The organism is Aeromonas sp. MR7 (assembly GCF_963899385.1).
Lineage (GTDB): Bacteria > Pseudomonadota > Gammaproteobacteria > Enterobacterales > Aeromonadaceae > Aeromonas > Aeromonas bestiarum.
In genome coordinates, this window is sequence record NZ_CAWQXH010000050.1 from 55,531 (window position 1) to 264,663 (window position 209,133).

A 209,133-nucleotide genomic window follows, 5' to 3' on the forward strand; every position below is an offset into this window, starting at 1 on the left:
AATCTGTGCCCGGCTCAATCTCCTGGTACTCCAGCTCGTTGAAGTTGAGATAAGCGGCCGGCGCCTGGTCGATGGCCGCCAGCCTGATCTGTTGGTGGGTCATCGGGTGATGCGCCTCGACGGTGCCGGTCAGGCGATCCTGCGCGGCACCCAGTTCGGTAGCGGCATTCAGGGTGTAGTGGTAACGGTGCATTTACCTGCTCCTTTGGTTGTGTCTATCTGCCAGCGGTACCCGCCGTGTTTCTCTTGCTGGCCGGCAAGACAGCGGGTGATGCCTTCCCTGACAAAACCGCCCTTGTTCTCTGCGTCAGTGACGCTCTCGAACCGAACGACCTGATCCCCGCAAGTCCCTACCACAGGGGTCTTGCGCCACTGCGGCGGCTTCACCACCTCAACATAGAGGCGGCGGGTGTTCCGCCCCCGGCCGTTGGCATCAAGGATGCAACTGTGCTCAACCCGAGTTGTGAAGCGAGACTCTCGATGGATCTGGCTCATCACCATGCTGGCCTTGATCGCAGTGATGGCGAACTCAGCTGCCACATCCCCACATAGAGCCCCCTCTACCTGGGCATGTACCCACTCGGCAACGTCCTGAACGATGCTCATGCTGCTCTCCTTATCTGCAGGCGTTTGTAGGGGTTGTTGGCTCTGGCGATGGCTGCCATCGGTGGCGGACTGACGCTGTTGCCGACCATCAGTACCTGATCGGTGATGGTCAGCGGGGTGCCGTCGTGGCCACGGTCATGGATGTAGTGGCGGGGCATGCCCTGGCAGCCATAAAGCTCTTTAGGTACCAGCATGCGCAGGCCGATATCCACGATCACCCATGTGCTGCCGCACCAGGTCACGGTCACCAGAGCCAGCCGGTCCTTGGTGGTGATGGTGTGCATCGGCTCGGTGACGGCCCCCCATTGCCCGCCGTTCGAGTAGTAGCGCATCAGGAAGGCGCTGACCCGCAGGGCCCCGGCTTCTTGTTCCGGTGTCAGGCCGTATTCACCTGGGCTGGCCATCACTGTCTGCACTGTGGCGTGGTGCTGGCCCGCTGAAACGATGGTGGGGAGCTGGCTCTCAGGTGTGCTTGGCGGCAAGTTCTTGCGCAGGTGCACCATGAAGGCCGAGGCCAGTTGCTGCTGGCTGCCGCTTGAGGTGATGGTGCTGCACGGGTCAGTCACGGATCTGGCTGGCACGGTGTTGAATCCGCCGTTGGCCTGAATCATCAAGGGTGCGGCCAGCATGGACTTGCCACCGCCGCCGGCCATGATGGCCGCTGCGGGTTCATCCACCCCGTGCTCGCCTCCTTTACCGAAGTGGCGCACCACCAGAGGGGCCAGACTCGGGTTGCAGACGGCGAACGCACCTCCCTTCGGCCAACCGGTGATGGTGCGCAGCGGTGCATCAACCGAGTCGACACATCGCCCTGACCAGTTGGCCAGTTCGATGATGAAGGGCTTGGGATTGGTCAGCACCTCGCGGATCACCCCGATGGCCACGCGCTCCAAGGTGGCATCTGCCAGCGGGCGTTTGACGTTCAGGCCCTGGTCCCTGGCTTCTTCTTTGGTGAGGAAGATGCTGGGGCAGGGGATCGACCAGTCGATGTGATCCGCAGTCACCCGGTACGGCTTCAGGGCGCTACCCGGGACCGGTGCCTTGCAGTGAGTCGGGGCCGGCCAGCAAACTGGCTCTCCGTCCCGACGGGCCACGAGATAGAGGCGCTGGCGGCTGGTGGCCGCCCCGTAGTCCGCAGCGTTTAGGACCGTGTGATCGACCACATATCCCAGACGTTCGATGCTGGCCAGAAAGCGGCGCCAGGTCTGGCCTGCACGCTTGGGATCCGGTACCAGATATTGCTGCTGGCGTGGCACCCGCTCCCCAGGCTCGGCGATATGCTGCTCGATCTTGGTCTTCTTGCCGCGCTGAACCTCGACCAGCTTGATCACCCGGCCCGTGGCTTTGTCACGCTTGGCGATAAGCGGCCCCCAGGTGCGCATCTGCTTGACGTTCTCCATGGAGAGCACAGCGGTTTTACCCAGGGCCAGCCACTTGATAATCACCCAGGCGAGGCTGCGGATCTCCTGCTTGCGCGGCTGACCGCCGGCGGCCTGGGAGTGATGGGTGCAATCCGGGCTGGCGTGCAGCCAACCGATCGAGCGCCCCGCCAGCACAGCAACCGGGTCCACAGCCCAGATATCCTCAGGCAGGTGCAGAGCCTCCGGGTGGTTCGCCTGATGCATGGAGAGCGCCTTGGGGTTGTGGTTGATGGCGATGTGCACCGGGCGCCCCAGCCCACGCTCGATCCCTGTGCTGGCACCACCGCCACCGGCGAACATGTCCACGTTGATGGCAGACTCCAGATTGAGCGGGGCCCCGGTCACCTTGGCCCTGACGGCGCGGGAGCGGCGAAGTGATTTGCTCATGCGGCCTCCCCGTCATTCAGAGATAGCGTCAGCTGGTCTTCACCCGATGTCAGCAGCATTGCCGCCTTGGCCGTAGCCATTTCCAGCAGGTCAAAACTGGTTGTCAGGTTGTCGATGATCCAGCCGGCCAGCTCGGCCGTCTTGGCCGGGGTCAGGATGTCGGCATCGTCGATCTGGTAAATGATCCCCTTCACTGCGGGGTGGCGCTGCCAGTGGGGTAGGACAGGCGTCCGCCCTTCCAGCACGAACCCATCGTGGACAGGCTTGCCTGCTTTGAGGTTGGCGGCAGCCAGGGTCAGGCGATAGCAGATCTCAGACGGCAGTTCGCCTTCTTCAAACCACCCGTTCAGGTAGCTGCGAAGGGTGTTCTGTTCAGCATCGGAAAGCTGCGTGGCCTCATCTACATATCTCGCCAAGTAGAGACCAGGTTCGGCATAGTCAGGGTGGTGCGTTTTACCGCACAGTGCCCGCTCAATCTGATCCTGGGCAATCGGTCGGCTAACTTCAAAACCCAGCGTAGTCAGTGCAACGTCAGTGGCGAGCTGATGAATCAGATAGTCGGTAACCACGGGCGACTCCCCCGCTGCCAGATGCGCGATGGCGGGCTGCTCTTGCGGCATGGCTGGCTCGGTAGAAACGGCCTTGGCGATGGCCTGGCTGGCCTCTTCGTTGAGCGCGACAGCTTGGCGGTGGATCATGTCGAGGATGATCTTGCCGGTGGTGATCAGGTCGTCCCGGCGCAGGCGTGCTTCGGGTCGGCGCTCGCCCTGCCAACTGGTATCGAAGATGACCACAGCGGAGGCGAAGCCGCTGGCGGTGGGTTTGTCTTTCTTGGGGTCGCGGGGTTTGTACCATTGCGGCAACTCAAAGCCGATACGTCCGCTGATGAACTGGATGAAGTCGGCATCCTCCGGCCACCAGGTCTCGCTGGTAGCAGCCTTGATGAGCAGCATGATCTTGGCGCCCAGCGCCCGCTGCTCGCGGCAATAGTTGAGAATGGCCTCCATCCCGGTGATGGGGTTGCCGTCTCCATCCACACAAGGACGGGAGTAGGGCGGGTTGGCATAGGCAGCGCCACCTAGGCGACGCAGGTCTGCGGCCAGCTCCTGGGTGAGGGCGTTATCCTCGGCGTCGTAGTAGTTCGGCACCAGGGCGTTGCAGTCGTCGGCGAACATATCGAGCACCACCGGCCCCAGGGTGGGGGCGAACTGGTGGAACAGGCCCCAGGCCAACGCCTTGGGGGTCTGCCACTGGTCGCCGATCTGCTTGAGTTCGTGGTCTGGCAGGAGTTGCAGCTCGGCCAGTGCTTGGGCGTAGTGGTTCATTCCTCACCATCCTCTTCGCGACTGCTGCCAGTTACCTCGTAGGCAAATTCAGACCACTTGGCACGGGCCAGTTCAGACATCTCGCCCCAGCGGCCCGCGCATTCTTGCGCAACGATGTTGCCATCCCTGAAGGTCAGCGTCCCGCAGTTGCTGCCGATATCCTCGTCAGCGTATTTGACGATGATATCGATGCCAGGGTGCTGCTTTGATAGCGACTCCAACAATTTCACCGGGCATGCCCACGCCGTATCAAATTGTACAAATCCATCATCGAGACAGATCTTCTGCGAATAGGCATTCCACTTTGTGCCCCACTTTTCTCTGGCAAAGTCCATCGTGTGGAAGAAACCGTGCTGACGCTTGTTGCGTAGCATTTGGACGAACTGCTCAAACCCTTCATCGTTCATTTCGAGCACATTCACATTGCTGCGGTTATGTCGCTCAAGGCTGGCTATAAACGGGTTTTCATCCAACGGGGTCTTGGTGACCACCTCTGCGGCTCGTTCTGAATAAAGACATATTCCGTCCCATTCGAATTTGCCTTGAAATCTGACCACGTTGTTAAAGTCGACTTTTCCTTCGCCATTGATGAGCGACTCAAGGACATTTCGCGGGGCTTGGATGATGTTGGTTACATGGTTTGGCATGGTCTTTCCTCACTCGTTGCGACCCGTACCCCGGATCAGGGCTTGGCCTGCTTGGCCGACTCTGCCTTCTTCGCGATCCTGGCTACTGCGCGGGCCGCCTTGAGGCACTCATCGAACACCTTCCCTTTGGCAAAGCTGGGTGTCCGGTCGAAATAGCGTTTGGCTTCAGCCACGCCCAGCGAGATCGCCAGGGGGGGGAAATTGCTCTTTCTCCAGCGTCGCCTTGATGTGCTTGGCAATGAACTCGCTTGGGTGCATGGCTGCCTCCGCTATCTCTGAAATTGGTCTCATCACACAAGCGACAGGCAAAAGGAGGCCGTGACCCGCTGTTGGGCCGCTATCGCTTGTGGGATAAGGGCCCCGTTGCCGGGGCCAGGAGAGAGCATGTCGGGCTGTTTTGGCAGGGCCTGGAGCCCTGTGCCAGCGTGGGCGGTGGTGCTGCCCTTGATGGCGCCGTCAGGTGGGTGACGGTGGGTGTTGCTTGTTGGTCAGCTGTCAGCCCGATCAGCCAGAACAACATCAGGAGTAGTAACCACATGCGTTGCACCTGTGGTGAGGCTGAGCGCTTCACAGCGAGTCAGCCGTTCTTGTTGTCGGCACCGGTGCGCCCTCACGGGCAGACCTACCATTTCGAAACTGTCGCCTCTCGGCGAGGGCCTTGGTGGCGCTTCACAGCGTGATCAGGCTACCGCGTAACCCTGCGGTGGGTTGGTTGCCGGTTACCCTATCCGGCGTCAGCGCTGAGGTCTTTCGACTTGCCCAACTGACGGGTTTGCTGTGGTGGCCTACGATTGCACTTCCTATCGGCACCTCCCGGCTGCATGCAGCCGATGGGATGGTTATCACCACAACCGTGGATTGCACTGGTCTTGCTTTCAGCCCGGGCGGTTCGACCAATCCAGTCCGACCAAACTTGCTGGTCTTCCTGTCGCTGCCTTAGATCCGATGCCGGTGTCCTATCAATGCAATCCCGGTTGTGTCCCGGCCTTTCACCGGGTGGGTGGCTGGGGAGTCAGACCCGCCACTCGCTTCGTTCGCTATCACTTCAACTGCGCTGTCTTTCCAGCTGTCAGCCGGTCACTGCCTTAATTTCCGTTCACCTTGGTCGGCACGCATTCACGCCTTGCCAAGGGAGTGCGGGGAGGTGAGTCAGCCCGGTTGCCGGTGTTATGTCCCCAAGCGGTCTGTTGCCACCGCTGCCAGTGTTGTGCTGGCCCTCCGGCTGGGGTTGTCTTTCGCAAACAGATGATTTGCTAACTTGCGGTTAGGATATATCGGTTATATTTTTCGTCAATAGCTAAAAGTTAGTTTTTGGGTTTTTTTTATCTTTGTCGCTTAGCCCATTGTGATGTGGCTCTTGGGACGGATATGGAGAATGATGCCAATGGCGCTGCAGGTAGGGTGGGGAAGGTTTAAAAAATCTGTCTGTGACCTAGGCAGGAAATGGCATGCCGCCTACTTCAAGAAGCAGCGGTCATGGATCGGATTGAGGGTAGAAATTTCGAGGGTGGTGGTAAAACCTGATGGGCACTTAGTTGCTCAAAATTCAGCGGTTCGCAAATTGCGGCGCCAGGTGAGCAGCAATTTGCTACTCAATCATCACCGCACAGACTAACACCGCACAGATCTGAACATCCTCATTGACCTGTAGCATGGGATATTGAGGATTTAGTGGCTTCAACCACCAATTACCAGCGTCTAGTACCAACTCTTTGAACGTCATGTCATTGCCATAACGGGCAATTACTTTCTTGCTTGGTGCAGGTTCAACATCTGGATCAACGATGATGATCGTGCCTTCTGGGTATGACTTCCCGCCCTGTGAAGAAACCATGGAGTCGCCTTTTACCACGACAGCAAAAGCTCTCGGGCCCGCTCGCACTGGGCTTATGATAGTTTCCTCGGCCTCTTCCAAAGTGGGAATAAAACCACACTCCTTGAACTCCCCGGCACTCACCCACGAAATCATGGGGACCCTGTATACGGGGTATGGCTGAGGTTCTACGTTGCCGTTATTGGTGTCACTCCCAGTTAGCAGCCATTGCACGCTTTTCCCAGTAATTCTGGAAAGCTCACCCAGCCTTTTAACTTCAGGTAGACCATCACCTCTTAGCCACTTGCGAACGGAAATCTCAGATAGATCCTCGCGTAGAGTGCGTTTCAGCTGGGCAATGCGTCCCCTCTGTGGCCAGTTCAACTCATCAAGAGCCAGATTGAGTCTCTTGGCGAATGCAATTTTGTCTGACTCGTAACGCGCCATTTCTGTCTGATTCTCATTCATATCCTAACGTCCGGTTATTATGTTGTGACTGGCGACTAACTTTAAGCTCTTGAGTTTTAACCTAACCTCTGGTTATTATTGTGGCGATACAAAAGACCAGAGGACGCCATGCATACCCTGATAACTCGATTTGGCTCCAAGAGTGCTCTCGCTGCGGCACTGAATATCACGCCAGAAGCAGTGAGCAATGCATTTCGGAGAGGCAAGGTTCCATCTACCTGGATTCTCAAGCTTAAACAGCAAGGTTTGAGCCAAGTCGATATTTCAGCTTTGCCTCTCGCGAACCGAGCCGCCGATATCTTGTCGGCACTGAAGCCTCAAGATGAACACGGAGCAGATCATGACACAGCAAACCGAAACTTCCACGTTAAGTAAACCTTCGGTTTCACGTCCGAACGTTTTAGTTGCTGCATACCTGCTCGGCAAGGACCGCAACATCAGTGAGATCGCCCGCCTGATGGGCAAGGGCGAGACCGTGCTGGCCAACAAGCTCAACCCAGATTGCGACAGCCATCACCTGAACCTGGGCGAGGCCGTCGCCGTCACTGAGCTCACTGGCGACAACCGGATTCTGGAAGCTTGGGCGGCCAGCCGTGGCAAAGCGCTCGTTGACCTGCCGGCCGGTGTCGTCAGCGACGATGACCTGGTGGAGCAGGTGCTGCTGGCTCAGTCGGTGTTCGGAAAGCTGATGCAGTCGATCCACGACGCCCGCGCCGATGGGGTGATCGACCGGATGGAGCACGGACAGATTGAGCGGATCGGCACCCAGGCAGCCGAGCATGTGCTGGGTCTGATCCGCACCACCGCCGTCAACGTGCGGACCTTGCCGGCCACCGCCGGCAAGTAGAAACAAGGCGGCCCCGCACTGCGTCAACAGTCGGGGCCATGGTTCAAACATCGAACAGGATGAGAACATGAAAGATCATATCCAACCTATCTGCAACGTGCAACCTCTGAAACCCTCCTTCAGGTTCAAGCTACCAACCACTATGCCGAGGTTGGTTGTTGGCACACAAGGCACATTCCTCGTTTATGGAGGCCCGCTTGGTCTGAGGATTCCTGCAACTCCAGATTTGATAGATCGCCACCTGCGCTCGCTCAAGCAGCATCTGGAGGCAATGCGCCATGGGTGAGGTGATCAGACTGGCGGCCCCGGTGGCCGCCCCTATCAACAGGAAGGCGAGCAACAACATGAGTGACAACCGTCGCAGTGGTTATGTGGTGTGCTGGCGTTCGTTGCTGCAAGCCGACTGGGCCCGCAATGCGACCAAGCTGGCCGCCTGGATGCGGTTGATCAGCATGGCCTCCTACGAGGCAGGTTGCGTGCGCTACAAGGGGCGTGATTGGCATCTGCTGCGCGGCCAGCTGGTGATCAGCGCCACCGAGCTGGGCCAGCAGCTACGTGACGAGCGCGGGCGCGGTCTCGACAAGAAGTCGACCGAGCGCCTGCTTGGCTGGTTCGCCAAAGAGGGGATGCTCGAACTGCGTGGCACCCCGTGGGGCACCATCATCGAGATCTGCAACTACGACGACTATCAGGCCGCCCTGCAGCCGGTTACCTCTAATTGCGAGCCATTCGCAACAGAGCAGTTTGAGGGCGCGACAAATGGGGCGCCCATCGGGGTGCACATCGGGGTGCAGAGTGTCCCGCCCAATGCCTTTGCTGGTGCGGCTTTGAGCGGTGATGCTGTCGCTCCAACTGTCGCGCCCATAGGGACCCCGACCGTCACGACAACAGAACAAGAAGTAAAAGAATTAGATAGTACAGAGGATCTTAAACAGATCTCTTGTCCGGTTTCTGACGAAACCGAACGAGACCAGAAGCGCAAGATCGCTCTGGTGGTGAGTCAAGAAGCCAAGTCGGTGCTGGAGCACTTCAACGCAGTGGCCGATCGCCGCTATCAAGCCAAACCCACCGCCCTGCAGAACATCAACGCCCGTCTGGCTGACGGCCACTCTGTTGCTGACCTGCAGTTGGTAGTGGACTTCAAGACCGCACACTGGGCAACGGACCTCAAAATGAGCGAGTACCTGCGCCCGATGACTGTATTCGCCCCGCAGAAGTTCGACGGGTATCTGGCTGCGGCCAAGCGCTGGGATGCCATCGGCCGCCCACGCTGTGTCGACGGCGAGTGGGAGGGGTTCGAACGTAAACGCCCGTCAAACCTTGCCAACGCCCAGAAGCAGGCCCAAGCCATTATGGCAGCAGGAGGAATCGGCTATGACGACAACACCATCCTCTGACGTGGTAGTGCTGCGCCAAGGTAGCCTGCAAGCAGCCGATCCCCGCGCTGCAGACCCGTTAACCCTGTTCCTGGCCAGTGAGCTGTTCCCGATGATGATCGCCTTCTGGCCGGCCAGCGCCAACCAGTTGGACAGCAACGCTGCTGGCACAGCCAAGGCGTGGGCCCTGACTATCAAGGGGTTCCCTGTCGGTTTGGTGCGCGATGCGGTGCTGCAGCTGGCAGATGAGGCCGATCGGCAATTTGCTCCCCGCCCTGCCGAAGTGAAGGCGCTTGTGTTGAGCATGATGCAGGCCGCCCAGCCAACCTCGCCGACCGGGCAAACCATATCGATTCGGGCCTGCGAGATGATCGCCGAGGTCAGGGTATTCAAGCGTGAGCACTCCGTCAGTGCCGATCTGGTGGCGGCCGAGCTGGCCAGCCTGCTGGCCGAGCTGCGTCAGCGTGGTGTCACAGTGACAGGGAGGATGGCGTGATGGCTGGTCAATTCAATGCAAATGCCGAGCGTGATGTGCGTGAGTCGCAGTTCTGCCGGGTAGTCATCTATCCGCCGGTACGGGGCTGGGTCGGTGAGCGGGTCCATCTGGAGGTATCGAACTCGCTGGATAACCTCGGCCAGACCGATGCGGCTACCGGCGCCGGTTATTACCTGGTGATGGATGGGGCCGAGGGAGCGCGGGCCGAAGCGGCGCGGATCCGGGGCAGGGTGGTGGAGCTGGTTCGTTTGTAAGCATGAGATTCGGGAGAATGACATGAACGAGATGATGTTACTGGGCGCAGGCCCGATGATGAGCAGTGTGGAAGTGGCCGAGTTGACCGGCAAACAGCATAAACACGTGCTGGAAGATATCCGCAAAATGCTGGTCGAAATTCAATCGGCCGAAAAGCCGGCTGGTTACCAGGACAGCATGGGACGTACCCAGCCGTGCCTAATGTTGGACAAAGAAGAAAGTCTCTGTCTGGTGGCTGGCTATAGCGCAGCGTTACGGATGCGGATCATTCGTCGCTGGCAGGAGCTGGAAGCAAGCCAAGCACCTGCAGTACCTCGCACTTATGCCGAGGCACTGCTTGAGGCCGGCCGGTTGGCATTGGAGCTGGATCAAGCGCAGTCCTTGATCGCAACTCAGGCTCCCAAGGCTGAGTTTGCCGATAGGGTGGCCGGTGCCGACAAGGGCACCTTGATCGGTAGTTTTGCCAAGACGGTTGGCCTTGGCCCGAAGCGGATCTTCTCCCTGTTGCGTGAGCTGCGGATCCTGATGGCGGGTGGCAACAGGCATAACCTGCCGTTTCAAGAGTATCTGGAGCGGGGCTATTTCACTGTGGCTGAGGTGCCCTATGAGGTTCACGGCGAAACCCGCCTTGGCTTTCAACCGCTGATCACCGGCAAGGGGCAGCAGTGGTTGACCAAGAAGCTGCTGGACACCGGGCATCTGAAAGGGGTGGCTGCATGATGCACTACTACGCCCAGCACACGGCGACCCGCGACTGGTACGCCCCGGTGCTGACCATCGAGGAGGTTGAGCGCACCAAGGAGGCGGGCATGCCCATCATGATCGCGCTCTACCTGATCGGGGAATACGGATTTGAATCGGTGGCCGAGCATGCGGCCCACGTTGTCGGGGTGGCGCTGACTCGCGCCGCCCATCACACCACCACCGGGAGGGGGAGGAAAGGATGAGTATCGAATGGATGTTGTTGGCCTTGATGCTGGCCTGGTTTGCGTTGCTGGGCTTGGTCTGGGTGCTGCTGCGCCAGTGGCTGGCAGAGGAGGTGGGCCCCGAGCTCGAATGGGATGAGTTCGAGGACGAGCCGAGACTGGTGTCGACCTGCCGTGAGCTCACCGAGCTGGCGGCGAAGGCCAAGGCGGCCAGTCATGGCTAAGGCGGGCTTCGTGGTGATGCTGGTGTTTGTGGCGCTGTTCCTGGCTGCGAACCTGTCGGTGGGCGCTCCCGCCGTGAACAACCTGGCCGAGGAGGCCCGTGATGACCATTAAACCAGTGGCAGAGGCAGGGTTGATCCTGCTGGATGGGGTGAAGGTGTATGTAGCTGGGCCCACGACCGGCTTCCCGGAGTTCAACCGGCCGACGTTCTTTGCCGCAGAGGAGCACCTGAAGTCGCTGGGGGCCAAGGTGATGAACCCCGCTATTCTGCCGGACGGATGGAGCCATGAGGCCTATATGCGGATCGCCATCCCGATGCTGATGGAATGCGAGGCGGTGGCCTTTCTCCCTGGCTGGCAGCAGAGCAGTGGCGCTCGTCGGGAGTTCACCAGGGCGCAGGCCTTTGGACTGGATCTGTACCAGTTGAGCGTGTGTGAAGTGGCCGGGCAATTCTGGATCAGTGGGATTGCACTACTGGATATATAACCAGTATTATTTTGGCCTAGGCCTACATCATGACAATCGGGAGAGTGACATGGCGGGAGATAGTAGTGCGGTAGTTATGTTCAGTAATGAGCAGTTCGGTTCTATCCGCATAGAGCAGGATGGCGAGCGGCTGTGGTTTGTAGCCTCTGACGTAGCGCGGGCGCTGGGTTATGAGAAAACCAACAGTATGAACAAGCTGATCGATGAAGAGGACAAGCGAAAAAGGGTGATCCAAAATGGAGTAAACTATGTAAATCAGTCGCTTATAACAGAGGCTGGGTTGTATCAGGCGATTATGTCCAGCACGCTACCAGCTGCCAAGGCGTTCAAGCGCTGGGTGATGAGCGAAGTGTTGCCAACCCTGCGCAAGACCGGCCAGTACCAGGTATCCACTGGTTCGACGGTCAATGTGGAAGCGGTACAGGTCGAGCTGCTGTTTGCTGAGACCGCTGCCCGCATGCTGAATGTGAGCAACTCCGGCAAGCTGGGCATGCTGCAGACCATCCAGCGCCAGCATGGCCTGCCGAACCTGCTGCCCTCTTACGCCATTGACGCGCCGAGCGATGCCACTGACGGCAGTTCGCGGACGACCTTCTCGGCTACCGAGGGCCTGAAGCAGCACGGGGTGACCATGGGGGTGCGCTATTTCAACGCCCTGCTCGAGTCCAATGGGCTGCTAGTCAAGATGAGCCGGCCGTCCAGCAAGACCGCGGACAAGCAGAAGGAGTTCTGGTCGATCACGCCGAAGGGGCTGCTGTTCGGCAAGAACATCGTGGATCCGCGCTGCCAACGGGAAACCGCGCCGCACTGGTACCAGAGCCGCTTCGCCGATCTGCTGGCCCGGGTGGGCCTGGGGAAGGTGGCGGCATGAACACCATATACAGTATTTCATCGCATTATTTTTACTGTATGTTGTGTTGTTTGTTTATTGAGCGTATTGTTTTTTCTGACATAAACACAACTGGAGGTGCGCTATGTCAGGTAAAAATCAGCATGTAGTACCAAGAGGTGATCAGTGGGCAGTACGAGGTGCTGGGAATTCGAAAGATACCTCTCACCATGCAACACAACAGGAAGCGTTTGAGGCTGCACGTGGTATTGCTCAAAATCAACGCAGTGAAGTACTTGTTCACAATGAGAAAGGGCAATTCCGTGAGAAAAACTCTTATGGAAATGATCCTTACCCACCTAAGGGCTAACAGACTGGGGACGTAAGTCCCCTTTATTGATTAACGCTGTCAGTCTGAAGCTGGCAGAGCCTTCAATTGTTTATTTATTGATACAACCATCTCCAAATAGCCGGCAAAATACCAAGTGTATTCCAGCGATCGGCTGAACCACTACCGTGAGGTAAAGGGGTCACATGAGCAAGTTTACTAGCCGCAGCGCGGCCAGAGCACACCATTTACAGCAGCAAGCCAGCAACCCTGCCGGAGCTGCCCTCAACGCCAGCGCCGAGCTGTTCCGTTCCATCGACACTTCCTGCCCGGGCCTGACCGCTGCCGAGGCTGCCCGCCGGGTCATTGCATCCGAATCCCACCTGCTGCGCCGCTCTGCCAGCTATCAGCTGTTGACCCGCCTGGGCCCGCTGCTGGACAAGCTCGATTTGGTGGAGAAGTTGGGGTGACACCGACTCAACCGGTATTTGTGCCGGAGATGGGGATGGTGCTGCTGCAGGTGGGTGAGGGGGTGGCCAAGTTGCGCGCTGCCCTTGGCAATCGCCCTGCGGTTTTGGTACCGGCCACGGAAGGGGGGGATCTGCTGGCCCAGTTCCCGGAGCTGGCCAGTGCCCTGCTCAATCCTGCCATCGTCAAGGCGGCCGGCGGCGAGCTGGCCTTGCGCAGCGTGGGCCAGTGCCTGATCGGCCATGGCTGCATCGGGGAGTCGGTCACTACCGAGATGGGTGGCCTGCCGCTGCCGCTGTGCTGGCACCACGACAACGAGTTTCGCGATGGCCAGCTGCCGTTCAACCCGGGTGAGCATGCTGTGGCCATCGCCCGGGCGCTGCTGACCCGGGTGGCGGGCTGGTGCGGGGTCGCCCTTGCCCAGCTGCAGGCGCGGGATCTCTGTTGGTGGGCCTGCGTGTACAAGGTGCAGGGTCTGCTGCCCATCGATGTGGTGCGCCACGCCTGCCGCCTGCCCCCGCGGGAACCTGAGCGGGTGCTGGTGCCTGGGCGCGGCTATCGGGAGACCGATGCCCGCTATCGGGTGAGCCAGACAGCACTGCTGGAGCACGACCCGCTGGCTGAGCTACGCAGCCGGATTTGCGCCAAGCCTGCGGTGAAGGCCATCGACCCGGATCCGCCGATGCTGCACATTCCCCGCCCCAAGATGAAGCGATGGGAGTCGGCCAACTATCTGGCGTTCGTGCGCCAGCTGCCGTGTGTAGTGACCGGCCAGGCCGATGGCATCGAGGCGCACCACGTAGTGGGACACGGGCTCAGTGTGATGGGCAGCAAGACCCATGACCTGATGACCTTCCCGCTCTGCCACCAGGCACACATGGAATTGCACAACAACGGTTGGCAGCAATGGGAGAAGACCCACGGCAGCCAGCTGGATCACGTCGCGATGACGTTAAACAAGGCCGCAGGCCTGGGAGTGTTTGGATGACGCCATACAGTGGGAAGGTGGTGAAGGCGCGGGCCCGCCCGCAGCCGGTACCGGGCACCATGAACAAGACCGAAGAGGCCTATGCCGGCCACCTGCGCCTGCTGATGCTGGCGGGGGAGGTGCTGCACTACGAATTCGAGCCGCTCAAGCTACGGCTGGCCGACAAGACCTTCTATACCCCCGATTTTATGGTGGTGCGCCGGGATGGGCTGATCGAGCTGCATGAGGTGAAGGGGTTCTGGGAGGATGACGCCCGGGTGAAGATCAAGGTGGCGGCCAAGCAGCACTGGATGTTCACCTTCGTCGGGGTGATGCGTAAAGGCGCCAACTGGTCACTGGAGGCATTCTGATGCGGCTCGAATACGCGATTTCAATAGGGGAGCCTCGCTCTGTGATGATCCAGGCTATTCAGTCCCGCTCGACCGGATCTTCTCACCTGACCCGGGCCGATGTGCTGGGGGCGCTCGGGCTGGTGCAGAAGTATGAAGGGGTGGGGCTGGCGCTGATCATGGCGCGCTACACCAAGGACAATGCCAGCCACCGTAAGGCCGTGCTGGGGGTGATGGCAGAGTGCAGCAAGTTGGCGCCCAAGTATGTGGGGGCCATCAAGGAGCGTGGCCAGGGCATGGCCCTGAAGGCGATCGCTGCAGTAGCGGTCCAGCACTACTGCCGCACCGTGGATACCCCAGGGGCATCCTGCCACCCGCAGTTCTGCCGGGGGCGCGGGGTGATCCGTGATCTGGAGCTGAGCCGCCTGCACGGCAAGGCCGTCGACAAGACCTGCCCGCGCTGCAACGGCACCGGCCTGCGCCCGATCCCTGGTACCCAGGTGCGCCGCGCCATTGAGCCGCTACTGGGCACGCTGAGCCGCGGTGAGTGGGAACGGCAGTGGTACCCGCTCTATCAGGCCGTGCTGGCTTGGTGCCATGTGCAGGAGAGCGAGGTGGAGTCGTTTTACAAGCGGGTGACGGCGGCATAGTCGCATGATGCTCATCTGTTCGTTGGTTTTTTTGGGGGGGCGACAGCGGTATTTTTGGAGGCATTTTTACTCGAAAACCCAAAGAAAATCAGAGCCTAAATACGATTTGAATTTTTCGCGCTAAGTTGTGAGGTTTTTTAGGTGATTTGTTGACTAGCATGCGCATCGCTGTCGAGTTGCACTATGTCGACAACACAGGTAATATTTGCAATGTAAAATAGTTACGCCAAATGGCGCGAAAAAAGGGGCCTAAGCCCCTTCCAGATCAAACGATCATTTTGACTACTTCTATGTGTTCAAGGCCTGGCAGCATGTGAACCCAAAGATGCAGCAAAATTTGCTCAAAAGCTAACGTCAGTGAAACGTCGATTAGCTTACCAAGTAGCCACTTCATATTTTGATGTGAAGTGGCTTTCTTTTTGTCGTCTTTCCGACTGTCTGTGCCGTCGTCGAGCATCATGCTCTCCTTCTGTTGGCGGGATTGTACTAATCCTGTAAACGTGGTTCTTCATCTCATTCTCCTTATCGTCCGCAGTGATTTGCCGTGTAGTGGCATCATCAAGCTATGGCCATTTGGGCCTGATGCGCTATTTTCCGATCATTCTTGTTGTTGGACAAGGCATGATTATCAATGTGACGAGAGTTTGACCAGTAAGCTTACGATTTTCACATTGGTTAGATACCCATCAGCTGTCCTACCCCCCTGTCTGTCTCCTATGATGGAGGGCCATCATTGCACTTCCCTCTTGGGGGATTTCCGCGCCAGTAGCGGATGGCTTTATAGGCAGCAATCTTGACATCACGACAATCAGATTTCGATCCATCGCCATTGTGTTAGTCGATTACACAATGGCGCGCCTCTGACTTTCATAAGGCTATCATTGGATCTTCTTTACGTGTGCACCTCAGTGGAGTGGCAAACCACCTCTGGTGGCAGCTATCTTGGTGATCAGTGAGGTAATCCAGTGGGATCGGCATGGATAGCAAATTGAGAGAGCCAGCATTGAAGGTGGCCGAGTGGGGGTTACAGCATGGGGAGTTCTTCGACTTGCACGCGGTAGTGGAGCTGCTGCAGGTACAGAGCGATTTGGCCAGCGACATTGTTCACTACCTACGTTATCTCAGCTACGTGGAGACAGTGGCAGAAACGCGGAGCTGTAAAAGAGAACCTGGGAAACGGAGCTCCCACCGGATTTTCATCAAGGTGGTCGCCATCCATCCAGAGCCACCTAGTAAGGCCCCACCCGCTAAAGTCGATGTTCTTCGCTCAAAGCTAGCCCAGCTTTCCAAGGTTATGCCTTCACCACGGGGAGCTCGCTGAATCAGGTGGTGTAGCCCGGCCGATAGTATTTTGTAGTCATGACTAGAGTACCTTGAGTCTCAGCAAGTTGGATCTGCGATAGTCTCAGGTCTATCAGGCTGTACTGGCCTAGTGCCATGTGCAGTAGAGCGAGGCGACGTCGTTTTACAAGCGGCTCTCGGCTGCGTACATGCTACCTGCTCCCTATCCGTGGGTTGCTCTGTAATTAAGAAGTGTTGCGAGGCAGCAGGCTGCGATCAACTTTTGAGTTTGCTTGTTCCTTTTCTTAAGCCATTGATTTATTTTGGTTATTTTATTTTAGTGATCATCATCAAGTTCCATCCAGATATTATTTTTAACTATCAGTTTGCTTGGTAAAGTGGCATTATACCGGGCATATATCTAAGGTGGATTCATATGAGTCTTTTGAACGACATCAAAGTCCCTGAGTTTCTGGAGCATACAAAGTCTCCGAACTACCAACTGAATGTTTCAAGTGGTGCTACTGTTAACGTGGTTCAAGACATGATTGAACTATCCTTTTTCGTTGACCGTGTTTCTTGTGTTCGCGAGAAGTTTGTTGCTGTAGATGGGGTCCCAGGCGGTGTATTGCCATCTGGTAACATTGAAGTTGTGCCGGTAAGAGAGCATGTTGCTGCATTGTCTTTAAATCTTGCTACTTTGAAGGCTTTAGGAGAGCTTCTTAGTAACGCAGCTTTAGAGATCGAGAAACAGCGGAGAGCTCAAGCGCAATGACTAACAGCATGACCAGTGCTATGAATGTAGTTACTTTGGCGACTAAGCCAACGGGGGGGAGACCAGAAGTTGTTGGAGTTCTTGATTTTCGTACATCCAACGAGATAGGTGCTTCCTCTTCCGGTAACTATGATGCTCATGCATGGTCTTCTAAGCCTTTTGCGTGTGCAGCTGCGCTGGCTTTAACTATAGGAATGGCACCGCCTGCCGATGCTCCAAGAAGTTACAGGTTGATTTCTACAATATCTATCCCTGTCGACGCGACTAGGCTTAAACGTCAGGATGATGATGACGGACTGTCTTCAGTGGGATACGATGAAAGAACAGTACGGGTGGATGTACATAGTGCCGAAGGGATAGCAGTTGGCACTGACTCCGGTGTTCACATGGAGGATGCTATGACTACATTCAATCACGAATGGCTACCGAAGGAACGGCAGCTTAGAGCCGCCATAAATTTAACATGTGGCCTTTTTCTTCTTGTATTGGTTGCCTTTGTCTTTTGGGGCGTCGGTGCAGGCTGGTTCCTTGCCTTGATCCCTGGTGCTATATCAGCTTTTGGAGTTGTAGGGTCTTGCGCAATTCAGCTTAATAAAATCAATGAAATGCGAGAGCTTGTTTTAGGTTCTAGTCGGAAGCATGTTGACCCATGAGTGACGAGCCTAAAGTCCCATATGAACAACTTTTAGATAGCCTTGGAAAGGCCATGCCTGAGTTGGCTGCCAGTTTTTTTTCCAAGTTTCCAGCAAAGGACAACCATAAGCTGAACTTGTATTCGGATGTGCTGGGGTTCCTTGCTGGATGCATCATCACTTGGATGATTCAGAAAAATTTTGGGCCTTATGCTAAAGTGAGTTTCTCATACGCAACAACAACAGTTCTGTGTCATGGACTAACATGGTTAATCTGGTTGCTGCTAGTTGGGCTGTGTTTGAGAACTACTTTTATTCGCTCCGAGGCAGCCATGAAACCTGAGGCAGCAAAACCTACCTCGAAAGAGGCGGCTTAGAATCAATCCTAAGCCTCCTCTTATCTCTATATGGCTAAGTTGCCAAAGGTAAATCCCCAATTGATGTTGTATAGCGAGGGCTCAGTTGCTCCCGTTTCATCATCCATTCCCTGGCACTCCCACCACGCGCCCCGAAATAGACCTTTCCCAAGTTCCCACGGTTGATCTTGTCAATCACTTGCATCAGCGCCTCGCTGTTCGGTGCCTGTTGCTCGCCGGCGAACAGATCCCCTTGCTGCATGCCGATGGGGGTGAAGTCGGCCAACATGACTCCCCCCTTCTGATAGCGGTGCCCATCTCGCCAGATATGGGAGAGCAGAGGAGAGATCAGGGCCAGCAGCGCCCGTGTGTCGTTGGTAGGTAGGGTCAGCTTGGTGCAGACTTGCTCGCCGTAATAGGGGGCCCGGTCGCTGAATGGGCTGGTCCGGATAAACAGGGTGACATGGCGGCAGCACATGCCCTCGGCCCTGAGCTTCTCGGCGGCCCGCTCCATGTAGCCGGCGAGGGCCTGATGCATGGTCCCCATGGCGGTGATCCGCTCACCAAAGGAGCGAGAGCAGATGATCTGCTGTTTGGCCTGCGCAAGCTGCTCGAGGTCCGCGCAGGGGATCCCCCGCAGTTCCTGCACCGTTCTCTCAACCACAACCCCATATTGGCGCCGCAGGCTCCTGGGGTCGGCTGCGACCAGTTCGGCCACCGTGCGGATCCCCTGAGATTCCAGCTTGGCCGTCAGCCGCCGGCCAATCCCCCATACTTCCTCGATCGGGGTAATAGCCATCAGCTTGGCCCGCCGGGCTTCATCGCGCAAGTCGACTACGCCGCCGGTGGCCGGCCATTTCTTGGCAGCGTAGTTCGCCAGCTTGGCCAGGGTCTTGGTGGGGCCGATGCCGACCCCAACGGTGAGCCCCGTCCACTGTTGCACCCGTTCGCGGATCTGGCGACCATATGCCACCAGGTCGCCGGCCCAGCTCTCGCTAAGTTCAACAAATGCCTCATCAATGCTGTAGACCTCGACTGTCGGCGCCATGCCTTCCAGGGTCGTCATCACACGCTGGGACATATCGCCATAGAGGGCGTAGTTGGAGCTGAACCAGATGCCGCCCTGCGCCTCGTAGGTATCCCGGATCTGGAAGTAGGGCACCCCCATCTTGATCCCCATGGCTTTGGCTTCGGCACTGCGGGCCACGACACAGCCATCGTTGTTGGAGAGCACCACGATAGGCCGCCCCTTGAGATCTGGCCGGAACAGACGTTCGCAGGAGGCATAGAAGTTGTTGACGTCGACCAGGGCGATGGCGGTTGGCATGGTTACCCCAGCTTGGTCTTGTGGAGCACGAAGGTGACGACCCCGAAGATTTCCAGCTCTTGGCCTTCTTGCGGGTATATCGGCGGAAAATCAGGGTTGGCTGGCAGCAGGGCGGGGCAGGGGTGCTCCTGCAGCTTCTTGACGGTGAACTCGCCATCCAGGCAGGCCAGCACAATGGAGCCTTGGCGTGCAGTGATAGCCCGGTCGATGATCAGCAGGTCACCATCATTGATGCCTTCTCCTACCATGCTGTGCCCACTGGCCCGCACATAGAAGGTGGCCGCCGGGTGCTCCACGCAGATCAGGTTGAGGTCGATGGTCTGCTCGATGTAGTCCTGCGCCGGGCTGGGGAAGCCACAGACGGCAGGCGAGAGGAACAGTGGCAGCTCAAGGCTGTCAGGAGATAGTGCTGGGATGGCGAACATGGATGTGGCTCGTTACTGTGTATTTGTACAGTATAGCAAGGGCTTTGACTGGCCGCATCGGGTGTCAGTTGAGGTGTACTTCAGTTTACTCTGGCGCCCGATCTGTCAATTAAAATCATTTTAGCGGCTAAAATGTCTTGGTCAGACATTCATTAACTCGGCGCCGGTTAAGGCATTTTATAAATACTATATAAGCAACTTGTGTTTGCCTATGGCGGCAAAGTGATTGCCATCGTTAAAGGGTTTTACGCTACGTTCTTAAAATCATTTTAGTGCTTGGTGAACTGTCCGCTTAAAACCATTTTTCGCAATGCATTCAATGTGAATGTTGGTACATGTGAACATCCTAACAATCAATATTGAAATCTTGATTATGGTCAACCGGTCATGATTATCTGATGCTGTGATAATATAATCATTGCAGTATCACAAAAGTAGATAGTCCATTAAAGTCAGGCAGCATGCAGGTTCGGCGGTGATTGGATGTATCGCATGGATTCAAAGGTGACCCATCAAGTTCGGCGCCGCCCTTCGTCAACATTGCAATCTTGAGGTGCAATCAGACTTGAAGCCTGTCAAAGCAAGCGCATTGCAGTTCGTTGTCAGATGTTCAATGACAGCATGGACGTAAGTGATTGGTGAGGATGGCCAAACCAGCAATGATGCGAAAGGGTATACGAGTGCTTTTATCAGGTAATTAAGCATGAATGAACATAGTCGATTCTATTGCCATGAATGTCTCACTAAGACATTGGTAGCTATTTCATGTATTGCTTTTCGAAAAAGTGTTAACTCGGGTTTATGGAAAGGGTAAACTTAAATCCACAGAGAGTGGAAAAATTCTACTCTTTGTAGAATCCGTACTGAACGAGAAAGTTTTTAATAACACCCCAGGATAATTTTTTCGTCTAAGTTATTGACATAACAAATTCCATATCTGTAAATTAGCGGCACTGGCAACTCATGCCTAATCACTCACGCATTCAAATTTTCATCCGAGCAGACGATGCCGGAGGCCCGTTATTATGTTGACGAAAGAATACCCACTGAATTATTGGCTGGGGAGAGGGATTTTCGCATGCGAAACTCATGAGGGTAATTTCATGGAGTTCCGCGTTGAACAACTGCTTGGAAATGGAAACTCGGCTCTCATGAAGGCGCTCTTGGAGCTGGAGAGATGCGGGAGAGATATGGGGGCATGTAGGGCAGAGCTGACCGCATTGCAGCAGATGGCTCGTGACGGTGGGTTGCTCGCTACGTTGGTTTATATCGCAGAACTGGAGTTGAGAAGAGATGATGGATATCAAGGGATTGGTCGGGCTATCCATGGCTGGGTATGGGATATATCTGCTGGCCAGTGGATCCGCCGTGGTGGTGGGCGGTAAGCATAACCTATTGCAGACGCAGGCCAGCATGTGCGTGCAAGGGTTGGATGGAAGTTTGCCAGGTCCGCTGGCAGAGCAGTGCTCAGTACTTTTTACCAAGCCTGTTAAGTTGGTAACACGCACAGCTGGCGGGGATGCTCTAATGGCTGGTGTACAGGTTACCCGTTATGACATGAGCCAGATCCATCATGCCGTTATGGTCGGGGCTCCGGACAGCATGGCGAGCGCCGCATCATTCGATGTGTGGTGGAACAATTTGCCGGTGGAAGGCAGTTGACAGCTAAAAGCAATTTTGTGTAGAGTGATTGCCAATGATGGAAGACTGCACCCTAACGGATGTGGTCTTTTTTGTTTTCTGATTCCAAACCTCGGCTGCGCCGGGGTTTTTTCGTTTCTGGAGCCCCGCGGGGTGGTGGGTATGAAGATGCCTGAAAAAGACCTGGGCCTGCTGGCCTGGCTGCTGGCCTGGGCCGATGCCCACTGGCCCGCTTTGTACGGCTTTATCCTGTCGGTGGTGATCTCCTGGTTGAGGGTGACCTACTCCGGCGGAGCGATACGGCAGCGCCTGCTGGAATCTGCCTTGTGTGGCGCTATTTCGCTGTCGGTGATGTCCGGGCTGGATCTGCTCGGCATTCCGGCAACGGCTTCTGGCTTTGTCGGCGGCTCTATCGGTTTTCTCGGGGTAGAGAAGATCCGTGAGTTTGCTGGTCGCATGCTGGATCGGAGGTTTGGCGATGGTCAAGGCTAACCGCATTTCACCGGATGGCGTTGCAGTGGCTCACTACTTCGAGAGCTGCAAGCTGAAGGCCTACCCTGACCCTGGCAGCAAGAACGGGGAGCCATGGACCATCGGCTGGGGGCATACCGGACCCGAAGTAAAGCCCGGGCTGGTGTGGACGCAGGAACAGGCTGATGCCGCGTTCCTGGTGGACATTGCACGCTTCGAGCGTGATGTGTTGTCGCTGGTCAAGGTGCCAGTCAATCAGGGCCAGTTCGATGCCCTGGTGCTGTTCGCCTACAACGTCGGCCCTGATATTGATGCCGACACCATCGCCGAAGGCCTGGGCGACTCCACCCTGCTGCGTAAGCTGAACGTCGGCGACTATGAAGGCGCGGCGCTCGAGTTCCGCAAGTGGAACAAGAACGACGGCAAGGTGATGCGCGGCCTTATCCGCCGACGTGCTGCCGAGGAATGCCTCTTCAGGGGAATGGGCGGCGCTGATGCCATCCGCAAGGGAGTAGCTGCTGCATGATGTATGCCCTTTTCCGCCGAATCCTTCCCTACTTGCTGGCGCTCGCCGGCTCACTGGCCTGCCTGTGGTTGGCCTATAGCCATGGGGTCAGCGTCACCGCCACCGAGTGGCAGGGCAAGTGGGACAAGCAGGCAACCGAACTGGCTACTGCGAGAGCTGATGCGGTTATTGCGGCCCGCGAGGCCGAGCAGCGCCGTCAGGCTGATATCGAGAAGGTAAGACATGACGCCGAACAAGAGATGGCCCGGGCTGAAAGTGACGCTGCTGCTGCCAGCGCTGTTGCTGCTGGGCTGCACGAGCAAGCCCGCCGATTGGCAGCAAGAGTCAGTCCGTGCGCCAGCCATTCCGGCGTTACCCAGTCAGGCGCTGCAGCCGGACAGCCCGCCGTGGTGTTCGCCGAGTTGCTCGGCCGGGCTGATGCGCGAGCGGGAGAGCTGGCAAGAGCGTATGACCGAGCTCGAACATCAGGTCTGGCCTGCCAAAGAGCCTACCTCTCCCTGACCTCACCCCATTAACCGAATTGCCGCACCGGAGTCACTCTCCAAAATGACGGGTCGTCCCGTGTAACAGCGCACCGGTGCGGCGCCCTATTTTATCCATCGCCGAGACCAATCATGGAAAACCAACACCGCCAGATCAAAGGTTACCGCGAGCTGAGCCAGGAAGAGATCGACCTGATGAACCGCATCAAGGAGAAGGGAACCGAGCTGCTGTCTCTGCACGCCTCGTTGGTAACCGTAATCGTCCAGCAGCAGGCTGCGGTAATGGTTTATGGCAGCGAAGAGGACCAAGCTCGTTTCTTTGAAGCAGAGGATCTTCACTGGGCGGCTATCGGTAAGAAAGACATCCAAACCGGCGTTATGGCGCTGGTTCGTGCTGTTGCCCAGCCTGCCGGTGTGTGATGCCACCACGTATTAAGCAGATCTGCCGGGCCAAAGGGTGTCATGCACTGACCGATGCCCCAGGCGGGTATTGTGCAGACCATGCGGGGCAGGCTGTCGGCTGGCGGCGTGTCGCTGCCAAGTCATCATCCGAGCGTGGCTATGGTACCAGCTGGCGCAAGCGCCGCGAGCGCATCATGCAGCGAGATCGCGGATTGTGTCAGCCCTGCATACGCAAGGGGATCATTACCTCCGCCTATGCCGTTGACCACATCGTGCCAAAGGCCGCAGGCGGCACGGATGACGATACCAACCTCGAGGCCATCTGCCGGTGCTGTCACAAGCAGAAGACGCAGCAGGAGGCCTCCGCTGGCCGCCACGGGCAATCCTGAGGGGAGGGGGGGGATCAAATCCTTCCACCTTTTCGCCTTCGTGACTGCCAGCCCGGTCAGATTTTTATACCCGCGAAATTAAAAATTTAAATGGAGGGCGCGATGGCAGGGGCACCAAGAGCGCCTGGTCAAGGTCGCAAGCCCAAACCGACGGCGCTGAAGCGGCTGGCCGGCAACCCTGGCAAGCGCTCGCTGAACAACGCCGAGCCCACCTTCACCCCGCTGCTCTATGTCGCATGCCCTGAATGGCTGGCAGAGGATCAGTGGGCCCCGACCATGTGGGACATGGTGATCCGTGAGCTCTGCGGTGCCGAGGTGCTCTGTGTCACCGACCTGCACAACCTCGAGGCCTTCTGCGCGGCATACTCGCGCTGGCGCAGAGCGGAAATCGAGATCGCCAAACATGGCCTGGTTGTCGAAGGGGCAACCGGCGGGCCGGTCAAAAACCCCGCCTGTACGGTGGCCAACGAATCACTCAAGCAGATGACCAGCTACGGCTCTCTGCTTGGGCTGGACCCGTCCAGCCGCTCACGCCTGATCGGAGGCAACAAGAAACAGGGAGGGGGGAACCCGTTCGCAGCTTTGTAGGGATGACCGATGGCAACACGCAAAAGTTATCCCTATGTCAACGTGGCAAACGGCTACGCCCGCGACGTGGTGCGCGGCAAGATCCCCGCCTGTCGCTATGTCATCCAGGCCTGCCAGCGCCACCTCGATGATCTGGCCAAAGAGAAGTCGGCCAAGTTTCGGTTTCGGTTCGACAAGGACAAGGCAGAGCGAGCCGCCACATTTATCCAGCTCATGCCCCATACCAAGGGGGAGTGGGCGTTCAAGCGCCAGACCCTGAACCTTGAGCCGTGGCAAATGTTCATCATCTGCTGCGTCTTTGGCTGGGTGCGCAAGGGGAGCGGCCTGCGCCGCTTCCGCGAGGTCTACAACGAGATCCCGCGTAAAAACGGCAAGTCGGCGCTCTCTGCGCCGGTCGGCCTCTACTGCTTCGCGGCAGACAACGAATTTGGCGCCGAGGTTTACTCCGGCGCCACCACAGAAAAACAGGCGTGGGAGGTGTTTCGCCCCGCCCGCCTGATGGCCAAGCGCACCCAGGCGCTACTCGATCACTTTGGTATCGAGGTCAACGCCAGCAACCTGAATATCCCCTCTGACGGCGCCCGCTTCGAGCCGCTGATTGGCAACCCAGGTGATGGCCAGTCGCCATCCTGTGCCATCGTGGATGAATACCACGAGCACGACACGGATGACCTCTACACCACCATGATCACCGGTATGGGCGCCCGCCGCCAACCGCTGATGTGGGTCATCACCACTGCTGGCTACAACATCGATGGCCCCTGCTACGACAAGCGGCGGGAGGTGATCGAAATGCTGGCGGGCACGGTGCCAGATGATGAGCTGTTCGGCATCATCTACACCATTGACGAGGGTGACGACTGGACTGACCCCAAGGTGTTGGCCAAGGCCAACCCCAACATGGGCGTCTCCGTCTACTCCGAATACCTGCTGGCACAACAGGCCAAGGCCATCAAGTCGGCCCGCTTTGCCAACATCTTCAAGACCAAGCACCTCAACGTCTGGGTGTCGGCCAAAACTGCCTACTACAACATGGAGGCATGGAAGGCCTGCGAAGATCGCAGTCTGACGCTGGAGCAGTTCGAGGGGCAGGAGCTGATCCTCTCGTTCGACCTTGCCCGCAAGCTTGACATGAACTCCATGGCCAGACTGTTCTGGCGAGATATTGACGGCAAGCGCCACTACTACTCGATAGCCCCAGAGTTCTGGGTACCGGAAGATACGGCCTTCAACACCGACAACCGGCGACTGGCAGAGCGTTACCAGAAATGGATGAACCTTGGCGAGCTCAGCACCACAGAAGGTGCCGAGATCGACTATCGCGAAATCCTGGCCGTAGCCAAAGAGGCGGCCGCCAGTGGCAACGTGCTGGAAGTCCCGCTCGACCCGGCAGGCGCAACCGCACTGGCTCACGATCTGGCAGATGAGGGATTGACCCCCATCTCCATCACCCAGAACTACACCAACATGAGCGACCCGATGCGAGAGCTGGAGGCCGCCATTCAGTCCGGCCGTTTCCATCACGATGGCAACAGCCTGATGACCTGGTGTATCGGCAACGTGATCGGTAAGAACCTGCCCGGTAACGATGATGTGGTGCGCCCGGTCAAGGAGTCTGCTGATCAGAAAATTGACGGCGCTGTCGCGCTCATGATGGCCATCGGCCGCGCCATGGTCGCGGGCCGCGGCAATACCAAATCCATTTACGAAACCACGGACGTCCTATGCTGATGAACATCATCGCCTTTCTGGTGGGCCTGCTGGGTGCCGCCGCGCTGACCTATGGCGCCTGGCTCTGGTCTGCCCCGCTCGGCTGGGTGGTCGGTGGCCTGTTGGCGCTGGTCTGGTCTGCCTGGTTGAGTCGTGCCATCGCCTGGCACCAAAACAACAAACAGCGAGGTGGTGACTGATGTTCTTCCCATTCCTGTTTGAGCGCAGGGGTGGCGGTGGCAACTTCAGTCAGTGGATCTCGAGCGTAGGGGCGCGGCGCAGCAAGGCAGGCGTCATGGTCACGCCGGAGTCTGCGCTGGCGCAGGGCACTGTCCGCGCCTGCGTCACCCTGCTGGCTGAATCCATTGCCCAGCTACCGTGCGAGCTCTACCAGCGTAGCGACGATAGCCGCACCCGGGCGGCCGACCACCCGCTGTACGACATCATCCACGCCTGCCCCAACCAGAAAGACACCTGCTTCGAATTCAACGAGCAGCGCATGGGCCACCTCGGCCTGCGCGGCAACAGCTACAGCCTGATCGAGCGCAGTGGCGACGGCTATATCACCGAGCTGATCCCGGTAAATCCGGACAAGATCATGGTGCTCAAGGGGCCTGACGGGCTGCCTTACTATCAACTGCTGGATGGTAGCAACCAGATCCTGCCGATGCGGATGGTGCATCACGTCAAGGCCTTCAGTCTGGATGGTTACCTCGGCGTCTCGCCGATCCAGAGCAATCCGGATGCAATCGGGCTGGCCATGGCGGTGGATGAGCATGCCGGATCGGTATTTGCCAACGGCACCACCCTGTCAGGAACAATCGAAACCCCCGGCAAGCCATTCACAACCCAAGAGTCACTGGAGCAGTTCAAGGCGAAGTTTGTTGATGCCTACGCTGGGGCTCGCAACTCTTTCGGCGTGGCCATCCTGCAGGACGGCTTGAGCTACAAACAGATGGCGATGACCAACGAGCAGAGCCAACTGCTCGAGTCGCGCAAATATGGCGCCATCGAAATCTGCCGCCTATACAAGGTCCCGCCGCACATGATCGGCGAGCTGGATCGGGCAACCAACAACAACATCGAGCATCAGGGGCTGCAGTTCGTCATCTACACCCTGCTGCCGTGGGTCAAACGCATTGAGGCCGCCATGATGCGCGACCTGCTGCTGCCGCGTGAGCGCAAAGACCTCTATATCGAGTTCAACCTCTCCGGCCTGCTGCGGGCAGACCAGAAGTCCCGTTACGAGTCATACGCCCTCGGCCGCCAGTGGGGCTGGCTCAGCGTCAACGATATCCGCCGGTTGGAAAACCTGCCCCCGATCCAGGGTGGCGATATCTACCTGACCCCGCTCAACATGGTCTCTACCGGCAAGCTGCCGCAAGGCATCACCCAGGCGACCCAGGAACAAATCACGGAAATCGAGGCCATCCTATGCCGAAGCTGATGATCAACTACCCGCACCTGGCCAGCCAGGTGTTCGGGTGTCCGCTCTATGTCACCCAGGAGGTGCTGGCAGGGGTCAAGAGCCTGCTGATGCCCCGCATGCTGGGCAGCCAGATTGAGGTGATGGCCGCCGATTACCTGTCGGATGCGCTGGAGCCCAAACAGCTCGAGGCCCGCAGCGAATCGCAGTACCGCGTGGAAGGGCTGGCGGTGATCCCGCTGCACGGCATTCTGGTAGCGCGGCGCGGTCAAATCGATGGCGCCTGCACCGAACTGACCAGTTACGAGTGGGCGCGGTCGCAGATCGCCACGGCCCTCGCCGACGAGCGGGTCAAAGAGATCGTGCTCGATATCAACTCCGGCGGTGGCCATGCGGTCGGCTGCAAGGAGCTGGCCGACTACATCTATGCCAAGCGCAGCGTCAAGCCGATCACCGCGCTGGTCAACTTCTCAGCCTACTCGGCGGCCTACTTCATTGCCTCAGCCTGTAGCAAGGTGGTGGTCAGCGAAACCGGCGGCTGCGGCTCTGTTGGCGTCATCATGGAGCACATGGAGGTGAGCAAGTGGGAGGAGGAGGTTGGGCTCAAGTTCACCACCTTCTACCGCGGTGCCCGCAAAAAGGACGGCACCCCCCACGAGCCCCTCAGCGATGGCGCCATGGCGGCCATCAACCACCGCATGGATCAGGCCTACGACCTGTTTATCAGCTCAGTGGCCCGCTATCGCGGCCTGTCCGTCGAGCAGGTGAAAGCCACCGAGGCCACCCTCTACAGCGGTGCAGAGGCGGTCAACAACGGTCTGGCCGACGAACTGGCCAACCCGCAGGATTATCTCAACGGCCTGGCCGCCAGCGTGGCCAAGCCGACCAAACCGGCGCAAAGCATCGGCCTGCGGGCCCGCGCCATCGAATTGCAGAACCAGTTCTAGCCCAGCGGCGGAACCCATCCAACAAGCCCCGAAAGGGGCTTTTTTTATGTTCAAAGGAAACCAATCGATGAAAACTATCGAAGCCCTCCGCCGCGAGCGTGGCGAAATCGCCGCCCAGGTCAAAGCCTTGGCAGAACTCGAAGCCAGCGGCACTGCTCTCACCGACGAGCAACTGCAGCAGTTTGCCGACCTGGAGAGCGAAGCGAACAAGATCAGCGCCGCCATCGCCCGCCAGGAGAGCTCCGAGCGGCTGATGGCGCAGCAGGCGGTACCGGTCAACGCTCACGGCTCCCAGGCGCCTCCGGCCATCCATGTGAAGCAGGAAGCCAAACAGTACCCTGGCGCCGGTTTTGCCCGTATGGCGATGGCTGTCGCTGCCGGCAAGGGCGACCTGAAGATGGCAGAGCAGTTCGCAGCTAAAGAGATCGGCGATAAGCAGGTGGCCATGGCCATCAGCACCGCTGCCGGCTCAGGCGGGGCCCTGATCCCCGAGACCCTGCACTCTGAGGTGATCGAGCTGCTGCGCCCGCAAACGGTAGTTCGCAAGCTGGGCGCCCGAGTATTGCCGCTGCCAAACGGTAATCTGTCTATGGCGCGTATGACTGGCGGTGCCCAGTCCAGCTACGTTGGTGAAGGTAAGGATGCTCGTGCTACTGGCAGCCAGTTCGGTGATGTGAAACTGTCCGCCAAGACCATGATCACCATGGTACCCCTCAGCAACCAGCTGATCGGGTGTGCTGGTTTCAACGTTGAGCAGCTGGTGTTGGACGATTGTATCTCTGCTATGTCCGTGCGAGAGGATAAGGCCTTCCTGCGCGATGATGGCACCAACGATACTCCAACTGGCTTCAAGCATTTTGCAACTGCTGCAGGCCGGGTTAAGGAGTGGTCAGGTACTGTCAGTTTGACCACTATCGATGAATACCTTGATGGCCTGATCCTGATGTTGATGGCTTCTGACAGCAAAATGGTCATGCCGGGTTGGGCGCTGAGTCCGCGCACCTGGATGAAGCTGTTCGGCCTGCGTGATGGCAACGGCAACAAGGTCTATCCGGAGATGGAGAAAGGCCTGCTCAAGGGGTATCCCATTGCGCATACCAACACCATTCCAGCCAATCTCGGCACCGGCACCAACGAGTCTGAGATCTATTTCGCTGATTGGCGCGATGTGGTGATCGGTGAGCAGGACAACATGACCATGGACTTCTCCACTGAAGCCACCTATGTGGATACCAACGGAGATCTGGTCAGCGCCTTTGCACGCAACCAGTCGCTGATTCGCCTCGTCGGCAACCACGATGTGGGCTTCCGTCACCCGGAAGGTCTGGCGCTGGGTACCAAGGTTACCTGGTAAGGCCGCAGCAGGGCGCCGCACTGGCGCCCTCTCTCATCCCCTTGTAACAAGGAGCCGACATGGCTAATCCACCGAAAGGCGCTCGCGTAGGGCAGACGCCTGTCCATGACGCCGATCACGAACAGCAGAGCGGCGATGATCCCGCACCTACCAATGATGAGCGGGTGCTGGTGCGTTTCACCGGCCCCTGGAAGAACTACAGCCGTGGTGACATCACCCGACTGTCACCAGCCGAAGCCGAATTGGTGATCAAGAAAGCGCTGGCGGACGCCGAGCCGGGACAAGCCGAGGAGTAGTTATGCCGTGGATCACGCTGGAAGAGGTGAAGCACCAGTGCCGCCTCGAGGAGGATGACGCCAGCCAGGATCTGCTGCTTAACCTCTACATCGGGGCCGCCCGCCGGGCTATCGAGCAGCACACCGATCGGGAGCTGCTCGATGCGCCGCAGGCCGAGATGACGGATCGCCAGCTGGTGATCAGTGATGACATCAAGGCCGCTGGTCTGCTGATGGTGGCGCACTGGTTCAACAACCGGGAGGCGGTCTCCGACTTCGAGAAGGTCGAGGTCCCCTTTGCCTTTCGCTACCTGATTGGCCCCTACACCAGGATGCCAATATGAAGATCAGACAGTCATCGGTCGTCAACTCGATGCGCCCGCCCAGTGCAGGCGAGCTCAAGCACCGCCTGCAGATCCGGCGCGTTACCGAAGAACCCGCCGAGGATTTTTCCACCAGGCAGGTGTACCACGACCATCTCAACGTCTGGGGCAAGCTGATGCCTGTCACCGGCGGCATCTATCAGGCCGGGGTGCAGATTGACGAGAAGGTGACGCACAAATGCCTGATCCGCTGGCGCCAGCTAACCTGTGACCACCAAATGGTACACAAGGGGGCCGTCTATCGGGTCAAGCGCTGCGAGCCGCTCAACGGCGAAACCGTCTGGGCGCTGGTCGAACTGGAGCAGCTTGACCTGCCGGCATAACACGAGGTCGCCATGTCGTTTGAGAACTCCAATTCAGGCATCTACCTCCACGTTGATTTCCCTGACGCGCAGGAGATCCGCTTCAACAAGGCCCGCGTCAGGCGGGCATTTGTCGATATCGGCCGCACCCTGCTGCGCGATAACCGGCGAGCAGTGGCGCGGCGGGCCATATCAGGAGCCGGGCAGGCCCCTGGCTACCAGTCCGGCGATCTGGCCAAATCGATCGGCTACTTCGTGCCGCGAGCGACCGCCAACCGCCCGGGCTTTATGGTCAAGGTCAGCCACAACAAGGGCGAAGGGGCATCGAAAGATATCCCGAGCGACGGCTTTTACCCGGCATACCTCTTTTACGGGGTCAGGCGTGGCGCCAAGCGCGTCAAGAGCCACCGCAAGGGGGCCAGCGGCGGCTCGCCGTGGCGTATCGCCCCCCGCCAGAACTACTTTGCCAAAACCCTCAAATACCGCAGCTACGAAATCCAGCGAACCTTGTTCACTGCGCTGAGGGCATCGGTCAGGCCGGAGAAACCGACATGAAGATAAGCCCGCTGATTGCGGCCATTCGCCAGCGCTGCCCCATGTTTGGCGGCAGGGTGGCCGGTGCGTCCGAGTTCAAGCCGCTGGCCGAGAACAGCAAGCTGGCCCTGCCGGCAGCCTATGTCATCCCACTCGATGACAATGCAGAAGAAAACCGCAGCCAGACCGACTACTGGCAGAAGATCACCGACGCTTTCGCCGTGGTGGTGGTGATCAACAACACCCAGGACGCTCGCGGGCAAGCCTCTGTTGATGTTATAGAGGAGGCGCGAGAGGAGCTCTGGAAGGCCCTGCTCGGCTGGTCGCCGGACGAGAAGAAGTACGACGGCATTACCTATCAGGGCGGCAACCTGCTCGATATGAATCGGGCGCACCTCTACTACCAATTTGAATTCTCTGCCGAGTTCGAGATCGGCTCGGAAGATACCCGCCAATGGGAAGAGCTGGAGGCACTCCCCGAGTTTGAGGGGCTATGTGGTCACGGCGACCAGTGGGGTATCGACTATATCAGCCCGGGGCTGGGCCCGGATGTGGTGCCGCCAGAGTGGCGCATCATCGAGCATCAGTTCAACTTCCCGGTCAACACCGTATTCGTCAGCGATTACAGCAACATGCTCAAGCTGGCTCACGCCATGAATGACGCCAGCCCGCTCGGATTCGCCCCAACCCCACAGGAATAACCATGTTCGTCAAACCCAATGACGGTCGATCGGTCCCCGATCCTGACCGCGGCGACCTGCTGCCCGCTGAAGGGCGCGAGGTGATCGCCAACCAGTATTGGTATCGCCGCCAGCTTGATGGCGATGTCGTCATCGAACCTCCGGTTGGACAAGAGCCGGAAGCCGAGCAAGAGCCCGCAGCCGAGGCCGCACCTCAGGTCACGGCCAGCAAGAAGGGAGCAAAATAATGACCGTCAGCTTCAACAATATTCCCGCCGATCTGCGGGTTCCGCTGTTCTATGCGGAGATGGACAACTCGGCGGCCAATAGCGCCAGCGAAACCCTGCGGGCGCTGGTGCTGGGCCATGGCCTGGCTTCTGTCACCACCGGCAAGAACCAGTTGCAGCAGGTCACCAACCCCGCCCTGGCGGCAGGTCTGGTCGGTGCCGGCAGCCAGCTGGCCGCCATGGTGGCAGCCTATCGCAATGTCGATTCGTTCGGCGAGCTGTGGCTGATCGACGTGCCTGAGCCCAGCGCAGGCGCTGCTGCGACCGCCACCATCACGGTGACCGGTACCGCCATCTCTGCCGGCGTGGTTTCGCTCTACATCGCTGGCAAGCGCGTGCAGGCCGGGGTGCCAGCCTCTGCGGCCGCCACTGCGGTGGCATCCAGCATCAAGGCGGCGATCGATTCCGATCCCAGCCTGCCGGTGACCGCAGCCGTATCTGCTGGTGTGGTGACGGTCACTGCAAAATGGAAGGGGCTGACCGGTAACGATATCAACCTGGCGCTCAACTATCGTGGTGTGATGGGTGGCGAATCCCTGCCCAACGGCATCAACGTGGCCCTGACTGCCATGAGCAACGGCGCTGGCTCGCCGGATCTGACCGCTGCCATTGCGGCCATGGGTGATGAGCCGTTCGACTTTATCGCCACTCCCTGGCATGACAGCGGATCGTTGGATGTGCTGGAGGCGGAGATGAACGACGCCACCGGCCGCTGGTCGTGGTTGCGCCAAATCTACGGCCATCTCTACAGCGCCAAACGCGGCACTCTCTCTGAACTCTCCACCTTCGGTAAGGCCCGCAACGGCCAGCACGTCACCACGATCGGCGTCGAGCCGCTGACGGCAGCGTCGCCATACGAAGTGGCTGCGGCCAGCTGTGCCCGCAATGCGGTGTTTATCCGCATCGACCCGGCTCGGCCGACCCAGACCGGCGAGCTCAACGGTCTGCTGCCGGCTCCGACCGGCAAGCGCTTCACCATTTCCGAACGGCAGGTGCTGCTGACCAGTGGCATCGCCACCCAGACGGCCAGTTCTGGCGTGATGATGGTCGAACGTGCGATCACCATGTACCAGCGCAACAAGTACGGTGCTGCCGACAACTCCTATCTCGATAGCGAGACCCTGCACACCTCCGCTTATGTGATCCGCCGGTTGCGCACCTTGGTGACCAGCAAGTATGGCCGCCACAAGCTGGCCAACGACGGCACCCGCTTTGGTGAGGGGCAGGCCATCGTCACCCCGGCGGTGATCAAGGGCGAGCTCAACGGCGAATACCGCGTCATGGAGCGACTCGGCATCGTCGAAAACAGCGAGCTGTTCGCCCAGTACCTGATCGTGGAACGAGATGGCGATTCCGGTCGGGTCAACGTGCTGTTCCCGCCGGACTACGTCAACGGTCTGCGCGTCTTCGCGCTGCTCAACCAATTCCGTCTGCAATACCAGGAGGCATAAATGGGCCGCATCGCAGGTACTTGTTATTTCAAGGTTGACGGTGAGCAGCTGTCAGTCACCGGGGGGATGGAGATCCCCCTTAACACCAACGTCAAAGAGTCCATCGTGGGGCTCGATGGTGGTGTTGATTACAAGGAGACTCATCGGTCTCCCTACATCAAGGCGTCCTTCAAAATTCCGAAGGGCTTCCCGCTCAAAAAGATCACCACGAGCGATGACATGACAATCACCGCCGAGTTGGCGAATGGTCAGGTCTATGTGTTGAAAAGCGCATGGCTGGAGGGGGAGGCCAACCACAACCCTGAAGACGGCACCGCCGACATGCAATTCAACGGAAAAGAAGGGTTCCATCAATGAGCAAGAAAGTCATCGTTCTGTCCGAGCCGATTCAGGCCCATGGTGAACCAGTCTCTGAACTGTCACTCAGCAAGCCGACCGGCGAGCAAGTTTGCCGCCTGGGTCTGCCTTACACCATGACTCCCGAGGGGGAGATCAGCATCAACATGAAAAAGGTGAAGGGCTATCTGATCGAGCTGTGCTCTATCCCGGCCAGCGCCGTGGAGCAGATTGAGCCGGCCGACCTCAACAATGCCGCCTGGGACGTCGCCGGTTTTTTCCTGAAGGGGTAACCGAGCGCGACATTCTCGACCGCTACTTTGACATGGCGAGGTGGTGGAAGGCGGGCGATCCCATCGCCTTCCTTCACCATGACTTTGACGCCCTGGCCTTGATGGAGTGCCAGTGTGAGCGGCTGATGAAGGCCGAAAATAGGTGATTTATGGCCAATGAATTTCAACTGAAAGCACTGATCACCGGTGTAGACAAGTTGTCTCCGGCGCTCAAGGGTATCCGCAAAAATATCAAAGGTTGGCAGCGTGATCTCCAGAGTGCTGGGGAGGGGGCTCCTGCGATCGCTGCTGGGCTGGCTGCTGCAGTTGGTGGCAGCCTGGCTGCCTTTGCGCAGTCAGAGAATGCCGCTACCGGCCTCAAGGTGGCGATGATGGATGCCGCTGGCTCGGTCGGCCCCGAATTCAAGAAGATTAACGATCTGGCGGTTGGTTTAGGCAACAAGCTGCCCGGCACCACAGCCGATTTTCAGAACATGATGACCATGCTGCAGCGGCAGGGTCTGAGTGCCGAAACCGTGTTGGGTGGGGTGGGCGAGGCCACTGCCTATCTGGCCGTGCAGTTGGGCAAGGCTCCTGCCGCCGCCGCCGAGTTCGCCGCCAAGATGCAGGACGCCACCGGCACCGCCTCCAAAGATATGATGAGCCTGTTCGATACCATCCAGAAAGCCTTCTATATGGGGGTGGATGACAACAACATGCTCCAGTTCTTTGGCAAAGCATCATCCGCGATGAAGTTGGTGAGCAAGGATGGACTGAAGGCGGCGCAGGCGATGGCACCCCTTGCCATCATGCTTGATCAGGCGTCTATGGCTGGCGAGTCAGCCGGTAACGCAATGCGGAAAGTCATGACGGCTGGCTTTGACAGAAAAAAAATGAAAGAAGCCAACCAAATGATCCGGAGTATGGGGTTGAAGGGGACCAAGCTCGACTTCACTGATGGTAAAGGCGAATTTGGTGGCCTGGATAATATGTTTGCGCAACTCGATAAGCTCAAAGGGCTGACAGAGGGTGACAAGCTGACCGTGCTTGGCAAGATCTTTGGAACAGACTCAGAGACCCAACAGGCGCTCAAAACGATCATTGATAAGGGAAAAGCCGGTTACGACGAGATCCAGCAAAGAATGGCCAGGCAGGCAAGTCTGCAGCAACGGGTAGGCGCTCAGCTTGGCACTCTGGGTAACCTGTGGGATGCCATGACCGGTACCGCAGTGAATGGTCTGGCAGCAATTGGCGGAGCCTTCCAGGGGGAGGCGAAAGATACCGTCACCTGGTTTGGTGATATAGCTGAGAAATTCAGCGCGTTTGCAGCTGCCAACCCAGAAGTGATACGCGGGGTGGTGGGCATTGCCGCTGGATTCGCGGCTCTGAAGCTGGCGCTTTATGCCGGCGGGGTGGCCATGGCCTTCTTCGGCAATGCCATGACTGCGACCCCTATTGGCCTGATCCTGCGCGGCGTGGCTATGGCGGCAGGCCTGATCATCGCCAACTGGGGCACTATTGGCCCTTGGTTAGCCAAGGTCTGGCAGTCAATTACTGTGGTTGCCAGCGCGGCATGGGAATCTCTGAAACAACTGTTTTTCAACTTCCATCCACTCGGTATCGTGATTCAGAACTGGGGCCCCATCAGCAGTTGGCTTGGTGATCTATGGACTTCTGTGAAAACAGATTTCTCACTTGTATGGGCTTTCTTGAAGAAAGGGGTCCTCGACTTCACCCCGTTGGGACTCATCATTCAGAACTGGGGGGCCATAAGCACGTGGTTCAGTGAACTGTGGGGCTCGGTGACGACCGGTTTTGGCTGGGCGTGGGAGTTTCTGAAGCAGGGGTTCCTCGATTTCAATCCACTCGGGATCATCATCAAAAATTGGGAACCCATAGTGGCCTGGTTCAAGGGGATGTGGGAGCGGATTCAACCCTATCTGCAACCGCTGATGGATGGCATGAGCTGGGTAGGTGACAAGGTAGGCGGGGTCATGGATGGCGTTGGCTCTATCTGGCAGCGCAGCGGGGATACCCTCAGCGCGATCTGGAGCGGCGGCAAGGGAGGGCTCGGCGCGTCATCCCCGTTGGCGGCAGTCTCACCAGCCGCTGGTGCCAACAGTAACACCAGTGCCCCGGTCTCCGGTGAGATGGTGGTGCGCTTTGAAAACGCCCCGCAAAACCTGCGTGTGGATGAGGGCAAAACCTCACCTGGCTGGTCCATGTCGCCGGATGTCGGTTATTCACGTTATGCAAAATGACCCGCATAAGCGGGTCATGATTGCAGGTTCTTGATGTGCTGGTTACTTGCCTGCGTATTTCAGGGCAAAGCTTTCATCGGTTGAGCAGAGATAAATGATGAACTCAATGAAAGCGACAATTGCTGGGATGAAGGTCCAGCAGAAAATCAAATAGAGGAACCCCATACCGGTTTTACCGAGGTAAAACTTGTGGGCGCCAAAACCACCAAGGAAGAAGGCAAGCAGAGCCGCAGTGACTCGATTTTTGCTTGAGCCTGTAACAGCACCACAGCTCGGGCAAGACACTGCCGTTTTGTGGATTTCCTTACCACAACCACGGCAGAACACCATATCAGACATAGAACCCCCAAAAAGTAAAAAGATTACATTGAGTCTGGGATTGTAGCTCCCCGAAATATCTCAAGCCATAAGTCATGTGAGCGTTCTTGTTGACCGTGATCAACGTTAGGTAATATCACCCTATTAAGCATCCGAAATATCGCATTTTCTGGAAACCATATTCTCTGCAATACACCCGCTTCGGCGGTTTTTTCTTTTTGAGGTGCTATGAGCTGGATAGACCGTTTGCAGCCTGCATCCTTTCGCGGGGTGGCGTTCAAGGTAGACGGTGATGACCTGCAGATCGGTCGTCGCACCGTGGTTCATGAGTATCCAGGCCGAGATACCCCCAGTGTCGAGGACATGGGGCGCGAGACCCGGGAATATGCCCTCTCAGCCTACCTGATTGGGCCTGACTTTATCGCCGAACGGGATCGGCTGATTGAGGCGCTCGAGCAGGTAGGCCCCGGCGAACTGGTGAGCCCCTGGTACGGGCGGATGAACGTGGTGGTGATGGGCAAGCAGCGCATCAGCCACAGCAAGCAAGATGGCGGAATGTGCACCGTCAGCTTCTCCTTTGTGGAGTCTGGTGAGGATGAGTGGCCAACGGCCACCCCGCTCGGTTCATCACTGCTCTCAGGCCGCTCGACCAGCTTGCTGGACCGTGCACAGAATGCCTTTGCCGGAGCCTTCAGCCTTGATGGGCTGCCAGAGTGGATGTCGATGGCGACCATAGAACATGCCTCCTCCCTACTCGGCAGTGTGGCCGACATGCTCAACAGTGCCGACGGCAAGATGTCGAGCGCCCTGCGGCTGATGCAGGGGGATCTGAGCGTGCTGATGCCACCTCCCTCGACCGCTTGGATCTTCTCGCGCCAGCTGGCCTCGGTGCTGGATGCCGGGTCCAGCTCAAGCGGCACCGCCCGCTCGCTGCTGAATCTCGCCAGTCGCAGCGCAGCGGCCTCGCAAACTCAGGCCGCTAGGCCGCTCGGCGTGTGGCCGACCGCCGCACAGGACAAGCAGCAGGCTGACCGGCTGACCAACAGCGTCTCCGAACTGGTCAGGGTAAACCTGATCGCCAGCAGCGCTCAGGCGGTGGCGCGGATGCCGTCCCCGAGCGAGCCAGCCATCACTCCGGTCAGAGCTCCGGCGCTCGACGCCGTTGAGGTGGCGCGGCAACCGATGCAAAACAATGGTGCTGCCACTACTGGTAACAGCACCGGCCAGAGCCAGATTGCTGACAGCAGCCCATCCCTTTCAACCAGCCCTACTCATGATGAACTGGAGGAAGCTCGCCAGACCATCATTGCTGCGATCGACAAGGAGAGTGAGCGCACTACCGACGATGGTGTCTATCAAGCGCTGCGGGATCTACGCCGCGAGCTGGTCAGTACGCTGCGCCAGCAGCAACAGCATGCCTCAAAGCTGGTGACGCGCACCCCGAGCGATACCATGCCGGCATTGGTGCTGGCTGCAGAGTGGTATGACGATGCCGGGCGGGCGGATGAGCTGATCGCCAAGAACAACCTCTCTCACCCGGGCTTTGTGCCCCCCGACCCCCTGCGGACCCTGGCATCATGAGCGACGAGTATCATCTGCGGATCAATGGCAATGCCTGGTATGGCTGGACAGCCATGCGGATCAGTGCAGGCATTGACCGGCTGGCTCGCGATTTCGAGGTGCAAGTCACCAGGCGGGCCAGCGAAAAGGGCGAGCTGCTTGATGCGGTATCCACCGGGATTCAGCAGGGCGACAGGGTGGAGGTGCTGATAGGCCGCGATCTGGTGCTCACCGGCTACGTTGATGCGAAGCCGGTCAGTTATGACGCCCGCAGCATCACCCGCTCCATTCGGGGGCGCTCCCGCACCGGCGACCTGATCGACAGTGCCGCCACAGTGCGCCAGTTCAGGGGGCAGACCCCGCAGCAAATTGCCGCTGCGCTCTGCCAGCCGTTTGGGGTATCGGTGTTCGGCGCGGCCGGACAATCACCCATCTCCGATTTCTCGGTGGACTGGGGGGAGTCGGTGGCCGAGGCCATCGACAGAATGATGCAGCAGCAGCGCCTGCTGGCCTATGACGATGCCAACGGCGATCTGCACTTCGGGGCGGTCGGTGCCCTGCGAGCCACCACGCCGCTGGTCTACGGCAAAAACATCCTCAGCTGCAGCGCCCCGCAAGATCAGAGCGATTGCCACTCCGAATACCGGGTTGCAGGGCAGCGAGCGGGCACCGATGACGATTTTGGGGAATCCAGCTCGACCAAGGTCAGTCACAAGGTCGGCGGAAAGGTCGGTCGCTATCGCCCGCTGCTGATCAAGCAGACCGGTCAGGCCAGCGTTGCCAGCTGCCGCGCCATGTGCGAATTCGAGGCCCGCCGCCGCGAGGCCAAGGCGCGAGAGGCGACCTATACGGTGCCTGGCTGGCGACAGGAGTCAGGCGAGCTGTGGCTGCCAAACATGGTTGTTCCTGTGTTTGACCCCCACAACGACTTTGCCGGTGACGAGCTGGTGATCGCCGAGGTGGAGTACAGACGCACCGATAGCGGCACTATCGCGACCCTGCGCGTCGGCCCTGCTGATGCCTATTTGCCTGACGTGCCGGATCCCAAGCCCGCCCGCAAGAACAAGGATGAGGACATTTTCTGATGCGTGAACTGAAAAGCGCCATCCGCAACCTGCTATCCCGCGGTGTGATCAGGCTGGTCAACTCGGCGGCCAAGTGTCAACTGGTGCAGATCGAGATGCTGGGTGGTGAGCTGAAAGACGATGTCGAGCATCTCGAGCCGTATGGTTACACCTCCTGCCCCCATGACGGGGCAGAACATATCGCCGTCTTCCCGGATGGCGACAAGTCCCACGGCGTGGTGCTGGTCGTGGCCGATCGGCGCTACCGGCTGAAGGGGCTCAAAAAAGGGGAGGTGGCGCTCTACACCGATGAGGGTGATCGCATTGTGCTGCGCAGGGGGCGCCGCGTCGAAGTGAAAACACTGACCCTTGAGGTTGAGGCCAAGACCAAGGCTCGCTTCGATACCCCGCTGCTGGAGTGTACCGGCGAGATCCGCGACAAGACCGGCACCATGCAGAAGATGCGCGACCAATTCAACGACCACGAACACCCCGGCGGTACCCCGACAGGCAAGCCGAAAACCCGGATGGAGTAACCCCATGCTGATCTCTATCAACGGCGTCCTCACAGACTCCGGCGACCTGGTGCACCCGCTGCACAGGGCGGTGTTTATCAGCCTCTTCACCTGGCGCCGCGCTGGCGCTTCAGATGATAGCGATCGTCCTTACGGGTGGTGGGGAGACAGCTACCCGACTGTGGCCGGTGACCGGATCGGAAGTCGCCTCTATCTGCTGCAACGTGAGAAGAACCAGCCAAAGGTGCGCGAGCGGGCCCGCGACTACGCCCTGGAGGCGCTGGCCTGGCTGAAAGATGACGAGCTGGTCACCCGTATCGATGCCGAGTGCCGCCGCCGAGAGATTGACGGCGCCGAACTGGTCGTGACGCTCACCGTTGATGGGTCTGACCAGCAAATTACCATCCCCGACATTCTGGAGGCCGTCAATGTCTAGCTACTCCCTGCGCCCAACCTTGCGCGAGATTATCCAGCGGGTGCGAGCCGATGTGATGGCTGAGCTGGATGATCCGCTGCGCCGCTCGGATGCCGAGGTCTACGCCCGCGCCTATGCTGGCGCCGTACACGGTGTGAACGGACATATCGAATACCTCGAGCGCAACATGCTGCCTGATCTCTGTGACGAGCAGTGGCTGCTGCGCCATGCCGGCATGAAGAAGTGCCCGCGCAAAGAGGCGCAACCGGCCGCCGGCTGGCTGCGTATCTCCGGTGTCAGCGATGGCATCACGGTCTCTGCCGGTGCAGTGGCCGTCTATCAGGGGAGCAACCCGATCCAGTATGTCGCCACCGAGGCAGCGACTTCATCCGGCGGTGTGCTGCGTTTGCCGATCACCTGCTCGGAGACTGGTTATCACACCAATCTGGACGATGGCGAGGGGCTGATCCTCTCCGAACCGGTGGCCGGGCTCTCATCCTCCGGAGTGGCTGATAGCGTTCAGGGCGGCACCGACTTGGAAAGCCTTGATGATTGGCGTGGGCGTGTAATGGATCGCTGGTTCTATATCCCGCAAGGCGGTGCAAACGCGGACTACATCATCTGGGCGGAAGAGGTGCCTGGGGTAACCAGGGCGTGGTGTTATCGCAACTGGATGGGGATCGGCACGGTAGGTGTCTTTGTTGTTGATGATAACTCCGAGGCAATGGTGCCATCTGCAACGGTATTGACCTCAGTTCGCAATCACATTGAGGCAAAGGCACCTGTGGCCGGTTCTGAGCTCTACATTCTCGGGATTAACCTCAAGCGCGTAGACCACCACATCAGAGTCACCCCTGATACACAACCAGTGAGATCCGCAGTCACCGCTGCACTGCGCGAGTTCTACCGCCGGGAAGGGGGGCCAGAACAAACCATCGCGCCATCTCGGCTGTCTGAGGCAATCAGTGCAGCCAATGGAGAGTACAAGCATCAGGTGATTTCACCATCAGCGGAGTTCACTACTGCCAAGGGTGAGGTGGTTGCGCTGGGGGCCATGACATGGGATTGACCGCTGAAGATTACGCAGACCAGTTGATAAAACTGCTCCCCTATGGCCCGGCGTGGGAGGGTGAGCATCAAGCACTCACCGGTGGTGCTACAGAGTTGGCAAGAACCACAGCCAGGGCTGATGCGCTGGCGCAGGGGGAAACCGACCCGCGCCAGACAACTCACCTCCTGCCTCGATATGAAAAGCTGTGCGGATTGCCAGATAGTTGCGTGGTCGGTGTGCAGACAGTTCTGGAGCGCCAGCAGCGGTTGGCGGCAAAGATGTTGGCAGATGGAGGCATCAACGAAGGGTATTACCTCAGCCTGCTCGCCAGTCTTGGCTATCCGGATGCAACTATCACCAGGCACCACCACCGCACATTTACCCCGGGCTCCAGAGCTGGAGACCAGCTTTACTCACCGGTCTGGCGCTTCGTCTGGATAGTCAATCTTCCATCTTCTGGAAAGGTAACCTATTTCACACCTGGGTCTAGAGCTGGCGATCCACTTCGCATATGGGGTGATGCTGAAGTGCAATGCATTATCAACAAGCTGGCTCCGCCAAATACTCATGTAATCTTCCGCTATCAAGGGGAATAAGCAATATGCACCGCATTGATACAAGCTCCGCCCAGAAAGATAAATTTGGGGCTGGAAAAAATGGTTTTACCCTTGGCAACGCTCAGACTGGTGTTCCACCTACAGAGGTAAGTGCTGATATTCTTGATGCATTGCAGGAGGAGCTATGCTCAGTCATTGAAGCAGCCGGGATCTCTCTGTCAAAGGGAAATAACACCCAACTGCTTGAGGCTATTAGACATATATCCACCCCTACAGGTTCACCAATCTCGTGGCCACTTGCCACTCCGCCACTTGGCTACCTGCTGATGGCAGGTCAGTCGTTTGATAAGGCTTCATATCCAAAATTGGCAATAGCATACCCCAGTGGAATATTGCCAGATATGCGGGGTGAGTTTATTCGCGGTTTTGATGGGGGTCGTGGGGTTGATAGTGGCAGGGTATTATTGTCACTTCAAAATGATGCATTCCAGGGACATGGACATGGCACCACCACTGCAAAATATTCAAATGCGAACGGAACAAACCAAGGAATAATTCGCTCAGGCGCAACAAACGACTTCGCCGCATATCCAACATCAGTCGGTGATGCGGTAGAAACAAGCTATCAATCACCTCGCATGGCTAGTGAAACTCGCCCACGCAACATAGCATTCAACTACATCGTGAGGGCTGCATGATGGAATCAGTAAAATCAAACGTGGTTTGGAATGAGCATGGCTTCGCCGCCAATGACGGGTATGTTAAAGCTCATACTGCATCAAGCAGCAGCGGAGAGTATGCTGGAGAGGTGGAGGTTTGGGTATCAAAAGGTACTGGATTGCCTGCTCACGCCTATCTTGATCAGCCTCCATCTGCCGGCAGTGGGTTGGCCATTGTCCGCACGCCAACCGGCGATGCATGGATTACTGTTCAGGATCATCGAGATCAGGTTGTTTACAACAAATACACTAAAGAGCAATTACTGATATCTGAGCTAGGCCATATCCCGGATGAATACACCGACTTGGAGCCATCATCACCATTTGATATTTGGAGTGGTGCTGCATGGGTGCGTGATGAAAATGCAGAGAGCATGGCTGCTCTTACTGCCGCGCAAGATGATCAATCCTCCAGGCTATATATTGCCTCTCAGCAAATCGCCATCCTAAAACCTGCCGTCGATGGAGGCTACGCCAAGCCTGAGCACAGCCAGTTGCTATTAGACTGGGAGCGCTACCGCTATGAACTGACCCTGGTGCCAGAGCAAGCAGGCTGGCCTGTATCACATCAGTTGCCGGAGCAGCCGGCGTCCGTAATCTGACCAATAGCTCTGCGTCATTGGCGCAGGGCTACCACCCCCTTCTCATAGGTATCTGCCAACCATCTCAGGTGAGGCAGCGGTATCCCCATCAAGAACACCACCATCTCCGAGCTCTCTGGGTTTGAGCGGTCCCAGGTTGCCGGTGGCAGCATGGCCTGCACATCGATCCCAATAGCGCGGCAGATCAACGCGGCATCAGCCAGCGTCATGAATTCCCCACGATCCTGTGATAACCAACGGCTCAGAGTCGAGACAGGGATCCCAGTCATCGCCTCCAATTGCGACTCGTTAATATCCTTCTCGGCAAGAATAGCGGCCAGGTAGCGCTTGGCTGCCGCTACATACTCCAGCTCTGCTGAAGTCAAATAAGCCTTTCGTCTGTTCTTCATTGGGCAACTCCCGAATTACTACGTTGCCCGTGCTCGTTTGTGACCCTGTCAGATCTGACAGGTTTTTCATGTATGAAATAACGTAGCAGCCTGACCATATCTTTGCCGCTAGTGCAGCTGTAGATTTCAGCAGGTCTTACCAGATACTGATTGATTCATCTGCAACAGAGTAAAGAGGGAACATTCGAGATGGAGTTTGATGTGTATTTTAGGATCGGATCTACGTGCTGCGGCCCGTTCCCGGCTGAGGCCACGGATGAGAAAGAGATGCTTGAAGCTGTTGTTGGTTACCACCAAGAACTGGCTCTTCCGCCAGCAACAATCATCATTATTTCGCCAAGAAATCATCCGCCAGTTTGGGGCCATCCTGGGGCCAAAAGATGCGGAGATTCTTTGTTTGGGGCCAAAATGGGGCTAAATAAAGAGCTTCAAAAAGCTGCAATCAGCCAAGAGGGGCTAATCATAACCATGTGATTGTTCTAGCTTTATTTGGCTCTTGCTGGCTCTGTGTGGCTTTTCAATAAAACCAATGGTTCATGGTGTAAATGAACTGAGCCATCTAAGAACACAATCCCCCTCAGCAGGCAGAACCTGGCCGGAGAGCCCCCACCGAAAGCCATCAAATCAACGTTAGTACAAAATTCAGTACAGATAAGATGGCTGGTCAGAATACCGCTTAAAAATCAGCGTGATATTGGTGGGTTTCATAAACGTGGAAATAGAAGGTGGGCGCTGTGCCGGATTGTGCTGTTTTGCTCATAAGTTCCGAGATGGGTGTCCGATGCGGTGGTGCCACGCACCTGAGTGGGCGGTGCCATGCACCACAATTGCCTGCATGGTAAACCATAGCGCAGACAGAACGAAGGGCAGGCAGCCCGGCTGCCGGTTTATTGAACGCTCAAGGGCGCCGGATCAAGGGGTCGAGCATGATCGCGGATTGCATGGTGAAGCATTGCACACTCAGGTGGCTCATCGGGATGCCCCCAGAGCCACCGGCATCAGGGTATGCAGGTCCAGCAGGGTGAAGAAGCCGCCTTCGTCGGGATACCAGCCGCCTGTGTCTATGTAATATACATTGCCAAGGCGGGCCGGGCGGCCCACCGGGGTGTGCCCCACCACCAGGGCGACGAGATCCTCGACCCCGCTCTCGTCCAGGCGTTCGATGCGGCGCCTTGACCAGAGGCAGACGTTCTTGATGGCCCTAAGCCTCCCGCCGCTCACCCCCGCATCCAGTTTGTCCAGCAGGCCCTGCCAGGAGGAGAAGGGGCAATCGGCGTGGAGCAGCCCGACCGGGCCGGCCGGGGTGGCCACCTCGATGGCGATGGGCAGGGTGCGGTAGTGGGCAGCGAGCTTCTCCTGCTCGCCTGAAGTCAGCAGCTGAAACCAGCCGCCGCCGTTCTGGATCCAGTTCTCCCGATCGCAGCTCTCGTAACGGCAGACGTAGTCGTCGTGATTGCCGCAGACAGGGTGGAACCAGGGCCTGGCCAGCCACTCGAGCACCTGGGTGCAGTCGGGGCCGCGATCCGTCAGATCCCCCACGGAGAAGAGGCGATCCCGAGCGGGGTCGAATCCCGCCTGGTCCAGCGCCTGTTCCAGCCGCGAAAAATAGCCGTGGATATCGCCGACGGCGAGATCCCGCCCCAGCGGATTGCGGGCGAAGCGTCTGATCAGCGGTGACGGGTTCATGGCTTGCCTCCTTGTCTGGTGTGACCGGCTCGCGCCGCCGGATGGCCGATGGGTGCTCAGGATCCCGTGGACAAGTGCAGCATGGTATGCTCTGCCTCGCCATTGTAGAGGCAGATGGGGGCTCTTTCGCGTCGAGGTGACAGGCGGCCTGCATAAAGGAGGGCGGTTTGCCGCGTTGCCGGCAGATCCCGGGTAAAAGAATGCCAGTCGGAGCTGACTGGCATTGTGGGCTCAGGGATCGCTTCCTGCGATGGCCAACTTGCCTTAGAACAGGTCTTCGAGCTGATACTTCCTGAGCAGCTGATCGAAGGTGCCATCGGCTTTGACGCTCTCGATGGCGGCATCGAATTGGCCCTTGAGCTTGGCGTCGTTCTTGTGCAGCGCCACCGCCACCGCCACCCCTTCACCCAAAATCTTGTCCTGGGTGCCGTTGAACTGGGGGCCGACGAAGGCGAACTGCCTGCCCATCTCCTTGTCGAGGAAGCCCACCTTCAGCTGCACCATGTTGCCGAAGGTGTAGTCGGCGCGGCCGGACTGCAGGTCCAGCATGGGGGACTGGGCGTTGACGTAGCGCTTGATCTTGGCCACCTCCCCGTAACGGGCGGTGATGAAGTTGTCCTGGGGCGTGCCCTCCTGCACCGCTATCACCTTGCCCTTGAAGTGCGCCTGGTCGTCGGCGAAGGTGGCGGCCTTGTCGCTGCGGCCCACGAAGCGGTTCTGCATCATGTAATAGACCTGGCTGAAGTCCACCTTCTGGCGCCGCTCGTCTGTGATGTTCATGGAGGACATGATGGCGTCGTACTTGCGCACCTGCAGGCCCGCCTCGGTCATCTGCTGTTCGTGCGCGGCCCCCGCTGCCTGAGCCTGACCCCGGCCGCCGAGCGGCTGCTGCCCTTCATCGAAGAGGGACTGGCTCGCATGGGGGAGGGGGTCAGCGCCCTGATCGCCGTCAGCGCCTCGTCTGGCGGGGTGACATCTGTCCGCGCAATCAAAGAAACAGCCCCGCTGGCGGGGCTGTTGTCATGCTGGTGGCCGCTGGCCGCTGGCCGCTGGCCGATTAAGGCGTTAGCGGCAGATCTTGTAGTAGACCTCGTTCCACTGCAGGGTCTGCTTGAACTCGGGAATGCGGGTGTGCTCGTCGATCACCACTAACTCTATGCCCATGAGGTCGGCGAAGGTACGCAGCTGCGCTATATCCACCGATTGGGTAAACACAGAGTGGTGGGCGGCGCCAGCCAGGATCCAGGCCTCGGCGCTGGTCTGCAGGTCCGGCATGGGTTGCCACAGGGCGCTGGCCACCGGCAGTTTCGGCATGGCCTCTGGCAAGTCCACCACCTCCAGCTGATTGACCACCAGCCGGAAGCGGTTGCCCAGATCGATGAGGCTGGCGTTGACCGCCTTGCCGGCGGGGGCGGCGAACAGCAGGCGCGCCGGATCGGCCTTCTTGCCTATGCCTAAGTGCTGGGCATCCAGCACGGGTTTTTCGGCGGCGATGGAGGGGCAAACCTCCAGCATGTGGGCGCCCAGCACCAGGTTGTTGCCCGCCTCCAGGTGGTAGGTGTAGTCCTCCATGAAGGAGGTGCCGCCCGCAAGACCGGCTCCCATCACCTTGAGGGTGCGCAGCAGGGCCGCCGTCTTCCAGTCCCCCTCCGCGCCAAAACCGAAGCCTTGCTGCATCAGGCGCTGACAGGCGAGCCCCGGTAGCTGGTGCAGGCCGTGAAGGTCTTCAAAGGTGGTGGTAAAGGCGCCAAAGCCGCCGTCGGTGAGGAACTTCTTCATCCCCAGCTCCTGGCGCGCCGCCTCATACAGAGAAGCGCGAAGCTCCCCACCTGCCTGCACCGCTTCGGTCAGGGTGTAGGTTTCTTCGTATTCGGCCTGCAGCGCCTCGATGTCGCTTGCGGACACGGCGTCGATCACCTTCACCAGGTCGCCGACCGGGTGGTAGTTCACCTGATAGCCGAACTGGATCTGGGCCTCAATCTTGTCGCCCTCGGTGACCGCCACGTTGCGCATGTTGTCGCCAAAGCGGGCGATCTTCAGGTGGCGGCTGTCGTGAATGGCGGCAGCGACCCGCATCCAGTTGCCCAGTTTGCGGTGGGCCTCTTCATCCTGCCAGTGACCGACCACCACGGTGCGCGGCAGGCGCAGGCGGGCTCCCATGAAGCCGAACTCACGGCCGCCATGGGCGGTCTGGTTCAGGTTCATGAAGTCCATGTCGATCTCGCTCCACGGCAGATCCCGGTTGAACTGGGTGTGGAACTGCAGCAGGGGTTTTTGCAACTGGCTGAGGGCTGGGATCCACATCTTGGCGGGGGAGAAGGTGTGCATCCACACCATGAGCCCGATGCAGCGCTCATCGTGGTTGGCATCGCGGGCCACCGCGCTTATCTCGTCGAGGGTGGTGCCGGTGGGCTTGAGCACTATCTTGACCGGCAGGCCGGCGCGCTCGTTGAGCTGGCTGGTGATGGTGTGGGCGTGATCGGCCACCTGCTTCAGGGTGGCGGCGCCATACAGGTGCTGGCTGCCGACCAGGAACCACACTTCCAGCTGTTTCATCAATTCCATCTTGGTGTCCTCTTTATGCTTTTGTCTGGCCGTAATAGGCGTGTTTGCCATGTTTGCGCTGGTAGTGCTTCTCCAGCAGGTAGTCGGGCAGGGGGCGGGCTGCGGGGTTGATCTGGCCGGTGAGCCAGGCCATGCGCGCCACCTCTTCCAGCACCACGGCGTTGTGTACCGCGTCCTCGGCGCTCTTGCCCCAGCTGAAGGGGCCGTGGTTGGCCACCAGCACCCCCGGCATGGTGAGAATGGGGGTCTGTTTGAGGGTCTCGACGATGAGATGCCCGGTCAGCCCCTCGTAATCCTCCTCCACTTCGCCCGGGGTGAGCAGGCGCGAGCAGGGGATCTCGCCGTGAAAGTAGTCGGCCTGGGTAGTACCGAAAATGGGGATGGCGCGCCCCGCCTGGGCCCAGGCGGTGGCGTGGGTGGAGTGGGTGTGCACCACGCCGCCAAGCTCCGGATAGGCGCGATAGAGCACCAGGTGGGTGGCGGTATCGGAGGAGGGGCGCAAGGCGCCTTCTACCTGTTTGCCGGCCAGATCCAGCACCACCATGTCTTCGAGCAGCATCCGCTCATAACTGACGCCGCTTGGCTTTATCACCACCAGATTGCGCTCTCGGTCGATGCCGCTGACGTTGCCCCAGGTGAAGGTCACCAGCGCGTGGCGCGGCAGATCCAAGTTGGCGACGAGCACCTGCTCCTTGAGCATCTTGAGGTTCATGCCGGTACCCCCCGGTTGTAGAGCGGCTCGGCGGCGGCGCCCCAGGCGAGGTAGCGCTGGTAGAGGCGCTCGTATTCGGCGACCCGCTCAGGGTCAGGCTGGTGGGTGCGCTCCACGGCGCTCGCCATGTGGCGCTGAGCTTCGGCGACATCGCCGTGGATCCCGGCCGCCACGGCGGCAAAGATGGCCGCCCCCAGGGCGCAGCACTGATCCGAGGCCACCACCTGGATGGGCCTGTTCATCACATCGGCGCAGGTCTGCATCACGGTGGCCGACTTGCGGGCTATGCCGCCAAGGGCGATCACCTGCTCCACCGGCACCTGCTGGTGGGTCATGCACTCCATGATGCTGCGGGCCCCGAAGGCGGTGGAGGCCACCAGGGCACCGAACAGATCGGGTGCATCGGTGCCGAGGTTGAGCCCGGTGACGGTGCCCTGCAGGCGCTGGTTGGCGTACGGGGTGCGGCGACCGTTGAACCAGTCGAGCACCACCGGCAGGTGGGCCAGATCGCGCTGCTGCTCCCAGGCGGCGGCGAGGCTGGGCAGCAGCTCCCGCTTGTGGGCCTCGATGGCGGTGCGCAGCTCGGGGTACTGGGCGGCGAGGCTCTCCAGCGGCCAGCCGAGCTGGCGCTGATACCAGGCATAGATGTCGCCGAATGCCGATTGCCCTGCCTCCAGCCCCACCATGCCCGGCACCACGCTGCCGTCTACCTGGCCGCAGATCCCGGCAATGGCGCGATCACCTATGGTGGCTTCGTCGGCGATCAGGATGTCGCAGGTGGAGGTGCCGATCACCTTGACCAGCGCATTGTTGCCGGCCCCGGCCCCGACCGCGCCCATGTGGCAGTCAAAGGCGCCACCGGCGATCACCACTTCGCAGGAGAGGTGCAGTCGCTCCGCCCACTCGGGGGTCAGGGTGCCGACCGGCAGATCGGCGGTCCAGCTGTCGGTAAAGAGCGGGTAGTCGAGCTCCTGGGTCAACAGCGGATCCAGCGCGTTGAGAAAATCGGCGGGGGGCAGGCCGCCCCAGCTCGGGTGCCAGAGGGACTTGTGGCCGGCGGCGCAGCGTCCGCGTCGGATGTCGGCCGGGGCCTGGGTGCCGCTCAGGATGGCGGGGACCCAGTCACACAGCTCGACCCAGTTGCAGGCGGTGGCGCGCACCGCCGCGTCACTGCGGGAGACGTGCAGTATCTTGGCCCAGAACCACTCGGAGGAGTAGACCCCGCCTATGTAGCGGCTGTAGTCCGGGAACTGGCCGCCGTGGCACAGCGCCGTGATGGCCTCGGCCTCCTCGATGGCGGTGTGATCCTTCCACAGCACGAACATGGCGTTGGGGTTGTCGGCAAATTCCGGGCGCAGGGCCAGCACACGCCCCTCCTTGTCGATGGGGGCTGGCGTCGAGCCTGTGCTGTCCACCCCTATGCCACTCACGGCGGCGCGCTGGGCCGGGGTGAGCTGGCTCACCACCGCCACCACCGCCTGCTCCATGGATTCCAGATAGTCGAGGGGGTGGTGGCGGAACTGGTTGGTGACCGGCTGGCAGTAACGACCGGCCTGCCAGCGCGGGTAATAGACGACCTGGGTTGCCAGCTCGGCGCCGTCGTGGCAGCGCACGGCGAGTGCCCTGACCGAATCGCTGCCGAAATCGAGTCCGATGGTGATCTGCTCGGACCTGGGGTGCTCAGACATAAGTGCTCCTGACCATCAATGAGGGGTGACTGGTGAGGAACCATAGGAGATGGAGCGCACGGGCGGTTAGCCATTGGCTGCTGGAAATATGGATTTAAACGCTATGCCGGCAAGAGGGTGACGGCTATCTAAGATCCGCTATGTGATTATTTTGCTGAAAACATAGACAAAACGGCTGCAATTTCATGGCGTGATCCTGCTCTCCATTTTTCCATGTGAAAACGATTACAACTTGGTTCGCTCAACTAGCAACAACAATAACGTCCTGTTTAAGCATGTTTTTATATGGCTGCGGCTTGATTGACTCAAGGAGCAGCACTGCGTGGATACATGGATTGATAGAACACCTGGAGACACTCGCATGAACAAAATCGTTAACAGCATGATCGCAATGGGGTTTGCCCTTGGTATGGCAAATTCTGCTTTCTCGGCCGAGGCACTGAAGCTGGGCTATCTGGTCAAGCAGCCGGAGGAGCCCTGGTTCCAGACCGAATGGAACTTCGCCGACAAGGCGGGCAAGGATCTCGGTTTCGAGGTGATCAAGATAGCCGTCCCCGATGGCGAAAAGACCCTCAATGCCATCGACAGCCTGGCGGCCAACGGCGCCAAGGGCTTCGTCATCTGCACCCCTGATCCCAAGCTCGGGGCCGCCATCATGGCCAAGGCCAACAGCATGGATCTGAAGGTCATCACGGTGGACGACCAGTTCGTCAACGCCAAGGGCCAGCCCATGGAGCAGGTGCCGCTGGTGATGATGGCCGCCACCAAGATTGGTGAACGCCAGGGCCAGGAGCTCTACAAGGAGATGCAAAAACGCCAGTGGGACGTGAAGGCGACCGGGGTGCTTGCCATCACCGCCGACGAGCTCGACACCGCCCGCCGCCGGGTCGAAGGCTCCCTGAGCGCGCTCAAGGCCGCCGGTTTCCCCGAGGGGCAGATCTACCGCTCACCCACCAAGGCCAACGACATTCCGGGGGCACTGGATGCCGCCAACTCCATGCTGGTGCAGCACCCCGAGGTGAAGAACTGGCTCATCGTCGGCATGAATGACAACACTGTGCTCGGCGGCGTGCGTGCCACCGAAGGGCAGGGCTTCAAGGCCGAGAACGTCATCGGCATCGGCATCAACGGGGTGGATGCGGTGAACGAGCTCTCCAAGTCCAGCGCCACCGGCTTCCTCGGCTCCCTGCTGCCAAGCCCGGACGTGCACGGTTACAAGAGCATCCAGATGCTCCATGACTGGGTGGTCAACGGCGCCGAGCCGGCCAAGTTCACCGAGGTGACCGACGTGGTGCTCATCACCCGCGACAACTTCAAGGTCGAGCTGCAGAAGAAAGGTCTGTGATTGACGCCATCTAAACCCTGACACCGAGACCGGCATGGCGCAGTGCGCCATGCCGGTCGGCTGGAGTGAAACATGAATCAGTCAGTTCCTTATCTGGAGTTTTGCGGCATCAGCAAGGAGTTTCCCGGCGTCAAGGCGCTGAAGAACGTCTCCTTCTGCTGCCAGCAGGGCACGGTGCACGCGCTGATGGGGGAAAACGGCGCGGGCAAGTCCACCCTGCTCAAGATCCTGAGCGGTTTTCAGTCGCCCACCACGGGGGTGGTGAAGCTGGCCGGCCAGGAGCGGGTCTTTCAGAGCACGGTCGATGCCCTGGAGAGCGGGATCGCCATCATCTATCAGGAGTTGCACCTGGTGCCCGAGATGACGGTGGCCGAGAACATCTACCTTGGTCAGTTGCCGACCCGGCGCGGGGTCATCGATCGGGAGAAGCTCTATCAGGATGCGGCCAGGCAGCTGGCGCGCCTCGGCATGGATGTCTCCCCCGAGACGCCGCTCAAGTACCTGTCGCTCGGGCAGTGGCAGATGGTGGAGATCGCCAAGGCGCTGACCCGGGATGCCAGCGTCATCGCCTTCGACGAGCCGACCAGCAGCCTGTCGTCGCGCGAGATTGAGCAGCTGTTTAGAGTTATCCGTCAGCTGCGCGACGAGGGCAAGGTCATTCTCTACGTCTCCCACCGGATGGACGAGATCTTCGCCCTGTGCGATGCCATCACCGTCTTCAAGGATGGCCAGTTCGTGCGCACCTTCGCCTCCATGGCCGAGGTCAGCCGGGATCTGCTGGTCAAGACCATGGTGGGGCGCGAGCTGACCGACATCTACGGCTACAGCCCGAGGCCGCTCGGGGAAGTGGGCCTCAAGGTAGAGAACCTGATGGGGCCGGGCCTGAAAGCGCCCATTTCGTTTGAGGTGAAACGGGGGGAGATCCTCGGCATTTTCGGACTGGTGGGGGCCGGTCGCAGCGAGCTGATGAAGCTCATCTTTGGTGCTGACAAGCTGGTCTCTGGCGAAATCGCTGTGTTTGGCAAGCCGGTGCCCATCCGCAACCCCATCGATGCCATTCACAGCGGCATCATGCTCTGTACCGAGGACAGAAAGGCGCTCGGCATCATCCCCATTCACTCGGTGCAGGAGAACATCAACATCAGCGCCCGCCGCCACAAGGCGTGGGGGGGCTTCTGGATCAACCAGAAATGGGAGGACGAGAACGCGAGGCTGCGGATCCGCGACATGCGGGTCAAGACCCCGTCCCCTCATCAGGCCATCATGAACCTCTCCGGCGGCAACCAGCAGAAGGCCATTCTGGGCCGCTGGCTCTCCGAAGACATGAAGGTGATCCTGCTCGACGAGCCGACCCGCGGCATCGACGTCGGGGCAAAAAACGAGATTTACAACGTGATTTACGATCTGGCCAAGGTGGGTATCGCCGTGGTGGTGGTCTCAAGCGAACTGCCGGAGGTGCTGGGCATCGCGGATCGGATCATGGTCATGCGGGAGGGGGTGATAGCAGGGGAGCTCTCCCATGATGAGGCCGACGAGGTCAAGGCACTCAATCTGGCCATGCCGGCCCGTTAATCCCCCGTGACTGCAACGCGATAGCACCCGGAAACTTCAGGAGAAATACCATGACAACAACTACCTCTGTCGGTCAGGCCGCGACTGTCTCTGCGACCGCCAGCTCCAGAGTGCAACTGGCCCGGATCTGGGATCAATACGGCATGCTGGTGATCTTCGCCGCCCTGTTCCTGCTGGCCTGCGTGCTGGTACCCAACTTCGCCAGCCTGATCAACATGCGCGGGCTGGGGCTGGCTGTCTCCATGTCCGGCATGGTGGCCTGCGGCATGCTGTTCTGCCTCGCCTCCGGTGAATTTGACATGTCGGTCGGCTCCGTAGTGGCCTGCTCGGGCGTCGCCTGCGCTGTGGGCATCAACGCCACCGAGAGCATCACGGTCGGCATCCTGGCCGGTATGTCGGTGGGGGTGCTGTTTGGCCTCATCAACGGCATAGTGGTGGCCAAATTCAAGATCAATGCCCTCATCACCACCCTCGCCACCATGCAGATGGCGCGGGGGGTAGGCTACATCATCTCGGACGGCAAGGCGGTCGGCATAGTGGAAGAGGGCTTCTTCGAGCTAGGCAACTCAGCCCTGCTTGGGATCCCGACGCCGGTCTGGTTGACGGCGCTCTGCTTCGTGCTGTTTGGGCTGCTGCTCAACAAGACCACCTTCGGTCGCAACACCCTGGCCATGGGGGGCAACGAGGAGGCCGCGCGCCTCGCCGGGGTCAACGTGGTGCGCACCAAGATCATCATCTTCACCATGACCGGGCTGATTGCCTCCATCGCAGGCATCATACTCGCGTCGCGCATGACTTCGGGCCAGCCCATGACCTCGATCGGCTTCGAGCTGGTGGTCATCTCCGCCTGCGTGCTGGGCGGGGTCTCCATGAAGGGGGGCATCGGCAAGATCTCCTACATCATCGCCGGTGTGCTGATCCTGGGGCTGATGGAGAACGCCATGAACCTGCTCAACATATCCCCGTTCGCCCAGTACGTGGTACGCGGCCTGATCCTGCTCGCCGCCGTGCTGTTCGACCGCTACAAGCAAGTGCGCAAGGCGCGCGCCTGATCGCCCTCCACCGGCCCGGGCCCGCACTCTGCGGGCCTGACTGCCGATTGCCCCATGATGGCCGGTGACACCATGGCGCACGGCCCATGCCATTGTGAGCCAGTTCAACAATTTCACACGACGCCGAGCGCCGGATGGCGCGTTCCCAAGGTGAGTCTTTACAATGGCCCAAGCCGATTTTTTTACCCAAGCGCTGTTTTCCGCCATGTCCTCAATGCAAAAAGAGAAGCCGAAACAACTCAACCCCCTGTTGCCGGGCTACGCCTTCGACGTCTTCCTGGTCTCGGGCATGACCCCCATAGAGCAGGGGAGCGCGCTCGACTTCATCATTGACAGACCCCTGGGCATGAAGGGCTTCATCGTCAATCTGACCATCAAGGGCAAGGGGCAGATCTTTCAGGGTGATCAGGCCTTCACCGTGGAGCCAGGCGACCTGCTGCTGTTCCCGCCGGCGGCCGTGCATTATTACGGCCGGGCACCGGATGCGCGGGAGTGGTATCACCGCTGGGTCTATTTCCGGCCGAGGGCCTATTGGGCCGACTGGCTCAAGTGGCCCCAGGTCACTGAGCGGGTGGGGCGCCTGCAGCTGGCTGACAGCCAACTGCTCGCCGAATTTGACGCCCTGTTCCTCGACATCGAAGAGACTCACCAGCAGCTCAGACCCATGTCGGAACAGCTCGCCATGAACCTGCTGGAGCGGCTGCTCATTCGCTGCTACGAGGCCTCATCCCTCAATGCCTATCCCACCATAGATCACAGAGTTCACCAGGCGTGCCAGATCCTGAGCGAGTCGCTCTGTGCCGAGATCTCGGTGGAGGCGCTGGCAGAGCAGGTGTTTTTGTCCCCTTCACGGCTGGCTCACTTGTTTCGCGAGCAGGTGGGGGTGAGCATAGTGCGTTGGCGCGAGGATCAGCGGATCATGCGGGCCAAGCTGCTGCTGCAGACCACCCCCATGTCGGTGGCCACCATAGGCCAGCAGGTGGGCTATGACGATCAGCTCTACTTCTCGCGGGTGTTCAGGAAACGGGTCGGCGTCAGCCCGACTGAGTACCGCAAATGCGCTACCCCGCTGTGACCGCCTTTGCTTGATGACGCTGATCGTTTCGCCCCATGACCACCACCGCATAATGGTACGGCCGTCGGGGGGAGCGGTTATTTCCGCTCCGTCACTCCTCATCAATGGCGGCGAAGCGCTCGACCAGATAGTCGATCAGCGCCCGCACCGAGGGGAGCAGGCCGCGGCGGGAGGGGAAGATGGCGTGGATGATCTCGGGTCTTGGCTCCCATTCGGGCACCACTTGCACCAGATCACGGGCGGCCAGCTGTTCCCGCACCATCAACAACGGCAATTGGGCCACACCCACCCCGGCCAGGGCGGCGCTGCGCAGTGCCACCATGTCAGTGGTCACGAAACGGGGCTGGTGGACGACGCTGGCATGGGCATCATCCGGCCCGAACAGCGACCAGTGATGGCTCTGCTGCAAGGTGCCCAACCCCATGCTGGGCCAGCCGTTCAGCTCGGAAGGGGCGGCGGGAAACCCATGCTGTGCGATGAGTGCCGGGCTCGCCACTAGGCATTGCCTGCGATCCGCCAGCACCCTTATCACCAGCTCGCTGTCTTGCAGCGGCGGCGGCCTGACCCGGATCGCCACATCGACCCCTTCTGCGATGAGATCCACTCGCCGGTTTGTTCCTTCCAGTTGCACGCTGACCTGCGGGTAGTGCGCCATGAAATCCGCCAGCATGGGGCCAACATGGGTATGTAGCAGGGCGATGGGGCAGCTCAGGCGGATCAGGCCGCAGGGCTCGGCGCGGGTCACCTCGATGGCGGCCTGCGCCGCCTCGGCTTCCACCAGCATCGCCTTGCAGTGCTCGTAATAGGTGCGGCCCAGCTCGGTCACCGCAAACTGGCGGGTCGAGCGCTGGATCAGGCGCACGCCGAGCCGCTCTTCGAGCAGTGCGATACGGCGGCTGAGCCGGGATTTCGGCATGCCGATGGCCCGTCCGGCGGAGGCAAATCCGCCGTGGTCCACCGCCTGGACGAAGTAGTAGAGATCGTTCAGATCCTGCATAGGGTGCTCTTATCGTTCCAAAAATAGGACGCTGATGCTCAATTTAGCAGTCTACCCATGGATTAGTCTCGAAACTAAGCTGTCTCCAACGATGAAATCCACCGGATAATTCAGGAGCTACAGATGAAAAAGATCCTCGGCGTCTACAGCGCACCGCGTCCTCACTGGGTTGGCGACGGCTTTCCCGTTCGCTCCCTCTTCTCATACAGCAGCCACGGCAAGCAACTGAGCCCCTTCCTGCTGCTCGACTATGCCGGCCCGGCCAATTTCATGCCGAGCACCCAGCCGCGCGGCGTGGGTCAGCATCCCCATCGCGGCTTCGAGACGGTGACCATCGTCTACAAGGGGGAGGTGGCGCACCGGGATTCGACCGGTCAGGGCGGCGTGATTGGCCCAGGCGATGTGCAGTGGATGACCGCCGGCGCCGGTATTTTGCACGAGGAGTTTCACGCACCGGCCTTCAGCGAGTCGGGCGGTGAGCTTGAGATGGTGCAGCTGTGGGTGAACCTGCCCAGCCAGCACAAGATGACGCCGCCTGGCTATCAGGCCATCTTCGGTCGCGACATTCCAACGGTGGCGCTGGCCAAGGGCGCAGGCACAGTGCGGGTCATCGCCGGGGAATTTGATGGGCACAGTGGCCCGGCCCGTACTTTCAGCCCCCTGCATGTCTGGGATCTGCGCCTGGTGCAGGGCGGCAGCAGCACCCTAACCTTGCCGGAAGGCTGGACCGGCGCGCTCGTCGTGTTGAAGGGGACCGTACAGGTCAACGGCAGCACCATCGCCCGGGAGGCGCAGATGGTGGTGCTGGACCGGGCGGGGCGGCAGGTCATGATCGAGGCAAACAGCGAGGCTGTGGTGCTGCTGCTTAGCGGTGAGCCCATCGAGGAGCCCATAGTGGGTCACGGTCCCTTCGTGATGAACAGCCATGAAGAGATAGTGCAGGCCATCGATGACTTCAACAGCGGCAGATTCGGCCTGATGCCAGAGTAATGAAGGTTAAAAAAGACCCGGGCCTTCGCGAGAGGGCCCGGGTTGTCTATGGTGCGGCAGCCTTCAGCGCTGGCGAGCCTTGAACCTGGGGTTGCTCTTGCAGATCACAAACAGCTTGCCGCGGCGGCGGACAATCTGGCAATCCGGGTGGCGCGACTTGGCTGATTTCAGGGAGGAGAGCACTTTCATGACTTGTCTTTTCCTTTGTTGAAGAATTGGCCAAAACGCTGACCGAAGCGGGCGACCTGACCTTCCTTGCTGACTTGCTTCTGCTTGCCGGTGTAGAAGGGGTGCGAGGCGCTGGAGACATCCAGGGTCACATAGGGATAGGTCTTGCCGTCTTCCCACAATTTGGTGCGATCTGTCTTGAGGGTGGAACCCACCAGAAAATAGGTGTTGCCTGTCAGGTCGTGAAACAGAACCTTGCGGTATTCGGGGTGTATGTCGGGACGCATGATACTCGCTCAATTAATTGGTATGTTATCTTATAACAATTAAATCATGCTCCTGTTGAGAATGAATATCAACAATTTTTTGGAATGACAGCGAGAGCCCAGGCCGGCATAGAGGAAAAACCGGCTGGTGTGCACAACCTGTGAGCAGTGAAACCTGGTTATCTGCCGCGTCGCTGCGACTTTGATTGAAGGCCTGTCTGGGGAAGCAGATAATGCCCCCTTTACTTTTGATTTTTACTGTATAAAAATACAGTCATAAATCATGGAGACTTATCCTATGCGTCTGGAAATCATCATCGACAAGAAACATCAGATCCCTACCACTACCATGGAGGCACTGCGTCAGGAGTTGCTCAAGCAGTTGGGCGAGAAATTCCCAGACCTGCATGTGCGGGTCGCGCCGGGCGGCGCCATGGCGATGACGGTCAGCCGGGCCAGCAAGGAAGACAAAGAGCTGGCGGAGGCTATGGTGCAGGAGGTGTGGGAGAATGCCGACAGCTGGATGCCGGAAAACGCCGCCTCCTGAGGCTCGCTGGTAGCCGCGTGAGCCGTGGCAGGCGCCAGCAAGACTCAATCCAGATCAGGAAAACGCAGCTTCGGGCTGCGTTTTTCGTTTCTGATTACTCGGGGGATTGGCCTGTTCACTGCGTGCAGGAAAGTGGGGCCTGCGCCTTACAACCCGGCCCAGCGCTTGAGGCTGTTAACCTGAACTCGCTGGTCGGCCTGGGCTATCTCGCCCTGGGCGCGTAGCGCCTTGAGGGCTTCGGGCAGGGCGGCGCGCATTTCACTGGCCGTCATGCCGGCCTGCAGGGCGGGGTGGTAGGCGAGCTTGAGCAGCACATAGTCGAGTCCAGTCGGGAAGCTGTCGATGCTGTTGTCGTTGAAAATGGAGGGAAATACCTTGTCCGAGTCGTTGGGCAGCCCCATCACTTGGGTGAGCTCCTCCACCACGCAATCGAGAAAACGCCCTTTGGCCCGGCTGTAATCAACCGGAATGATGATGGTGGCGCGGGCTATCTCATGGCGGGTATTGGTGGCGAAATTGGCCATGCACAGTCCCTCCTTGAGCGCCGTCTTGATGGAGGCATCCTGGCCCATGGTACGGCTGGCCCAGCTCGCCATTTGCGAGCGCTGGGTCATGATCAGCGTGATGTTGGCTTTGTCGTTCACCAGCGTGATGGGGCGACCTATGATACTGGCCAGATGCTGGCTCTGGATCTTGACCACCTCGGCCTGCAGCGGCTTGTCACCAAATTCGTTGATGAGCCTGAGACGGATGGGCTGCTGCCAGCGGGAGAAGCGCACACCCTGCTCGCGGCCATATTCCCGTTTCATGGCGACTTCGAAGAAGCTCTGAGTCAGATAGGCATCGCTCTGCCAGCGTTCGGCGGCGTGCAGGGAAAGCGACGGGAGCAGCATCATCAGGCTCCACACGCCCATCAAGCAGCCCTTGAGTGCGCGGGCAGGGGGCGGCAGCTGATGGCGCAACGGGATCATGTTTCCTCCTTGAAACGGCAGTCGGTCAGCGTGCGGCACGCTCAAGATCGCGCCAAGTGAGCCAGAGCCTGAGATCAAACTCCAGTTGATGATAGTCCGGCTCCATGTGCTGACAGAGCTGGTAGAAGGCCTTGTTGTGATCCTTCTCCTTCAGGTGGGCCAGTTCGTGCACCACTATCATCTTCAAAAAGGCGGGGTGAGCCTCCTTGAACAGGGCTGCGATGCGGATCTCGTTCTTGGCCTTGAGCTTGTTGCCCTGCACCCGGCTGACATAGGTATGCAGGCCGAGGGCATCCTTGATCACGTTGATCTTGCCATCGAAGATCACCTTGGACAGCGGCGCCGAGCTTTTCAGATAGCGGTTCTTCAACTCCATGGCGTAACCCAGCAGCGCCTTGTCACTCTGGATCAGGTGGCTGTCCGGGTAGCGTTTCTCCAGCATGTCGCCCAGCTTGCCGGCCGCGATCAGCTGTTGTACCTGGGCCTTGAGCGGGTCCGGGTAGCCCCCGAGATAGGTCAGTTCCACCATGGTTTGTCACTCGTCATATCAAAAAAGAGCGCCATTGTAGTCATCCTGTCTCGGCTTGGGTAGGGCTTGCTCCCTTCCCTGCGTGTGTTCGTCCAAGCAAAAGGGCCGTCACTGTGATCAATGACGGCCCTGGCTGGCGATGGTGCGGGATCAGCGCCTGCGATAGAGGCCCGGGTCCACCTCTTCATACTGGCTCACCAGATATTGATAGAAGGCGAGGCTGGAAGGGGAACTCGGTTTTTTCAGCTCGTCGGCAATCCGTTCCGGCTTGGCGATGATGAACTTGGGACTCTGGCGTTTGATGTCGGCCAGCACACGTTCACGCACGTCGTAGGGCGGATTGACGTTGGCAAAGAAGAGATAGGCGGAGGCCGGCTGGCGATCGGTCCACAGATAATATTGCGGCTGTATGCCATCGACCCAGATCTTGTCGGTCGGGCCGGTTTCGGCCTTGATCCGATCGACCCGTACCTGGGCCGGCGGGTTGAACGGCCTGCCCTTCAGGCTGCCTTCCCAGGCGTTGTTGAGCAGCAGGGCCAGCATGGCCAGCGAGGCGAGCCAGGGGGTGGCACTGCGCACATCCCAGGCACGCCACAGGGGCACCAGGATCAGCACGGGCAGGGCCCACAACAGGCTGTTGCCGAGCACTTCCCGCACCCGCTCCAGCGACCACTCCTTGGTGCTCCAGCCGTAACCGAGCTGCTGGGCCAGCAGCCAGCTGGCGGTCAGTACCACCAGCGAGATGCAGAGCAGGCCGAGGCCATCGGCCTGCTGTTCGCTGCGATCCAGCAGGCAGGCCAGCGGCAGCAGGGCCAGCGGCAGATAGAGCACATCGTAGTGATCGAACACATGGCCGGAGACGGAGTTGGCGACCAGGGTAAACACCACGCCGAACAGGGTGGCGCACAGGGCGGGCAGATACCACTCCTGTCGCCGGCCCATCATGAGTACGATGAAGGCGGGCAGCAGCATGATGAGGCCGGTACGCAGCAGGCCGACGCTGCCCACATCCGGCGAGAAGCCGTTGCCGTAGCTGCCCTCGAAGAAGATGTCGAAGGCGTAATACTTGAATTCGGCCAGCAGGCTGTGGTGCTGGAAGTAGGCGAACAGGGGGCCGCCTATCAGGGTCAGCCCCAGCAGGCTGGAGAAGAGCAGGGCGAAGGCGCAGCGCCACTGTTCGCGCAGGCACCAGTGGCAGAACAGCACCAGATACCAGGCGCCCCAGAAGGCGCCGTTGTTGGTGCGCATCCAGGCCACGATGGCGAAGGTCAGCGCCGCCACCAGAGCCGGTCCCCAGCTGAAGCGCTTGTCCAGCAGCATGGTGATGAAGGCCCACTGGGCGAGGAGGGCCAGATGGAAGGTCCAGTCCTCGGTCATGTTGCCGTAGTAATAACGGGTGCTGTAGAGCGCCAGCACCGCCAGCATGGTGCCGAGGCGGGCGCGCAGGGAGAGGCCGAGCTGGCCGAATGCCTGCCAGCTGGCCAGCAGACCGAGCCAGCAGAGCGCCCACTCCAGCAGCCAGATCCCGAAGAAGCCAGCCAGGTTGTAGCCGAGTGCATCGAGGGCGAAGATCATGGGGCCCTTGATGTCGATCATGTCCCGATAGAGCACACCCCCCTCACTCCACATCTTGCCCATCACAGCGAACAAGGACGCATCGAAGCCGGGAGCCATGTCATGAAACAGCGGGTTGCGCAGGCAGAACAGCAAGGCCAGCAGGCCGGTGAGCAGGATCACCAAGGGCCGCAGGCCCGGATTGACACGAGGAGGGGTAAAACGGATGGCATGATTCATGGGTGACCTGTTCCTGCTGGGAAGTCTCGAAAGCGGGCCTATCTTGCCGAGCCTGACTGCGCTATGCAATGGGCGAGGGAGATGTGCTTGAAATAATTTGCAAAAGTGCCGCCTTCTGGCAAGAAAGCGGCACTTTTTCATGACAAATGTGGCAGAAGCTGTGGCCTGAGTCCCCCAGGGGTCAAGACACGACGCCTGGGCCCTGATACGCCAGCAGCGGCGGCATGGCACTCAGCTCGGGCAGATAGCGGGCCCAGCGGATGAAGGCATCCGCCAGCGTGATGCCGAGCTCCTGATTGTGCTGGGTCAGGGTGCGGGCCAGCGCCGTGTAGCCCTCCTTGCCGGAGGCGGTATAGGCGCTTGAGACGCCACGATAGATGGCATCTGCCTCGACCGGCTGCCACTGACCTGGGCTCGCCTCCCACTCCAGCCGGGTGATCCTGGCCCCCTTGGGCTTGTCTGCCTGGTAGCTGAAACGGACCCCGGCAGTATAAGGAAAGCTGCCGCTGCCGTTGCCCGTCACGCCGTTGTTGGTGGCGTTGTTGATGGCCCCCTCCAGCGCCTCGGCCAGCTCATGGCCGTGCACCCGATAGAGGGTGAGCGGAATGGCAAAGGGCAGCAGGCGACCGGCGATGTCCGCCTCGCTCAAGGGGCCGGGTTCGAGGGAGCAGCGCACGCCCCCGGCGTTGTGCAGGGCGAAGTCCACCTGACCGACCTGCTCGCGGGCGCCGGTCAGCATGGCGTGGGCCACCAGGGGGGCAACCTGGCTGCCGGCGGGCAAATTGGCATCGGGCAGGCGCTGATGGTGCAGCGGCCCGGCGAGCCGGGTCACGATGCGCTGGGTCATGGTCTCGAGTTCGGGCCGATAGCGCTTGGCCAGATGCAGCTCAAGTGCGGGAGCCGGTTCGCAGAAGTGCAGTCCGGCCGGCGGCACAGAGGCAAACGGCCAGGGTTGCCAGGGCAGCCACTCCAGCCGGCCCTGACTGCGTTGCACCCGGCCACGGGCGTCAAATTCCAGCTCGCACACCCCGAGACAGAGCGCGCTGTGGGCCGCGTGCAATATCGCCACCTCGTTCACCATCAGCGGATAGCTGCCGTCGCTCTCGAGCCCGAGTGGCGCCAGATCCCCCAGCTGACTGTGGGTGTGGCCGCCTATGATGAGGCTGAGTTCGGGAAAGCGGGCCGCCAGACGCTTGTCCTGCTCCAGCCCCAGGTGGCTCAGCAAGATGATGTGGTGAATGCCTTCGGCCTTGATCTCCGCCAGCGCAGCAACCAGGGTCTCCTCTATGCCGTGAAAATGGGTATAGGCATCCGGGTTGGCGATGGCGGCCATCTGCGGCAGCGTGATACCGAGCAGGGCGAAGGGCACGCCGTCTATGATGCGCTTGTGCCAGGGGCGGCTGGCATCATGCAGCATGGGCAGACCCCTCAGCCGCAACGGGGCATCGGCCGGTTCCTGACTGCTGTCCAGGTTGGCGGCCAGCACAGGGAAGTCGAGCTGGCGCAAAAACTCCACCAGAGGGCCGTTGCCCAGATCGAACTCGTGATTGCCGATCACCATGGCATCCGGTCGCAGCAGGCTCAGCAGATCTGCGTTGGCGCGCCCCTTGAAACGGTTGAAATAGAGCGAACCCTGGAAGGTATCACCGCCGTGCAGGAACAGACAGGTCTGACCCGCCGCGTCTGCCTGCTGGCGCAGGGCGGTGAGTCGGGAAAGGATGCGGGCATAGCCGCCACACTGAGTGCGCCATTCGGACTCGCCAACGGGGGAGAAGCGCATGGGGGCGCCATCGAAATGGGAGTGGCAGTCACTGAAATGGGCAAGTTGAACCGTAATACTCATCTCGGTCCTCCTTAGAGAAAAAAGAGCACAGAGTCTACTCCAAGCTCGGGGGAAGATACCAGCCCGGCAGGACGCCGGGCTGGTGAGACAATCGCCAGATCAGGTGGGGGCCCGGGTCAGGCCCCCCGCTGATTCAGGTCGAATGTCAGGCGGGGACCATGATCTGGGTGGCGAGGATCACCACCACCAGGCCGACGGCGACCGGCACCGAGGTGCGCTTGACCACCTCGAACGGGGAGAGGTTGCCCATGCCCGCACAGGCGACCACCACGCCGGAGACCGGGGATATGGTGCGACCCAGGTTGGAAGCCTGCAGCATGGGGATGACCAGGTAGGCGGGATTGACGCCCAGACTGGTGGCCAGATGGGGAATAAGCTCCACGAAGGCGTAGAAGGGGGCGTTGCCCGAACCCGTGGTAAAGGCGGCCAGGGTGGTGATGACTACCAGAACCAGCATGATGACAATGCCGCCGGTGCCAAAGCTTTGGGCCAGATCCAGGAGGTTTGCGATGAAGCCGAGCCCCATCAGACCCTGGGCAAACACACCGGCACCCACCAGCAGCATGACCACGCCGGCGAAGGCGTCAGCCATGCTGCGCCAGCACACCTGCAGACCGTCGAGCAACTCCTTGCCATTGCGCTTGCGCACCAGCTCCAGCAGGGCGGCCAGCACCAGACAGATGACGATGATGGTGACGATGTCGAGCTTGGGGCCCAGTTTTCCATCAAACAGCAGCACGCCTATGATGGGGGTGAACGGCAGTATGGCGTAGAAGCCGGGGGCATCGGTGATGAGATCGCTCGGGGCGACAGGCTCGTTGTGCTCGCCCGATTTCTGGTCCAGATAGCGCTGCCAGAAGAAGTGGGTCACCGCCATGGCGGCGATGGCTACCAGCGAGATGGGCAGGGTCAGCTTGAAGGCAAAGTCGAGCAGCTCCATGTTGGCGGCCTGGGCGGCCATCACCACATCCCCCGAGGTGGGCGCCAGTATGATGGCGGCCGGGGAGGCGCACACCGCCGCCGCCGCGCCACGGGAGATCCCCATGTTGACCATCAGCGGGAACAGGGTGGCCATCAGCAGCACGCCGAGGCCGGTGGCGGAGCTCACCGCCAGCGACATGGCACAGGCCACCAGATAGGCGGCGACCAGCAATATGTAGGGGGACTTGATGATGCCGAGCGGCTTGCTGGCCAGCTTCACCAAGATGGTGTTGGCGCCTATGTGGCTCATGTAGCCGGCGAAGCCGCACAACACCATGATCAGCATGCCAAGGCCACCGCCACGATCCACCAGCAGGAAGCGCACATATTCAAAGACATCGGTGGCCACGTGACCGGTGGAGGTGACGCTGGCAGGCAGTACGGCCTTGCCCATCAGGGCGGTAATGGTCAGCAGCAGCAGACCGCCGCTGAGCAACACCCCGGTGGCCGAGTAGCCCTTGAAGATGTAGCGACCCACGGCCAGGGTGACCAGGGTGCCAATAAGGAGTTCCATCATAGAGTGAGTTCCTGAGTACGAAATGAAGGTGGATACATTTTTGGCGTCAACTTGGAGGTTAATCTGGCCAATCCCGAACTGTATCGACATAAAACTCGGTGATTATTATCCAATAAGGGGTAAGCCACCATGATGTCCATCATCACTTGTGATCTTGCTTGCAAATCAATGAAGGCGCGGGGTTGCGACTTGTCAACCTGACACTTAGGCTTTGTGACGGGAGTAGGTGACAGTCGCGGGGATCGCGGTTAATCTCCTGCTTCGAGTATTAATACGTTGATTATTAATTAAAATAACACCCCGGTCATCAACGAGGTCAAGGCAGCAGAAATGGGAATGGTCAGCAAAGTTTTCATGGTGGCAGCCTTGTTGTATGCCGCCGCGGCAGGGGCCGAAAGTTCCCGTTATTCCGGCATCAAGGTTGCGCCTGACATCAAGGTTGATTTCCAGTTTTACCGGGTTTTTGGACCGGATGTGGTCAGCGTGGCCCGCCAGATAGCAAAGCAGGGACAAACCCAGGCCAGAGGCCATATCGGCATGGCCAGCTACCAACTTTCCTGGCAGTTGCAGACTCGCCCCGAGGCCGACCGCTGCGCGCTGGAGCAGGTCAGGGTCACCACCCGGATCAAGGTGATGGTGCCGAACTGGATGGACAAGGCCAGGGCCTCCGCCGCCGAGCGCCAGAAGTGGGACAAGCTGGTGGCCGCCATGTTCGACTATGAGAGCCGTCACAAGGACATCTTGCTGGAGAGCGTCAGCCAGCTTGGCATCCAGCTGGCACAACTGCCGGTGGAGCGCGATTGCGCCGCCCTGCAATATCAGGCCTGGCAACAGGGGCAGGGGGTGTTGGCCAGCTCGCGCGAGCGTTTCACCCGGTTGCAGCAGCAGACGGATCACGGCCGCAAATTGGGGCTGATCTGGCCCAAGGGCATCTAGCGCATCGGTCGCTGTTGACTGAGATAAAAACGGGCTCCCATCAGGGAGCCCGTTTTTATTGGACTGGAACCGCCAACCGGGGCTGGCGGTCAGTTGAGGGGTTTGCCCTTGAGCAGCTTGCGCACCCAGTAGCGCGCCGGATGGAGCGCCTCCAGCAGATCGGCAGATAGCGGTAGTGGATCGCCACAGATCTCGCTGGCGAGCAGCTCACCACATAGTGGTGCCGAGCAGAGGCCCCGTGAGCCGAGCGCCCCCAGCACATAGAGGCCGGGGTGCAGCGGCAGTGGTGCTGCGTTTTGCTGATCACGCTGAAGCTGGGCGTAGTGATCCGCCAGGTTTGCCAATCTGGCGATTGGCCCCACCACCGGCAGGTGATCCCGACTGGCGCAGCGCACACCCACCCGCGCCTCATTGCCACTGATATCCACTTCGGCTGGCCAGATCTGATCCGGCAGGCAGGCTTGCAGCCTGGTCTGGTTCTGCTGCTGTTCTTCTGCGCGAAACTCGAGGCTGTTCTGGTTGCGGCCGTAGCTGGCGCCGATGCAGTGCTGGTGGTTGTGCGCGGGGGTGAGGTAGCCATCGTAACAGAGCACCGTCTTGAGCCGGCTCAAACTGGCCGTGGTCGGCACATGGCTCACCTGGCCGCGCACCGGATAGAGCGGCAGCTCGGCAAAGGGCAGCAGGGCGGGCAACTGGTGACCGGCGGCTACCACCAGCGTGGGAGCCTGCCAGTGGCGGCCGGTGTCGCTCTCCACCCGCCAGCCATCCGCTCGCTCATCGATGGTCGTGATGGGGGTGTCATATTCCACCTGCAGCAGGCCGCTGGCCTGCGCCTCCCTGATGGCCGCGCGGGTGAGATCGGCCGGACAGAGCCAGCCCCCCAGCGGATAGCTGACGCCACCATGGCCGCTGGGCAGGCCCGCGATCTGTTCGGCCTCTGTGGCAGAAAGGGAGTGCATCAGCTCGGGGGGGAAGGGGCCCTGACTCATCTTGGCCAGCTTGGCGCTGGATTTGTCGTCATAGCCGAGCTGTACCACGCCGCACAGATCGAAGGCGATGGGGTGGCGCTCGGCCAGGGCCAGCAGCCGCTGGCGCGCATAGCCAAAGGCCAGCGAATAGAAGCGCGACAGCGCATCGTGCTCGCCATTGAGCAAGGGATAGAGGGCGCCCTGCCGGTTGCCGGAGGCACCGGTGGCGGGCTCGCGGCCTTCGCACAGGAGCGTCACCCTGCGGCCCCGCTCCACCAGCGAGAGCGCCGTCATGGCCGAGGCTATGCCGCCACCTATGATCAGCACCTCGCCGTCCGGGCTGGCGGGGCGGGCATACCAGGGGGCTATGGTCTGCACCGGTTGCTTGTCGGTGCGATCCCCTATCAGCATCTCCCGCTTGCTGCCGTGGCCCTTGACCTTCTTCATGGCAAAGCCTGCGGCAATCAGGCCGCGGCGCACGAAGCCGGCGCAGGTAAAGGTGGCAATAGAGGCGTCGGGGCGAGCGAGACGGGCCAGGCCATCGAACAACGCTTGCGTCCACATCTCGGGGTTCTTGGCGGGGGAGAAGCCGTCCAGATACCAGGCATCCACCAGCCCGCACTCCTGATGGGGGACTTGCGGCAACATCTCCTTGATGTCGCCAAACCAGAGATCGAGCCGGATGCGGCCGTTGGCAAACTGCAGGCGATGGCAGCCTTGGACCGGCAGCGGCCACTGGGCGATGAGATTCTGGCTCAAGGGAGCGAGCTCGGGCCAGGCCGCCAGCGCCTTGCTCAGATCGCGCTGGGTGAGGGGGTATTTCTCGAAACTGATGAAGTGCAGGCGCGAGCCGTTGCCGGTTTGGGGCGCCTGTTCCAGGAAGGCGGCCATTGTCGCCAGAAAGTTAAGGCCTGTGCCGAAACCTGTTTCACCTACCACGAAACTGTCACTATCGTGGTGCGAAAATCGCGCTGGCAACCGATTTTGCTGCAAAAAGACGTAGCGGGTTTCACTTAGACCGTTATCATTGGAAAAGTACACATCCCCGAAGTCACTGGAGACTGGAGTTCCCGCTTCATTCCAGTCCAATCGGGCATGATGTAAGGATGTTTGACTCACGTTTTCCTCTGCTCGCGTCATAAGAACGCGGGCATTCTACGTGAAAGCAGACCAGTTTGGCAGCCGAAAGCGGGTAGACTTGGCGCCAGTTTTTCCAGACGAGATGAATTAATGAGAAGAGCAGTGATCACCGGTATCGGCGTCATCTCCAGTATCGGCAACAACAAGGAAGAAGTGCTGGCCTCCCTGAAAGCAGGTAAATCCGGCATCACCTATTCCGAGCAGTTCGAGCAGCACAACCTGCGTAGCCGTGTCTGGGGTAACATCAAACTCGAGCCGTCTGAACTGATCGACCGTAAAGTCATGCGTTTCATGGGTGACGCTGCGGCCTATGCCTATCTCTCCATGCAACAGGCCATCGAAGATGCCGGTCTGCCGGAAGATCAGGTCTCCAACGAGCGTACCGGCCTGGTAGTCGGTTCCGGTGGTGCCTCCGGCAAGAACACCTCCGAGTCTTGCGACATTGCCCGCGAGAAAGGCGTCAAGCGGGTGGGCCCTTACATGGTGCCGCGCACCATGTCTTCCACCACCTCCGCTTGCCTGGCCACGCCGTTCAAGATCAAGGGTGTGAACTACTCCATCAGTTCCGCTTGCGCCACCTCTGCTCACTGCATCGGTCACGCCATGGAACTGATCCAGCTGGGCAAGCAGGACGTGGTCTTCGCCGGCGGCGGTGAAGAGCTGGACTGGTCCTCCACCATACAGTTCGACGCCATGGGCGCCTTGTCCACCAAGTACAACGACACCCCGGAAAAAGCGTCCCGGACCTATGACGCCGACCGCGATGGTTTCGTCATCTCAGGTGGCGGCGGCATCCTGGTGGTCGAGGAGCTGGAACATGCCCTGGCCCGTGGTGCTCACATCTATGCCGAGCTGACCGGTTACGGTGCCACCTCCGATGGCTACGACATGGTCGCCCCGAGCGGTGAAGGCGCCGTGCGTTGCATGAAGATGGCGATGCAGGGCGTTGGCAAGGTGGATTACATCAACACCCACGGCACCTCTACCCCGGTCGGTGACACCAAGGAGCTGGAAGCCATCCAGACTCTGTTTGGCACCAAGGGTCCCAAGATCTCCGCCACCAAGGCGATGACTGGCCATGCGCTGGGCGCTGCCGGCGTGCATGAAGCTGTCTACTCCCTGCTGATGATGGAGCATGGCTTTATCGCCCCCAGCATCAACATCGAAACCCTGGACGAGAAGGCTGAAGGTCTGCCCATAGTACGCGAGTACGAAGCGGCCGATCTCAATACCATCATGTCCAACAGCTTCGGCTTTGGCGGTACCAACGCCTCCCTGGTATTCAGCAAGTTCAAGGCTTGATGAGTCGATGATGTGAAAAAAGGCGCCGCAAGGCGCCTTTTTTATTGACAATCGGGTGACCCTCAGGCGGGGTCGGTCAAGGGCAGCCGCATATAGACGGCGCCCTCACCGTACTCGTCCAACGATTTGGGGGTCCTGGCGGGTACAAAGCCCTGCTTGCGCCAGAAGGCTGGGGCATCCTGCACCGCCACCAGTCCGGCATGCTCGTAACCCTCGTCGCTGGCGAAGGCGAGGGCTGTCTCCAGCAGCCGCTGGCCTATGCCCTTGCCGCGCGCCTGCGCTGACACGGCCAGATCGTGCAGATAGAACTCGTCGTTCCCCGCCAGCGTCTGCATGGGTACCGAGAGGGAGGGGGGCTGATGGGCGCGCCAGGGATGGCAGAGCAGGTAACCCAGTACCTTGCCCTGGTATTCGGCCACCCAACAGCAGTCGGGGGCCAGTTCGGCCTTGTTGCTCATGACCTCGAGGGGTTCAGGATCCAGCTGGTGATAACACTCATCCTGAATGGCCATGATGGTGGGCCAGTCATTGGCCCGGGTAGTGCGGATCTGGATCATAGTCATGGGGCATCGCTGCCTGGGTACGCTGATTAAATAATGTGTGCGTCAGCCAGCGTACCAGAATGCGGCCATGAACTGAACAATCATTTCCAAATGATGCCTTTCATGGCCGGCGTCTTAACGAGCGGCCTGCTTGCTGACCAGCTTGATCAGGCGATAACGCAGGGAAGGGGCATCCGCCGGCACGTCGGTGAGTTGCTCCTTGCTGACGGCCAGCTGGTACTGGTAGCCGGGTTCAAACTGGAAGCCTTCTATCTGCTGATAAAAGAGAGTCCAGGCTTGCTGCTCGTCGCTGCGAACCTGCATGCACTGCATGGGGCCGACACCGATGCAGTCGACCAGTTGGCTGTTGATGTAGAGGGTTTCCCCCTGTGATGGGGTCGGTGCGCTCTGACAGGCGCTGAGCAGCAGGGCGGCGCTGATGAACAATGGTCTCATAATGGACTCCTTCTGATCGAAAGGGGGCATTAGAGCGGCAAATAAAAAGGCGGTCAATGACCGCCTTGGTAACAAACCGTGTCGACTCAGCGCATCAACGCTGATCGAGCGGGGTGAATTCTCGTTGGGCCAGGCCGGTGTAGAGCTGACGCGGACGGCCGATCTTCTGATCCGGGTCCGAGTGCATCTCGTTCCAGTGGGCGATCCAGCCGATGGTGCGGGAAATGGCGAAGATCACGGTGAACATGGACATGGGAATGCCGATGGCCTTCATGATGATGCCGGAGTAGAAGTCCACGTTCGGGTAGAGCTTCTTCTCGATGAAGTAGGGGTCCGACAGCGCGATGCGCTCGAGCTCCATGGCCACATCCAGCAGCGGATCCTTGATCTGCAACTCGGTCAGTACCTCGTGGCAGGTTTCGCGCATCACGGTGGCACGGGGATCGTGGTTTTTGTAGACCCGGTGACCGAAGCCCATCAGACGGAAGGGATCGTTCTTGTCCTTGGCGCGGCCGATGAACTCGGGGATGCGCTCCACTGAGCCTATCTCTTCGAGCATCTTGAGGCAGGCTTCGTTGGCACCGCCATGAGCCGGTCCCCACAGGGAGGCGATCCCGGCGGCGATGCAGGCAAACGGGTTGGCACCGGAGGAGCCGGCCAGACGCACTGTGGAGGTGGAGGCGTTCTGCTCGTGATCCGCATGCAGGGTGAAGATGCGATCCATGGCGCGTTCGACTATGGGGTTGACCTTGTACTCTTCGGTCGGCACGCCAAACATCATGTGCAGGAAGTTGCCGGCATAGGAGAGGGCATTGCGCGGCTGCATGAACGGCTGACCGATGGAGTACTTGTAGCACATGGCGGCCAGGGTCGGCATCTTGGAGAGCAGACGGAAGGCACAGATCTCGCGGTGCTCTTCGTTGTTGATGTCGAGCGCATCGTGATAGAAGGCGGACAGCGCACTGACCACGCCACACATGATTGCCATGGGGTGGGAGTCACGACGGAAGCCGCGGAAGAAGAAGGCGATCTGCTCGTGCACCATGGTATGGCGGGTGACCAGACGTTCAAACTCTGTGTACTGCGCCTTGGTGGGCGCCTCGCCGTACAGCAGGATATAGCAGACTTCGAGGTAGCTGGCCTGAGTGGCCAACTGGGCGATGGGGTAACCACGGTGCAGCAAGACACCCTGATCGCCATCGATGTAGGTAATGGATGATTTACAAGCACCGGTGGCCATAAAACCGGGGTCAAAGGTGAAGTACCCTTGCGCGCCCAATTTTCTGACGTCGATCACGTCGGGTCCGACAGTCCCTGACAGGATCGGTAGTTCTACCGGGTCTTTACCGGGCAGATGTAGGGTGGCTATCTTATCAGCCATAGCACGTCTCCTTTGCTCTTTTATAATTTGATTCCAGCTCTACTTTATTACGAGTTTGATGACGCTGGCAAAGGTTCTGACCCGTACCAGGGCGGCTGGAGCGCCTTATTTGAAACAGAGTTCAGGGGCGCTGTCAATTTTTCTGGATGATCATTAATGAGTTGTTAAATGAGTTGTGAGATCTGGTTTACGGTTTTGGGTTTTCTTTGTAGCTAATTGATTGTCATTGGTTAAGCCCGCCGATATACTGCGCCTCGTGGGTGATGGCTGTCGGTGTTTGAAACGCTTGCGCAAAGTCGGATGCGATATTGAAAATGTTGTTTTTGGCTTTTTTGAGTTGTTTTGGTAACAAAAACCTAACAAATGCCACTCCGTGCCCTCATAAGCGTGTAAAAACAATAACTAACGTGCTCAATGGAGCTGAGTGGGCAAAGCCGTGAAAAATAAACAGAGACCTGTAAACCTCGACCTACAGACGATCAGCTTTCCTGTCACCGCCATCGCTTCCATCTTGCATCGTGTCTCAGGGGTGATCACCTTTGTGGCGCTCTCTATCTTGCTGTGGATGCTTGGTACTTCACTCGCCTCTCCCGAAGGATTTGAAACCGTGGTGTCCATCATGGACAACTTCCTGGTCAAATTCGTGTTGTGGGGGATCCTGACTGCGCTGGCTTACCACATTGTGGGCGGTCTGCGTCATCTGGTCATGGACATGGGCTATTGGGAAGAGCTGGAATCCGGTAATCAGAGTGCCCGTGTGGCCTTCGTGATCACCGCGGTTTTGGCGGTATTGGCGGGAGTACTGGTATGGTAACCAATTCTGCAACATTCGGGCGCAGCGGTGTTCATGATTACATCCTGATCCGCGCCACCGCCCTCATCATGACGGCTTACGTCCTCTATCTGGTTGGCTTTGTCGCGTTCAATGACATCAGCTACGAGGTGTGGACCGGCTTCTTCGCCAAAACCTTCACCAAGGTATTCACCCTGTTGACACTGCTGTGCGTCCTGATCCACGCCTGGATCGGTCTGTGGCAGGTGCTGACCGACTATATCAAGCCGGTGGGGCTGCGCGGTGCGCTGCAATTTGCCTTGGTAGTGGTGCTGTTTGTCTACCTGATGACCGGCTTCGTTGTGCTGTGGGGGGTGTAAGGTGACTATTCCAACTCGTGAATTTGATGCGGTCGTGATCGGTGCCGGTGGTGCCGGCATGCGCGCCGCGCTGCAGATTGCCCAGTCCGGCAAGAGCTGCGCTCTGTTGTCCAAGGTCTTCCCGACCCGTTCTCACACGGTTTCTGCCCAGGGCGGGATCACGGTTGCGCTGGGCAATGCCCACGACGACAACTGGCAATGGCACATGTATGACACCGTCAAGGGCTCCGATTATATCGGTGACCAGGAAGCGATCGAATACATGTGCAAGACGGGCCCCGAGGCCGTCTATGAGCTGGAGAACATGGGCTTGCCCTTCTCCCGCTTCGACAACGGCTCCGTTTACCAGCGTCCGTTTGGCGGCCAGTCCAAGAATTTTGGTGGCGAGCAGGCAGCCCGTACCGCAGCCGCAGCGGACCGTACCGGTCATGCTTTGCTGCACACCCTCTATCAGCAGAACGTCAAGAACAAGACCACCGTCTTCTCCGAGTGGTATGCGCTGGATCTGGTGAAAAACCAGGACGGCCACATCGTTGGCTGCACCGCCATCGACATGGAGAGCGGCGAAGTCGTCTACTTCAAGGCCAAGGCCACCGTGCTGGCCACCGGCGGCGCCGGTCGCATCTATCAGTCCACCACCAACGCCCATATCAACACGGGTGACGGCGTCGGCATGGCGCTGCGCGCCGGAGTCGGCGTGCAGGACATGGAGTTCTGGCAGTTCCACCCGACCGGCATCGCCGGGGCAGGGGTGCTGGTGACCGAAGGCTGTCGTGGTGAAGGCGGTTATCTGCTCAACAAAGACGGCGAACGCTTCATGGAGCGTTACGCGCCGAACGCCAAGGATCTGGCCGGTCGCGACGTGGTGGCCCGTTCCATCATGATCGAGATCCGCGAAGGCCGCGGTTGTGACGGTCCCTGGGGCCCGCACATCAAGCTCAAGCTGGATCACCTCGGCAAAGAGGTGCTGGAATCCCGTCTGCCTGGCATCTGCGAGCTCTCTCGCACCTTCGCCCACGTGGATCCGGTCAAGGAACCCATTCCCATCATACCTACCTGCCACTACATGATGGGCGGCGTGCCGACCAACGTGAATGGCCAGTGTCTGACCCAGGACAAGGACGGTAACGACGTCCCCGTGGTCGGTCTGTTCGCGGTGGGCGAGATAGCCTGTGTCTCCGTGCACGGAGCCAACCGTCTGGGCGGCAACTCATTGCTGGATCTGATCGTGTTTGGCCGCGCTGCGGGCATGCATCTGGTCAACACCCTGGGCGAGATGGAACATGGTCGCGAGGCTTCCGAGTCTGATCTGGCCGCCGCGCTGGCCCGTTTCAATCGCTGGGAAAACAACCGCGACGGGGAAGACCCGGTCCAGATCCGCAAGGATCTGCAGACCTGCATGCAGAACAACTTCTCCGTGTTCCGTGAAGGTGACGCCATGGCCGAAGGGCTGGCCGAGCTGAAACGTATCCGCGAGCGGCTGAAGAATGCCCGTCTGGACGACACCTCCAAGGAGTTCAACACCCAGCGCATCGAGTGCCTGGAGCTGGACAACCTGATGGAGACGGCGTTTGCCACCGCGGTGGCGGCCAACTTCCGTACCGAGAGTCGGGGTGCCCACAGCCGCTTCGATTTCCCGGATCGCGACGATGAGGGCTGGCTGTGCCATAGCCTCTATCATCCGGACACAGAGTCCATGACCCGTCGCGCTGTCAACATGTCTCCGAAAACCCGTGAGGCATTCCCACCCAAGGTCCGGACTTACTGACCGATGGCGGAGACAAGCACCATGAAGAGCAGACAGTCGGCTTATCGCAGCATGTGCCGGTCTGTGAAGAGGTGGGAGGCATTCCCATCTCTCTTCCCCAAGGTGCGGACTTAACGATTGCGGAGCCAAACAACATGAACGTCACATTCTCTGTCTACAGATACAATCCGGATGTTGATAACGTCCCCTATATGAAGGAATATCGTCTTGATATTCCTGAAGGTTCCGACATGATGGTGCTCGATGCACTGATCCAGCTGAAAGAGCTGGATCCCACGCTCGCCTTCCGCCGCTCCTGCCGCGAAGGGGTCTGTGGATCAGACGGTCTCAACATGAATGGCAAGAACGGTCTTGCCTGCATCACCCCGCTCTCCGATCTGCTGAAGAAGGGCAATAACGTCGTTATCCGCCCCTTGCCCGGCCTGCCGGTGATCCGCGATCTGGTGATCGACATGACCCAGTTCTACACCCAGTGGGAGAAGGTCAAACCCTTCCTCATCAACGATGAGAAATTGCCGCCCGTGCGTGAGCACCTGCAATCCCCCGAAGAGCGCGCCAAGCTGGATGGCCTGTACGAGTGTATTCTCTGTGCCTGCTGCTCCACCTCTTGCCCCTCCTTCTGGTGGAACCCGGACAAGTTCATCGGCCCGGCCGGGCTGCTCGCCGCCTATCGCTGGTTGGCCGACAGCCGCGACACCGCCGCCAGCGAACGACTGGGTAACCTGGATGACGCCTTCAGCGTGTTCCGTTGCCACGGCATCATGAACTGCGTGAACGTCTGTCCCAAGGGCTTGAACCCGACCAAGGCCATCGGTCAGATCAAGTCGATGCTGCTCAATCGGGCTGTTTAGTATCAGGGCCAGGGCGTCACGCGCCAGGCCCGACCTCTGGATAGCCATCCAACCCCATGGCTGGATGGCTATTTAAACCCTACAAGCTGCGCTGCAGTGAACAAGATGTACAAGGGATAGAAATGCATAACGGCGTGATGAAGGCCTGGTTGGAGTCATCTCACCTGGCTGGTGCGAATGCAAGCTATATTGAGGATTTGTACGAATCCTTCCTGGAAGACCCCGAATCCGTAGCCGACGAGTGGCGCAGCCTGTTTAGCTCGCTGCCCCAGGTTAATGGCCATGCGGTTGAACAACCTCACTCCCAAGTCCGCGATTATTTCCGTCGTCTGGCCAAGGATCCCTCCCGTTACAGTGCCCCCGTGTCCGATCCGCAAGTGGATGCGAAACAGGTGCGCGTGCTGCAACTGATCAACGCTTTCCGCTTCCGTGGTCACCAGAATGCCAATCTGGATCCCCTTGGACTCTGGACCCGTGAAACCGTTGCCGAACTGGATCCTGCCTTCCACAACCTGCAGGGCGCCGACATGGAGGCCACCTTCAACGTGGGCTCCTACGCCATAGGTCGCGAGACCATGGTGCTCTCCGATCTCTATGCCTCGCTGAAGAAAACCTATTGCGGCAGCATAGGTGCAGACTACATGCACATCACCTCCACCGAGGAGAAGCGCTGGCTGCAAGACCGTCTTGAATCCATTGAAGCCACGGGCAACTACAGCACAGAGGAGAAGACCCGCTTCCTCGAGAGCCTGACCGCGGCCGAAGGGCTGGAAAAATACCTGGGCGCCAAGTTCCCGGGGGCCAAGCGTTTCTCCCTGGAAGGGGGCGATGCCATGGTGCCCATGCTCAAGGAGCTTATTCGCCGCGCCGGTGAGCAGGGCTGCAAAGAGGCCGTCATCGGCATGGCCCACCGTGGTCGCCTGAACGTGCTGATCAACGTGCTCGGCAAACGGGCGCAAGAATTGTTCGACGAGTTCGCCGGCAAGCACGGTGAATCCTGGGGCACAGGGGATGTGAAGTACCACATGGGCTTCTCTTCCGACTTCGCCACCCCGGGCGGCAATGTCCACCTGGCGCTGGCGTTCAACCCGTCTCACCTCGAGATCGTCAACCCTGTGGTCATCGGCTCGGTGCGTGCCCGCATGGACAGACGCGGTGACAAGGATGGCTCCAGCGTTCTGCCCATCACCATCCACGGTGACTCCGCCATCGCGGGACAGGGTGTCGTAGCAGAAACCTTCAACATGTCCCTGACCCGTGCCTACGGCGTCGGTGGCACTGTGCGCATCGTCATCAACAACCAGGTAGGTTTCACCACCTCCTATCAACGTGACCTGCGCTCCACCGAATACTGTACCGACATCGCCAAGGCGGTGCAGGCCCCCGTGCTGCACGTCAACGGGGATGACCCGGAAGCCGTGGTGCTGGTGACCCAGATTGCGCTGGATTATCGCAACACCTTCAAGCGCGACGTGGTGATCGAGCTGGTCTGCTACCGTCGTCACGGTCACAACGAGGCGGACGAGCCCAGTGCGACCCAGCCCTTGATGTACCAGAAGATCAAACAGCACCCGACCCCGCGCAAGATCTACGCCGACCAGCTGGTGGCGGAAGGCAGCATCAGTCAGGAGCTGGCCACTACCCTGGTCAATGACTATCGCGATACCCTGGATCGGGGCGAGCGGGTGAGCAAGGAGTGGCGTCCGATGGAGCTGCACTCCGTCGACTGGACCCCTTATCTCGGTCACGACTGGGCCATGAGCTATGACAGCACTGTGCCCATGGATCACCTGAAATCCCTGGGCGAGCGCATCAGCCAGTACCCGGCCACCCATGTGCTGCAGCGCCAGGTCGAGAAGATCTACGAAGACCGTCGGCTGATGGCCGCCGGCGACAAGCTGCTGGACTGGGGCTTTGCCGAGACCCTGGCCTACGCCACCCTGGTGGACAAGGGCTCCCGCATCCGCTTCACCGGGGAAGACTCCGGCCGTGGCACCTTCTTCCACCGCCACGCCGTGCTGCACAACCAGAGCGATGCCAGTACCTACACTCCGCTGTGCAACTTGCACGACGAGCAAGGTCCCTTTGAAATTTACGATTCAGTGCTGACCGAAAACGCGGTACTGGCGTTCGAATATGGCTACGCCAGTGCGGAGCCGGCTGGTCTCACCATCTGGGAAGCCCAGTTCGGCGACTTCGCCAACTGCGCCCAGGTCGTGGTGGATCAGTTCCTCTCCTCCGGTGAGCAGAAGTGGGGCCGGATGTGCGGTCTGACCATGCTGCTACCCCACGGTTATGAGGGGCAGGGCCCGGAGCACTCCTCCGCCCGTCTCGAGCGCTATCTGCAGATGTGTGCCCAGCACAACATGCAGGTGTGCGTGCCGTCCACCCCGGCGCAAGTGTTCCACATGCTGCGCCGTCAGGTGGTGCGCCCGATGCGCCGTCCGCTCATCGTCATGACGCCTAAATCCCTGCTGCGCCACCCGCTGGCGGTGAGCAAGCTCGACGAGCTGGCGACCGGCACCTTCCAGAACGCCATTGGCGAAATCGATGCCCTGGATCCCAAAGGCGTCAAGCGCGTGGTGTTCTGCTCCGGCAAGGTCTACTACGACCTGCTCGATGCCCGTCGCAAGGCCGAGCAGCACGATGTGGCCCTGGTGCGGATCGAGCAGCTCTACCCCTTCCCGGAGGAGGAAGTGCGCGCCATTCTGGCCGACTATGCCCACGTCACCGACTTCGTCTGGTGTCAGGAAGAGCCGCAGAACCAGGGCGCCTGGTACAGCACCCGTCATCACTATGACAGCGTGCTGCCAAGCCATGCCCGTCTGCGTTATGCCGGTCGCCCGGCCTCGGCCTCGCCGGCCGTCGGTTACATGTCGGTCCACGCCAAGCAGCAAAAAGCCCTGGTGGAAGACGCCCTTACTCTGGCCTAAGCCCTGAACAAGAAGTAACAAGGAACTGATTACATGACTATCGAGATCAAGGTACCGGACCTGCCGGAATCAGTGGCGGACGCCACCATCGCCACCTGGCACAAGAAACCGGGTGATCTGGTTGCCCGTGACGAAGTACTGGTCGACATCGAGACCGACAAGGTCGTGCTGGAAGTCCCCGCGCCGGAAGCCGGCGTCCTCGGCGACATCCTGCAAGCGGAAGGGGCGACAGTGTTGTCCCGCCAGCTGATCGCCATGCTCAAGCCGGCTCCCGTGGCCGGTGAAGAGACCAGGGAGAAGCCGGTGGAAGCGGTGGCCGATGACGGCGCCGATGGCCTGAGCCCCTCGGTGCGCCGCCTGGTGGCCGAGCATGCCATCGACGTGACCAAGCTGACCGGCACCGGCAAGGGCGGTCGCATCAGCAAGGAAGATGTGGAAGCCTTCATCAAGGGTGGCAACAAGCCTGCCGCCGCGCCGGTCGCGGCTGCCCCTGTGGCTGCGGTAGCGCCGCTGGTCGGTCGCACCGAGAAGCGTGTGCCCATGACCCGTCTGCGCAAGCGCATTGCCGAGCGTCTGCTGGAAGCCAAAAACACCACCGCCATGCTGACCACCTTCAACGAGATCAACATGGCGCCCATCATGAAGCTGCGCAAGCAGTACGGCGAGATCTTCGAGAAGAAGCACGGCATCAAGCTCGGCTTCATGTCCTTCTACGTGAAGGCGGTCGTCGAGTCCCTCAAGCGCTACCCGGAAGTGAACGCGGCGCTGGACGGTGACGACATCGTCTACCACAACTACTTCGACGTCAGCATCGCCGTCTCCACCCCGCGCGGGCTGGTGACGCCTGTGCTGCGCGATTGCGACAACATGAGCCTGGCGGACATCGAGAAGGCCATCAAGGATCTGGCGGGCAAGGGCCGTGACGGCAAGCTGACCGTGGACGAACTGACCGGCGGCAACTTCACCATCACCAACGGTGGCGTGTTCGGCTCCCTGATGTCCACCCCCATCATCAACCCGCCGCAGAGCGCCATCCTGGGGATGCACAAGATCCAGGACAGACCCATGGCGGTCGATGGCAAGGTCGAGATCCTGCCGATGATGTACCTGGCCCTCTCTTATGATCACCGCATCGTCGACGGTCGCGAGTCGGTGGGCTTCCTGGTCTCCATCAAGGAGCTGCTGGAAGATCCGACCCGTCTGTTGCTGGATGTCTAGGCAATCAGCGACATTCTGAGCGAATTAGAAAGATAACGAGGGGCCGCCCAGGCCCCCATTCACAGGGGATTGAGAAACACGAGCCCCGGACGGAAATACCTACAACACGGATAGAGCATCTATGAATCTGCATGAATATCAGGCAAAAAAGCTGTTTGCCGAGTATGGCCTGCCGGTCTCCGAAGGTTATGCCTGTGCTACCCCGCAGGAAGCTGCTGAAGCGGCCGACAAGATTGGCGGCAATACCTGGGTCGTCAAGTGCCAGGTCCACGCCGGTGGCCGCGGTAAAGCGGGCGGCGTCAAGCTGGCCAAGAGCAAGGACGAGATCCGCGCCTTTGCCCAGAACTGGCTCGGCAAGAACCTGGTGACCTATCAGACTGACGCCAACGGTCAGCCGGTTACCAAGATCCTGGTGGAATCCTGCACCGACATCGCCAAGGAGCTCTATCTGGGCGCCGTGGTCGATCGTGGCAGCCGTCGCGTGGTCTTCATGGCCTCTACCGAAGGTGGCGTGGAGATTGAGAAAGTCGCCCACGAAACCCCGGAACTGATTCACAAGGCCGCCATCGATCCGCTGGTGGGCCCGCAGGCCTATCAGGCGCGCGAGCTGGCCTTCAAGCTGGGTCTGGTCGGCGATCAGATCAAGCAGTTCACCAAGATCTTCATGGGTCTGGGCCAGATGTTCCTGGATTGCGACTTCGCCCTGCTGGAAATCAACCCGCTGGTGATCACCGCCCAGGGCAACCTGCATTGCCTCGACGGCAAGATCAACATCGACGCCAACGCCCTCTATCGTCAGCCCAAGCTGCGTGAGATGCATGACCCCTCCCAGGATGACCCCCGCGAAGCGCATGCCGCCCAGTGGGAGCTGAACTATGTGGCGCTTGATGGCAACATCGGCTGCATGGTCAACGGCGCCGGTCTGGCCATGGGCACCATGGATATCGTCAACCTGCACGGCGGCTCACCGGCCAACTTCCTGGACGTCGGCGGCGGCGCCACCAAGGAGCGCGTGACCGAGGCCTTCAAGATCATCCTCTCCGACACCAAGGTGCAGGCCGTGCTGGTCAACATCTTCGGCGGCATAGTGCGCTGCGACATGATCGCGGAAGGCATTATCGGTGCGGTCAAGGAAGTGGGGGTCAAGGTGCCCGTGGTGGTGCGTCTGGAAGGCAACAATGCCGAACTGGGTGCCCGTAAACTGGCCGACAGTGGCCTCAATATCATCGCCGCAACGAGTCTGACTGACGCAGCTCAGCAAGTGGTTAAAGCAGCGGAGGCCAAATAATGAGCGTTCTGATCAACAAAGACACCAAGGTGATCTGCCAGGGCTTTACCGGCGGTCAGGGTACCTTCCACTCCGAACAGGCCATTGCCTACGGTACCCAGATGGTCGGCGGCGTGTCGCCAGGCAAGGGTGGCACCACCCACCTGGGCCTGCCGGTGTTCAATACAGTGCGTGACGCGGTCGAAGCCACCGGCGCCACCGCCTCCGTCATCTATGTGCCTGCGCCCTTCTGCAAGGACGCCATCCTGGAAGCCATCGATGCCGGCATCAAGCTCATCGTCACCATCACCGAAGGCATCCCGACCCTGGACATGCTGCAGGTCAAGGTGAAGCTGCAGGAAACCGGCGTGCGCATGATTGGTCCGAACTGCCCGGGCGTCATCACCCCGGGTGAGTGCAAGATCGGCATCATGCCGGGCCACATCCACAAGCCGGGCAAGGTGGGTATAGTCTCCCGCTCCGGCACCCTGACCTACGAAGCGGTCAAGCAGACCACGGACGAGGGCTTCGGCCAGTCCACCTGCGTCGGTATCGGTGGCGACCCCATCCCGGGCTCCAACTTCATCGATATTCTGGAGATGTTCCAGAACGATCCCAAGACCGAAGCCATCGTGATGATCGGCGAGATCGGCGGCAGCGCCGAGGAAGAAGCGGCGGCCTACATCAAGGCCCACGTCACCAAGCCGGTGGTCTCCTATATCGCGGGTGTCACAGCCCCGGCTGGCAAGCGCATGGGTCATGCGGGCGCCATCATCGCCGGTGGCAAGGGCACGGCCGCAGAGAAATTTGCCGCCCTGGAAGATGCCGGCGTGAAAACCGTGCGCTCCCTCGCCGATATCGGCAAGGCTCTGCGTGAAGTGACCGGCTGGTAATTCCTTTCAGCCTGTTATCTCTGATATAAAAATGCCGCCCGATGGGCGGCTTTTTTATGGAGTTAATGTTATGCGTAACTTCATTCAGTACAACTCTTAGCCCAAAGGGGCGAGATGGAGATACTCGGATCTTCAAGCGATGAATCGAAGCACATGATGTAATCGATACAGTCATAATAATAAAGTTTGCACATGCTGAATGGCTGACTATATTTTTATGGCTTGCAATTGATTTTTGTGTCAGTACTGTTGAGGAGGTAATGTGATGACTTCGAAATGTATGTTTTTATTTTGTTTTTCTTCTGCACTTATTACTGGCTGCTCTAGTAATCTAAGTGCGGTAGATAAACTGACTAGCTCGACTCAAAATGATGGCGGTATTTCATCTTATTTTAATGACATTCCATTTCAAAGTCGCTTTCTTGCAATTAATGGCCAACTTCCTATTGATACTGTAGGAATGCCTTGCGTTGCGAGTAGTTATCGAGTGCCATATTCAATGATATGTCTAAGTACCGATAAGTCGAAAGTCATCGAATATGACTACCCCGTGACTGGAAATCCTGGTGAAAAAATAAAAAATCTTAAAAATAGCCTCACTAAGTTAGAAAAAAATTCACAAGATTTAGTTACCAAGTTGCTTGTTAAGGCTACTTGCCAAAATACAGAAAAAGAAGATTGTACAGCGGAAATTGAGAGTGCTTCTATTGCTCAGTCAGAATTTCAATCTTTACAGGCAGAAGTATTATCAAAGTTGTCAGATGGTAATACGTTTATATTCCAGTGGAGTAGTACAGCCGGTGGTGGATTCGATGTAGAAGCTGAACCCTATGGAAAAATTGATGGGCAGGGTGGCTATCAGAACAGTGGAATTACCATAGTGTCCGGTTTACGCATATCCCAGCTTTTAGTGGGAAATGATATCAGTAGTATTTATAAAAATCTGCCCAAAGATACCAAGTTAGCAACATTTGTCATGCAGGCTCAAGGAATAGCGTATATAAGTACCCGAAGCATTAGTGCTACGGTGCAAGCTCGCTTAGGGCTAACACCAACTCAATTCAGTGACATCATAAGCACTTTGTCTGGAACTCAGAAAATACAACTGGCGGCAGCTTTCAATTATGTAAGCAGCCTGAGTAATGAAGGTCAGTTTCACACTGTAGATAAAAAAATTAAAGATGTACCGACGTGGGGAGCGCCGGGTAAGATAGAAGATCATGGATATCAAACATTCTATGCAACCATGACAAAATTAGATGAGCTTAATAAAATGATTGAGAGGGAATAGTTTTTATTTCAGATAAGCATAGACAGTTTATATGAGTTTTCTGTACGTATAGACTCTTTATGAAATAAGTTTATGGGGGTAATTCTTAAGTCATTTTCAGTAACTGTTTCGGATAGAAGAGTACAGATCTACAGGTTCGATTAACGTGGCGTAATCTGGCGTTCGAGAAGGTAGCATTTATGCTTTTTCATTTTCTCGGGTGAGGTACCAGCCTTGATTACACATCTTTTTTGATGTGGTAACTGACAAGGTCGGTCCCTGGCGCGGAGAGTCTACTGTGAATACTCAACAGAGTCATTCAATCCAATCAATCTGAGAGCATGGCGATTTCAGATTTTATGGTCTGGCTCCTATTTATCCCCTTGTTTTTTGCTGATAGCACTCAGAGTGAACGGGCAGGGTTTTGCCATCAACCTTGAAAAATCGGGCCATAAGGCGTATAACCACGCGCTTTACTGGTCTATTTAGCGAGCCCCTTCCATGCAGCAAGTCGAGAAAATGCAGCCAACTCCTTTTTGGCAGGAAAAGCCCCTGCAGCAGATGACGGATGCGGAGTGGGAATCCCTGTGCGACGGCTGCGGCAAGTGCTGCCTGAACAAGCTCATTGACGAAGACACCGACGAACTGGTGTTCACCAACGTCGCCTGCGATCTGCTCAACACCAAGACCTGCCAGTGCTCCGATTACGGCAACCGCTTTAAAAAAGAGCCGGACTGCCTGCAGATCACCCATGACAAGATTGCCGAGTATGACTGGCTTCCCTCGACCTGTGCCTACCGGTTGCTGGCCGAGGGGCAGACCCTGCCCGAATGGCATCCGCTGATCACCGGCAGTCGCTCTGCCATGCATCAGGCGGGTCAGTCGGTGCGCGGCAAGGTGATACACGAAGCCCATGCCGGTGAGTGGATCGATCACATCATCACCTGGGCGAGTTGAACCCGGATCGGCCAAGCCGTTATCCGGCCCACAGTGCCGTTGATATGCCGCAGGGGCAGGGGAGTCATACTCTTCTGCCCCTGTTGCTATCTGGCGGCCTGCTGCGAGCGATAGACGGGCTTCTGTGTCCCCCCTTGCCTGCGGGAGGGTGCACCAAGCGCGCAGTGCGGGGACTATGGGACCTGTCGAGGGATCCCGTTGCGACTTTCCGTTTCATTGAAAAGAGGGAAGAGACGGGGAACAAAAGGGTGAGAGGCGAATCCACCTCGGTCACTTCCGGGTGATGGGGAAGGAGGGCAGTCATACCCCTTTCGAGTCGATACTGGCTGGCAAGCAGATATAAAAAAACCGGCGCCTGGGCGCCGGTTTTTAGTCACTGCGACTCTTGCTTACTAATAAGCGATTACAGAGAAGCGGTGAAAGTACGGGTGATGACGTCTTGCTGCTGCTCTTTGGTCAAAGAGTTGAAGCGAACGGCATAACCAGATACACGGATGGTCAACTGCGGATATTTCTCCGGGTTTTCCATGGCGTCCAGCAGCATTTCACGGTTCATCACGTTCACGTTCAGGTGCTGACCGCCTTCCAGGTTGGTCTCGTGATGGAAGTAACCGTCCATCAGACCCGCCAGGTTGGATTTCTGCGCTTCCATGTCTTTGCCCAGGGCGTTCGGCACGATGGAGAAGGTATAGGAGATACCATCTTTGGCGTAGGCGAACGGCAGCTTGGCAACGGAAGTCAGGGAAGCAACGGCACCCTTCTGGTCACGACCGTGCATCGGGTTGGCACCCGGGCCAAACGGCGCACCGGAACGACGGCCATCCGGGGTGTTACCAGTTTTCTTGCCATACACCACGTTGGAGGTGATGGTCAGTACGGACTGGGTAGCCACGGCGCCACGGTAGGTGTTCAGCTTCTGAATTTTCTTCATGAAGCGTTCTACCAGGTCACAGGCGATGTCATCGACGCGAGCGTCGTTGTTACCGAACTGCGGGTACTCACCGTCGATTTCGAAGTCGATGGCAACGCCATCTTCATCACGAACCGGCTTGACCTTGGCGTACTTGATGGCAGACAGGGAGTCAGCCGCAACGGACAGACCGGCGATGCCGCAAGCCATGGTGCGATACACGTCACGGTCGTGCAGCGCCATCAGGGAGGCTTCGTAGCTGTACTTGTCGTGCATGTAGTGGATGATGTTCAGGGCGGCGACGTACTGCTTGGCCAGCCAGTCCATGAAGTGATCCAGACGATCCATCACGTCGTTGTAGTCGAGGTACTCGGAGGTCACCATCTCGGTCTTGGGACCGACCTGGATCTTGAGTTTCTCGTCCATACCGCCGTTGATTGCATACAGCATGGTCTTGGCCAGGTTGGCACGGGCACCGAAGAACTGCATCTGTTTGCCGACGATCATCGGGGACACACAGCAAGCGATGGCGTAGTCATCGTTGTTGAAGTCCGGACGCATCAGGTCGTCGTTCTCGTACTGAACGGAAGAGGTCTCGATAGATACTTTGGCGCAGTACTTCTTGAAACCGACCGGCAGCTTCTCGGACCACAGTATGGTCAGGTTCGGCTCAGGGGACGGGCCCATGGTGTACAGGGTGTTCAGCATACGGAAGCTGTTCTTGGTGACCAGGGTACGGCCATCAACGCCCATACCGGCCAGGGTCTCGGTAGCCCACATGGGGTCGCCGGAGAACAGTGAATCGTATTCAGGAGTACGCAGGAAGCGAACCATGCGCAGCTTCATGACCATGTGGTCCATCAGCTCCTGGGCTTCTTGCTCGGTGATCACGCCTTTCTTCAGGTCACGCTCGATGTACACGTCCAGGAAGCTGGAGGTACGACCGAAGGACATGGCGGCACCGTTCTGGGACTTGACTGCCGCCAGGTAGGCGAAGTAGGTCCACTGGACGGCTTCTTTGGCGCTCGCAGCAGGTACAGAGATATCGCAGCCATATTTGGCGGCCATCTCTTTGATCTGGGCCAGGGCACGGTACTGCTCGGAGATTTCTTCGCGCAGACGGATGGTGGCTTCCAGGTTGACGCCGTTTTCCAGGTCAGCTTGCAGAGACTTGAACTGGGACAGTTTGTCAGCCATCAGGAAGTCGATGCCGTACAGGGCGACACGACGGTAGTCACCTATGATGCGGCCACGGCCGTAGGCATCCGGCAGACCGGTGATGACGCCAGACTTGCGGCAGTTCAGGATGTCTTTGGTGTAAACGTCAAACACGCCCTGGTTGTGAGTCTTGCGGTACTCGCTGAAGATCTTCTTGACCATGGGGTCCAGCTCGCGGCCGTACACCTTGCAAGAAGTCTCAACCATCTTGATACCGCCGTTGGCGATGATGGCGCGCTTGAGCGGCTTGTCGGTCTGCAGACCTACAATTTGCTCCAGGCCCTGATCGATATAGCCGGCATCGTGAGCGGTAATGGTGGAGGGCAGGTCGGTATCAAAATCGACCGGCGCATGAGTGCGGTTCTCGATTTTGATGCCTTCCATGACCTTGTCCCACAGCTTGGTGGTAGCTTCGGTCGCGCCAGCCAGGAAGGACTCGTCACCTTCATACGGGGTGTAGTTCTTCTGGATGAAGTCACGGGTGTTGACAGAGGACTGCCATTCACCGGCCGCGAAGCCTTCCCATGCTTTTTGGAACTGTTCGTTAAGTTCTGCCATTTTCATTACCTCACACGGTATTGATGTAGTATCCCGCAATCATCCTTAATGATGACGACGGAAGATAAACCAGTAAGTCAGACCAACCATGACGCCACCACCAATGATATTACCAATGGTGACGGGAATGAGGTTGTGTAGGACGAAGTTGGATACGGTCAAGTCGGCGAAGGTCGCCGGATCCTGGCCGATGGCCTGCCAAAATTCCGGGCCTGCTACCGCATGGATAGCGATACCGACCGGGATCATAAACATGTTTGCGATGCTGTGCTCGAAACCGGAAGCCACGAACATGGCGACGGGGAGCAGCATGACCATCACCTTGTCGGTCGCACTGCGGGCGCCGAACGCCATCCACACGGCGAGACACACCATGAGGTTGCAGAGGATACCGAGGGCGAGGGCCTCGAAGAAGGTGTGATGGATCTTGTGCTGGGCCACTTTCAGGGCGTTCAGGCCCCACTGACCATCCGCCGCCATGTACTCGGCCGACATGATAATGAGCGCGACTATGATGAGACCGCCGATGAGGTTGCCGAAGTAGACCAGACCCCAGTTCTTGAGCAGTTGACCCCAGGTGATGCGATTGGCCGCCTTGGCCACCAGCGTCAGCGTGGTGGAGGTGAACAGCTCGGCACCGAGCAGCACACACAGAATGAGACCGAGGGAGAAACAGAGACCGCCGACCAGCTTGCTGAGGCCCCAGGCTACGTTGCCGGCACCCGTGGTGACTGTGATGAAAAAGACAAAAGCGATGGCGATGAAAGCGCCTGCTGTGATGGCCAGGGGGATGACCTTGTATGCCGGCTTGGTGGCCTTGGCATAGGTTATATCTTCTGCCAGTGCAGCGATGGCTTCTGGCTTGAGACAATCAAAGGGAGATTCTGCTTTCAATTCTCATGTACCTGCTGTTTTGCCTGTGGAAATCATAACAAAGGGCCAGATCGTCAAAATTGACTCCGATCAAGAATTGCAGATTGTGAATGTAATTTTACTACAAAAATTTGAGTCCCCTGGAAGCCTCTCTTTACACCAGGTTTCAGCTGAAACAGAAATGCTGATTTTTTAATGTAATGATTTTAAAGAATTTATTTGTCAAGCCTGAAAAAAGGTACTGGCAAGGCATCTTTGCATCCCCCCCGCATCATGGACTCGGCGTTGGCAACCCCCTAAGGGGTATTTTTTGTTTTTTATTTCATCCTTGAATAACAAATGTCCAGCCGGGGTGCCATAAAACAGAAGGGGCCATCAAGGCCCCCCCAAATACTACCACATCAGGCCCAATGATGGGCTCGCTTGGCCTTTTGCAGCTTTTCATAGGCTGCCAGCAGCTTCTGGTGCTGCGGGAACTGGACGAGGGACAGATCGGCCGCCGTCAACCCGTGGAAACGTGCTTCGCCGCGGGCGTTGGCCCAGGCATCGGCCAGGGTCTGCTCGCCATACATGCGGGTAAACACGGCGCGGTACTGCTCCGGATCCCGCTCCTGGTCGATGAACAGCTCGACGCAGGCGCGCAGGGCACGGTAGTAGTTGGCGCGATCCGCCGGGAACACCGACTGGTTGAACTCCATGGTCCAGTCGATGAGATCGAGCGCCGTCTCCAGCTCACCGGCGGCCAGCGCCAGCATGGCTTTCAGCTCGCCGACGCGCAGGGTGTGCAGGGCTGTGCCCTTGGCGGCGGCGATACCGAGCAGCTCACGGACGCGGGTGCGCTCGTCGTGCCCCTCTTCGTCCAGCTGGTCGAACAGCGCCATGTATTGCTCGGCATCCCACGCCAGCGACGGCAGCGCCAGGATCACTTCCCGCAGGTTGGCGCCCATGTTGTTGTTGGCCAGCAGCAGGTCTTCGGCCGGATAGATGTCGGACATGCCCGGCACCAGGATGCGGCAGGCGTAGACACCCAGATGCTCGTAGTCGGCGATGTAGACCGGCTGCTCCAGCTCGTGGAAGATGCCGATCAGATGGTCGAACTCCTCCTGCGAGGTGCCGCGAAAATCCCAGTCGGCAAACGCGAAGTCCGCATCCTGCTTGAACAGATCCCAGCTGATGAGGCCGGAGGAGTCGATGAAGTGGGTCTCCAGATTGTGGTGATCCGCCACCTGCTCGTTGTCGAATGACGGCGGCACGAACACGTCCAGATCCTTGAGACCACGGCCCTGCAGCAGCTCGGTGACGGTGCGCTCGAAGGCCACTTCGAAGCGCGGGTGGGCACCGAAGGAGGCAAAGCAGGTGCCGTTGTCCGGGTTGAGCAGCACCACGCAGATGACCGGATAGCGGCCGCCCAGGGAGGCATCGAAGCTGTAGATGGGGAAGCCTTCGGCTTCCAGCGCATCGATGGAGGCCTTGATGCCGGGATAACGGGCAATCACCTCATTCGGGATCAGCGGCAGGCTCAGGGCTTCGGCGATGATCTTGTTCTTCACGTGGCGCTCGAACACCTCGGACAGGGCCTGGGTGCGGGCCTCGGTGCGGGTGTTGCCGGCGCTCATGCCGTTGGAGACATAGAGGTTGCCGATGATGTTCATCGGGATGTAGACGGTCTGGTGATCGGACTGGCGCTCGAACGGCAGCGCGACTATGCCGCGCTCCTCGTTGTTCGATTGCAGATCCACCAGCATATCGGCGGTCACTTCGCCGTCCGGGTTGTAGAACTTGCGGGTGAAGCTGTCGAGCAGACCGGCCGGGAACTGATCACCCTCGATGGGGAACCACTTCTCGTTGGGGTAGTGCACGAAGTCGCCGTTGGCGACCTGCTCGCCAAGATAGAAGTCGGCGAAGAAATAGTTGGTGGAGAGACGCTCGAAATATTCGCCAAGGGCCGAGGCCAGCGCCGCCTTCTTGCTGGCACCCTTGCCATTGGTGAAACAGAGGGCGCACTCCTTGTCCCGGATATGCACGGACCAGACGTTGGGCACGGGATTGAGCCAGGAGGCCTCTTCGATATCAAACCCCAGGGCTTGCAGCTTGGTCTGGAAGCGGTCGATGGAGTCTTCCAGTGCCGCGTCCTTGCCGGGAATAAAAGTGTGGTCGGTCATCACAATGTCCTGATTTTTATTGGCTCATGTTTGGCCGCAGATAATAGCAGGGGTCGGCGCGTTTGGCAGGCAAAAAACGGGGCAAGAGCCCCGTTTAGCTATCCACAGATCCGGGATCTGCCGTCGGTTCAGCCGATAAACTTCAGACCCAGGATCCCGCCGATGATCAGCAGCAGGCACAGTACTCGGGCCAGGGTGGCGGGCTCGTTGAACAGCCAGATCCCCATCAGCACTGTGCCGACTGCGCCTATGCCGGTCCAGACCGCGTAGGCGGTGCCGAGCGGCAACTGTTTGACCGCCATGGCGAGCAAGAGCACGCTCACGCCCATGGCACTCAGGGTCAGCAGGGTAGGGAGGGGACGGCTGAAACCGTCGGTGTATTTCAGGCCAATGGCCCAGGCGACCTCGAACAGGCCGGCCAGCAACAGGAGTAACCAGGACATAAGGATATTCCGCAGGAAGCAGGGTCGTCCCTGCGCATCATGAGGCCCCGGGGTCGTCCCCAGGGGGCAGTGGCTGCCAGTCGGTTTCAATCATGCCCCAAGCTGACGCTGGGTGCCAAGAGATCGCATCAGCCGGGAGCTGGCTGGCGGATATTGCAGCGAACGGCACAGAATATTGCGCAATTCGACTTGCGCCCGTCGTCACAATCCGTAATGTGGATAGACGCATTTTTCGCAACACGTATTTTGTAATCTGTTTGTGAACGGCCCGCGCCGGACAAGGGGTTACGGGTTTCAATACACAATTTTCTATAGCAGCTATCCAGGGTAGGACATTATGAAAAAAGTAGGTTTGGTCGGTTGGCGTGGCATGGTGGGTTCGGTACTGATGAGCCGGATGCAGGAAGAGAAGGATTTTGCCCGCATTCAACCCACCTTCTTCACCACCTCCCAGGCCGGTGAGGCCGCCCCCAACTTCGGCGTCGATGCCGGTACCCTGCAGGACGCCTTCGATATCGAGGCGCTGGCCAAGCAGGATATCATCATCACGGCGCAGGGCGGCGACTACACCAAGGATGTCTATCCACGCCTGAAAGCCGCCGGCTGGCAGGGTTACTGGATTGACGCCGCCTCCTCCCTGCGGATGGAGAAAGACGCCGTCATCATTCTGGATCCGGTCAACGGCGACGTCATAGCACAGGCGCTGGACAAGGGGCTCAAGACCTTCGTCGGCGGCAACTGCACCGTCAGCCTGATGCTGCTGGCCCTCGGCGGTCTGTTCAAGGCCGATCTGGTGGAGTGGGTAAGCGTGGCCACCTATCAGGCCGCATCGGGCGGCGGCGCGCGCCACATGCGCGAGCTGGTCACCCAGATGGGCCTGCTGCACGACGAAGTGGCGGTGGAGCTGGCGGATCCCGCCTCTGCCATCCTCGACATAGAGCGCAAGATCACCGAGAAGACCCGCTCCGGCACCCTGCCGGTGGACAACTTCGGCGTACCGCTGGCCGGTGGCCTCATCCCCTGGATCGACACCAAGCTCGACAATGGCCAGAGCCGCGAAGAGTGGAAGGGCCAGGCCGAGACCAACAAGATCTTAGGGATTGAAGATGCCGCCATCCCGGTGGATGGTCTGTGCGTGCGGATCGGTGCCCTGCGCTGCCACAGTCAGGCGTTTACCATCAAGCTGAAGAAGGACGTGCCGCTGGCCGAGATCGAGGCGCTGATCGCGGCTCACAACGACTGGGTGAAAGTGATCCCCAACGATCGCGACATCACGGCACGCGAGCTGACCCCGGCCGCCGTCACCGGCACCCTCAGCATCCCGGTGGGTCGTCTGCGCAAGCTCAACATGGGTCCGGAATACCTGGCCGCCTTCACCGTGGGGGATCAGCTGCTGTGGGGCGCCGCCGAGCCGCTGCGCCGCATGCTCAACATACTGCTGGCTCGTGGTTGATCCAACTTGGGTGAGTGTGAAGCAGGGGGCCTAGGCCCCCTGTTTTTTTGCCCGTTTGGGCGTGCAGAGCGCGGGCGTTCCGGCGCAATAGCATATTCACTTGGACTGTGCGCATGGAGAGGCCGAGTCTCGTTATTAATTGAATTGATATTATTCATCTCCGATCGCGTATTTTCTCCTGACTCAATGGTAAATAGTCATCCCGGTGAGAAATGCATCCGTGTGCGCCTTTTGACACATTGAAAAATGGCGATGAATCCGGCTCGGAAATAAGGGTTGTGATGGCCATGATTAACGCTTATCTCTGGTCATCTCATGGCTTGTTACAAATGACGGTGCCCGCGAGATATCCCTGAAGGCCCCGATTGATTACACTGGTGGCCTTGGCCCCGGGTGCTACCCGTGCGCAGGCATGGCACCCATGGCGTGCAAATATTGATACAAGGGTCAGTCATCTGACGATATGTCGCCAGCGTACTGACCTGCCAGCATGATTCATATCACCACACAAATAGAGATGAATAATGGGGCCGCTGGCGAATTGGCGTGAATATAGCGTGAGTGCAACAACCGATAACAATAATAATGTTCAGATTTGAGAATTGGGAAACAAAATGAGAGTCGCGTGGAGTTTATTGTATTTATTCAGTGCCTTGGCCCTGGCTGGCCCGGTACTGGTCAAGGAGCAAAAGAAAGGCACCAATCCGCTTATCGTCCCTTACCAGCAATATCGGCTGGATAACGGCCTGACGGTGATCCTGACCCAGGATCACTCGGATCCTCTGGTGCATGTGGAAGTGAATTATCGGGTCGGGCTGGCCGAAGAGGCGCCGGGCCAGTCCGGCATGGCGCATTTGTTCGAACACATGATGTTTCAGGGCTCGGCCCATGTGGGGGAGGAGGGGCATATCCGCCTGCTGCAGCAGGTGGGGGGGCGTGACATCAACGGGCTGACGACACGGGATCAGACCCGCTATTACCAGACTGTGCCGGCCAATCAGCTGGAGAAAGTGCTCTGGCTGGAGGCGGATCGGATGGGCTTCCTGCTCGATACCCTGTATCAGCAAAAGTTTGATGCCAAGCGTGACGTGGTCAGGAACGAGCGAGCCGACCTGGTCGACACGCCTGCCTATGGCCGGGTGCTGGAGGTGTTGAACCGTACCCTCTATCCACCCAATCACCCCTATTTCAACACGCCGTTTGGCAGGATGGCGGATCTGGAGCGCCTCACCCTGGAGGATGTGCGCCAGTTTTTCCTGCGCTGGTATGGCCCCAACAATGCCACCCTGGTGATCGGCGGTGATATCCAGCCGGCGCAAACCCTGGCCTGGGTCGAACGCTACTTCGGCGCCTTGTCGCCAGCCCCCGGCCAGGCTCGCTCAGTGCCCCGGCCTGTGGCGCTGAAAAAGAGTCGATATCGTACCCTGACGGCCCCGGTACAGGACCCCATGCTGGTGCTGGCCTATCCGACCGTTTCGGCCCGGGACCCGGGTTTCGAAGCCCTCGATCTGCTGGCCGATCAACTGGGGGGCTCCGCCAGTGGCCTGCTGCAACAACAGTTGCAACAGAGCGGCAAGCTGGTGTTCGTCTCTGCCCGCCATGAGTGTGGCGTGCTCGCCTGCATGCTGGTGATCCAGGCCATTCCGAATCTGGAGCAGGGCGCCGAGCTCGAACCCATCAAGCGCGAGATAGACGGTGTCATCGCCAGACTGGCCCGGGAGGGCATCCCCGGGGCCCGGCTCGAGCACTCTGCCAATGCCTTGCGTGCCAACCTAGTCTGGTCGCTGGACAGCGTGGCCGGCAAGGCGGAATTATTGGGCACGGGCCACAGCCTGTTTCAGGAGCCCAACTACCTGCATCGTTATCTCGAACGGATGGCGCGGGTGACGCCCGCCGAGGTAAAGCGGGTACTGGACCACTATGTACTGCACAAACCCAGGGTGGTGCTGAGCGTGGTGCCCGAGGCGCATCAAGGGTGGCAGGCCGGCCAGGCCAATTTTGTCGAGCCGCCCCCCTTGCCGCGCACCCTGGCTGAGCCTCTCTTGCGCTCACGTCCGGTCAAGGAGACCCTGGACAGGCGCCAGGAACCCGCCAGTGGCGGGGCGCTGCCCGTGCCACTGCCCACCCTGTGGCAGGCTCGCCTGGGGGATAGGGTCTCCCTGCTCGGTCACTACAGCGATGAGGTGCCAGCCTTTGTCATGCGCATCAACTGGCCCGGCGGGTACCGGGCCGAGCCAGAGGGCAAGGCCGGACTGGCTGAACTGACCGCCAGCATGCTGTCCCAGGGCAGTGAGCGGTGGCAGGCTGCCGCCATTGAGGAGCGGGCGCGTCAGCTGGGGGCCAGCCTGAGTTTTGGCTATGAGGAAGGCTACAGCCAGATCACGGTGCAGGGGGTGACCTCTCACTTCGATGAGACGCTGGCGCTGGTACGGGAGCTGTTGCTGCAGCCGGTCTTGCGACCGGCGGATTTCCAGCGCCTCAAGCTCCAGACCCAGCAATGGTTGAAGCAGCAAGTGCGAGAGCCCCAGTGGCAGGCCGATCAGCAGTTTCATGCGTTGATCGACGGCCTGGCCAGGGTGCCGGATCCGCAGACACAGTGGCAATCCCTGACCCTGGACGATGTGCGCGCCTTCTATCGGGCTGTCTATCGCAGCGGGGAGGCGCGGGTGGTGGTGAGCGGGGATCTGGCGCAGGAGAAGGTGGTGAGTGCACTATCTTTTCTGGTTGAGCCAGAGGGGCAATCGCCCAGCCTGCGGCCCCTCGGCTTTGCCGGCCAGCAGGCCAAACGGGCCATCTATCTGCTGGATAATCCCGGCGCCAGCCAGAGCCTTGTTCGCATGGGGCGCCGCGCCATGGCGAGCGACGGGTCTGGTGAGCAGTTCTTGGCCGGGTTGATGAATGCCTCCCTGGCGGATCGGCTGCATATCCGCCTGCGTGAGGAGCTGGGATACACCTACTTCATCGATACCGCCTTCAACGGCAACAGTCAGGCGGGCTATTTTCTGCTGCAGAGCAGCGTGCGCACCGAGGTGACCCGGGCCGCCCTGCAGCAGATCCTGCAGGAGCTCGACAAATACCAGCGGCAGGGCCCGACCCGACTGGAGGTGCGTACCCTGCGTGAAGGTGTGCTCAACCGCCAGGCGCTGGATTACGAGACGCTGCCGCAGGAGGTGGAGTACATGCTGCCCATCTTGCTGGCGCAGTGGCCGCAGGATTATGTGGAGCAGCGGGTACGGACGGTCAGCCAGCTGTCGACGTTCACCTTGCGAGACTTGGCCCGCCGCTGGCTTGACCCCGACGACATGGTGATCCTGGTGGTGGGGGATGCCAAGGTGCTGGCCCCCGAGCTGGCTGCGCTGGGCTGGCCGGTGCAGCGGATCTCTTCCGCCCCTGACAAGCGGCTCTCCACTCCTTGATGCAAACAGCCCGCCCCATTCACATGGGGCGGGCTGTTTTTTGAGCCGTGAAAGGGGCTAGGGTATCAGGCGACGGCCAGCGCCGCCGCCAGATCGGCGATCAGATCGTCGGCGTCTTCCACCCCTATGCTGAAGCGGATGAGATCGTCATTCACCCCGGCGGCGAGGCGGCTCGCCTCGTCCATGGCAGCGTGGGTGGTACTGGCCGGATGGCAGGCCAGGCTCTCGAGATCCCCCAGGCTCACCGCCTGCACGAACAGCTGCAGGTTGTCGAGCAGGGTGGCGCAGCGCGCAAAGCCGCCTTCCAGCTCTATGCTCACCATGCCGCCAAAGCCGCTGGCGAAGGCGCCGAGGGCGTCGTGACCCGGATGGCTGGCAAGGCCCGGGTAGATCACCTTCTTCACCGCCGGGTGATCGGCCAGGAACTCGGCCACCTTCTGGGCGTTGTGCAGGTGGGCATCCATGCGCAGTGGCAGGGTCTTGACCCCACGCTGCAGCAGGTAGGCCTCCTGCGGGCCTATGGGGGAGCCTATGTGCTTGAGGGCCACGGTGCGCACTGATTTCATCAGCGCGTGGGAGCCTGCCACCACACCGGCTATGATGTCGCCGTGGCCGCCCAGATACTTGGTGCCGCTGTGCATGACGATGTCGATGCCAAGCTCCAGCGGGCGCAGCAGATAGGGGGTGAGGAAGGTGTTGTCACACACGCTGATGGCGCCCACCTTGCGGGCCGCCTGCACCACGATGCGCGGATCCACCACCTTGAGGGTGGGGTTGGTCAGGGTTTCGAACAGTACCACCTTGGTGGCGGGACGAATGTTGGCCAGCAGATCCTGATCGCTCTCGTAGGCGGTCACCTTGATGCCGGCGCGGCTGAAGGTCTGCTTGAGAAACGCATCTGTGCCGCCGTAGAGCGGGCCTATGTAGGCCACCTCGTCGCCGCTGTCGGCCAGGGCATACATGATGGCGCTCACTGCCGCCATGCCGCTCGCCACTACCAGCGCCTCGTCGGCACCCTCAAGGGCTGCCAGTTTTTGTTCCAGCTCGGCCGTGGTGGGGTTGCCAAAGCGGCTGTAGATGAAGCCGGGGGCCTGACCCGCGAAACGCTCCTTGCCCGCCTGGGCATTGAAGTAGCTGAAGGTGCTGCTCTGGTAGAGGGGGGTGGTGAGGGCGCCGGTCTGGGGATCGATCCGTTGGCCGCTGTGCACGCTCATGGTTTTGAATTTCATTCTATTACTCCGTCATTGCCAGGCTGTGGCTTAACTGCTTGTGTCATCCGGGTGGCGGGACGCCGCGGCGTCCCCCGTCTAATAGGTATGGCAGAGTCAGGCTGGCTGCGGTTCGCGCCGCTCGCTGTTTGTCGTCTGCCCACTTGTTGTCTGCTGATTGGCCGACGCCGGGGCGGTGGTATAGTGGCGCGCCGCCACGTCCGGGTGGGAGCGCAGCCTCCCTTTCAGCACGTTTTCACCCACCTGATAGAAGAGCGGGTTGGCGGGGTCGCTCTCGGGCCCTTGTGCCTGCGCCGCCAGCTCGGGGGAGAGCTGCAACAAAGGCACGTTAGCATCGAGCCGCGCCGCCATAAAGAAGGCGCAGGAGAGGCGCGATACCCCCGGCGGCGGGCTCACCACCCGGTGCAGGGTGGCTTTGAGATAGCCGTTGGAAGCCAGCTCCAGCAGTTCGCCGATATTGACCACCAGGGCCCCCGGCAGGGGCGGCGCCGGGATCCAGCCGCTCGCCGTCTCGACTTCCAGGCCGGATTGATCGTCTTGCATCACCAGGGTCAGGTAGCCGGGATCCTTGTGGGCGCCCACTCCCTGGCTGCTGCTACCCGCTTCGCGCCCCGGATAGTGGATGAGCTTCATGTGCTGATAGGGGGCGCCCTGGATGCTGGCATCGAACACTCCCTGCGGCTGCGCCAGCACCTCGGCGAAGGCGGCGAGCAGGGTGAGGGTGATGTCACTCAGGCGTTCCTGCCAGGCCAGCAGCTGCGTTTTCATCTCGGGCAGGGCGGCGGGCCACTGGTTGGGGCCTATCAGCCGCTGCCAGGGGGCATGGATCTCGTCCTCTGCCAGCGCAGGCGCCTCATTCATGATGTCGAACTGCTCGCGCCGGTCCGGCTGCTGGCGGGTGAGCTCGGCACCCACCTGGTTGTAACCGCGAAAATGGGGGGAGTGCACCATCTGCACCGCCAGCTTCTCCTGCTGTGGCAGGGCGAAGAAGCGGGCCGCCAGCGCCAAGGTCTCCTGCTGCTGCGCCTCGCTCAGGCCATGGCCTGTCAGATAGAAAAAGCCGATGTCGCGGGCCGCCCGGCCAAGCTTGGCCAGCATCTGGCGACGAGTGTCAGGGGCGCCTTCGAGCGCGGCGAGATCGATGATCGGCAGTGGTGAATGTTCCATGTGCACCTCCTCATTTTCTGAGCGCCGGGACGTTTCCCGGCCACTCAGTACAAAAACGACAGCGCGCCGATCGGTGGTGAGCCACCGGGCCGATCGGTAAAGATGGCGCCATTTGGATTGAGGGTGATGCTACTGTTCGGCGTTATAAGACGGAAACAACAAATTATTCTTAGTTATATACAAAAATCGAAATAGAATTCGATACCCATTTGGCTGGGTGTTTATTAAGCGGTCAATGGGGCCGTGTACCGGCTGTCCCATGGGGCTGCGGGCATCCGGTTAGTGCGAAAACAAGTGGCTGGTTGGCACGAGCGTTCACGGGCGGGAGCGGGCCTGGTTATCGGAGACGCGAAACAGGAAGGGAGGCTGAGGCCTCCCTTCCTGTTTCGCGCGTTGAGCAGGGCTCAGGCTGAGACCTGATCGGTGAGCCTGCTCAGTTGTCCACTCAGTAGCCCAGGGTAAAGCGCTGGCGCAGGTGAGCCGGTTTTTCCACCTCGTTCAGCACGCCATCGGCCAGATCGCCGACCGTGATCCCGGCAGGCTTGTCGCCGCTGAACAGCACCTGATCGCCACCGAGGTGATAGCCGCCGCGCTTGTCGCCGGGTTCGAGGAACACGGGCGGGGAGACGAAACGCCAGTCGAGGGTGGTTTCACGGCGCAGGGCGGTGAGGCCGTCGCGGGCCGCCAGGGCGCCCTGCTTCCACTCGGCCGGGAAGTCAGGGGTATCCACCAGCTGTACGCCGGGGGCGATTTCCAGACTGCCGGCACCACCGACCACCAGCAACCAGCTGTGGGCGGTCACGGCCGCCGCGACTATGGCCTTGGCCCCTTTGAGGTACTGGTCGTAGATATCCGGTGCTGTCCAGCCCGGGTTGTAGGCGCTGATCACCCGGTCGTGCCCCTTGAGTACCTCGGCCAGCGCCTGTGGGTGCTGGGCATCCACGGCGACGGCGGTGACCTGCGGGTGGGCAGCGACTTTGCTGACATCGCGGACGATGGCGGTGACGTGATGGCCGCGGCTGACGGCTTCATTGAGGATGGCTGTACCGACAAAACCGCTGGCACCGATCAGGGCAATTTTCATGGGTGATTCTCCTTCACTGTTGGAATGGGGCTATCCTACGCCGCCGAATGTGATTTAATAATCGGCTATAAAATTGATTCACTTGTAAGCTGGATTTAATAATGGAACAGCTCAGACGTTACGCCATCTTCGCCGCCGTGGTGGAGGCGGGCAGCATGACGGGCGCCGCCAAGGCCCTTGGCATGACCCCCTCCGCCGTCAGTCAGCATATCAGCCAGCTGGAGAGTCTGCTCGGCCTCACCCTGCTGCACCGTTCCACCCGTCGCCTCAACCTGACCGAGGCGGGGGAGGTGGTGTGGCAGGGGTGTCAGTCGTTGCAACAGACGCTGAACCAGACCGAACTGCGCCTCTCGGAGGTGCGCGACAGCCTGCTCGGTGAAGTGCGGATCACGGCGCCCGTGGGGATGGCGGGCCAGCCGCTGGCGCGGGCCTTGTCGCCCCTGTTGCAGGCCCATCCCGGCCTGTGTATCCAGATCATCGCGGACGACGAGAAGCGGGATCTCATCGCCGAGCGCATCGACGTGGCACTGAGGGTCGGCACCCTCTCCGACTCCAGCCTGGTGGCGCGCAAGCTAGGTCAGACCCGGATGCTGTTGTGTGCCTCACCCGCCTATCTGGCGCGCAAGGGCACCCCACGCAGCCCGGCAGATCTGCTGGAACACGACTGGCTGGCGGCGGACATGCTGAGCGGAGGCCTGACCTTCTTCGACGACAAGGGGCAGGGCCACAAGGTCAAACCCAAACCCAGGGTGGTGTGCAACAACGTGCTGCCGCTGCGCCAGTTCACCCTGGCGGGGCAGGGGGTCTCGCTGCAACCCGAGGGGGAGATCGCCGAGGATCTCGCCCAAGGGCGGCTGCTGGAGCTGCTGCCGGGCTATCGGGTGCCGCCCATGGAGATCCATGCCATCACTCCCCAGCGGGAGATCCCGGAGAAGGTGCGGCGGGTGATCACGGCCCTGCGCAGCCACTTCGCCGAGCCGGTGGGGGCCGCGGCGGCGCGCCCCTGAGCCGGGTGGCAGGCAGGGGCTGCGCCATTTTGTCTCAACTTGCCAAAAGCAGAGGGCAGCCGGTTGGCTGCCCTCTGTCGATGAGATAACTCCCGGCATTACTTCATGTAGAGGCCGCCGTTGATGGCCAAGGTTTCCCCCGTGATATAGGCGCCCGCCTCACTGGCGAGAAAGGCCACGGCGGCGGCTATCTCCTCCGGCTTGGCGAGGCGGCGCATGGGAATGTCGGCCTTGATGCTGTCGAGGATATCGCTGCGGATCGCCTCCACCATGGGGGTGGCTGTGTAACCGGGGGCGATGGCGTTGACCGTGACCCCGAAGCGGGCCCCTTCCGCCGCCAGCGCCTTGGTGAAGCCCAGCATGCCCGCCTTGGCCGCCGAGTAGTTGACCTGACCGAACTGCCCCTTCTGGCCGTTGACCGAGGAGATGTTGATGATGCGGGCATCGCGCTGCTCGCACATGGCGTCGAACAGCGGCTGGGTCACGTTGTAGAGGCTGCACAGATTGGTGTGGATCACCTCGAACCACTGCTCCGGCGCCATGCGCTTGAAGGCGCCATCCCGGGTGATGCCGGCGTTGTTGACCAGCACGTCCACCCGGCCCTCGTCCTGCAACAGGCGACCCAGGGTCTCGCGGCACATGGCGGTGTCGGCCACGTCCAGCGGCAGCAGCCGCACCTGCTCCGGCCGATAACCCTGCTCCCCGTACCAGTCATGGGCCGCCGCACTGTTGCCGCTGGAGTGAGTGGCTATGATGCGATACTCCTGGGCCAGCAAGGCGGTGGTGATGGCGGATCCTATGCCGCCACGGGCTCCGGTGATCAAGGCAATTTTTTTCATCTTGGCTCTCCCTGCAAAAGATTCGAACGAGGACTTTATTGGCTTTTCAGGCTAATTGATATATTTGTTTTCAAACAATCTGACAGGGAAATGCGTCATTTTTGTGACAGCCTGCCAAGCTGGCGTGACGGCCTTGTTGAAGGCCCAGGTGACGGCATGGCGTCGAGTGACAAGCGGCGTGCGCTGCCTGCCGGTGGCCGCAGGCCACTTGCCGCCGGGGCGACGGCCATGTTTAATGTGGCCACTTGGGCGAGCGTGCCCCTCTGCCGGCAGCGATCCCGACCACCCAATGACACCTACCTTCCCTCTCGCATCCCCGGGCCCCGCGCCACAGGCTAGCGCCCATTTCACCCGCATCGAGCGGGTGCTCGACTACATCCATGGGCATCTGGATCAGCCGTTGTCGTTGGAGCAGCTGGCCGAGCAGAGCTGCTGGTCGCGCTGGCAGTTGCAGCGGGTCTTCCTGCACGAGACAGGGCAGACGGTGGCCCACTATGTGCGCGAGCTCAAGCTGAGCCTGGCGGCGGAGGCGCTGCTCACGAGCCGCCAGCGGGTGCTGGATCTGGCGCTCTGCTACGGCTTTGGTTCCGAGGTGAGTTTCAGCCGCGCCTTCAAGCAGCAGTTCGGCTGCTCGCCGCTGGCCTATCGCAAGCGGGGGATGCGGCTGGGGTTGCGCACCCCGCTGGTGCGAGCCCATACGCCGCTCGCCAGCGCCCCCAGACTGGTGCAGGTACGGGTCGAGAGTCAGCCGGGCTTCATATTGCAGGGGGTCAAGGGGCTGATCCGCGGGCTCTTCGCCAGCGAGCCCGATTTCCAGCAGACGGTGCCCGCCATCTGGCATGCCTTGCGCAGTGCCGGCGGTCTGGACAGGGCCCGCGATCTGATCGGCGTGGTGGATGTGTCAGGCGCGGGAGAGCAGCTGGTCTACTGGGCGGGCGTGGCGGCAGAGGAGGGGAGCGAGCCGCCGAGCGGGCTGGCTCGTCTGGCCATCCCGCCCCAGGAGTACGCCGTGCTCAGCCATGTGGGCCCCATCAGCCAGCTGGGGCAGACTCTCAACTGGTTCATCCTGCACTGGCTGCCCGCCTCGGGTTATCGGGGGCTGGATGGTTTCGAGCTGGAGCGTTACACCCCCGACTTCGATGGCCAACAGCCTTATGCCCGCATGGAGTACTGGTTGCCCATAGCGCCCCGCCAGGGCTGAACCCTGTGAGCGGTTTGGCGGCAGGGCGCCCATCCCCCGGTCTGCATAAAGCACTGTGGCGCCTTGCCATTGACCGCCATCTCATTACAGCCTTCCCTCAGAGAAAATAGCCATTTGAATTCAATCCCTTTTTTCCATCGACATGGAAGGTCGTCGGATGGGGCTTGTCTTGCCCCTTTTTTGCCGTTTTTCCTGCCAACATGCCCCAAATTGTTAATTCAAGGGCAAATTGACCCAATAAAATGCAAATGAGATTTGTTACTATTCAATCATTGCATTCGAGGATCAGATGTACGCCACTCACCCCCCTTTGACCCTGGTCGCCGCGACCCTCTCCGCCCTGTTGGCAGGCCCAGTGCTGGCCGCACCCACGTCCAATGCGCAAAACGCGGCGGTCGATGAAACCCTGACGGTACTGGGTCAGACCTATCGCAACACGGCGACCAAGACCCGGCTCGACCCCATGGAGACGCCCCAGGCCATCTCTGTGGTGGACGGCGAGACCCTGGAGCAGCGCGGGGTGAGCTCGGTGAGTGAGGCGCTGCGCTACGTGCCCGGCGTCAATACCGAGCTGCGCGGCGGGGCGGTCAACCGGCTGGATCTGTTCAATATTCGCGGCTTTGACAACTACCAGAACTTCTACGACGGCCTGCTGCTGCAATACAACGACTGGAACCTGCAACCCCAGATAGATCCGGTGGCCATAGAGCAGCTGGAGGTGTTCAAGGGGCCGACCTCTGTGCTCTACGGCAGCATGCCGCCGGGGGGCATGGTCAACCTGATCGCCAAGCGGCCGCAGCGGGAAGCCAGGCACAGCGTCGGTGTGGCGACGGGCACAGGCACCCTCAAGGAGCTGACCCTCGACAGCACGGGTGCCATCAATGATCAGCTTGCCTATCGGCTGGTGGGACTGGCCCGTCAGAAAGACGGCCAGGCGGTGACCTCAGAGGAGGAGCGCTACGTGTTCGCGCCGTCCCTCGACTGGCAGTTGAGTGACCGTACCCTGCTGAACCTCAACCTCTATTACCAGAAAGATCCGCAAGCCGGTATCTACACCACAGTACCGGCCAGCGGCTCGGTCAAATCCAATCCTCTGGGCCAGCTTGGCAGCGATACCTTCCTTGGCGATGAAAACTGGAACCACTACAGCCGGGAGGTGACCCTGCTCGGCTACAAGCTGAGCCACGACTTCAACGCCAACTGGCAGCTGCTGCAAAACGCCCGCTACATGGATGCCTCGGCCAACCAGCAGAACACCTACAATGCGGCCCTGGCGGCGGACAACCGCACCCTGGCCCGCAACGCCTATCTGACCGATGAAGACTCTCGCGGCTTTGTCATCGACAACCAGCTGGCGGGCAAGGTGATGACCGGCAGCGCCCAGCACAACCTGCTGCTCGGGGTCGATTACCAGTATCTGGATGCCCGTATTCTCTACCGGGACACCCTCGACTATTCGGCGCCCGGCATCGACATCTTCAACCCGAACCACAGCCAGATAGTGCCGGCGGCCCTCACCTTCAACTATCAGGACAGCAAGACCATCCGCCAGTCCCAGACCGGCGTCTATCTGCAGGATCAGGTGCGTCTGGACCGGCTGGTGGCCATAGGCGGTGCCCGCTATGACAGCTACCGGATGGACACCGACAGCCAGACCCTCTATCAGGGGGCGGCGAGCAACACCCTGGCCCAGATAGATCAGGACAACCTCTCGTTGCGCCTCGGCGCTTTGTACGAGCTGGATCACGGCCTCTCGCCCTACGTGAGCTATGCCGAGAGCTTCGAGCCGGTGGCGGGGGCGGACAAGAATGGCCAGGCGTTCAAACCGGCCACAGGCCATCAGTGGGAGGGGGGACTCAAGTTTCTCGCCGAGGACATGAGCAAGACCTTTACCGCTTCGGTCTTCCACATCACCAAGCAAAATGCCCTGGTGACGGATCCGGACAACGTCTACGGGCCCAAGCTGCAGACCGGCGAGATGGTCTCCAAGGGGGTTGAGCTGGAGGGGCGACTCGATCTCACCAGCCGCTGGGATCTGGCGCTGAGCTATACCCGCCAGGACATGGAGATCACCCGAGATACCACCAGCCTGCAGGGCAAGACCCCGGTCTGGGTACCCAAGCAGATGGCTTCGCTCTGGAGCAACTACCTGCCGGGTGGCCAGCTGGAGGGGATGCGGGTTGGCGCCGGCCTGCGTTACGTGGGGGAGGCGCAGCTTGATGCCGCCAACACGGATACGGTACCGGATTATCTGCTGATGGACGTGTCCGCCTCCTACGATCTGGCCCAACTCAGCCAGCGCCTGCAAGGGGTGGAGGCCTCGCTGAGCGCCAGCAACCTGTTCAACAAGACCTACTACTCCTGCTACGACCAGAACAACTGCTGGTTCGGGGCAGAGCGCAACGTGGAGGCGCGACTCAAATACGTATTCTGACCCTGCGCCCCGGGCCGCGTCCGGGGCATGCTCATCTTCTAGCCGCCGCAGATGACCGTCCGCGCGCCTTGCCCCGCGGGCTCGGTGCGCTGGCCGTGCACACGGAGATCCGTGCGCTGGCGGATCATGGCGCCCTGTTTGCGGCAGCCAGCGGGCTTATTCCTTCGCTCAAGGGGCGGTTGGCGGAGGCGGGGGACTCGCCCCCTTTGCTGGCAGCTTCCCCTCATTCAACCCCGGCCGAGGTGGCGGCGGCGCTGCATGATCACTGGCGGCTGGCGCACCCGGAGGCGGGGCCCGCCTACTGGCTGACCCGCAGCTGGGGCATGCTCTGCTGGCAGTCCCTCTATCTCGCCATGGTGGCCGTCTATCGACTGGGGGCCGTGCCAGCGCTGGACAAGCTGGGGCAGGGTTATCAGGATGGGCTGGTATCGGGCTTCATCCTGCCGGCCGAGCCCATGATCAAGGGGGAGCTGGATGCCTTGATCAAGGCCGCGGGCGAGCGGCTGCAGGCCCACTGGCAGGCGCTGTTCACGCTGCTGGGCGGGGTGCAGCGGCTCAGACCCGGTTTCGTGCGCCCGCTCTTGGCGGACGATCTGCTGGCGGCCCTGGTGCGGGTACCCGACTTTTTCACCCATGTGAGCCCTGAACAGGTGAGCGAGCACGCGCCGCACTGGCTCGCCGCCTGCGGTCTGCCGGCCGAGCATCTGGCGGGATGGCGTCCGGCGTCATGGCCGCAAGAGGGCGCTTTTCCTGGCTATGTGCGCCAGCGTTGCTGCCTGCACTACAAGCGCCGTGATGGGGAGCTTTGCGCCAACTGCCCGAGGCGGCAGGGGGCTGCAAGTTGCGGCGAGGGATCCTGAGGCGCCTGAGCGCCGGCGTGTCGAGAGGCGTGAGCGCCGCTCCCTGGGGCGGCTTTTTTACGCCTCTTTCTGCTCACCCATCTTGCTGCGAATGCGCTCGAACAGGCTCTGCAGGCAGGGCTGATCCTTGTCGGCGGCACGCACGGCCCCATACATATGGCGGCGGATGCCCTGTCCCAGCGGCCTGGCTTCGAGCAAGCCCTGACGCACAAACTCCTCGCTGGCCCAGCGCGGCAGGGCGGCGACCCCGAGCCCGGCGGCGGCCATCTGCAGCATGACGGAGGTGTTGTCCACCAGCTTGCAGCGGGCGGGCTCGACCCCGGCGGGTTGCAAAAAGCGGCTGAACACGTCCATGCGGGCGCGCTCCACCGGGTAGACCAGCAGCACTTCCCGTTGCAGATCGGTGGGGCTGATGAGTGACTGCTGGCAGAGGGAGTGATCGGGCGCCATCACCAGGGTGAGATCGAAGGCGAACAGCGGCTCGAAGTGCAGATCGCCGCGCGCCTGTACATCCGAGGTGAGCAGCAGGTCGAGCTGGCCGCCGAGCAGGGCGCTGATGGCATCGAAGCCGGGCACAGACTCCACCTCCAGATCCACCCCGGGCCACTGGCGGCGAAAATCGGGCAGGAGCGGCAGCAGCCACTGGATGCAGCTGTGGCAATCCAGCGCCAGGTGCAGCCGGCCCGCGTCGCCGCTGTGCAGGGCCTGCAGCTGTTTCTCGGTCTGGGCCAGGGCCGGCAGCACCTGGCGGGCCAGACTCAGCAACTGCTGGCCCGCCGCCGTCAGCACCAGGGGGCGGCTCTTGCGCAGGTAGAGCTCCAGGTTGAGGCGGGTCTCCAGCTCTTTGAGCTGATGGGAGAGGGCCGACTGGGTGAGGTTGAGAGTCAGCGCCGCGCCGGCCAGCGAACCCTGCTCGGCCAGCGCGGTCAGGGTTCTCAAGTGCTTGATTTCCAGGCCTGAATTGCTTGGCACTGCCATAACATGGTTCCTTGTTGCATCAATCGCGGATTTCTTGAGAGGCTGTTGAAAAGGATTCAATAGCCAACGCCACCTTATCTTGTCATTTTGGATGTGTAAACATCTGGATGGCTAAATCATCCAGTTTCCCATCAGATGAACGAGCATAAGGAATTGGACCTATGACACGAGCACACACCCTGGGCTTTCCCCGTATCGGCGCCAAGCGCGAGCTGAAATTTGCCCTCGAATCTTACTGGCGTGGCGAGACAACTCAGGCGGAACTCATCGCCACCGGCAAGAGCCTGCGTGAACGTCACTGGCAGGCCCAGCGTACCGCCGGGGTCAACCTGCTGCCGGTTGGCGACTTCGCCTGGTACGACCAAGTGCTCGGCACCAGCCTGCTGGTGGATGCCATCCCCGAGCGTCACCGCCATGGCGACACCGATCTCGATACCCTGTTCCGGGTGGCCCGTGGCCGTGCGCCGACCGGCCCGGCGGCGGCCGCCGCCGAGATGACCAAGTGGTTCAACACCAACTACCACTACCTGGTGCCCGAGTTCAGCCGTGACCAGCGCTTCAAGCTGGGTTGGAGTCAGCTGTTTGACGAGGTGGAAGAGGCCAAGGCGCTGGGGCTGCCGGTCAAGGCGGTGTTGCTGGGGCCCATCTCCTACCTGTGGCTCGGCAAGGAGAAAGAGAGCGGATTCTCTCGTCTGGAATTGCTCGAGCGCCTGCTCATCGTCTATCAGGAGATCCTGGGGAGGCTCTCGGCCCAGGGAGTGGAGTGGGTACAGATCGACGAGCCGGCGCTGGCGCTGGACCTGCCGGATGAGTGGCGTCTGGCCTATCTGAATGCCTATGAGCGCCTGAGCGGCCCCTGCAAGCTGCTGCTCACCACCTATTTCGGTTCCGTGGCCCATCAGCGCGACATCATCACCAGCCTGAAGGTGGATGGCCTGCACCTGGATCTGGTGGCGGCGCCCGAGCAGCTGGAGACGCTGGTTCCTCATCTGCCGGCCCAGTGGGTCATCTCCGCCGGGGTGATCAATGGTCGCAACGTCTGGCGTGCCAATCTGGCCAAGCTGGCACCGACGCTCAACGCATTGAAAGCCAAGCTCGGCGAGCGGCTATGGGTGGCTTCTTCCTGTTCCCTGCTGCACAGCCCGGTGGATCTCACCCTGGAGCACGAGCTGGACGGCCAGACCCGCAGCTGGTTCGCCTTCGCCCTGCAAAAGTGCTACGAGCTGGGGTTGCTGGCCGACTACCTGGACTGTGGTGACATCGACAAGATCACCGCCTACAGCCAGCCCATCGTGGATCGGGAGTCCGACAGCCGGGTCCACAAGAAAGTGGTGCAGTCACGGCTCGCCAGCCTGACCAACAGCGATTTCGACCGCCAGAGCGCCTATCCGGTGCGGGCGCAGGCGCAGCGCAATGATCTCAAGCTGCCGCTGCTGCCCACCACCACCATAGGCTCCTTCCCGCAGACCTCGGAAATTCGGGTACTGCGCCAGGATTGGCGGGCTGGTCGCATCGACGACAGTGCTTACGAGGCGGGCATTCAGGCCCAGATCAAGGATGCGATTGAGCGCCAGGAAGCCATAGGGCTGGACGTGCTGGTGCACGGCGAGGCCGAGCGCAACGACATGGTGGAGTACTTCGGTGAGCTGCTGGATGGCTTTGCCATCACCCGCTTCGGCTGGGTGCAGAGCTATGGCTCCCGCTGCGTCAAGCCGCCGGTGATCACCCGGGATATCGACCGCCCGACCCCGATGACGCTCGAATGGACCAAGTTTGCCCAGAGCCTGACCGACAAGCCGGTCAAGGGCATGCTGACCGGGCCCGTGACCATACTCTGCTGGTCCTTCCCGCGGGAAGATGTGAGCCGCGAGCAGTCCGCCCTGCAAATTGGGCTGGCCATTCGCGACGAGGTGGCTGACTTGGAAGCCGCCGGCATCAAGATCATCCAGATCGACGAACCGGCGATCCGTGAAGGCTTGCCCCTGCGCAAGCAGGATCATCAGACGTATCTCGACTGGGCGGTGCGGGCCTTCCGCCTGAGTGCCAGCCCGGTAGTGGACAGCACCCAGATCCACACCCACATGTGTTACAGCGACTTCAACCTCATCATAGAGGCGGTGGCGGCGCTGGACGCGGACGTGATCACCATAGAGACCAGCCGCAGCCAGATGCAGCTGCTCGAAGCGTTCGAGCGCTTCAACTACCCCAACGAAATCGGCCCGGGCGTCTATGACATCCACTCACCGAACGTGCCGAGCCAGAGCTGGATTGAGGGCTTGCTGCGCAAGGCGGCCAAACAGATCCCGGCCGAGCGGCTCTGGGTCAACCCGGATTGCGGCCTCAAGACCCGCGGCTGGGAAGAGACCACTGCTGCTCTCACCGTGATGGTGGAGGCGACTCGGGCACTGCGGGCAGAACTGGCCTAGTTAGGCAGCCAGGCCGGCCAAGAATCAACAAATAACAACAGAGTTCGGGTATAACGAAAGAGGGAAGGCGCACGCCTTCCCTCTGTTTTTGTGCGGGCAGGCCCGCGCCAACCCTGTGTGCGCTAGGCTCAGGACAGGGTGATGTGGGCGGGGCAGGAAATGATGAAAGCAGGTGTCTGGATCGGGAGTCTATGGGCACTGTTATTGGCCACTTGCCCTCTGGCGGCTCCTGACCCCTCGCTCAACATGGTCTATTTCAATGATTTTGCTCCCTACTCCTGGCGTGACGAGCAGGGCAAGATGCGGGGCATCATGGTGGATGTGATGGACAGGGTCGCGGGCGAGCTCGGCATCCGCGTCACTCATCAGGGGTATCCCTGGCTGCGGGCCCAGAAACTGGTGCGCTCCGGCCAGGCCGATGGTTTTGTCACAGTGCCGACCCAGGAGCGGCGGGGCTATACCCAAGTGGTGGAGGAGCCGGTCGCCGTATCCACCCTGACCCTGTTCACCCAGGCGGGCCACCCCCAGCTGGCGCGGCTCAATCAGGCTCGCGCCCTGGCGGATCTCAAGGCGTTCACCATCCTCGACTACATAGGCAATGGCTGGGGCAAGGAGAATCTGGTGGGATTCAAGGTCCATCTGACCATGAATGTGGACAACGTCTTCAAGATGCTCTCGGCCGGCCGGGGGGACTTGATGATCACGGATCCCATCGTGGCCAACTTCAAGCTCCGCCAGCTGGGGCTGACGGGACACATCATAGAGGTGCCGCTTCAGCTGGGATTGACCCCGCTCACCCTCTGCCTCGCCCATACCTCTCCCTTTCACCGCCGGGCGGCCGAGTTCTCCCGCGTCCTGGTCAGGCTGCGCCAGAGCGGCGAGCTGGCCCGCATCGAGGCGCGTTATCGTTAGGGAGGTTGCGCCATGGCGCCGGATAACGGCTTGTTAAAACAAGGAGGGCGGCCAGGGCCGCCCTCCTTGTATCTGCGTCAGCGCGCCATCAGCAAGGGCGCCGGGGACGGGTTCAGGTAGTGCACATGGGAGAGGGCGGGTTGCAGCTCCCGAGGTGCTTGCTCCCGCGCCAGCGTCTCGGCCAGCCAGTGGGCATCGAGGGGAATGGCGTTGCGATCGTCGACCACCTGGTTGAGGTGCTGGGCCCCGAGGCAGCCGTAGCGCGCGGGATCTGTCTGGGTAAAGAGACCCAGACAAGGCACGCCGCTGGCGGCGGCCAGATGGAGCGGGCCCGTGTCGCAGCTGACGAAGAGGGCGAGGCCGTTGGCGAAGCGGGCCAATTCGCTCAAGTTGCCCAGGGAGACCTGCATGTCGCCCAGCAAGGGCAGGGGATCGGCCGGATCATTGAATTGGATCAGCAGGGCATCCGGGCGCTGGCGGCGCAGATCCCCGAGCAGCTGCTGCCATTGGGGAAGGGAGAGCCCCTTGCCCTTGCGGGCGCCGGTGAAAAAGCCGATGAGGGATCGGCCGGGATGGGTCTGTGCCAACGCCGTCAGGTGTGGGCAGGCGGTGCGCAACACGCTGCCCAGTTCAATCTGATCGGCCAGGCTGGCGTGCATGCCGAGCAGTTGCAGCGGCTGGTGGGCATAGTGGCAGTGGTCGTTGGCGGCGAGCGGCCGATCGAACAGTGCATCGCCTTTTGCCTCTGCAAAGCCCAGCTTCTCGCAGGCCTTCACCCAGGCGGCGATCAGGTGATCCGTACTGGAGGCGAACGGCACATAGACCTTGTCATACTGCCGGCGACGCAGGCGCCACAGCACAGGCAGGGCCGCGAGCAGGCGCTTGCCCTGCAATCTGACCTGATGAAGCTGGTGCAGCTGCAGATCGGCCAGAAAGGGGAGCAGCTGGCCGCCGCTGCACACCAGCTCTATCTCGGCGTTGGGGTGGGCGCTGCGTACCTTTTGCAAAAAGGGCAGCAGGAACAGATTGTTGCCGATGCGGTTGGTGCTGCGGATGATGAGGATCCGTCGGGCTGGCTGGCTTGAGGCAGGCAGCCTGCTTCGTCTGGCAAGCCAGGCGAGGGCCGCCCACTCCAGCCCGGCCGTCCAGCAACGGCGCTGGCCGTCGAAACGACGCAGGGCATCTCTGATGGTGCTCATGATGAGTGGCTCTGTTGATGACAATGACATCAAGGTGACACGACAAGTCTTAAGAAAGCGTTAAGAGGAGAGAAAAAAGCGGTCGTCACCCCTTTTTTTGTAAGAATTTTTTGCGGCGTCACAGTTTGGAGGCGGCTGGGCGGATCCGGGAGGCCATTTTTGATGAAAAACGCCTGTATGACGGCGGTCGACGGGCTGGATGCGATTTCTGCGTGATCCGCTTGCCTGCGCGCTGGCATTGAGTGAGGGTGACTCGCTAGAATTGCGCATTTGAAATAAACCTTATCCGTTGGAAACCGCATGCAGTTCAGGGATTTCTTTCCGGTATCAACCAATACCAGTGTCAAAGAGAGTTGTTATGGCGCCCTCGGTGCCTTCGTCGGGCTGTTCGGCACCGCCTTCGTGTGCCAGTGGGGGTTGGGGCTCAATGTTCACTGGCTGATCGCGCCCATGGGGGCGTCCGCCGTGCTGCTGTTTGCCGCGCCCGCCAGCCCGCTGGCCCAGCCCTGGTCCATCCTGGTGGGCAACGGGGTATCGGCGTTGATGGGGGTGCTTAGTGCCCAGCTGATCCCGGACATGGCGTTGGCCTCTGCCGCAGCCGTGATGCTGGCCATCGCGGCCATGTTCCTCACCCGCAGCCTGCATCCGCCCGGGGGCGCCGTGGCCTTGACCGCCGTCATCGGCGGCGAGGGGATCCGCCAGCTGGGGGTGGGCTACGTATTGCTGCCGGTGCTGCTCAATTCGTTGTTGTTGCTGATGCTGGCCCTGCTCTACAACCGGCTGCTTGGGCGCCGTTACCCCAATAGCGGCAAGGCGCAGCCCAATCGTCACCAGACTGCCGATCCCCAGCCGAGCGAGCGCATCGCGACCCAGGCCACGGCGATCGATCTTGCCCTGGAGCAGCACGGTGAGCTGCTCGACATCAGTCGCCAGGATCTGCAGGCCTTGCTGCAGGAGGCCCAGCTGCACGCCCTGCGTGCCCGGGTGGGTACGGTGCGAGTACAGGATGTGATGTCGCGGGATCTGATCCTGATCGGGCCGGATCAGCCGGCCATGGCGGCGTGGCGGCTGCTCTCCCACCATCAGATCAAGGCGCTGCCGGTGGTGGATGAGGCGGGGTGCCTCGCCGGCATCATCACGCTGCACGACTTGATGATCGATCGGGTGTTGCAACAACCGCGGGGCGCTGCGGCTCTGGCAGCACTGCGGGTCGCGGATCTGATGACCCGCGACGTGTTGACGGCCCGCCGCTACCAGCCCCTCTACGATCTGGTGGCCGCCTTCTCCGATGACGGCTTGCACCACATGCCGGTGGTGGACGGGGAGCAGCTGGTCGGCATGCTGACCCAGTCGGACATGGTGGCGGCCCTGTTCACCCTGGCCCTGCAGCCCGCACTGACCGAGGCTGATCAGGGAGCCGGCGGCTAACGAAGAAGGCCCCTCGCGGGGCCTTTTGATGGGGGCTGATGCGTGGGCTCAGGGCGCCACATAGACTGTCTCGCCCTGAAACACCGTCTGCTCGATTCGGGTATCGGCGATCTGCTCCGGGGTGCCAGCCTCGACCAGGGCGAACAGATCCCTGTCCAGCACGATGAAGTCGGCCGACTTGCCAGCCTCGATGGAGCCGGTGATCTCCCCCTGACGTACCGCCCTGGCACCATTGATGGTGTAGGCGGCCACTATTTCGGCGAGCGAGGTACGCTGGTTGGCGCGAAAATCCTCACCGCTTCCCGCCGCTTTGGCGATGCCGGCCGCCATGTTGACGAAGGGGCGGGGATCCCGGCTGTCCACGGGGGCGTCGCTGCCCGCCACCAGGATGGCGCCCGCCTTGCGCGCACTTTCCACCGGATAGAGCGCATCGTGCAGATAGCCCAGGGGGTCATACAGCGCCTCGCGCAAGGATTGTCCCGCGCGGGTGGGCTGGATGAAGGGGGTCACCAGCATGTCGTAGGCGAGCTGGGGCGTGGTCCAGGCGTAGGTGAAGGTAAGGTAGAGACCGAGCTCTCCCAGCCTTTTCTGATCGTCGGGGTGCACCACCTGCAGGTGAGCCAGGGTATGGGGGATCCCCTTGTCACCGTTGCTGGCGCGGGTGGCTTGCAGCGCATCCAGCGCCATCCGGGTGCTGCGATCGCCGATGCTGTGCATGTGAATGCTGAAACCGGCCCGATCGAGGGCGGTGACATAGTTTTTCAGGTCGGCGTCCCTGTAGTTGACGATGCCATTGCTGCCCGCATCCTCGCTATCGGCCGTGATGCTCACCTGCTCGGTGGCGAGATCCATGGCCAGGTGCGGGTTCTGGTAGTTTTCCAGCATGCCCGCATTGGGCAGGAAGGGCGGGGCGGTAAAGGGATCCCCTTCCAGTACGCCATCGAGGAAGATCTTGACCGCATCGGCCTTGATCAGGGGATTGTCGGCAAAGGCGCTCCTGACCTGGCTGGCCTTGGCCAGATGGCCGGCTATGTCCAGTTTGCCGCTGTAGTCATCCTGGTGAAAGCAGGTGGCTGCCGTGATGCGCATGTGCAGCAGCCCAAGCGACTGCATCTTGAGCAGCCGCTGACGGATGAAGTCGGTGGCGCAGGCATCCTGCACGCCCGTGATGCCACGGGAGGCCATCAGGGTAGAGATGGCGGGCAGGATCTTGTCGTACTGGCTGGCGGCCTGCTCATCGCTGGCGCTGAGCACCCCGGTGTCGGGTACCGGTATGGCGCTGCGGGCACCCTCCCGGATCACCCCGCTGGTCAGATCCACGTAGGGAATAAAGGCCTCGAACACCCCGCCCGGTGCCAGGGTCACACTGTTGAAACCCACGGTATTGCCATCCTGATCCTGCGCGCTGGCCAGCGCCTGCGAGTTGTAGGCGCTGGCGTGCCCATCGGCCCCGAGCAGCACCACAGGGTTGTCCGGCGCCACTGCGTCCAGGGTGGCCAGCAGGGTAGCGTAGTTCGCAGTCGGGGTATTGCCATCGTAGGGGGACCACTGATTGACCGCCAGCCACTCCCCCTTGGTGGGGGCGTAGCGAGGCAGACAGGTGCGGATCTTGTCGGCCAGCTGATCCAGCGTGACGCTCTGACCGTCCAGATCGCACATATCCAGCGCCACAGTGCCGAGCAGGTGAATGTGGTTGTCGTGCAGGCCGGGCAGCACCATGCGCCCCTTCAGATCCACGACCTTGCCATCCTTGCCCTGATAGGTCTCGGCCCCCTGGCGTGAGCCCACGTAGAGGAACTTGCCATCGGCGACCACCATGGCGTCGGCAACCCTGCGTTGTCCGTCCTGAGTGTGAATTGTGCCGTTGAGGTAGAGGGTCCGCTGCGCCTCTGGTCCCGTGCTCTCCTGATTGCAGCCGGTCAGCACGCCGGCCACCAGCAGCAGTGCGGCGCTTGTTGTCAACCTAAAACCTGATTGCTTGCCATCCATATGCCATTGCTCTCCCTGGTTATAATGCAGTCTTTACTGCAAATATGAGCACTCTTGTTTATTGCAGCTGTTGGGATAAAAGCCAGCAATTACTGAAAATATTCTTTTTGACTTATATTTTCCTTGTTTCATCATGTAGTTATAAAACCATGCCGCGACCAAGGTGAGGGAGAACCCATGTCAGAACAGCCGTTGCCCGCCGATCTCTGCATGCGGCGCCAACCCAGACAGCAGCGCAGCCAGGAGACGGTCACCCGGATCGAGCAGGCCACCCTGGCCCTGTTGCAGGAGCAGGGCTTTCCGGCGCTCAACACCAACGCCATCGCCACCCGGGCCGGGGTCGGCATCAAGTCGCTCTATCACCTGTTTCCCAACAAGGAGGCCATCATCTGCCGGCTGGCCATGGACTGGCTGGCGGCGGTGTGCGCGGCGCAGGAGGCGATCCGCACCCAGGAGTGCGGCTTGCAGGAGACGCTGTTACTGCTGGATCAGGCGCTGGACGCGCTGGATGCCCGTTTCGTCGGCTATGGGGCGCTGTGGCAGGCGATGGATCTCATTCCGGCACTGCACGAGGTGGAGCGGGTGCATGAGCGAGGCCAGATTGCCTTCTGGTCGGAGCGACTGCGTCATTTCGGCTGCCGTTGGCCCGAGCCCGCGTTGACGGCGCTGGTGCGTTATTTCTACCGGACGGCGGATGTGGTCAAGCAGAGTGCCAAGGAGCAGGGGTCAGAAGGCCAGCGGATGTGGCAGTTGCATCAACAGTGGCTGGGGCAACTGCTGGCGGCGGCCATTGCCGAGCCCGACCCCGAGCGGGTGTGGCAGGCGGTGCCCAGGCTGCTGACGGATACCGCGAGCTGAGAGGGAGTCGAGAGACGGATGTGAAGAGGGAGTGCTAGGCACTCCCTCTGTCATTTGCGACCTTGTGGCAGCCTCAGCCTCAGCCTCAGCCTCAGCCGTAGCGGGCCAGGGTCAGCCCCTCATCGCTGATGGTGGGCGTGTTGCCGCTGATGAGATCCGCCAGCAGCTGGCCCGAGCCTGCCGCCATGGTCCAGCCCAGGGTGCCGTGGCCTGTGTTGAGCCAGAGCCCAGGCACAGAGCTTGGGCCCACCAGCGGGGTGCCGTCCGGCGTCATGGGCCGCAGCCCGGTCCAGAACTCGGCCTGCTGTATGTCGCCCCCCTCGGGGAAGAGATCCCCCACCACCATGGCCAGGGTGTCGTAGCGTTTCGGGTTGAGCGCCAGGTTGAAACCCGACAGCTCAGCCATGCCGCCGACCCGGATCCGCTCATCGAAGCGGGTGATGGCCACCTTGTAGGTTTCATCCAGTACAGTACTGCGGGGCGCGGCATCACGGTTGGTCATCGGCAGGGTGAGGGAGTAGCCCTTGACCGGGTAGACAGGCAGATCGAGCCCAAGCGGGCGCAGCAAGCCGGTGGCATAGCTGCCCAGCGCACAGACGATGGCATCGGCCTTGAAACGCTGCTCACCGGCCCGCACCGCGACGGCGCGTCCCTGAGCCAGTTCAATCTCGTCGATGGCGCAGTTGAAGACAAATTCCACCCCGAGTTTTTGTGCCTCGGCGGCCAGTGCCTTGGTGAAGCGGAAGCAGTCGCCGGTTTCATCACCCGGCAGGCGCAGGCCACCGACTATCTTGCCACGTACCCGTGCCAGCGCCGGCTCCACCCCCTCGCAACCGCTGGCATCCAGCGACTGGTAGGGCACGCCGTACTCTTCCAGCACCTCGATATCCCGTTTGCTGGCATCGAGCTGGATCTCGCTTCGAAACAGCTGCAGGGTGCCGAGCTGGCGTCCCTCGTAATCCAGCGCCAGCTCATCGCGCAGCCCCTTCATGCAGTCGCGGCTGTATTCGGCAAGGCGCACCATGCGCCCCTTGTTGATGGCATAGGCAGCCGGGGTGCAGTTGGCAAACATCTTCAGCATCCAGCGCAGCTGGAACGGATCCGAGGTCGGGCGCACCGTGAAAGGGGCATGTTTTTGCAGCAGCCACTTGGCGGCCTTGAGGGGAATGCCGGGCGCCGCCCAGGGGGAGGCATAACCGGGGGAGATCTGACCGGCGTTGGCATGGCTGGTCTCCAGCGCCACCCCATCCCGTCGCTCCAGCAGGGTCACCTGATGACCCGCCTTGGCCAGATACCAGGCGCTGGCTACGCCAATCACGCCACCACCCAACACCACTATCTTCATCACTCCATCCTTGTCGTCATGCAGGCGCCACCGGCAGATCCTGCTGTTGTTATGAGGGCCTGCCAGCTCCCGTCGCTGCGATTGTTGCTCGCGGACAAGGAGGGGGGCCCAGCGCACAGGCCACACGTTATCACCGGTAGCGTGATCGGCAAATCCACCCGTTTGAAAATGTGATTTATCACTACATTAACATTTGTGGCCAGATGATAATGACGATTAATCACAATAATGTGATGTTTATGACTGCAGCGAGATGCGTTGATGGGGGCCTGGGGTTGGCTGGCTCCGCATTCACCCCATGATCGTCTGCGCGGCCAAGGTAAGGGGATTGTTAAATTTGTGCGCCCGATCGCAACGGCGATGCATGCCGCTTGTCGCCCCCAGCCGCCCCCGCCTAGAGTGGACTGCGCATCGCATGGTGCATGCGCGTTTCACAGGCTCGCTCGTGTTAGACCACCACAGGAAAGGATGTGATGATCCGAACTGCTGACGCCCCATCCGGCTGGCCCACCGCCAGTCCCCACACACTTCCCTGGTATCTGCAAGATATAGTGCTGGTGTGCGACTTCCCTCGCCGCTGATCTCCCTGCGTTAACCCCACTTGTTTTCATTTCATATTGGTGACTGTCGCCAGGCGTTCGCGCGGCTGGTGCAAGGAGAAGATCATGCGTCGTATACCCGAACCGTTTCGTATCAAGATGGTCGAGCCCATCAAGCAGACCACAGGCGCCGAGCGCCGCACCGCCCTCGAGGCCGCAGGCTGGAACCCCTTCCTGCTGCTGGCCGAGGATGTCTATATCGACCTGCTGACCGACAGCGGCACGGGTGCCATGTCGGATCGCCAGTGGGCCGGCATCATGATGGGGGACGAAGCCTATGCGGGCAGCCGCAACTTCGTCGAACTGGAGCGCACAGTGCGCGAGTTGTTTGGCTACCAGCATGTGATGCCGACCCACCAGGGGCGCGGGGCCGAGCAGATCCTCTTCCCCGAGCTGGTCAAGCGCTGCCAGGGCAAGGCGCCTGTGTTCATCTCCAACTACCACTTCGATACCACCAAGGCCCATGTGGAGTTGGCCGGGGCGCGGGCCATCAACCTGCTCACCCCCAGGGCCCTCGATACCACGGCTCCTTATGCCTGGAAGGGGGATTTCGATCTGGGCCGTTTGGCTGACACCATAGAGACAGTGGGGGCCGACAACGTGGCCGCTGTCATCATCACTGTCACCTGCAACAGCGCAGGCGGCCAGCCGGTCTCCATGGCCAACATGCAGGCGGTCTCGGCACTGGCCCGCCGCCACCATATTCCTGTGGTGATAGATGCCGCCCGTTTCGCCGAGAACGCCTGGTTTATCAAGGAGCGGGATCCAGCTTATGCCAACAGCAGCATCCAGGAGATAGTGCGCCAGATGTTTGCCTTGGGGGACATGTTCACCATGTCGGCCAAGAAGGACGGGCTGGTCAATATCGGGGGGCTGTGCTGCTTCAAGGAGGATCTCGACCTGTTCCGCGCCGTGCAGGTGCGCTGCGTGGCGATGGAGGGGTTCGTCACCTATGGCGGCCTCGCCGGTCGCGACATGGCGGCGCTGGCCATAGGCCTGCGCGAGGGGATGGACGAGGAGTATCTGACCTATCGCATCGGTCAGGTGGCCTATCTGGGCGAGCGGTTGGCCGAGGCGGGCATTCCCATCCAGACGCCGACCGGTGGTCATGCGGTCTTTGTGGATGCCAAGAAGCTGCTGCCCCACATTCCGGGGGAGCAGTTCCCGGCCCATGCCCTGGCCTGTGCGCTTTATCTGGAAGGGGGCGTGCGCGGGGTGGAGATAGGCTCCTTGTTGCTGGGACGCGATCCCGCCACCGGCAAGCAGGAGGCGGCGGACTTTGAGCTGTTGCGCCTCACCATTCCGCGCCGGGTCTACACCCGGGATCACATGGACTATGTGGCCGACTGCCTCATTGCCGTCAAGGCGCGGGCCGGCGAGATCCGTGGTCTCACCTTCGACTACGAGCCGCCGCTGCTGCGCCACTTCACCGCGCGGCTCAAGCCGGTCTGACCGGCTACCGGACTGCCGCTGCAGCCAAGTGGCCTAGTCACAACAAGATCCAATGAAAAAGCCCCCGCACCATAGGTGCGGGGGCTTTTTAACGTGAGCGTCTGAAGCGGATTACTGGCTGCTGAACAGCTTGGTCTGGGGACTGGACTGGGCGGTCAGGCTCATGCGGCCCGAGGTCTCCAGCCAGGATTTGATCCGCTTGGCATCCGCCACCCGTGAATTGGGGGTATCGGCATTGAGCAGCACCAGGATCACCGGCTCGCGGTTGATCTGGGTTGCCATCACCAGGCAGCGACCCGCCTCGCGAATGTAGCCCGTCTTGGAGAGGGTGACAGGCCAGCTGCCTTCACGCACCAGACGGTTGGAGTTGAGGTAGTGCAACTGGCGCTTGCCGTTGCGCACCATGCGCTCCTCGGTGGAAGAGTACTGGCGAATGAGTGGATAGGCGGAGGCGGCCGCCACCAGCTTGGCCAGATCATGGGCGCTGGAGACGTTGCGCGGGGTGAGGCCAGTGCTGTCCGCGAACTGGGTGCTCCACATGCCGAGCATGCGGGCCTTGGCATTCATCGCCTCGACAAAGGCGCGCTGGCCACCCGGGTAATTTCTGGCCAGGGCGGAGGCTGCGCGGTTTTCTGACGACATCAGGGCTATGTGCAGCATGTCGGCCCGGCTCAGACGCGATCCAACCGCCAGCCGCGAGCCCGTGCCCTTGAGGCGATCCACGTCGGCCATGGTGACGGTCAGCGTCTCGGAGAGGCGCTGATTGGCATCGAGCACCACCAGCGCCGTCATCAGCTTGGTGATGGAGGCGATGGGCATGACCCGATTGGCGTTGCGCTCGGACAGTACTTCACCGGTGCGCGGATTGGCCACCACGAAGGCGGCCGAACTCAGGGCCAGATCGTTGCGTTGTTCCAGAAAGCTGTTGGGGGAGTGGGACTGGGCTGAAAACGGATTGGCCTGGGCGCTCTCCATGCTGACGGGAACGAGGAAGGCACCGAGCAACAGGGTAAGAAAAGGGCGAATAATCATGATTTGACGCTACCGTACGACTGACAGGGACATTTGGGTAAGTTATATGACGGTAATTGACGCTTCACAACGTCTAATGGCCTGATATTTCAATTTTATGGGATCTTGCGCCTTGAAATGCCCATGTTGACGGCCAAATGGCGACCCGATCCGGGAAATACTCAGCCATGAGCGAGTCTGATGGTCGTCAGCTTCACCCGTCATGGTGGCGCACTATATGCCTGTTATGGCCATGGGTTACCACTCTTTTTACGTCTTATTACGCCTCCGGGGGCCTAACGGCCCGTTAATCCCCCTTGCCGCAGCGCAGGCGGCGCCCCCTGCGTTGAGAGATCCTGCATTTTCAGGCCCCTGTCGCCACTCGCATCAGCGCCGAGGGAGTGCGCTCGATAAAATAGTGCCAGACATGGTCATAGAGCGCCTGCTGGCCGGGGAAACTCACCACTCCCTTGGCCTCGGCCAGGGTGCACCAGCGATATTCGGTGTGCTCGTCATTGAGCCGCACCGGCTGGTTGGGTGGGCAATAGACCACAAAGACGGGCACCATCATCACGGTATTGGTGGCCGCCTCGTAAAACTGTTCCAGATATTGGCCGTTATAGAGCTCGGTGACGGCGATGCCTGTCTCCTCGCCAAACTCGCGAATAATGGTCTGCCAGCCGGTTTCACCCGCCTCGACCGTGCCAGCCACATGGCACCAGAAGCCGCCTTTGACCCGCTTCATCAGCAGTATTTTTATCTGGCCGTCGATTTCCGATAACGCCACACCGGAGACGGCGTGACAGCGAATGGGGATCATGTGTGCACCTTGTCGTTGCTGGCTAAGGGTCTGCATTATGGCGCAGAGAATAGACCATGAATATCCGTTATCGCCTGTCATTGGGCGGCGTGGATCGGCCGCCGGTACGGGCGGCCTCTGGATAGAAAATGGCGATCCGTCCGGCGAGGGGCCACCGGGCCATCTGCCATGGCTCGTCATCCCCCCATGATGCGGGCGGTCTGAATGGCCTGGATCAGGGCGGCGCGGTTGATGCGCGGGCGCTCCTCGTCCAGCAGCCGTTGCCACAGCGCAATAGCCTGGGGATAGCGTCCGTGCAGGAAGTGATCGGCGGCGAGCAGCATCAGGGCGCTCACTTCCCCCTTGTCCAGTGCCAGGGCGGCGTCGAGCAGGCGGCGCGCCTCCGGGGTGAGTTGTTGGCCCGCCTGGTAGTAGCGCACCGTAGCCTGGGCGGCCAGGGTGGCGGCGCTGGCGCCCCCTTCCAGCAGGGCCAGGCGCTGATAGGCGAGCCAGGCGTCCTCGTATTCGTCCCGATACAGATACAACTGGCCGAGCTCGGCCCAGCCATCGAGATCCTGAGCGTTGCTTTGCAGCCGCAGGTGCAGGGCGCCCAGCTCCTTGTCCTGCAGATCCCGCGGGCTCAATCCCGCCAGGGGGTCGGGTCTATCCTGATACGCCCGCCATGCCTGATAGCGGCCTGTGCTGGCATAGACGCCGACGATCAGCGCCAGCAGCAGGGCGCCGAGCAGCAGCCAGGGCAGGGGGCGGCTTGCGGTGTGCGAGCTGGCCACCCGGGCGCGCAAGGCCTGCTCGGTGGCCGGAGTGGCGTTGGCGAGCCGGGCCAGCTCCAGCTCCCGGTAGAGGCGGCTGTGGGGGGCAAGCCCCGCTTGCTGCTCGGCCATGATGAGCCGGTTCAGCTCGGCTCTGGGATCCTGGGCCAGGTTCCCTTGCTCCTTATCGCCAATCAGCGGCATGCGCACCGGCTGTTTGCGCTGCAGGCTGGCGCGCAGGCGAGCAAGCGCCAGCAACAAGAGCAGGGCTGGCCCCCCCCACAGCAGCGCCGTGCTGGCCTTGAAGGGGGGATCGTAGCGCACGAAGTCGCCAAAGCGGCTGGTCATGCGGGCGATCACCTGTTCGTCGCTCTGCCCCTCATCCACCCAGCGGTAGACCTCGAGCCGCAGATCCCGGGCTATGGGGGAGTTGGATTCCACCAGGTTCTGGTTCTGGCACTGGGGGCAGCGCAGGGCGCGGGCGAGATCCTGGGCGCGGCTCTGCAACTCGGGGTGCTGGAACTGATAGGTGTCGACGCCGCTTGCAAGGGCCATGGGGCTGATGAAGAGCACCAACCCAAACAGCAGGGAAGAGATCAGCGTAAAACCCTTCATTGTTTACCCTCCTGCACTTGGGCCTGACCTGCTGTGCTGATGCGGGTCTCGGCAAGCAGGGGCACAAACTGGCGCTGCCAGATATCCGTGGTCAAGAGACCCGTATGGCGGGTGAGCAGGGTGCCATCGGCGGCAAACAGATAGGTCTCGGGCGTGCCGTAGACGCCGAGCTCCAGCGCCAGCTTGCCGTCTGGATCTGCCAGCACGGCGCGATAAGGGTTGCCTGCCTCCTCAAGCCAGGCGCGGGCAGCATCGCCCTTGTCTCTGTAGTTGAGGCCGTAGAGGGGCACTGTCTTGGCCAGCTCGGCGAGCAGCGGGTGCTCGGCGCGGCAGTTGGGGCACCAGCTGGCCCAGACGTTGAGCACGAAGGGCTCCCCCTGGAGCGCCGCTGTGTGGATGGGGTCGCCGCCAAACAAACTATCGCTTTGCCAGGCCGGCAAACTGCGGCCCAGGGTCGCCTCATCCTGACTGTAAGGGTTGTTGCCAAGCCCCAGCCAGAGCAGGACGCCGAGGCACAGGGTCAGCAGCAGCGGCATGAAGAGGCGCAGGCGGGCTCTCATGGTGCCTCCTTGGGGAGCAAGCCCGCGATTTGATGTGCAGAGGTCTGCGGTTGGGCTGCCAGCAATGGCTTGCGCCCCAGCAAACGCAGGGCGCCGCCCGCCATCATCAGCAGGCCGCCAAGCCAGATCCAGCGCACCAGCGGCTTGTAGTGCAGCCGCATGGCATAGGCGTTCGGCCCCATCTTCTCGCCGAGCACCACGTAGAGATCGCCAAACAGCCCCCCCTTGATGCCGGGTTCGTTCATGTTCATGGTGCGCACGCTGTAGTGGCGCCGCTCCGGGGTGAGCCTAGCCACCTCCCGGCCATCCTTGTGCACGCTGACAGTGATGCGCTCGGCCGTGTAGTTGGGGCCGAGCAGCGGCTCGCTCCCCTCATAGCGAAATTCATGGGCGCCGAGCCGGTAGGGCGTATCCGGACTGAGCACAGTGCCCCCCTCCTGGCTATGGTGGCTCACCTGCGCTATGCCGAGGGCGCATACCGCCACCCCGAGGTGGGCCAGCAGGCTGCCGAGCCGGCTGGCACTCAGGTCGCGAGTCTTGAATGAGACATTGAGCAGCAGGCTCGCGATTAGCCAGAGGCTCACCATGTTGGCGATCAGGTTGCTCCAGCCGAGGGTTCCCTGCTCGCGATAACTGAGGCTGAGCAGGCACCCCCCCAGCAGGCCGAGCAGGGGCGGCAGCAGCATCCGCAGACGGGAAGATGCCATCAGCCCCTGCCAGCGCAGGCGCGGGATCTGGGTCATGAGCGCCATCATCACCAGCGCCAGCGGCACGAAAATGGCGTTGAAGTAGGGGGCGCCGACCGACAGGGATCCCAGATGCAGCGACTGGAACACCATGGGGTAGAAGGTGCCGAGCAGCACGCAGGCGCAGGCCACCGACAGCAGCAGTATGGCTGCGCCGAGCAGCCCCTCTTTTGACCAGAAACCGAAGCGGGCGTAAGGGGCACGGGTATCGGCACGCAGCGCGAACAGGGTCAATGCGGTAGTCAGCAGCAGACCGAGCAACAGCAGCAGGGTCAGGCCGCGATTGGGATCCACCGCGAAGGCGTGGACCGAGGTGAGCACCCCGGAGCGCACCACGAAGGTGCCGAGCAGGCTCAGGGCGAAGGTGAAGATGGAGAGCAGCAAGACCCCGTGGCCGTAAGCGCCGCGCTTCTCGCAGACGATAAGGGCGTGTAAGAGCGCGGTTCCCAGCAGCCAGGGCAGCAGGGAGGAATTTTCCACCGGATCCCAGAACCACCAGCCACCCCAGCCGAGCTCGTAATAGGCCCACCAGGAGCCGAGTACGATACCGGCGGTGAGAAACACCCAGGATCCCAGCGCCCAGGGGCGGCTCCAGTGGGCCACGGCGCCGTCCAGTCGGCCCGAGTGCAGCGCCGCCATGGCGAAGGCGAAGTTGGCCGCAAAGCCGACGTAGCCGAGATAGAGCAGGGGTGGGTGTATGATGAGGCCGATATCCTGCAGCATGGGATTGAGATCGCGCCCCTCCAGCGGTCCCGGGAACTGGCGGTCAAACGGGCTGGAGAAGATCAGGGTATAGAGGCCGAACAGCCCGACGATCAGCCCCATGATGGCCACTACCCGAGTGCGGATCAATGGATCGACCCGTGTCGAACAGAGCGCCACCAGGGCGCCCCACAGCCCCAGCGCAAAGACGAAAAAGAGCATGGAGCCCTCGTGGCCGCCCCACACGGCAGCCAGCTTGAAACCCATGGGCAAGGCGCTGTTGGCGTGCTGGGCCACATAGACCAGAGTGAAGTCATCGAGCCCGAAGCAACTGGCAAGCAGCCCCAGCGCAGCCCCGAGCAGGGTGGCATTGAGCAGTGCCAGCGGCTTGGCACAGCCCAGCAGTGTGGGCGATGCCAGCCTCAGACCCAGCCAGGGCAGGGTGCCTTGCAGCAGGGAGAGCGCCGTTGCCAGCAACAGTGAGAGATAGCCGAGCTCAGCCAGCACACAACCTCCGGTTCTACTTATTTGTTCATGTTATGCCGCAGCGTCCGCATCGGGCCGGCGCTGGGGCATAACATCCACTGACTCGACAACAAACAAGCGCCAGTCGCCCGAGGGCGGCTGGCGCTTGTAACCTGTTTCTTATACCACCGTCATCTGGCCGGCATAGAGCACGAAGTATCGCAGCAGCAGTATCCCCACCAGGGTCAGGCTGCACACCAGCACCAGATAGCCGCTCTTTGCCCGCAGGGGCGCAGGGGCCAACAGGCCGACCAGCTGGGGCAGCAGCATGCCGATGCCCACTACCCCGACCCAGAACACCTGGGCCCAGAAGCCGCCGCCGATGGCAGCCCACATGGCCACCTCCTTCTGGCCGCCACCAAAATAGAGACCGGTAAAGAAGCAGACCAGCAGCAGCACCTCCACCGCCAGCACCGGCCGCTCGAAGCGGTGAACAAAGCTCACCCCCAGGCTGTGGTGGTTCTCCTTGAACAGGGTGACCGCCAGCAAGATGGTGGAGGCGATGCCGGAGCTGATGCCGGAGACCAGAAACAGCACAGGCAGCACAGGGTTGTTCAACAGCGGATAGGTCTTGAGCGCCGACAGCAGAAAGCCGGTGTAGGCCCCCAAGAGCACGGCAAGCAGCAGCAACAGCGGTGCCAGCAGCTGCTCGAAGCGTGCCAACAGGGCGATCAGCCCATCCACAAAGGCGAACTTCTCTTTCAGCAACCGGCTGCGAAGGGTCTCGATCTCGGTGCGAAATACCACCGCCAGCCAGGCAAACAGCACCGCCATATAGACCTGGAACAGCATGACCCCCATCGACATCACTGAGTCGAACTGGTAGTGGAACATCAGCTTCCAGAAGGTCCAGGGGCGGGCCAGGTGGAAGATAAGGATCAGTAACCCCAGAACCACGCTCACCGGCGCCAGAATGGCGGTCGCCTTGATGATGCCGCTCTCGCTGCCGGCCCCCTTGCGGCGCAGCAGCACCGAGAGGCTGGTGGCCCCGGCGGAGATGCCGAGCAGGAACAGATAGATGGCGATGGGCCAGTCCCAAACGAGGGAAGGGAAGTGAAATGCGTCATGCCACATGGTCATTCCCTCCATCTGTTACGGCCGGGGTAGATGGCGATGGGGCAAATCCCCACACCAGCGAGGGGAAGTGAAATGCGTCATGCCACATGGTCATTCCCTCCATCTGTTACGGCCGGGGTAGATGGTGATGGGGCAAATCCCCACACCAGCGAGGGGAAGTGAAACGCCGCTTGAATCGTCATGACTTTATCTCCCCTTTGGGCACGCGGTACATCTTGGGCGAGGTGCCGAGCGCCTGCTTGTAGCGATAGGTGGTCTCCTTCACCAGCCGTTTGGCGATGGGGCTGTCTGGGTCATCCAGATTGCCGAATACCAGCGCCTTGGTGGGGCAGGAGACCACGCAGGCTGGCTCCTTGCCCGCCGCCAGGTTGGTCTTGCGGCAAAAGTCGCACTTGTCGGCAACCTTGGTCACAGGGTTGATAAAGCGCACCTGATAGGGGCAGGCGGCGAGGCAATACATGCAGCCGACGCACAAGTCCGGATCCACGTCGACTATGCCATCCTCCTTGCGGATATGGGAGGCGCCGGTCGGGCAGACGTGGACGCAGGGGGCGTTGTCGCAGTGCTGGCAGGACTTGCGAAAGAAGTGGTACTCGGCATCGGGGAAGGTGCCTATGGGGCCGGAGCGGATGATCTCGAGCCGCGAGACCCCTTCCGGCACCTGATTCACCTCCCGGCAGGCATCCATGCAGGCGGTACAGCCGATGCAGGCCGCCTCGTCGTGGATCATGCCATAGCGCACCCCGTCTATGGTCTGGCTGTGGGCGAGGGTAGTGGCAAGGGAGCGGGTCGGCCCCGTCATCATGATGAGGGCCCCCGCGCTCATCCCCGCCATGAAGTGACGGCGAGAGCAGCTCATTGTGCCTCCTTGCCCGGGGTGGCGTTCGCCTTGGCCGCCTTGACGGCTTCATGCTGCTTGCTGTGGCAGTCGACGCAGAGCTTGATGCGGGACTTTTCCGGGATCTCCACCATGGGCTCCTTGGCCGGGTGCAGCTGGTGGCAGCTGGTGCAGGTGAGCTTGGTTGCGTGCACGTCGTGGGCCCAGAGCGCCTCGCGCAGGGGTTTGGGCTCGTGGCAGCTCATGCAGACCCCGTTCTGCTCGGCGATGGGGTAGCTCTCTGTGCTCTGCTTGTCATTGAAGCTGTCACTGAAGCGCATCACGTCCTTGACCCCTTCCCTGTGTTTGGGGGAGGGCTGGCCGTGGCAGTTGGTGCAGGTGACCGGCGCCAGGTTGTTGGGGTTGGTTGCCTGGCCATGCTTGCCGTGCATGCCGTACGCCTGCTCCTTGTGGCAGTCGGTACAGGCCGCATCGGGATTGCGCAAAAACTCCACCTCGTGGGTGGCAGGGAGGGCCGCAGGCGCGCTCGCCGCATCGGCGGCCTGGCCCTGCAGGCTGGTGAGCAGCATGGCTGCCATCAGCATCAGTCGTAAGAAATCCATCGTTAAATCACCCATAGGAAGCCTCCATCCGATTGCGGGCCCGACTCGGCGGGCCCGCAAATCTCGTTACTGTGCGAGCCGTCCGGCCGCCTTGGCCTCGGCATCCCAGGCGGGGACTGTGGTCTTGAGGAACTGGGCCTTGTCGCTGTTCATCTGCTTCATGTCCATGCCAAGGGCGGCCTGGGCCTTCTCCTTGCTGGAGATGTCAGGAATGGCGATCTCGTGGCTGATCCCCTTGGCCGCCAGCAGGCGAGCCAGCTTGGTGCGGGCGTCTGCTGCCTTGTCCAGAGCGGTACCCAGCATGCGCAGCGCCACTTCCGGTGCGTGCATCTGCACCCCGTGGGAGGCGATGGAGAAGTCCCAGCGCCATTGGGCGTGGCGGATGTCCTGCTGAATGTCCTTCATCTCGGCCTCGGTGGCGCCGGCATCCCAGGCCGCCTTGGCCTCGAAGTGGGCGTGCACCAGCTGCTTCTCGACTTTTAGCTTGATCTCGGTCACCGCATCCTTGCGCTGCTGGACTATGCCTTGCAGCATCTCCTTGCTCTGGGTGTGGCAGTTGCGGCAGGTTTGATCGAAGCGATCGAAGGGGTTGCCCACCTTGTGATCCGTGTAGACCTTGCCCTGCTCGTTCTGCACCTTTGGCATGTGGCAGTCGACGCAGGCGACGTTGTTCTGGCCGTGGATGCCGGCGCGCCAGGTCTCGTATTCCGGATGCTGGGCTTTGAGCATGGGGGTCTTGGAGAGGGCATGCGTCCAGTCGGCGAAACCGATCTCGTCGTAGTACTCTTCCATCTGCTCAACAGTCGTGCCCTTGTCCCAGGGGAATTTCACCGCCTTGGTCGGACCGCTGAAGTAGTACTCCACGTGGCACTGGCCGCACACCTGGGACTGCTGATCGAAGCGCCCCTGTTCCTTGAACGGTTTGCCGATGGCGGTCATGGCGCGGTCGGCATAGGGACGGGAGAGGTGCAGGGCAGGTTTCCCTTCCTTGAACTCTTTCGAGGCGGTGTCGTGGCAGTCGGCGCAGCCTATGGTGTTGACGATCTCGGGTCCACCTTTTGCCCACATCCCCTTGAAGTAGCCATCCTCACCCTTCTCGTCGATGACTCGGGCCACGTCCGGGCCCTTGCAGCTCCAGCAGGCCATGGGCAGGGGGCCATCCTCGGCGGTCTTGGGTGCGCCGGTGCGCAGGGTTTCCCGCACGTCGGTCAGGGCGTAGAAGTGGCCGCGCGGCTTGTTGTAATCCTTGGAGAAGGGGTAGCCGGCCCAGAGCACCACCATCTGCGGATCGTCCGCCAGGGCGTCGGTGCGCTCCTTGCTCTCGCTGGTGCCTTTCCAGCTGCTGAACTGTTCGGCGTGATCCTTGGCGAACAGCTCGCTGCGCGCCTCTATCTTGCCCTTGGGCTGTGCCTCGTCGGCCGCCTGTGCCAAGCCGCTGGCGCCAAGGCAGGTGGTAAGCAGCAGGGCGGCTAGGCCCAGCCTGGTCTGTCTGTTGTGTGAACTCACGATCATCACTCCCAAATCGATCTCATTGCCAAGCCTGACCGTTCCATCCTGGATGTGGGCATCAGCCCCCGCACTAGGCAGGAGCAGGCAGGCCGATTAATTGTTATTAGTGAATAAAAACCATGTAATTATGCGATTGCTCGGGCTGGATATTACCAAATGGGTAAAATGAATGATGATTTATCGAGGCGGGGCTTGCGCTAGATCAATTGCCGGGGGAGGCAAGTGCCGGAAATGAGATCCCGGTTAAATTATGAGGAAACTCAACTTATTGGACCACCGTCAACCGACACTAATGTCATTTGCCGGTGAGTGGGGGCGGCAAGCCTTGTTCTGCATGGAATGTGCTGCGGGGTAGGGGGTGGTCTATCTATTTCGGGATATAAAAGTAAATTTGCATAAATACTCAATCTTGATGGCACCAAAGAGAGGCGAGACAAGGGCTGAACCTGCGGATTAAATCATGGTGAGCACCGCTGTCATCACCCGTTTCCATGCAGGGTGATCCGCGCCTGATCACCCTGCCCCTCGATGGAGAAGGGGAATAAAGAGAGCCGACGATTGCCGGCTCTGCGTTTATCCATTTGTGGGTGATGGCGTTATCGGATCAGCGCTTTTGCCAGCAGGTGGATGGGATGCTCACAGCGGGGAATCGGAGTGCTCATCTCTATATCCATCTGCCACTGTGATCTCTTATACCAGCGCCTGGGCCAGCAGGCGGATCGGATGCTCACAGCGGGGAATCGGAGTGCTCATCTCTATATCCATCTGCCGCTGTGATCTCTTATGCCAGCGCCTGGGCCAGCAGGTGGATGGGATGCTCACAGCGGGGAATCGGAGTGCTCATCTCTATATCCATCTGCCGTTGTGATCTCTTATGCCAGCGCCTGGGCCAGCAGGTGGATCGGGTGTTCACAGCGGAACGGCGTACTCATTTCTATCTGCCACTTGCAGGTCTCGCAGTCCGTGATGACCAGATCAGGCTTGAGGCGGTTTATCTGATCAAACAGCCCCTCGCCGATGGCTTGGCTGGTCTCGTAGTTCTCCGACTTGAAGCCGTAGGTGCCGGCGATGCCGCAGCACTGGGACTCCAGTACCGTCACCTTGACCCCGGGAATGGCGCGCAGCAGCTCGAGGGTGTAGATGACGCCGCCCATCTTCTCCATGTGGCAGGGGGTGTGGTAGGCGATGTGCAGATTGAGCGGCTTCATGGCCGGCTTGTTGCCCCGGTAGAACTCGTTCCACAGGAAGCGGGTCACCAGCGAGATGCGATCGCGCACCTTGTGGTTGTCCTGCTCCAGCAGGTGGGGGTATTCATCCCGCAGGGTGAAGCCGCAGGTGGAGGAGGTAGCCAGGAGCGGCATCTCGTTGCCAAGCAGGGTGTTTTCCAGCTGCTTGATGTTGAAGGCCGCCTGCTGTTTGGCCTTGTCCATGAAACCGTTGGCAATCAGCGGTACGCCGCAGCACTTCTCCCGCTCCAGCAGTTGCATGCCTATGTTCATGGCGTTGAGCACCTGCATCAGCTCCTTGCCGAGCTGCGGGTGGTTGTAGTTGACGTAACAGCCGTGGAAATAGGCTATCTGGCGTTCAAAGCGGGCCTGGCTGGCTTTCTGCTTCTTGTACCAGCCGCGGAAGGTGCCTTGCGAATACTTGGGCAGGTCGCGGTGGGAGGAGACCCCCAGCGCCTTGTCCAGCACCAGCTTCATCGGCTTGAGCCCTGTGGTGAAGTTGACCACGGGCGCCATCAGGGTGGACATGCCGCCCATGAGGTCGGTATGGGAGAGCACGAATTCGCGGATCCCGGGCTTGAAGTCGCTGTATTTGTGCTTGGCCTTGGCGATGATGTCGCCGATGCGCACCCCGCTCGGGCAGGCCACTTCACAGCGCTTGCAGTTGGTGCAGTACTTGAGGGCGCTGTCGAACAGCTCGGGGCTCTTGATGCGCAGCCGCTCCCCATCGGGACCGGCCTGTTTCGGGCCCGGATAGGCGGGATTGGCCTTGGCCACCGGGCAGTAAGCGGTGCAGACGGTGCATTTGATGCACTGATCGAAGGTTTGGTTGGCGTGATCCAGTAGCATGATTTACTCCTCCCGGGCCGGATTGAAAGCGCAAGGGACGCGGCAATGGGATTGTCGAGCGGGCAGCGGGCTGCCCGCAGTCAGGAAATGCAGGGTGGGCATCTCACACCCCTGCCAGAATATGGCCGGCGGCTTGCCAGCCGGTGGCAACCGCGACACCTGAGCCTGAGCCCTCTTTGATCGGGTCGTAATGGGCCAGCACACTGCCCGCCCCATAGAGGTTGGCGAGCGGCTTGCCGCCGCGCATCACCCGCAGCTTGTCGTCAGTCTTGACCCCGAAGCCCATGAAGGGGTGGTGGTCGAACAGGCGGCGACCGGCCCAGGCATCGCGCTCCTCCAGGCTCAGTACGTCGGCGTTGAATATGGGTTCGCGAATGCCGCGCAGCCGGGATTCGAGGCCGCGGCTGAAGAAGCTGCCGGAGGCGAGCACGAAGTGGTCCGCCTCGAACAGCTGATCGTCGCCGTTCTGGCTGTGCACGCCTATCACTCTGTCCCCCACATAGCGGGCGCCCAGCACCCGTTCGCTGGTGAGGAAGGTGCCGCCAAGGGCCAGGAAGCGGCGCTTGAGCGCCTCCTGCATCCGCATGCCGATGAGTGAGGGCGGCATGGTGGCCACCTCCTTGATGGTGCAGCCGGTGCGTTTTTCCAGCTCCGCCAGACGGGGGCCGACCAGCCCCAGCGACAGGCAGGCGGGCAACACCACATGGCGGCAACCGGGATCGCTGCTCTCGTGCACCATGCGGCAGATCTCGCGGGCCAGATCGGCCAGCAGATCGGGCTGGTCGCCCTTTTGCTTGTCAAACAGGCGGGCTATGTCGGCGGAGCGAAACTCGTGGGGATTGCGGCTGAATTCGGCGAGCTGGGGCAGGCGAATTTCACCCGTCATGATGCGGCAGTGGGCGAAGCGCGGATGGGTCGCCAGGTTGGCGGCCGCGAGCGCCGGGTGAAAGTCGCGAAATCCTTCCAGGGTAGCCAGCAGGATGGCATCGGGGGCGGGCGTATCTGTCTGGCAGGCGCAGGTATGGGGCGACAGCCAGGTGGATTTCAGGGTGCCTATGGGGGTCAGCCGCTGGTGGTTGGTCTCCTGGCGAAACAGGGGCAGCCCCTGTTCGTGGCAGTGGCGCTGCAGATCGGCGAGGCTCGCCTCTATGTTGGTCAGGCCCACCTTGCTGTAGGGGTGATCCGGGTGCTCGGCCATGAAGGCGGGCAGGGCGGCGCGGGGATCGCCGTCGCTCTCCAGCAGATCGATCGAGCCGGAGGAGAAGTGCAAGGCGCTCTGGCCCGAGGCCATCAGCAGCGTCTTCTGACCCGCTTCGGCGAGGCGCAGCGCCGCCGAGAGGCCCGCCATGCCGCCACCTATCACGATACTGTCAAATTTCATGACTGCACTCCTTGAGTCAATGGGGCCTGGCTGTGGTCTTCTGTCCTGCTCACGGGGTCGAGGGGAAAGGGGGGCTCGGCCACCAGGTGGGGCGCCGTCCACTCTCCCAGACCAAACAGCCCTTCGTAGATCCAGTAGGTAAACTCCGCCTCGCGCAGGGCATCGCCCCACAGCACGGGACGGGTGCCCTTGTAACGCTCCTCCAGGAACTGGCGCAGCATGACGCAGGCCTGGCGGCCATCGGCCTTGCCGTACTCCTGCATCAGGCCGGCGGCCCGGTAGGCGCACAGCTCACCCTGACAGGGACCCATGCCCAGGCGGGTGCGGCGGCGCAGATCCACCAGGTTGTCCACGTCCAGCTCGCGCAGGGCGTACTCGATTTCGCCGGCCGTCACCATCTCGCATTCGCAGATGAGGGCGTTGGCCTTGGGGTTGTCACGAAAGAAGGCGATGACCCGCTCGCCGTGGCGATACTGGGCCGAGCCTTCTGCCGGGGCCGACAGACCGGGGGCGGAGACCTTCTCCGGATCCCGCGAGCCGGGCAGGCTCAGCTCGGCGGTGCGGCACGGTTTGGTGTTGCCTATCTTCCTGGCGATGAGGTCGGTGGCCCACTCGGCCATCAGCCGATAGGTCATCAGCTTGCCGCCTGTGATGGTATTGAAGCCCTGCAGGCCGTCACGATCGCTGTGATCGAGCAGGACTATGCCGCGGCTGATGTTGCGGCCGGTTTCGTCGCCATCCACCGCCACCAGGGGTCGAACCCCGGCGTAGGCGCGCAGCAGACGGGTGCGCGCCATGATGGGGGCTAGCTTGATCCCCTCGCGCAGCAGCACTTCCACCTCGTCCGGATCCACGGTGAGCTGGTCAATCTTCTGGTAGTCGATGCGGCTCGAGGTGGTGCCTATGAGGGAAATGGTATCGCCCGGCACCAGAATGTCCGCATCCGCCGGTTTGCGAGCGCGGTTGAGCACCATCTGGTTGATGCGGTAATCCATGATGAGCAACGAGCCCTTGGCCGGGAACATGCGGATGCCGAGATCGGCGTACTCGCAGATCTGCTGGCCCCAGATCCCGGCGGCATTGATCACCTCCTGACACTCCACCTCGAACGCTTCGCCGGTGCGGGTGTTGATGGCCTTGACGCCATGGACCCTGTCCTGGGTGCGCAGCAGCCCCAGCACCTTGCTGTGGGTGAAGATGCGCGCGCCATGTTCTTTCGCATCCAGCACGTTGGCGGCGGCGAGGCGGAAGGGATCGACAGTGCCGTCCGGCACTTGAATGGCGCCGATCAGCGCCGGGTTGACGTTGGGCTCGAGGCGCAGCGCATCGGCCGGATCCAGCTGGCGGGCGTCGATACCCGCCAGGGCACAGGCGTCCATGAAGGTGTTTTGAAAATTGATGTCATCTTCCGGCAGGGTGACGAAGAGGCCGCCCGTGTCCTCGACACAGTGGCTGGCGATCCGCTTGAGGATGCGGTTCTCCTGAATGCACTCGCGGGCGGACTCCGGATCCGTCACCGCATAGCGGGCGCCCGAGTGGAGCAGGCCGTGGTTGCGGCCCGTGGTGCCGGCGGCGATGTCATCCCGCTCCAGCAGGATGCAGTCGATGCCGCGCAGTGCGCAATCGCGCATGATGCCGGCTCCGGTGGCGCCACCCCCTATGATGACGACTTGTGTGGTTATTCTTTTCATTCTTGCCCGTCTCATCTCTTCCAGATGACGCCAGTGTGGCGCCTCTCTGGCCGAAAATGTTTGATATGGGCCAAATTAATGCTCGTAAACGCTCATGCGTGCGCAGGCTAATGAGCAAATCGTGACTCTGGTCACACTCCCATAACAGAGAAGGGGCCACCAGGGCCCCTTCTCTTGGCATGAAACGGGTGTTCAGCCACAGCATTTCTTGAACTTCTTGCTGCTGCCACAGGGGCAGGGGTCGTTGCGCCCTGCCTGCAGCGGTGCCGGATCCTGCTCGCCATCTGTGTAGACCCAGCGTCCCTGATAACGCACGAAGCGGGAGCGCTCATGCAGGCAGTGGCGCTCATCCCCCTCCTTGAACCAGGCCTTGAACTCCACCATGCCGGTTTCGTCCGAGGGGCCGCCTTGGGCGGCGAGGATCTCCAGCCCGTCCCAGCGGGTGTCGGTCTGGGAGAGCTGATCCGCCGTCAATCCCCCCAGGTGATCAGGGTGCCAGCTGTGCACCAGATAGTCGCCCAGCCCCAGCACGAAGGCGCTGTAACGGGAGCGCATCAGCTGCTCCGGAGTCTGCGCCTCGGCCCCCTGGTGCAGTGATCCACAGCACAGTTCGAGAGAAAGAGTTGAACCGCAAGGACATTTGTTCATGTGTCAGCCCATCAGGGTCGATAGATAAAGGTGCGGAGATTGTAGCGAAAGCGGGTCCCCGCCGACCAGCGCCCTATACTGGTTGGGTAGGAACGGAACACCAATAAAAACAGCTGCAAGGATGTGAAAGATGACGCTAAAGCAGAAAATTCTGTTGCTGGGAGCCATCCCCGTGCTCCTGATGGCCCTGGTGGTCAACCTCAGCAACTACATGATTTCCAAGAGCGATTTGGAAGCCGATCTGGTGGCGGCGCGGGAGAATGCGATCAAGGAGCGCAAGGCGTTGCTCAGCAGCTACCTGATGCTCGCCAAGACGGCCGTCGACACGGCCTACAACCAGCCAGACAGCCCGGAAGCGCGCAAGCAGGTCACCGAGATCCTGCGGCCATTGCGCTACAGCAGTGACGGCTACTTCTTCGTCTATGACTTCCAGGGCAATACGGTATTGCTGCCGACCCGCCCCGAGATGGAGGGCAAGAACCGCTGGCAGGACAAGGATGCCAAGGGCAAGCTGCTGATCCAGGAGATCGTCAAGGCGGCGCGCCAGGGGGATGGCTTCTCCGAGTACTGGACCGCCAAGCCCTCCATCGGGCGGGATGCGCCCAAGCTCTCCTTCAACCTGGTGCTCGACAAGTATCAGTGGGTCATAGGCACGGGCTTTTACATCGATGACATCGACAACGAACTGGCGGCGCTGCGCACCGAGCGTGAAAGCAACATGCACGACTCCCTGCAGAGCAGCGTGCTGCTCATTCTGGTGATCCTGGGGATCACCCTGGCGGTGACTGTGGTGATCGGCAATCGGGTCACCCGGCCGCTGGCGGATGCGGTGTCGGCCCTCAACGACATAGCCGACGGGGAGGGGGATCTGACCCAGCGCCTCAAGGTGCAGAGTCATGACGAGATTGGCCAGCTGGCCACCGCCTTCAACCGCTTCGTCGAGCGGATCCAGTCGGTGGTGAGTCAGGTGGGAGAGACCAGCAATCACCTCTTCAGTGCGGTGGAGAAGCTGCACCACCTGAGCGAGCACTATGACCATCAGATGCACGGCCACAGCCGGGAGACGGATCAGGTGGTCACCGCCGTGACCGAGATGAGCTCCACCGCCCAGGAAGTGGCGGCCAGCGCCTCCAACGCGGCCACCGCCACCAGCGACGCGGCGCGCGAGTCCGATGCCGCCCGTGGCGTGGTGGGCAGCGCCATCAACAGCATCAACCGGCTGGTGGGCGAGGTGCATACCGCCTCCGGCGTCATCGAGCAGCTGGCGCAGGAGACCGGCAAGATAGGATCCGTGGTCGAGGTCATTCGCGGCATCGCCGAACAGACCAACCTGCTGGCGCTCAACGCCGCCATCGAGGCGGCCCGGGCCGGCGAGCAGGGGCGCGGCTTTGCGGTGGTGGCTGACGAGGTACGCTCCCTGGCGGGCCGTACCCAGCAGAGCACCAAGGAGATCAACGAGATGCTGCAGCGGCTGCAAAGCGGCGTCAAACAGGCGGTGGACGTGATGCAGGCCAGCGAGGAGCGCAGCCAGGAGACGGTACAGGAGGCGAGCCACATCGCCACCTCCCTCGACAGCATGGTGATGGCGGTCAGCACCATCAATGACATGAACATCCAGATAGCGACGGCGGCCGAGGAGCAGCATGCGGTCTCCGAGGAGATCAACAAGAACCTGGTGGCCATCCAGCAGATCGTCAGCGAGCTGACCGACGCGGCTGTGGAGTCCAACAGCACCACCCGCGATCTGGCCAGCACGGGTGACAAATTGCGCAAACTCGTCTCCCAATTCCGCTACTGATCGCATTTTTGCCGTCTGGACGTGATTTCCAGACGGCAAATTTGGGGATTGGCGGAGAATGTGGGAAAATTGTCACCATCCGCTCTTTTCGTTAACCCATATCCTATGAATGAGATCGTGAAAGGCAGTATCGATTTGATCCGTCAGCTCAACTATGGCCTGGTCTACGCCAGCCTGGAGGAGCACAAGGAGCTGTCCCGTACCGATCTGTCCCGTTTGACCGGCCTCTCTCCGGCCAGCATCACCAAGATCACCCGTGAACTGCTCGATGGCGGTCTGGTGGTGACCTGTGGCGAAAGCTCGGTGGGCCGTGGTCGCCGTCAGACCCTGCTGCGCATCAACGAGCGCCGCTTCCAGTTTCTCTCCATGCGTCTGGGCCGTGGCTATGTGGACATGGCCCTGTTCGATCTGGCCGGTCGCTCCCTCGCCCGTCATCGCCACACCTTCAGCGAGGCCGAGCGTGCCGACCTGCTGGCCAGCCTGGTGCGCGCCATCGAGGGCTTTTTGCCCAAGAAGGCGCTGCGCCTTGCCTGCATCGCCCTCTGTCTGCCGGGGCAGGTGGAGCGCCACTCCGGCATGGTCAAGCACTTCCCCTTCTATGATCTGCGCAACTGGCCGCTTGGCCCTACCCTGCAGGAGGCGTTCGCGGTGCCCGTGCTGGTCAGTGGCGACGTGCGCACCTGGATCCAGGCCGAGCGGGAGTGGGGGGCGGCCAAAAACTGCGCCGATGCAGTGCTGGTATTCGTGCACAACGACATAGGGGTCGGCATGGTGGTCAATGGCCAGCTCATCGAGAGCGAGTCGGCCCTGCTCGGCGATCTCAGCCACCTGCAGCTCGAGCCCTACGGCCAGCGCTGCTACTGCGGCGGCTTTGGCTGCGCCTGTACCCTGGTGACCAATCAGGCACTGGAGGCCCAGTACCGGGATCTGCGCGAGCGCATGCAGGAGCATGATCTGCCCGAGAGCGTCACCATCCGCGAGTTGTGCGAGCTGGCGCTGGCGGGCAACAGTCTGTGCCAGGACATTCTCCATCAGGCGGCCGGTCGTCTCTCCCGGGTGCTCTCCAACCTCATCTGCCTGCTCAATCCGGGCAAGCTGCTGCTGGGGGGGGAAATCACCCGCGCCGATCGGCTGCTGTTCCCCATGCTGCACCAGTCCCTGGCCAGCCAGTTGCCGGCCGAATACCTAGTGCGGCTGCAAATCGAATCCACCCACTTCTACGAAGATCCCACCAAGCCCACCTCGGTGCAGGTGCACAAGGCGCTGCGCGACGGCAGCCTGCTGCTCGACCTGTTGCGAGGTGACAAGGAGGCATGAGACTCGGGTTGCAAGGACGCTTCCTGCTCATGCTCTGTCTGGTCAGTTTGCTGCAACTGGTGTTGCTGAGCGGGGCCAGCTACTACTACGTCTCCGAGCAACGCTACCGCGAGGTGGGGGATCAGGCCCTCGACGTGGCGCGGCTGGTGGCCCGTGAACCCGGTGTCATCGCCGGGGTGAAGCGCGGCGATACCGCCAGGCTCAACCTGCTGGTGGAGCGGATCCGCGCCGAGGTCGGCGCCAGTTACATCGTCATCGGTGACAGCGAGGCGCGGCGGCTGGTGCACCCCAATGCGGATCGCATCGGCCAGCCCATGGTGGGGGACGATCCCAGGCGTGCCCTGCAAGGAGAAGCCTATATTTCCCGTGCCCAGGGATCGCTCGGGGTCTCGGTGCGCGGCAAGGGGCCGATCCGCAACGAGATGGGACAGGTGATTGGCGTGGTGTCGGTCGGTTATCTGGTGCGCGACATAGATGCGGATCTGCAGGGTTTCCTGCGTTTTGGCCTTGCGATGACCCTGCTCATCGTCTTGCTCAACAGCGGTGCGGCGGCCTGGCTGGCGCGGCGCTACAAGCGCGCCCTGCTGGGGTTCGAGCCCGAGCAGATCGGCCGCCTCTATGCGGAGCTGGATTGCACCCTGCGCACCGTGCGTGAGGGGATCCTCACCATAGATGAACAGGGGCGGCTTACCTCTCTCAACCCCAACGGCATCCGCCTGCTGCGTCTTGACGAGCAGACGGCGAGGGCGGCCATGGGTCAGCCCGTCACCCGCTTGCTGCCGGAGAGCCGCATGCTCTCCCTCATTCAGGATCCCCGTCCCCAGTTTGATGAAGAGATAGTGCTCAACGGCCAGCAGCTCATCGTCAACCGGTTGCCGCTGGTACGCGATGGCAAGCTGATCGGCGCCGTGTCGAGCTTTCGCCGCAAGGACGAGCTGGCCGAGCTCAGCGCCCAGCTCTCCCAGGTGCAGGCTTACAGCGACCTGCTGCGGGTACAGACCCACGAACACAACAACCAGCTCGGCACCATAGCCGGCCTGATCGAACTCGGCGCCACCCGGGAGGCGCTCGCCTTCATCGGACGGGAGGCCGCCACCGAGCAGACCCTGCTCAGCTTCCTGATGGGGGCCATCGCCAAGCCCAAGGTGGCGGGCCTACTGCTTGGCAAGTATCACAGGGCCCACGAGCTGGGGCTGGTACTGGTGGTGGACCCAGACTTTCATCTGCACGACATCCCCCTTCGCGTCAGCGGTTCCCAGCTGGTGACAGTGCTGGGCAATCTCATCGACAATGCCTTCGAGGCCACCCGTCGTCACGGCGCGCCTTACCCGCCGATCCGGGTTTCGTTGAGCGATCTCGGCCAGGATCTCATCCTGGAGGTGGAAGACGGGGCGGGCGGCATAGATCCCGCCCTGGCGGACAGGTTGTTCGAGCGCGGAGTCAGCAGCAAGACGGAGCCGGATCACGGCATCGGCCTCTCCCTGGTGCGCAAGACCCTGGATGCCCTGCAGGGGACCATCACCATCGAAGCCACGGCGCAGGGCAGTTGCGTCGTCTGTTACATTCCCAAGGAGGTGTGAGTGATCAAGATCCTGATCGTCGAAGATGATCCGGCCATCGCCGAGATCCACCGTCGCTTCGTGCAGCGGCTGGCGGGGTTCGAGGTGCTGGGAGTGGCGCTCACCCTGTTCGATGCCAGAGAGCAGATAGACATCCTCAGACCCGATCTGGTGCTGCTGGATGTGTGGCTGCCGGATGGCGAAGGGTTTTCCCTCTTGCGTGAATTGCGCCAGGCCGGGGCCGGCCTGGATGTGATCCTGCTCACTGCCGCGCGGGAGGCGAGTGCCCTGCAGGAGGCGATGCGGCTCGGGGTGGTGGATTTCATCCTCAAACCCGTGGTGTTCGAGCGACTGCGCGATACCCTCGACAACTATTGCCAGAGCCGCGCCGCCCTGGCGGCCCTTGCCGACATCGATCAGCAGGCGGTGGATACCCTGCTCGGTACACCGCTGCAGCAGGTGGCGGCCGCTGGTCTGCCCAAGGGGATAGACGCGCTCACCCTGCAACGGGTGCTGACGGCATTGACCGGCGTCGGAGCCAGCGCCGAGGATATAGGCAACCGGGTGGGGGTGAGCCGCACCACGGCGCGTCGCTATCTGGAGTTTCTGGTGGGTCAGCAGCTGGCGAGCCCGGAGCTGGAATATGGCACTGTCGGGCGGCCGGAGCGGCGTTATCGCCAGCCCTGAATGGGATAGCCACCTATCTTGTTTGCAAATAAAAAGAGCGCCTGTTGGCGCTCTTTTGCTGTGTGAGATCCGCGAACTCAGCTCGGATCGGATTGCAGCGTGGTGACCGGTGCGCGGCGGGCCTGCCACCACTGCCAGACCGGCAACAGCAGCATCACCAGGGTCACCAGAGTGAAGCCGAGGGTGATGGGCCTCTCCCACAGGAAGCTCAGGGAGCCGTCGTTGATCACCAGGGCCCGGCGCAGGTTGTCCTCCAGCATGCCCCCCAGAATGAAACCGAGCAGCATGGGAGCCATGGGGAAGTCCAGCAGGCGCAGCCCGATGGCGATCAGCGCCACCAGCGCCATCACATAGATGTCCATGGTGTTGAAGGAGACCAGATAGACCCCGATCAGCGAGAACAGCAATACCATGGGGATGAGCACGGGGCGCGGCACCTGCAGTATCTTGGCCAGATAGGGGATGAGCGGCAGGTTGAGGATCAGCAGTACCACGTTGCCCAGATACATGGAGATGATCACCGACCAGAACACGTCCGGGTGCTCCATGAACAGGCGCGGGCCCGGCTGGATGCCGTAGGCGATGAGGGCCCCCAGCATCAGCGCAGTGGTGCCCGAGCCCGGGATCCCCAGGGTCAACAGGGGCACGAAGGCACCGCTGGAGGCTGCGTTGTTGGCCGCCTCCGGTGCGGCTATGCCGGTCAGGCTGCCCTTGCCGAAGGCCTCCTGTCTGCGCTTGCTGGCGAAATTGCGCTCGGCGCCATAGGCCATGAAGGAGGCGATGGTGGCGCCGGCTCCCGGCAGTACGCCGATGAGAAAGCCCAGCACAGAGGAGCGCATTATGGGCGGCGCTATCTCTTTTACCTCGGCCTTGCTCAGTTTGAGGGAGCCGAGCTGCTGGATCTTGCTCGCCTCCTCCTTGCTGGTGTCCTTGCCCGGGCGCAACACCGTCATCAGGATCTCCGCCAGGGCGAAGGTGGCCATGGCCAACAGCAGGAAGGAGAAGCCATCGCGCAAGTCCGGCAGGCCAAAGGTGAACCTGTCCACCCCGACGCTGCGGTCGATGCCGACGGTGGAGAGCATGATGCCAAACAGCGCCATGATCAGCGCCTTGAGCACTTGGCCCTTGCCGGCAAAGGCCGCCACCGCGGAGAGCCCCAGCACCATGAGGGCGAAGTAGTCCGCCGACTGGAAGGAGAGGGAGACCTTGGCGAGCAGGGGAGCCGCCACCATCAGGAAGATGGCAGACAGGGTGCCGCCGGTGAAGGAGGCGTAGGCGGCGATGGCCAGCGCCTTGCCCGCCTGGCCCTTGCAGGCCAGCGGATAGCCGTCGATGGCGGTGATCATGCTGGCCGAGCAGCCCGGCGTGTTGATCAGGATGGAGGAGGTGGAGCCCCCAAACATGGATCCGTAATAGACCCCGGCCATCAGGATGATGCCGGAGGCCGGGTCCAGCCCGTAGGTGATGGGGATCATCAGGGCGATGGCGGTGGCCGGCCCCAGGCCCGGCAGCATGCCGATGAAGGTGCCGACGAAGCAGCCGACGATCACCATGAAGATGTTGATGGGCAGCATGGCGGTGCCCAGTCCTTGCAAAATGCCGTCTAACATGAATTCTCCTTATCCCAGCAGTTGCGTTAATAGCCGGCCTGGCTCGAGGTAGACGTTGAGCCCCTTGGTCAGCAGGGCCCAGAAGATGAGGGTGAAGGGCAGGCTCACCTTGCAGGCGAAGGCGAGACTCTGCTCGCCCATCAAGCGGATCCCGACGATGAGGAACAGGGTGGTGGCGATGACAAAGCCGAGCCAGCCGAGGGCCACTCCATAAACCAGCATCAACAGCAGCAGGGCAAAGACCAGTCGCCAGTTGCCCGTTTCACGCTGCAGCCGCTCCCCGCCCGGAAAGCAGATCAGCAGCAGGGAGAGCAGGGCGCCGACGCCAGCCAGGGCATAGGGCAGGGTGCTGGCGGTAAAGGGTTCATATTCGTCCCCGGGATAGCCGGGGATCAGGGTGGCGTGATAGCCGTAGGCGAGGGAGAGCAGCAAAAACAGCAGCCCCCCGAGTCGCTCCTTGGTCAGGTGCATGACGATGACTCCGTTGGGCGGGGCTGGCCCGCCACAGGTTGAGGGATCACTTGATGAAGCCGAGCTCGCGCATCAGGCCGCCGATCTGCTGCTCCTGCTGGTTGAGGAAGGCGGTGAACTCGGGGCCGGCCTGGTAGAGATTGGTCCAGCTGTTGCGGGCCCGGACCGTTTCCCACTCCTGCTTGTCATACATCTGCTTGAGCAGGGTGGCGAATTCGGCGGATTTTTCGGCGCTGACGGCGGGGGAGGCAAAATAGCCGCGCCAGTTGGCAAAGACAGTCGGGTTGCCCTGCTCGCTGAAGGTGGGGATCTCGCTGGCATCCGGCATGCGCGTCGGGGCCGTCATGCCGAGGATCCGGATCTGGCCGGACTTGACCGCCTCCATCGCCTCGCCAAAGCCGGTGGAGAGCACCTGGGTTTCCCCTGACAGCACAGCCGCCATGGCGCTGCCGCCGGCGTCATAGGCCACGTAACGCAGCTTGCCGGCATCCGCCCCGGCATTTTTGAAGGTCATGGCTGCCACCAGGTGATCCAGGCTGCCACGGGCTGAGCCGCCGGCTATCTTCACCTTGGCGGGGTTGGCCTCATAGGCGGCCAGCAGCTGGGGCCAGTTCTGGTAGGGGGAGTCCAGCGGCACGGCCAGCGCCTGATAATCGGCGATGATGGCGGCGACCGGGGTGAGATCCCGGAACGATTGGGGCAGCTCCTTGGAGAGGGATTTGACGATGATGGGGGTGGAGTTGACCATCAGCGTCTTGTCTGACTGGGCCGAGGTCTCGATCAGGTGGGCGATGGCCTTGGCGCCGCCGCCGGCCGAGATGTTCTGGTAGGAGGCGGTGGTGATGAGACCGGACTTGGTCAGCGCCTCGCCGGTGCCACGGGCCGTGTTGTCCCAGCCGCCGCCTGCACCGCCCGGAATGAGGAAGTGGATTTCGTCTATCTTGGCCTGGGCGCCGAGGCTGGTGCCCAGCAGGCAGCAGAGCAACGTGCGTTTGAGGGTTCCTTGCAACATGGTGTACTCCTTGTGATTGTTGCAAGAAGGTTAATTAATCATGTCTGGCTGGAAAACAATCTGGCCGTAATGGCTATTAAGGCTGTTGTGGGCATTGTGTTCATTCTGGTCACGATGGGGTGAGGGGCTTGGCCATGGCGGATGGCGGTCATGTGCGAACCCTGCCGCAGGGTGAAAACGCGCTAGGCTCCCCGCCTGAAAGCGGTGAGCCCAGCGGATGCCGGGTGTGTCTCATCCCTTTGATGGCGGGGCGGACATCTTGTCGTCGCGGCTTCCCTGCTGCTTGATGGCTTCGGTTGCCTGCTGCTTGAGCTGCAACTGCTCCATCACCAGCTTGTAGGCGATGTAGTATTTGTAGATGTTGCCCACGTAGGTCACGGTTTCGGGGCCTATCTTCTCCGCCGCCACGTACTCGACGTTGTGGAACCAGACGTTGGGATCCAGCCCCCGCTTCTTCGCCTCGGTGCGCAGCCGCGCCACCCGGGCGGGGCCGGCGTTGTAAGAGGCGAACGAGAACAGCGCCTTGTCGAGGGCCGTCATGGGTTCGTCCGCATAATAGTGATCTATCATCCAGCGCATGTATTTGGCGCCGCCGTGGATGTTGGGCTCGATCTGGCGGATATCGCCCACCTTCAACCCCTTGCCGGTGGCGGGCATGATCTGCATGATGCCGATGGCACCGACGTGGCTGCGCGCCTTCTGGTTGAGCGCCGACTCCTGATAGCCCTGGGCTGCCATCAGCAGCCAGTCCACGTCATAGCGATCGCCATACTGGCGAAACAGCTCCACCACCTGCAGGAATTTCTTGCGCTCGGCCTCGGCGGCGGCGCTCTTGACGAACTTGTTCTGCTTGAGATAACGGGCCAGGATGGCCTCTCCCGTTGCCTTGCCACGCAGGGCGGCTATCTGCTCGTTGAGCATGGCGAGCAGCTGGGGGCTCTCCTTGCGCACCGCCCAGGCGATGATGCCTCCCTCCCGGAACACGGGGTCTTCATGGATGCGGATGGCGGGGAAGATCTTCTGCCAGAAGCGGGCCTTGTGCTCGTCCATGACGATGAAGGGCAGCAGGCCGGCGTTGACCATCTCCACCAGATCCTCATCTTCCAGCGCCTCCGGGGCCGACTGGATATCGATCAGGGGTTCACCCGCCGCCTTGCGCGCCTGGTTGTAGGCGATCAGGCTCTCGAAGTAGCTCGAAGAGGGGCGCACATAGAGGGTCTGGCCCCCCAGATCGGCGGCGTTTTCCACCTTGGGGGAGGCCGGCCCCGAGATCAGCAGCTCCCGCACGTTTTCCAGCAGGGGCGCGGTAAATTCCACCCCCTGCTTCTTGCGCTGATCCGTGATGGTGAGGTTGGCGGCGGCTATGTCACCCTTGCCCTCGACGAGGGACTTGAGCAGGGACTCCCTGGCTACCGGGATGAAGACGATGTGCAGCTTGAGGTGGCGCTTGAGGTTTTTTCCCTTGCGCAGCTGTTCGTTGAGCCGTTTCTCCAACTGCATGAAGGCGTCATAGGTAACGCCTCTTTGCACCCCCTTGTTGATGAAGTAGCCGGTCTTGTTGTAGGTGGTCAGCACCCGCAGGGTGCGCCGCGCCAGCATGTCATCGAGGTCGCCGAGCATGGGGGTGGCCAGCTCTTCGGTGCTGAATGCCAGCGAGGCTGGCTCCTCGTCGGCTGCCACTTTCTGCTCCGCCGCCGTGGCCGGGGCCAGGGTGCACAGCAAGCAGCTCAGGATGATCCATAACCGTTTCATGATGAGTACCTCACTCGTTTCATTGAGTGTAAGCGGCAGGCTAAGTGCTACTTAGCTCATTGGGTTTGCTAAAACGAGCCGGATAGCACAATAGGCCCTATTGGATTGGCCGGGTCAGGAAGGGGGAGGCAGTGGTCTAGGCTGTGTGCGGGTGATGGGGGGTGAAATGAAGAAGGGAGCCATTATGGCTCCCTTCTTGTTGCGGTGCGATACGGCGCTAGAACCAGAAGCCGATGATAAAGGAGCCTGCCAGGGTCAGCATGACGTTGGCCACCGCATAGGTGCCCGCATAGCCGAGCGCCGGGATGGAGCTGTTGGCCGCCTCGTTCACCACGTCCATGGCCGGGGCACAGGTGCGGGCACCCGTGATGGCCCCCAGCAGCAGGGCCGGGTTCATCTTCAGCACCCAGACCCCGAACAGGTAGCCCACCAGCACCGGCAAGGTGGTCACCAGCATGCCGGAGAAGAGCACCACGGCACCGACCTGGCTCAGGTGATCCAGAATGCCGCCGCCCGCCTTGAGGCCGGTACTCACCATGAAGACGGCGAGCCCCAGATCCTTGGCCAGACGCAGGGCGCCCGGCGGCACATAGCCGACCGTGGGGTGGTTGGCTCTCAGGTAGCCCATCAGGATCCCCGCCAGCAGCAGGCCGACGGCGTTGCCCAGACCAAATTCGAGCTGGCCGAACACCAGGGAGACTGAGCCTATCAGCAGGCCCAGCACGAAGAAGGTGGTGAAGGCCACCAGATCCGTGGTTTGGCTGTGGATGCTGATGAAGCCTATCTTGTTGGCCAGCAGCTTGACCCGCTGCTTCTCGCCGCTGATCTGCAGCACGTCGCCCTTTTGCAGCATGATGTTGCGATCGAACGGCATCTCTATCTGGGAGCGTACCACCCGGTTGAGGAAGCAGCCCTTCTCGGTGAGGTTGAGCTCCACCAGATGGCGGCCCACCACGGCATCGTTCTTCACCACTATCTCTTCGGTGACTATCTGCAGGTCAAGCAGGTTGCGGTCGAACACCTCCTTGCCGTTGCGATAGTTGACGTCGAGCTTCTCGTGGCTCTCGGGATAACCCACCAGGGCGATCTCGTCCCCCTCCTGGATGACGGCGTCGCCATCCGGGCTCGCCAGTATGCCGTTGCGGCGGATCCGCTCCACATAGCAACCTGTGTGGGGATAGATGCCGGTCTCGCGCAGGGTGCGTCCCCCGATCCAGGCCGCGAGCTCCGGGCCGACCCGGTAGGCGCGGATGATGGGCAGATAGGTCTTGCGGCTCTCGCTGTCGGACAGCCCCCGCTCGCGGGCTATCTTCTGAGCCTCTGTGTTGAGGTCCAGCCGTGCCAGAGAGGGGAGGTAGCGCACCACCAGCATCAGCCCCACCAGACCCACCAGATAGGTCAGGGCATAGCCGATCCCCATGTTGTCGAGCACGGGTTGCATGTCGGTGCCATGGGGCAGGTTGAGCAAGCCGCTGCGCAGGGCATCCTGGGCCCCCACCAAGGCCGGGGTCGAGGTCAGCGAACCGGCCAATATGCCGGCGGCCATGCCTGGTCCCAGGTTGAAGAACTTGGCCAGCCCCACCGTCAACAGCAGCGCCGTCAGCAGGATCACCAGGGTGAGGGTGATGTAGTGGATGCCATCGCGCAGGAAGACGCTGAAGAAGTGCGGTCCCGCCTCTATTCCCACGCAGAAGATGAACAGCATGAAGCCGACGTTCTCCGTGGTGGCGGTGAACTCGAAGCCCATCTGGCCGAACAGCAGGGCGGTAAACAGCACGCCTATGGTGTTGCCAATCTGGAAATTGCCGAGTTTGACTTTGCCCAGCAGCAGGCCGAAGGCCAGTACCACGAACAGCAGCAGGGAGTCGCTTTGATGTAGCAGTGTCACGAAATCTATGGTCATGCCCGGAAAAACCGAGGAAAAAAGTGGGGCCGATATTGTGCCGGATCCCTCACCAATAAAGAAGCGTCAAAGGAGGATTAATCGGCAGTAAAGCGTTCCGCTGCCGCCATGGTCGAGGGAAACCTCGGGGCTGGCAGGAAAATGACCTCTATTTCCCTCTGTCTGCCCCGCTGTCAATGAGTGATTCCTGCTATCTGTGATCCCGGCCCGTACACCCAGCTTGAAAATTTATTCCCTGCTGTTTGGCGGCCAGGTTTGGCGTTTTTTCAGCATATCTGACTGGGGGCGATGGACCGCAATGGAAACGAGTATTGGGGGGCCGGATGGGGGGTGACCCATGGCGTACGGGATGGCGAAAAGATATCTGGAAAAAGTATCTGATCGCTGGCCTTTTGACCCATTCGGGGGGGCGCTCAAAAACAGCAGAAAATGGGGGCGGCAAGGAAAATGGGCTCTCGCTGGCGGCGATGGCCTGCGAGGCTAGGCCGCGACTGGCTTTGGCTGACTTACCCACAGAATCTGTGGATAACCCTGTGCGCGAAACTTGGTGATCAGCCTGCAGGCCGCGCCAATACTGGGGCGCAAGGGCTGTTCAAAAAATACCGGTAAAAAAATGTTTCTATAAAAATCAAATAGTTAGGCGTGACAGAACAAAACGCTGTCGGGGCGGGAGAGGGAGCAATGAGAGGGTGTCACCGCAGGGAGCGGCTTGTGCATTAAAATTGGTAGAGGAAAGCACTAAAGTGGATAACTTGCACCGAGATGGTGAGGAATTGGCTCCCCCGACTGGACTTGAACCAGTGACATACGGATTAACAGTCCGCCGTTCTACCGACTGAACTACGGGGGAACATCAGGCAAGGAGGGGCACTATACAGAGCTCGCTTTTCGAGGTCAATAGCCGCTTGGGCAGGAGAGTGGATACCCAGGCCACCCCAACTCGGAGTACACTTCTGCCTTGCCGTTTTTTGCCGGGAGTCGTCATGAGCAAGTTATTCCAGTTGGCCAGCCAGTTTGAACCCGCGGGCGATCAGCCAGAGGCGATCGCCCGCCTGCTCGATGGCATAGAGTCCGGCCTCGCCCACCAGACCCTGCTCGGGGTGACTGGCTCGGGCAAGACCTTCACCATGGCCAACGTGATCGCGACCCTGAACCGTCCCACCATGATACTGGCCCCCAACAAGACGCTGGCGGCCCAGCTCTATGGCGAGATGAAGGAGTTCTTTCCCGACAACTCGGTGGAGTATTTCGTCTCCTACTACGATTACTACCAGCCCGAGGCCTATGTGCCGACCACGGACACCTTCATCGAGAAGGATGCCTCCATCAACGATCACATAGAGCAGATGCGGCTGTCGGCCACCAAGGCCCTGCTGGAGCGGCGGGATGTGATCATAGTCGCGTCTGTGTCGGCCATCTATGGTCTGGGGGATCCCCAGGCTTACCTCAGCATGATGCTGCACCTTAAAGTCGGGGACCTGATCAATCAGCGGGACATACTGCGCCGCCTCGCCGAGCTGCAATATACCCGTAACGACATGGCGTTTCAGCGCGGCACCTTCCGGGTGCGGGGCGAGGTGATCGACATCTATCCCGCCGAATCGGACAAGCTGGCGCTGCGGGTGGAGCTGTTTGACGAGGAGGTGGAGCGGCTCTCCCAGTTCGATCCCCTGACCGGTGCCATCGAGCAGACTGTGGTGCGCTACACCATTTACCCCAAGACCCACTACGCCACCCCGCGCGAGACCATACTGGGCGCCATCGAACACATCAAGGAGGAGCTTCGCAGCCGCCGCGAGCAGCTGTTGTCCCTCAACAAGCTGGTGGAGGAGCAGCGCATCAGCCAGCGCACCCAGTTCGACATGGAGATGATGCAGGAGCTGGGCTACTGCTCCGGCATCGAGAACTACAGCCGCTATCTCTCGGGCAGGGCGCCGGGGGAGCCGCCGCCCACCCTGTTTGACTACCTGCCGGGGGATGGCCTGCTCATCATCGACGAATCCCACGTGACGGTGCCGCAGATAGGCGCCATGTTCAAAGGGGACAGGTCCCGCAAGGAGACCCTGGTGGAGTACGGTTTTCGCTTGCCTTCGGCGCTCGACAACCGGCCGCTGAAGTTCGATGAATTCGAGGCCCTGATGCCGCAGACGGTGTTTGTCTCGGCGACCCCTGGCCCCTACGAGCTGGACAAGTCCGGTGGCGACGTGGTGCAGCAGGTGGTGCGTCCCACCGGCCTGCTCGATCCCGAGATCGAGGTGCGGCCTGTCACCACCCAGGTGGACGATCTGCTCTCCGAGATCCGGCTGCGGGTCGCGGTGGAAGAGCGGGTGCTGGTGACCACGCTCACCAAACGGATGTCGGAAGATTTGACCGAGTATCTGGCGGATCACGATGTGCGGGTGCGCTACCTGCACTCCGACATCGACACCGTCGAGCGGGTGGAGATCATCCGCGATCTGCGCCTCGGCAAGTTCGACGTGCTGGTGGGCATCAACCTGTTGCGCGAAGGGCTCGACATGCCGGAGGTCTCCCTGGTGGCTATTTTGGATGCGGACAAGGAGGGCTTCCTGCGCTCCACCCGGTCGCTGATCCAGACCATTGGCCGTGCCGCCCGCAACCTCAATGGCAAGGTCATTCTCTATGGGGATACCATCACCAACTCCATGAGGGTGGCCATTGAGGAGACGGAGCGCCGCCGCGCCCTGCAGCATGCCCACAACCTCGAACACGGCATTACCCCCAAGGGGCTCAACAAGTCGGTGGGGGACGTGATGGACATGGGGGGCAGCCGCAGCGCGGGCAAGGCGGGCAGGGGCGGTCGCAAGGCCGCTGAGCCACAAGGGGAATATCATGCCCGCTCCGCCAGCGAGATCGCCAAAGAGATCAAGCGGATGGAAGAGCAGATGTTCCAGCATGCGCGGGATCTGGAGTTCGAACAGGCGGCCGCGTTGCGAGACCAGATCCAGCGGCTGCGCCACGAGTTGATCGAAAGTTGATGGGCAAACGCTGGCTCATCTGGCGGCGCGTGCGTCGCCTCTATCTGGGCTTTCGCCACCCGGCTACCCCCTGGTGGGCCAAGGGGCTGGTGATCCTCATTTTGCTCTATGGCATCAGCCCGGTGGATCTCATCCCCGATCTGGTGCCTCTGCTCGGCTGGCTCGATGATGTGACTCTGCTGCTGGTGTTGCTGTGGGGCTGGGAGAAATGCCTGCCTGAACACGTCAGGCTGACGCTGGATAAACAAAACTGAATCAGTTCCCCTCTTAATCAGGGGTGAACAGGCGCCGGTTTTTTATCTTTTTCAGGTAAAAAAGGGAATCGATTGGATTTCGTTTTCCACTGATTAAAAAGAGCATAATAGGGAGATTGTGACCCTGAATGCATTGGCGTAGACTCCACGCCGTTCACTTTATGAGTATGAAAAAATGGATCTGATCCTGTTTGCAATCGACTTTATCCTGCACGTTGACGTACATTTGAAAGAGCTGTTCGAAAACTATGGTGTCTGGGTTTACGCCATCCTGTTTCTGATCATCTTCTGTGAAACCGGGCTGGTAGTGACACCCTTCCTGCCGGGTGACTCCCTGCTGTTTGCGGCCGGAGCCCTCACGGTGGGCAGCGTGCTGGACGTGCATACCCTGGCTGGGCTGCTGATCGTGGCCGCCGTGCTCGGCAACGTGGTCAACTACACCATTGGCCACTTCTTCGGCGAGCAGCTGTTCCGCAATCCGGACTCCAAGATCTTCCGTCGGGACTATCTGGACAAGACTCACGCCTTCTATGCCAAGCATGGTGGCAAGACCATCATCATCACCCGCTTCCTGCCGATCGTGCGTACCTTTGCCCCCTTCGTGGCGGGCATGGGCGCCATGACCTACCCGCGCTTCCTGGTGTTCAACCTGGTTGGCGGCCTGTTGTGGGTGCTCTCGTTCGTCTACGCCGGCCACTTCTTTGGCAATCTGCCTGTGGTGCGTCAGAACTTTACGCTGCTCATCTTCGGTATCATCGGCATCTCGCTGCTGCCCATGGTGATCGGCATGGTGAAGGCCAGGATGAACGCCAGCAAGGCGGCATCCTGATCCACATCGTGTATGAGTGAGAGATCAGCATGAGAAAAGGGGAGCCAATGGCTCCCCTTCTTATGTGGCACAGTTTGGTTTAGCTGCAGCAGCGGCCCTTGACCAGGTTGCCTATGGCTACCACCACGAAGACCAGCAGGTAGGCGGCGAAGATGGCCACCAGCGCCATACTGGCGGCATGGCGAGCGGGTTATTGCTGGATCTGGTGATGGAAATGGATTGAAGAATGGGAGCCAATAGCTCCCATTTTTAATGACACTGTCTGGTTTAGCTGCAGCAGCGGCCCTTGACCAGATTGCCTATGGCTACCACCACGAACACCAGCAGGTAGGCAGCGAAGATGGCCACCAGCCACTGGGGCATGGAGAAGCTCAGAAACTGCCAGCTGATCTCGCTGCAATCTCCGTCCGGGAAGAACAGCCAGGGGACCCACTGATCCAGCGGCGCCCAGCTCGGGAAGTCGGCAAAGGGGCTGCAGACGTTGAACGGGGAGGGGTTCATCTGATAATCCACATGCTTGAGCGCCAGCTGGAGGCCGCGGAAGGCACTGTAGCCCCACAGCAGCAGGGCGCTCCAGCGCACATACCACTTCTGCGGTGCCACCATGCCGAGCAGACCTGCCGATATGACCCCCAGCGTGGCGATCCGCTCATAGACGCACATGACGCAGGGATGCAGGCCCAGCACGTGCTGGAAGAAGAGGGCGCTTAACTCGAGGAACAGGGCTGAGGCGGCAAGCAGGCCCCATGCCAGCCGATGGGCGGCGATACGTCGCAGAAACTCAATCATCTGGTTGATCTCACAGAAAAAACAGTGGCTGAATTAGAGCAGAGCAGGGGCTAAAAAGAAAGGGCCCAGGCGGGCCCTTATGGGATCAGTGCAGCGCCGGCAGCACCGCAGGCGTGACCTTGTCGAGCACCAGCCAACCGGCCTGATAGAACCACTCGGTCACCGGGCCGAGCAGCATCTCCACCGAGACGAAACCCACCAGCCCCAGCACCAGGGTATAGGGCAGCGCCATCCATACCATGCGGCCATAGGAGAGGCGCAACAAGGGAGCCAGTGCCGAGGTCAGCATGAACAGGAAGGCGGCCTGGCCGTTGGGAGTGGCGACCGATGGCAGGTTGGTGCCGGTGTTGATGGCGACGGCCAGCAGATCGAACTGCTCACGGCTGATGGCGTTGTTGAGCAGGGCCGTCTTCACCTCGTTGATGTAGACGGTGCCGACGAAGACGTTGTCGCTGACCATGGAGAGCAGGCCGTTGGCCAGATAGAAGAGGGCGAGCTGATCGTCCGGCTCGGCGGCCAGCACCCACTGGATCACGGGTTTGAACAACTGCTGATCTATGATGACGGCCACCACGCTGAAGAAGACGGCGAGCAGGGCGGTGAAGGGCAGGGCCTCCTGGAATGCCTTGCCGAGCGAATGCTCCTCCGTGATGCCGGTCAGTGAGGTCGCCAGCACTATGACAGACAACCCGATCAGCCCGACGGCTGCCAGGTGCATGGCCAGCCCCGTGATCAGCCAGAGGGCGATCAGCGCCTGTATGATCAGCTTGGCCTTGTCTTGTGGGGAGCGCTCGGCCTCTTCGTAGCGGTTGTAATCCTCCATGATGCGACGCACCGCATCCGGCAACTGGGCGCCATAGCCAAACCAGCGGCACTTCTCAACCAGAATGCAGGTGAGCAGGCCGCAGAAAAACACGGGGACTGTGACCGGTGCCATGCGGATGGCAAACTCGCCAAAATGCCAGCCAGCCTGCTCACCTATGATGAGGTTCTGCGGCTCTCCCACCAGGGTGCAGACACCGCCGAGGGCCGTCCCTATGGCGGCGTGCATCATCAGGCTGCGCAGGAAGGCACGGAAATCGTCCAGATGTTGGCGATTGAGTTCGTTGACGGAATTGTCGTTGGTGTGGTCGTGTGAATTGCCGAAATCCTTGCCGGAGGAGACCTTGTGGTAGATGGCGTAGAAGCCCGTTGCGACGCTGATCACCACGGCAATCACGGTCAGGGCGTCGAGGAAGGCTGACAGGAAGGCCGATACCAGGCAAAACGCCAGGGAGAGCAAGGTCTTGGAGTGGATCCTGATCAGCAGCTTGGTAAACACGTAGAGCAGCAACTGCTTCATGAAGTAGATGCCGGCCACCATGAATACCAGCAGCAGCAGCACCTCTATGTTGGCCACCAGCTCATGCTTGACCTGCTCTGCCGAGGTCATGCCGATCAGCACGGCCTCGATGGCCAGCAAGCCACCGGGTTGCAGCGGATAGCACTTGAGCGCCATGGCCAGGGTGAAGATGAATTCAACCACCAGCAGCCAGCCGGCGGCGAAAGGGTCGAGATGGAAGGCGATCGGGTTGATCAGCAGAAATAGCAGAATGGCGGCCTTGTACCACTGGGGCGCATTGCCCAGGAAGTTCCTGGCAAAGGCTTGTCCTAAGCTGATTGGCATAATAATGGATCTCTGTTTTGTTGTGGGTATCTGCGTCTATGCAGTCAAGACAGGCTCGACCAGAACATCCGGATGTTGTCCCTTATCAGATTGATTCCTCATGATTTTAATCAAAAATGGCTTTAACTATAAATAACATAGTGACCCTTGCCCAAGAGAATGTCCGTTTTATCGCCAGACGGCGGGGTTGGCTGGCACCCATGGTGGAAATACATACATTTATTTAACAAAATAGCCTGTTTATGTGAGCAGAGGACTGACCTTCTGCTTGCCAGCCCTCTCTGCTTTGCTATTATTCGTGGGCCTTTTTGCGTACTACAACAGAGTCACTACATGGTCATAAAAGCGCAGAGCCCTGCAGGGTTTGCCGAGGAATACATCATCGAGTCCATCTGGAACAATCGCTTTCCTCCAGGATCCATATTGCCGGCCGAGCGCGAGCTGTCCGAGCTGATCGGGGTGACTCGTACTACCTTGCGCGAAGTGCTGCAGCGTCTGGCCCGTGATGGCTGGCTCACCATCCAGCATGGCAAACCGACCAAGGTGAACAATTTCTGGGAGACCTCGGGTCTCAACATCCTGGAAACTTTGGCCCGTCTGGATCAGGACAAGGTACCGGATCTGGTGGCCCAGCTGCTGTCGGCTCGCACCAATATCTGCACCATCTTCATCCGTGGCGCGATCCGCAACAATCCTGAGCAAGCCGCCGAGATACTGCGTGGCGCCAATGCGGTGGACAGCACTCCGGAAGCGTATGCGGAGTTTGATTACCGTCTGCATCACCAGCTCTCCTTTGCCTCTGGCAACCCCATCTACGCCCTGATCCTCAATGGCTTCAAGGGGCTCTATAGTCGGGTTGGGCGTTACTACTTCTCTGACAAGCAGGCTCGTGAAACGGCGGATGCCTATTACAAGACCTTGCTGGGTCTGGCCGAGACCAAGAATCACGAGGCCGTGTTCATGACGGTACGCCAGTACGGCATCGAGTCCGGCAAGCTGTGGACCCGCCTGCGCCAGGACATGCCGAGCAATCTGTGCGACAACTGATTGCTGATGCAAAGAAAAACGCGCCTTCTGGCGCGTTTTTTTATGGCTGAAAGTGGCCTCAGGCCGGTTTCTTTTCCGGACAGCGGCCTATGATGTCGGCGGGCAAGTCGCCGTTATCCTGCTCCAGCACCACATCGAATCCCCATAGCTGATGCAGATGCCTGAGCACCTCGTGGCGGGAGTCCCCCAGCGGGATCCGGTTGTGCGGCACATAGCGTAGGGTCAGCGAACGATCGCCCTTCACCGCCACGTTGTAGACCTGAATGTTGGGCTCCAGATTGCTCAAGTTGTACTGGGCCGACAGGGTATTGCGTACCAGTCGATAACCCTCCTCATTGTGGATGGCGGAGACCTTGAGGTAGTTTTTCAGATCGTCATCGTCGATGGCGAACAGCTTCATCTCCCGCATCACCTTGGGACTCAGGAACTGACTGATGAAGCTCTCGTCCTTGAAGTTCTGCATGGCGAAATGCAGGGTATCCACCCAGTTGGTGCCGGCGTAATCGGGGAACCAGTATCTGTCCTCCTCGGTCGGGTTCTCGCAGATGCGGCGCAGATCGGTGAACATGGCGAAACCGAGTGCGTAGGGGTTGATCCCCGAGTAGTAGCGGCTGTTGTAAGGGGGCTGGTACACCACGTTGGTGTGGCTGTGCAGCACCTCTATCATGAAGCGATCGCTGATCTTGCCCTCGTCATACAGGTGGTTGAGGATGGTGTAGTGCCAGAAGGTGGCCCAGCCTTCGTTCATCACCTGCGTCTGTTTTTGCGGGTAGAAGTACTGGCTGATCTTGCGCACTATGCGCACTATCTCGCGCTGCCAGGGCTCAAGCAGAGGGGCATTCTTCTCTATGAAGTAGAGGATGTTCTCCTGCGGCTCGGCCGGATAGCGTCTGTCTTCAACCCCCAAGGCCTTGTGCTGCTTGGGCAGGGTGCGCCACAGTTCGTTGACCTGGGTCTGCAGGTAGTCTTCCCGGGCCTTTTGGCGACGCTTCTCCTCCGCCAGCGAGATTTTCTGTGGCCGCTTGTAACGGTCCACGCCGAAGTTCATCAGCGCATGGCAGGAGTCGAGCAGCTTCTCCACCGCATCTATGCCGTGTTTCTCTTCGCATTCGGTGATGTAGTTCTTGGCGAACAGCAGGTAGTCGATGATGGAGGAGGCGTCGGTCCAGGTCTTGAACAGATAGTTGTTCTTGAAGAAGGAGTTGTGGCCATAGCAGGCGTGCGCCATCACCAGTGCCTGCATCGGCATTGTGTTCTCCTCCATCAGGTAGGCGATGCAGGGATCCGAGTTGATGACGATTTCATAGGCCAGCCCCATCTGGCCGCGCTTGTAGTTGCGCTCGGTGTGGATGAAGCGTTTGCCAAATGACCAGTGCTGGTAGCCAATGGGCATGCCGACACTGGAGTAGGCATCCATCATCTGTTCTGCCGTGATCACTTCGATCTGGTTGGGGTAGGTATCCAGTCGATAAAACCTGGCGACCCGGGCGATCTCCTGATGATAAGTTTCCAGCAGATCGAAGTTCCAGTCCGGGCCATCGTCCAGTGGCGGTACTTTTCTTGCGGTTTCTACCATATGGCCTCCCTCACGCCGCTTGCTTCTTGAACAGCTCCCGGAATACCGGATAAATATCCTCGACCTTACGAATGTGCTCCATCGCGAAGTGGGGGAACTGGCTAGCCACCGACTCATACTCGTGCCACAGGGTCTGGTGGGCGCGGGTGGTGATCTCGATGTAGGAGTAGTACCGCACCCGCGGCATGATGTCCCGCGTCAGGATCTCCCGGCATTGCGGTGAATCATCGGCCCAGTTGTCACCATCCGAGGCTTGTGCCGCGTAGATGTTCCATTGGTGGGCGGGGTAACGCTCGTTGATGATGTCGTTCATCATCTTGAGCGCGCTGGAGACTATGGTGCCGCCCGTTTCCTGGGAGTAGAAAAACTCGTGTTCGTCCACTTCCTTGGCCTGGGTGTGGTGGCGAATGTAGACCACTTCCACGTTCTTGTAGGTCCGGCTCAGGAACAGATAGAGCAGTATATAGAAGCGCTTGGCCATCTCCTTGGTGGCCTGATCCATGGAGCCCGACACGTCCATCAGGCAGAACATCACCGCCTGGCTGGAAGGCACGGGCCGTTTGACGAAGTTGTTGAATTTGAGATCGAAGGTGTCGATGAAGGGCACGGCTGCGATCCGCCGTTTCAGCTCTCTGATCTCCTTCTCAAGCAGGGCTATTTCGGCAAAGTGTTCGTTGGGATCGGTTGCCAGCAGGGCCAGCCGCTCTTCCAGCTCATGGAGCTGGCGTTTCTTGCCCGACTGCAGCGCCATGCGCCGGGCCAATGAGTTTTGCAGCGAGCGCACCACGTTGATATTGGCGGGCACCCCGTTGGAGGTGTAGCCCGCCCGGTATGTTTTCACTTCCATCAGCTGGTTGAGCTGGGTTTTCTGCAGGCGTGGCAGCTCCAGATCTTCAAACAGCAGGTCCAGATACTCATCCTTGGAGATCTGGAATACGAAATCGTCAGCACCTTCCCCCTGATTGGATGCCTGGCCTTCGCCCGAGCCCTGGCCTGCGCCCCCTCCCTTGGGGCGGTCAATCTTGTCACCAGAGACGAATTGATCGTTGCCGGGATGCACCATCTCCCGTTTACCGCCTTGCCCCTGATGGAAATGGGGTTCGCCGATATCCTTGGTCGGAATGCTGATGCTCTCGCCCTTGTCTACGTCCTGAATGCTGCGCTTGGAAACAGCATCCGAGACCGCTTGTTTTATCTGCTTCTTGTAGCGGCGGATGAAGCGCTGCCGATTGACAGCGCTTTTGTTTTTGCCGTTGAGCCTGCGGTCGATAAAATGCGCCATAACTCCCCCTTGAACCACGGCAGGGTCAGGATGACTTGCGTACCCTGAGATACCATTCGGAGAGCAGTCGCACCTGTTTGCGGGTGTAGCCTTTCTCCATCATCCGTTCGACAAAGTTATCGTGCTTCTTCTGCTCCTCGGCCGAGGTTTTGCTGTTGAAGGAGATAACCGGCAGCAGCTCTTCCGTGTTGGAGAACATCTTCTTCTCGATCACGGTGCGCAGCTTCTCGTAACTGGTCCAGTTGGGGTTACGGCCTGCATTGTTGGCTCGGGCCCGCAGCACGAAGTTGACGATTTCGTTGCGAAAATCCTTCGGATTGCTGATCCCGGCGGGTTTCTCAATCTTCTCCAGCTCACTGTTGAGCGATGCCCTGTCAAACAGCTGACCGGTTTCCGGGTCACGGTACTCCTGATCCTGGATCCAGAAGTCGGCGTAGGTGACGTAGCGATCGAAGATGTTCTGGCCGTACTCCGAATAGGATTCGAGGTAAGCGGTCTGGATCTCCTTGCCGATGAACTCCACATAGCGCGGGGTCAGATAGCCCTTGATGAACTCGAGATAGCGATCATGCAGCTCCTGCGGGAACTGCTCACGTTCAATCTGCTGCTCCAGCACGTAGAAGAGATGCACCGGGTTGGCCGCTACTTCCGCATGGTCAAAGTTGAAGACGCGGGAGAGGATCTTGAACGCGAAGCGGGTCGACAGGCCATTCATGCCCTCGTCCACACCGGCATAGTCGCGATACTCCTGATAGCTCTTCGCCTTGGGATCCGTGTCTTTCAGGCTCTCGCCATCGTAGACCCGCATCTTGGAGTAGAGGCTGGAGTTTTCCGGCTCTTTCAGTCGGGAGAGGACGGAGAACTGACCCAGCAGCTCCAGAGTGCCAGGCGCGCACTTGGCGTCGGTCAACTCACTGTTGATCAGCAGTTTTTCGTAGATCTTCACCTCTTCCGAGACGCGCAGGCAGTAGGGTACCTTGACGATGTAGACACGGTCGAGGAAGGCCTCGTTGTTCTTGTTGTTGCGGAACTGCTGCCACTCGGATTCGTTGGAGTGAGCCAGCAGAATGCCGTCGAAGGGAAGGGCGGAAAGCCCCTCTGTGCCGTTGTAATTCCCCTCCTGGGTGGCGGTCAGCAGCGGGTGCAGCACCTTGATGGGTGCCTTGAACATTTCCACGAACTCCATGATCCCCTGGTTCGCCTTGCACAGCGCCCCCGAGTAGGAGTAGGCATCGGCATCATCCTGGGCAAAATGCTCCAGCATGCGGATATCGACCTTGCCGACCAGAGAGGAGATATCCTGGTTGTTGTCATCGCCCGGTTCCGTCTTGGCGATGGCAATCTGATCGAGGATGGAGGGATTGACCTTCTCTACCTTGAACTTGGAGATGTCGCCACCGAACTCGTGCAGTCGCTTGGCCACCCAGGGTGACATGATGGGGCGCAGGTAGCGGCGCGGGATGCCGTACTCTTTTTCCAGCAGCTCACCATCCTCTTCGATGTCAAACAGACAGAAGGGGTGATCGTTGACCGGTGAGCCCTTGATGCGATAGACAGGCACTTTCTGCATCAGAGACTTGAGTTTTTCAGCCAGAGAGGATTTGCCGCCGCCAACCGGCCCCAGCAGATAGAGGATCTGCTTCTTCTCTTCCAGCCCTTGAGCCGAGTGCTTGAGGTAGGAGACGATCTGTTCGATGGCCTCTTCCATGCCGTAGAAATCTTTGAAGGCGGGATAGCGTGCGACGACGCGGTTGGAAAAAAGGCGACTGAGTCTGGGATTGACCGAGGTGTCGATCATTTCCGGCTCGCCGATGGCGACCAGCAAGCGCTCGGCAGCGGAGGCATAGCAGGCTTTGTCCTGCTTACACATATCCAGAAACTCCTGGATGCTGTACTCCTCTTCCCTGGCTTTCTCGTATCGCTGTTGATAATGCTCGAAGATGCCCATAACTTTGCCCTCGTTATAGTCGCTTACCCTGAAAAGAGTGGATCACTACTTTTGTTCTGTTTACCTCATTAAGCCTAGTCAACAGCCCCCAGTAATCCATCACCATCTATTGGTTTAAATTTGCAAGGGTACTTCCCGATCCTGATGCGGGAAGGCGCAATCAGTGACACACCTATGTTACTGACTGTTAAATTATTTTTGCCACGATAGTGAGGTAAATGTCAAAGACATAAAAAATAAATGTTTGCCAGAAAATGGAAAGAAGATCGAATTTATCGGGTCATCTGGCTGCAGCCTAGACAGGGCAAGGGGAGGGGGAATGGCAAGAGGGAAATGCATTACGTTTACGTCAGCGTAATGTCGTCTGTTTGGTGCTTTGGCTCTAATTTTTACATTGACGCTACATTGCGGCTGCTCTAGATTGGCCCTGTGTCGGGCAGTCAGCGCTTTAGCAAGAGAGTGGTTGGCTGCTGGATACAAAGCTCTGTTTAAGCACGTTTCCGTTGGCTTGACCCTCGCAAAAGCGAGGGTCTTATTTTTTTCAGCGCAGTGTGAACGTGCACAGAGATGATCAGTCGTTATGGGCAGGGTAAATCTGTGACACGGCAGCCAGCACGTCGGCAAACGGATGCATGGCCAGCTGGCCAAAGCCGGCCAGGCTTTTTGCCTTGACCCGGGTGGTCAGTGGCGTGGCGATGCCGCACAGAAAACGGGTCAGAATGCGAGGATGGCGGCTGTGGCACAAGGCGATCAGGGGATCGCACCAGGCGCGCAACCCGCTTTCGTTGGGCAGGGTGAGGCTAGGTAGTGGTGGCAGGACTGCGACCTCGCCACGGCAGACTGAGCAGTGCCCGCACTGGCTTGGCGCCTGCTCATCGGCAAAGTAGCGGGCCAGTTCATGGCTCAGGCAGCGAGTCGATGTAAAGAAAGCCAGCAAGGCCTGCAACCGGGCCAGTTCACTCCACTCCTTCTTCTCGAACAGGGCATAGAGCTCATCGGCCAGAACATCTATGTCCACCCCCTGGCGCAGGATCCGATAGACATCCGTCATCTGCTTGCTTTCCAGCTCTATCCAGCCCTGCTGTTGCAGATAATCCAGTGCCGCCGCCGCTCGCTGTCGCTCCCCCTGATAGCCTTGCCAGAGTGCATCGAAGTCCATGGTGCACCAGCTGCGCGCCTGCGGGGCGCAGGCAAACAGCTGCTCCAGAAACTGGCGGCGATCCGGATTGAAGCTGGCCAGGATCTCGGCCTTGTCCAGCTCGAACTTGAAGCGATACTCGGCGAAATAGCTGTAGGCAGGCGCTATGATGCCCGCCATCTCCAGATAGACCAGCAGCGTCTTGAGCGGCAACTGACGGATGTTGGTGTCGTTGGAGAGGCGCAGCAGACCAAACTCCCACTCGTTGCCGCTTTGCTGCAGGATCTCGAGCAGCGCCACTATGGCGGTGCGATCGGGCGTATCCCCATACACGAAATTCTCCAGCACGGGGAGCTGGGCGCGATTGGCCAGCACTATGCAGCGGGAAGGGAGCCCATCCCGCCCGGCACGGCCAATCTCCTGGCTGTAGTTCTCGATGGATTTGGGCAGATCGTAGTGAATGACCCGGCGAATATCGGCTTTGTCGATCCCCATGCCAAAGGCGATGGTGGCCACAATGCAATCCACCTTGCCTGCCATGAAGTCATGCTGGATCTGGCTGCGCAGGGCCGAGTCGAGCCCGGCATGATAGGCACGCGCCCTGATCCCCACCCGTTGCAGCAGCTCGGCGCACTGTTGCGCCGTGTGTTGCAAGGTGACATAGACGATGGTGGGGGCGCCGGGCTCCCGTCGCACCTCCGCTTGCAGCCAGCTATCGCGTGCCTCGGCGGGCAGCGGCACGACGGCCAGATCCAGGTTGGCACGATAGAAGCCGGTGACGATCAGCCCCTCATCTTCGATATCGAACTTGGCCTGCATGTCGGCCATGACAGCCGGCGTTGCGGTCGCGGTCAGCAGCAACACCTGGGGGATCTTCAGCTCGCGGCGGTAAGTCGGCAGTTTGAGGTAATCGGGTCGAAAGTTGTGACCCCACTCCGAGATGCAGTGCGCTTCATCTACCACCAGCATTGACAGCGGCACCTGCTGGATGAAGCGGCGAAAGCGCTCGTTCTTGAGCCGCTCCACCGAGATCATCAGGATCTTGAGCTGACCGTCACTGACCTGCTGCATCACCCGGCGGCTCTCCTCCGGCGTCTGGCTCGAATCCAGGGTCGCGGCGGCTATCCCCTTGCTGCGCAAGAAGGCGAGCTGGTCGTGCATCAACGCGATCAGCGGGGAGATCACCAGGGTCAGGTGGGGCAGGGCAAGGGCGGGCAGCTGGTAACAGAGAGACTTGCCGGAGCCGGTGGGGAAGATGGCTGCGGCGCTCTGGCCTGCCAGCAACCGGCTGATCACCGCCTCCTGACCGGGCCTTAACTGGTCGAAGCCGAAGTGGCGGGTCAACAGGGACGAGATCATGGCAGGACTCCAGTACAAAACCGGCATGATACCACCGCCAGTGAGTGTCTGGACGGCTATCCGGGGGAAAACAGCATCCAATTGGGCGCTGTTGATATTGTGTTATCGCATTGTTGTAGATTTTTTGTGAGGTTAACCGGATATTTTTCAGTGATTATGTGGAAAAAAGCGATTGCAGATGGGATATTCCTTGTCCGCAATCCCGTGTGTTTCCGGACAGGCTCAACAGAAGGCTTGCCGGGGCAGATGACGCCAGCCTGTGACATGGGTGTCGCCTGGCGTAGCGGTTGCCAACAGGACTAATGATTCACGCACTTAGGTGCTCAGGGACTATTTGATGACACAACAACACCCCCTCATGCGACTGGTCAACAGCACCAGTCTGGTTAGCCAGATCCTGGTCGGTCTGGTACTCGGTATCCTGCTTGCCATGTTCATGCCGGAATGGGCCAAAACGGCGGGTCTGCTTGGCAGCCTGTTCGTCGGTGCCTTGAAGGCGGTTGCTCCACTGCTGGTCTTCGTACTGGTCATGGCGGCGATCATCGGCCACAAGCAGGGCCAGAAGAGCAACATGAAGCCGATCCTGCTGCTCTATCTGCTGGGCACTTTCCTGGCTGCTGCGGTCGCCGTCGTGGCCAGCTTCCTGTTCCCCTCCAACCTGCATCTGGTGGCAAGCAGCGCCGAGATCACCCCGCCGGGCGGCATCACAGAGGTGCTGCAGACCCTGCTGTTCAACGTGGTGACCAACCCTGTCAAGGCGCTGATGGATGCGAACTATATCGGTATCCTGGCCTGGGCCATCGGTCTTGGCATCGCCATGCGCCACGCCAATGACAGCACCAAGGCGATGATCACCGATCTCTCCCACGGCGTCTCCACCATCGTCAAGGCGGTGATCCGCTGTGCGCCGCTCGGTATCCTGGGGCTGGTCGCCTCCACCCTGGCCGAGACCGGCTTCGATGCGCTGTTTGGCTATGCCCAGCTGCTGGTGGTGCTGATCGGCTGCATGCTGTTCATCGCCTTCGTGGTCAACCCGCTCATCGTGTTCTGGAAGATCCGACGCAACCCTTATCCGCTGGTGCTGACCTGCCTGAAAGAGAGCGGCGTGACCGCCTTCTTCACCCGCAGCTCCGCCGCCAACATTCCGGTCAACATGACGCTGTGTGAAAAACTGCGTCTGCCGGAAGATACCTATGCGGTCTCGATCCCGCTGGGTGCCACCATCAACATGGCGGGCGCCGCCATCACCATTACCGTGCTCTCCATGGCGGCGGTACACACCTTGGGGATGGAAGTGGATCTTGCCACTGCCGTGCTGCTCTCCGTGGTTGCCACCATCAGCGCCTGCGGCGCCTCCGGCGTGGCCGGCGGCTCCCTGCTGCTGATCCCGCTGGCGTGCAGCCTGTTTGGCATCGGCAACGACATCGCCATGCAGGTGGTGGCCGTGGGCTTCATCATAGGGGTGTTGCAGGACTCCGCCGAAACGGCCCTCAACAGCTCCACCGACGTGCTGTTTACCGCCGCGGCCTGCATGGCTGAGGATGAAACCCTGCTGGATGCCTCGCCGGTGCCCAATACCGAAGCCTGATAGCCCGCTTCATGGCTCCATGGACAACGCCCTCTTCGGAGGGCGTTTTTTATGCCGGTTTGCCACGGCCGAATACAGGAGATCCGCGTGCAAGTAAGCCCAGCCATGGCGGCGGCTTGTCTATCTGCAAGGCCGCAACGTCAGGCCAGTGCGGTCAGCCACATCAACGGTTTGCAAGCGTGCGGCCGCGACCTGGCAAGAGACTCATGGACGTGAGCCATACGGGCGGCGCGAGGTTTATCTGGGGAAAATCCGGGGGATGATGGAGGTCATGCCATCCGCCTGCCTTGCCGAGACCGACCCTGAGGTTGCGAACAACACGCCAGCCTGGGATAGGGTGTTCAAACTGGCAGCCCTGGTCAGGTCACCGACTTGGGCTCGGGGACGCCATAAAAAATGCCCGCCATCATGGGCGGGCATTTACGGCAGGCATCGGCCTTGTCGTCAGCTTCTGGCGATTAGCCAACCATCTGGTAGAGGATGGCTGAGATGGCGATCGTGCCCATCAGAGCGACGAAGGCGTTGCTGATGTGGCCCTGATATTTCGCCATGGCTGGCACGCGCTTGATGGCGTACATCGGCATGATGAAGAGGATGGTGGCTATGATGGGGCCACCCAGAGATTCAATCATGCCGAGGATGGAGGGGTTTGCCACCGCCGTGCCCCACAGGGTCAGGATGAAGAAGGCGATGATGAAGATCTCGACCTTCTTGTGGTTCGGCTCTTTGCCGGACTTGCGCATGTTCTGCACTATCATGCCTTTCAGACCTTCACGGGCACCCAGGTAGTGACCGAAGAAGGAGGAGACGATGGCCACGAACGCAACCAGCGGGCCGAAGTAGGAGATGATGGGGCTGGCATGCTGGTTCGCCAGGTAGGAGAGCACGGCTATGTTCTGGGACTTGGCTTCTGCCAGCTGGGCCGGGGTCAGGCTCATGACGCAGGAGAAGACGAAGAACATCACGAAGCCCAGCAATATGGTGGCGGTGCGCTTGAGAATGGCGTCGGATTTTTCGACTGCATGCTCGCCATGATCACGGCGCTGGGCCAGCGAGAAGCTGGAGATGGCCGGGCTGTGGTTGAAGGAGAACACCAGTACCGGGATGGTCAGCCACAGGGTGGTGGCGAAATCCTTGGCAGAGGGCACCTGGGAGAGGGCGGCGCCGGTCCAGTCCGGGATCAGGTAGAAGGAGATCCCCACCAGGATGGCGATGAGCGGGTAGACCAGGAACTCGGTGACCTTCAGCATCAGCTTCTCGCCGGCCAGCATCACCGACATCATGCCCATGATCAGCACTATGGAGAGGATCCAGCGCGGTGGCGCCGTCATCTGCAACTGATTGACCATGAAGCTTTCGACCGTGTTGGTGATACCGACACCGTAGATCAGCACTATGGGATAGATGGCAAAGAAGTAGAGCAGGGTGATTAATTTACCGGCACCCACCCCGAAGTGTTCCTCCACCACTTCCGTGATGTCAGCATTGGGCTTGCTGGAGGAGAGGACGAACCGGGCCAGGCCGCGGTGAGCCAGGTAGGTCATGGGGCCGACCAGCAGCGCCATCACCACCAGTGGCCAGAAGCCACCCATGCCGGCGTTGATGGGCAGGAACAGTATGCCAGCGCCGACGGCGGTGCCGAACAGGCTGATCACCCAGCTGGTGTCTTGTTTGGTCCAACCACGAGATTGGATGGAGCGGGTTCCTTGCTCCTGTGAGGTCGCAACGTCCTGTGCGCCGGTGACAGTATTAGTCATGTGTCTCACCCCGAATGTGTGGTTTTAATTAGTCGGCGCAAGGATACGGTTTTTTTAATCAAAAATGTTGATGAAATTCATCTTAATGAGGGCCAGAGCCGCACTCTTTTGCGGAAATGTGATCGAAGAAAGAATTAATCAATTATTTTTTATAAAGCGCTTTGTTATTTTAGTGTTAACGAGCAAATGTTGTACGGCAATCTGTTGACGAAATGTTATATCGAAATCTGGCGAGACAGTTGGCGGATCATGCTGGCGGTCGCCCCCCAGATAAAGTGGTCCTGCCAGGGTATCCAGTAGATGGTGTGGCGGTGATCGGCTCTGGGAATGGTCAGGGCGATATGGTGGTGCGGATCCAGCAGGTGATTGAGCGGCACTTCGAAGGCCTGCGCCACCTCATCCCGGCTCAGGGTGAGCTGATAATCGGCGGCCACCAGTCCCAGCACCGGCAGCACCTCGTATTGGGAGACGGTATTGAGGGGGCTGAGGGTGCCTATGATCTCGATCTGGGCGGGCGCTATGCCGAGCTCTTCCTGGGTTTCCCGCAGCGCGGTGTGGATCAGATCCCGGTCGTCGGGATCCTGCCTGCCCCCGGGGAAGCTTATCTGGCCCGCATGATGGCGCAGGTGCGGGCTGCGACGGGTCAGCAGCAGTTGCAGGCCGTCGGCCCGCTCGACCAGCGGCAGCAAGACGGCGGCGGGCTTGAGCCCTGCCACCGTCAGTCGATGGGCAGGGGCGGGGCGTTGCAGCAAGAAGCGGGTCAGCAGTTCGGTGCGGTCCATCTCGGCTATGTCTCTCAACTCTTCTCTTGGATCTGCCCTTGAGTCTCTCGCGTGGCGATCCATCTGTCCATTCGTCAGGCGCTCAGCGCAGCGCATCCAGCAGCGGCAGTATGCGGGCCACCTTGTCATAGGTCTCCTGATACTCGCTGTCCACCTCGGAGTCGGCGATGACGCCGCCACCGGCCCAGCAGTGCAGCTGGCCATCCGCCGCTATCAGGGTGCGGATGCAGATGCTGGTGTCCATCCGGCCATGCTGGCTCAGGTAGCCGATGCTGCCGCAGTAGGCGTTGCGTCGCTGGGGCTCCAGCTCCTCTATGATCTCCATCGCCCTGATCTTGGGGGCACCCGTGATGGAACCGCCCGGGAAACAGGCGCGCAGCAGATCCACCGCCTGCCAGCGGCTGTCCAGTTCGCCGTGGATGGTGGAGACCAGATGGTGCACCGCCGGGAATGACTCCACCGCGAACAGGCTGGGCACATGGACTGAACCTGGCCGGCTCACCCTGCCGATATCGTTGCGCAACAGATCCACGATCATCAGATTTTCCGATCTGTCCTTGTCGGCGCCAGCCAGTTCGAGGGCGCTGGCCTGATCTTGCTCCGGATCGGCAAGCCGTGGACGGGTGCCCTTGATGGGCTTGGTTTCGATATGGCGGTCATCGAGCAGCAGGAATCGCTCGGGGGAGAGGCTCAGGATGGCGCTCCGGGGCAGCCGGATAAAGGCCGAGAAGGGGGCCCGGTTGGCGTGGGACAATGCCTGATAAGCCTGCCATTCATCACCGCGGTAGGCGGCGCTGAAGCGCTGGGTCAGGTTGATCTGGTAACAGTCCCCGGCGCTCAGGTAAGCCTGTACCCGCGCAAATTTCTCGCCATATTCAGCGCGGCTCATGTTGCTGCGCCACTCACCCTGCAGGGCAAATGGCGGCGCTGGCAGCTCGTGCTGCGCGGCCAGCCACTGCAGCCGGCGATGGAGGCCTGCCTCGTCACCCCAGTGCACCAGCTGCCAGGCGCCGCTTGCCACCTCTCGCAGCAGCGCCCAGTCGTAAATGCCCACCGCCATGTCTGGCACGGACACATCCCGCTCAGCCTGCACCGGCAGCCGTTCGAAGCGGCGGCCCAGATCATAGCCAAACAGCCCGAGGGCGCCGCCAATAAAAGGCAGCGCGTCGCTGTGTGGCGCCAGCTCACCCAGCAGTTCGCGCTGCCGTTGTGCCAGCAGGGTCAGGGGATCGGCATCAAATGATTGGCGCTGTTCACCTTGGGCTATCCAGGTCAAGGGCCCCTCGGTCTGCAGGGTCGCCAGCGGGTCGGCTGTGATGATGTCAAAACGGTTGTCCGCCCCTTGAGGGCCGGCCGACTCCAGCAACATGGCCCAGGGCTGATGATGCAGGCGGCCAAACAGCGCATGCAGCGCCGTCTGGTGATCAAAATGGTGGATATGAAGAGTTGGTTTCATTTTTTGTTACACAGGCAACAGTTTGCACCCTGCTCCCTAGCCGGTACGGGGGGGCAAGCGTATCATAGGCGCCGGAATTTTTAGAAAAAACACGCCGTTGTCTATCGGATCGGCAGGCACTTCGCCTGGCACCACAATACCGAAGCACGGCTCATATGGAAGCCCTTGCTCTGCCGTCACGGCGAAGACAAGGACCAGTGAGGATGATATGAGCATCATTAAAAAACAGGATTTTATCGATTCCGTCGCCGACGCCCTGCAGTACATCTCCTACTATCACCCCCTCGATTTCGTCCATGCCGCCAAGGCTGCCTATGACCGCGAGATCAACCCGGCCGCCAAGGATGCCCTGGCCCAGATCCTGATCAACTCCCGCATGTCCGCCGAAGGCCATCGCCCCCTGTGTCAGGATACGGGTATCGTCACCTGTTTCGTCAAGATCGGCATGCAGGTGCAGTGGGACAGCGACATGACGGTGCAGGAGATGGTGGACGAGGGCACTCGCCGCGCTTACACCAATCCAGACAACCCGCTGCGCGCCTCGGTACTGGCCGACCCGGCCGGCAGCCGCAAGAACACCAAGGATAACGCCCCTGCTGTCGTGCACATCGACATGATCCCCGGCAACAAGGTGGAAGTGAGCATAGCGGCCAAGGGCGGCGGCTCCGAGAACAAATCCAAGATGGTGATGCTCAACCCCTCCGATGATGTGGTCGAGTGGGTGCTGAAAACCGTGCCGACCATGGGCGCCGGCTGGTGCCCGCCCGGCATGCTGGGGATCGGCATCGGCGGCACCGCCGAGAAGGCGGCCGTGCTGGCCAAGGAAGCCTTGATGGAGCATATCGACATTCAGGAGCTGATCGCTCGTGGTCCCGAGACCACCGAAGAGAAGCTGCGGGTCGAGCTCTATGACAAGGTCAACAAGCTCGGGATTGGCGCTCAGGGCCTGGGCGGCCTCACTACCGTGCTGGACGTGAAGGTCAAGAGCGCCCCGACCCATGCCGCCTCCAAGCCGGTGGTGATGATCCCCAACTGCGCCGCCACCCGCCATGTCCACTTCGAACTGGATGGCTCGGGCCCGGCCGAGCTGACCCCGCCGAAACTGGCCGATTGGCCGGAGATCACCCGCGAAGCGGGGGCCAACGTGCGTCGCGTCAATGTCGACGGTATCACCAAGGCCGAGCTTGCCAGCTGGAAGAGCGGCGATACTGTGCTGCTCTCCGGCAAGATCCTCACCGGTCGCGACGCCGCCCACAAGCGCATCGCCGACATGCTCAAGAAGGGGGAAGGCCTGCCGGAAGGGGTCGATTTCACCAACCGCTTCATCTATTACGTCGGCCCGGTCGACGCGGTGCGTGACGAAGTGGTCGGCCCGGCCGGTCCCACCACCTCCACCCGGATGGACAAGTTCACCGACATGATGCTGGGTGAAACCGGCCTCATCGGTATGATCGGCAAATCCGAGCGTGGCCCCAAGACGGTCGAGAGCATCAAGCAGCACCAGGCCGTTTATCTGATGGCCGTCGGTGGCGCCGCCTATCTGGTGGCCAAGGCGATCAAGAAGGCGCGCGTGGTGGCCTTTGCCGATCTGGGCATGGAAGCCATCTATGAGTTCGAGGTGGAAGACATGCCGGTGACAGTGGCGGTGGACTCGCAGGGCAACAACATACATGAGACTGGCCCGGCCTACTGGTCGGCCAAGATTGCCGAGCTCGATGGCAAGCTCTCCTGAGTGGCCCAACTTGCCGGTAGCCGCTTCACTGCCATAAGGTGAAGCGGCCAACTCGCAGGTCGGGTTCAGCACGTTAGGCACTGCGCAAAAAGGCGACCCCAGGGTCGCCTTTTTCTATGAGTGGCAGGCCGGATTGGCGACCGGTTCATGGGCTGGGTCGTCTTGCTGAACCTTGCTCACCTGGGCATTTTCCGTCTGGTCACCTCTGTTGGTGACTAGGTCTGTGCCTACGACTCTTCATACGACCCAGCCTTTGCACGGTTTCATCCTCTCGCCGGCATCAATGGTTGAGGTAGATATCCTGTCCGCCATAGGCCAGTGCGCCGTTGTGAACGGGGAGGGCAGTCCCTGCCGGTTCGAAGAAGCGAGTCAGCACCCCGAAGCGTTGCCCCAGCTTGCTCAGCTTGGCGCGATCCAGCGAGATCTGCTCAGGCAGCCAGGTCAGGACGGCCGCACAGTGGCCATTGCCCAGACTCTGCTCCAGCATGCGTTGCCAGTTCTTGATCTTGGGGCTGTGTACCACCAGCACCCGATCGGGATTGATCCCCTGTGCCTGCAGCTGTTTGGCTACCGGCAGGCCAGGCGGGGCAATCAGCAGGATCCAGCCCGTGTCGCCGTGGCTCAGTCTCACCAGCTCGTCGAGCAGCGGCGGTTCCTGGCTGGCAGATGCGGTGAGACGTTCATCTTCCACCTTGCCCTGATGCCGGGTGGGCCAGGGATTGCTCATGCTGACAGAGGCGGCGAAAGGGGGATGACTCATGGGCTGGCTCATATGTTTGTCCTGTATGAATAACCATGCTGTATGTGCATACAGTAGTTGTAACTCACTCCAGTGACAAGCCATTTATGGTCAAAAATGTGATCTGATCGGCAGGGTTTATATTTATGTTATTGATTTTAATTGATATTTACTTGTATCTGGATGTGGGTGTTTTTTAGGCTATGGACAAAGCGGGAGCAGGCGCTCATGGTTATACAGTCGGTTTGTGAAGAGGAGAGATGAGGATGGACGTCAGCACCTTGCAACGACTGGATGCCAATATCCTGCTCGGGATCATCAATGAGAAGCTGCGGCTGGAGTGCGATGGTCTGGAGGAGTTATTGGCCTATTACGACATGACGGAGGATCAGCTCGCGACCCGTTTATTGCAGATAGGCTATCACTACGACCCCATGAGCAATCAGTTCAAGGCGCATGGTTAAAGGGGATATAGCCATCACAGGGCATCGTCAGTCTGGTCCCATGAACAGCGCACATTGAAAACGATTTCAATGTGCGCTGTATTTTCAGTTATTTTCATGGATTTTCAGTACTTGGCAATGATTGAAAACCTATTCACGGATTTATATTTGCATGAGTTTGTTAAGTTGCTGATTTTAAATGAAATGAGTGTTCTTGCTTAATAAGTTTCAGGAAAGGGTTTTCAAGCTTGAACTGTCATTTTTATGCGCTAAAGTGTGACTTGCGTTAACTTTTCAACCATCGGCTTTAGCTAGTATGCCCACGCCGGAACATATTCTGAGATAACAACAGCACCGGTCCCTGATGGGATAACAATTTTATTATTCTGTAACGAAGGAAATGGTTTATGGCTACCAAGAAGAAGACAGACCAGGATCTCCAACTGGATAAAGATCAGCTCAAGGCGAGTATCGTGCGTCACCTGCGTTCTACCTTGGGTACAAGCGAACAGAAAGCCTCGCCAGAAGCGTGGTGGAAAGCGACCGCAGCCGCCGTCAACGAACAGGTGTACGAGCGCCTGACCCGCACTCAGCAGACTCATTTCAAGAAAGATACTCGTGCGATTCACTATCTCTCTGCTGAATTCCTGATGGGGCGTTTGACCTCCAACAACCTGCACAACCTCTCCTTGTACAAAGTGTGTGAAGAGGCGTTGGGTGAACTCGGTCTGGAACTGACCGACCTGTGTGAACAAGAGCCGGACATGGCGCTCGGCAACGGTGGCCTTGGCCGCCTGGCCGCCTGCTTCATCGATTCGCTGGCGACCCTGAACTACCCGGCCGTCGGTTACGGCATCCATTACGAGCACGGCCTGTTCCGTCAGGAGATCCAGGATGGTCGTCAGATAGAGCGTCCGGACTCCTGGCGCGAATATGGCAACCCCTGGGAAATCTGCCGTCCGGAATCCGTGCAGGAGATACCGCTCTACGGTTATGTGGAAACCGTGTTTGGTGACAATGGCGGCCTGAAGAAGGTATGGCACGCCGGGCGCAAGATCAAAGGGGTGCCTTGGGATATCCCTGTGGTGGGCTTTGGTGGCCATACCGTCAACATACTGCGCCTGTGGGAATCCCGCGCCTCCGAGTTTTTTGACTGGGACGTGTTCAACGCCGGTGGTTACATCGACTCCCAGGCCGAGAAAGCCCAGGCCGAGACCATCTCCAAGGTGCTCTATCCGAACGATGAGACAGATGCAGGTAAAGAGCTGCGCCTGATCCAGCAGTACTTCTTCTGTGCCTGCTCCATCAAGGACATCATGCGTCGCTACAAGCGGGTGCATGGCTCGGATTTCAGCAACTTTGCCGCCCAGATCGCCATTCAGCTCAACGATACCCACCCGACCGTGGCCATCCCCGAGCTGATGCGGGTGCTGGTGGACGAGGAAGACTTGAACTGGGATGCCGCCTGGGCCATCTGCTATCGGGTCTTCTCCTACACCAACCACACCCTGCTGCCGGAAGCGCTGGAGAAGTGGTCCGTCAGCCTGTTCGAGAAGGTGCTGCCCCGTCACCTCGAGGTGATCTACGAGATCAACGCCCGCTTCCTGAGCGAGCTGGTCGAACCCAAGTGGCCAGGCAACGATGCCATCAAGGCCAAGCTCTCCATCATAGAAGAAGGGGACGTGCGCAAGGTGCGCATGGGCAACCTGTGCGTGGTCGGCTCTTCCAAGGTGAACGGCGTGGCCGAGATCCACTCCAAGCTGGTGAAAGAGGATCTCTTCCCCGAGTATGCCGAGCTGTGGCCAGAGAAGATGTGCAACGTCACCAACGGCGTGACCCCCCGTCGCTGGCTGCTGGCCTGCAACCCCGAGCTGGCCGAGCTGTACAACGAAGTGGTGGGCAAGGAGTGGCCGCTGCAGCTCGACAAGCTGCGCGCCGTCACCAAGTTTGCCGACGACAAGGCGTTCCAGCAGCAGTTCATGACCATCAAGCGTCATAACAAGGAGAAGCTGGTCAAGGTCATCAAGGCCGAAACCGGTATCGATGTGAGCGCCGAGGCGATCTTTGACGTCCAGATCAAGCGTCTGCACGAATACAAGCGTCAACAGCTGAACCTCATCCACATCATGGCGCTCTACCGTCGCCTGCTGGCGAACCCCGACTATGACATGCACCCGCGTGTGTTCATCTTCGGCTCCAAGGCGGCACCCGGTTACAAGCTGGCCAAAGACATCATCTACGCCATCAACAAGCTGGCCGAGCGGGTTAACAACGATGCCCGCATCCAGGGCAAGCTGAAGGTGGTGTTCATGCCGAACTACCGCGTCAGCCTGGCCGAGAAGCTGATCCCGGCTGCCGATGTCTCCGAGCAGATCTCCACCGCCGGCTACGAAGCCTCCGGTACCGGCAACATGAAGATGGCACTGAACGGCGCCATCACCATAGGCACGCTGGATGGGGCCAACATAGAGATAGCGGAAGAGGCGGGTGCCGAAAACTGCGCCATCTTCGGCCTGAACGTGGACGAGGTGAAGGCATTGAAGGGGCGCGGCTACAACCCGTATGACTTCTACTATGCCAACTCCGAGCTCAAGGCCGTGCTGGACTGGTTCGATACCGATTACTTCACGCCGGGTCGTCCGGGCGAACTCTCCTCCATCAAGCGCTCCTTGCTGGAAGGGGGCGATCCCTACCTGACCCTGGCCGATTTTGCCTCCTACTCCGAAGCGCACAAGCTGATCGATACCTGGTATCGGGATCCGGCGCTCTGGGCCAAGAAGGCTATCATCAACTCGGCCACCATGGGCAAGTTCAACTCCGACCGCTCCATCCAGGACTACGTGGATCGGATCTGGAACCTCAAGAGCTGCAACATCGCAGGTTGATCCCCCCTCTGGATATGAAAAAGCCCTCGCATTGCGAGGGCTTTTTGCTGGGGGGCGAGTCAGCGGATCAGAGAATGTCGCCGACAAAGTAGGCAAGCCCGGCCAGCAGCACGGTGAACACGACGTTCAGTGCCATCCCGGCCCGCATCATCTCACGCTGGCGGATATGGCCGCTGGCGAAGACGATGGCATTGGGCGGGGTAGCCACCGGCAGCATGAAGGCACAGGAGGCACCGATGGCGATCAGCACAGCCATGACGATGGGGGAGACCCCCAGCGCCTCGGCCACCCCGGCAAACAGCGGGATCAGCAGGGCGGCGGTGGCGGTATTGGAGACCAGTTCGGTCAGGAACACCACGAAGGCCGCCAGCATCAGCAACACGATGAAAATGTCGGCATGGGAGAGCACGGCCGACAGGTGGCTGGCCAGGAAGGCGCTGGTACCGGTGGCCTTGAGGATGGCGCTCAGGGTCAGGCCGCCGCCAAACAGCATCAGCACGCCCCAGTCGGTGTTCTGGTTGACGTCATCCCAGCTGGCGACGCGGCTGACCACGATGGCGATGATGGCACCCATGGCAATCAGTGTATCGAGTTGAGGTATGCCGCCAAAGGCGTTGGAGATGGGCTGCGAGCCGATCCAGAGCACCACTGTGGTCAGGAAAATGGCCAGCGTGACCTTGCGTTCACGAGTCCAGTTGATGGTGACATCCTGGATCTCGACCCTGTGGTTGAGCTGCGGGCGGGTGACCAGATAGAGGAGGGCAATGCCGCAGGGCATCAGGATCAGCACCACAGGAATGCCGAATTTCATCCAGTCGGTGAAGCCAATGCCCATCTGGGCGGCAGCGATGGCGTTGGGCGGGCTGCCGACCAGGGTGCCTATGCCGCCAATGCTGGCGCTGTAGGCAATCCCCAGCAGCACGAAGACGAAAGTGGCGCGATCTTTCTGGCTGTCGAGCCGCGTCAACATGCCGATGGCCAGTGGCAGCATCATGGCGGTGGTGGCGGTGTTGCTGATCCACATGGACATGGCGGCCGTGATGGTGAACAGCAGTATGACGCCCCAGCCCAGATGGCCGTTGGCCAGGTGCATCACCTTGCCCGCCATCAGGGTGTCCAGCCCCTGTTTGGAGAGGGCCGCCGCGAGGGCGAAGCCCCCGAAGAACAGGAACAGGATGGGGTTGGCAAAGTCGGTGAGGGACTTGCTCATGTCAAACACCCCGAGCACGGTTGCCAGCAGGGGCACCAGCAGGGCCGTGATGGTCACGTGCAGGGCTTCGGTCAGCCAGAGAATGGCGATGAAGACCAGAATGCCCAGCCCCTTGTTGACCATGGGATCAAACGGCAGCCAGGCCAGCATGGCGCAGAGCAGCAGCACATCCAGGATGACGATCCCGGATTTGATGTCGAGCCAGCGAGATGAGGGAGCGGAGGGTACAGCAGATGTGTGCATAATGTTCTCTCGGTTAATTTATGGTTGTTGTTGTGTTGCCGAGATTACATTTATCCCCCTGTTTGAAACAGGGGGAAGTCGTCAAAGCATGCCGGGACTCACAGAGTCAAGGCAAATAAAAACATTAAATAAACACAAACTAAACATCTGGGCATCATTTGGCGGGGGGGGGAATGAAGGAGGCCAGCCACTCCTTGAACAGGCTCTTGGGCAGGGAGCCGCTGCGCTGCGCCACCATCTTGCCCTGCTTGAACACCATCAGGGTGGGGATGCTGCGGATGGCGTAGCGGGCCGCGATGGCTTGCTGCTGCTCGGTATCGACTTTGACAAAGCGAATATTTGGTTCAAGCTCACTGGCAACTTGTTGAAAAATGGGTGAAAATTGTATGCATGGTCCGCACCAGCTGGCCCAGAAGTCGACCACGACCGGAAGGTCGGATTGGATCAGGGTATCGAACTGTTGCTCGCGACCCGTGACGGGCGTGATGCCAAACAGCGGTGCCTTGCAGCGGCCACACTTCGCGTTTGAATCCAATTTTTCGTCAGGCAGGCGGTTCCTGGTGAAGCAATGACTACAATAGGTAGTGATAAATGACATAATTGATTCCTGTATGCATAAGCCCTGCAACATCTTTATTGCACTGACAGGGCCGAGTAACGGTAACATAGCAGTCAGTTATCTTTCACAGCCAGTGATCCGGTTTCGGCATTCTGTCGGCGGATACACGGCCATGACATGAGAATCGAGACGGGATGAATAATGTGACACGGGTCAATCGTGTTGTCCTGAGCCTGATCATCGTATCGCTGCTGGCATTCTCCGGTTATTGCTGGCAACTGCTCAGTCAGCAGCAGAAGGCCTCCGAACTCAGCGTGGCGGCGGAGTTGATCCTCAACCGGGTCAACACGGATACCGTCTATCTGCTGGGGCGGGAGAAGGCCAATGATGGCAATGTTCAGCAGCGTCTCAACCAGCTGTCGAGCAACCTCGACAGCTTCGTGCGCCAGGTGCGCAATGACCCCGACGCCGCTGAGAATCCCCACTCCCAATCCTTGCTGCACGACATCGACAGCTACCTGCTGGACTTGGCCAAACTCTATTCCATGGAGATGGCCATCGAGTACATAGAGCAGCCGTTTCAAAAACAGCTCAATGCCTTGCTGGCGACCCTGCCGGCCGATGCCCCCCTGGCCATCGATCTGACCGAGCTGGCGCAACTCAGCCACTACCTCAAGCGCAGCTGGGACAAGGGCGAGCAGAAGCAGCTGCAAAAACTGCAACAGCGGCTCAAGACGGCCTATCCGTCACACCCCGAGGTGGCCGGTCTCGCCCAGTTGAGCGAAGACGTCAGCCACCAGGTGGTGGACTACCACGTGCTGCGCAACCAGGTCATCGACATGCATGAGCTCGATGGCTTGTCGGTCTGGAAGCAGAGCAAGATGGACCAGGCCTCCTCCCTCAAGAGCCGTTTCTATCTGATCGTGCTGGGGGGCGCCATGCTCTGTTTCGCACTGGTGGCCGTCACCCTGTGGCGTCGCAACCAGAAGCTGAGCGAGCTGTCGCGTCAGACTGGCTTGCTGGCCCAGGCGAAAAGCGATTTTCTGGCCAACATGAGCCACGAGATCCGCACCCCCATGAACGCCATCATAGGCTTCAGTTCGCTGGCGCTGCAGACCGAGCTGGATCAGCAGCAGCGGGATTACCTCAGCAAGATCAAGTCTTCGTCAGACACCTTGCTGCTGCTTATCAACGATATTCTGGATCTGACCAAGGTCGAGTCCGGCAAGCTGACCCTGGAAGAGATCGACTTTGATCTGAGCGAGCAGATAGATTCGCTCGCCGGCATGTTTGCCGATCTGGCCGAGCGCAAGCAGGTCGAGGTCATCATCAACAAGTCACCGGCCGTGCCCGATTTCCTGCGCGGCGATCCGCTGCGACTCGGTCAGGTGCTGGTCAATCTGGTCAACAACGCCATCAAGTTTACCGAGCGGGGCGAGGTGGAAGTGGCCATCACCCTGGTCAACCAGCACCCCATGCGGGTGCGTTTCAGCGTGCGGGATACCGGGATCGGCATCGCCGAGGAGAAACAGGCCCAGCTGTTCCAGCCCTTCACCCAGCTGGAGGCGGGCAACACCCGCAAATACGGGGGATCCGGCCTTGGTCTCAACATCTCCCAGCGTCTGGTCGAGCTGATGGGGGGGCGGATCACGGTACAGAGCAAGCCGGGCTCCGGCTCAGTGTTCCAGTTCGAGATCCCCATGACCAAGGCCGTCTATGGGGTGTCCGGTCGTCGGGTCTTCTTCGAGCATCAACCGCTCATTCTGGTGATGGATGACAATGAACTTGTGCTGGATCTGGCCAAGGACATTCTCGGCCGTGCCGGTGTCCGGGTGGTGGCGGTCAACAGCCTCTCCCGGGCTCGTCAGGTGCTGCGCGAGGAGGGCCAGAGCATACGGCTGGCCATTCTGGACTGGCGTATGGGGCAGGAGGATGGCCTGGATCTGGCCCTCGAGATGTACCAGCACAGCCAGTGGCGGCGCCTGCCCATACTGATGACCAGCGCCTGGGCCAAGGAGGGGCTGCACGGGCGCATGGAGAGCATGGGGCTGACCCACTTCCTGGCCAAACCCATGACGGAGAATGCCCTGCTGGCCAAGGTGGACGAGCTGCTCAATGGCAGCTCCCACGATCAGCAGATCCGCCAGGCAGAAGCCCAGGGGGATCAGCAACACTTCCGTGAGCTGTTGCAAGGCGTCCGGGTCTTGCTGGCGGAGGACAACCGGGTCAATCAGCAGCTCATCATCGAATACCTGCGCCGGGTGGATGCCGTGGTGACCGTGGTCGGCAACGGCCGCGAGGCAGTCGAGCGGGTCTCCGAGCAGCCGTTCGACGTGATCCTGATGGACTTGCAGATGCCGGTGCTCGACGGCCTGGATGCGACCCGCCAGATCCGCAAGATGGTGGACAAGCACGACGTCCCCATCATAGCGCTCACCGCCAGCGCCATGCCCGGTGATCGTGAGCGTTGTCTCGGGGTCGGCATGAATGGCTATGTCACCAAGCCGGTCAGCAAGCTGGATCTCTACAACAACCTGCTGCAGTGGGTGAAGAGTGCCAGCGGCGAATGCCGGGTACCGCTGGAGGTGAAACCGCCGGATCTGATGGGGGTGCTGGATCTGGAGGATGCCCTCAAACGGCTGGAGCAGGACAAGGAGGCGCTGCAGATCCTGTTCAAGCTGTTCATGTCCGAGCACAAGGATGACTTGTGGGAGATCCGCTCCGCCCTGCGCCGCCAGCAGCCCGACATCGCCTGCCGGTTGCTGCATACCCTGAAGGGGGTGTCGGCCAATATTTCAGCCTCCCGCCTGCAGATCATGGCGGGTGATCTGGAGTGGCGCCTGCGCCAGAATGAAGAGCTGACCGAGCCGGATCTGGAGCAATTGCAGCGTGTATTCAGCCTGACCCGGGATGAGGTGTCCCACTTCTTGCTGACCGGCGAGCAGCAGGAAACGCCATACAGCCCCTTTGCACAGCGAGATGATCGCTTATTGTGACGGGATAAATAGCAATTATTCTCAAGCCAGCCACTTCAGGCTATCATGGCCCTCTCGTATCGCCCCCTTCTGGGGGCGATTGCATTGCGTTTCCCCGTGACGGGCGGCAGCCTCTGGCTGATCGCGACAAAGGATATCTACGTGAGCGTATTCTCAAGGCTGGGCTGGTTTTTCAAGGAGCAGTGGCGGCGTTATCTGGTCGCCATCTCGCTGCTGATGATGGTGGCCCTGTTGACCGTGATCCCGCCCAAGGTGGTGGGCTGGGTGGTGGATGGCATTGCCAAAGGCTCTCTCGACAACGACACCCTGATGGGCTATCTGGCGGGGTTGTTTGTGCTGGGTCTGCTCATCTATCTGCTGCGCTACGTGTGGCGGGTTATGCTGTTTGGCGCCTCTTACCGGCTGGCCTATGTGCTGCGCAATCGCCTGTTCAGCCACTTCACCCGCATGAGCCCCGATTTTTACCAGCGTCACCGCACCGGCGATCTGATGGCCCACGCCACCAACGACATCCAGGCAGTGGAGATGACGGCCGGGGAAGGGGTGTTGACCCTGGTGGACTCCATCATAGTTGGGGTGCTGGTGCTCTCCATCATGTGCAGCCAGTACTCCTGGCAGCTGACGCTGCTCTCCCTGCTGCCCCTGCCGGTGATGGCGTTCTTCATGAACCGTTTTGGCACCCAGATCTACAAGGAGTTCAAGGCGGCGCAGGGGGCCTTCTCCCGTCTCAACAACAAGACCCAGGAGGCGCTCTCCGGCGTGCGGGTGCTCAAGTCCTATGCGGTTGAATCCCTGGAGGACAAGGGCTTTGCCGAGCTGACCCGGCAGGCGGGGGCGTGCAACATGGCGGTGGCCCGCATCGATGCCAAGTTCGACCCCGTCATCTATCTCTGTATCGGTTGTTCCTACTTTCTCGCCGTTGCCGGTGGCAGCGTGCTGGTGGTGCGTGGCGAGCTGACCCTGGGGGAGCTCACCAGTTTCACCATGTATCTGGGCCAGCTCATCTGGCCCATGTTTGCCATCGCCTGGCTGTTCAACATCATAGAGCGGGGCAGCGCCGCCTACTCGCGCATCGAGAGCCTGCTGGCTGAGCGCAGCGACATCGAAGAACCGGCTGAGCCGGCGGTGTTTGTCTCCGCCTTCCCGCTCCAGGCCAAGGGGGTGAGCTACCAGCTGGAGCAGCGTACCTTGCTGCGCAATATCGATTTCACCCTGCACAGCGGCGGCATGCTGGGGGTGGTGGGCCGCACGGGGGCGGGCAAAAGTTCCTTGCTCAAGTTGCTGATGCGCCTCGCCAATCCCACGGCCGGCGAGCTCAGCATGGGCGCCGTGCCCATAGCGCAGCTGGCCCTTGGCGAGCTGCGTGGCCAGTTTTCCTATGTGCCGCAGGAGCCGTTTTTGTTCTCCACCACCATAGCCGCCAACATAGCCCTAGGCCGGCCAGACGCCAGTTCGGAGGAGATAGAGCAGGTGGCGCGCATTGCCTGTGTGCATGACGATATCAGCCGCTTCCCCAAGGGCTATGAGACCGAAGTGGGGGAGAAGGGGGTGACCCTCTCCGGCGGCCAGAAGCAGCGGCTCGCCATTGCCCGCGCCCTGCTGCTGGAGGGGCCTGTCCTGGTGCTGGACGATGCCCTGTCGGCGGTGGATGCCCATACCGAGCAGCAGATACTGCAGGCCCTCAAGACCCATAGACGGACGCTTATCCTGGTCAGCCACCGCATGACGGCGGTGGAGCAGGCCGACGAGATCCTGGTGCTGGAGCAGGGGCGCGTCAGCGAGCGGGGTCGCCATGGCGCCCTGATGGCTCACAACGGCTGGTACGCAGACATGGTTCGCTATCAGCGGCTGGAACAAGACGTGGAGGAGAGCCTGTGAGCGTGATGATTAGACGAGTGGTTCCCCTCATCCCCAACCCTTCTCCCGCAAGGGGAGAAGGGAGCAAAAGCGCTGCACTGGAGGCAAGTCTGTGAATACAACGATTAAACGCCTGCTCGCTTATTGTGCCCGTTACCCGCGCTGGCTGATCCAGGCCGGGATCTGCCTGCTGCTGGCGACCGGTGCCGAAGTGGCGGGCCCCCTGCTCATCAAGCTGTTCATCGATGACTACCTGGCGCCGCGCCAGCTGGTATGGCCCGCCATCGCCGCCATCGCGGCCGGGTATCTCGGCCTGCAGGTGCTCTCGGCGGCGGGTTTCTACCTGCAATCCCTGCGCTTCAACCGCATTGCCCAGGCGGTGGTGCAGCGCTTGCGCGAGCAGGTGTTTGCCACCGCCATCCGGTTGCCGGCCCGTTACTTTGACCAGCATCGCTCGGGCTCGCTCATCTCCCGCATCACCAACGACACCGAGGCGATCATGAACCTCTACGTGCAGGTGATAGGCCTGCTGGTGCAAAAGGTGGTGCTGCTGTGCGGCATCCTCATCTCCATGGCGCTGCTGGATCTGCGGCTGATGCTGGTGTGCGCCTGCCTGTTGCCGGCAGTGGCGGCTGTGATGTGGCTCTACCAGAAACTGAGCGTGCCCGTGGTGCGGGCGACCCGCAGCCTGCTGTCCGAGATCAACAGCCGCCTCAACGAATCGCTGCAGGGGATGCCGGTGATCCAGGCCATGGTGCAGGAGCGCCACTTTGCCAATGCCTTTGCCGAGGTGAACCAGCAGCACTGGTCGGCGCGGCTCAAGAGCCTCAAGATCAACGGCATTCTGCTGCGCCCCCTCATCGACTTGTTCTACATGATGGTGCTGATAGGCCTGCTCGCCCTGTTTGCCCGCGAGGGCTTGAGTGCAAGTGGCGCCATCCAGGTGGGGGTGCTCTATGCCTTCATCAGCTATCTGGGGCGCATGATAGAGCCGCTGATCGAGATGACCAACCAGCTCAACCAGTTGCAACAGGCCATGGTGGCCGGGGAGCGGGTATTTGCCCTGCTCGACGAGCCCCGCGAGAGCACGGAGGGCGAGAGCCAGTCCCTGCAGGGGCGGGTCAGCTTTGACAAGGTGAGCTTCTCCTACGATGGCCAGCAACAGGTGCTGCGCGAGGTGAGCTTTGCCGTGCACCCCGGCCAGATGCTGGCGCTGGTGGGCCACACCGGCAGTGGCAAGTCCACCATCATCAGCCTGCTGATGGGCTTCTACCCGCTGGATCAGGGCACCATTCGTTTCGATGATCACCCCATGGAGGGCCTGTCGCTCTCGACGGTGCGGCGCAGCATAGGCCTGGTGCAGCAGGATCCCTTTATCTTCGTTGGGACTTTGGCGGAGAACCTGCGGCTCGGCCGTGACGGCATCGACGAGGCGCGCCTCTGGCAGGCGCTGACCGAAGTACAGCTGGCCGATTTCGTGCTGAGCCTGCCGGATGGCCTGAACACCCTGATGGAGGAGGGGGGCAAGAACCTCTCCGCCGGTCAACGTCAGCTGCTCTCCTTTGCCCGCGCTCTGGTAGGGGATCCGCGCATCCTCATTCTGGATGAGGCCACCGCCAGCGTGGACTCCCAGACCGAGCTGGCGCTCTCCCAGGCGCTCTCGGCGGCCCGCCGTGGCCGCACCACCATTGCCATTGCCCACCGGCTCTCGACCATAGTCGATGCCGACGAGATCCTGCTGCTGTCGCGCGGCCAGGTGAATGAGCGGGGCACCCACGGCGAGCTGATGGCGCAGGGAGGGCACTACGCCCAGCTGTTCGAGATGCAGAGCCAGGGCGCCTGGCTGGAAGAGAAGCGGGCCTGATCGCGAGGGCCGTCGTACAAAAGAGAGGGAGCCTTGGGGTTCTCTCTCTTTTTTTGTGTTGGCCGACAAGCAGCAGAAGCGTGATCGGCAACCTTGTAGAGCAGGGTGGTTGCGTGGCAACATGCTGTTTACATTAACTCATCGGATCAGTTCGCATATGGACTTGCAACGTTTCAAAGCCAATCTGGCGCTGCGGCTGTTTGCCTGGCGTTATATTCCCGTCATCGGCTTTTGTGCCCCCGTCATCGAACGGATGGACGCCAAGGCGCTGCGCATTCGCATTCCCCTTGGCTGGCGCACCCGCAACCACCTGGGCAGCATGTATTTTGGCGCATTGGCCACCGGCGCCGATCTGGTGGGCGGTCTGCTGGTGATGGAGAAGGGACGGACGAGGGGCAAGAAGGTGCACTTCGCCTTCAAGGATGTGCAGGGGGAATTTCTGAAGCGGCCCGAGGGGGACGTGCAATTTGACTGCGCCGCCGGGGAGGAGATCGACGCCATGATAGACGAGTCGCTGGCGAGCGGTCAGCGCATCAATCGCCCCATCCAGGTGGTGGCCACCTGCCCGTCATTGAACGGGGATGAGGCGATGGCGCGCTTCGTGCTGACCTTGTCGATCAAGGCCAGCTGAATGCGAGAGGGCGCGTCGGCGCCCTTATTCAAGCAGGGATCAGAGGATCTCCGGGCTCACGCCCGCTTTCACCACGACTTTCATGCCATTGAAGTTGACCACTTGCTCGGCCACTGTGCTGGGTAGCGCTTGCGTGCTAGAGCGTCGGGATCAGAGGATCTCGGGGCTGATGCCTTCTTTCACCACCACCTTCATGCCGTTGAAGTTGACCACTTGCTCGGCCACTATCTTGCAGCGCTTGCGGGTCTCGACCTGACCGTCCACTTCCACCAGACCGTCGGCGACGAGCGCCTTGGCTGCGCCGCCACAATCGGCCCAACCCTGATGCTTGATAAGGTCACACAAGGCAACGAAGGGGTGGCCTTCGAGCAGAAACGTCTCCATGGGAAATCCTCTAGATGGATGAATGGCTGAAACAGCAGGGCGGTTATTCTAGGCAGTTCGGGCCGTCAATGAAAGGGCAAGGAAGCCTGTCTGCGGGCAATTGTGGTCGCAACTGAGCGTCTGGACCTCTTTCTGGATGTGCAGGCAGGACTCAAGGCCAGCAACCGTAGCCGCCATCTCGGTGGAACATGAGGCTACACCATAAAAGTCAGCCCGGCGGGGCCGGGCTGAAGGAGGGTCGGTGATCAGCGATTAGCCAACCTTCACCACAGCCTCGCCAGTCACGGCGAGGGCCCCAGCCGCCGTCACTATGCGGGTGGCCAGAGTGATGATGGGCTTGTCGCTGCGCAGGGCGATGATCTCCACCTCGGCCGTCACCTCATCCCCCACAAACACCGGCTGCTTGAAGGCGAGGCTCTGCCCCAGGTAGACGGCGCCCTTGCCGGGCAACTGCTGGCCCAGCAGCCCAGAGAAGAGGCTGGCCAGCAACATGCCGTGCACTATGGGTCGCTCGAACGGCGTGGTGGCGGCAAAGGCCGGGTCCAGGTGCAGGGGATTGAAATCCTCCGACAAGCCGGCGAAGGCCTCGACCTCGGCCGCACCGAACCGCTTGGTCAGACTGGCTTTTTGCCCAATCTCAAAGGGGAGTGTGCTCATGCGGGCTCCTCCTCCGGGGTCTTGGCAAAGACAGGGTTGAGCCGTACCTTGACGTAGCCGCCGGGGGCCGCCTCCAGTCCCTCGCTCGGGATGCGGGCGGGCACGGGCGTGGCTTCTTCCTCTCGCGCCTGGATGAAGGCTGCCATCTCGGGCCACCAGGAGCCGCTCTGATGGGTGGCCTGTTCGAGCCAGGCGGCTGGCGTGTCACTGCTCGCATCGCTGTGCCAGAAGCCGTACTTGTTGGCCGCTGGCGGGTTGATGATGCCGGCGATGTGACCCGATTCCGCCAGAATGAAGCGCTGCTCGCCACCGAACAGCTTCATGCCCTGCCAGGTGCCCTGCCAGAGGGCGATGTGATCGTCCATGGCCGAGACCAGCAGCACAGGGGTCTTCACCTTGGAAAGATCGATGCGGGTGTGGCGGATCTTGAGCTCCCCCTTCACCAGCTGGTTCTCCAGATAGAGGCGACGCAGCAGGCTGTTGTGGGTCTTGCCTGCCACGTTGGTGCTGTCGCTGTTCCAGTGCAGCAGATCGAACGCCACCGGGCTCTGACCCTTGAGGTAGCTGTCGATGTAGTAATTCCAGTAGAGGCTGTTTTCCCGCAGCAGGCTGAAGGAGACCGCCAGTTGGCGCCCGTCCATGATACCCTTGGCCTCATTCTGGGCCTCCAGCGCCGCTATGATGGGCTCGTGGATGAAGATGCCAAGTTCCCCCGGCTGGGAGAAATCGAGCAGTGTGGTGAACAGGGTGGCGGAGCGTACCCGCTGCTTCTGGCGCCGCGCCGCCAGCCAGCCCATGGCCAAGGAGAGGGCTGTACCGCCGATGCAGTAACCTATGCCGTGCACCTCGCGTTCACCGGTGGCTGCTTCCACGCCGTCCAGCGCGGCGATCACCCCATCGACCACGTAGTCGTCGAGATCGATATCGGCCTGCTCTACTCCCGGGTTGCGCCAGGAGATCATGAATACCGTCTGGCCCTGGGCGACCAGCCAGGCGACCAGGGAGTTCTGGGGCCGCATGTCCATGATGTAGTACTTGTTGATGAAGGGCGGCACTATCAGCACCGGCGTCCTGGCCACCGTCTCCGTGGTCGGACTGTACTGGATCAGCTCGTAGAGCTCGGTGCGCTGCACCACCCGGCCCGGCGTCAGCGCCAGATCCCGCCCCAGTTCGAAGGCGGACTCGTCGGTCAGGCGGATGTTGAGCTGATCGGCGCTGCGCTCCAGATCCTCGGCCAGCAGGGCCAGTCCGCGCACCAGATTCTGGCCGTCGGATTCCAGAGTGAGTCTGAGCAGTTCGGGGTTGGTGGCCAGAAAATTGCTGGGCGCCATGGCGTTGAGGTATTGGCGGGTGAAAAATCGCAGCCGTTCCCGGCTCTTCTGGGGTACCCCTTCCAGCGCATCCACCGAGGCCAGCAGGTGCCTGGCGGTCAGCAGATAGGATTGTTTGAGGTAGTCATAAAGGGGCTGATCGCGCCAGGCGTCGTCCTTGAAGCGGCGATCGCTGCGTTCCGGCGTGATCACCGGCTCGCTCTCCTGACCTGCGCTTTTGAGCAGGGTGTGCTGCATCAGCTTGAGCTGATCCTGCCACCAGTTCATCTGGGCGTTGATCAGTTGCCAGGGTTGCTGGCTGCCCTGTTCCAGTACCTGGCCCAGATCGTCCAGATTGGTCTGCAGCAGCGCCTGCGCCGTGCGCTCCGTCTGTGCCTTGGCCATGTCCAGCAACTTGTCGTTATAGTGGGCCAGGGCCTCGAACAGCGGGCCGTAAGATGATTGGCTCATGTTCTCTCCTTCACCCACACCCGTGACAGGGCGAGCCTGTCGTGTCGGGTCATGGGGAGATGTGGCTGCCCGCAGCGGGCAGCCAGGGGGATATCAGGCCTTGCCCGTGCTCTTTTTGATGCCGTCGGCCGCCAGGGTATCCAGCTCTTCCTTGAACTGCAGACCCAGCGCATTGAGCTTCTGGATGTCATCCAGCATCTGGCGGGAGAGCTGGCTGGCGGTTTCCAGCTGCACTGTGCCAAGGGCCGCCAGGCTCTGGGCATCCTGCACCTTGCCGGCGGCCTGCAACTGGCTCAATCCCAGTTCGGCATAGGCATTGGCGGAGGCCAGCTGCAACCGGGTCAGCTGTTCGATGTTGCTGGCCAGCAGCTGGTTATAACGGGTGAGGGGGGCAGCAAAGCCTTGCATCTGCTCGGTAAAGGTCTTGATTACGTCCATATTCATCGCGTGTCTCCGTGGTTGGCAGAAGGGTATTGCAAAAGGCCGATGGGCCCATTCTTCGGTTACATCCGTTCGACTACATCCTTAAGTCGTTACGTGTCGTTTGCTCTGTTCAAACGCACGTTTAGACATTGTGTTACCAAATGAGGCTTGATGTAAATAATATAAATGTTAATTTTTGCTTAAAGTTTGATTCTGGTCTGTCCAGTTTGTGCGAATGAATTCAGACGGAGGATGACGCAGCAGCGCCTGCCCGGCCTCGTTCCTGCACGCGAGTGCTGATAGGCTGGCCTCCCTCCCTGATTGTTAAGGAAAGCCCCGATGAAACCTGCCCACCTGCTGCTTGCCTGCGGCTCCCTTGCCCTAGGTGGTGTCGCCTATGCCAGTACACCCATCCAGGTATCGCTGCCCGGCGTCAATCTGCCCGCCTCCCATCAGGTCGAAGGCGCCAGAGCCTCCTTTCTCTACGGCCGCACCGGTCAGGTGAAGGGAATAGATCTGCCCATCCTGGCCCTCTCCGACGTGGATCAGTTCAGCGGCCTGCAGCTTGGCGTCTTCCTCGGCGCCGGACGGGTACGCCACCAGTTCAACGGGGTAGCCATCAACGCCGTCAACTGGCACGAGGGACAGGACAAGGGGATCAACCTTGGCTTCGTCAACCTGACCAACAATGTGCAGGGCCTGAACTGGGGCGCCGTCAACATCGCCAAGGGCAATGCCCTGGCCAACGTGGGCTTCGTCAACTATGCCGAGCGCACCACCTTCCAGCTGGGTTTCATCAACGCCACCAAGCATCTGGACGGGTTGCAGATAGGCCTTGCCAACTACGCCGAGAACGGCATTTTCCCCATACTGCCGCTGATCAATTTCAAGAAATCCTTCTAAGGCGCGCTCCCGGCCTTGCTTTAGGGGACGCAGCCATTACCCTGTGCTCCATTGATAGCGCGCAGAGGTGACACGGGCATGACAATGGAACACATGGACGCCATCGGTATCGGCTGGGATGTGAGAGGCTGGCAGGGCAATGCCCAGGCGGTGGCCGTGGTGGGCTGGCAGGCGCGCGAGCAGCGCCTGCACTGGTTTGGGGTGTCGCCCCTGTTCCGGCTGAGTTCGCGGGTGGCGCCGGATCTGGATGCCCTGCTGCGCCCGGCGTTGCAGGACGAGATGAACCTGATGCAGGTGCTGGCTTGCCCGCAACTGGCGTTGGGCATCGATGCGCCGCTGGCGTTTCCACGCGCCCTGGGCGATCTGCTGGCGGGGAGGGCATCCGAGTGCGTCGTGCCCCAGCGGGAGATAGACAACCCTTATGCCTATCGCGACTGCGAGCGCTGGCTGCACCGGCAATATGGCAAGAAGCCGCTCTCGGCCACCTTCGACCGGCTCGGCAACAACGCCACCCTGGCGCTCGCCATGCTGCCCCGGCTGGCGGACTTGCAACTGGTACCCAGGTTGCAGCCAGAGGCTGATCGCGCCGTGCTGGAGGTCTATCCCGCTCTGGCCAAGGTGGGTGGCAAGGCGTCTGCGGTCAGGGCCGAGCTGCACCCCCATCTGCCGGCCGATGTGACGGCGGGCACGGATCGCTACGATGCCGCCATCTGCGCCCTGATGGCATTGCAATACGCTGCCAAAGGGAGTGTCTCCCTGCTGCCGGCACTGGTGCCGCCACCCGCCGAGATGGCTTTGGACGAGGGTTGGGTCTACCACTTCGCGCGCCCTTGAGCAGAAGGCGGATCTGATGGTTCCAGCGGATCTCGCCCTCTTCCCATTTTGCGCCCGCCATGCCTTGCTGGCGGGCGCTGATATCGACCGATGGCCCACCGGGCTCCCATTTTCTTCCCCTTCAGCATTTGCCTTACCATGTGCTGCCTTATTGTGCTCATATGCCATCAAACAAGAAGCTGAAATTACCTTATAAGCAGGAGCCGCGACTCCTCATCCAATCAACATCTGGCAAGGCAGGAAAGTAGGGGCGATGGTGGCTAAAGAGGCAGGTCTGGCAAATGGAGCTTAGATCGGCAGTTTTTAAGACCAAATACGGGTTTGTGCTGCACAAAAGTGGAAGTTCAATATCTTCATCCGATATATTGCGCCTTTCCCCTGACTCTTCTCTGCGGTGATGTCGATGAAACGCATTCTCTCTATCCAGTCCCACGTGGTGTTTGGCTGTGCCGGTAACAGCGCCGCCGTGTTTCCCATGCGCCGTCTCGGCATGGAGGTGTGGCCCGTCAACACGGTGCAGTTTTCCAACCACACCCAGTACGCAGCAGGCTGGCAGGGGATGGCGATGCCCGCCGGTCACATCAGCGCCCTGTGCAAGGGGCTGGGGGATATAGAAGTACTGGGCCGGTGCGATGCCGTGCTGAGCGGCTATCTGGGCTCGGCCGAGCAGGGGGACGAGATCCTGACCGTGGTGGCTGCGGTCAAGGCGGCCAATCCTGACGCCATCTATTTCTGTGATCCCGTCATGGGCCACCCGGAGAAGGGGTGCATAGTTGCCCCCGGGGTGACCCGTTTTCTCACCGAGCAGGCGCTGCCGGTGGCCGACATCATGGCCCCCAACCTGCTGGAGCTGGAGACTCTGTGTGATACCCACCTGGCGGATCTGGCCCAGACCCGCGCCGCGGCGCATCAGTTGCTGGCCCGGGGTGTGAAGATGGTGCTGGTCAAGCATCTGGGTCGCGCCGCTCGCGAGCCGGGTCGCTTCGAGATGCTCTTGGCTACCCCGGATGGGGATTACCTGATCGCCCGTCCGCTCTACGAATTTGCCCGTCAGCCGGTGGGGGTGGGGGATCTCATCAGTGCCCTGATGCTGGCCAACCTGCAGGCGGGCTTTGATGCCGTGACGGCGTTTGAGCGCACCAATGCGGCTGTGGACACTGTGCTGCTGCACACCTGGCAGGCGCAGGCTTACGAGTTGCAGCTGATCACGGCGCAGGGGGCATTTGCCGAGCCCGTGATCAGCGCGCGCGCCGAACGGCTGGCCTGATGCGTCCTCCCTGTGCGAGCAGGGTGTAGTGATCATCATAATGTTCCAGCTGGTGATCACGCCTGGGCCAGTTGGCCATGTCAGTGCCAGGCCCTGCGGGGGATGGATGCGTGACTTGCGGGCCCTGGCTGTTTGCTACGAGATCCCGACGCCCTGTCTTGGTCCGGTCCCCTGGCACTGTGCCACCGCCTGATAGTGTTCCACCGTGGGGAAGGGATCGTAGAAGTGATGCAGCAGCGCCTTCCATTGCTGGTACTGGACCGAGCCGCGAAAGCCCTGGGTATGATCTTCGAGCCGCTGCCAGCTGACCAGCAGCAGATAGCGGTGGGGATCGGTCAGCGAGTGCTGCAATTGGTGCCCGGCATAACCCGGCATGGCGCTGATGATGGCCTGGGCTTGGCCAAAGGCCTGCTCGAAGGCGGCAGCCTGGCCCGGAATGACCTGCAGATGAGCGACTTCCAATATCATGGTGACTCCTTGTCCTGAGAGGGAAAGGGGCATTCCAGCAGTTCGGGACGCAATAGACAAGGCCAGCCGCACGGCTGGCCTTGTCGTTGTTGATCAAGGGTGCGTTTTATCCATTGATCAATGGTGGGGATGGCGGGCCCGATAGCGCTCTGCCATGGCGTTGGCCGCGATCATGGCGCCGTAGACATCCTGCTCGTTCACGGCCATGGGCATGTTGCCCATGGTGTCGAGGGGATCGCAGGCAAGTGCTGCCACCTTGCGCCACTCGCTCTCGACAAAGCGGGTCAGCCCCATCTCCTGCAGCGTCATGGGCAGACCGGCGACATGGATGATGCGCATCACCTCGTCGAGCTCGGCCTGGGGGGCGCGCTCCAGCACCAGCTGGGTCAGCAGGCCGAACACCACCTTCTCTCCATGCTGGGCCCTGTGCAGGTCGGGCACCACAGACATGCCGTTGTTGACCGCATGGGCCGCCGCCAGACCACCGGCCTCGGCGCCGACCCCGCTCAAGTAGATGGTGGCCTCGATGATCTGCTCCAGCGCCGGTGTGGTGACGTGATGGCGCACCGCGTCCATCGCCATGTCGATGTTCTCCCCCAGCAGCTCATAGCAGAGCCGGGCCAGACCCAGCCCGGTGCGGGAGGGGCGTTTGCCCACCAGATTGATGCCATCGGCCCGATAGCAGGCGCGGGCCTCGAAATAGGTGGCCAGCGCATCCCCCACGCCGGCGGCGAAGAAGCGGGTGGGGGCTGCGGCTATGATGGCGGTGTCGGCGATCACCACGTCCGGGTTCTGGGGCAGGAACAGATAGCGCTCGAACTCGCCCGCCTGGTTGTAAATGACTGCCAGCGCGGTACAGGGGGCATCGGTGGAAGCTATGGTGGGGAACAGCACCACGGGGCGGCGCAGGTAGAAGGCGACTGCCTTGGCCACGTCCAGGGTCTTGCCGCCGCCGATCCCGACGATCACGTTGGCGCCCTGCTGTTCGGCGATATCCAGGAGGCGGCGGATCTCGATGTCGGTACACTCGTAGTTGAACTTCTCGACTGCCCCCTTCAGGCCCGCTTGCAGCAGGCCGGCCAGCGCCTCTTCACGCACCCGCTCCAGGATGAACTCGTCGCTGACGAGCAGGGCGTTGTCGCCAAAATCTTTCACATGATCATGGAGTTGGGGCAGAAGGTCGTGGCCGATGATGAACTTTTTGGGGGAGGTGACGGTACGAGGCAGGATAGGCATGCAGGATTCCTCAAGGCAGTGAGTGGCACCCGGTTGGTATGCAAACGGGTCTTCCTGCCACACCATACGCCTGGTCCGCCATCAGGTGAAGGGAGAGTGGGGTTCATCCCTCGATTAAATTAATCAAATCGCCTGTTGGATGGTTTGTCTGGGGTCAAGAGATGCGGGCTGCGAGGTGCCGATGGCCAGTATGCGCCCGCTCTGGAAGCCGGGCGCAAGGTCATCTTTGCAGGGGAAACTCAGAGCTGCTTGTAGAAGAAGAGGGTAGCCGCCAGGGTGCCGTCGGCACTGCGGGCAAAGCCCGGGATCTGGCCTGCCTCCTGATAGCCCAGCTGGCGATAGAGGCTGGATGCCACGTCGCCGACCCGGGTATCGAGCACCAGCAGGGTACGCCCGGCGTCACTGGCCCCCTGCTCCATGGCCGCCATCAGAGCGCGGCCGACCCCCTTGCCACGGGCGTGACTGTGTACCATCAGTTTCTCCACCTCGGCCCGGTGGCGGCCGTTGGCCTTGGTACAGAGCGCCAGTTGCAGGGCGCCGACCAGCTGATGCTGCTCGAAGGCGACCCAGAGCCGGCGGTTGCCTGCCGCCAGCTCCGTCTCTATCCCTTGCCAGTATCCCAGCCCCTGCTCTTCCGTCAGCGGCGGCAAAAATCCCACGGAGGCGCCGCTGGTCACGCTGTCTTGCAGCAGGGTGATGAGCGCAGGCTTGATGCCCAGGGTGGTATCAACCTCAACTATGTCCATCGAGAGTCCTCGTCAAACGTGGTCACAACAGCGGGCTGAGCCGCTGTGCGGCAAACAGAGATAAGGAATCCGTGTTTTGCCGCATGACGGGTTAGCCTCGCCGTTTCTGGCGCCGATTTCAAGCCGAAGGCCCCCGTTGGTTGCGCCGGATCACGCTTGCACCGCTGCGCTATGCCTCAGCGGATGAGACGCTGCTCTGCCAGCCAGGCAAACAGCAGGCGGGAGACGGGGGAGATCTCGGCCAGATGGCGGCTGTCCAGCCAGCGCAGCTCGGCGATCTCGGCCGAGGCGACGGGCGTACCGCTGGCCTCGCCGGTGTAACAGCGCAAGCGGACCTGTACGCCTTCAGGCTTGCCATCGGCCTGGGCGCTGAATTCGCAGGCAAGGCGCAAGGTGTCGGTTTGCAGGGTCACGCTCAGCTCCTCTTCGATTTCCCGCACCAAGGCCGCTTCATCGCTCTCTCCGGCCTCGCGTTTGCCGCCGGGAATGAAGTAGATGGCCTTGCCGTGGGAGCGGGCACAGAGCAGTTGCCGATCCTGGAAGGTCAGCCAGGCGAGTTTGTCGATCATTAGGGCACTCTCTCTGAGTTGAGGGTGAGGCTCTGCTCGCACAAGGTGCGATAGGAGCGGGTTTCGAGTTGCGCTGAGGAGAGGCCGAGTCGTGTGGCCAAATCCTGCAACTGCTGGCGATAACCGGGCAACAGGGCTTCATCGTCGGTCATGATGGCCAGCTCGGCAAAATCGCCGATCCCCTCGAGATGATCCCGGGTGACATGGAAGGGGCCGACAAAGTAGATGCTGCGCCGCTTGCTGATGGCCAGTACCTGCCGGTAGCCCAGGGTGCGCAACATGCTGGCCGCCTTGTCGGCGTCCGTGATATTGACGGCCTCGCAGCGATCGGCTTCGGGTCCCTTCACTATCCAGAGCTGGATGCCGGAAGGCTGCATGGTGCGGAGCACCAGGCTTTTGCCCTCTGCGGCCAGGCTATGTTCTGGCGTGTCGAAGTAGCTGTCCTGTTCCTGGTTGTCTTCCAGCATCACCTCGGGGTTGAGGGCGGCGAGGGCGCTGGTGAAGGCATCGACATCGCTCAGCCGGTACTTGAACTCGACCTCGAAGCGGCCCTGAAAGTGTTGTGATGACATCGGCAGGCATCCTTGAGTGTGCTGTTTTGCATGGCAGGCAGCCTAGCAAAGTTGACCGGCAGGCCCAAGGGGCAGCCGTGCAGTCTGTGGAAACGATCTGTTTCTCGCTGCATTCGCTCTCAGTGCATCCTCTCCCTGCGCTCAGCTTGATCAGCTGGGTGCCTTTGTTCTTGATCCATGACCTTGTTTGCGTGAGGCAAGGGGGCCGTCAACTGGCCGTGAGCCTCTGCCCACAGACGCGCCGGCGGATGCCGAAAAGTTCGGGCTGGCGCACAGGATGGGGCGCCCGGGCTGGGCGGGGGCGGGTCCCTGTGGTTTAATCCTTGCCACTTTCGCGGTAGCGGATCCCGTCTGGTGGGTCGGCTGCCCCCGCTTTGGCAAGATGCAGGTGATCAGATGCAAGTGACAGCAGAGAGCAAATTTATCGGACTCGGGGTGGCGGGCAACTTCGCCGGTCATCTGGAGCAGGCGGGAGAGGCCTCGGATTTCGTGGCTGTGGTGGTGCGTGACACCAGCGCCCCCAAGGCGCTGTTCCCCTTCTATGTGCCGAGTCATCCGGGACAGCTCGGTGTCTTCCCCCTGAGCGAGAAGGCCATCTTGCTGCCAGAGGCGGCGGTCAGCGGTGACGAGAAGGTGCAGATCGAGCCGGAAGTGGCGCTCTGGTGCGAGCTGGAATACGCAGGCACCCAGGTGGTGGCCATCCATCCCCGCGCCTTTGGGGCCTACAACGATTGCTCCATCCGTCGTCCCAATGCCAAGAAGATCAGCGAAAAGAAGAACTGGGGGGAAGAGAGCAAGGGGCTGGCGGCCACTCTGCTGCCACTTTCCCATTTCACAGCCGGCTGTGAGCTCGATGACTATCGCATCGCCTGCTACCTGGAGCGTGACGGCGAGCTGCATGCTTACGGGGTAGACAGCGCCGCCATCGATTACAGCTATTTTCATCGACAACTGCTGGACTGGGCCATCGACAAGTTCAACCATCAGCAAGACGAGGGCCCGGCGGAGCATATCCAGGGGCTGCTAGCCCAGGCTGGCTACCCGTCCCATGCGCTCATCAGCATAGGGGCCACCCGTTATACCCATTTTGGCGAGACCCACTTCCTCAAGCCCGGTGATACGTCCTGCGTGCTGGTCTATCCGGCCAGCCGTTATAGCGACAGTGACATCCGTGAAGCCATTCGCACCCGCCAGTTCGGGCCGGATCTGTCTGTCCTGCTGCAGGCGGTCAAGACCCGCTGATGCCACCCAGGCTTCCCCTGCACCCGCGGGGGAAGCCTGGTCCTCCCAGCATTTGGCTCCCTCCTGCTGCGCTTACATAACGCGATGATTTGCTTTAACATTCAGCCCGTTTAACGGGGGGATAGAGGCGCATCATGGTGGAACTCAAAACGATCGGACTGTTTCTGATCACGGCGGTGGCCGAAATCGTCGGCTGTTATCTGCCCTATCTCTGGCTGACACAGGGCCGGAGCATCTGGCTGCTGCTGCCCGCGGGCCTGAGTCTGGTGCTGTTTGCCTGGCTGTTGTCACTGCATCCTACCGCCGCCGGTCGCGTCTATGCCGCTTATGGTGGCGTCTATATCTTGGTGGCCATCCTCTGGCTCTGGCTGGTGGACGGCATCAGGCCCACGCTGTGGGATCTGGTGGGTTCGCTGGTGGCCCTGCTCGGCATGGCCATCATCATGTTTGCGCCAAGGCCCGCTTAGGGCTCGTGGGGGAAGCCGTGTCGGCAATCAGATCAGGAGGAGTGCCATGGTGGTGATCAGAGCGTGCAATGAACAAGACATAGCCGGTTTGCTGACCCTTTATCGGGAGCTGAGGCCCCATGATCCGCCGCTGGTTGAAGCCGAGGCGGCTCTTGCCGCCTTGCTGGCCCAATCCCATGTGCGGCTGATCGTCGCCGAGGTGGAGGGTCAGCTTGCCGCCACCTGCCAGCTGGGGCTGATCCCCACGCTCACCAATGGTGGCCGGCCCTTTGGCATCATAGAGCATGTGATCACGGCGGCCCGCTTTCGGCGCCAGGGGCTGAGCCAGCAAGTGCTTGAGCAGGCGCTGGCCCTCGCCTGGCAGCAGAATTGCTACAAGGTGATGCTGTTGTCGGGGGAAGGGCGCGAAGCCGCCCACCGCCTGTATGAAAAGCTGGGTTTCAAGGCCGGCATCGAGAAGGGATTCGTCATCAAGCAAGCGGATGTCAGGGGTCGGCAGAGCCTCTCCGGTAGGGCTATCCACCCCACTCAACAAGAGTCAGAGCATGAAGATTGAACAAGCAAAGACGCGGGATTATCCGACCCTGATCACCCTCTGGGAAGCCTCGGTGCGCGCCACTCACCACTTTCTGCCAGAGGCTGAGATAGATGCCCTCAAGCCGCTGATCCTGGAGCACTATTTCGTCGCCGTCGACCTGGTCTGTGGCAGGGATGAGGCCGCTGGCATCGTCGGCTTTTGCGGGGTACACGATGGCAATATCGAGATGCTGTTTATCGCACCCGAGGCAAGAGGCTGCGGTGTTGGCCGCCAGCTGGTGGCCCATGCCATCACCAAGCAAGGGGCGACCAAGGTGGACGTCAACGAGCAGAATGCGCAGGCGCTTGGCTTCTACCAGCGCATGGGCTTCGTCGTGACGGGGCGCTCGCTGCTGGATGGCCAGGGCAAACCCTATCCACTGCTGCATATGGTGCTGGCGGGTGTCGAAACGGTGTGATCTATCCCGCCAATAAAAAAACCGCCTTTCGGCGGTTTTTTGTTTTTCAGTGCGGGCGGCTCACGGCTGGCCTTACTCCTCGTTGGAGTTGTCCTGATAGCTGTCGCGCTGGGCCCTGGGCAGGCGGCGCATCGGGGTGAGCCCTGCGTCCACGCCACCGCGATCCTTCTGGCGCGCCGGCGCCGGTTGCTTGCTGCCATCGGCTTTGGGCTTGCCGGCTCCCGGCTTGCCTTTGCCCTTGGCGGGCGCCTTGGCATTGTGCTTGGCGTTGGCATGGCCGCGATCCCGCGGCGGGTTTTGTACCGGCTTGCTGCCCGGCAGGGTCTGGCGAGTCGGTTTGCCGCTCGGCTCGTAGCCTGCCAGGATCTCGCTCGGTATGCTGAGGCCGATCAGGGACTCGATGGCCTTGAGCTGATCCTGTTCATCCTGGCTCACCAGGGAGATGGCTTCGCCGCCACGACCGGCACGGCCGGTACGGCCGATGCGGTGGATATAATCCTCGGCCACCTGGGGCAGCTCGAAGTTGATCACATGGGGCAGTTGATCGATATCGAGACCACGGGCGGCGATGTCGGTGGCGACCAGCACCCGTACCTTACCTTCCCGAAAATCCGCCAGCGCCCGGTTGCGGGCACCCTGGCTCTTGTCACCGTGGATGGCGACGGTATTGAGGCCGTCTTTTTCCATCTGGTGGGCGAGGCGGTCGGCGATCTGCTTGGTGCGCACGAACACCAGCACCCGTTGCCAGTTATTGCGGCCGATCATGTGGGAGAGCAGCTCGCGCTTGCGCTCGCGGTCGACCTTGATGATGCGCTGGTTGACCTGCTCGGCCGTGCTGTTGCTCGGGCTCACCTCGATCAGGGTCGGGCTCTTCAGCAGGTCGTCGGCCAGCTCCTTGATCTCGTTGGAGAAGGTGGCAGAGAACAGCAGGGTCTGCCGCTCTTCCGGCAGCGCCTTCATGATGCGGCGAATGTCGGTGATGAAGCCCATGTCCAGCATGCGATCCGCCTCATCCAGCACCAGCACCTCCAGCTCGGTCAGGGTGAGGGCGCGCTGGGTCAGCAGATCCAGCAGCCGACCCGGGGTCGCGACCAGGATGTCGACGCCGAGCTTGATGGCGTCCAGATTGGGCTTGATGCTGACGCCGCCGTAGGCGATCAGGGTGCGAAACGGCAGGTGATGGGCGTATTTGATGATGCTTTCGCCCACCTGGGCGGCCAGCTCACGGGTCGGGGTCAATACCAGAGCGCGTACCTGACGACGGCCACCACGGCCATGGTTGGCCAGCAGACGGTGCAACATGGGCAGGGTGAAACCGGCCGTTTTGCCTGTGCCTGTCTGGGCGCCGCCCAGCACATCCTGACCTGCCAGCACGGCCGGAATGGCTTGCTGCTGGATGGGGGTTGGCTGTTCGTAACCCAATTCCTTGACGGCCCGCAGAATATGCGGTGACAGACCCAGTTCGTTAAATGACATGTTCGAGAGAGACTCCTGAGGTGAGCCTTGGGCTCAACGCGTGACAGACATGCGCTGACGCCTGCTCTGTCACAACATAAGGTGCGGCGGGCCACCTTGGCAGCCAGCCACAACATAGAAAAGATAATGGGGGCGTAATATAGCAGATGTGCGACCTGCACGCAGCAGCCGTGTCACTTGCCCGGGCCGGGGGGCGAGTCTGGTTCCCTGGCGAGGCTCAGAGCAGGGCGCTTATCTCGTCCAGCAGGCTCTCTGGCTTGGTCTGGGGGGCGAAGCGATCCACCACCTCGCCGTCACGGTTGATGAGGAACTTGGTGAAGTTCCATTTGACGTTTTCCAGCCCCAGCAGCCCGGGTTTTTGCTGTTTCAGCCAGCGATAGAAGGGGTGGGCGTGCTCGCCGTTGACCTCGCACTTGGCCATGATGGGGAAGCTCACCGGGTAATCCAGCGAGCAGAAGCGGGCTATCTCGTCCGCATCTCCCGGCTCCTGATGGCCAAATTGATCGCAGGGAAAGCCGAGGATCACCAGCCCTTTGGGTCCCAGCTGCTGGTAGAGCGCCTCCAGCCCCGTGTATTGGGGGGTAAAACCGCAGCGGCTGGCCACGTTGACCACCAGGATGACCTGGCCTTGCAGGGCGGTGAGCGAGAGTTCGGAACCATCGAGGTGTTGCAGGGTGAAGTCGGGCAAAGGCATGGTGCACTCCTGGGAGGATGGGGCCCATTCAGGGCGGTTATCATGCACGTTAACGGGCCAGGGCGTCGAGGGCAAGGGGCAGGTGCCCCGTTTGCGCCATGGCTCTCGTGCGACATGCCCCACCTTTTGGGGAGCCGGATCACAGGGTGACCAGGCCGGTACGATAAAGGGCGCCTTCTGTGGCGGAATAGCGTATTGATGGTGGGACTTCTCAGGAGAAGCAATCTGGTTTGTGCCCAGGCCGGGAAGTCGCTAAAAAGCGCCCTCTCTCCACTTATTGTGAGTCACTCTTGGACTATCAAGCCGTCATGGATGCCATTTACACCCGGGGATGGGTGATAGTGGATGATTTTTTAACCGCCGCCGAGGTGGATGAGCTGAAAGCCTGCCTGCCAGGGGAGTGGCAACCGGCCGGGATCGGACGCGCCGCGCTGCATCAGGGCAACCCCGACATTCGCCGTGATCAGATCCACTGGCTGGAGCCCGATCTTGGCGCGCCTGTGGCAGCCTATCTGGCCTGCATGGAATCCCTGCGCCTCGCCGCCAACCGCCTGCTGATGCTGGGGCTGTTCGATTACGAGGCCCACTTTGCCCGCTATCGCAGCGGGGACTTCTATGCCACCCACCGCGATGCCTTCGCCGGTCGCTCCAACCGCCGTCTCACCTCTGTCTTCTATCTCAACAACGACTGGCAACCGGAGGCGGGCGGTGTGCTCAGGGTCTACGACAACGACGAGCAGCTGCTGATGGATGTCTCTCCCAAGGGGGGGCGGCTGGTATTGTTCCTGTCGGAGGAGTTTCCCCACGAGGTGCTGCCCGCCAATCGGGAGCGTTACAGCATAGCCGGCTGGTTTCGGGTCAATGGCAACGGCGTGGGACGCCTGGATCCGCCCCGCTGACGCCTTTTCGTCCAATTTTTGACACAGGCAGGAATTTTTCAGGCTGTTGTCGGCGGATGGGGCTCCCATCGGCTGACAAGGCTTGATTTCCCTTGCTACACTGGCCCGCACTTGGCTTCGTCCGGTTTTTCAGTACGGTTGGATTATCAGATGGTCATGACGAGGCCGCTTTTCCCAAGGGATCACATCTAATGAAGAACATGCATGTCTTGCTGCTGTGCGGCGGCGGTGGCTCAGAACACGAAGTCTCTTTGCGCAGCGCCAATTTCCTCGAGCAACAACTCGGTTTCCTGCCTGGCGTCGAGGTGACCCGGGTCGAGATGTTCGCCGATCGCTGGCTCTCTGCCGACGGCCGCGAGTGCAAGCTGGGGCTGGACAAGCTGCTCTCGTTTGACAGCGTGGCCCGTCCGGTGGACTACGTGGTGCCCTGCATCCACGGCTACCCGGGTGAGACCGGCGATCTGCAATCCTTCCTCGAGCTGGCGGGCCTGCCTTATCTCGGCTGCGATGCCGAGGCCAGCAAGATCTGCTTCAACAAGATCAGCACCAAGCTGTGGCTCTCCGCCATCGGCATTCCCAACACCCCCTATCTGTTCCTGACCGAACAGAACGACGCCGCCCTGACCGAGGCAAAAGCCGCCCTGGCCAAGTGGGGCAAGGTCTTCATCAAGGCCGCCTCCCAGGGCTCCTCCGTGGGCTGCTACTCCGCCAACAACGAAGCCGACCTGGTGCAGGGCATCAAGGATGCCTTCGGTTACTCCGAGCAGGTGTTGATCGAAAAAGCGGTCAAGCCCCGCGAGCTGGAAGTGGCTGTCTACCAGTACGGTGACGAGCTGATTGCCACCTATCCTGGCGAGATCTGCGTGCCGCAGGACAAGTTCTACACCTATGAAGAGAAGTACAGCAGCGCCAGCCACACGGCGACCAGCCTCAAGGCCGAAGGCCTGACCCAGGCGCAGGCCGATGCGATCCACGAGTATGCCCTCAAGGCGTTCCGTCAGCTGAAACTGACCCACCTGTCGCGCATCGACTTCTTCCTGACCGAAGAGGGCGAGATCCTGCTGAACGAGATCAATACCTTCCCCGGCATGACCTCCATCTCCATGTTCCCGAAACTGCTGGAGCATCACGGTCACAGCTTCGCCCGCTACCTCGAGCAGATCCTGCGCAAGCCTGCCTGACGGTTTGCCGAAAACGACAGAGGGGCCCGCGGGCCCCTCTGTCGTTGTTGTGGTTGGCGATGTCACATGGATTCAGGGGTGAACAGCCAGATGTGCGCCCCTTGTGGATCTGCAATCAGGGCCATGCGCCCGACCCCCGGGATATTCATGGCGGGCACCACCAGGGTGCCACCGTGCTGATTGACCCTGAGCACCCTGGCATCCACGTCATCCACTGCGATATAGGTTGCCCAGTGGGGCGGTACGCCGGCCATCTCGGGATTGCCCCGGGTGGCCTGCACGCCGGCGATTGGCCTGCCATTGGCAACCAGCATGGGGTAGTTGCCGCCTTCCATCGCCATGGTCTGGCTCTCCCAGCCGAGCACCTCAGTGTAGAAACGGATCCCGGCCTCGGCGTCGGGGAGATAGAGCTCGTGCCAGGTGAAGGTAGTGCCTTCGGCCAGGGCGTGCTCGCGGGCAATGTCTTGTTCTGCCATCATCGTCCTCCTGTGTCCCATGCGTGGGTGCATGGGTTGACGACCAAGTATAGAGAGGCGTGGTGCCCCGGCTTGCCCCGGATGGGGGGCCTTGCTGCGCGGCGGACGGCTCGTTACAATCTGCCCCCCTTTTTTCCCGCAACGTGCACTGCCAGAGCCGCGCCCCATGAAGCCAATCCCAGATCACGCCGTCAATCGCCTGCGCGTATGGCGCAAGAGCATCTCCACCCGTCCTTTTCTCGCCCGTGGTGGCACAGTGCCGCGCTGCGAGGCGTGCCAGCTGCGCCGCGACTGGTGCGCCTGCGAATGGCGCCCCGAGCTCAAGGCCGAGGCCGGCTTCTGCCTGCTGATGTATGACAGCGAGCCCATGAAACCCTCCAACACGGGTCGCCTGATCGCCGACGTCCTGCCGGATACCACCTGGGCCTTCCTCTGGAAGCGCACCCAGCCCCACCCCGAGTTGTTGGCACTGCTGGCGGATCCTGCCTGGCAACCCTATGTGGTCTTTCCCGCCTGCGAGAAAAACCCGGCGCGGGTGACCGAACGGGTCGCGCTCGCCCCCGGCAAGAAGCCGCTCTTCATCCTGCTGGACGGCACCTGGCCCGAGGCGCGCAAGATGTTCAACATGAGCCCTTATCTGGATGGTTTCCCCGTGCTGGCGGTCAAGCCGGATGCGCTCTCCACCTATGGCATGCGGGTCGCCAACTGCGACGAGCACCTCTGCACCGCCGAAGTGGCGGCCTGCGTGCTGGAGGTGGCGGGTGAGCTGCAGGCAGGCCAGGCGTTGCAGCTCTGGTTCAATCTGTTCAGCCGCCGCTATATGGCCGGTCGGGTAAGCCGGGCGCCCGGTGAGGATGAAGTGCAACTGCAACAGGCGCTGGCGGCGATAAAGGAAGACATACTCGCTGAGGCGTTGGCCGATAGCGCCGCCTAATGGGGGAAAGGAACTGACGAGGAGAGACCAACAAGACTGATGAAAATCAGGAATCAATTGGCTGCCATCGTTTCGTTAGCCTCATGAGCGAGAGCCCGCTAGGATAGCGACCAGCTTGACTCATTCAGGTTCCCGGCGCAGGGGCGGCGGGCACCACAATCACACGAGGTCTATGGATGGAATTGGAACTGTACACGCTTGTCGCCCTCTTCGGGGTGGCGCTCATCGCCGGCTTTATCGACGCCATCGCCGGCGGCGGCGGCCTCCTGACGGTGCCGGCCCTGCTGGCCACCGGCATGCCGCCGGCCCTGGTGCTCGGCACCAACAAGCTGCAGAGCAGTTTCGGCTCCTTCTCCGCCACCTGGTTCTATGCCCGCAAGGGGCTGCTGGAGTGGGCCATGATCTGGCCTGCGGTGATCTGCACCTTCATCGGCGCGGCCATCGGCACCCTGGCGGTGCAGACCATAGACGCCGCCATCCTGGAGCGGCTGCTGCCCTTCCTGCTGATGGCCTTTGCCTGCTACTTCTTCTTCTCCCCCCGGGTGAGCGATGCCGAGAGCCAGCGCCGCCTCACCCCCATGCTGTTCGCGCTGCTGGTGGGCGGCGGGGTGGGTTTTTATGACGGTTTCTTCGGGCCGGGCACGGGGTCGTTCTTTGCCATCGGCTTCGTGGCCCTGGCGGGCTTTGGCATGGCGCGGGCCACGGCCCACACCAAGTTGCTCAACCTGACCTCCAACATCGCCTCCCTGCTGTTCTTCGCCCTCGGTGGCAAGGTGGTGTGGAGCGTCGGTTTCTGCATGGCGCTGGGCCAGTTTATCGGCGCCCGTGTCGGCTCCAAGCTGGTGTTGAAGAAAGGGGTCAAGCTCATCAAGCCGCTGCTGGTGACCGTCTCCCTGCTTATGTCGGCAAAGCTGGTGTGGAGCCAGTATCCCGAGCTGTTTGCCTGGCTGGTGTAACGGCCGCTTCGTGGCATGAGTCAGCCAACAGGGCCCGATCCGCTGGATCGGGCCCTGTTGCTTGGTGGCGCTCACACGGTCAGCGGGCGGAAATGGGCCTGCAGGGCCTGCACCAGATGGGCAATCCGTGCGCGCTTGAGGCTGTTTGGCCGGTAGACCAGGTGCAGCGGGCGGGCGAGCCCGGGCAAGGGACGCGCCTTCTCTCCCTGTTCCCCCACCAGCGCCAGCAGGCCGGCCGGCAGCAACACCGGCCCTATGCCCGCCTTGGCCAGTTCGATCAATGCCAGATAGGAGTCCAGTTCCATGGCGGGCACCATGCCCAATTGCGCCAGGGGTTCACGCAGGTAGCGGTTGGACGGGTTATCCAGATCCATGGTCAGGATCTTGCGCCTGTGCCCCTGCTCGAACGGCCGCTGATCTGCCGGCAGCCCCTCATCCTGATCGTTTCCCACCAGATAGAAGGGCTCCTCCAGCAACAGCTCGGCTCCCAGGCCATGGCCGGGAGGCAGGCGTCCGGCACAGATGCCGAGCAGGGCGTCGCCACTGCGCACCCGCGCCAGGATCACCGGGGTGTGATGGGTGGAGAGGGCAATATGAGGATCGCGGCCGAGGTAGTCGTGCATGAAGCGGGCGAGATAGCCCGCCAGCAGGGTTTCGGAGCAGGCGACGGGCAGGGGAGTCAGATCGGTGAGGGTCTGGCTGTCGGCCAGCACCCCCTTCATCTCGGCGAGGCTCGGGGCCACCCGGTCGAGCAACTCCTGTGCCTGCGGGGTGAGCCGGATCTGGCGGCCATCCGGCTCTATCAGCTTCTTGCCGAGGCGCTGCTCCAGCTGGGCAATGCGCTTGCTCACCGCCGACTGGCTGATGTAGAGGCGACTGGCCACCTTGGCCATGGTGCCCTCGCTTGCCAGCAGACTGAGTGTCTCCAGTCCTTCCAGTAACATCCTGCCCCCTAGTGTTGCCATCACGCAGATCGAATGGCGCTACCTTAGGGGCTGACGGCCTCAGGAGCAAGTGTCGTTCGCTGCCTTGGCTGGCCGCCAGCGCCACTCCCGCACGGGCGGGGCGAAGATCACCAGGTTGCCGAGCAGGCTGATCACCACCCCCACCACAGAGACAGTCTGCCAGACGAATCCCTCATACAGGGTGGAGAGGCTGAGGGCCACCAGGGGAAACAGCACTGTGGCGTAGGAGGCCTTGCTGGCACCAATCCGGCCCACCAGCGTGAGGTAGGCGGTGAAGGCGATGACAGAGCCGAACAGGGCGAGATAGACCATGGCCGCCAGATAGTGACCGTCGGTCGGTATGGTCAGGGACTGGCCGAGCAGGGTGACCCAGCCCAGCAACAGCACGACCCCGTACACCATGCCCCAGGGCACCAGTTGCAGCACGTGGTAGCCGTGGCGCTGGCCGCGGGCCGAGACCAGGTTGCCCAGCGAGAAGCAAAGGGTTCCGCCACAGGCCAGCAGCAACCCCTTCCAGCCGTTTGCACCCAGTTGCGCATCCGCCAGCACGGGCCAGAACAGCAACAGGGTGCCAAGCAGCCCCAGCAAGGATCCTTGCAGCCAGCGCAGGTTGGGGCGTTTGCCCTCGAACAGCCAGAGATTGAGACCGTTGAAGATGCTGGCACTGGCGAAGATCACCGCCGACAGGCCACTCGGGATATAGAGGGTGGCGTGATAGAAGCAGAGGAAGTTGGTGGAAAAGAGCAGGGCGCCGAGCAGGGCCGCGTAGCGCTGACCCGCCCAGGGCAGACGCGGGAAACGTCCGCTGACGGTGAGCAGGGCAAACAGCGCCAGCGCCGCCAGCAGGAAGCGATAGAGCACTGAGACCTCGATGGGAATGGGGCCGAGCTGCCAGGCGATGGCGATCCAGGTGCTACCCCAGATAAGGACGGTGGCAAGGTAGAGCAGTAGGTTCATGAGAGATCCTGTGGTGTGAAGAGGGCATGAGGATCAGCATGGCGCGGGCCGGGGCGACTGGCTTGCACCATCTTGCGGTTTTTTCCGCAGGGCCGCAGCGTTTGGTCCAGCGGCGCGGTAAGATGGTCACTAGGCATGAAGGGCGGGGCATAAAGGGTGCAGCAGATGAGAGGGGCAGGGGTATTCGATGCACTGGTCAGCACGGGGGCGCGACTGGAAGACTCCTGCTGGCTGGAGCCCGGCCTTGGGGTGGCCAGCTGGCGCAACCGCTACGATCAGACCCGCTACCACAAGCCGGGCCACCATACCCTGAGCGTCTATCTGCAGGGGGGCGAGCAGACCGAGCGCCTCGATGGCCCCGGCGGTCATGGCGGCACCGGCAAGGTGTGCATCATGCCGGATCACCACAGATCCGAGTGGCTGGTGCGCGAAGAGTTCCGCTTCTTCCACCTCTACTTCACGCCAGCCCACCTCACCCGCATCGCCGAGCAGGTCTGCGACAAGGAGGGGCGCCATCTGCTGCTGGAAGACAAGACCTTCATCGACGACCCGCAGGCGGCGGCACTGGTGCAGGCCCAGCTGATGAAGCTGGAGTGGCAGCACGGCGTCGATCGCATGGCGCTCTCCCACGGTGCCTGGATGCTGATGCTGCACGCCTACCGCCACCACACCCGGGAGGCGCCGAGCCTGCCCGAGGTGCGTGGCGGCCTGGCACCCGGGGTGATCCGGCGGGTGCAGGAGTACCTGCTGGCCCATCTGGCCGAGCCCGTCACCCTGGCCCAGCTGGCGCAGGAGGCGGGTCTGAGCGAATACCACTTCGCCCGCATGTTCGGCCAGAGTCTGGGGTGTCCGCCCCATCGCTATCTGCAGGGGCTGCGCCTCAAACGGGCCAAGCAGCTGCTGGCGGGCCCCGAGCCCCTGGCCAGCATCGCCATCTTGTGCGGCTTCTCTTCCCAGGCCCACTTTGGCAACCGTTTTCGCGAGGCATTTGGCCTCACGCCGGGCCAGTGGCGCGCGCAATTGTCATCCTATCGTCACAGATAACGCTGAGACTCTGGGTAAAACAGGTGTACCATCTACCACTTACCCATTGAAAGGAATGCCCATTGAATTATCGCAAACGTCAGACCCGTACCCGCCACCTGTGGTTCAGCCACTGGAATGCCCCCCAAGATCGCACCTGTATTCCCACCCCTCCCGAACCCGTAGTGCCTCACAGTTCCCGCTGAAAATCGACACGACCCGATAGGATTTTTCCGGCAACTTTGCCACTATTGCGCCATCAGGATGGACTGGATATGGCCGCATGTTTCTGGAACGCATTGAAGTCAAAGGTTTTCGCGGGATAAATCGCCTCTCGCTCGGGCTGGATAACACCACGGTTCTCATCGGTGAGAACGCCTGGGGCAAGTCCAGTCTGCTGCGCGCCCTCTGGTGCCTGCTGGGGCAGGATGCCGAACCCTATCAGTTCGAGGCCGACGATTTTCACCAGCCGGAAGACCCCGAACTCGCCCCCGCCCGCAACTTGCAACTGGTGCTCACCTTCAGTGAGCACAGACCCCAGATGTGCCTGCACTCCCATCGTCTTGCCCGGCTGGGCGCCTCCTGGGTCAAGCACAAAGACAAATTCCACCGCATCCACTATCGCGCCAGCGCCGAGCTGGAGGCCGACGGCTCCGTGACCACCACCCATGACTTTCTCGACGGCATCGGCAAGAGCCTGCCCATCGACAATGCCCATGAACTGGTCTGCCTGCTGATCACCATGAACCCGGTATTCCGGCTGCGGGATGCCCGCACCGCCCGCAGCGGGGTGGAGGTGCTTAAGTGGAGCGATCTGTCGCAGAACCGGCTGAGTCAGCTGGCCAACAAGCTGATCGACGAGCCCCAGCGCATCGGCGAGCCCGAGCTCAAAGAGGCATTGCAGGCGGTGCGCCAGCTGATGGATCACTACTTCAATGCCCTGGCCCCCATCAAGAACAAGCCCCGCAGCCAGCGGGACATAGTCAATCGCCCCATGACGCTGCGCAACCCCGGCAATCTGCAGGCGCTGCTGCGCAATGCCGACAACCGGGCGCTGCAGCTGGCGATGGCGGGCATGGCGGCCACCCTGCTCAACGCCCGTGGCAACCGCGAGCTGGAGCAGGGCGCGCGCCCCATCATGATCCTGGAAGATCCCGAGAGTCGCCTGCACCCCACCATGCTGGCCCTGGCCTGGGGCCTGCTCGAACAATTGCCTGGCCAGAAATTGCTCACCACCAACTCGGGAGACTTGCTCTCCTCCCTGCCCCTGAATCAGGTGCGCCGTCTGGTGCGCCGCCAGCAGGACATCGTCTGCCATCAGCTCGGTGGCGAACGTTACAGCAGCGATGATCTGCGCAAGATTGCCTTCCACGTGCGCATCAACCGCCCCATGTCGATGTTTGCCCGCTGCTGGTTGCTGGTGGAGGGGGAGACGGAGATCTGGCTGCTCTCCGAGCTGGCCCAGATCTGCGGTTACAGCCTGCGGGCGGAAGGGGTGCGTATCATAGAGTTCGCCCAGTGCGGCCAGTCGCCCCTCATCAAGGTGGCGCGCGACTTTGGCATAGAGTGGCATCTGCTCACCGATGGCGACGAGGCGGGGATCAAATACGCCACCTCGGCCCGGGCGCTGCTCAAGGGGGAGCGGGAGCGGGATCGGTTGACCCAGCTGCCGGCGGCGGACATAGAGCACTACCTCTATCACAACGGCTTCGAGGCGGTGTTCAGGCGCGAGGCCGGCGTCGGTGGCCGCTCGACCCTCAATGCCGGGCGCATCATCAACAAGGCGATTCATCACCGCAGCAAGCCGGGCATGGCACTGGCGGTGGTGGAAGAGGCGGAGCGCCTCGGCGGCGAGCACATTCCGCCTGTGATCCGCCAGATGTTTGCCAAGGTGGTGGCGCTGGCGCGCGGTCAGGGCTGATCCGCCCGTCTGCACCCTGGCGCAGGAGAATGCAGGCCAGGGGAATCGCCCTGTTGCCCCGGCAGGCTGACGGGGCGCCGGCCACCCACTCCTTCGCTGGTGGCAGGGATTGGGGTTGGGAGTCGGTTTGGGTATACTCGGCCCCTTCTTGGCGCCCCACAGGCGCATCCCGAATCCTTGCTGCTGGAGGCGTCATGTTCGTCCAACTCCCTTTTTGGCTCTTTCCCCTGACCGGATTGATGGCGCTGGGGGCGCTCATCGCCCTCGGCCTGGTATTGTGGCGCGGTGACATCTGCCCGGGCCAGCGCTCGCGGATCACGGCCCAGCTCTTCTCCATCTGGGTGATCACCGGCCTCTCCCTGATGCTGGCGGTGGAGGCCAGGGTGGCGAGCTGGTTGATCTGGAGCGGGGGGGCCGCCCTGATCCTGGGGATAGTGCTGTCGCTGGCCCAGTCCCGGCTGGAGGGCAAGCGAGCCATCCCGTCCACCCTGCTCTGGCTGCCGGCCATGCCGCTGCTGGTCTATGGCGTCGGCTTGCTGCAAATCCAGGGCTGGCTGAGCGGCCTGCTGCAGATGACCTTGCTGGGGGCGGCCTTCGCGCACCTGATGCTGCTGCGGGCGCGTCACCGCCTGCAGGCCTTCAACCTGTTGCTGCCGGTGGCCGGGCTGGTGGCTGCCATCCTGAGCCTGCTCTGGCTGGCGGTGCTGGTGGGCTGGCAGGGCAGTGGCGCTGAGCTGGATGCCCTGATCCCCGGCGTGCTGACCCAGGCCAGCTTGCTGATTGCGGCCCTGCTGCTCTGGTTCAGCCCCATCTATCAACAGCGGGAGACGGCGCCCGTGGTGGTCTCCACCGCCCTGTGCGGCCTCATCATCGCCCAGATAGCGGCGACCAGCGTGCTGCACCAGCTGGCCTGATCGCACCTCGCATGCATGAATGAAAAAAGCCCCCCTGAGTCGTTCAGGGGGGCTTTTTGCTGGCCGCAACCCGGGCCTAGTAGAAGTCGTCGGCCCCGCAGATAAAGAGGCAGCTGCTGCGTGGCTGGGCCAGGTATTCCCGGGTCAACCCCTCCAGCGGCATGCCGAAGGTGCAGATGTCATGGGGTGAGGGCAGGGCGGTATCCAGGATCCGGCGCCAGTAGCCACCGACCCCCTTGGGCGGGCTCGGCAGGTTGAAGGTGAGCGGCTCCCAGTAGGCGTTGAACAGCACATAGAGCGCCAGCTTGGTTTCGCTGGAGAGCGCCGACATGGCGATGGCGTGGGAGTGGGGGCTGAAGTCCGGCTGGGCGGCATTGACCCCGTGCCAGCAGATCTCGCTGTGACGCAGGATCTCGGTCAGCGACAGCGGCATGCTCTCCTGCTCGGGTCGCTGGAACAGGTGCTTGCGATACTGGATCAGCTCCTTCATGAAGCGGAACATCTCCTGTCCCATGACGCTGGGTTGCCAGTTCATCCAGCAGGTCTCGTTGTCCTGGCAGTAGCCGTTGTTGTTGCCGTGCTGGGTGCGCAGCACCTCGTCCCCCATCAGCAGCATGGGAGATCCCACCGACAGCAGGGTCGCCACCATCATGTTCTTGGCCTGACGCACCCGCAGGGCATTGATCTGGGGATCCTCGGTCGGCCCCTCCTGGCCATGGTTCCAGCTGAAGTTGTGATCGCAGCCGTCCCGGTTCTCTTCACCGTTGGCCTCGTTGTGCTTGTGATCATGGCTGGCCCAGTCCCACAGGGTGAAGCCGTCGTGGCAGGTGACGAAGTTGATGCTCTTCTCCGGATCGGCGTGGTGATAGTGGTAGATGTCCGGGCTGCCGCACAGTCGTTCCACGAAGGTGGCGACTGCGTTGTCATCCCCGCGCAGGAAGTGGCGCACATCGTCCCTGAACTGGCCGTTCCATTCACGCCAGCGCGCGCCGGCCAGGCTGCCCACCTGATAGAGGCCCCCGGCATCCCAGGCCTCGGCGATGAGCTTGATGTCGGCGATGCGAGGATCCGTGTCTATGGTGCGCAGGGTCGGTGCATTGGCCTGGGGCATGCCGGACTCGTCCCGCGACAAGATGGCGGCCAGATCGAATCGAAAGCCGTCCACGTGCATCTCCTGGCGCCAGAAGTGGAGGCTGTCCATGATCATGCGCAGCACCACAGGATGGGCGCCGTTGAAGGTGTTGCCGCAGCCCGAGTAGTTGGTGTCCTTCTGGTTGCTGTCGAGTATGTAGTAGGCCTCGTTGTCTATGCCGCGAAACGAGAAGGTGGGGCCATCATCGCCCCCCTCGGCCGTGTGGTTGTAAACCACGTCCAGGATCACCTCGATATTGGCCCTGTGCAGCGCCTTGACCATGTCGCGAAACTCGGTGAGCGGATCGGGGCCGCTGGCATATTGGGCGTGGGGGGCAAAAAACGACATGGGGCTGTAACCCCAGTAGTTGGAGAGCCCCTTGGGGGCATCCTGGGGATCGAACTGGAACACCGGCAGCAGCTCGACGGCGGTGACGCCGAGGGATTGCAGGTAGGGGATCTTGTCGATGAGGCCAAGATAGGTGCCGCGCAGGGCGGGATCCACCCCTGAGCTCGGCGACTTGGTAAATCCCCCCAGATGCAGCTCGTAGATCACCGAGCGGGAGAGGGAGTGGGCGGGCAGCTTGTCCCCTTCCCAGTCGTAGTCGCGGGTATCCACCACCCGGTTCTTGGCACACACAGCCAGATTGCTGCCGGGGCGGGCCGCGGCCCAGCGATCGTAAGTCGGCCCCAGCTCAATGCTGCGACCATAGGGGTCCAGCAGCACCTTGTCCGCATCGAAGCGGGTGCCGTAGTAGGGACGCCAGGGGCCCTGAATGCGATAGGCGTAGCGCTGACCCAGTGGCAGGCCTTCTATATGGATGTGCCAGTAGTAAGCGGTGCGGTTGAGACGGGGTGACAAAGGGATCACCTCAGGGGTGGTATCGTCGGCACTGGCGAACAGCAGCAGTTCGACCCGACTGGCCAGGCGGGCCCAGATGGCAAAGTTGACGCCGTCGTGCTCGGGTGTGGCCCCCAATTGACGGCAATGACCGGCGGATATGCGCATGATAAACCTACCCAAAACGAGGAGTGACAATCCAATTCAGTGTAGTGCGCCAAGCTGGCCCCAAACCTGCTTGTCTGAAAAAACAGCGCCCTGTTGCAAATTCCTTCAATTTGTGCCGCTTTAACCTACGAATGAAGTTTTTTTAGGATATTTACTTGCAATCTGAGCGCTGGCGCCTATTATTGGCGACCTCAGACGCGGGGTGGAGCAGCTCGGTAGCTCGTCGGGCTCATAACCCGAAGGTCGTCGGTTCAAATCCGGCCCCCGCAACCATCTGAGTTTCCGAGTCGACAACGCTGATTAAGGCATTGAAGATAAAGAAAATTCGAACTGGCTACTGCTCGGCCACTTCGGAAAAATACGGACGCGGGGTGGAGCAGCTCGGTAGCTCGTCGGGCTCATAACCCGAAGGTCGTCAGTTCAAATCTGGCCCCCGCAACCAACTATTTGTGCTCATGGCGAGGCTGATGCAAAGCGGTGAACGTAAAGACAGCACACTACTTCTGCTCGGTAGTTTGCAGTGATAAAGGCAGTACAATTCGGACGCGGGGTGGAGCAGCTCGGTAGCTCGTCGGGCTCATAACCCGAAGGTCGTCAGTTCAAATCTGGCCCCCGCAACCAACTATTTGTGCTCATGGCGAGGCTGATGCCAAGCGGTGAACATAAAGACAGCACACTACTTCTGCTCGGTAGTTTGCAGTGATAAAGGCAGTACAATTCGGACGCGGGGTGGAGCAGCTCGGTAGCTCGTCGGGCTCATAACCCGAAGGTCGTCAGTTCAAATCTGGCCCCCGCAACCAACTATTTGTGCTCATGGCGAGGCTGA

The 209,133-nt window shown here is 60.7% G+C and carries 194 protein-coding genes and 5 tRNA genes (1 of these 199 only partly in view); 112 read left to right on the forward strand and 87 right to left on the reverse strand.

Translation table 11 applies throughout. The features are described from left to right. The 7 genes from AACW87_RS19060 to AACW87_RS19090 form a co-directional block, all read right to left on the reverse strand. Positions 1-193, reverse strand: the 5' portion of a protein-coding gene (locus tag AACW87_RS19060) for a hypothetical protein (RefSeq protein WP_241325828.1). 2 nt of this gene lie to the left of the window's left edge; 193 of the gene's 195 nt are visible here — the first part of the coding sequence; it begins with the start codon at positions 191-193; the stop codon is cut by the window's left edge — 1 of its three bases falls inside, at position 1. After that, entirely contained in the window at positions 169-606 is a 438-nt protein-coding gene (locus AACW87_RS19065; protein ID WP_241325829.1) for a hypothetical protein, read from the reverse strand. Before AACW87_RS19065 ends, AACW87_RS19060 begins: the two co-directional genes overlap by 25 nt. Next, positions 603-2,414 (reverse strand): DNA cytosine methyltransferase, encoded by a 1,812-nt coding sequence (locus AACW87_RS19070; RefSeq protein WP_241325830.1) that lies wholly within the window; start codon positions 2,412-2,414, stop codon positions 603-605. The genes AACW87_RS19065 and AACW87_RS19070 overlap by 4 nt, the downstream gene beginning before the upstream one ends. After that, entirely contained in the window at positions 2,411-3,739 is a 1,329-nt protein-coding gene (locus tag AACW87_RS19075; protein ID WP_241325831.1) for a phage N-6-adenine-methyltransferase, read from the reverse strand. Before AACW87_RS19075 ends, AACW87_RS19070 begins: the two co-directional genes overlap by 4 nt. Then, positions 3,736-4,386, reverse strand: coding sequence for a DUF1281 family ferredoxin-like fold protein (locus tag AACW87_RS19080; RefSeq protein ID WP_241325832.1), 651 nt, complete (start codon positions 4,384-4,386; stop codon positions 3,736-3,738). The genes AACW87_RS19075 and AACW87_RS19080 overlap by 4 nt, the downstream gene beginning before the upstream one ends. A gap of 35 nt (positions 4,387-4,421) precedes the next feature. After that, positions 4,422-4,559: a hypothetical protein gene (locus AACW87_RS19085; protein WP_232307780.1), complete on the reverse strand. Its 138-nt coding sequence runs from the start codon at positions 4,557-4,559 to the stop codon at positions 4,422-4,424. A gap of 1,415 nt (positions 4,560-5,974) precedes the next feature. Continuing rightward, on the reverse strand, positions 5,975-6,667 hold the full coding sequence (locus AACW87_RS19090) for a S24 family peptidase (protein WP_241325833.1): 693 nt from the start codon (positions 6,665-6,667) through the stop codon (positions 5,975-5,977). Between the two features lie 108 nt (positions 6,668-6,775). On the opposite strand from AACW87_RS19090, the gene AACW87_RS19095 reads away from it, so the two are divergent. From AACW87_RS19095 to AACW87_RS19165, 15 genes are all read left to right on the forward strand, one after another. Beyond that, positions 6,776-7,042: a hypothetical protein gene (locus tag AACW87_RS19095; protein WP_339385746.1), complete on the forward strand. Its 267-nt coding sequence runs from the start codon at positions 6,776-6,778 to the stop codon at positions 7,040-7,042. Then, the gene (locus AACW87_RS19100) at positions 7,008-7,514 is read left to right on the forward strand and encodes a phage regulatory CII family protein (protein ID WP_241325834.1); all 507 of its coding nucleotides are present in this window, start codon (positions 7,008-7,010) and stop codon (positions 7,512-7,514) included. The genes AACW87_RS19095 and AACW87_RS19100 overlap by 35 nt, the downstream gene beginning before the upstream one ends. Positions 7,515-7,792: 278 nt before the next feature. Continuing rightward, positions 7,793-8,911, forward strand: a complete 1,119-nt coding sequence (locus AACW87_RS19105) for a conserved phage C-terminal domain-containing protein (protein ID WP_241325835.1) — start codon at positions 7,793-7,795, stop codon at positions 8,909-8,911. Continuing rightward, positions 8,889-9,386, forward strand: coding sequence for a hypothetical protein (locus AACW87_RS19110; protein WP_241325836.1), 498 nt, complete (start codon positions 8,889-8,891; stop codon positions 9,384-9,386). The genes AACW87_RS19105 and AACW87_RS19110 overlap by 23 nt, the downstream gene beginning before the upstream one ends. Further along, positions 9,386-9,640 (forward strand): hypothetical protein, encoded by a 255-nt coding sequence (locus tag AACW87_RS19115; RefSeq protein WP_241325837.1) that lies wholly within the window; start codon positions 9,386-9,388, stop codon positions 9,638-9,640. Before AACW87_RS19110 ends, AACW87_RS19115 begins: the two co-directional genes overlap by 1 nt. A 22-nt stretch (positions 9,641-9,662) precedes the next feature. Continuing rightward, on the forward strand, positions 9,663-10,361 hold the full coding sequence (locus AACW87_RS19120; protein ID WP_241325838.1) for a phage antirepressor KilAC domain-containing protein: 699 nt from the start codon (positions 9,663-9,665) through the stop codon (positions 10,359-10,361). Beyond that, positions 10,358-10,588 carry a hypothetical protein gene (locus AACW87_RS19125; RefSeq protein WP_241325839.1) on the forward strand — a complete coding sequence of 77 codons (231 nt, stop codon included), beginning with the start codon at positions 10,358-10,360 and terminating at the stop codon, positions 10,586-10,588. Before AACW87_RS19120 ends, AACW87_RS19125 begins: the two co-directional genes overlap by 4 nt. After that, a complete protein-coding gene (locus AACW87_RS19130) occupies positions 10,585-10,791 on the forward strand; it encodes a hypothetical protein (protein ID WP_241325840.1) in 207 nt (68 codons plus the stop codon). Before AACW87_RS19125 ends, AACW87_RS19130 begins: the two co-directional genes overlap by 4 nt. 101 nt (positions 10,792-10,892) lie before the next feature. Continuing rightward, a complete protein-coding gene (locus tag AACW87_RS19135; protein WP_241325841.1) occupies positions 10,893-11,276 on the forward strand; it encodes a DUF4406 domain-containing protein in 384 nt (127 codons plus the stop codon). Between the two features lie 49 nt (positions 11,277-11,325). Beyond that, on the forward strand, positions 11,326-12,147 hold the full coding sequence (locus AACW87_RS19140) for a BRO-N domain-containing protein (RefSeq protein ID WP_241325842.1): 822 nt from the start codon (positions 11,326-11,328) through the stop codon (positions 12,145-12,147). A 103-nt stretch (positions 12,148-12,250) separates the two neighbouring features. After that, complete coding sequence (locus AACW87_RS19145; RefSeq protein ID WP_241325843.1) at positions 12,251-12,475, forward strand: DUF2188 domain-containing protein; 225 nt, start codon at positions 12,251-12,253, stop codon at positions 12,473-12,475. Between the two features lie 164 nt (positions 12,476-12,639). Then, a complete protein-coding gene (locus AACW87_RS19150; protein ID WP_241325844.1) occupies positions 12,640-12,903 on the forward strand; it encodes a hypothetical protein in 264 nt (87 codons plus the stop codon). Beyond that, the gene (locus tag AACW87_RS19155; protein ID WP_241325845.1) at positions 12,900-13,889 is read left to right on the forward strand and encodes a DUF968 domain-containing protein; all 990 of its coding nucleotides are present in this window, start codon (positions 12,900-12,902) and stop codon (positions 13,887-13,889) included. Before AACW87_RS19150 ends, AACW87_RS19155 begins: the two co-directional genes overlap by 4 nt. Next, positions 13,886-14,239: a DUF1064 domain-containing protein gene (locus tag AACW87_RS19160; RefSeq protein ID WP_241325846.1), complete on the forward strand. Its 354-nt coding sequence runs from the start codon at positions 13,886-13,888 to the stop codon at positions 14,237-14,239. The genes AACW87_RS19155 and AACW87_RS19160 overlap by 4 nt, the downstream gene beginning before the upstream one ends. 44 nt (positions 14,240-14,283) lie before the next feature. Beyond that, the gene (locus tag AACW87_RS19165; RefSeq protein WP_241325847.1) at positions 14,284-14,868 is read left to right on the forward strand and encodes an antitermination protein Q; all 585 of its coding nucleotides are present in this window, start codon (positions 14,284-14,286) and stop codon (positions 14,866-14,868) included. A gap of 265 nt (positions 14,869-15,133) precedes the next feature. On the opposite strand, the gene AACW87_RS19170 is transcribed toward AACW87_RS19165, so the two are convergent. Further along, positions 15,134-15,325: a hypothetical protein gene (locus AACW87_RS19170; protein ID WP_339385747.1), complete on the reverse strand. Its 192-nt coding sequence runs from the start codon at positions 15,323-15,325 to the stop codon at positions 15,134-15,136. Between the two features lie 1,260 nt (positions 15,326-16,585). Here AACW87_RS19170 and AACW87_RS19175 point away from each other — a divergent pair. From AACW87_RS19175 to AACW87_RS19185, 3 genes are read left to right on the forward strand one after another with little or no spacing between them, the layout of a single operon-like run. After that, complete coding sequence (locus tag AACW87_RS19175; protein WP_241325849.1) at positions 16,586-16,924, forward strand: hypothetical protein; 339 nt, start codon at positions 16,586-16,588, stop codon at positions 16,922-16,924. An 8-nt stretch (positions 16,925-16,932) separates the two neighbouring features. Beyond that, complete coding sequence (locus AACW87_RS19180; protein ID WP_241325850.1) at positions 16,933-17,577, forward strand: hypothetical protein; 645 nt, start codon at positions 16,933-16,935, stop codon at positions 17,575-17,577. Next, entirely contained in the window at positions 17,574-17,933 is a 360-nt protein-coding gene (locus tag AACW87_RS19185; protein ID WP_241325851.1) for a hypothetical protein, read from the forward strand. The genes AACW87_RS19180 and AACW87_RS19185 overlap by 4 nt, the downstream gene beginning before the upstream one ends. Before the next feature lie 34 nt (positions 17,934-17,967). On the opposite strand, the gene umuC is transcribed toward AACW87_RS19185, so the two are convergent. Both umuC and umuD read right to left on the reverse strand, forming a co-directional pair. Continuing rightward, positions 17,968-19,239, reverse strand: coding sequence for a translesion error-prone DNA polymerase V subunit UmuC (umuC, locus tag AACW87_RS19190; RefSeq protein WP_241325852.1), 1,272 nt, complete (start codon positions 19,237-19,239; stop codon positions 17,968-17,970). A 2-nt stretch (positions 19,240-19,241) separates the two neighbouring features. Further along, complete coding sequence (umuD, locus tag AACW87_RS19195) at positions 19,242-19,664, reverse strand: translesion error-prone DNA polymerase V autoproteolytic subunit (RefSeq protein WP_241325853.1); 423 nt, start codon at positions 19,662-19,664, stop codon at positions 19,242-19,244. Positions 19,665-20,957: 1,293 nt separating this feature from the next. Here umuD and AACW87_RS19200 point away from each other — a divergent pair. The 22 genes from AACW87_RS19200 (at position 20,958) to AACW87_RS19305 (ending at position 36,381) form a co-directional block, all read left to right on the forward strand. Beyond that, a complete protein-coding gene (locus AACW87_RS19200) occupies positions 20,958-21,326 on the forward strand; it encodes a hypothetical protein (protein WP_241325854.1) in 369 nt (122 codons plus the stop codon). A 141-nt stretch (positions 21,327-21,467) separates the two neighbouring features. After that, positions 21,468-21,797 carry a phage holin, lambda family gene (locus AACW87_RS19205; RefSeq protein WP_241325855.1) on the forward strand — a complete coding sequence of 110 codons (330 nt, stop codon included), beginning with the start codon at positions 21,468-21,470 and terminating at the stop codon, positions 21,795-21,797. Continuing rightward, the gene (locus AACW87_RS19210; protein WP_241325951.1) at positions 21,784-22,302 is read left to right on the forward strand and encodes a lysozyme; all 519 of its coding nucleotides are present in this window, start codon (positions 21,784-21,786) and stop codon (positions 22,300-22,302) included. Before AACW87_RS19205 ends, AACW87_RS19210 begins: the two co-directional genes overlap by 14 nt. Next, entirely contained in the window at positions 22,299-22,817 is a 519-nt protein-coding gene (locus tag AACW87_RS19215) for a DUF2514 domain-containing protein (protein WP_241325856.1), read from the forward strand. The genes AACW87_RS19210 and AACW87_RS19215 overlap by 4 nt, the downstream gene beginning before the upstream one ends. A 99-nt stretch (positions 22,818-22,916) precedes the next feature. Further along, positions 22,917-23,204 carry an Acb2/Tad1 domain-containing protein gene (locus AACW87_RS19220; RefSeq protein WP_241325857.1) on the forward strand — a complete coding sequence of 96 codons (288 nt, stop codon included), beginning with the start codon at positions 22,917-22,919 and terminating at the stop codon, positions 23,202-23,204. Further along, on the forward strand, positions 23,204-23,575 hold the full coding sequence (locus AACW87_RS19225; RefSeq protein ID WP_241325858.1) for an HNH endonuclease: 372 nt from the start codon (positions 23,204-23,206) through the stop codon (positions 23,573-23,575). The genes AACW87_RS19220 and AACW87_RS19225 overlap by 1 nt, the downstream gene beginning before the upstream one ends. Positions 23,576-23,677: 102 nt before the next feature. Next, entirely contained in the window at positions 23,678-24,163 is a 486-nt protein-coding gene (locus tag AACW87_RS19230; protein ID WP_241325859.1) for a phage terminase small subunit P27 family, read from the forward strand. 9 nt (positions 24,164-24,172) lie between these two features. Continuing rightward, positions 24,173-25,894, forward strand: coding sequence for a terminase large subunit (locus tag AACW87_RS19235; RefSeq protein ID WP_241325860.1), 1,722 nt, complete (start codon positions 24,173-24,175; stop codon positions 25,892-25,894). Next, on the forward strand, positions 25,888-26,073 hold the full coding sequence (locus tag AACW87_RS19240; RefSeq protein WP_241325861.1) for a hypothetical protein: 186 nt from the start codon (positions 25,888-25,890) through the stop codon (positions 26,071-26,073). The genes AACW87_RS19235 and AACW87_RS19240 overlap by 7 nt, the downstream gene beginning before the upstream one ends. Beyond that, on the forward strand, positions 26,073-27,320 hold the full coding sequence (locus AACW87_RS19245) for a phage portal protein (RefSeq protein WP_241325862.1): 1,248 nt from the start codon (positions 26,073-26,075) through the stop codon (positions 27,318-27,320). Before AACW87_RS19240 ends, AACW87_RS19245 begins: the two co-directional genes overlap by 1 nt. After that, positions 27,308-28,246: a S49 family peptidase gene (locus tag AACW87_RS19250; protein ID WP_241325863.1), complete on the forward strand. Its 939-nt coding sequence runs from the start codon at positions 27,308-27,310 to the stop codon at positions 28,244-28,246. Before AACW87_RS19245 ends, AACW87_RS19250 begins: the two co-directional genes overlap by 13 nt. A gap of 67 nt (positions 28,247-28,313) precedes the next feature. Then, complete coding sequence (locus AACW87_RS19255; protein ID WP_241325864.1) at positions 28,314-29,600, forward strand: phage major capsid protein; 1,287 nt, start codon at positions 28,314-28,316, stop codon at positions 29,598-29,600. 59 nt (positions 29,601-29,659) lie between these two features. Next, on the forward strand, positions 29,660-29,896 hold the full coding sequence (locus AACW87_RS19260; RefSeq protein ID WP_241325865.1) for a hypothetical protein: 237 nt from the start codon (positions 29,660-29,662) through the stop codon (positions 29,894-29,896). 2 nt (positions 29,897-29,898) lie between these two features. Further along, entirely contained in the window at positions 29,899-30,219 is a 321-nt protein-coding gene (locus AACW87_RS19265) for a head-tail connector protein (RefSeq protein WP_241325866.1), read from the forward strand. Then, positions 30,216-30,581, forward strand: coding sequence for a head-tail adaptor protein (locus tag AACW87_RS19270; RefSeq protein ID WP_241325867.1), 366 nt, complete (start codon positions 30,216-30,218; stop codon positions 30,579-30,581). The genes AACW87_RS19265 and AACW87_RS19270 overlap by 4 nt, the downstream gene beginning before the upstream one ends. 12 nt (positions 30,582-30,593) lie before the next feature. Beyond that, complete coding sequence (locus AACW87_RS19275) at positions 30,594-31,115, forward strand: hypothetical protein (RefSeq protein WP_060388636.1); 522 nt, start codon at positions 30,594-30,596, stop codon at positions 31,113-31,115. Next, a complete protein-coding gene (locus AACW87_RS19280) occupies positions 31,112-31,795 on the forward strand; it encodes a phage tail terminator protein (protein ID WP_241325868.1) in 684 nt (227 codons plus the stop codon). The genes AACW87_RS19275 and AACW87_RS19280 overlap by 4 nt, the downstream gene beginning before the upstream one ends. Before the next feature lie 2 nt (positions 31,796-31,797). Then, a complete protein-coding gene (locus AACW87_RS19285; RefSeq protein WP_241325869.1) occupies positions 31,798-32,022 on the forward strand; it encodes a DUF2635 domain-containing protein in 225 nt (74 codons plus the stop codon). After that, entirely contained in the window at positions 32,022-33,512 is a 1,491-nt protein-coding gene (locus AACW87_RS19290) for a phage tail sheath subtilisin-like domain-containing protein (RefSeq protein ID WP_241325870.1), read from the forward strand. The genes AACW87_RS19285 and AACW87_RS19290 overlap by 1 nt, the downstream gene beginning before the upstream one ends. Next, entirely contained in the window at positions 33,513-33,869 is a 357-nt protein-coding gene (locus AACW87_RS19295; protein ID WP_241325871.1) for a phage tail tube protein, read from the forward strand. Continuing rightward, positions 33,866-34,141, forward strand: coding sequence for a phage tail assembly protein (locus AACW87_RS19300; RefSeq protein WP_182951523.1), 276 nt, complete (start codon positions 33,866-33,868; stop codon positions 34,139-34,141). Before AACW87_RS19295 ends, AACW87_RS19300 begins: the two co-directional genes overlap by 4 nt. A gap of 149 nt (positions 34,142-34,290) precedes the next feature. After that, the gene (locus AACW87_RS19305; RefSeq protein ID WP_241325872.1) at positions 34,291-36,381 is read left to right on the forward strand and encodes a phage tail tape measure protein; all 2,091 of its coding nucleotides are present in this window, start codon (positions 34,291-34,293) and stop codon (positions 36,379-36,381) included. Positions 36,382-36,423: 42 nt separating this feature from the next. Here AACW87_RS19305 and AACW87_RS19310 read toward each other — a convergent pair whose 3' ends face one another. Next, positions 36,424-36,720, reverse strand: coding sequence for a TM2 domain-containing protein (locus AACW87_RS19310; protein WP_060388642.1), 297 nt, complete (start codon positions 36,718-36,720; stop codon positions 36,424-36,426). Between the two features lie 207 nt (positions 36,721-36,927). Here AACW87_RS19310 and AACW87_RS19315 point away from each other — a divergent pair, with 207 nt between their 5' ends. The 8 genes from AACW87_RS19315 to AACW87_RS19350 are packed head-to-tail and all read left to right on the forward strand — an operon-like array spanning position 36,928 to position 43,182. Further along, entirely contained in the window at positions 36,928-38,280 is a 1,353-nt protein-coding gene (locus AACW87_RS19315; protein ID WP_241325873.1) for a DNA circularization protein, read from the forward strand. Continuing rightward, entirely contained in the window at positions 38,277-39,344 is a 1,068-nt protein-coding gene (locus AACW87_RS19320; RefSeq protein ID WP_241325874.1) for a phage baseplate assembly protein, read from the forward strand. The genes AACW87_RS19315 and AACW87_RS19320 overlap by 4 nt, the downstream gene beginning before the upstream one ends. After that, positions 39,344-39,859 (forward strand): phage baseplate assembly protein V, encoded by a 516-nt coding sequence (locus AACW87_RS19325; RefSeq protein ID WP_241325875.1) that lies wholly within the window; start codon positions 39,344-39,346, stop codon positions 39,857-39,859. Before AACW87_RS19320 ends, AACW87_RS19325 begins: the two co-directional genes overlap by 1 nt. A 4-nt stretch (positions 39,860-39,863) precedes the next feature. Further along, positions 39,864-40,274: a phage GP46 family protein gene (locus AACW87_RS19330; protein ID WP_241325876.1), complete on the forward strand. Its 411-nt coding sequence runs from the start codon at positions 39,864-39,866 to the stop codon at positions 40,272-40,274. Further along, positions 40,267-41,322 (forward strand): baseplate J/gp47 family protein, encoded by a 1,056-nt coding sequence (locus AACW87_RS19335; RefSeq protein ID WP_241325877.1) that lies wholly within the window; start codon positions 40,267-40,269, stop codon positions 41,320-41,322. Before AACW87_RS19330 ends, AACW87_RS19335 begins: the two co-directional genes overlap by 8 nt. Beyond that, positions 41,313-41,900, forward strand: coding sequence for a YmfQ family protein (locus tag AACW87_RS19340; protein ID WP_241325878.1), 588 nt, complete (start codon positions 41,313-41,315; stop codon positions 41,898-41,900). The genes AACW87_RS19335 and AACW87_RS19340 overlap by 10 nt, the downstream gene beginning before the upstream one ends. A 5-nt stretch (positions 41,901-41,905) precedes the next feature. Then, positions 41,906-42,559, forward strand: coding sequence for a phage tail protein (locus AACW87_RS19345; protein WP_241325879.1), 654 nt, complete (start codon positions 41,906-41,908; stop codon positions 42,557-42,559). Then, a complete protein-coding gene (locus tag AACW87_RS19350) occupies positions 42,556-43,182 on the forward strand; it encodes a tail fiber assembly protein (RefSeq protein ID WP_241325880.1) in 627 nt (208 codons plus the stop codon). Before AACW87_RS19345 ends, AACW87_RS19350 begins: the two co-directional genes overlap by 4 nt. A gap of 14 nt (positions 43,183-43,196) precedes the next feature. On the opposite strand, the gene AACW87_RS19355 is transcribed toward AACW87_RS19350, so the two are convergent. Further along, positions 43,197-43,571: a helix-turn-helix domain-containing protein gene (locus tag AACW87_RS19355; protein ID WP_241325881.1), complete on the reverse strand. Its 375-nt coding sequence runs from the start codon at positions 43,569-43,571 to the stop codon at positions 43,197-43,199. 267 nt (positions 43,572-43,838) lie between these two features. On the opposite strand from AACW87_RS19355, the gene AACW87_RS19360 reads away from it, so the two are divergent. Continuing rightward, positions 43,839-44,045, forward strand: coding sequence for a hypothetical protein (locus tag AACW87_RS19360; protein ID WP_241325882.1), 207 nt, complete (start codon positions 43,839-43,841; stop codon positions 44,043-44,045). Between the two features lie 495 nt (positions 44,046-44,540). Here the strand turns inward: AACW87_RS19360 and AACW87_RS19365 are convergent, their stop codons facing one another. From AACW87_RS19365 to AACW87_RS19385, 5 genes are all read right to left on the reverse strand, one after another. Continuing rightward, complete coding sequence (locus AACW87_RS19365) at positions 44,541-45,257, reverse strand: metallophosphoesterase (protein WP_241325883.1); 717 nt, start codon at positions 45,255-45,257, stop codon at positions 44,541-44,543. Between the two features lie 264 nt (positions 45,258-45,521). Beyond that, a complete protein-coding gene (locus tag AACW87_RS19370; RefSeq protein WP_241325884.1) occupies positions 45,522-46,088 on the reverse strand; it encodes a transporter substrate-binding domain-containing protein in 567 nt (188 codons plus the stop codon). A gap of 234 nt (positions 46,089-46,322) precedes the next feature. Beyond that, the gene (gene araA, locus AACW87_RS19375; protein ID WP_241325885.1) at positions 46,323-47,822 is read right to left on the reverse strand and encodes an L-arabinose isomerase; all 1,500 of its coding nucleotides are present in this window, start codon (positions 47,820-47,822) and stop codon (positions 46,323-46,325) included. Positions 47,823-47,835: 13 nt separating this feature from the next. Further along, positions 47,836-48,534, reverse strand: coding sequence for an L-ribulose-5-phosphate 4-epimerase (locus AACW87_RS19380; RefSeq protein ID WP_241325886.1), 699 nt, complete (start codon positions 48,532-48,534; stop codon positions 47,836-47,838). Continuing rightward, the gene (locus AACW87_RS19385; RefSeq protein ID WP_241325887.1) at positions 48,531-50,222 is read right to left on the reverse strand and encodes a ribulokinase; all 1,692 of its coding nucleotides are present in this window, start codon (positions 50,220-50,222) and stop codon (positions 48,531-48,533) included. Before AACW87_RS19385 ends, AACW87_RS19380 begins: the two co-directional genes overlap by 4 nt. Positions 50,223-50,583: 361 nt before the next feature. On the opposite strand from AACW87_RS19385, the gene AACW87_RS19390 reads away from it, so the two are divergent. The 4 genes from AACW87_RS19390 to araC all read left to right on the forward strand — a co-directional run bounded on the left by AACW87_RS19390 (position 50,584) and on the right by araC (position 55,266). Then, complete coding sequence (locus AACW87_RS19390) at positions 50,584-51,567, forward strand: arabinose ABC transporter substrate-binding protein (RefSeq protein WP_011705778.1); 984 nt, start codon at positions 50,584-50,586, stop codon at positions 51,565-51,567. 72 nt (positions 51,568-51,639) lie between these two features. Continuing rightward, positions 51,640-53,139 carry an L-arabinose ABC transporter ATP-binding protein AraG gene (araG, locus tag AACW87_RS19395; RefSeq protein WP_241325888.1) on the forward strand — a complete coding sequence of 500 codons (1,500 nt, stop codon included), beginning with the start codon at positions 51,640-51,642 and terminating at the stop codon, positions 53,137-53,139. 50 nt (positions 53,140-53,189) lie between these two features. Then, positions 53,190-54,191 (forward strand): L-arabinose ABC transporter permease AraH, encoded by a 1,002-nt coding sequence (gene araH, locus AACW87_RS19400; protein WP_241325889.1) that lies wholly within the window; start codon positions 53,190-53,192, stop codon positions 54,189-54,191. Positions 54,192-54,354: 163 nt separating this feature from the next. Then, a complete protein-coding gene (gene araC / locus AACW87_RS19405; RefSeq protein ID WP_042872261.1) occupies positions 54,355-55,266 on the forward strand; it encodes an arabinose operon transcriptional regulator AraC in 912 nt (303 codons plus the stop codon). A gap of 91 nt (positions 55,267-55,357) precedes the next feature. On the opposite strand, the gene AACW87_RS19410 is transcribed toward araC, so the two are convergent. After that, positions 55,358-56,263 (reverse strand): LysR family transcriptional regulator, encoded by a 906-nt coding sequence (locus tag AACW87_RS19410; protein WP_241325891.1) that lies wholly within the window; start codon positions 56,261-56,263, stop codon positions 55,358-55,360. Between the two features lie 123 nt (positions 56,264-56,386). Between AACW87_RS19410 and AACW87_RS19415 the strand changes: the two genes are divergently transcribed. Then, positions 56,387-57,253 carry a pirin family protein gene (locus tag AACW87_RS19415; RefSeq protein WP_241325892.1) on the forward strand — a complete coding sequence of 289 codons (867 nt, stop codon included), beginning with the start codon at positions 56,387-56,389 and terminating at the stop codon, positions 57,251-57,253. A 63-nt stretch (positions 57,254-57,316) separates the two neighbouring features. On the opposite strand, the gene ykgO is transcribed toward AACW87_RS19415, so the two are convergent. Together ykgO and AACW87_RS19425 are read right to left on the reverse strand one after the other, a co-directional pair. Beyond that, positions 57,317-57,442 (reverse strand): type B 50S ribosomal protein L36, encoded by a 126-nt coding sequence (gene ykgO, locus AACW87_RS19420; protein ID WP_005300174.1) that lies wholly within the window; start codon positions 57,440-57,442, stop codon positions 57,317-57,319. Further along, complete coding sequence (locus AACW87_RS19425; protein WP_042872269.1) at positions 57,439-57,708, reverse strand: type B 50S ribosomal protein L31; 270 nt, start codon at positions 57,706-57,708, stop codon at positions 57,439-57,441. The genes ykgO and AACW87_RS19425 overlap by 4 nt, the downstream gene beginning before the upstream one ends. A gap of 277 nt (positions 57,709-57,985) precedes the next feature. Here AACW87_RS19425 and AACW87_RS19430 point away from each other — a divergent pair, with 277 nt between their 5' ends. Then, positions 57,986-58,234 (forward strand): DinI family protein, encoded by a 249-nt coding sequence (locus tag AACW87_RS19430; RefSeq protein ID WP_021140432.1) that lies wholly within the window; start codon positions 57,986-57,988, stop codon positions 58,232-58,234. Positions 58,235-58,380: 146 nt separating this feature from the next. On the opposite strand, the gene AACW87_RS19435 is transcribed toward AACW87_RS19430, so the two are convergent. From AACW87_RS19435 to dcuC, 5 genes are all read right to left on the reverse strand, one after another. Further along, positions 58,381-59,205, reverse strand: coding sequence for a DUF2927 domain-containing protein (locus AACW87_RS19435; RefSeq protein WP_445206863.1), 825 nt, complete (start codon positions 59,203-59,205; stop codon positions 58,381-58,383). A 25-nt stretch (positions 59,206-59,230) separates the two neighbouring features. Continuing rightward, positions 59,231-59,734, reverse strand: a complete 504-nt coding sequence (locus AACW87_RS19440; protein ID WP_042872274.1) for a M48 family metallopeptidase — start codon at positions 59,732-59,734, stop codon at positions 59,231-59,233. Positions 59,735-59,884: 150 nt separating this feature from the next. Next, positions 59,885-61,528, reverse strand: a complete 1,644-nt coding sequence (locus tag AACW87_RS19445; protein WP_241325893.1) for a hypothetical protein — start codon at positions 61,526-61,528, stop codon at positions 59,885-59,887. 181 nt (positions 61,529-61,709) lie between these two features. Next, entirely contained in the window at positions 61,710-63,371 is a 1,662-nt protein-coding gene (locus AACW87_RS19450) for a bifunctional metallophosphatase/5'-nucleotidase (RefSeq protein WP_241325894.1), read from the reverse strand. Positions 63,372-63,516: 145 nt separating this feature from the next. Continuing rightward, on the reverse strand, positions 63,517-64,869 hold the full coding sequence (gene dcuC / locus AACW87_RS19455; RefSeq protein WP_065401788.1) for an anaerobic C4-dicarboxylate transporter DcuC: 1,353 nt from the start codon (positions 64,867-64,869) through the stop codon (positions 63,517-63,519). A 336-nt stretch (positions 64,870-65,205) separates the two neighbouring features. Between dcuC and AACW87_RS19460 the strand changes: the two genes are divergently transcribed. Next, a complete protein-coding gene (locus AACW87_RS19460) occupies positions 65,206-65,805 on the forward strand; it encodes a DUF922 domain-containing Zn-dependent protease (protein WP_241325895.1) in 600 nt (199 codons plus the stop codon). Between the two features lie 89 nt (positions 65,806-65,894). On the opposite strand, the gene mnmC is transcribed toward AACW87_RS19460, so the two are convergent. Then, complete coding sequence (gene mnmC, locus AACW87_RS19465) at positions 65,895-67,913, reverse strand: bifunctional tRNA (5-methylaminomethyl-2-thiouridine)(34)-methyltransferase MnmD/FAD-dependent 5-carboxymethylaminomethyl-2-thiouridine(34) oxidoreductase MnmC (RefSeq protein ID WP_241325896.1); 2,019 nt, start codon at positions 67,911-67,913, stop codon at positions 65,895-65,897. Between the two features lie 90 nt (positions 67,914-68,003). Between mnmC and fabB the strand changes: the two genes are divergently transcribed. Beyond that, positions 68,004-69,215, forward strand: a complete 1,212-nt coding sequence (gene fabB, locus AACW87_RS19470) for a beta-ketoacyl-ACP synthase I (protein WP_043136178.1) — start codon at positions 68,004-68,006, stop codon at positions 69,213-69,215. A 62-nt stretch (positions 69,216-69,277) separates the two neighbouring features. On the opposite strand, the gene AACW87_RS19475 is transcribed toward fabB, so the two are convergent. The 3 genes from AACW87_RS19475 to AACW87_RS19485 all read right to left on the reverse strand — a co-directional run bounded on the left by AACW87_RS19475 (position 69,278) and on the right by AACW87_RS19485 (position 71,594). Next, positions 69,278-69,772, reverse strand: a complete 495-nt coding sequence (locus AACW87_RS19475) for a GNAT family N-acetyltransferase (RefSeq protein ID WP_098983895.1) — start codon at positions 69,770-69,772, stop codon at positions 69,278-69,280. 120 nt (positions 69,773-69,892) lie between these two features. Next, the gene (locus tag AACW87_RS19480; RefSeq protein ID WP_241325897.1) at positions 69,893-70,213 is read right to left on the reverse strand and encodes a DUF4377 domain-containing protein; all 321 of its coding nucleotides are present in this window, start codon (positions 70,211-70,213) and stop codon (positions 69,893-69,895) included. Positions 70,214-70,307: 94 nt separating this feature from the next. After that, positions 70,308-71,594: a citrate synthase gene (locus tag AACW87_RS19485; protein ID WP_042872295.1), complete on the reverse strand. Its 1,287-nt coding sequence runs from the start codon at positions 71,592-71,594 to the stop codon at positions 70,308-70,310. A 424-nt stretch (positions 71,595-72,018) separates the two neighbouring features. Here AACW87_RS19485 and sdhC point away from each other — a divergent pair, with 424 nt between their 5' ends. The 10 genes from sdhC to AACW87_RS19535 all read left to right on the forward strand — a co-directional run bounded on the left by sdhC (position 72,019) and on the right by AACW87_RS19535 (position 83,903). Continuing rightward, positions 72,019-72,408, forward strand: coding sequence for a succinate dehydrogenase cytochrome b556 subunit (gene sdhC / locus AACW87_RS19490; protein WP_011705795.1), 390 nt, complete (start codon positions 72,019-72,021; stop codon positions 72,406-72,408). Continuing rightward, positions 72,402-72,746 carry a succinate dehydrogenase, hydrophobic membrane anchor protein gene (sdhD, locus tag AACW87_RS19495; protein WP_005310895.1) on the forward strand — a complete coding sequence of 115 codons (345 nt, stop codon included), beginning with the start codon at positions 72,402-72,404 and terminating at the stop codon, positions 72,744-72,746. Before sdhC ends, sdhD begins: the two co-directional genes overlap by 7 nt. A gap of 1 nt (position 72,747) precedes the next feature. Beyond that, complete coding sequence (gene sdhA, locus AACW87_RS19500) at positions 72,748-74,514, forward strand: succinate dehydrogenase flavoprotein subunit (protein WP_043136186.1); 1,767 nt, start codon at positions 72,748-72,750, stop codon at positions 74,512-74,514. Between the two features lie 134 nt (positions 74,515-74,648). Continuing rightward, the gene (locus AACW87_RS19505) at positions 74,649-75,365 is read left to right on the forward strand and encodes a succinate dehydrogenase iron-sulfur subunit (protein WP_043136189.1); all 717 of its coding nucleotides are present in this window, start codon (positions 74,649-74,651) and stop codon (positions 75,363-75,365) included. Positions 75,366-75,487: 122 nt separating this feature from the next. Further along, positions 75,488-78,298: a 2-oxoglutarate dehydrogenase E1 component gene (gene sucA / locus AACW87_RS19510; RefSeq protein ID WP_043556896.1), complete on the forward strand. Its 2,811-nt coding sequence runs from the start codon at positions 75,488-75,490 to the stop codon at positions 78,296-78,298. 33 nt (positions 78,299-78,331) lie between these two features. Beyond that, positions 78,332-79,516 (forward strand): 2-oxoglutarate dehydrogenase complex dihydrolipoyllysine-residue succinyltransferase, encoded by a 1,185-nt coding sequence (gene odhB, locus AACW87_RS19515; RefSeq protein ID WP_043136195.1) that lies wholly within the window; start codon positions 78,332-78,334, stop codon positions 79,514-79,516. A gap of 121 nt (positions 79,517-79,637) precedes the next feature. After that, positions 79,638-80,804 (forward strand): ADP-forming succinate--CoA ligase subunit beta, encoded by a 1,167-nt coding sequence (gene sucC / locus AACW87_RS19520; protein WP_042872307.1) that lies wholly within the window; start codon positions 79,638-79,640, stop codon positions 80,802-80,804. Further along, positions 80,804-81,676 carry a succinate--CoA ligase subunit alpha gene (gene sucD / locus AACW87_RS19525; protein WP_042649072.1) on the forward strand — a complete coding sequence of 291 codons (873 nt, stop codon included), beginning with the start codon at positions 80,804-80,806 and terminating at the stop codon, positions 81,674-81,676. Before sucC ends, sucD begins: the two co-directional genes overlap by 1 nt. A gap of 265 nt (positions 81,677-81,941) precedes the next feature. Next, on the forward strand, positions 81,942-82,967 hold the full coding sequence (locus AACW87_RS19530; protein WP_241325898.1) for a hypothetical protein: 1,026 nt from the start codon (positions 81,942-81,944) through the stop codon (positions 82,965-82,967). 498 nt (positions 82,968-83,465) lie between these two features. Then, the gene (locus tag AACW87_RS19535; protein ID WP_043556903.1) at positions 83,466-83,903 is read left to right on the forward strand and encodes a YcgN family cysteine cluster protein; all 438 of its coding nucleotides are present in this window, start codon (positions 83,466-83,468) and stop codon (positions 83,901-83,903) included. 403 nt (positions 83,904-84,306) lie between these two features. Here AACW87_RS19535 and pflB read toward each other — a convergent pair whose 3' ends face one another. The 4 genes from pflB to sugE form a co-directional block, all read right to left on the reverse strand. Next, positions 84,307-86,589, reverse strand: a complete 2,283-nt coding sequence (pflB, locus tag AACW87_RS19540; RefSeq protein WP_274454151.1) for a formate C-acetyltransferase — start codon at positions 86,587-86,589, stop codon at positions 84,307-84,309. A gap of 45 nt (positions 86,590-86,634) precedes the next feature. Beyond that, the gene (focA, locus tag AACW87_RS19545; protein ID WP_043136208.1) at positions 86,635-87,483 is read right to left on the reverse strand and encodes a formate transporter FocA; all 849 of its coding nucleotides are present in this window, start codon (positions 87,481-87,483) and stop codon (positions 86,635-86,637) included. A 380-nt stretch (positions 87,484-87,863) separates the two neighbouring features. Beyond that, positions 87,864-89,624, reverse strand: a complete 1,761-nt coding sequence (gene ycaO, locus AACW87_RS19550; protein WP_098983900.1) for a 30S ribosomal protein S12 methylthiotransferase accessory factor YcaO — start codon at positions 89,622-89,624, stop codon at positions 87,864-87,866. A 128-nt stretch (positions 89,625-89,752) separates the two neighbouring features. Continuing rightward, positions 89,753-90,067, reverse strand: coding sequence for a quaternary ammonium compound efflux SMR transporter SugE (sugE, locus tag AACW87_RS19555; protein WP_017765470.1), 315 nt, complete (start codon positions 90,065-90,067; stop codon positions 89,753-89,755). A gap of 337 nt (positions 90,068-90,404) precedes the next feature. On the opposite strand from sugE, the gene asd reads away from it, so the two are divergent. Further along, complete coding sequence (asd, locus tag AACW87_RS19560; RefSeq protein ID WP_098983901.1) at positions 90,405-91,520, forward strand: aspartate-semialdehyde dehydrogenase; 1,116 nt, start codon at positions 90,405-90,407, stop codon at positions 91,518-91,520. Positions 91,521-92,134: 614 nt separating this feature from the next. Further along, positions 92,135-94,936 (forward strand): M16 family metallopeptidase, encoded by a 2,802-nt coding sequence (locus AACW87_RS19565; RefSeq protein WP_241325899.1) that lies wholly within the window; start codon positions 92,135-92,137, stop codon positions 94,934-94,936. Between the two features lie 65 nt (positions 94,937-95,001). Here AACW87_RS19565 and AACW87_RS19570 read toward each other — a convergent pair whose 3' ends face one another. From AACW87_RS19570 to AACW87_RS19580, 3 genes are all read right to left on the reverse strand, one after another. Beyond that, a complete protein-coding gene (locus AACW87_RS19570) occupies positions 95,002-96,165 on the reverse strand; it encodes a trans-sulfuration enzyme family protein (RefSeq protein WP_241279097.1) in 1,164 nt (387 codons plus the stop codon). A gap of 96 nt (positions 96,166-96,261) precedes the next feature. Then, a complete protein-coding gene (locus AACW87_RS19575) occupies positions 96,262-97,332 on the reverse strand; it encodes an isopenicillin N synthase family dioxygenase (protein WP_241325900.1) in 1,071 nt (356 codons plus the stop codon). Between the two features lie 445 nt (positions 97,333-97,777). Continuing rightward, complete coding sequence (locus AACW87_RS19580; protein ID WP_241279099.1) at positions 97,778-98,416, reverse strand: NAD(P)-dependent oxidoreductase; 639 nt, start codon at positions 98,414-98,416, stop codon at positions 97,778-97,780. Positions 98,417-98,517: 101 nt separating this feature from the next. Here AACW87_RS19580 and AACW87_RS19585 point away from each other — a divergent pair, with 101 nt between their 5' ends. After that, positions 98,518-99,423, forward strand: a complete 906-nt coding sequence (locus AACW87_RS19585) for a LysR family transcriptional regulator (protein WP_241325901.1) — start codon at positions 98,518-98,520, stop codon at positions 99,421-99,423. A 98-nt stretch (positions 99,424-99,521) separates the two neighbouring features. On the opposite strand, the gene AACW87_RS19590 is transcribed toward AACW87_RS19585, so the two are convergent. Continuing rightward, complete coding sequence (locus tag AACW87_RS19590; RefSeq protein WP_043557713.1) at positions 99,522-100,262, reverse strand: SDR family oxidoreductase; 741 nt, start codon at positions 100,260-100,262, stop codon at positions 99,522-99,524. Positions 100,263-100,551: 289 nt separating this feature from the next. Here AACW87_RS19590 and AACW87_RS19595 point away from each other — a divergent pair, with 289 nt between their 5' ends. The 3 genes from AACW87_RS19595 (at position 100,552) to AACW87_RS19605 (ending at position 104,757) form a co-directional block, all read left to right on the forward strand. Then, the gene (locus AACW87_RS19595) at positions 100,552-101,463 is read left to right on the forward strand and encodes an AraC family transcriptional regulator (RefSeq protein ID WP_241325902.1); all 912 of its coding nucleotides are present in this window, start codon (positions 100,552-100,554) and stop codon (positions 101,461-101,463) included. Positions 101,464-101,752: 289 nt separating this feature from the next. Continuing rightward, a complete protein-coding gene (locus AACW87_RS19600) occupies positions 101,753-103,897 on the forward strand; it encodes a TonB-dependent siderophore receptor (RefSeq protein WP_241325903.1) in 2,145 nt (714 codons plus the stop codon). A 95-nt stretch (positions 103,898-103,992) separates the two neighbouring features. Continuing rightward, positions 103,993-104,757 carry a siderophore ferric iron reductase gene (locus AACW87_RS19605; RefSeq protein WP_098985116.1) on the forward strand — a complete coding sequence of 255 codons (765 nt, stop codon included), beginning with the start codon at positions 103,993-103,995 and terminating at the stop codon, positions 104,755-104,757. Positions 104,758-104,814: 57 nt separating this feature from the next. Here AACW87_RS19605 and AACW87_RS19610 read toward each other — a convergent pair whose 3' ends face one another. Then, complete coding sequence (locus AACW87_RS19610) at positions 104,815-105,735, reverse strand: LysR substrate-binding domain-containing protein (protein WP_098983908.1); 921 nt, start codon at positions 105,733-105,735, stop codon at positions 104,815-104,817. A 161-nt stretch (positions 105,736-105,896) separates the two neighbouring features. Between AACW87_RS19610 and metE the strand changes: the two genes are divergently transcribed. Together metE and AACW87_RS19620 are read left to right on the forward strand one after the other, a co-directional pair. Further along, the gene (gene metE, locus AACW87_RS19615; RefSeq protein WP_172955334.1) at positions 105,897-108,161 is read left to right on the forward strand and encodes a 5-methyltetrahydropteroyltriglutamate--homocysteine S-methyltransferase; all 2,265 of its coding nucleotides are present in this window, start codon (positions 105,897-105,899) and stop codon (positions 108,159-108,161) included. Between the two features lie 246 nt (positions 108,162-108,407). Then, positions 108,408-109,073: a substrate-binding periplasmic protein gene (locus AACW87_RS19620; RefSeq protein WP_241325953.1), complete on the forward strand. Its 666-nt coding sequence runs from the start codon at positions 108,408-108,410 to the stop codon at positions 109,071-109,073. A gap of 77 nt (positions 109,074-109,150) precedes the next feature. Here the strand turns inward: AACW87_RS19620 and AACW87_RS19625 are convergent, their stop codons facing one another. Next, complete coding sequence (locus AACW87_RS19625) at positions 109,151-110,272, reverse strand: glycosyltransferase family 9 protein (RefSeq protein ID WP_241325904.1); 1,122 nt, start codon at positions 110,270-110,272, stop codon at positions 109,151-109,153. Positions 110,273-110,572: 300 nt separating this feature from the next. On the opposite strand from AACW87_RS19625, the gene AACW87_RS19630 reads away from it, so the two are divergent. Beyond that, a complete protein-coding gene (locus tag AACW87_RS19630) occupies positions 110,573-111,700 on the forward strand; it encodes an HPP family protein (RefSeq protein ID WP_241325905.1) in 1,128 nt (375 codons plus the stop codon). A 48-nt stretch (positions 111,701-111,748) separates the two neighbouring features. Here AACW87_RS19630 and AACW87_RS19635 read toward each other — a convergent pair whose 3' ends face one another. Continuing rightward, entirely contained in the window at positions 111,749-113,689 is a 1,941-nt protein-coding gene (locus AACW87_RS19635) for an amidohydrolase (RefSeq protein ID WP_241325906.1), read from the reverse strand. Positions 113,690-113,866: 177 nt separating this feature from the next. Between AACW87_RS19635 and AACW87_RS19640 the strand changes: the two genes are divergently transcribed. Continuing rightward, positions 113,867-114,547 carry a TetR/AcrR family transcriptional regulator gene (locus tag AACW87_RS19640; protein WP_043557723.1) on the forward strand — a complete coding sequence of 227 codons (681 nt, stop codon included), beginning with the start codon at positions 113,867-113,869 and terminating at the stop codon, positions 114,545-114,547. A gap of 91 nt (positions 114,548-114,638) precedes the next feature. Here the strand turns inward: AACW87_RS19640 and AACW87_RS19645 are convergent, their stop codons facing one another. After that, on the reverse strand, positions 114,639-115,892 hold the full coding sequence (locus AACW87_RS19645; protein WP_241325907.1) for a D-amino acid dehydrogenase: 1,254 nt from the start codon (positions 115,890-115,892) through the stop codon (positions 114,639-114,641). 665 nt (positions 115,893-116,557) lie between these two features. On the opposite strand from AACW87_RS19645, the gene AACW87_RS19650 reads away from it, so the two are divergent. Further along, positions 116,558-117,943: a tryptophanase gene (locus AACW87_RS19650; RefSeq protein WP_241325908.1), complete on the forward strand. Its 1,386-nt coding sequence runs from the start codon at positions 116,558-116,560 to the stop codon at positions 117,941-117,943. Between the two features lie 111 nt (positions 117,944-118,054). Here the strand turns inward: AACW87_RS19650 and pbpG are convergent, their stop codons facing one another. The 13 genes from pbpG to AACW87_RS19715 form a co-directional block, all read right to left on the reverse strand. Next, positions 118,055-118,975 carry a D-alanyl-D-alanine endopeptidase gene (pbpG, locus tag AACW87_RS19655; protein WP_043138942.1) on the reverse strand — a complete coding sequence of 307 codons (921 nt, stop codon included), beginning with the start codon at positions 118,973-118,975 and terminating at the stop codon, positions 118,055-118,057. Positions 118,976-119,318: 343 nt separating this feature from the next. Next, on the reverse strand, positions 119,319-119,774 hold the full coding sequence (locus tag AACW87_RS19660; RefSeq protein ID WP_241325909.1) for an NUDIX hydrolase: 456 nt from the start codon (positions 119,772-119,774) through the stop codon (positions 119,319-119,321). Between the two features lie 176 nt (positions 119,775-119,950). Continuing rightward, entirely contained in the window at positions 119,951-121,078 is a 1,128-nt protein-coding gene (gene nrfF, locus AACW87_RS19665) for a heme lyase NrfEFG subunit NrfF (protein WP_445206864.1), read from the reverse strand. A 56-nt stretch (positions 121,079-121,134) separates the two neighbouring features. After that, the gene (locus AACW87_RS19670; RefSeq protein ID WP_241325911.1) at positions 121,135-121,698 is read right to left on the reverse strand and encodes a DsbE family thiol:disulfide interchange protein; all 564 of its coding nucleotides are present in this window, start codon (positions 121,696-121,698) and stop codon (positions 121,135-121,137) included. Continuing rightward, complete coding sequence (nrfE, locus tag AACW87_RS19675; protein ID WP_241325912.1) at positions 121,695-123,653, reverse strand: heme lyase NrfEFG subunit NrfE; 1,959 nt, start codon at positions 123,651-123,653, stop codon at positions 121,695-121,697. The genes AACW87_RS19670 and nrfE overlap by 4 nt, the downstream gene beginning before the upstream one ends. A gap of 138 nt (positions 123,654-123,791) precedes the next feature. Beyond that, positions 123,792-124,745 carry a cytochrome c nitrite reductase subunit NrfD gene (gene nrfD, locus AACW87_RS19680; protein WP_241325913.1) on the reverse strand — a complete coding sequence of 318 codons (954 nt, stop codon included), beginning with the start codon at positions 124,743-124,745 and terminating at the stop codon, positions 123,792-123,794. Positions 124,746-124,926: 181 nt separating this feature from the next. Continuing rightward, positions 124,927-125,607: a 4Fe-4S dicluster domain-containing protein gene (locus tag AACW87_RS19685; RefSeq protein WP_241325914.1), complete on the reverse strand. Its 681-nt coding sequence runs from the start codon at positions 125,605-125,607 to the stop codon at positions 124,927-124,929. After that, positions 125,604-126,203, reverse strand: coding sequence for a cytochrome c nitrite reductase pentaheme subunit (nrfB, locus tag AACW87_RS19690; RefSeq protein WP_241325915.1), 600 nt, complete (start codon positions 126,201-126,203; stop codon positions 125,604-125,606). Before nrfB ends, AACW87_RS19685 begins: the two co-directional genes overlap by 4 nt. Positions 126,204-126,254: 51 nt before the next feature. Continuing rightward, positions 126,255-127,700: an ammonia-forming nitrite reductase cytochrome c552 subunit gene (gene nrfA / locus AACW87_RS19695; RefSeq protein WP_241325916.1), complete on the reverse strand. Its 1,446-nt coding sequence runs from the start codon at positions 127,698-127,700 to the stop codon at positions 126,255-126,257. An 869-nt stretch (positions 127,701-128,569) separates the two neighbouring features. Continuing rightward, on the reverse strand, positions 128,570-129,772 hold the full coding sequence (gene glpC / locus AACW87_RS19700; RefSeq protein ID WP_103470655.1) for an anaerobic glycerol-3-phosphate dehydrogenase subunit GlpC: 1,203 nt from the start codon (positions 129,770-129,772) through the stop codon (positions 128,570-128,572). Between the two features lie 103 nt (positions 129,773-129,875). After that, entirely contained in the window at positions 129,876-131,153 is a 1,278-nt protein-coding gene (gene glpB / locus AACW87_RS19705; RefSeq protein WP_241325917.1) for a glycerol-3-phosphate dehydrogenase subunit GlpB, read from the reverse strand. Beyond that, positions 131,150-132,844, reverse strand: a complete 1,695-nt coding sequence (glpA, locus tag AACW87_RS19710) for an anaerobic glycerol-3-phosphate dehydrogenase subunit A (protein WP_241325918.1) — start codon at positions 132,842-132,844, stop codon at positions 131,150-131,152. The genes glpB and glpA overlap by 4 nt, the downstream gene beginning before the upstream one ends. Before the next feature lie 192 nt (positions 132,845-133,036). Then, a complete protein-coding gene (locus AACW87_RS19715) occupies positions 133,037-133,492 on the reverse strand; it encodes a YchJ family protein (protein WP_241325919.1) in 456 nt (151 codons plus the stop codon). 130 nt (positions 133,493-133,622) lie between these two features. Between AACW87_RS19715 and AACW87_RS19720 the strand changes: the two genes are divergently transcribed. The 4 genes from AACW87_RS19720 (at position 133,623) to AACW87_RS19735 (ending at position 138,853) form a co-directional block, all read left to right on the forward strand. Continuing rightward, entirely contained in the window at positions 133,623-135,290 is a 1,668-nt protein-coding gene (locus tag AACW87_RS19720) for a methyl-accepting chemotaxis protein (protein ID WP_098983928.1), read from the forward strand. 105 nt (positions 135,291-135,395) lie between these two features. Continuing rightward, positions 135,396-136,607 carry an ROK family transcriptional regulator gene (locus AACW87_RS19725; protein ID WP_043138976.1) on the forward strand — a complete coding sequence of 404 codons (1,212 nt, stop codon included), beginning with the start codon at positions 135,396-135,398 and terminating at the stop codon, positions 136,605-136,607. Further along, positions 136,604-138,187 (forward strand): ATP-binding protein, encoded by a 1,584-nt coding sequence (locus AACW87_RS19730; RefSeq protein WP_241325920.1) that lies wholly within the window; start codon positions 136,604-136,606, stop codon positions 138,185-138,187. The genes AACW87_RS19725 and AACW87_RS19730 overlap by 4 nt, the downstream gene beginning before the upstream one ends. Further along, the gene (locus tag AACW87_RS19735; RefSeq protein ID WP_241325921.1) at positions 138,188-138,853 is read left to right on the forward strand and encodes a response regulator; all 666 of its coding nucleotides are present in this window, start codon (positions 138,188-138,190) and stop codon (positions 138,851-138,853) included. It abuts the gene before it with no gap. 77 nt (positions 138,854-138,930) lie between these two features. On the opposite strand, the gene AACW87_RS19740 is transcribed toward AACW87_RS19735, so the two are convergent. The 6 genes from AACW87_RS19740 to AACW87_RS19765 all read right to left on the reverse strand — a co-directional run bounded on the left by AACW87_RS19740 (position 138,931) and on the right by AACW87_RS19765 (position 146,451). Beyond that, on the reverse strand, positions 138,931-140,463 hold the full coding sequence (locus AACW87_RS19740; protein WP_241325922.1) for a tripartite tricarboxylate transporter permease: 1,533 nt from the start codon (positions 140,461-140,463) through the stop codon (positions 138,931-138,933). Positions 140,464-140,472: 9 nt separating this feature from the next. After that, positions 140,473-140,934, reverse strand: a complete 462-nt coding sequence (locus AACW87_RS19745) for a tripartite tricarboxylate transporter TctB family protein (RefSeq protein ID WP_241325923.1) — start codon at positions 140,932-140,934, stop codon at positions 140,473-140,475. A 46-nt stretch (positions 140,935-140,980) separates the two neighbouring features. Then, the gene (locus AACW87_RS19750) at positions 140,981-141,946 is read right to left on the reverse strand and encodes a tripartite tricarboxylate transporter substrate binding protein (protein ID WP_241325924.1); all 966 of its coding nucleotides are present in this window, start codon (positions 141,944-141,946) and stop codon (positions 140,981-140,983) included. 231 nt (positions 141,947-142,177) lie between these two features. Continuing rightward, complete coding sequence (locus tag AACW87_RS19755) at positions 142,178-143,698, reverse strand: lytic transglycosylase F (RefSeq protein ID WP_241325925.1); 1,521 nt, start codon at positions 143,696-143,698, stop codon at positions 142,178-142,180. Positions 143,699-143,915: 217 nt separating this feature from the next. Beyond that, positions 143,916-145,601, reverse strand: a complete 1,686-nt coding sequence (locus AACW87_RS19760) for an aspartate:alanine antiporter (RefSeq protein WP_042869981.1) — start codon at positions 145,599-145,601, stop codon at positions 143,916-143,918. Between the two features lie 774 nt (positions 145,602-146,375). Further along, positions 146,376-146,451: transfer RNA gene (locus tag AACW87_RS19765), tRNA-Asn, on the reverse strand. Positions 146,452-146,584: 133 nt separating this feature from the next. On the opposite strand from AACW87_RS19765, the gene uvrB reads away from it, so the two are divergent. From uvrB to AACW87_RS19780, 3 genes are all read left to right on the forward strand, one after another. After that, positions 146,585-148,597, forward strand: coding sequence for an excinuclease ABC subunit UvrB (gene uvrB / locus AACW87_RS19770; protein ID WP_098983936.1), 2,013 nt, complete (start codon positions 146,585-146,587; stop codon positions 148,595-148,597). After that, complete coding sequence (locus AACW87_RS19775; protein ID WP_241325926.1) at positions 148,594-148,851, forward strand: YkvA family protein; 258 nt, start codon at positions 148,594-148,596, stop codon at positions 148,849-148,851. The genes uvrB and AACW87_RS19775 overlap by 4 nt, the downstream gene beginning before the upstream one ends. A gap of 175 nt (positions 148,852-149,026) precedes the next feature. Beyond that, complete coding sequence (locus AACW87_RS19780) at positions 149,027-149,680, forward strand: DedA family protein (RefSeq protein ID WP_043138999.1); 654 nt, start codon at positions 149,027-149,029, stop codon at positions 149,678-149,680. 267 nt (positions 149,681-149,947) lie between these two features. On the opposite strand, the gene dsbB is transcribed toward AACW87_RS19780, so the two are convergent. Both dsbB and nhaB read right to left on the reverse strand, forming a co-directional pair. After that, on the reverse strand, positions 149,948-150,469 hold the full coding sequence (gene dsbB, locus AACW87_RS19785) for a disulfide bond formation protein DsbB (RefSeq protein ID WP_042869989.1): 522 nt from the start codon (positions 150,467-150,469) through the stop codon (positions 149,948-149,950). A gap of 85 nt (positions 150,470-150,554) precedes the next feature. Then, the gene (gene nhaB, locus AACW87_RS19790) at positions 150,555-152,135 is read right to left on the reverse strand and encodes a sodium/proton antiporter NhaB (RefSeq protein ID WP_241325927.1); all 1,581 of its coding nucleotides are present in this window, start codon (positions 152,133-152,135) and stop codon (positions 150,555-150,557) included. Positions 152,136-152,468: 333 nt separating this feature from the next. Between nhaB and fadR the strand changes: the two genes are divergently transcribed. After that, a complete protein-coding gene (fadR, locus tag AACW87_RS19795; RefSeq protein WP_042869993.1) occupies positions 152,469-153,182 on the forward strand; it encodes a fatty acid metabolism transcriptional regulator FadR in 714 nt (237 codons plus the stop codon). A 58-nt stretch (positions 153,183-153,240) separates the two neighbouring features. Here fadR and AACW87_RS19800 read toward each other — a convergent pair whose 3' ends face one another. The 4 genes from AACW87_RS19800 to AACW87_RS19815 form a co-directional block, all read right to left on the reverse strand. Continuing rightward, positions 153,241-154,758 carry a SpoVR family protein gene (locus tag AACW87_RS19800; RefSeq protein WP_043139096.1) on the reverse strand — a complete coding sequence of 506 codons (1,518 nt, stop codon included), beginning with the start codon at positions 154,756-154,758 and terminating at the stop codon, positions 153,241-153,243. 10 nt (positions 154,759-154,768) lie between these two features. Beyond that, positions 154,769-156,040: a YeaH/YhbH family protein gene (locus AACW87_RS19805; RefSeq protein ID WP_241325928.1), complete on the reverse strand. Its 1,272-nt coding sequence runs from the start codon at positions 156,038-156,040 to the stop codon at positions 154,769-154,771. Between the two features lie 25 nt (positions 156,041-156,065). Then, complete coding sequence (locus AACW87_RS19810) at positions 156,066-157,988, reverse strand: PrkA family serine protein kinase (RefSeq protein ID WP_042868375.1); 1,923 nt, start codon at positions 157,986-157,988, stop codon at positions 156,066-156,068. A 571-nt stretch (positions 157,989-158,559) separates the two neighbouring features. Continuing rightward, positions 158,560-160,485, reverse strand: a complete 1,926-nt coding sequence (locus tag AACW87_RS19815; protein WP_241325929.1) for a RecQ family ATP-dependent DNA helicase — start codon at positions 160,483-160,485, stop codon at positions 158,560-158,562. A gap of 337 nt (positions 160,486-160,822) precedes the next feature. On the opposite strand from AACW87_RS19815, the gene sstT reads away from it, so the two are divergent. Next, positions 160,823-162,073 (forward strand): serine/threonine transporter SstT, encoded by a 1,251-nt coding sequence (gene sstT / locus AACW87_RS19820; protein WP_098983948.1) that lies wholly within the window; start codon positions 160,823-160,825, stop codon positions 162,071-162,073. A gap of 458 nt (positions 162,074-162,531) precedes the next feature. Here sstT and AACW87_RS19825 read toward each other — a convergent pair whose 3' ends face one another. The 3 genes from AACW87_RS19825 to pabB form a co-directional block, all read right to left on the reverse strand. After that, positions 162,532-163,830: a serine/threonine transporter gene (locus tag AACW87_RS19825; RefSeq protein WP_043139107.1), complete on the reverse strand. Its 1,299-nt coding sequence runs from the start codon at positions 163,828-163,830 to the stop codon at positions 162,532-162,534. A 215-nt stretch (positions 163,831-164,045) separates the two neighbouring features. Further along, positions 164,046-164,612: a CoA pyrophosphatase gene (locus AACW87_RS19830; protein ID WP_043557792.1), complete on the reverse strand. Its 567-nt coding sequence runs from the start codon at positions 164,610-164,612 to the stop codon at positions 164,046-164,048. 82 nt (positions 164,613-164,694) lie between these two features. Further along, a complete protein-coding gene (pabB, locus tag AACW87_RS19835; protein ID WP_241325954.1) occupies positions 164,695-165,981 on the reverse strand; it encodes an aminodeoxychorismate synthase component I in 1,287 nt (428 codons plus the stop codon). A 295-nt stretch (positions 165,982-166,276) separates the two neighbouring features. Between pabB and AACW87_RS19840 the strand changes: the two genes are divergently transcribed. Then, positions 166,277-167,800 (forward strand): fumarate hydratase, encoded by a 1,524-nt coding sequence (locus AACW87_RS19840; RefSeq protein ID WP_042868385.1) that lies wholly within the window; start codon positions 166,277-166,279, stop codon positions 167,798-167,800. A 280-nt stretch (positions 167,801-168,080) separates the two neighbouring features. On the opposite strand, the gene AACW87_RS19845 is transcribed toward AACW87_RS19840, so the two are convergent. Next, entirely contained in the window at positions 168,081-168,572 is a 492-nt protein-coding gene (locus AACW87_RS19845) for a cell division inhibitor SulA (protein ID WP_103470668.1), read from the reverse strand. Between the two features lie 233 nt (positions 168,573-168,805). Between AACW87_RS19845 and AACW87_RS19850 the strand changes: the two genes are divergently transcribed. Both AACW87_RS19850 and AACW87_RS19855 read left to right on the forward strand, forming a co-directional pair. Then, the gene (locus tag AACW87_RS19850) at positions 168,806-169,003 is read left to right on the forward strand and encodes a DUF4250 domain-containing protein (RefSeq protein WP_005300391.1); all 198 of its coding nucleotides are present in this window, start codon (positions 168,806-168,808) and stop codon (positions 169,001-169,003) included. 386 nt (positions 169,004-169,389) lie between these two features. Beyond that, positions 169,390-171,867: a glycogen/starch/alpha-glucan phosphorylase gene (locus AACW87_RS19855; protein WP_043139112.1), complete on the forward strand. Its 2,478-nt coding sequence runs from the start codon at positions 169,390-169,392 to the stop codon at positions 171,865-171,867. A gap of 67 nt (positions 171,868-171,934) precedes the next feature. Here the strand turns inward: AACW87_RS19855 and AACW87_RS19860 are convergent, their stop codons facing one another. Both AACW87_RS19860 and trxC read right to left on the reverse strand, forming a co-directional pair. Then, on the reverse strand, positions 171,935-173,320 hold the full coding sequence (locus AACW87_RS19860; protein ID WP_043139114.1) for an SLC13 family permease: 1,386 nt from the start codon (positions 173,318-173,320) through the stop codon (positions 171,935-171,937). Positions 173,321-173,474: 154 nt separating this feature from the next. After that, a complete protein-coding gene (trxC, locus tag AACW87_RS19865; protein ID WP_241325930.1) occupies positions 173,475-173,918 on the reverse strand; it encodes a thioredoxin TrxC in 444 nt (147 codons plus the stop codon). A gap of 155 nt (positions 173,919-174,073) precedes the next feature. On the opposite strand from trxC, the gene AACW87_RS19870 reads away from it, so the two are divergent. The 4 genes from AACW87_RS19870 to AACW87_RS19885 all read left to right on the forward strand — a co-directional run bounded on the left by AACW87_RS19870 (position 174,074) and on the right by AACW87_RS19885 (position 181,227). Continuing rightward, positions 174,074-176,875, forward strand: coding sequence for a response regulator (locus AACW87_RS19870; RefSeq protein WP_043557751.1), 2,802 nt, complete (start codon positions 174,074-174,076; stop codon positions 176,873-176,875). Between the two features lie 141 nt (positions 176,876-177,016). Beyond that, positions 177,017-178,753, forward strand: a complete 1,737-nt coding sequence (locus AACW87_RS19875) for an ABC transporter transmembrane domain-containing protein (RefSeq protein WP_241325931.1) — start codon at positions 177,017-177,019, stop codon at positions 178,751-178,753. Between the two features lie 91 nt (positions 178,754-178,844). Further along, positions 178,845-180,596, forward strand: a complete 1,752-nt coding sequence (locus AACW87_RS19880) for an ABC transporter transmembrane domain-containing protein (RefSeq protein ID WP_241325932.1) — start codon at positions 178,845-178,847, stop codon at positions 180,594-180,596. Positions 180,597-180,753: 157 nt separating this feature from the next. Continuing rightward, positions 180,754-181,227 carry a DUF4442 domain-containing protein gene (locus tag AACW87_RS19885; protein WP_043557753.1) on the forward strand — a complete coding sequence of 158 codons (474 nt, stop codon included), beginning with the start codon at positions 180,754-180,756 and terminating at the stop codon, positions 181,225-181,227. Between the two features lie 150 nt (positions 181,228-181,377). On the opposite strand, the gene ybcJ is transcribed toward AACW87_RS19885, so the two are convergent. From ybcJ to AACW87_RS19910, 4 genes are all read right to left on the reverse strand, one after another. Next, entirely contained in the window at positions 181,378-181,611 is a 234-nt protein-coding gene (ybcJ, locus tag AACW87_RS19895; protein ID WP_043557754.1) for a ribosome-associated protein YbcJ, read from the reverse strand. 252 nt (positions 181,612-181,863) lie between these two features. After that, the gene (locus tag AACW87_RS19900; protein ID WP_241325933.1) at positions 181,864-182,268 is read right to left on the reverse strand and encodes a MaoC family dehydratase; all 405 of its coding nucleotides are present in this window, start codon (positions 182,266-182,268) and stop codon (positions 181,864-181,866) included. After that, entirely contained in the window at positions 182,265-184,049 is a 1,785-nt protein-coding gene (locus AACW87_RS19905) for a class I poly(R)-hydroxyalkanoic acid synthase (protein ID WP_043139132.1), read from the reverse strand. The genes AACW87_RS19900 and AACW87_RS19905 overlap by 4 nt, the downstream gene beginning before the upstream one ends. 93 nt (positions 184,050-184,142) lie before the next feature. Beyond that, positions 184,143-184,493 (reverse strand): phasin family protein, encoded by a 351-nt coding sequence (locus tag AACW87_RS19910; protein WP_043139134.1) that lies wholly within the window; start codon positions 184,491-184,493, stop codon positions 184,143-184,145. Positions 184,494-184,811: 318 nt separating this feature from the next. Here AACW87_RS19910 and AACW87_RS19915 point away from each other — a divergent pair, with 318 nt between their 5' ends. The 3 genes from AACW87_RS19915 to pdxY all read left to right on the forward strand — a co-directional run bounded on the left by AACW87_RS19915 (position 184,812) and on the right by pdxY (position 187,476). Further along, the gene (locus tag AACW87_RS19915) at positions 184,812-185,375 is read left to right on the forward strand and encodes a VC2662 family protein (RefSeq protein ID WP_241279138.1); all 564 of its coding nucleotides are present in this window, start codon (positions 184,812-184,814) and stop codon (positions 185,373-185,375) included. Positions 185,376-185,453: 78 nt separating this feature from the next. Continuing rightward, positions 185,454-186,209 carry a DUF429 domain-containing protein gene (locus tag AACW87_RS19920; RefSeq protein WP_241325934.1) on the forward strand — a complete coding sequence of 252 codons (756 nt, stop codon included), beginning with the start codon at positions 185,454-185,456 and terminating at the stop codon, positions 186,207-186,209. 403 nt (positions 186,210-186,612) lie between these two features. Next, complete coding sequence (gene pdxY / locus AACW87_RS19925) at positions 186,613-187,476, forward strand: pyridoxal kinase PdxY (RefSeq protein WP_241325935.1); 864 nt, start codon at positions 186,613-186,615, stop codon at positions 187,474-187,476. Between the two features lie 135 nt (positions 187,477-187,611). Here the strand turns inward: pdxY and AACW87_RS19930 are convergent, their stop codons facing one another. The 5 genes from AACW87_RS19930 to cyaB form a co-directional block, all read right to left on the reverse strand. After that, on the reverse strand, positions 187,612-187,944 hold the full coding sequence (locus AACW87_RS19930; protein WP_241325936.1) for an antibiotic biosynthesis monooxygenase family protein: 333 nt from the start codon (positions 187,942-187,944) through the stop codon (positions 187,612-187,614). A gap of 117 nt (positions 187,945-188,061) precedes the next feature. Beyond that, positions 188,062-189,180 (reverse strand): glycerol dehydrogenase, encoded by a 1,119-nt coding sequence (locus tag AACW87_RS19935; protein WP_241279142.1) that lies wholly within the window; start codon positions 189,178-189,180, stop codon positions 188,062-188,064. A gap of 239 nt (positions 189,181-189,419) precedes the next feature. Then, complete coding sequence (locus AACW87_RS19940) at positions 189,420-189,926, reverse strand: GNAT family N-acetyltransferase (protein ID WP_241279143.1); 507 nt, start codon at positions 189,924-189,926, stop codon at positions 189,420-189,422. Positions 189,927-190,102: 176 nt separating this feature from the next. Continuing rightward, positions 190,103-190,495, reverse strand: coding sequence for an NUDIX hydrolase (locus tag AACW87_RS19945; RefSeq protein WP_241325937.1), 393 nt, complete (start codon positions 190,493-190,495; stop codon positions 190,103-190,105). Beyond that, positions 190,495-191,067 carry a class IV adenylate cyclase gene (gene cyaB, locus AACW87_RS19950; protein ID WP_241325938.1) on the reverse strand — a complete coding sequence of 191 codons (573 nt, stop codon included), beginning with the start codon at positions 191,065-191,067 and terminating at the stop codon, positions 190,495-190,497. The genes AACW87_RS19945 and cyaB overlap by 1 nt, the downstream gene beginning before the upstream one ends. A gap of 396 nt (positions 191,068-191,463) precedes the next feature. Here cyaB and AACW87_RS19955 point away from each other — a divergent pair, with 396 nt between their 5' ends. The 4 genes from AACW87_RS19955 to AACW87_RS19970 all read left to right on the forward strand — a co-directional run bounded on the left by AACW87_RS19955 (position 191,464) and on the right by AACW87_RS19970 (position 193,771). Beyond that, complete coding sequence (locus AACW87_RS19955; protein WP_241325939.1) at positions 191,464-192,309, forward strand: DUF5718 family protein; 846 nt, start codon at positions 191,464-191,466, stop codon at positions 192,307-192,309. 134 nt (positions 192,310-192,443) lie between these two features. Continuing rightward, on the forward strand, positions 192,444-192,776 hold the full coding sequence (locus AACW87_RS19960; protein WP_241325940.1) for a YnfA family protein: 333 nt from the start codon (positions 192,444-192,446) through the stop codon (positions 192,774-192,776). Positions 192,777-192,822: 46 nt separating this feature from the next. Continuing rightward, entirely contained in the window at positions 192,823-193,332 is a 510-nt protein-coding gene (locus tag AACW87_RS19965; RefSeq protein WP_241325941.1) for a GNAT family N-acetyltransferase, read from the forward strand. Then, positions 193,322-193,771, forward strand: a complete 450-nt coding sequence (locus AACW87_RS19970) for an acetyltransferase (RefSeq protein WP_241325942.1) — start codon at positions 193,322-193,324, stop codon at positions 193,769-193,771. Before AACW87_RS19965 ends, AACW87_RS19970 begins: the two co-directional genes overlap by 11 nt. A gap of 72 nt (positions 193,772-193,843) precedes the next feature. Here AACW87_RS19970 and AACW87_RS19975 read toward each other — a convergent pair whose 3' ends face one another. Together AACW87_RS19975 and AACW87_RS19980 are read right to left on the reverse strand one after the other, a co-directional pair. Then, complete coding sequence (locus AACW87_RS19975) at positions 193,844-195,247, reverse strand: DEAD/DEAH box helicase (protein ID WP_043557769.1); 1,404 nt, start codon at positions 195,245-195,247, stop codon at positions 193,844-193,846. A gap of 217 nt (positions 195,248-195,464) precedes the next feature. Beyond that, positions 195,465-195,941 (reverse strand): glutathione peroxidase, encoded by a 477-nt coding sequence (locus AACW87_RS19980; protein ID WP_241325943.1) that lies wholly within the window; start codon positions 195,939-195,941, stop codon positions 195,465-195,467. A 290-nt stretch (positions 195,942-196,231) separates the two neighbouring features. Between AACW87_RS19980 and AACW87_RS19985 the strand changes: the two genes are divergently transcribed. Both AACW87_RS19985 and AACW87_RS19990 read left to right on the forward strand, forming a co-directional pair. Beyond that, positions 196,232-196,840 carry a 2OG-Fe(II) oxygenase gene (locus AACW87_RS19985; protein WP_241325944.1) on the forward strand — a complete coding sequence of 203 codons (609 nt, stop codon included), beginning with the start codon at positions 196,232-196,234 and terminating at the stop codon, positions 196,838-196,840. 191 nt (positions 196,841-197,031) lie between these two features. Beyond that, on the forward strand, positions 197,032-198,021 hold the full coding sequence (locus AACW87_RS19990) for a D-alanine--D-alanine ligase (RefSeq protein WP_241325945.1): 990 nt from the start codon (positions 197,032-197,034) through the stop codon (positions 198,019-198,021). A 62-nt stretch (positions 198,022-198,083) separates the two neighbouring features. Here AACW87_RS19990 and AACW87_RS19995 read toward each other — a convergent pair whose 3' ends face one another. Further along, positions 198,084-198,497 carry a VOC family protein gene (locus AACW87_RS19995; RefSeq protein WP_241279144.1) on the reverse strand — a complete coding sequence of 138 codons (414 nt, stop codon included), beginning with the start codon at positions 198,495-198,497 and terminating at the stop codon, positions 198,084-198,086. 166 nt (positions 198,498-198,663) lie between these two features. Here AACW87_RS19995 and AACW87_RS20000 point away from each other — a divergent pair, with 166 nt between their 5' ends. Then, a complete protein-coding gene (locus tag AACW87_RS20000; RefSeq protein WP_043142003.1) occupies positions 198,664-199,431 on the forward strand; it encodes a tRNA-uridine aminocarboxypropyltransferase in 768 nt (255 codons plus the stop codon). Positions 199,432-199,607: 176 nt separating this feature from the next. Then, a complete protein-coding gene (locus tag AACW87_RS20005; RefSeq protein ID WP_241325946.1) occupies positions 199,608-200,387 on the forward strand; it encodes a TSUP family transporter in 780 nt (259 codons plus the stop codon). 71 nt (positions 200,388-200,458) lie between these two features. Here the strand turns inward: AACW87_RS20005 and AACW87_RS20010 are convergent, their stop codons facing one another. Next, positions 200,459-201,331: a LysR family transcriptional regulator gene (locus tag AACW87_RS20010; protein WP_241325947.1), complete on the reverse strand. Its 873-nt coding sequence runs from the start codon at positions 201,329-201,331 to the stop codon at positions 200,459-200,461. Between the two features lie 60 nt (positions 201,332-201,391). Continuing rightward, positions 201,392-202,309 (reverse strand): DMT family transporter, encoded by a 918-nt coding sequence (locus tag AACW87_RS20015; RefSeq protein WP_098983977.1) that lies wholly within the window; start codon positions 202,307-202,309, stop codon positions 201,392-201,394. A gap of 165 nt (positions 202,310-202,474) precedes the next feature. Between AACW87_RS20015 and AACW87_RS20020 the strand changes: the two genes are divergently transcribed. The 3 genes from AACW87_RS20020 (at position 202,475) to AACW87_RS20030 (ending at position 206,167) form a co-directional block, all read left to right on the forward strand. Continuing rightward, entirely contained in the window at positions 202,475-203,353 is an 879-nt protein-coding gene (locus tag AACW87_RS20020; protein WP_277606828.1) for a helix-turn-helix domain-containing protein, read from the forward strand. A gap of 262 nt (positions 203,354-203,615) precedes the next feature. After that, positions 203,616-205,253: an ATP-dependent endonuclease gene (locus tag AACW87_RS20025; RefSeq protein ID WP_043141992.1), complete on the forward strand. Its 1,638-nt coding sequence runs from the start codon at positions 203,616-203,618 to the stop codon at positions 205,251-205,253. 194 nt (positions 205,254-205,447) lie between these two features. After that, on the forward strand, positions 205,448-206,167 hold the full coding sequence (locus tag AACW87_RS20030) for a hypothetical protein (RefSeq protein ID WP_241325949.1): 720 nt from the start codon (positions 205,448-205,450) through the stop codon (positions 206,165-206,167). Between the two features lie 76 nt (positions 206,168-206,243). Here the strand turns inward: AACW87_RS20030 and glgX are convergent, their stop codons facing one another. Continuing rightward, the gene (glgX, locus tag AACW87_RS20035) at positions 206,244-208,307 is read right to left on the reverse strand and encodes a glycogen debranching protein GlgX (RefSeq protein ID WP_043557776.1); all 2,064 of its coding nucleotides are present in this window, start codon (positions 208,305-208,307) and stop codon (positions 206,244-206,246) included. Between the two features lie 196 nt (positions 208,308-208,503). Here glgX and AACW87_RS20040 point away from each other — a divergent pair. From AACW87_RS20040 to AACW87_RS20055, 4 genes are all read left to right on the forward strand, one after another. Beyond that, a tRNA-Met gene (locus AACW87_RS20040) sits at positions 208,504-208,580 on the forward strand. A 92-nt stretch (positions 208,581-208,672) separates the two neighbouring features. Next, positions 208,673-208,749: transfer RNA gene (locus tag AACW87_RS20045), tRNA-Met, on the forward strand. Positions 208,750-208,851: 102 nt separating this feature from the next. Beyond that, positions 208,852-208,928, forward strand: a tRNA-Met gene (locus AACW87_RS20050). 102 nt (positions 208,929-209,030) lie between these two features. Continuing rightward, positions 209,031-209,107: transfer RNA gene (locus AACW87_RS20055), tRNA-Met, on the forward strand. The last annotated feature ends 26 nt before the right edge of the window (positions 209,108-209,133 follow it).

Excerpts from the sequence above, each read along its gene's own strand:
- AACW87_RS19570 (WP_241279097.1), bottom strand. The coding sequence starts at position 96,165 with ATGAAATTCAAAACCATGAGCGTGCACAGCGGCCAACGGATCGATCCC.
- AACW87_RS19120 (WP_241325838.1), top strand. The coding sequence starts at position 9,663 with ATGAACGAGATGATGTTACTGGGCGCAGGCCCGATGATGAGCAGTGTG.
- AACW87_RS19565 (WP_241325899.1), top strand. The coding sequence starts at position 92,135 with ATGAGAGTCGCGTGGAGTTTATTGTATTTATTCAGTGCCTTGGCCCTG.
- sstT (WP_098983948.1), top strand. The coding sequence starts at position 160,823 with ATGACACAACAACACCCCCTCATGCGACTGGTCAACAGCACCAGTCTG.
- mnmC (WP_241325896.1), bottom strand. The coding sequence starts at position 67,913 with ATGACGCGAGCAGAGGAAAACGTGAGTCAAACATCCTTACATCATGCC.
- AACW87_RS19255 (WP_241325864.1), top strand. The coding sequence starts at position 28,314 with ATGAAAACTATCGAAGCCCTCCGCCGCGAGCGTGGCGAAATCGCCGCC.
- AACW87_RS20025 (WP_043141992.1), top strand. The coding sequence starts at position 203,616 with ATGTTTCTGGAACGCATTGAAGTCAAAGGTTTTCGCGGGATAAATCGC.
- AACW87_RS19910 (WP_043139134.1), bottom strand. The coding sequence starts at position 184,493 with ATGAATATGGACGTAATCAAGACCTTTACCGAGCAGATGCAAGGCTTT.
- nrfD (WP_241325913.1), bottom strand. The coding sequence starts at position 124,745 with ATGTGGCATGACGCATTTCACTTCCCTTCCCTCGTTTGGGACTGGCCC.
- nrfF (WP_445206864.1), bottom strand. The coding sequence starts at position 121,078 with ATGGCCCTTGCAAGCGGCGTCGACACCTATCAGTTCCAGCACCCCGAG.
- AACW87_RS19900 (WP_241325933.1), bottom strand. The coding sequence starts at position 182,268 with ATGAGCACACTCCCCTTTGAGATTGGGCAAAAAGCCAGTCTGACCAAG.
- glpB (WP_241325917.1), bottom strand. The coding sequence starts at position 131,153 with ATGAAATTTGACAGTATCGTGATAGGTGGCGGCATGGCGGGCCTCTCG.
- AACW87_RS19065 (WP_241325829.1), bottom strand. The coding sequence starts at position 606 with ATGAGCATCGTTCAGGACGTTGCCGAGTGGGTACATGCCCAGGTAGAG.
- AACW87_RS19235 (WP_241325860.1), top strand. The coding sequence starts at position 24,173 with ATGGCAACACGCAAAAGTTATCCCTATGTCAACGTGGCAAACGGCTAC.
- AACW87_RS19870 (WP_043557751.1), top strand. The coding sequence starts at position 174,074 with ATGAATAATGTGACACGGGTCAATCGTGTTGTCCTGAGCCTGATCATC.
- sugE (WP_017765470.1), bottom strand. The coding sequence starts at position 90,067 with ATGTCCTGGTTACTCCTGTTGCTGGCCGGCCTGTTCGAGGTCGCCTGG.
- AACW87_RS19445 (WP_241325893.1), bottom strand. The coding sequence starts at position 61,528 with ATGAATCATGCCATCCGTTTTACCCCTCCTCGTGTCAATCCGGGCCTG.
- pflB (WP_274454151.1), bottom strand. The coding sequence starts at position 86,589 with ATGGCAGAACTTAACGAACAGTTCCAAAAAGCATGGGAAGGCTTCGCG.
- AACW87_RS19975 (WP_043557769.1), bottom strand. The coding sequence starts at position 195,247 with ATGTCATTTAACGAACTGGGTCTGTCACCGCATATTCTGCGGGCCGTC.
- AACW87_RS19265 (WP_241325866.1), top strand. The coding sequence starts at position 29,899 with ATGCCGTGGATCACGCTGGAAGAGGTGAAGCACCAGTGCCGCCTCGAG.
- AACW87_RS20030 (WP_241325949.1), top strand. The coding sequence starts at position 205,448 with ATGTTCGTCCAACTCCCTTTTTGGCTCTTTCCCCTGACCGGATTGATG.
- AACW87_RS19135 (WP_241325841.1), top strand. The coding sequence starts at position 10,893 with ATGACCATTAAACCAGTGGCAGAGGCAGGGTTGATCCTGCTGGATGGG.
- AACW87_RS19650 (WP_241325908.1), top strand. The coding sequence starts at position 116,558 with ATGCGTCGTATACCCGAACCGTTTCGTATCAAGATGGTCGAGCCCATC.
- AACW87_RS19935 (WP_241279142.1), bottom strand. The coding sequence starts at position 189,180 with ATGCCTATCCTGCCTCGTACCGTCACCTCCCCCAAAAAGTTCATCATC.
- umuD (WP_241325853.1), bottom strand. The coding sequence starts at position 19,664 with ATGTTCGCCATCCCAGCACTATCTCCTGACAGCCTTGAGCTGCCACTG.
- ykgO (WP_005300174.1), bottom strand. The coding sequence starts at position 57,442 with ATGAAAGTGCTCTCCTCCCTGAAATCAGCCAAGTCGCGCCACCCGGAT.
- AACW87_RS19410 (WP_241325891.1), bottom strand. The coding sequence starts at position 56,263 with ATGCAGGATCTGAACGATCTCTACTACTTCGTCCAGGCGGTGGACCAC.
- AACW87_RS19175 (WP_241325849.1), top strand. The coding sequence starts at position 16,586 with ATGAGTCTTTTGAACGACATCAAAGTCCCTGAGTTTCTGGAGCATACA.
- AACW87_RS19755 (WP_241325925.1), bottom strand. The coding sequence starts at position 143,698 with ATGAAACGGTTATGGATCATCCTGAGCTGCTTGCTGTGCACCCTGGCC.
- AACW87_RS19635 (WP_241325906.1), bottom strand. The coding sequence starts at position 113,689 with ATGGATGGCAAGCAATCAGGTTTTAGGTTGACAACAAGCGCCGCACTG.
- AACW87_RS19130 (WP_241325840.1), top strand. The coding sequence starts at position 10,585 with ATGAGTATCGAATGGATGTTGTTGGCCTTGATGCTGGCCTGGTTTGCG.
- AACW87_RS19145 (WP_241325843.1), top strand. The coding sequence starts at position 12,251 with ATGTCAGGTAAAAATCAGCATGTAGTACCAAGAGGTGATCAGTGGGCA.
- AACW87_RS19940 (WP_241279143.1), bottom strand. The coding sequence starts at position 189,926 with ATGGACATAGTTGAGGTTGATACCACCCTGGGCATCAAGCCTGCGCTC.
- AACW87_RS19800 (WP_043139096.1), bottom strand. The coding sequence starts at position 154,758 with ATGGTAGAAACCGCAAGAAAAGTACCGCCACTGGACGATGGCCCGGAC.
- AACW87_RS19220 (WP_241325857.1), top strand. The coding sequence starts at position 22,917 with ATGGAAAACCAACACCGCCAGATCAAAGGTTACCGCGAGCTGAGCCAG.
- AACW87_RS19960 (WP_241325940.1), top strand. The coding sequence starts at position 192,444 with ATGGTGGAACTCAAAACGATCGGACTGTTTCTGATCACGGCGGTGGCC.
- AACW87_RS19370 (WP_241325884.1), bottom strand. The coding sequence starts at position 46,088 with ATGACCGAGGCGGGCCTGCAGGTGCGCAAGTACGACGCCATCATGTCC.
- AACW87_RS19250 (WP_241325863.1), top strand. The coding sequence starts at position 27,308 with ATGCCGAAGCTGATGATCAACTACCCGCACCTGGCCAGCCAGGTGTTC.
- AACW87_RS19475 (WP_098983895.1), bottom strand. The coding sequence starts at position 69,772 with ATGATCCAGATCCGCACTACCCGGGCCAATGACTGGCCCACCATCATG.
- dsbB (WP_042869989.1), bottom strand. The coding sequence starts at position 150,469 with ATGATTGAGTTTCTGCGACGTATCGCCGCCCATCGGCTGGCATGGGGC.
- AACW87_RS19280 (WP_241325868.1), top strand. The coding sequence starts at position 31,112 with ATGAAGATAAGCCCGCTGATTGCGGCCATTCGCCAGCGCTGCCCCATG.
- AACW87_RS19170 (WP_339385747.1), bottom strand. The coding sequence starts at position 15,325 with ATGCTCGACGACGGCACAGACAGTCGGAAAGACGACAAAAAGAAAGCC.
- AACW87_RS19350 (WP_241325880.1), top strand. The coding sequence starts at position 42,556 with ATGATGGAATCAGTAAAATCAAACGTGGTTTGGAATGAGCATGGCTTC.
- AACW87_RS19340 (WP_241325878.1), top strand. The coding sequence starts at position 41,313 with ATGGGATTGACCGCTGAAGATTACGCAGACCAGTTGATAAAACTGCTC.
- AACW87_RS19325 (WP_241325875.1), top strand. The coding sequence starts at position 39,344 with ATGCGTGAACTGAAAAGCGCCATCCGCAACCTGCTATCCCGCGGTGTG.
- AACW87_RS19860 (WP_043139114.1), bottom strand. The coding sequence starts at position 173,320 with ATGCACACATCTGCTGTACCCTCCGCTCCCTCATCTCGCTGGCTCGAC.
- odhB (WP_043136195.1), top strand. The coding sequence starts at position 78,332 with ATGACTATCGAGATCAAGGTACCGGACCTGCCGGAATCAGTGGCGGAC.
- sucA (WP_043556896.1), top strand. The coding sequence starts at position 75,488 with ATGCATAACGGCGTGATGAAGGCCTGGTTGGAGTCATCTCACCTGGCT.
- AACW87_RS19345 (WP_241325879.1), top strand. The coding sequence starts at position 41,906 with ATGCACCGCATTGATACAAGCTCCGCCCAGAAAGATAAATTTGGGGCT.
- AACW87_RS19090 (WP_241325833.1), bottom strand. The coding sequence starts at position 6,667 with ATGAATGAGAATCAGACAGAAATGGCGCGTTACGAGTCAGACAAAATT.
- AACW87_RS19275 (WP_060388636.1), top strand. The coding sequence starts at position 30,594 with ATGTCGTTTGAGAACTCCAATTCAGGCATCTACCTCCACGTTGATTTC.
- AACW87_RS19740 (WP_241325922.1), bottom strand. The coding sequence starts at position 140,463 with ATGTTAGACGGCATTTTGCAAGGACTGGGCACCGCCATGCTGCCCATC.
- AACW87_RS19110 (WP_241325836.1), top strand. The coding sequence starts at position 8,889 with ATGACGACAACACCATCCTCTGACGTGGTAGTGCTGCGCCAAGGTAGC.
- AACW87_RS19115 (WP_241325837.1), top strand. The coding sequence starts at position 9,386 with ATGGCTGGTCAATTCAATGCAAATGCCGAGCGTGATGTGCGTGAGTCG.
- AACW87_RS19450 (WP_241325894.1), bottom strand. The coding sequence starts at position 63,371 with ATGAGTATTACGGTTCAACTTGCCCATTTCAGTGACTGCCACTCCCAT.
- AACW87_RS19425 (WP_042872269.1), bottom strand. The coding sequence starts at position 57,708 with ATGCGTCCCGACATACACCCCGAATACCGCAAGGTTCTGTTTCACGAC.
- AACW87_RS19620 (WP_241325953.1), top strand. The coding sequence starts at position 108,408 with ATGGTCTATTTCAATGATTTTGCTCCCTACTCCTGGCGTGACGAGCAG.
- AACW87_RS19920 (WP_241325934.1), top strand. The coding sequence starts at position 185,454 with ATGACAATGGAACACATGGACGCCATCGGTATCGGCTGGGATGTGAGA.
- pdxY (WP_241325935.1), top strand. The coding sequence starts at position 186,613 with ATGAAACGCATTCTCTCTATCCAGTCCCACGTGGTGTTTGGCTGTGCC.
- AACW87_RS19285 (WP_241325869.1), top strand. The coding sequence starts at position 31,798 with ATGTTCGTCAAACCCAATGACGGTCGATCGGTCCCCGATCCTGACCGC.
- pbpG (WP_043138942.1), bottom strand. The coding sequence starts at position 118,975 with ATGATTATTCGCCCTTTTCTTACCCTGTTGCTCGGTGCCTTCCTCGTT.
- AACW87_RS19070 (WP_241325830.1), bottom strand. The coding sequence starts at position 2,414 with ATGAGCAAATCACTTCGCCGCTCCCGCGCCGTCAGGGCCAAGGTGACC.
- araG (WP_241325888.1), top strand. The coding sequence starts at position 51,640 with ATGAATCAGTCAGTTCCTTATCTGGAGTTTTGCGGCATCAGCAAGGAG.
- AACW87_RS19260 (WP_241325865.1), top strand. The coding sequence starts at position 29,660 with ATGGCTAATCCACCGAAAGGCGCTCGCGTAGGGCAGACGCCTGTCCAT.
- AACW87_RS19440 (WP_042872274.1), bottom strand. The coding sequence starts at position 59,734 with ATGGTGGAACTGACCTATCTCGGGGGCTACCCGGACCCGCTCAAGGCC.
- AACW87_RS20010 (WP_241325947.1), bottom strand. The coding sequence starts at position 201,331 with ATGTTACTGGAAGGACTGGAGACACTCAGTCTGCTGGCAAGCGAGGGC.
- ybcJ (WP_043557754.1), bottom strand. The coding sequence starts at position 181,611 with ATGGAGACGTTTCTGCTCGAAGGCCACCCCTTCGTTGCCTTGTGTGAC.
- AACW87_RS19320 (WP_241325874.1), top strand. The coding sequence starts at position 38,277 with ATGAGCGACGAGTATCATCTGCGGATCAATGGCAATGCCTGGTATGGC.
- cyaB (WP_241325938.1), bottom strand. The coding sequence starts at position 191,067 with ATGTCATCACAACACTTTCAGGGCCGCTTCGAGGTCGAGTTCAAGTAC.
- AACW87_RS19415 (WP_241325892.1), top strand. The coding sequence starts at position 56,387 with ATGAAAAAGATCCTCGGCGTCTACAGCGCACCGCGTCCTCACTGGGTT.
- AACW87_RS19990 (WP_241325945.1), top strand. The coding sequence starts at position 197,032 with ATGAAGAACATGCATGTCTTGCTGCTGTGCGGCGGCGGTGGCTCAGAA.
- AACW87_RS19995 (WP_241279144.1), bottom strand. The coding sequence starts at position 198,497 with ATGGCAGAACAAGACATTGCCCGCGAGCACGCCCTGGCCGAAGGCACT.
- AACW87_RS19140 (WP_241325842.1), top strand. The coding sequence starts at position 11,326 with ATGGCGGGAGATAGTAGTGCGGTAGTTATGTTCAGTAATGAGCAGTTC.
- glpC (WP_103470655.1), bottom strand. The coding sequence starts at position 129,772 with ATGCTACTGGATCACGCCAACCAAACCTTCGATCAGTGCATCAAATGC.
- AACW87_RS19240 (WP_241325861.1), top strand. The coding sequence starts at position 25,888 with ATGCTGATGAACATCATCGCCTTTCTGGTGGGCCTGCTGGGTGCCGCC.
- AACW87_RS19750 (WP_241325924.1), bottom strand. The coding sequence starts at position 141,946 with ATGTTGCAAGGAACCCTCAAACGCACGTTGCTCTGCTGCCTGCTGGGC.
- araH (WP_241325889.1), top strand. The coding sequence starts at position 53,190 with ATGACAACAACTACCTCTGTCGGTCAGGCCGCGACTGTCTCTGCGACC.
- araC (WP_042872261.1), top strand. The coding sequence starts at position 54,355 with ATGGCCCAAGCCGATTTTTTTACCCAAGCGCTGTTTTCCGCCATGTCC.
- AACW87_RS19585 (WP_241325901.1), top strand. The coding sequence starts at position 98,518 with ATGGAACAGCTCAGACGTTACGCCATCTTCGCCGCCGTGGTGGAGGCG.
- AACW87_RS19760 (WP_042869981.1), bottom strand. The coding sequence starts at position 145,601 with ATGACCATAGATTTCGTGACACTGCTACATCAAAGCGACTCCCTGCTG.
- AACW87_RS19435 (WP_445206863.1), bottom strand. The coding sequence starts at position 59,205 with ATGATCCCGTTGCGCCATCAGCTGCCGCCCCCTGCCCGCGCACTCAAG.
- AACW87_RS19365 (WP_241325883.1), bottom strand. The coding sequence starts at position 45,257 with ATGAACCCGTCACCGCTGATCAGACGCTTCGCCCGCAATCCGCTGGGG.
- AACW87_RS19715 (WP_241325919.1), bottom strand. The coding sequence starts at position 133,492 with ATGAACAAATGTCCTTGCGGTTCAACTCTTTCTCTCGAACTGTGCTGT.
- AACW87_RS19810 (WP_042868375.1), bottom strand. The coding sequence starts at position 157,988 with ATGGGCATCTTCGAGCATTATCAACAGCGATACGAGAAAGCCAGGGAA.
- AACW87_RS19290 (WP_241325870.1), top strand. The coding sequence starts at position 32,022 with ATGACCGTCAGCTTCAACAATATTCCCGCCGATCTGCGGGTTCCGCTG.
- AACW87_RS19805 (WP_241325928.1), bottom strand. The coding sequence starts at position 156,040 with ATGGCGCATTTTATCGACCGCAGGCTCAACGGCAAAAACAAAAGCGCT.
- AACW87_RS19330 (WP_241325876.1), top strand. The coding sequence starts at position 39,864 with ATGCTGATCTCTATCAACGGCGTCCTCACAGACTCCGGCGACCTGGTG.
- AACW87_RS19245 (WP_241325862.1), top strand. The coding sequence starts at position 26,073 with ATGTTCTTCCCATTCCTGTTTGAGCGCAGGGGTGGCGGTGGCAACTTC.
- asd (WP_098983901.1), top strand. The coding sequence starts at position 90,405 with ATGAAAAAAGTAGGTTTGGTCGGTTGGCGTGGCATGGTGGGTTCGGTA.
- AACW87_RS19385 (WP_241325887.1), bottom strand. The coding sequence starts at position 50,222 with ATGTCTGAGCACCCCAGGTCCGAGCAGATCACCATCGGACTCGATTTC.
- AACW87_RS19355 (WP_241325881.1), bottom strand. The coding sequence starts at position 43,571 with ATGAAGAACAGACGAAAGGCTTATTTGACTTCAGCAGAGCTGGAGTAT.
- AACW87_RS19830 (WP_043557792.1), bottom strand. The coding sequence starts at position 164,612 with ATGGACCGCACCGAACTGCTGACCCGCTTCTTGCTGCAACGCCCCGCC.
- AACW87_RS19780 (WP_043138999.1), top strand. The coding sequence starts at position 149,027 with ATGGATCTGATCCTGTTTGCAATCGACTTTATCCTGCACGTTGACGTA.
- ycaO (WP_098983900.1), bottom strand. The coding sequence starts at position 89,624 with ATGACCGACCACACTTTTATTCCCGGCAAGGACGCGGCACTGGAAGAC.
- AACW87_RS19230 (WP_241325859.1), top strand. The coding sequence starts at position 23,678 with ATGGCAGGGGCACCAAGAGCGCCTGGTCAAGGTCGCAAGCCCAAACCG.
- AACW87_RS19215 (WP_241325856.1), top strand. The coding sequence starts at position 22,299 with ATGATGTATGCCCTTTTCCGCCGAATCCTTCCCTACTTGCTGGCGCTC.
- sucD (WP_042649072.1), top strand. The coding sequence starts at position 80,804 with ATGAGCGTTCTGATCAACAAAGACACCAAGGTGATCTGCCAGGGCTTT.
- AACW87_RS19305 (WP_241325872.1), top strand. The coding sequence starts at position 34,291 with ATGGCCAATGAATTTCAACTGAAAGCACTGATCACCGGTGTAGACAAG.
- AACW87_RS19535 (WP_043556903.1), top strand. The coding sequence starts at position 83,466 with ATGCAGCCAACTCCTTTTTGGCAGGAAAAGCCCCTGCAGCAGATGACG.
- nrfA (WP_241325916.1), bottom strand. The coding sequence starts at position 127,700 with ATGATCGTGAGTTCACACAACAGACAGACCAGGCTGGGCCTAGCCGCC.
- AACW87_RS19300 (WP_182951523.1), top strand. The coding sequence starts at position 33,866 with ATGAGCAAGAAAGTCATCGTTCTGTCCGAGCCGATTCAGGCCCATGGT.
- AACW87_RS19930 (WP_241325936.1), bottom strand. The coding sequence starts at position 187,944 with ATGATATTGGAAGTCGCTCATCTGCAGGTCATTCCGGGCCAGGCTGCC.
- AACW87_RS19360 (WP_241325882.1), top strand. The coding sequence starts at position 43,839 with ATGCTTGAAGCTGTTGTTGGTTACCACCAAGAACTGGCTCTTCCGCCA.
- AACW87_RS19640 (WP_043557723.1), top strand. The coding sequence starts at position 113,867 with ATGTCAGAACAGCCGTTGCCCGCCGATCTCTGCATGCGGCGCCAACCC.
- AACW87_RS19745 (WP_241325923.1), bottom strand. The coding sequence starts at position 140,934 with ATGCACCTGACCAAGGAGCGACTCGGGGGGCTGCTGTTTTTGCTGCTC.
- AACW87_RS19670 (WP_241325911.1), bottom strand. The coding sequence starts at position 121,698 with ATGAGAGCCCGCCTGCGCCTCTTCATGCCGCTGCTGCTGACCCTGTGC.
- AACW87_RS19955 (WP_241325939.1), top strand. The coding sequence starts at position 191,464 with ATGCAAGTGACAGCAGAGAGCAAATTTATCGGACTCGGGGTGGCGGGC.
- AACW87_RS19840 (WP_042868385.1), top strand. The coding sequence starts at position 166,277 with ATGAGCATCATTAAAAAACAGGATTTTATCGATTCCGTCGCCGACGCC.
- AACW87_RS19125 (WP_241325839.1), top strand. The coding sequence starts at position 10,358 with ATGATGCACTACTACGCCCAGCACACGGCGACCCGCGACTGGTACGCC.
- AACW87_RS19430 (WP_021140432.1), top strand. The coding sequence starts at position 57,986 with ATGCGTCTGGAAATCATCATCGACAAGAAACATCAGATCCCTACCACT.
- AACW87_RS19730 (WP_241325920.1), top strand. The coding sequence starts at position 136,604 with ATGAGACTCGGGTTGCAAGGACGCTTCCTGCTCATGCTCTGTCTGGTC.
- AACW87_RS19480 (WP_241325897.1), bottom strand. The coding sequence starts at position 70,213 with ATGAGACCATTGTTCATCAGCGCCGCCCTGCTGCTCAGCGCCTGTCAG.
- dcuC (WP_065401788.1), bottom strand. The coding sequence starts at position 64,869 with ATGATGGAACTCCTTATTGGCACCCTGGTCACCCTGGCCGTGGGTCGC.
- AACW87_RS19885 (WP_043557753.1), top strand. The coding sequence starts at position 180,754 with ATGGACTTGCAACGTTTCAAAGCCAATCTGGCGCTGCGGCTGTTTGCC.
- AACW87_RS19660 (WP_241325909.1), bottom strand. The coding sequence starts at position 119,774 with ATGATCCCCATTCGCTGTCACGCCGTCTCCGGTGTGGCGTTATCGGAA.
- AACW87_RS19460 (WP_241325895.1), top strand. The coding sequence starts at position 65,206 with ATGGTCAGCAAAGTTTTCATGGTGGCAGCCTTGTTGTATGCCGCCGCG.
- fadR (WP_042869993.1), top strand. The coding sequence starts at position 152,469 with ATGGTCATAAAAGCGCAGAGCCCTGCAGGGTTTGCCGAGGAATACATC.
- sucC (WP_042872307.1), top strand. The coding sequence starts at position 79,638 with ATGAATCTGCATGAATATCAGGCAAAAAAGCTGTTTGCCGAGTATGGC.
- AACW87_RS19315 (WP_241325873.1), top strand. The coding sequence starts at position 36,928 with ATGAGCTGGATAGACCGTTTGCAGCCTGCATCCTTTCGCGGGGTGGCG.
- nhaB (WP_241325927.1), bottom strand. The coding sequence starts at position 152,135 with ATGCCAATCAGCTTAGGACAAGCCTTTGCCAGGAACTTCCTGGGCAAT.
- AACW87_RS19310 (WP_060388642.1), bottom strand. The coding sequence starts at position 36,720 with ATGTCTGATATGGTGTTCTGCCGTGGTTGTGGTAAGGAAATCCACAAA.
- AACW87_RS19105 (WP_241325835.1), top strand. The coding sequence starts at position 7,793 with ATGGGTGAGGTGATCAGACTGGCGGCCCCGGTGGCCGCCCCTATCAAC.
- AACW87_RS19945 (WP_241325937.1), bottom strand. The coding sequence starts at position 190,495 with ATGATCGACAAACTCGCCTGGCTGACCTTCCAGGATCGGCAACTGCTC.
- nrfB (WP_241325915.1), bottom strand. The coding sequence starts at position 126,203 with ATGGGTGATTTAACGATGGATTTCTTACGACTGATGCTGATGGCAGCC.
- AACW87_RS19390 (WP_011705778.1), top strand. The coding sequence starts at position 50,584 with ATGAACAAAATCGTTAACAGCATGATCGCAATGGGGTTTGCCCTTGGT.
- AACW87_RS19210 (WP_241325951.1), top strand. The coding sequence starts at position 21,784 with ATGGTCAAGGCTAACCGCATTTCACCGGATGGCGTTGCAGTGGCTCAC.
- AACW87_RS19590 (WP_043557713.1), bottom strand. The coding sequence starts at position 100,262 with ATGAAAAAAATTGCCTTGATCACCGGAGCCCGTGGCGGCATAGGATCC.
- AACW87_RS19855 (WP_043139112.1), top strand. The coding sequence starts at position 169,390 with ATGGCTACCAAGAAGAAGACAGACCAGGATCTCCAACTGGATAAAGAT.
- AACW87_RS20015 (WP_098983977.1), bottom strand. The coding sequence starts at position 202,309 with ATGAACCTACTGCTCTACCTTGCCACCGTCCTTATCTGGGGTAGCACC.
- AACW87_RS19815 (WP_241325929.1), bottom strand. The coding sequence starts at position 160,485 with ATGATCTCGTCCCTGTTGACCCGCCACTTCGGCTTCGACCAGTTAAGG.
- AACW87_RS19625 (WP_241325904.1), bottom strand. The coding sequence starts at position 110,272 with ATGAGCACCATCAGAGATGCCCTGCGTCGTTTCGACGGCCAGCGCCGT.
- trxC (WP_241325930.1), bottom strand. The coding sequence starts at position 173,918 with ATGTCATTTATCACTACCTATTGTAGTCATTGCTTCACCAGGAACCGC.
- sdhD (WP_005310895.1), top strand. The coding sequence starts at position 72,402 with ATGGTAACCAATTCTGCAACATTCGGGCGCAGCGGTGTTCATGATTAC.
- AACW87_RS19185 (WP_241325851.1), top strand. The coding sequence starts at position 17,574 with ATGAGTGACGAGCCTAAAGTCCCATATGAACAACTTTTAGATAGCCTT.
- AACW87_RS19505 (WP_043136189.1), top strand. The coding sequence starts at position 74,649 with ATGAACGTCACATTCTCTGTCTACAGATACAATCCGGATGTTGATAAC.
- AACW87_RS19100 (WP_241325834.1), top strand. The coding sequence starts at position 7,008 with ATGACACAGCAAACCGAAACTTCCACGTTAAGTAAACCTTCGGTTTCA.
- AACW87_RS19270 (WP_241325867.1), top strand. The coding sequence starts at position 30,216 with ATGAAGATCAGACAGTCATCGGTCGTCAACTCGATGCGCCCGCCCAGT.
- AACW87_RS19725 (WP_043138976.1), top strand. The coding sequence starts at position 135,396 with ATGAATGAGATCGTGAAAGGCAGTATCGATTTGATCCGTCAGCTCAAC.
- metE (WP_172955334.1), top strand. The coding sequence starts at position 105,897 with ATGACACGAGCACACACCCTGGGCTTTCCCCGTATCGGCGCCAAGCGC.
- fabB (WP_043136178.1), top strand. The coding sequence starts at position 68,004 with ATGAGAAGAGCAGTGATCACCGGTATCGGCGTCATCTCCAGTATCGGC.
- AACW87_RS19180 (WP_241325850.1), top strand. The coding sequence starts at position 16,933 with ATGACCAGTGCTATGAATGTAGTTACTTTGGCGACTAAGCCAACGGGG.
- AACW87_RS19575 (WP_241325900.1), bottom strand. The coding sequence starts at position 97,332 with ATGGAACATTCACCACTGCCGATCATCGATCTCGCCGCGCTCGAAGGC.
- uvrB (WP_098983936.1), top strand. The coding sequence starts at position 146,585 with ATGAGCAAGTTATTCCAGTTGGCCAGCCAGTTTGAACCCGCGGGCGAT.
- AACW87_RS19845 (WP_103470668.1), bottom strand. The coding sequence starts at position 168,572 with ATGAGCCAGCCCATGAGTCATCCCCCTTTCGCCGCCTCTGTCAGCATG.
- AACW87_RS19165 (WP_241325847.1), top strand. The coding sequence starts at position 14,284 with ATGATCCAGGCTATTCAGTCCCGCTCGACCGGATCTTCTCACCTGACC.
- AACW87_RS19295 (WP_241325871.1), top strand. The coding sequence starts at position 33,513 with ATGGGCCGCATCGCAGGTACTTGTTATTTCAAGGTTGACGGTGAGCAG.
- AACW87_RS19380 (WP_241325886.1), bottom strand. The coding sequence starts at position 48,534 with ATGAACCTCAAGATGCTCAAGGAGCAGGTGCTCGTCGCCAACTTGGAT.
- AACW87_RS20000 (WP_043142003.1), top strand. The coding sequence starts at position 198,664 with ATGAAGCCAATCCCAGATCACGCCGTCAATCGCCTGCGCGTATGGCGC.
- AACW87_RS19595 (WP_241325902.1), top strand. The coding sequence starts at position 100,552 with ATGACACCTACCTTCCCTCTCGCATCCCCGGGCCCCGCGCCACAGGCT.
- AACW87_RS19160 (WP_241325846.1), top strand. The coding sequence starts at position 13,886 with ATGACGCCATACAGTGGGAAGGTGGTGAAGGCGCGGGCCCGCCCGCAG.
- AACW87_RS19720 (WP_098983928.1), top strand. The coding sequence starts at position 133,623 with ATGACGCTAAAGCAGAAAATTCTGTTGCTGGGAGCCATCCCCGTGCTC.
- AACW87_RS19600 (WP_241325903.1), top strand. The coding sequence starts at position 101,753 with ATGTACGCCACTCACCCCCCTTTGACCCTGGTCGCCGCGACCCTCTCC.
- AACW87_RS19685 (WP_241325914.1), bottom strand. The coding sequence starts at position 125,607 with ATGAGCTGCTCTCGCCGTCACTTCATGGCGGGGATGAGCGCGGGGGCC.
- araA (WP_241325885.1), bottom strand. The coding sequence starts at position 47,822 with ATGGAATTGATGAAACAGCTGGAAGTGTGGTTCCTGGTCGGCAGCCAG.
- AACW87_RS19080 (WP_241325832.1), bottom strand. The coding sequence starts at position 4,386 with ATGCCAAACCATGTAACCAACATCATCCAAGCCCCGCGAAATGTCCTT.
- AACW87_RS20005 (WP_241325946.1), top strand. The coding sequence starts at position 199,608 with ATGGAATTGGAACTGTACACGCTTGTCGCCCTCTTCGGGGTGGCGCTC.
- glpA (WP_241325918.1), bottom strand. The coding sequence starts at position 132,844 with ATGAAAAGAATAACCACACAAGTCGTCATCATAGGGGGTGGCGCCACC.
- AACW87_RS19075 (WP_241325831.1), bottom strand. The coding sequence starts at position 3,739 with ATGAACCACTACGCCCAAGCACTGGCCGAGCTGCAACTCCTGCCAGAC.
- glgX (WP_043557776.1), bottom strand. The coding sequence starts at position 208,307 with ATGCGCATATCCGCCGGTCATTGCCGTCAATTGGGGGCCACACCCGAG.
- AACW87_RS19980 (WP_241325943.1), bottom strand. The coding sequence starts at position 195,941 with ATGCCTTTGCCCGACTTCACCCTGCAACACCTCGATGGTTCCGAACTC.
- AACW87_RS19205 (WP_241325855.1), top strand. The coding sequence starts at position 21,468 with ATGAAGATGCCTGAAAAAGACCTGGGCCTGCTGGCCTGGCTGCTGGCC.
- AACW87_RS19630 (WP_241325905.1), top strand. The coding sequence starts at position 110,573 with ATGCAGTTCAGGGATTTCTTTCCGGTATCAACCAATACCAGTGTCAAA.
- AACW87_RS19530 (WP_241325898.1), top strand. The coding sequence starts at position 81,942 with ATGACTTCGAAATGTATGTTTTTATTTTGTTTTTCTTCTGCACTTATT.
- umuC (WP_241325852.1), bottom strand. The coding sequence starts at position 19,239 with ATGCCAACCGCCATCGCCCTGGTCGACGTCAACAACTTCTATGCCTCC.
- AACW87_RS19645 (WP_241325907.1), bottom strand. The coding sequence starts at position 115,892 with ATGAAGATAGTGGTGTTGGGTGGTGGCGTGATTGGCGTAGCCAGCGCC.
- AACW87_RS19200 (WP_241325854.1), top strand. The coding sequence starts at position 20,958 with ATGATGGATATCAAGGGATTGGTCGGGCTATCCATGGCTGGGTATGGG.
- AACW87_RS19970 (WP_241325942.1), top strand. The coding sequence starts at position 193,322 with ATGAAGATTGAACAAGCAAAGACGCGGGATTATCCGACCCTGATCACC.
- AACW87_RS19850 (WP_005300391.1), top strand. The coding sequence starts at position 168,806 with ATGGACGTCAGCACCTTGCAACGACTGGATGCCAATATCCTGCTCGGG.
- AACW87_RS19965 (WP_241325941.1), top strand. The coding sequence starts at position 192,823 with ATGGTGGTGATCAGAGCGTGCAATGAACAAGACATAGCCGGTTTGCTG.
- AACW87_RS20020 (WP_277606828.1), top strand. The coding sequence starts at position 202,475 with ATGAGAGGGGCAGGGGTATTCGATGCACTGGTCAGCACGGGGGCGCGA.
- AACW87_RS19335 (WP_241325877.1), top strand. The coding sequence starts at position 40,267 with ATGTCTAGCTACTCCCTGCGCCCAACCTTGCGCGAGATTATCCAGCGG.
- AACW87_RS19150 (WP_241325844.1), top strand. The coding sequence starts at position 12,640 with ATGAGCAAGTTTACTAGCCGCAGCGCGGCCAGAGCACACCATTTACAG.
- AACW87_RS19225 (WP_241325858.1), top strand. The coding sequence starts at position 23,204 with ATGCCACCACGTATTAAGCAGATCTGCCGGGCCAAAGGGTGTCATGCA.
- AACW87_RS19095 (WP_339385746.1), top strand. The coding sequence starts at position 6,776 with ATGCATACCCTGATAACTCGATTTGGCTCCAAGAGTGCTCTCGCTGCG.
- AACW87_RS19905 (WP_043139132.1), bottom strand. The coding sequence starts at position 184,049 with ATGAGCCAATCATCTTACGGCCCGCTGTTCGAGGCCCTGGCCCACTAT.
- AACW87_RS19610 (WP_098983908.1), bottom strand. The coding sequence starts at position 105,735 with ATGGCAGTGCCAAGCAATTCAGGCCTGGAAATCAAGCACTTGAGAACC.
- AACW87_RS19825 (WP_043139107.1), bottom strand. The coding sequence starts at position 163,830 with ATGACTAATACTGTCACCGGCGCACAGGACGTTGCGACCTCACAGGAG.
- pabB (WP_241325954.1), bottom strand. The coding sequence starts at position 165,981 with ATGTTGCTGGAGTCGGCCGGCCCTCAAGGGGCGGACAACCGTTTTGAC.
- AACW87_RS19580 (WP_241279099.1), bottom strand. The coding sequence starts at position 98,416 with ATGAAAATTGCCCTGATCGGTGCCAGCGGTTTTGTCGGTACAGCCATC.
- AACW87_RS19915 (WP_241279138.1), top strand. The coding sequence starts at position 184,812 with ATGAAACCTGCCCACCTGCTGCTTGCCTGCGGCTCCCTTGCCCTAGGT.
- AACW87_RS19485 (WP_042872295.1), bottom strand. The coding sequence starts at position 71,594 with ATGGCTGATAAGATAGCCACCCTACATCTGCCCGGTAAAGACCCGGTA.